Annotated in this window: 217 protein-coding genes, 1 other RNA gene and 4 pseudogenes (2 of these 222 running past the window's edge); 95 read left to right on the top strand and 127 right to left on the bottom strand. The window is 51.7% G+C overall.

Going from position 1 to position 230,686, the window contains the following annotated elements:
• Together mscK and acrR are read right to left on the bottom strand one after the other, a co-directional pair.
• Nucleotides 1–629, bottom strand: partial view of a mechanosensitive channel MscK gene (gene mscK / locus QMN38_RS10580; protein WP_271454015.1) — the start only. Its footprint begins 2,737 nt before the window's first position; the window shows 629 of its 3,366 coding nt (coding positions 1–629); it begins with the start codon at nt 627–629; its stop codon lies off the left edge, out of view.
• Nucleotides 630–756: 127 nt separating this feature from the next.
• Nucleotides 757–1,407: a multidrug efflux transporter transcriptional repressor AcrR gene (gene acrR / locus QMN38_RS10575; RefSeq protein ID WP_271441600.1), complete on the bottom strand. Its 651-nt coding sequence runs from the start codon at nt 1,405–1,407 to the stop codon at nt 757–759.
• A 141-nt stretch (nt 1,408–1,548) separates the two neighbouring features.
• On the opposite strand from acrR, the gene acrA reads away from it, so the two are divergent.
• From acrA to QMN38_RS10545, 6 genes are all read left to right on the top strand, one after another.
• Nucleotides 1,549–2,742, top strand: a complete 1,194-nt coding sequence (acrA, locus tag QMN38_RS10570; protein ID WP_323605023.1) for a multidrug efflux RND transporter periplasmic adaptor subunit AcrA — start codon at nt 1,549–1,551, stop codon at nt 2,740–2,742.
• Nucleotides 2,743–2,764: 22 nt separating this feature from the next.
• Nucleotides 2,765–5,914, top strand: coding sequence for an efflux RND transporter permease AcrB (gene acrB, locus QMN38_RS10565; RefSeq protein ID WP_137384610.1), 3,150 nt, complete (start codon nt 2,765–2,767; stop codon nt 5,912–5,914).
• Nucleotides 5,915–6,402: 488 nt separating this feature from the next.
• A complete protein-coding gene (gene tomB, locus QMN38_RS10560; RefSeq protein ID WP_003021733.1) occupies nt 6,403–6,777 on the top strand; it encodes an Hha toxicity modulator TomB in 375 nt (124 codons plus the stop codon).
• A 27-nt stretch (nt 6,778–6,804) separates the two neighbouring features.
• Nucleotides 6,805–7,023 carry an HHA domain-containing protein gene (locus tag QMN38_RS10555; RefSeq protein WP_002892050.1) on the top strand — a complete coding sequence of 73 codons (219 nt, stop codon included), beginning with the start codon at nt 6,805–6,807 and terminating at the stop codon, nt 7,021–7,023.
• A gap of 188 nt (nt 7,024–7,211) precedes the next feature.
• Nucleotides 7,212–7,763: a maltose O-acetyltransferase gene (gene maa / locus QMN38_RS10550; protein WP_271441601.1), complete on the top strand. Its 552-nt coding sequence runs from the start codon at nt 7,212–7,214 to the stop codon at nt 7,761–7,763.
• Between the two features lie 116 nt (nt 7,764–7,879).
• Nucleotides 7,880–8,350, top strand: a complete 471-nt coding sequence (locus QMN38_RS10545; protein WP_271441602.1) for a YlaC family protein — start codon at nt 7,880–7,882, stop codon at nt 8,348–8,350.
• A 77-nt stretch (nt 8,351–8,427) separates the two neighbouring features.
• Here QMN38_RS10545 and ykgO read toward each other — a convergent pair whose 3' ends face one another.
• A complete protein-coding gene (ykgO, locus tag QMN38_RS10540) occupies nt 8,428–8,568 on the bottom strand; it encodes a type B 50S ribosomal protein L36 (RefSeq protein ID WP_005125190.1) in 141 nt (46 codons plus the stop codon).
• A 1-nt stretch (nt 8,569) separates the two neighbouring features.
• Entirely contained in the window at nt 8,570–8,830 is a 261-nt protein-coding gene (locus QMN38_RS10535; RefSeq protein ID WP_005125189.1) for a type B 50S ribosomal protein L31, read from the bottom strand.
• 188 nt (nt 8,831–9,018) lie between these two features.
• Between QMN38_RS10535 and QMN38_RS10530 the strand changes: the two genes are divergently transcribed.
• Nucleotides 9,019–10,572, top strand: coding sequence for an EAL domain-containing protein (locus tag QMN38_RS10530; protein WP_323605022.1), 1,554 nt, complete (start codon nt 9,019–9,021; stop codon nt 10,570–10,572).
• Nucleotides 10,573–10,626: 54 nt separating this feature from the next.
• Here the strand turns inward: QMN38_RS10530 and QMN38_RS10525 are convergent, their stop codons facing one another.
• Nucleotides 10,627–10,980 (bottom strand): DUF1428 domain-containing protein, encoded by a 354-nt coding sequence (locus tag QMN38_RS10525; RefSeq protein ID WP_323605021.1) that lies wholly within the window; start codon nt 10,978–10,980, stop codon nt 10,627–10,629.
• Between the two features lie 82 nt (nt 10,981–11,062).
• Nucleotides 11,063–11,674, bottom strand: coding sequence for a membrane protein YczE (gene yczE, locus QMN38_RS10520; protein WP_271449476.1), 612 nt, complete (start codon nt 11,672–11,674; stop codon nt 11,063–11,065).
• Between the two features lie 86 nt (nt 11,675–11,760).
• On the opposite strand from yczE, the gene yczR reads away from it, so the two are divergent.
• Nucleotides 11,761–13,188, top strand: a complete 1,428-nt coding sequence (yczR, locus tag QMN38_RS10515; RefSeq protein WP_323605020.1) for a MocR-like transcription factor YczR — start codon at nt 11,761–11,763, stop codon at nt 13,186–13,188.
• A 47-nt stretch (nt 13,189–13,235) separates the two neighbouring features.
• On the opposite strand, the gene QMN38_RS10510 is transcribed toward yczR, so the two are convergent.
• The 3 genes from QMN38_RS10510 to ffs form a co-directional block, all read right to left on the bottom strand.
• Nucleotides 13,236–13,454 (bottom strand): hypothetical protein, encoded by a 219-nt coding sequence (locus QMN38_RS10510; protein ID WP_271441606.1) that lies wholly within the window; start codon nt 13,452–13,454, stop codon nt 13,236–13,238.
• Nucleotides 13,451–13,702, bottom strand: coding sequence for a hypothetical protein (locus QMN38_RS10505; protein WP_048212417.1), 252 nt, complete (start codon nt 13,700–13,702; stop codon nt 13,451–13,453). Before QMN38_RS10505 ends, QMN38_RS10510 begins: the two co-directional genes overlap by 4 nt.
• A 196-nt stretch (nt 13,703–13,898) precedes the next feature.
• Nucleotides 13,899–13,995: signal recognition particle sRNA small type (gene ffs / locus QMN38_RS10500), an RNA gene on the bottom strand.
• Between the two features lie 162 nt (nt 13,996–14,157).
• On the opposite strand from ffs, the gene QMN38_RS10495 reads away from it, so the two are divergent.
• Entirely contained in the window at nt 14,158–14,469 is a 312-nt protein-coding gene (locus QMN38_RS10495; protein WP_137384616.1) for an MGMT family protein, read from the top strand.
• Between the two features lie 31 nt (nt 14,470–14,500).
• Here the strand turns inward: QMN38_RS10495 and QMN38_RS10490 are convergent, their stop codons facing one another.
• Nucleotides 14,501–15,070, bottom strand: a complete 570-nt coding sequence (locus QMN38_RS10490) for a YbaY family lipoprotein (RefSeq protein ID WP_137384617.1) — start codon at nt 15,068–15,070, stop codon at nt 14,501–14,503.
• Between the two features lie 212 nt (nt 15,071–15,282).
• Between QMN38_RS10490 and tesB the strand changes: the two genes are divergently transcribed.
• The gene (gene tesB / locus QMN38_RS10485) at nt 15,283–16,143 is read left to right on the top strand and encodes an acyl-CoA thioesterase II (RefSeq protein WP_271441608.1); all 861 of its coding nucleotides are present in this window, start codon (nt 15,283–15,285) and stop codon (nt 16,141–16,143) included.
• 73 nt (nt 16,144–16,216) lie between these two features.
• Here tesB and amtB read toward each other — a convergent pair whose 3' ends face one another.
• From amtB to decR, 5 genes are all read right to left on the bottom strand, one after another.
• Entirely contained in the window at nt 16,217–17,503 is a 1,287-nt protein-coding gene (amtB, locus tag QMN38_RS10480; protein ID WP_271441609.1) for an ammonium transporter AmtB, read from the bottom strand.
• A gap of 31 nt (nt 17,504–17,534) precedes the next feature.
• Nucleotides 17,535–17,873 (bottom strand): P-II family nitrogen regulator, encoded by a 339-nt coding sequence (gene glnK / locus QMN38_RS10475; RefSeq protein WP_137384619.1) that lies wholly within the window; start codon nt 17,871–17,873, stop codon nt 17,535–17,537.
• Between the two features lie 256 nt (nt 17,874–18,129).
• A complete protein-coding gene (locus QMN38_RS10470) occupies nt 18,130–19,908 on the bottom strand; it encodes a SmdB family multidrug efflux ABC transporter permease/ATP-binding protein (RefSeq protein WP_323605019.1) in 1,779 nt (592 codons plus the stop codon).
• Nucleotides 19,901–21,673 carry a SmdA family multidrug ABC transporter permease/ATP-binding protein gene (locus tag QMN38_RS10465; protein ID WP_323605018.1) on the bottom strand — a complete coding sequence of 591 codons (1,773 nt, stop codon included), beginning with the start codon at nt 21,671–21,673 and terminating at the stop codon, nt 19,901–19,903. The genes QMN38_RS10470 and QMN38_RS10465 overlap by 8 nt, the downstream gene beginning before the upstream one ends.
• Before the next feature lie 44 nt (nt 21,674–21,717).
• Nucleotides 21,718–22,176, bottom strand: coding sequence for a DNA-binding transcriptional regulator DecR (gene decR, locus QMN38_RS10460; protein WP_005125175.1), 459 nt, complete (start codon nt 22,174–22,176; stop codon nt 21,718–21,720).
• Between the two features lie 112 nt (nt 22,177–22,288).
• Here decR and QMN38_RS10455 point away from each other — a divergent pair, with 112 nt between their 5' ends.
• On the top strand, nt 22,289–23,344 hold the full coding sequence (locus QMN38_RS10455; RefSeq protein WP_323605017.1) for a PLP-dependent cysteine synthase family protein: 1,056 nt from the start codon (nt 22,289–22,291) through the stop codon (nt 23,342–23,344).
• Nucleotides 23,345–23,395: 51 nt separating this feature from the next.
• On the opposite strand, the gene cof is transcribed toward QMN38_RS10455, so the two are convergent.
• Nucleotides 23,396–24,214, bottom strand: coding sequence for an HMP-PP phosphatase (cof, locus tag QMN38_RS10450; RefSeq protein ID WP_323605016.1), 819 nt, complete (start codon nt 24,212–24,214; stop codon nt 23,396–23,398).
• A 144-nt stretch (nt 24,215–24,358) separates the two neighbouring features.
• Here cof and QMN38_RS10445 point away from each other — a divergent pair, with 144 nt between their 5' ends.
• Complete coding sequence (locus tag QMN38_RS10445; RefSeq protein ID WP_323605015.1) at nt 24,359–26,059, top strand: SgrR family transcriptional regulator; 1,701 nt, start codon at nt 24,359–24,361, stop codon at nt 26,057–26,059.
• Nucleotides 26,060–26,124: 65 nt separating this feature from the next.
• Nucleotides 26,125–26,820 (top strand): 7-cyano-7-deazaguanine synthase QueC, encoded by a 696-nt coding sequence (gene queC, locus QMN38_RS10440; RefSeq protein ID WP_323605014.1) that lies wholly within the window; start codon nt 26,125–26,127, stop codon nt 26,818–26,820.
• A gap of 103 nt (nt 26,821–26,923) precedes the next feature.
• On the opposite strand, the gene fadM is transcribed toward queC, so the two are convergent.
• From fadM to bolA, 9 genes are all read right to left on the bottom strand, one after another.
• Complete coding sequence (gene fadM / locus QMN38_RS10435; RefSeq protein WP_271441616.1) at nt 26,924–27,322, bottom strand: long-chain acyl-CoA thioesterase FadM; 399 nt, start codon at nt 27,320–27,322, stop codon at nt 26,924–26,926.
• Between the two features lie 106 nt (nt 27,323–27,428).
• The gene (locus tag QMN38_RS10430) at nt 27,429–27,803 is read right to left on the bottom strand and encodes a helix-hairpin-helix domain-containing protein (RefSeq protein ID WP_323605013.1); all 375 of its coding nucleotides are present in this window, start codon (nt 27,801–27,803) and stop codon (nt 27,429–27,431) included.
• 147 nt (nt 27,804–27,950) lie between these two features.
• Complete coding sequence (gene ppiD, locus QMN38_RS10425; RefSeq protein ID WP_323605012.1) at nt 27,951–29,825, bottom strand: peptidylprolyl isomerase; 1,875 nt, start codon at nt 29,823–29,825, stop codon at nt 27,951–27,953.
• Nucleotides 29,826–30,093: 268 nt separating this feature from the next.
• Nucleotides 30,094–30,384, bottom strand: coding sequence for a nucleoid-associated protein HU-beta (gene hupB / locus QMN38_RS10420; RefSeq protein ID WP_219352570.1), 291 nt, complete (start codon nt 30,382–30,384; stop codon nt 30,094–30,096).
• 190 nt (nt 30,385–30,574) lie between these two features.
• Nucleotides 30,575–32,929: an endopeptidase La gene (gene lon / locus QMN38_RS10415; protein ID WP_003831014.1), complete on the bottom strand. Its 2,355-nt coding sequence runs from the start codon at nt 32,927–32,929 to the stop codon at nt 30,575–30,577.
• Nucleotides 32,930–33,113: 184 nt separating this feature from the next.
• A complete protein-coding gene (clpX, locus tag QMN38_RS10410) occupies nt 33,114–34,388 on the bottom strand; it encodes an ATP-dependent protease ATP-binding subunit ClpX (protein ID WP_271441619.1) in 1,275 nt (424 codons plus the stop codon).
• 126 nt (nt 34,389–34,514) lie between these two features.
• Nucleotides 34,515–35,138, bottom strand: a complete 624-nt coding sequence (clpP, locus tag QMN38_RS10405) for an ATP-dependent Clp endopeptidase proteolytic subunit ClpP (protein ID WP_003021624.1) — start codon at nt 35,136–35,138, stop codon at nt 34,515–34,517.
• A 248-nt stretch (nt 35,139–35,386) separates the two neighbouring features.
• Complete coding sequence (tig, locus tag QMN38_RS10400) at nt 35,387–36,685, bottom strand: trigger factor (protein WP_137384629.1); 1,299 nt, start codon at nt 36,683–36,685, stop codon at nt 35,387–35,389.
• 345 nt (nt 36,686–37,030) lie between these two features.
• Complete coding sequence (gene bolA, locus QMN38_RS10395; RefSeq protein WP_040232707.1) at nt 37,031–37,348, bottom strand: transcriptional regulator BolA; 318 nt, start codon at nt 37,346–37,348, stop codon at nt 37,031–37,033.
• A 306-nt stretch (nt 37,349–37,654) separates the two neighbouring features.
• Here bolA and QMN38_RS10390 point away from each other — a divergent pair, with 306 nt between their 5' ends.
• The 7 genes from QMN38_RS10390 to cyoE all read left to right on the top strand — a co-directional run bounded on the left by QMN38_RS10390 (nt 37,655) and on the right by cyoE (nt 45,009).
• On the top strand, nt 37,655–38,233 hold the full coding sequence (locus QMN38_RS10390) for a lipoprotein (RefSeq protein ID WP_005125164.1): 579 nt from the start codon (nt 37,655–37,657) through the stop codon (nt 38,231–38,233).
• A gap of 47 nt (nt 38,234–38,280) precedes the next feature.
• Nucleotides 38,281–39,756, top strand: coding sequence for a muropeptide MFS transporter AmpG (ampG, locus tag QMN38_RS10385; protein WP_323605054.1), 1,476 nt, complete (start codon nt 38,281–38,283; stop codon nt 39,754–39,756).
• Between the two features lie 459 nt (nt 39,757–40,215).
• Nucleotides 40,216–41,163, top strand: coding sequence for a cytochrome o ubiquinol oxidase subunit II (gene cyoA / locus QMN38_RS10380; protein WP_271441079.1), 948 nt, complete (start codon nt 40,216–40,218; stop codon nt 41,161–41,163).
• A gap of 19 nt (nt 41,164–41,182) precedes the next feature.
• Entirely contained in the window at nt 41,183–43,174 is a 1,992-nt protein-coding gene (gene cyoB / locus QMN38_RS10375) for a cytochrome o ubiquinol oxidase subunit I (protein WP_003021610.1), read from the top strand.
• A complete protein-coding gene (locus QMN38_RS10370; RefSeq protein ID WP_271441080.1) occupies nt 43,164–43,778 on the top strand; it encodes a cytochrome o ubiquinol oxidase subunit III in 615 nt (204 codons plus the stop codon). The genes cyoB and QMN38_RS10370 overlap by 11 nt, the downstream gene beginning before the upstream one ends.
• Complete coding sequence (locus tag QMN38_RS10365) at nt 43,778–44,107, top strand: cytochrome o ubiquinol oxidase subunit IV (RefSeq protein ID WP_003831006.1); 330 nt, start codon at nt 43,778–43,780, stop codon at nt 44,105–44,107. Before QMN38_RS10370 ends, QMN38_RS10365 begins: the two co-directional genes overlap by 1 nt.
• 11 nt (nt 44,108–44,118) lie before the next feature.
• Nucleotides 44,119–45,009 carry a heme o synthase gene (gene cyoE, locus QMN38_RS10360; protein ID WP_100194043.1) on the top strand — a complete coding sequence of 297 codons (891 nt, stop codon included), beginning with the start codon at nt 44,119–44,121 and terminating at the stop codon, nt 45,007–45,009.
• Nucleotides 45,010–45,066: 57 nt separating this feature from the next.
• Here the strand turns inward: cyoE and QMN38_RS10355 are convergent, their stop codons facing one another.
• From QMN38_RS10355 to QMN38_RS10345, 3 genes are read right to left on the bottom strand one after another with little or no spacing between them, the layout of a single operon-like run.
• Nucleotides 45,067–45,390 carry a DUF1493 family protein gene (locus tag QMN38_RS10355; protein ID WP_267445061.1) on the bottom strand — a complete coding sequence of 108 codons (324 nt, stop codon included), beginning with the start codon at nt 45,388–45,390 and terminating at the stop codon, nt 45,067–45,069.
• Nucleotides 45,390–45,857: an STM2901 family protein gene (locus QMN38_RS10350; protein WP_200000253.1), complete on the bottom strand. Its 468-nt coding sequence runs from the start codon at nt 45,855–45,857 to the stop codon at nt 45,390–45,392. Before QMN38_RS10350 ends, QMN38_RS10355 begins: the two co-directional genes overlap by 1 nt.
• Before the next feature lie 11 nt (nt 45,858–45,868).
• The gene (locus QMN38_RS10345) at nt 45,869–46,351 is read right to left on the bottom strand and encodes an Hcp family type VI secretion system effector (RefSeq protein ID WP_003021598.1); all 483 of its coding nucleotides are present in this window, start codon (nt 46,349–46,351) and stop codon (nt 45,869–45,871) included.
• Between the two features lie 182 nt (nt 46,352–46,533).
• Here QMN38_RS10345 and QMN38_RS10340 point away from each other — a divergent pair, with 182 nt between their 5' ends.
• Nucleotides 46,534–47,898, top strand: a complete 1,365-nt coding sequence (locus QMN38_RS10340) for an MFS transporter (RefSeq protein ID WP_323605011.1) — start codon at nt 46,534–46,536, stop codon at nt 47,896–47,898.
• Between the two features lie 46 nt (nt 47,899–47,944).
• Here the strand turns inward: QMN38_RS10340 and QMN38_RS10335 are convergent, their stop codons facing one another.
• Complete coding sequence (locus QMN38_RS10335) at nt 47,945–48,436, bottom strand: YajQ family cyclic di-GMP-binding protein (RefSeq protein ID WP_003831002.1); 492 nt, start codon at nt 48,434–48,436, stop codon at nt 47,945–47,947.
• A 174-nt stretch (nt 48,437–48,610) separates the two neighbouring features.
• Between QMN38_RS10335 and panE the strand changes: the two genes are divergently transcribed.
• Nucleotides 48,611–49,522 (top strand): 2-dehydropantoate 2-reductase, encoded by a 912-nt coding sequence (gene panE / locus QMN38_RS10330; protein WP_271455958.1) that lies wholly within the window; start codon nt 48,611–48,613, stop codon nt 49,520–49,522.
• Complete coding sequence (gene yajL, locus QMN38_RS10325) at nt 49,485–50,075, top strand: protein deglycase YajL (RefSeq protein ID WP_323605010.1); 591 nt, start codon at nt 49,485–49,487, stop codon at nt 50,073–50,075. Before panE ends, yajL begins: the two co-directional genes overlap by 38 nt.
• Before the next feature lie 39 nt (nt 50,076–50,114).
• Here the strand turns inward: yajL and QMN38_RS10320 are convergent, their stop codons facing one another.
• Genes QMN38_RS10320 through QMN38_RS10310 form a run of 3 tightly spaced genes read right to left on the bottom strand, consistent with a single transcriptional unit; the run spans nt 50,115 to nt 53,798 of the window.
• Nucleotides 50,115–50,903, bottom strand: a complete 789-nt coding sequence (locus tag QMN38_RS10320) for a dimethyl sulfoxide reductase anchor subunit family protein (protein WP_271441084.1) — start codon at nt 50,901–50,903, stop codon at nt 50,115–50,117.
• Nucleotides 50,904–50,913: 10 nt separating this feature from the next.
• Nucleotides 50,914–51,462 carry a 4Fe-4S dicluster domain-containing protein gene (locus QMN38_RS10315; RefSeq protein WP_323605009.1) on the bottom strand — a complete coding sequence of 183 codons (549 nt, stop codon included), beginning with the start codon at nt 51,460–51,462 and terminating at the stop codon, nt 50,914–50,916.
• A 2-nt stretch (nt 51,463–51,464) separates the two neighbouring features.
• Complete coding sequence (locus QMN38_RS10310) at nt 51,465–53,798, bottom strand: molybdopterin-containing oxidoreductase family protein (RefSeq protein WP_323605008.1); 2,334 nt, start codon at nt 53,796–53,798, stop codon at nt 51,465–51,467.
• Between the two features lie 168 nt (nt 53,799–53,966).
• Here QMN38_RS10310 and QMN38_RS10305 point away from each other — a divergent pair, with 168 nt between their 5' ends.
• Complete coding sequence (locus QMN38_RS10305; RefSeq protein WP_323605007.1) at nt 53,967–54,662, top strand: helix-turn-helix domain-containing protein; 696 nt, start codon at nt 53,967–53,969, stop codon at nt 54,660–54,662.
• Nucleotides 54,663–54,698: 36 nt separating this feature from the next.
• Here the strand turns inward: QMN38_RS10305 and thiI are convergent, their stop codons facing one another.
• Nucleotides 54,699–56,147, bottom strand: coding sequence for a tRNA uracil 4-sulfurtransferase ThiI (thiI, locus tag QMN38_RS10300; RefSeq protein ID WP_137384637.1), 1,449 nt, complete (start codon nt 56,145–56,147; stop codon nt 54,699–54,701).
• 196 nt (nt 56,148–56,343) lie between these two features.
• On the opposite strand from thiI, the gene xseB reads away from it, so the two are divergent.
• Genes xseB through yajO form a run of 4 tightly spaced genes read left to right on the top strand, consistent with a single transcriptional unit; the run spans nt 56,344 to nt 60,404 of the window.
• Nucleotides 56,344–56,586, top strand: coding sequence for an exodeoxyribonuclease VII small subunit (gene xseB, locus QMN38_RS10295; RefSeq protein ID WP_096759458.1), 243 nt, complete (start codon nt 56,344–56,346; stop codon nt 56,584–56,586).
• The gene (ispA, locus tag QMN38_RS10290) at nt 56,587–57,486 is read left to right on the top strand and encodes a (2E,6E)-farnesyl diphosphate synthase (protein ID WP_271441087.1); all 900 of its coding nucleotides are present in this window, start codon (nt 56,587–56,589) and stop codon (nt 57,484–57,486) included.
• A 24-nt stretch (nt 57,487–57,510) separates the two neighbouring features.
• Nucleotides 57,511–59,373 carry a 1-deoxy-D-xylulose-5-phosphate synthase gene (dxs, locus tag QMN38_RS10285; RefSeq protein ID WP_137384639.1) on the top strand — a complete coding sequence of 621 codons (1,863 nt, stop codon included), beginning with the start codon at nt 57,511–57,513 and terminating at the stop codon, nt 59,371–59,373.
• A 56-nt stretch (nt 59,374–59,429) separates the two neighbouring features.
• On the top strand, nt 59,430–60,404 hold the full coding sequence (yajO, locus tag QMN38_RS10280; protein WP_271450110.1) for a 1-deoxyxylulose-5-phosphate synthase YajO: 975 nt from the start codon (nt 59,430–59,432) through the stop codon (nt 60,402–60,404).
• A 99-nt stretch (nt 60,405–60,503) separates the two neighbouring features.
• Here yajO and pgpA read toward each other — a convergent pair whose 3' ends face one another.
• The 6 genes from pgpA to nrdR form a co-directional block, all read right to left on the bottom strand.
• Nucleotides 60,504–61,022: a phosphatidylglycerophosphatase A gene (gene pgpA, locus QMN38_RS10275; RefSeq protein ID WP_323605006.1), complete on the bottom strand. Its 519-nt coding sequence runs from the start codon at nt 61,020–61,022 to the stop codon at nt 60,504–60,506.
• Nucleotides 61,000–61,977, bottom strand: coding sequence for a thiamine-phosphate kinase (gene thiL, locus QMN38_RS10270; protein ID WP_323605005.1), 978 nt, complete (start codon nt 61,975–61,977; stop codon nt 61,000–61,002). Before thiL ends, pgpA begins: the two co-directional genes overlap by 23 nt.
• A gap of 76 nt (nt 61,978–62,053) precedes the next feature.
• Nucleotides 62,054–62,473: a transcription antitermination factor NusB gene (gene nusB, locus QMN38_RS10265; protein WP_000801129.1), complete on the bottom strand. Its 420-nt coding sequence runs from the start codon at nt 62,471–62,473 to the stop codon at nt 62,054–62,056.
• A gap of 19 nt (nt 62,474–62,492) precedes the next feature.
• Complete coding sequence (gene ribH, locus QMN38_RS10260) at nt 62,493–62,963, bottom strand: 6,7-dimethyl-8-ribityllumazine synthase (protein ID WP_003021575.1); 471 nt, start codon at nt 62,961–62,963, stop codon at nt 62,493–62,495.
• A gap of 86 nt (nt 62,964–63,049) precedes the next feature.
• Nucleotides 63,050–64,153 carry a bifunctional diaminohydroxyphosphoribosylaminopyrimidine deaminase/5-amino-6-(5-phosphoribosylamino)uracil reductase RibD gene (gene ribD, locus QMN38_RS10255; RefSeq protein ID WP_271450112.1) on the bottom strand — a complete coding sequence of 368 codons (1,104 nt, stop codon included), beginning with the start codon at nt 64,151–64,153 and terminating at the stop codon, nt 63,050–63,052.
• A 3-nt stretch (nt 64,154–64,156) separates the two neighbouring features.
• Nucleotides 64,157–64,606 (bottom strand): transcriptional regulator NrdR, encoded by a 450-nt coding sequence (gene nrdR, locus QMN38_RS10250; RefSeq protein ID WP_003021571.1) that lies wholly within the window; start codon nt 64,604–64,606, stop codon nt 64,157–64,159.
• 154 nt (nt 64,607–64,760) lie between these two features.
• Between nrdR and QMN38_RS10245 the strand changes: the two genes are divergently transcribed.
• Both QMN38_RS10245 and QMN38_RS10240 read left to right on the top strand, forming a co-directional pair.
• The gene (locus QMN38_RS10245; protein WP_137384643.1) at nt 64,761–65,300 is read left to right on the top strand and encodes a SadB/YajI family lipoprotein; all 540 of its coding nucleotides are present in this window, start codon (nt 64,761–64,763) and stop codon (nt 65,298–65,300) included.
• Nucleotides 65,301–65,598: 298 nt separating this feature from the next.
• A complete protein-coding gene (locus tag QMN38_RS10240; RefSeq protein WP_271454028.1) occupies nt 65,599–66,480 on the top strand; it encodes a nucleoside-specific channel-forming protein Tsx in 882 nt (293 codons plus the stop codon).
• Nucleotides 66,481–66,525: 45 nt separating this feature from the next.
• On the opposite strand, the gene QMN38_RS10235 is transcribed toward QMN38_RS10240, so the two are convergent.
• The 7 genes from QMN38_RS10235 to queA form a co-directional block, all read right to left on the bottom strand.
• Complete coding sequence (locus QMN38_RS10235) at nt 66,526–67,218, bottom strand: helix-turn-helix transcriptional regulator (RefSeq protein ID WP_323605004.1); 693 nt, start codon at nt 67,216–67,218, stop codon at nt 66,526–66,528.
• Between the two features lie 23 nt (nt 67,219–67,241).
• Nucleotides 67,242–67,607 carry a VOC family protein gene (locus tag QMN38_RS10230; RefSeq protein ID WP_271441094.1) on the bottom strand — a complete coding sequence of 122 codons (366 nt, stop codon included), beginning with the start codon at nt 67,605–67,607 and terminating at the stop codon, nt 67,242–67,244.
• Between the two features lie 168 nt (nt 67,608–67,775).
• Nucleotides 67,776–68,747 (bottom strand): protein translocase subunit SecF, encoded by a 972-nt coding sequence (gene secF, locus QMN38_RS10225; protein WP_202039313.1) that lies wholly within the window; start codon nt 68,745–68,747, stop codon nt 67,776–67,778.
• A gap of 10 nt (nt 68,748–68,757) precedes the next feature.
• Nucleotides 68,758–70,605, bottom strand: coding sequence for a protein translocase subunit SecD (gene secD, locus QMN38_RS10220; protein WP_137384646.1), 1,848 nt, complete (start codon nt 70,603–70,605; stop codon nt 68,758–68,760).
• A 27-nt stretch (nt 70,606–70,632) separates the two neighbouring features.
• Nucleotides 70,633–70,965 (bottom strand): preprotein translocase subunit YajC, encoded by a 333-nt coding sequence (yajC, locus tag QMN38_RS10215; RefSeq protein WP_061155582.1) that lies wholly within the window; start codon nt 70,963–70,965, stop codon nt 70,633–70,635.
• A 22-nt stretch (nt 70,966–70,987) separates the two neighbouring features.
• Nucleotides 70,988–72,115 (bottom strand): tRNA guanosine(34) transglycosylase Tgt, encoded by a 1,128-nt coding sequence (gene tgt, locus QMN38_RS10210; protein WP_137384647.1) that lies wholly within the window; start codon nt 72,113–72,115, stop codon nt 70,988–70,990.
• Between the two features lie 208 nt (nt 72,116–72,323).
• Nucleotides 72,324–73,388, bottom strand: coding sequence for a tRNA preQ1(34) S-adenosylmethionine ribosyltransferase-isomerase QueA (gene queA / locus QMN38_RS10205; protein WP_323605003.1), 1,065 nt, complete (start codon nt 73,386–73,388; stop codon nt 72,324–72,326).
• A 217-nt stretch (nt 73,389–73,605) separates the two neighbouring features.
• Here queA and acpH point away from each other — a divergent pair, with 217 nt between their 5' ends.
• Together acpH and QMN38_RS10195 are read left to right on the top strand one after the other, a co-directional pair.
• On the top strand, nt 73,606–74,187 hold the full coding sequence (acpH, locus tag QMN38_RS10200) for an ACP phosphodiesterase (RefSeq protein WP_271441097.1): 582 nt from the start codon (nt 73,606–73,608) through the stop codon (nt 74,185–74,187).
• 169 nt (nt 74,188–74,356) lie between these two features.
• Nucleotides 74,357–74,959 carry a peroxiredoxin gene (locus QMN38_RS10195; protein WP_003021524.1) on the top strand — a complete coding sequence of 201 codons (603 nt, stop codon included), beginning with the start codon at nt 74,357–74,359 and terminating at the stop codon, nt 74,957–74,959.
• Between the two features lie 60 nt (nt 74,960–75,019).
• Here QMN38_RS10195 and QMN38_RS10190 read toward each other — a convergent pair whose 3' ends face one another.
• From QMN38_RS10190 to QMN38_RS10180, 3 genes are all read right to left on the bottom strand, one after another.
• Nucleotides 75,020–76,888: an amidohydrolase gene (locus tag QMN38_RS10190; protein WP_323605002.1), complete on the bottom strand. Its 1,869-nt coding sequence runs from the start codon at nt 76,886–76,888 to the stop codon at nt 75,020–75,022.
• 21 nt (nt 76,889–76,909) lie between these two features.
• Nucleotides 76,910–77,455 carry an antibiotic biosynthesis monooxygenase gene (locus tag QMN38_RS10185; RefSeq protein WP_005125120.1) on the bottom strand — a complete coding sequence of 182 codons (546 nt, stop codon included), beginning with the start codon at nt 77,453–77,455 and terminating at the stop codon, nt 76,910–76,912.
• A gap of 172 nt (nt 77,456–77,627) precedes the next feature.
• A complete protein-coding gene (locus QMN38_RS10180; protein ID WP_047416914.1) occupies nt 77,628–78,269 on the bottom strand; it encodes a hydrolase in 642 nt (213 codons plus the stop codon).
• Between the two features lie 273 nt (nt 78,270–78,542).
• Between QMN38_RS10180 and QMN38_RS10175 the strand changes: the two genes are divergently transcribed.
• Nucleotides 78,543–79,445 (top strand): LysR family transcriptional regulator, encoded by a 903-nt coding sequence (locus QMN38_RS10175; protein ID WP_323605001.1) that lies wholly within the window; start codon nt 78,543–78,545, stop codon nt 79,443–79,445.
• Here the strand turns inward: QMN38_RS10175 and malZ are convergent.
• From malZ to phoB, 5 genes are all read right to left on the bottom strand, one after another.
• Complete coding sequence (malZ, locus tag QMN38_RS10170; RefSeq protein ID WP_323605000.1) at nt 79,439–81,256, bottom strand: maltodextrin glucosidase; 1,818 nt, start codon at nt 81,254–81,256, stop codon at nt 79,439–79,441. The genes QMN38_RS10175 and malZ overlap by 7 nt on opposite strands.
• A 140-nt stretch (nt 81,257–81,396) precedes the next feature.
• Nucleotides 81,397–82,770 carry a proline-specific permease ProY gene (proY, locus tag QMN38_RS10165; RefSeq protein WP_271454033.1) on the bottom strand — a complete coding sequence of 458 codons (1,374 nt, stop codon included), beginning with the start codon at nt 82,768–82,770 and terminating at the stop codon, nt 81,397–81,399.
• Between the two features lie 81 nt (nt 82,771–82,851).
• Nucleotides 82,852–84,171, bottom strand: coding sequence for a branched-chain amino acid transporter carrier protein BrnQ (gene brnQ / locus QMN38_RS10160; protein WP_040232748.1), 1,320 nt, complete (start codon nt 84,169–84,171; stop codon nt 82,852–82,854).
• Nucleotides 84,172–84,578: 407 nt separating this feature from the next.
• Nucleotides 84,579–85,874, bottom strand: coding sequence for a phosphate regulon sensor histidine kinase PhoR (gene phoR / locus QMN38_RS10155; protein ID WP_137384654.1), 1,296 nt, complete (start codon nt 85,872–85,874; stop codon nt 84,579–84,581).
• 50 nt (nt 85,875–85,924) lie between these two features.
• Nucleotides 85,925–86,614, bottom strand: a complete 690-nt coding sequence (gene phoB, locus QMN38_RS10150; RefSeq protein WP_003021496.1) for a phosphate response regulator transcription factor PhoB — start codon at nt 86,612–86,614, stop codon at nt 85,925–85,927.
• A gap of 190 nt (nt 86,615–86,804) precedes the next feature.
• Here phoB and sbcD point away from each other — a divergent pair, with 190 nt between their 5' ends.
• The 3 genes from sbcD to araJ all read left to right on the top strand — a co-directional run bounded on the left by sbcD (nt 86,805) and on the right by araJ (nt 92,511).
• Complete coding sequence (sbcD, locus tag QMN38_RS10145) at nt 86,805–88,007, top strand: exonuclease subunit SbcD (RefSeq protein ID WP_323604999.1); 1,203 nt, start codon at nt 86,805–86,807, stop codon at nt 88,005–88,007.
• A complete protein-coding gene (sbcC, locus tag QMN38_RS10140; RefSeq protein ID WP_323604998.1) occupies nt 88,004–91,147 on the top strand; it encodes an exonuclease subunit SbcC in 3,144 nt (1,047 codons plus the stop codon). Before sbcD ends, sbcC begins: the two co-directional genes overlap by 4 nt.
• Before the next feature lie 194 nt (nt 91,148–91,341).
• A complete protein-coding gene (araJ, locus tag QMN38_RS10135) occupies nt 91,342–92,511 on the top strand; it encodes an MFS transporter AraJ (protein WP_137384707.1) in 1,170 nt (389 codons plus the stop codon).
• Nucleotides 92,512–92,515: 4 nt separating this feature from the next.
• Here the strand turns inward: araJ and mak are convergent, their stop codons facing one another.
• Nucleotides 92,516–93,424, bottom strand: a complete 909-nt coding sequence (gene mak / locus QMN38_RS10130) for a fructokinase (RefSeq protein WP_323604997.1) — start codon at nt 93,422–93,424, stop codon at nt 92,516–92,518.
• Between the two features lie 91 nt (nt 93,425–93,515).
• Here mak and rdgC point away from each other — a divergent pair, with 91 nt between their 5' ends.
• Nucleotides 93,516–94,427 (top strand): recombination-associated protein RdgC, encoded by a 912-nt coding sequence (gene rdgC / locus QMN38_RS10125; RefSeq protein WP_137384658.1) that lies wholly within the window; start codon nt 93,516–93,518, stop codon nt 94,425–94,427.
• 93 nt (nt 94,428–94,520) lie between these two features.
• Here rdgC and ppnP read toward each other — a convergent pair whose 3' ends face one another.
• The 4 genes from ppnP to QMN38_RS10105 form a co-directional block, all read right to left on the bottom strand.
• Entirely contained in the window at nt 94,521–94,805 is a 285-nt protein-coding gene (gene ppnP, locus QMN38_RS10120) for a pyrimidine/purine nucleoside phosphorylase (protein WP_003021477.1), read from the bottom strand.
• A gap of 71 nt (nt 94,806–94,876) precedes the next feature.
• On the bottom strand, nt 94,877–95,554 hold the full coding sequence (locus QMN38_RS10115) for an AroM family protein (RefSeq protein WP_323604996.1): 678 nt from the start codon (nt 95,552–95,554) through the stop codon (nt 94,877–94,879).
• A gap of 278 nt (nt 95,555–95,832) precedes the next feature.
• A complete protein-coding gene (gene aroL / locus QMN38_RS10110; protein ID WP_137384660.1) occupies nt 95,833–96,378 on the bottom strand; it encodes a shikimate kinase AroL in 546 nt (181 codons plus the stop codon).
• A gap of 184 nt (nt 96,379–96,562) precedes the next feature.
• Complete coding sequence (locus QMN38_RS10105; protein WP_101741820.1) at nt 96,563–97,018, bottom strand: YaiI/YqxD family protein; 456 nt, start codon at nt 97,016–97,018, stop codon at nt 96,563–96,565.
• A gap of 189 nt (nt 97,019–97,207) precedes the next feature.
• Between QMN38_RS10105 and proC the strand changes: the two genes are divergently transcribed.
• Entirely contained in the window at nt 97,208–98,017 is an 810-nt protein-coding gene (proC, locus tag QMN38_RS10100) for a pyrroline-5-carboxylate reductase (protein ID WP_048212460.1), read from the top strand.
• 14 nt (nt 98,018–98,031) lie between these two features.
• On the opposite strand, the gene adrA is transcribed toward proC, so the two are convergent.
• The 5 genes from adrA to QMN38_RS10075 form a co-directional block, all read right to left on the bottom strand.
• Complete coding sequence (gene adrA, locus QMN38_RS10095) at nt 98,032–99,147, bottom strand: diguanylate cyclase AdrA (protein WP_137384661.1); 1,116 nt, start codon at nt 99,145–99,147, stop codon at nt 98,032–98,034.
• Between the two features lie 91 nt (nt 99,148–99,238).
• Nucleotides 99,239–99,559, bottom strand: a complete 321-nt coding sequence (gene psiF, locus QMN38_RS10090) for a phosphate starvation-inducible protein PsiF (protein WP_048212462.1) — start codon at nt 99,557–99,559, stop codon at nt 99,239–99,241.
• 147 nt (nt 99,560–99,706) lie between these two features.
• Nucleotides 99,707–101,122, bottom strand: coding sequence for an alkaline phosphatase (gene phoA / locus QMN38_RS10085; protein WP_323604995.1), 1,416 nt, complete (start codon nt 101,120–101,122; stop codon nt 99,707–99,709).
• Nucleotides 101,123–101,226: 104 nt separating this feature from the next.
• Nucleotides 101,227–101,469 carry a sigma-S stabilization anti-adapter protein IraP gene (locus tag QMN38_RS10080; protein ID WP_271441109.1) on the bottom strand — a complete coding sequence of 81 codons (243 nt, stop codon included), beginning with the start codon at nt 101,467–101,469 and terminating at the stop codon, nt 101,227–101,229.
• 248 nt (nt 101,470–101,717) lie between these two features.
• Nucleotides 101,718–102,914, bottom strand: a complete 1,197-nt coding sequence (locus QMN38_RS10075; RefSeq protein WP_323604994.1) for a multidrug efflux MFS transporter — start codon at nt 102,912–102,914, stop codon at nt 101,718–101,720.
• Between the two features lie 301 nt (nt 102,915–103,215).
• Here QMN38_RS10075 and ddlA point away from each other — a divergent pair, with 301 nt between their 5' ends.
• Nucleotides 103,216–104,310 carry a D-alanine--D-alanine ligase gene (ddlA, locus tag QMN38_RS10070; protein ID WP_271441110.1) on the top strand — a complete coding sequence of 365 codons (1,095 nt, stop codon included), beginning with the start codon at nt 103,216–103,218 and terminating at the stop codon, nt 104,308–104,310.
• Nucleotides 104,311–104,332: 22 nt separating this feature from the next.
• Here the strand turns inward: ddlA and QMN38_RS10065 are convergent, their stop codons facing one another.
• Entirely contained in the window at nt 104,333–104,554 is a 222-nt protein-coding gene (locus tag QMN38_RS10065) for a DUF2754 domain-containing protein (protein ID WP_137384665.1), read from the bottom strand.
• 263 nt (nt 104,555–104,817) lie between these two features.
• On the opposite strand from QMN38_RS10065, the gene QMN38_RS10060 reads away from it, so the two are divergent.
• Nucleotides 104,818–105,141: a YaiY family protein gene (locus tag QMN38_RS10060; RefSeq protein WP_323604993.1), complete on the top strand. Its 324-nt coding sequence runs from the start codon at nt 104,818–104,820 to the stop codon at nt 105,139–105,141.
• Here the strand turns inward: QMN38_RS10060 and QMN38_RS10055 are convergent.
• Together QMN38_RS10055 and sbmA are read right to left on the bottom strand one after the other, a co-directional pair.
• On the bottom strand, nt 105,126–106,229 hold the full coding sequence (locus QMN38_RS10055; RefSeq protein WP_323604992.1) for a DUF1615 domain-containing protein: 1,104 nt from the start codon (nt 106,227–106,229) through the stop codon (nt 105,126–105,128). The two genes, QMN38_RS10060 and QMN38_RS10055, sit on opposite strands and share 16 nt — an antisense overlap.
• A gap of 14 nt (nt 106,230–106,243) precedes the next feature.
• Nucleotides 106,244–107,464 (bottom strand): peptide antibiotic transporter SbmA, encoded by a 1,221-nt coding sequence (gene sbmA / locus QMN38_RS10050; RefSeq protein WP_040232769.1) that lies wholly within the window; start codon nt 107,462–107,464, stop codon nt 106,244–106,246.
• 381 nt (nt 107,465–107,845) lie between these two features.
• Here sbmA and ampH point away from each other — a divergent pair, with 381 nt between their 5' ends.
• Nucleotides 107,846–109,003 carry a D-alanyl-D-alanine-carboxypeptidase/endopeptidase AmpH gene (ampH, locus tag QMN38_RS10045; protein WP_271441112.1) on the top strand — a complete coding sequence of 386 codons (1,158 nt, stop codon included), beginning with the start codon at nt 107,846–107,848 and terminating at the stop codon, nt 109,001–109,003.
• A gap of 1 nt (nt 109,004) precedes the next feature.
• Here ampH and iprA read toward each other — a convergent pair whose 3' ends face one another.
• Together iprA and ehaB are read right to left on the bottom strand one after the other, a co-directional pair.
• The gene (iprA, locus tag QMN38_RS10040; protein WP_323604991.1) at nt 109,005–109,628 is read right to left on the bottom strand and encodes a hydrogen peroxide resistance inhibitor IprA; all 624 of its coding nucleotides are present in this window, start codon (nt 109,626–109,628) and stop codon (nt 109,005–109,007) included.
• A gap of 125 nt (nt 109,629–109,753) precedes the next feature.
• Nucleotides 109,754–112,675 carry an autotransporter adhesin EhaB gene (gene ehaB / locus QMN38_RS10035; RefSeq protein ID WP_323604990.1) on the bottom strand — a complete coding sequence of 974 codons (2,922 nt, stop codon included), beginning with the start codon at nt 112,673–112,675 and terminating at the stop codon, nt 109,754–109,756.
• A 498-nt stretch (nt 112,676–113,173) separates the two neighbouring features.
• On the opposite strand from ehaB, the gene hemB reads away from it, so the two are divergent.
• The 11 genes from hemB to fbpC all read left to right on the top strand — a co-directional run bounded on the left by hemB (nt 113,174) and on the right by fbpC (nt 125,934).
• A complete protein-coding gene (gene hemB / locus QMN38_RS10030; RefSeq protein WP_323604989.1) occupies nt 113,174–114,148 on the top strand; it encodes a porphobilinogen synthase in 975 nt (324 codons plus the stop codon).
• Nucleotides 114,149–114,644: 496 nt separating this feature from the next.
• Nucleotides 114,645–115,286: a PIG-L deacetylase family protein gene (locus tag QMN38_RS10025; RefSeq protein ID WP_271441116.1), complete on the top strand. Its 642-nt coding sequence runs from the start codon at nt 114,645–114,647 to the stop codon at nt 115,284–115,286.
• A gap of 4 nt (nt 115,287–115,290) precedes the next feature.
• Complete coding sequence (locus QMN38_RS10020) at nt 115,291–116,487, top strand: glycosyltransferase family 2 protein (protein WP_323604988.1); 1,197 nt, start codon at nt 115,291–115,293, stop codon at nt 116,485–116,487.
• Nucleotides 116,426–117,055 (top strand): LbetaH domain-containing protein, encoded by a 630-nt coding sequence (locus QMN38_RS10015; protein WP_323604987.1) that lies wholly within the window; start codon nt 116,426–116,428, stop codon nt 117,053–117,055. The genes QMN38_RS10020 and QMN38_RS10015 overlap by 62 nt, the downstream gene beginning before the upstream one ends.
• Nucleotides 117,052–117,834: a YaiO family outer membrane beta-barrel protein gene (locus QMN38_RS10010; protein WP_323605053.1), complete on the top strand. Its 783-nt coding sequence runs from the start codon at nt 117,052–117,054 to the stop codon at nt 117,832–117,834. The genes QMN38_RS10015 and QMN38_RS10010 overlap by 4 nt, the downstream gene beginning before the upstream one ends.
• A 238-nt stretch (nt 117,835–118,072) precedes the next feature.
• On the top strand, nt 118,073–118,702 hold the full coding sequence (locus tag QMN38_RS10005; protein ID WP_271449953.1) for a response regulator transcription factor: 630 nt from the start codon (nt 118,073–118,075) through the stop codon (nt 118,700–118,702).
• Nucleotides 118,702–120,243 (top strand): MASE1 domain-containing sensor histidine kinase, encoded by a 1,542-nt coding sequence (locus QMN38_RS10000; protein WP_323604986.1) that lies wholly within the window; start codon nt 118,702–118,704, stop codon nt 120,241–120,243. Before QMN38_RS10005 ends, QMN38_RS10000 begins: the two co-directional genes overlap by 1 nt.
• An 85-nt stretch (nt 120,244–120,328) precedes the next feature.
• Nucleotides 120,329–121,633 carry an MFS transporter family glucose-6-phosphate receptor UhpC gene (gene uhpC, locus QMN38_RS09995; protein ID WP_271441119.1) on the top strand — a complete coding sequence of 435 codons (1,305 nt, stop codon included), beginning with the start codon at nt 120,329–120,331 and terminating at the stop codon, nt 121,631–121,633.
• Entirely contained in the window at nt 121,630–122,661 is a 1,032-nt protein-coding gene (locus QMN38_RS09990) for an ABC transporter substrate-binding protein (protein ID WP_271441120.1), read from the top strand. The genes uhpC and QMN38_RS09990 overlap by 4 nt, the downstream gene beginning before the upstream one ends.
• A 136-nt stretch (nt 122,662–122,797) precedes the next feature.
• The gene (locus tag QMN38_RS09985) at nt 122,798–124,876 is read left to right on the top strand and encodes an ABC transporter permease (RefSeq protein WP_271441121.1); all 2,079 of its coding nucleotides are present in this window, start codon (nt 122,798–122,800) and stop codon (nt 124,874–124,876) included.
• A gap of 11 nt (nt 124,877–124,887) precedes the next feature.
• The gene (gene fbpC / locus QMN38_RS09980; protein WP_271441122.1) at nt 124,888–125,934 is read left to right on the top strand and encodes a ferric ABC transporter ATP-binding protein; all 1,047 of its coding nucleotides are present in this window, start codon (nt 124,888–124,890) and stop codon (nt 125,932–125,934) included.
• Nucleotides 125,935–125,988: 54 nt separating this feature from the next.
• Here the strand turns inward: fbpC and mmuM are convergent, their stop codons facing one another.
• The 9 genes from mmuM to QMN38_RS09935 form a co-directional block, all read right to left on the bottom strand.
• Nucleotides 125,989–126,921 (bottom strand): homocysteine S-methyltransferase, encoded by a 933-nt coding sequence (gene mmuM / locus QMN38_RS09975; RefSeq protein WP_323604985.1) that lies wholly within the window; start codon nt 126,919–126,921, stop codon nt 125,989–125,991.
• Complete coding sequence (gene mmuP / locus QMN38_RS09970) at nt 126,908–128,311, bottom strand: S-methylmethionine permease (protein WP_271442662.1); 1,404 nt, start codon at nt 128,309–128,311, stop codon at nt 126,908–126,910. The genes mmuM and mmuP overlap by 14 nt, the downstream gene beginning before the upstream one ends.
• A gap of 273 nt (nt 128,312–128,584) precedes the next feature.
• Nucleotides 128,585–129,799: a 3-(3-hydroxy-phenyl)propionate transporter MhpT gene (mhpT, locus tag QMN38_RS09965; RefSeq protein WP_323604984.1), complete on the bottom strand. Its 1,215-nt coding sequence runs from the start codon at nt 129,797–129,799 to the stop codon at nt 128,585–128,587.
• Between the two features lie 68 nt (nt 129,800–129,867).
• Nucleotides 129,868–130,881, bottom strand: coding sequence for a 4-hydroxy-2-oxovalerate aldolase (gene mhpE / locus QMN38_RS09960; RefSeq protein WP_271442657.1), 1,014 nt, complete (start codon nt 130,879–130,881; stop codon nt 129,868–129,870).
• On the bottom strand, nt 130,878–131,828 hold the full coding sequence (mhpF, locus tag QMN38_RS09955; protein WP_271455982.1) for an acetaldehyde dehydrogenase: 951 nt from the start codon (nt 131,826–131,828) through the stop codon (nt 130,878–130,880). Before mhpF ends, mhpE begins: the two co-directional genes overlap by 4 nt.
• On the bottom strand, nt 131,825–132,634 hold the full coding sequence (gene mhpD / locus QMN38_RS09950; RefSeq protein WP_323604983.1) for a 2-keto-4-pentenoate hydratase: 810 nt from the start codon (nt 132,632–132,634) through the stop codon (nt 131,825–131,827). Before mhpD ends, mhpF begins: the two co-directional genes overlap by 4 nt.
• Before the next feature lie 9 nt (nt 132,635–132,643).
• Nucleotides 132,644–133,510 (bottom strand): 2-hydroxy-6-oxonona-2,4-dienedioate hydrolase, encoded by an 867-nt coding sequence (gene mhpC / locus QMN38_RS09945; RefSeq protein ID WP_323605052.1) that lies wholly within the window; start codon nt 133,508–133,510, stop codon nt 132,644–132,646.
• A 17-nt stretch (nt 133,511–133,527) separates the two neighbouring features.
• Nucleotides 133,528–134,472: a 2,3-dihydroxyphenylpropionate/2,3-dihydroxicinnamic acid 1,2-dioxygenase gene (mhpB, locus tag QMN38_RS09940; protein WP_271449923.1), complete on the bottom strand. Its 945-nt coding sequence runs from the start codon at nt 134,470–134,472 to the stop codon at nt 133,528–133,530.
• Nucleotide 134,473: 1 nt separating this feature from the next.
• Nucleotides 134,474–136,138 (bottom strand): bifunctional 3-(3-hydroxy-phenyl)propionate/3-hydroxycinnamic acid hydroxylase, encoded by a 1,665-nt coding sequence (locus QMN38_RS09935; protein ID WP_323604982.1) that lies wholly within the window; start codon nt 136,136–136,138, stop codon nt 134,474–134,476.
• Nucleotides 136,139–136,329: 191 nt separating this feature from the next.
• Here QMN38_RS09935 and QMN38_RS09930 point away from each other — a divergent pair, with 191 nt between their 5' ends.
• The 3 genes from QMN38_RS09930 to catA all read left to right on the top strand — a co-directional run bounded on the left by QMN38_RS09930 (nt 136,330) and on the right by catA (nt 138,415).
• The gene (locus QMN38_RS09930; protein WP_323604981.1) at nt 136,330–137,142 is read left to right on the top strand and encodes a DNA-binding transcriptional regulator; all 813 of its coding nucleotides are present in this window, start codon (nt 136,330–136,332) and stop codon (nt 137,140–137,142) included.
• Between the two features lie 135 nt (nt 137,143–137,277).
• On the top strand, nt 137,278–137,589 hold the full coding sequence (locus QMN38_RS09925) for a putative quinol monooxygenase (RefSeq protein ID WP_271442651.1): 312 nt from the start codon (nt 137,278–137,280) through the stop codon (nt 137,587–137,589).
• Nucleotides 137,590–137,737: 148 nt separating this feature from the next.
• Nucleotides 137,738–138,415: a type A chloramphenicol O-acetyltransferase gene (catA, locus tag QMN38_RS09920; protein ID WP_323604980.1), complete on the top strand. Its 678-nt coding sequence runs from the start codon at nt 137,738–137,740 to the stop codon at nt 138,413–138,415.
• Between the two features lie 125 nt (nt 138,416–138,540).
• Here the strand turns inward: catA and QMN38_RS09915 are convergent, their stop codons facing one another.
• From QMN38_RS09915 to QMN38_RS09900, 4 genes are all read right to left on the bottom strand, one after another.
• Complete coding sequence (locus QMN38_RS09915; RefSeq protein WP_271442649.1) at nt 138,541–138,993, bottom strand: acyltransferase; 453 nt, start codon at nt 138,991–138,993, stop codon at nt 138,541–138,543.
• A gap of 237 nt (nt 138,994–139,230) precedes the next feature.
• Complete coding sequence (locus QMN38_RS09910; protein WP_271441860.1) at nt 139,231–139,947, bottom strand: YebC/PmpR family DNA-binding transcriptional regulator; 717 nt, start codon at nt 139,945–139,947, stop codon at nt 139,231–139,233.
• A gap of 432 nt (nt 139,948–140,379) precedes the next feature.
• Nucleotides 140,380–140,856, bottom strand: a complete 477-nt coding sequence (locus QMN38_RS09905) for a cold-shock protein (RefSeq protein ID WP_048212495.1) — start codon at nt 140,854–140,856, stop codon at nt 140,380–140,382.
• Between the two features lie 86 nt (nt 140,857–140,942).
• Nucleotides 140,943–141,188, bottom strand: coding sequence for a YmjA family protein (locus QMN38_RS09900; RefSeq protein WP_271449927.1), 246 nt, complete (start codon nt 141,186–141,188; stop codon nt 140,943–140,945).
• 485 nt (nt 141,189–141,673) lie between these two features.
• Between QMN38_RS09900 and QMN38_RS09895 the strand changes: the two genes are divergently transcribed.
• Both QMN38_RS09895 and QMN38_RS09890 read left to right on the top strand, forming a co-directional pair.
• Nucleotides 141,674–142,450 carry an MBL fold metallo-hydrolase gene (locus QMN38_RS09895; RefSeq protein ID WP_323604979.1) on the top strand — a complete coding sequence of 259 codons (777 nt, stop codon included), beginning with the start codon at nt 141,674–141,676 and terminating at the stop codon, nt 142,448–142,450.
• A gap of 18 nt (nt 142,451–142,468) precedes the next feature.
• The gene (locus QMN38_RS09890; protein ID WP_323604978.1) at nt 142,469–143,419 is read left to right on the top strand and encodes a GlxA family transcriptional regulator; all 951 of its coding nucleotides are present in this window, start codon (nt 142,469–142,471) and stop codon (nt 143,417–143,419) included.
• Here the strand turns inward: QMN38_RS09890 and QMN38_RS09885 are convergent.
• Complete coding sequence (locus QMN38_RS09885; RefSeq protein WP_323604977.1) at nt 143,416–144,066, bottom strand: class I SAM-dependent DNA methyltransferase; 651 nt, start codon at nt 144,064–144,066, stop codon at nt 143,416–143,418. The genes QMN38_RS09890 and QMN38_RS09885 overlap by 4 nt on opposite strands.
• Before the next feature lie 125 nt (nt 144,067–144,191).
• On the opposite strand from QMN38_RS09885, the gene QMN38_RS09880 reads away from it, so the two are divergent.
• Entirely contained in the window at nt 144,192–145,286 is a 1,095-nt protein-coding gene (locus QMN38_RS09880) for a LacI family DNA-binding transcriptional regulator (RefSeq protein ID WP_323605051.1), read from the top strand.
• 106 nt (nt 145,287–145,392) lie between these two features.
• Nucleotides 145,393–148,470: a beta-galactosidase gene (locus QMN38_RS09875; protein WP_323604976.1), complete on the top strand. Its 3,078-nt coding sequence runs from the start codon at nt 145,393–145,395 to the stop codon at nt 148,468–148,470.
• A gap of 87 nt (nt 148,471–148,557) precedes the next feature.
• Here QMN38_RS09875 and prpE read toward each other — a convergent pair whose 3' ends face one another.
• The 4 genes from prpE to prpB all read right to left on the bottom strand — a co-directional run bounded on the left by prpE (nt 148,558) and on the right by prpB (nt 154,150).
• The gene (prpE, locus tag QMN38_RS09870; protein WP_323604975.1) at nt 148,558–150,444 is read right to left on the bottom strand and encodes a propionate--CoA ligase; all 1,887 of its coding nucleotides are present in this window, start codon (nt 150,442–150,444) and stop codon (nt 148,558–148,560) included.
• A gap of 40 nt (nt 150,445–150,484) precedes the next feature.
• Complete coding sequence (locus QMN38_RS09865; protein WP_137384461.1) at nt 150,485–151,936, bottom strand: bifunctional 2-methylcitrate dehydratase/aconitate hydratase; 1,452 nt, start codon at nt 151,934–151,936, stop codon at nt 150,485–150,487.
• 40 nt (nt 151,937–151,976) lie between these two features.
• Complete coding sequence (prpC, locus tag QMN38_RS09860) at nt 151,977–153,146, bottom strand: bifunctional 2-methylcitrate synthase/citrate synthase (RefSeq protein ID WP_137384460.1); 1,170 nt, start codon at nt 153,144–153,146, stop codon at nt 151,977–151,979.
• Nucleotides 153,147–153,265: 119 nt separating this feature from the next.
• A complete protein-coding gene (gene prpB / locus QMN38_RS09855) occupies nt 153,266–154,150 on the bottom strand; it encodes a methylisocitrate lyase (RefSeq protein ID WP_137384459.1) in 885 nt (294 codons plus the stop codon).
• Between the two features lie 251 nt (nt 154,151–154,401).
• Here prpB and prpR point away from each other — a divergent pair, with 251 nt between their 5' ends.
• Nucleotides 154,402–155,997: a propionate catabolism operon regulatory protein PrpR gene (gene prpR, locus QMN38_RS09850; RefSeq protein ID WP_271449940.1), complete on the top strand. Its 1,596-nt coding sequence runs from the start codon at nt 154,402–154,404 to the stop codon at nt 155,995–155,997.
• A gap of 48 nt (nt 155,998–156,045) precedes the next feature.
• Here the strand turns inward: prpR and yahO are convergent, their stop codons facing one another.
• Nucleotides 156,046–156,321: a DUF1471 family periplasmic protein YahO gene (yahO, locus tag QMN38_RS09845; RefSeq protein WP_003830901.1), complete on the bottom strand. Its 276-nt coding sequence runs from the start codon at nt 156,319–156,321 to the stop codon at nt 156,046–156,048.
• Nucleotides 156,322–156,669: 348 nt separating this feature from the next.
• Between yahO and QMN38_RS09840 the strand changes: the two genes are divergently transcribed.
• The 3 genes from QMN38_RS09840 to QMN38_RS09830 all read left to right on the top strand — a co-directional run bounded on the left by QMN38_RS09840 (nt 156,670) and on the right by QMN38_RS09830 (nt 160,104).
• The gene (locus QMN38_RS09840) at nt 156,670–157,302 is read left to right on the top strand and encodes a LysE family transporter (protein ID WP_137384458.1); all 633 of its coding nucleotides are present in this window, start codon (nt 156,670–156,672) and stop codon (nt 157,300–157,302) included.
• 87 nt (nt 157,303–157,389) lie between these two features.
• Complete coding sequence (locus QMN38_RS09835; protein WP_323604974.1) at nt 157,390–158,778, top strand: diguanylate cyclase; 1,389 nt, start codon at nt 157,390–157,392, stop codon at nt 158,776–158,778.
• Between the two features lie 219 nt (nt 158,779–158,997).
• On the top strand, nt 158,998–160,104 hold the full coding sequence (locus tag QMN38_RS09830) for a 4Fe-4S binding protein (protein ID WP_271441868.1): 1,107 nt from the start codon (nt 158,998–159,000) through the stop codon (nt 160,102–160,104).
• A gap of 73 nt (nt 160,105–160,177) precedes the next feature.
• On the opposite strand, the gene QMN38_RS09825 is transcribed toward QMN38_RS09830, so the two are convergent.
• From QMN38_RS09825 to QMN38_RS09805, 5 genes are read right to left on the bottom strand one after another with little or no spacing between them, the layout of a single operon-like run.
• Nucleotides 160,178–161,071 carry a MurR/RpiR family transcriptional regulator gene (locus tag QMN38_RS09825; protein WP_005127925.1) on the bottom strand — a complete coding sequence of 298 codons (894 nt, stop codon included), beginning with the start codon at nt 161,069–161,071 and terminating at the stop codon, nt 160,178–160,180.
• 2 nt (nt 161,072–161,073) lie between these two features.
• Nucleotides 161,074–162,021 (bottom strand): ABC transporter substrate-binding protein, encoded by a 948-nt coding sequence (locus tag QMN38_RS09820; protein WP_323604973.1) that lies wholly within the window; start codon nt 162,019–162,021, stop codon nt 161,074–161,076.
• A gap of 15 nt (nt 162,022–162,036) precedes the next feature.
• On the bottom strand, nt 162,037–163,089 hold the full coding sequence (locus tag QMN38_RS09815; protein ID WP_323604972.1) for a FecCD family ABC transporter permease: 1,053 nt from the start codon (nt 163,087–163,089) through the stop codon (nt 162,037–162,039).
• Nucleotides 163,086–164,099 (bottom strand): FecCD family ABC transporter permease, encoded by a 1,014-nt coding sequence (locus tag QMN38_RS09810; protein ID WP_323604971.1) that lies wholly within the window; start codon nt 164,097–164,099, stop codon nt 163,086–163,088. The genes QMN38_RS09815 and QMN38_RS09810 overlap by 4 nt, the downstream gene beginning before the upstream one ends.
• Nucleotides 164,096–164,923: an ABC transporter ATP-binding protein gene (locus QMN38_RS09805; RefSeq protein ID WP_137384452.1), complete on the bottom strand. Its 828-nt coding sequence runs from the start codon at nt 164,921–164,923 to the stop codon at nt 164,096–164,098. Before QMN38_RS09805 ends, QMN38_RS09810 begins: the two co-directional genes overlap by 4 nt.
• A 446-nt stretch (nt 164,924–165,369) precedes the next feature.
• Here QMN38_RS09805 and QMN38_RS09800 point away from each other — a divergent pair, with 446 nt between their 5' ends.
• Both QMN38_RS09800 and QMN38_RS09795 read left to right on the top strand, forming a co-directional pair.
• Nucleotides 165,370–167,532, top strand: a complete 2,163-nt coding sequence (locus tag QMN38_RS09800) for a TonB-dependent siderophore receptor (protein WP_323604970.1) — start codon at nt 165,370–165,372, stop codon at nt 167,530–167,532.
• 181 nt (nt 167,533–167,713) lie between these two features.
• Nucleotides 167,714–168,223 (top strand): hypothetical protein, encoded by a 510-nt coding sequence (locus tag QMN38_RS09795; protein WP_271449948.1) that lies wholly within the window; start codon nt 167,714–167,716, stop codon nt 168,221–168,223.
• Between the two features lie 104 nt (nt 168,224–168,327).
• Here QMN38_RS09795 and foxA read toward each other — a convergent pair whose 3' ends face one another.
• From foxA to QMN38_RS09780, 3 genes are all read right to left on the bottom strand, one after another.
• The gene (gene foxA, locus QMN38_RS09790; protein WP_323604969.1) at nt 168,328–170,436 is read right to left on the bottom strand and encodes a ferrioxamine B receptor FoxA; all 2,109 of its coding nucleotides are present in this window, start codon (nt 170,434–170,436) and stop codon (nt 168,328–168,330) included.
• A gap of 121 nt (nt 170,437–170,557) precedes the next feature.
• Entirely contained in the window at nt 170,558–171,541 is a 984-nt protein-coding gene (locus QMN38_RS09785; RefSeq protein ID WP_323604968.1) for an AraC family transcriptional regulator, read from the bottom strand.
• Between the two features lie 115 nt (nt 171,542–171,656).
• Nucleotides 171,657–172,562, bottom strand: coding sequence for a LysR substrate-binding domain-containing protein (locus tag QMN38_RS09780; RefSeq protein ID WP_323604967.1), 906 nt, complete (start codon nt 172,560–172,562; stop codon nt 171,657–171,659).
• A gap of 109 nt (nt 172,563–172,671) precedes the next feature.
• Here QMN38_RS09780 and QMN38_RS09775 point away from each other — a divergent pair, with 109 nt between their 5' ends.
• The 3 genes and pseudogenes from QMN38_RS09775 to QMN38_RS09765 all read left to right on the top strand — a co-directional run.
• Nucleotides 172,672–173,298, top strand: coding sequence for a LysE family translocator (locus QMN38_RS09775; RefSeq protein WP_323604966.1), 627 nt, complete (start codon nt 172,672–172,674; stop codon nt 173,296–173,298).
• 217 nt (nt 173,299–173,515) lie between these two features.
• Nucleotides 173,516–173,773: a YjhX family toxin gene (locus QMN38_RS09770; protein WP_048212521.1), complete on the top strand. Its 258-nt coding sequence runs from the start codon at nt 173,516–173,518 to the stop codon at nt 173,771–173,773.
• A gap of 91 nt (nt 173,774–173,864) precedes the next feature.
• A pseudogene (locus tag QMN38_RS09765) lies at nt 173,865–173,999 on the top strand (SAM-dependent methyltransferase); the annotation flags it as partial.
• A 56-nt stretch (nt 174,000–174,055) separates the two neighbouring features.
• On the opposite strand, the gene QMN38_RS09760 reads toward QMN38_RS09765, so the two are convergent.
• Entirely contained in the window at nt 174,056–174,625 is a 570-nt protein-coding gene (locus QMN38_RS09760; RefSeq protein WP_323604964.1) for a DJ-1/PfpI family protein, read from the bottom strand.
• A gap of 480 nt (nt 174,626–175,105) precedes the next feature.
• Between QMN38_RS09760 and QMN38_RS09755 the strand changes: the two genes are divergently transcribed.
• The 14 genes from QMN38_RS09755 (at nt 175,106) to QMN38_RS09690 (ending at nt 193,451) form a co-directional block, all read left to right on the top strand.
• Entirely contained in the window at nt 175,106–175,369 is a 264-nt protein-coding gene (locus tag QMN38_RS09755) for an agmatine deiminase family protein (protein WP_271457260.1), read from the top strand.
• A 16-nt stretch (nt 175,370–175,385) separates the two neighbouring features.
• A complete protein-coding gene (locus QMN38_RS09750) occupies nt 175,386–175,571 on the top strand; it encodes an agmatine deiminase family protein (protein WP_323604961.1) in 186 nt (61 codons plus the stop codon).
• Nucleotides 175,572–176,514: 943 nt separating this feature from the next.
• On the top strand, nt 176,515–177,252 hold the full coding sequence (locus QMN38_RS09745) for a hypothetical protein (RefSeq protein WP_271450518.1): 738 nt from the start codon (nt 176,515–176,517) through the stop codon (nt 177,250–177,252).
• An 88-nt stretch (nt 177,253–177,340) separates the two neighbouring features.
• Nucleotides 177,341–177,823 carry a hypothetical protein gene (locus tag QMN38_RS09740; RefSeq protein WP_016151926.1) on the top strand — a complete coding sequence of 161 codons (483 nt, stop codon included), beginning with the start codon at nt 177,341–177,343 and terminating at the stop codon, nt 177,821–177,823.
• 119 nt (nt 177,824–177,942) lie between these two features.
• Entirely contained in the window at nt 177,943–179,085 is a 1,143-nt protein-coding gene (locus QMN38_RS09735; protein ID WP_323604957.1) for a tellurite resistance domain protein, read from the top strand.
• A 50-nt stretch (nt 179,086–179,135) separates the two neighbouring features.
• Nucleotides 179,136–180,605, top strand: coding sequence for an SrfA family protein (locus QMN38_RS09730; RefSeq protein WP_323604955.1), 1,470 nt, complete (start codon nt 179,136–179,138; stop codon nt 180,603–180,605).
• 17 nt (nt 180,606–180,622) lie between these two features.
• Nucleotides 180,623–183,691, top strand: a complete 3,069-nt coding sequence (locus QMN38_RS09725) for a virulence factor SrfB (RefSeq protein ID WP_005123218.1) — start codon at nt 180,623–180,625, stop codon at nt 183,689–183,691.
• Complete coding sequence (locus tag QMN38_RS09720) at nt 183,691–186,405, top strand: virulence factor SrfC family protein (protein ID WP_323604953.1); 2,715 nt, start codon at nt 183,691–183,693, stop codon at nt 186,403–186,405. Before QMN38_RS09725 ends, QMN38_RS09720 begins: the two co-directional genes overlap by 1 nt.
• Complete coding sequence (locus QMN38_RS09715; protein WP_323604950.1) at nt 186,399–187,400, top strand: flagellar basal body-associated FliL family protein; 1,002 nt, start codon at nt 186,399–186,401, stop codon at nt 187,398–187,400. The genes QMN38_RS09720 and QMN38_RS09715 overlap by 7 nt, the downstream gene beginning before the upstream one ends.
• Nucleotides 187,397–189,358 carry a vWA domain-containing protein gene (locus QMN38_RS09710; protein ID WP_271457253.1) on the top strand — a complete coding sequence of 654 codons (1,962 nt, stop codon included), beginning with the start codon at nt 187,397–187,399 and terminating at the stop codon, nt 189,356–189,358. The genes QMN38_RS09715 and QMN38_RS09710 overlap by 4 nt, the downstream gene beginning before the upstream one ends.
• Nucleotides 189,358–190,083, top strand: coding sequence for an ABC transporter ATP-binding protein (locus tag QMN38_RS09705; protein ID WP_323604948.1), 726 nt, complete (start codon nt 189,358–189,360; stop codon nt 190,081–190,083). The genes QMN38_RS09710 and QMN38_RS09705 overlap by 1 nt, the downstream gene beginning before the upstream one ends.
• Nucleotides 190,073–191,287 carry an ABC transporter permease gene (locus QMN38_RS09700; RefSeq protein ID WP_323604946.1) on the top strand — a complete coding sequence of 405 codons (1,215 nt, stop codon included), beginning with the start codon at nt 190,073–190,075 and terminating at the stop codon, nt 191,285–191,287. Before QMN38_RS09705 ends, QMN38_RS09700 begins: the two co-directional genes overlap by 11 nt.
• A gap of 48 nt (nt 191,288–191,335) precedes the next feature.
• Nucleotides 191,336–192,904, top strand: coding sequence for a formylglycine-generating enzyme family protein (locus tag QMN38_RS09695; RefSeq protein ID WP_271457250.1), 1,569 nt, complete (start codon nt 191,336–191,338; stop codon nt 192,902–192,904).
• Between the two features lie 46 nt (nt 192,905–192,950).
• Nucleotides 192,951–193,451 carry a hypothetical protein gene (locus tag QMN38_RS09690; protein ID WP_323604943.1) on the top strand — a complete coding sequence of 167 codons (501 nt, stop codon included), beginning with the start codon at nt 192,951–192,953 and terminating at the stop codon, nt 193,449–193,451.
• Nucleotides 193,452–193,513: 62 nt separating this feature from the next.
• Here QMN38_RS09690 and QMN38_RS09685 read toward each other — a convergent pair whose 3' ends face one another.
• A complete protein-coding gene (locus QMN38_RS09685) occupies nt 193,514–193,966 on the bottom strand; it encodes an IrmA family protein (RefSeq protein ID WP_271457249.1) in 453 nt (150 codons plus the stop codon).
• Between the two features lie 223 nt (nt 193,967–194,189).
• Here QMN38_RS09685 and QMN38_RS09680 point away from each other — a divergent pair, with 223 nt between their 5' ends.
• The 4 genes from QMN38_RS09680 to QMN38_RS09665 all read left to right on the top strand — a co-directional run bounded on the left by QMN38_RS09680 (nt 194,190) and on the right by QMN38_RS09665 (nt 198,325).
• Nucleotides 194,190–194,654, top strand: a complete 465-nt coding sequence (locus QMN38_RS09680) for a hypothetical protein (RefSeq protein ID WP_271450303.1) — start codon at nt 194,190–194,192, stop codon at nt 194,652–194,654.
• A 597-nt stretch (nt 194,655–195,251) separates the two neighbouring features.
• The gene (locus QMN38_RS09675) at nt 195,252–195,773 is read left to right on the top strand and encodes a tetratricopeptide repeat protein (protein ID WP_416348259.1); all 522 of its coding nucleotides are present in this window, start codon (nt 195,252–195,254) and stop codon (nt 195,771–195,773) included.
• A 208-nt stretch (nt 195,774–195,981) separates the two neighbouring features.
• Nucleotides 195,982–197,634 carry a sensor histidine kinase gene (locus QMN38_RS09670; RefSeq protein ID WP_323605050.1) on the top strand — a complete coding sequence of 551 codons (1,653 nt, stop codon included), beginning with the start codon at nt 195,982–195,984 and terminating at the stop codon, nt 197,632–197,634.
• Nucleotides 197,627–198,325 carry a response regulator gene (locus QMN38_RS09665; RefSeq protein ID WP_271441880.1) on the top strand — a complete coding sequence of 233 codons (699 nt, stop codon included), beginning with the start codon at nt 197,627–197,629 and terminating at the stop codon, nt 198,323–198,325. The genes QMN38_RS09670 and QMN38_RS09665 overlap by 8 nt, the downstream gene beginning before the upstream one ends.
• A 63-nt stretch (nt 198,326–198,388) precedes the next feature.
• On the opposite strand, the gene QMN38_RS09660 is transcribed toward QMN38_RS09665, so the two are convergent.
• Nucleotides 198,389–198,592, bottom strand: a complete 204-nt coding sequence (locus QMN38_RS09660) for a hypothetical protein (protein ID WP_202039747.1) — start codon at nt 198,590–198,592, stop codon at nt 198,389–198,391.
• Here QMN38_RS09660 and QMN38_RS09655 point away from each other — a divergent pair.
• The 7 genes and pseudogenes from QMN38_RS09655 (at nt 198,546) to QMN38_RS09625 (ending at nt 205,629) form a co-directional block, all read left to right on the top strand.
• Nucleotides 198,546–199,634, top strand: coding sequence for an ABC transporter substrate-binding protein (locus QMN38_RS09655; protein WP_271441881.1), 1,089 nt, complete (start codon nt 198,546–198,548; stop codon nt 199,632–199,634). The genes QMN38_RS09660 and QMN38_RS09655 overlap by 47 nt on opposite strands.
• A gap of 76 nt (nt 199,635–199,710) precedes the next feature.
• Nucleotides 199,711–201,480: an ABC transporter permease gene (locus tag QMN38_RS09650; RefSeq protein ID WP_005133551.1), complete on the top strand. Its 1,770-nt coding sequence runs from the start codon at nt 199,711–199,713 to the stop codon at nt 201,478–201,480.
• Complete coding sequence (locus QMN38_RS09645) at nt 201,473–202,543, top strand: ABC transporter ATP-binding protein (RefSeq protein ID WP_323604937.1); 1,071 nt, start codon at nt 201,473–201,475, stop codon at nt 202,541–202,543. The genes QMN38_RS09650 and QMN38_RS09645 overlap by 8 nt, the downstream gene beginning before the upstream one ends.
• A 715-nt stretch (nt 202,544–203,258) precedes the next feature.
• On the top strand, nt 203,259–204,413 hold the full coding sequence (locus tag QMN38_RS09640) for an HNH endonuclease (protein ID WP_323604934.1): 1,155 nt from the start codon (nt 203,259–203,261) through the stop codon (nt 204,411–204,413).
• Between the two features lie 92 nt (nt 204,414–204,505).
• Complete coding sequence (locus QMN38_RS09635; protein ID WP_271450300.1) at nt 204,506–204,877, top strand: HNH endonuclease; 372 nt, start codon at nt 204,506–204,508, stop codon at nt 204,875–204,877.
• A 1-nt stretch (nt 204,878) separates the two neighbouring features.
• Complete coding sequence (locus tag QMN38_RS09630; RefSeq protein ID WP_323604931.1) at nt 204,879–205,031, top strand: hypothetical protein; 153 nt, start codon at nt 204,879–204,881, stop codon at nt 205,029–205,031.
• A gap of 61 nt (nt 205,032–205,092) precedes the next feature.
• Nucleotides 205,093–205,629: pseudogene (locus QMN38_RS09625) on the top strand (phage polarity suppression protein).
• A 208-nt stretch (nt 205,630–205,837) separates the two neighbouring features.
• Here the strand turns inward: QMN38_RS09625 and QMN38_RS09620 are convergent.
• Genes QMN38_RS09620 through QMN38_RS09610 form a run of 3 tightly spaced genes read right to left on the bottom strand, consistent with a single transcriptional unit; the run spans nt 205,838 to nt 209,155 of the window.
• Nucleotides 205,838–206,491, bottom strand: a complete 654-nt coding sequence (locus QMN38_RS09620; protein ID WP_323604929.1) for an HNH endonuclease — start codon at nt 206,489–206,491, stop codon at nt 205,838–205,840.
• Nucleotides 206,475–207,980 (bottom strand): AAA family ATPase, encoded by a 1,506-nt coding sequence (locus tag QMN38_RS09615; protein WP_271450296.1) that lies wholly within the window; start codon nt 207,978–207,980, stop codon nt 206,475–206,477. The genes QMN38_RS09620 and QMN38_RS09615 overlap by 17 nt, the downstream gene beginning before the upstream one ends.
• Entirely contained in the window at nt 207,977–209,155 is a 1,179-nt protein-coding gene (locus QMN38_RS09610) for a tyrosine-type recombinase/integrase (RefSeq protein ID WP_323604927.1), read from the bottom strand. The genes QMN38_RS09615 and QMN38_RS09610 overlap by 4 nt, the downstream gene beginning before the upstream one ends.
• 434 nt (nt 209,156–209,589) lie before the next feature.
• Between QMN38_RS09610 and QMN38_RS09605 the strand changes: the two are divergent.
• A pseudogene (locus QMN38_RS09605) lies at nt 209,590–209,733 on the top strand (DinI-like family protein); the annotation flags it as partial.
• A 37-nt stretch (nt 209,734–209,770) separates the two neighbouring features.
• Here the strand turns inward: QMN38_RS09605 and QMN38_RS09600 are convergent.
• The 11 genes from QMN38_RS09600 to QMN38_RS09550 form a co-directional block, all read right to left on the bottom strand.
• Nucleotides 209,771–211,201: a phage tail fiber protein gene (locus QMN38_RS09600; RefSeq protein WP_323604924.1), complete on the bottom strand. Its 1,431-nt coding sequence runs from the start codon at nt 211,199–211,201 to the stop codon at nt 209,771–209,773.
• 10 nt (nt 211,202–211,211) lie between these two features.
• Nucleotides 211,212–212,156: a DUF6453 family protein gene (locus QMN38_RS09595; protein ID WP_323604922.1), complete on the bottom strand. Its 945-nt coding sequence runs from the start codon at nt 212,154–212,156 to the stop codon at nt 211,212–211,214.
• Nucleotides 212,156–215,401 carry a TipJ family phage tail tip protein gene (locus QMN38_RS09590; protein WP_323604920.1) on the bottom strand — a complete coding sequence of 1,082 codons (3,246 nt, stop codon included), beginning with the start codon at nt 215,399–215,401 and terminating at the stop codon, nt 212,156–212,158. Before QMN38_RS09590 ends, QMN38_RS09595 begins: the two co-directional genes overlap by 1 nt.
• Nucleotides 215,402–215,456: 55 nt before the next feature.
• Complete coding sequence (locus QMN38_RS09585; RefSeq protein ID WP_323604917.1) at nt 215,457–216,056, bottom strand: tail assembly protein; 600 nt, start codon at nt 216,054–216,056, stop codon at nt 215,457–215,459.
• Nucleotides 216,044–216,775: a C40 family peptidase gene (locus QMN38_RS09580; protein ID WP_323604915.1), complete on the bottom strand. Its 732-nt coding sequence runs from the start codon at nt 216,773–216,775 to the stop codon at nt 216,044–216,046. The genes QMN38_RS09585 and QMN38_RS09580 overlap by 13 nt, the downstream gene beginning before the upstream one ends.
• A gap of 12 nt (nt 216,776–216,787) precedes the next feature.
• Entirely contained in the window at nt 216,788–217,558 is a 771-nt protein-coding gene (locus QMN38_RS09575; protein WP_323604913.1) for a phage minor tail protein L, read from the bottom strand.
• Nucleotides 217,558–217,908 (bottom strand): phage tail protein, encoded by a 351-nt coding sequence (locus QMN38_RS09570; RefSeq protein WP_323604911.1) that lies wholly within the window; start codon nt 217,906–217,908, stop codon nt 217,558–217,560. Before QMN38_RS09570 ends, QMN38_RS09575 begins: the two co-directional genes overlap by 1 nt.
• 81 nt (nt 217,909–217,989) lie before the next feature.
• Nucleotides 217,990–218,763 carry an ORF6N domain-containing protein gene (locus tag QMN38_RS09565; RefSeq protein ID WP_323604909.1) on the bottom strand — a complete coding sequence of 258 codons (774 nt, stop codon included), beginning with the start codon at nt 218,761–218,763 and terminating at the stop codon, nt 217,990–217,992.
• Nucleotides 218,764–218,830: 67 nt separating this feature from the next.
• The gene (locus QMN38_RS09560) at nt 218,831–219,460 is read right to left on the bottom strand and encodes a P22AR C-terminal domain-containing protein (protein ID WP_323604907.1); all 630 of its coding nucleotides are present in this window, start codon (nt 219,458–219,460) and stop codon (nt 218,831–218,833) included.
• Nucleotides 219,461–219,519: 59 nt separating this feature from the next.
• A complete protein-coding gene (locus QMN38_RS09555) occupies nt 219,520–219,978 on the bottom strand; it encodes a GIY-YIG nuclease family protein (protein WP_185812807.1) in 459 nt (152 codons plus the stop codon).
• Nucleotides 219,971–220,141 carry an Arc family DNA-binding protein gene (locus tag QMN38_RS09550; RefSeq protein ID WP_126496799.1) on the bottom strand — a complete coding sequence of 57 codons (171 nt, stop codon included), beginning with the start codon at nt 220,139–220,141 and terminating at the stop codon, nt 219,971–219,973. The genes QMN38_RS09555 and QMN38_RS09550 overlap by 8 nt, the downstream gene beginning before the upstream one ends.
• 120 nt (nt 220,142–220,261) lie before the next feature.
• Here QMN38_RS09550 and QMN38_RS09545 point away from each other — a divergent pair, with 120 nt between their 5' ends.
• Complete coding sequence (locus tag QMN38_RS09545) at nt 220,262–220,618, top strand: Arc family DNA-binding protein (RefSeq protein WP_126496800.1); 357 nt, start codon at nt 220,262–220,264, stop codon at nt 220,616–220,618.
• A 36-nt stretch (nt 220,619–220,654) separates the two neighbouring features.
• Here the strand turns inward: QMN38_RS09545 and QMN38_RS09540 are convergent, their stop codons facing one another.
• The 14 genes and pseudogenes from QMN38_RS09540 to QMN38_RS09475 all read right to left on the bottom strand — a co-directional run.
• On the bottom strand, nt 220,655–221,068 hold the full coding sequence (locus QMN38_RS09540; protein ID WP_065944829.1) for a hypothetical protein: 414 nt from the start codon (nt 221,066–221,068) through the stop codon (nt 220,655–220,657).
• Between the two features lie 31 nt (nt 221,069–221,099).
• On the bottom strand, nt 221,100–221,324 hold the full coding sequence (locus tag QMN38_RS09535; RefSeq protein WP_065944828.1) for a hypothetical protein: 225 nt from the start codon (nt 221,322–221,324) through the stop codon (nt 221,100–221,102).
• Nucleotides 221,324–224,128 carry a phage tail tape measure protein gene (locus QMN38_RS09530; protein ID WP_323604900.1) on the bottom strand — a complete coding sequence of 935 codons (2,805 nt, stop codon included), beginning with the start codon at nt 224,126–224,128 and terminating at the stop codon, nt 221,324–221,326. The genes QMN38_RS09535 and QMN38_RS09530 overlap by 1 nt, the downstream gene beginning before the upstream one ends.
• Nucleotides 224,128–224,415 (bottom strand): DUF1799 domain-containing protein, encoded by a 288-nt coding sequence (locus tag QMN38_RS09525; protein WP_103792440.1) that lies wholly within the window; start codon nt 224,413–224,415, stop codon nt 224,128–224,130. The genes QMN38_RS09530 and QMN38_RS09525 overlap by 1 nt, the downstream gene beginning before the upstream one ends.
• Nucleotides 224,416–224,432: 17 nt before the next feature.
• Complete coding sequence (locus QMN38_RS09520) at nt 224,433–224,771, bottom strand: phage tail assembly chaperone (RefSeq protein ID WP_323604897.1); 339 nt, start codon at nt 224,769–224,771, stop codon at nt 224,433–224,435.
• 38 nt (nt 224,772–224,809) lie between these two features.
• Nucleotides 224,810–225,067, bottom strand: a complete 258-nt coding sequence (locus QMN38_RS09515; RefSeq protein WP_323604895.1) for a hypothetical protein — start codon at nt 225,065–225,067, stop codon at nt 224,810–224,812.
• A complete protein-coding gene (locus tag QMN38_RS09510; RefSeq protein ID WP_283074507.1) occupies nt 225,064–225,627 on the bottom strand; it encodes a KilA-N domain-containing protein in 564 nt (187 codons plus the stop codon). The genes QMN38_RS09515 and QMN38_RS09510 overlap by 4 nt, the downstream gene beginning before the upstream one ends.
• A 181-nt stretch (nt 225,628–225,808) precedes the next feature.
• Nucleotides 225,809–226,738 carry a phage tail tube protein gene (locus QMN38_RS09505; RefSeq protein ID WP_323604893.1) on the bottom strand — a complete coding sequence of 310 codons (930 nt, stop codon included), beginning with the start codon at nt 226,736–226,738 and terminating at the stop codon, nt 225,809–225,811.
• 45 nt (nt 226,739–226,783) lie between these two features.
• Complete coding sequence (locus QMN38_RS09500; RefSeq protein ID WP_323604891.1) at nt 226,784–227,200, bottom strand: DUF4128 domain-containing protein; 417 nt, start codon at nt 227,198–227,200, stop codon at nt 226,784–226,786.
• A complete protein-coding gene (locus QMN38_RS09495) occupies nt 227,190–227,789 on the bottom strand; it encodes a hypothetical protein (RefSeq protein ID WP_323604890.1) in 600 nt (199 codons plus the stop codon). Before QMN38_RS09495 ends, QMN38_RS09500 begins: the two co-directional genes overlap by 11 nt.
• Before the next feature lie 2 nt (nt 227,790–227,791).
• Complete coding sequence (locus tag QMN38_RS09490) at nt 227,792–228,010, bottom strand: hypothetical protein (protein WP_323605049.1); 219 nt, start codon at nt 228,008–228,010, stop codon at nt 227,792–227,794.
• Nucleotides 227,999–228,637: pseudogene (locus QMN38_RS09485) on the bottom strand (P22 coat - protein 5 family protein); the annotation flags it as partial. The gene QMN38_RS09490 and the pseudogene QMN38_RS09485, both read right to left, overlap by 12 nt.
• A 17-nt stretch (nt 228,638–228,654) precedes the next feature.
• Entirely contained in the window at nt 228,655–229,407 is a 753-nt protein-coding gene (locus QMN38_RS09480) for a DUF6651 domain-containing protein (RefSeq protein WP_323604889.1), read from the bottom strand.
• A 320-nt stretch (nt 229,408–229,727) separates the two neighbouring features.
• On the bottom strand, nt 229,728–230,686 hold the 3' portion of the coding sequence (locus QMN38_RS09475; protein ID WP_323604888.1) for a phage minor head protein. It continues 148 nt past the right edge of the window; only the last 959 of its 1,107 coding nucleotides appear in the window; its start codon lies off the right edge, out of view — the gene reads right to left on this strand; its stop codon occupies nt 229,728–229,730.

Here is a 230,686-nt window from a genome sequence, read left to right as displayed (position 1 = left end):
AACGCTTGCTGCGCCTGCAGCAACACCTGTTGGCTGGGGCGTAATGCCGCCTCACCCACATTAGTCCCATCCAGGCGATTGCGGATTTGCTGCATTTGCTGTGATGCGGTGTACATCGCATTTTGCACACGCTCTGGCTGCGTTTGCAGCGAAACCAACTGACTGTTGTAGGCTGCAAGGTCGTTTTGCGCGCTTTGCAGATCGTCCAGCACCTGGGCGACACGAGATTCAAGCTGGCGCAGAGAGAGCGTACTTAGCGTTTTCCGCGTTTCATCGTCATTATCGACATCGCTGAGTGAATTCAACGCATCCGTTGCCTGGCGCATTTTCTCCGGCGCCTGAGCCACTTTCTGACGAAGCTGTACGGTCTCATCTTTTACGCGATCTATTTTATCCAGCGTGGCGATAGTATCGATAAGATCCTGCTGAACCAGTTTGTCCTGCGCGGAAAGATCTTTTTGTTTATTCAGCGCATCCAACTGGCTCTGAATATCCACTTTTGTCGGCAGTTCACCATTCTGTTGCGCTCGCGCAAATGCTGATGACTGGCTGGACAGCAATAGAATGAAGAAAAGAATGCTTATAGCAATAAGATGCTGTGAACGTTTATAGAGCTGCAACATAGTCATGAGAATGAACGTTTCTGAACCGGGAAAGTGACCGAAAATAGTCAAGCGGCAAGAATATCACGGCTGTGGCGGACAGAATAGCAGGAGGGAAACCCTCCAGGAGAATTCCTGGTATTGGGTCTGACAGTTAGCTCGTCTCTGCGACCTTCACACGCAGTGTCGGACAAAGCAGACACATCTCCAGTAGCACTGCAACGTAGTCGCGCGCCTCTTTTCGCAAATCAAACGATTCGGGCGCGAATAACCAGTTCTCAATGATCCCGGAGATATAACTACGCAGTAGTACTGCCACACGGCGCGTATTCAGATTCTCCGGCAACATGTTTGCAGCCATACAGTGTCGCAGCGTTTGTTCGATCCGGTCATAGTTTTCAAGACACAGGCTGCGTTGAACCAGTTGAACTGTTGCTATTTCCCCGACAAATTCGCATTTGTGGAATATAATCTCCATCAATAAACGTCGGCGTTCTTCAGTCACGGTCGCTTCAAGAACGTAAACTAATATTTCTCTTAATACTGATAGTGGATCGTCGGGGAATTTTGCCTGATACTCAGTTTCTAACTCATCAATGTTAGGTTTTGCTAGCTCCCAGATTTCACTGAATAAATCCGACTTGTTTTTGAAATGCCAATAGATAGCACCGCGAGTTACACCAGCGGCTTTTGCGATCTCCGCAAGCGAGGTGGATGATACCCCTTGCTGCGAAAACAAACGCAGAGCAACATCCAGAATGTGCTGCCTTGTTTCCTGTGCTTGTTGTTTGGTTTTTCGTGCCATATGTCAGTGAATTTACAGGCGTTAGATTTACATACATTTGTGAATGTATGTACCATAGCACGACGATAATATAAACGCAGCAATGGGTTTATGGGCTTTAAGCCATTGATCAATTTGAAATCGGACACTCGAGGTTTACATATGAACAAAAACAGAGGGTTAACGCCTCTGGCAGTCGTTCTGATGCTCTCAGGCAGCTTAGCGCTAACAGGATGTGACGACAAACAGGCCCAACAAGGGGGCCAGCAGATGCCAGAAGTTGGAGTTGTGACGCTCAAAACTGAACCTCTACAGATCACAACTGAACTCCCAGGTCGCACCAGTGCTTTTCGCATTGCGGAAGTTCGCCCTCAGGTCAGCGGTATTATCCTGAAGCGTAACTTTACCGAAGGCGGCGACATTGAAGCGGGTGTGTCTCTCTATCAGATTGATCCTGCTACTTACCAGGCCGCTTACGAAAGTGCGAAAGGCGATCTGGCCAAAGCACAAGCAGCGGCAAATATCGCTCAGCTGACGGTTAAACGTTATCAGAAACTGTTGGGTACGAAGTACATCAGTCAACAGGACTACGATAGCGCGCTGGCAGATGCACAACAGGCGAACGCTGCTGTTGTCGCTGCGAAAGCCGCGGTAGAAACCGCACGTATCAATCTGGCCTATACCAAAGTCACGTCGCCAATCAGCGGCCGCATTGGTAAGTCATCCGTTACTGAAGGCGCACTGGTGCAAAATGGTCAGGCGACCGCTCTGGCGACTGTTCAGCAATTGGATCCCATCTATGTCGATGTGACACAGTCAAGTAACGATTTCCTGCGCCTGAAACAAGAGCTGGCCAATGGCACGCTGAAGCAAGAGAACGGTAAAGCGAAAGTTGAACTGGTCACCAGCGACGGTATTAAATTCCCGCAGTCCGGTACGCTGGAGTTTTCGGATGTGACGGTTGATCAAACCACTGGGTCAATTACGTTACGCGCAATCTTCCCGAACCCGGATCACACCTTACTGCCGGGTATGTTCGTCCGTGCGCGTCTGGAAGAAGGGACAAACCCAACGGCGTTACTGGTTCCACAGCAAGGCGTTACTCGCACACCGCGTGGTGATGCCAGTGCATTGGTTATCGGTGCTGATGACAAAGTTGAAACGCGTCAAATTGTGGCAGCACAAGCAATTGGCGACAAATGGTTAGTCACTGAAGGACTTAAGCCGGGCGACCGTGTGATTGTAAGTGGGCTGCAGAAAGTTCGTCCTGGCGCTCAGGTAAAAGCGCAGGAAGTAACCGCGGATAATAACCAGCCAGCCGCAAGCGGTAGCCAGCCTGAACAGTCCAAGTCTTAACTTAAACAGGAGCCGTTAAGACATGCCTAATTTCTTTATCGATCGCCCCATATTTGCGTGGGTGATCGCCATTATCATCATGTTGGCAGGGGGGCTCGCGATCCTCAAATTGCCGGTAGCGCAATATCCTACTATTGCACCTCCGGCAGTGACGATCTCCGCGACCTACCCTGGCGCTGATGCCAAAACAGTACAGGATACTGTTACGCAGGTTATCGAACAGAATATGAACGGTATCGATAACCTGATGTACATGTCCTCAAACAGTGACTCCACGGGTACCGTGCAGATCACCTTAACCTTCCAGTCCGGTACTGATGCGGATATCGCGCAGGTACAGGTGCAGAACAAACTGCAGCTGGCCATGCCGTTACTGCCTCAGGAAGTACAGCAGCAAGGGGTTAGCGTTGAGAAATCATCCAGTAGCTTCCTGATGGTTGTTGGTGTTATCAACACCGATGGCACAATGACGCAGGAAGATATCTCGGATTACGTCGCCGCTAACATGAAAGACACCATCAGCCGTACTTCAGGCGTCGGTGACGTGCAGCTATTCGGTTCACAGTACGCGATGCGTATCTGGATGGACCCAACCGAACTGAACAAATACCAGCTTACGCCGGTTGATGTAATTTCCGCGATTAAAGCGCAGAACGCCCAGGTTGCAGCCGGTCAGCTTGGTGGTACGCCACCCGTGAAAGGCCAGCAACTGAACGCCTCTATCATTGCTCAGACGCGTCTGACCTCCACCGACGAATTCGGCAAAATTCTGCTGAAAGTGAACCAGGATGGCTCCCAGGTTCGTCTGCGCGATGTAGCGAAGATTGAGCTGGGTGGTGAAAACTACGACATCATTGCGAAGTTCAACGGCAAGCCTGCGTCTGGTCTGGGTATCAAACTGGCTACCGGTGCGAACGCCCTGGATACCGCAGCGGCTATCCGCGCTGAACTGGTGAAGATGGAACCGTTCTTCCCATCAGGCCTGAAAATTGTTTATCCGTATGACACAACACCGTTCGTGAAAATCTCTATTCACGAAGTTGTGAAGACGCTGGCGGAAGCAATCATCCTCGTGTTCCTGGTTATGTATCTGTTCCTGCAGAACTTCCGCGCGACGCTGATTCCGACCATCGCCGTCCCGGTCGTGTTGTTGGGTACTTTTGCTGTGTTGGCGATTTTCGGCTTCTCGATAAACACGCTAACGATGTTCGGGATGGTGCTCGCCATCGGCCTGTTGGTGGATGACGCCATCGTGGTGGTCGAGAACGTTGAACGTGTCATGGCTGAAGAAGGGCTACCACCGAAAGAAGCAACGCGTAAATCAATGGGCCAGATTCAGGGCGCATTGGTGGGTATCGCGATGGTATTGTCAGCGGTATTTATCCCAATGGCCTTCTTCGGGGGTTCTACCGGTGCGATTTACCGTCAGTTCTCCATCACCATTGTTTCCGCAATGGCGTTGTCTGTACTGGTGGCGTTGATTCTGACCCCTGCCCTGTGTGCAACAATGCTTAAACCGATTGCTAAAGGCGATCACGGTGAAGGTAAAACGGGCTTCTTCGGTTGGTTCAACCGCATGTTCGATAAGAGCACGCACCACTACACCGATAGCGTAGGCGGTATTCTGCGCAGCACCGGTCGTTACCTGGCGCTGTATCTGATCATCGTCGTCGGCATGGCCTATCTGTTTGTTCGCCTGCCAAGCTCCTTCCTGCCAGATGAAGACCAGGGTGTATTCCTGACCATGGCTCAGCTGCCAGCAGGTGCAACGCAAGAGCGTACCCAGAAAGTGCTGGACGAAGTGACGGATTACTACCTGACCAAAGAAAAAGCGAACGTTGAATCGGTGTTTGCGGTTAACGGCTTCGGCTTTGCTGGTCGTGGTCAGAACACCGGTATCGCATTCGTCTCTCTGAAAGACTGGAGTGAACGTCCAGGTGAAGAGAACAAGGTAGAAGCGATTACTCAGCGTGCGATGGGGGCGTTCTCGCAGATTAAAGACGCCATGGTATTCGCCTTTAACCTGCCAGCAATCGTAGAACTGGGCACCGCGACGGGTTTCGACTTCCAGTTGATTGACCAGGCCGGTCTGGGCCATGAAAAATTGACTCAGGCGCGTAACCAGTTGTTTGGTGAAGTCGCGAAACATCCTGATCTGTTAGTGGGCGTACGTCCTAACGGTCTGGAAGATACTCCGCAATTCAAGATCGATATCGATCAGGAAAAAGCGCAGGCTCTGGGTGTTTCCATTAGTGACATTAATACAACGCTGGGCGCTGCATGGGGCGGAAGCTACGTGAACGACTTCATCGACCGTGGTCGTGTGAAGAAAGTTTACGTCATGTCTGAAGCCAAATACCGTATGTTGCCGGAAGATATTGGAAACTGGTATGTCCGTGGTAGTGATGGACAAATGGTGCCGTTCTCTGCGTTCTCTTCCTCGCGTTGGGAATATGGTTCACCGCGTCTGGAACGCTATAACGGTCTGCCGTCCATGGAAATCTTAGGCCAGGCCGCACCGGGTAAAAGTACCGGTGAAGCGATGGCAATGATGGAACAACTTGCCAGCAAACTGCCATCCGGTATCGGCTATGACTGGACAGGCATGTCCTACCAGGAACGACTGTCTGGTAACCAGGCACCTGCCCTGTATGCGATTTCACTGATCGTCGTCTTCCTGTGTCTGGCAGCATTGTACGAGAGCTGGTCAATTCCATTCTCCGTTATGCTGGTCGTTCCGCTGGGGGTTATCGGTGCGCTGCTGGCGGCAACGTTCCGTGGTTTGACCAACGACGTTTACTTCCAGGTGGGCCTGCTCACAACCATTGGGTTGTCGGCGAAGAACGCGATATTGATCGTCGAATTCGCCAAAGACTTGATGGATAAAGAAGGTAAAGGTCTGGTAGAGGCGACGCTGGACGCGGTTCGCATGCGTTTACGTCCGATTCTGATGACATCGTTAGCCTTTATCCTCGGCGTAATGCCGTTGGTTATCAGCTCCGGTGCAGGTAGTGGCGCGCAGAACGCCGTCGGTACTGGCGTAATGGGCGGGATGGTCACTGCAACCGTATTGGCTATCTTCTTTGTTCCGGTGTTCTTTGTGGTGGTCCGCCGCCGCTTTAGCCGCAAGAACGAAGATGTTGAACATAGCCACTCAGTTGAGCATCATTGATACATTCCTAAAGATAAGGCCGCGCAAGCGGCCTTTTTTCTGGAAAAAAATCATAAAAAGCGCTTATTGCGATTTCGTTTATTTTCTCTTGTTTAAATAAGCGATATAATCCTTGTGAGTTTAAAGGCTATTCTTAAAAAACGTCACGGACCCTTATTTACTTAAATAAATATTAAGACTATTCCTAGTTTTCGTTCACAGAGTCGGTTGTCGCCTTTCGTTGCTAAACCTAAACAAGATAACGTGATGATTGGCCGAGAATAAAGAAGTTGTTCCATTTCGAATACCGGCATGTATCTGTTAAAACGTAAAAATGGGACTGCATCATAATTTTACATAATTGTAATTTTTCGTGATATGACGATGAAATCTTTTTTAGAGTAGATTATAGTTAAATCATCAGGAGTCGCGGGCAAGTTCCAGGTAGTTTGTTGTATCCATCCCGAAAGGTGTTCGGTTAGTCTAAACCACTAAGAAGGGGATGCGTTATGGATGAATACTCACCGAAAAGACATGATATCGCGCAGCTTAAATTTCTCTGCGAAACTCTGTATCATGACTGTCTTGCAAACCTTGAACAAAGCAACCATGGTTGGGTAAATGACCCTACCTCTGCAACCAGCTTGCAGCTCAATGAACTGATAGAGCATATTGCAACCTTCGCACTTAATTATAAAATTAAGTACAATGAGGACAATAAGCTGATCGCGCAGATTGATGAATACCTGGATGACACTTTTATGTTGTTCAGCAGTTATGGTATTAATACGCAGGATCTGCAGAAATGGCGGAAGTCAGGTAATCGACTATTTCGCTGTTTTGTCAATGCCACCAGGGCTAATCCTGTCAGTTTGTCTTGTTAAAAATTATTACAATCATAGGTAAGAGTTATGTCCGATAAACCATTAACTAAAACAGATTATTTGATGCGCCTACGACGCTGTCAAACAATTGACACGCTTGAACGTGTTATTGAGAAAAATAAATATGAATTGTCTGACAATGAACTGGCTGTATTTTACTCAGCCGCCGATCATCGTCTTGCTGAATTGACAATGAATAAGCTCTACGACAAGATCCCAACATCTGTTTGGAAATTTATTCGTTAATTGCTCATGAGGTTAAGTCAGGTATCGCGAAACATTTGTTTGTCTGACTGACCATTTCCCGTACCAGCAACCATTATTTAATTCAAATCACGTGATTGCGATCACGGTGGGAAAACGGGAACGTTCCCCTTCCCTGCATTGCGTTTTACTGTACTGTGACGGCCTATCAGCAAACAGGAAAGTTCGTAATGAGTGAAGATAAGCAAAAGATGATCGCCGGCGAATTGTATCGCCCGGCAGATGAAACGTTGCGCAACGATCGTCTCCGTGCACGCCAACTCATCCACCGATACAATGCCACCGCACCCGATGCGCAGAGTGAACGTCAGGCTATCTTGCGCGATCTATTGGGTCAAAGCGAAGACGCTTACATTGAGCCCTCTTTTCGTTGTGACTACGGGTATAACATTTATCTCGGCAAAGCGTTTTACGCCAACTTCGACTGCGTCATGCTTGATGTCTGCCCAATCCACATCGGTGATAACTGTATGCTGGCACCGGGAGTCCATATCTATACGGCAACCCATCCATTGGACGCTAACGAACGCAACAGCGGAGTTGAACTAGGGAAACCTGTAACCATCGGGAATAATGTCTGGATCGGGGGGCGCGCAGTGATAAATCCGGGTGTAACACTGGGCGACAACGTGGTTGTGGCGTCAGGTGCAGTGGTGACTAAAAGCGTTCCGGCAAACACCGTCGTCGGTGGCAATCCGGCACGGATCATCAAAACACTGTGATCTGATATGTAACTGTTATGCTAAATTGTGGTTAATCTGTTACTTTTCTCAGAGAGTATCCCCTTTTAAAATAGGCTGATCCCTCCTGACTATTGCAGACTTCACGAAGGCAAGAGATGACAGAAATACAACGCCTGCTTACCGAAACCATCGACGACTTAAATATTCGCGAAAAGCGCGACAACAAACCGCGCTTTAGCATCAGCTTTATTCGTAAACATCCAGGGCTATTTATCGGCATGTATGTTGCGTTTTTTGCCACGCTGGCGGTAATGCTGCAATCAGAAACGCTGGTCGATTCGGTATGGCTGTTGGTTGTACTGTTCGTCTTACTCAACGCCTTTTTCTTTTTTGACGTTGCGCCGCGTTACCGCTTTGAAGATATTGACGTACTGGATTTCAGAGTCTGCTATAACGGTGAATGGTATAACACGCGCTTTGTGCCGCCCTCACTCATCGACACTATCCTGCATTCTCCCCAAGTCGACAGTGAGCATAAGGCCCAATTGCAAAAAATGATAACGCGGAAAGGTGAACTGTCATTTTATGATGTCTTCACATTAACCCGCGCGCAGACCAGTCAGTAATCACGCCCTGTCACAAACAAAAAAAGTGCGTCCCCCGAGGGGAACGCACTTCAGTCCCTGCAATGCTGGCAAAGTGACTAACGTCTTTTTTTACGGCCCTGTACCGCTTTAAACCGCGGATTCGTTTTGCAGATGACGTACAAACGCCCTTTGCGTTTGACTATCTGGCAGTCAGGGTGCCGTTGTTTGGCGCTGCGAAGTGAATTGAGTACCTGCATCTTAACCTCGCTTAGTGCCAATGAAGTGGCCGAAACGTTTCTGGAAACGAGCCGCGCTACCTTCGTTATCGAAGGTTTTTTGTTTACCGGTGTAGTACGGGTGTGACTTAGACGAGATATCAAGCGTTACGTACGGGTACATTTGGCCCTCGAACTCAATCTCTCGTTCGGTTTTGATCGTCGAACCGACCTTAAAGTATTCATTGGCACTGGTATCGTGAAACACCACTGGGCGATAAAAAGGATGGATATCCGGTTTCATGGCAACCTCAATATGTTACGTTATAACATATCCATCAAAATACACCACTCCCGTACAGATCTCAACCTGATTTATGCTATGGGTAATTTATCGGAGTGATAAGTGGCCCTAAATATATGATGCCAATCGAATTGCTTTTTTAGCTTTCGGATATACTTTCTCTACGCTGTGTTAATAAGGATATCACTGTGACAACACGACATCTGATTGGCCTGGTGGCGGGAATACTGGTTCTGTCCATCCTCGTACCGGTGTGTTTAAGCCTGTGGCTGGCACATCGTCAGGTCGAAACGAAATTTATAGATGAGCTTGATTCATTTTCCAGCCAGGTCGCTTTGCGTACGGAACGCGTTGGCGAGCAGGCAAAAAAAGCGCTACGCAAAATAGAAGCCTTCCAGGGTGTGCCCTGCTCAGAGGAACATTTGCTGGAAATGCGCCGGTTGTCCTACAGCTACCGTTATATTCAGGAAGTGATGTACCTCAAAGACAATGTTCCACAATGTTCCTCCCTTGAGAAAAGGAGCCAGGCTGCTGCGTTTCCACCGCCAATGAAAATGACACCGGATGGCTATCGCGCCTGGTTAACCTCGCAAAACGACCTCGGAATACAGCGTTTTATGGCGGCGCTCGGCAGCGAGCATTATGTGGTGATGATCGACCCTGGCTCGTTCATTGATGTTATCCCATTTGGTTCATGGCCTATCGAAGTCGCCATTGTGGGTACAGTAAGCAACGTCGTGGTGGCCAGTAGTGCCGATCTCCCCTTGGACGTGTTACATCAACTGCAAAAAGACAGTTCTATCAGCCATTTTCAAAAAGAGGGCAGTATTTATAATTCTCGCCCTTTCCCCGAACTAGGTATCACTATCGTCAGCTGGGCGTCGACATTACCTTTGCAAAAATCCTGGCACCGACAGGCGCTGATCTGGCTCCCGGCAGGGATTATTATTGGCCTGCTCACCGCCTTCTTTATTCTGCGTATTTTGCGCCGCTTGCAGTCCCCCCATCACCAATTGCAAGACGCCATTCAGAACCGGGATATCAAAGTCCATTACCAGCCCATTATTTCGCTCAAAACGGGAAAGGTCGTGGGTGCAGAAGCACTGGCTCGTTGGCGACAAGCTGACGGTAGCTATCTCTCACCCGATATTTTTATCCCCCTGGCCGAAGAAACCGGCCTGACAGAACCTCTCACTCGTTTGATTATTGAAAACGTCTTCGAGGATCTGGGTAAATGGCTGCATCAACATCCTCAACAGCATATATCACTCAACCTTGAGTCGGCCGATTTAAAGTCCGAAACACTTCCGGCACTGCTAAGCCGCATGGTGAACCACTGGCAACTACAACCCGCACAAATTGCCCTGGAACTGACTGAGCGTGAATTTGCCGACCCGAAAAACAGTGCACCGTTTATCGCCAAATACCGTCAGGCAGGCCACTCTATTTATATTGATGATTTTGGTACAGGCTACTCCAGCCTGAGTTATTTGCAGGATCTGGATGTAGACATCCTGAAGATAGACAAATCGTTTGTTGACGCGCTGGAATACAATAACGTCACGCCACATATTATCGAGATAGCCAAAACGCTGAAGCTGGAAATGGTGGCGGAAGGCATCGAGACCGAGAACCAGGAAAGCTGGCTCCGTCAACATGGCGTACAGTATGGTCAAGGCTGGCTGTACAGCAAAGCACTGCCAAAGGCGGAATTTATTCTGTGGGCGGAAAAACGACTCTAACAGGGCACTGGCGTGTATTGAGATGGCTGGCGGCACGCCGCACAGCCAGTCACGTCACTCTTCCATAATGGGCGAGAATCCACCGTAGATCATTCGCTTGCCATCAAATGGCATAGACTCACCAAACTCCTTCATACGGGGATCGGACATCATCTTCTGATTCGCCGCATCGCGGACTTCTTTAGAAGGGTATTCAATCCAGCTGAATACCACTTCTTCATGATCCTGCGCTTTTACCGCCATACGAAAATCGGTCAACTTACCGTCGGGAACATCATCAGCCCAACACTCCACAATGCGCAGTGCACCGAATTCCTTGAAAAGCGGCGCAGCCTTTGCCGCCATCGCGATATATGCCTCCTTGTTTTCGGCAGGAACGGCAACAACAAAACCATCAACATACTTCATCAGATAAACCTCCGAAGTGTACTGCGCGGCAAGCCGATTCCGGCCGCGTCAGTCGAGGTTAAGTTTAGTCGTCAGCTGGCAATCACGCCGTAGGCTCATTCCGAACACGAATACGTGACTGCGGCTGATGGCGAAACCACGGCAGGCAAATCTGAATTAACGGTCCAATAGCTAACGCATACAGTACCGTTCCAACACCCACGGTTCCGCCAAGAAGCCAACCACTGAGCAAAACCGACACCTCGATTGCGGTCCGGATAGTCCGTACAGACCAACCAGTACGCGCATGAATGCCGGTCATCAAGCCGTCACGTGGGCCCGCCCCAAAACCGGCACCGATGTACAGACTGGTCGCTAGCGCATTCAAGATAACCGCCGCCACCAGCAGTCCACTGCGCGTCAGTAGCGATTCAAATCCCGGGATCACCGCCAGCGCGGCATCTGCAGCCAAACCAATCATAATGACATTGCTGAGAGTGCCAAATCCGGGGCGCTGGCGCAGTGGTATCCATGCCAGCAGAACCAGTACCCCCACGGCGATGATCACCAGGCCGATATTCATCGATAATAGATTTGCTACGCCAAGATGAAATACGTTCCACGGGTCAGCCCCTAAATCTGCACGTACAAACATCGCCGTCGAAACGCCGTACAGCGCCAGTCCGATATACAGCTGAAGTAAACGACGCAGCATAATTTTCTCCTCACCCCTCAGATAGCTTTCATCTTCACCGCAATTGGCACTATGATTAATGTCCAGTTTTCAGAAAGTGGACTGCTATGTCATCTCGCCGTTATGGAAGCCAGTCCCTGCAGCGCCTGCTCGGGCACTGGCAGGAGACCCCCTCACGTACACCTATCTGGCGACAGTTGGCAGAGGCACTACGCCTGCTGATCCTGGATGGCCGACTGGCACTGGATACGCGCTTACCCGGCGAACGCGAACTGGCCGCCGTGCTTGAAGTCAGTCGCACGACGATTGCCAGCGCAATGGCGCAACTGCGGGAAGAAGGGTATCTGGAAAGCCGTCATGGAAGTGGTTCACGCGTGATCCTGCCGGAACATACCCGTCATGTACCGACGCGAACCCGCACCAGCACCGCGCTGGATTTGTCCACAGCAGCCCTTAGCGCCGGGCCCGAAATTCATCAGGCGTACCAGCAAGCCCTGCTGGCGATGCCACAGCATTTGCTAAGTTCAGGATATTTGCCCCAGGGGTTACCAACGCTGCGAGAATCTATTGCCCGGCATTATTGCGAACGCGGATTACCCACACAGCCGGATGAAATAATGGTGGTGAATGGCGCAGTCAGCGGCCTGGCGCTGATCCTGCGTTTGCTCACGGGTCCCGGCGATCGTGTGTTGGTCGATCATCCTACCTATCCACTCGCCATTGCAGCCATTCAAGGTGCGTCCTGCCGCCCCGTGGGCGTGTCACTGCCCGAACACGGCTGGGATACATCGGGCCTTGTTGCCACTATTGCGCAAACTGCGCCGAGAATGGCCTACCTGATGCCAGATTTTCACAATCCTACCGGACGTTGTATGGATGCGACGACACGCCAGGCTATCGCCGATATCTCCGCCAGAACCCGCACGACACTGGTGGTGGACGAAACCATGGTCAATCTGTGGTATGACGCCCCGCCACCACCACCGCTGGCGGCATTCCATGATGACGCGCCCATCATCATGCTGGGATCGGCGGGGAAAAGTTTTTGGGGAGGTCTGCGTCTGGGATGGATTCGGGCCTCATCGCGTACCATTGCCGCGCTGGTACAGACTCGCGACACATTTGATTTAGGATCACCAGTGCTTGAACAGCTTGCCACGGGTTGGTTACTGGACAATGCGACCGATTTTCTTCCAGACAGACGGCAATTGCTCACCACCCGGCGCGATCGGTGCCATGACCTGATGAAGACACATTTCCCGGAGTGGCAGTTTACTCAACCGCAGGGGGGACTCTCTTTCTGGGTTGAATTACCCGATACGCTGGCGACGTTGTTTGCCGCGCGCGCTGAAAGTGCAGGTATTCAGTTGGGTACCGGGACGCGCTTCGGCCTGGATGGCGCATTCGATCGCTTCTTACGCATGCCCTTCGCACTGCCCGATGACACAATGCGCTCGGCCTTCCGGACATTGCAACCCATTTGGGACAACCTGCGTTTACAGGCAAGTCACGGGAAAATGCGCAAAATAATATGAGCGACGAGCCACAAAGCTCGTCATGCGCTAACTTAAACCCTCAATATCTACAGTTGGCGGGGAACCGGAAAACCTTTCAGGGAAATCACAAAATTCTCCCCGTCTTTCTTAATTTTCGCCCCGGCATCGCACCAGTCAGAAGCAATACGGAAAAATTCATCGCTACCGACATTCCAGCTCAGACGAACATGTTTCACATAACCGGAACGAAGCAATTCACAGGCTTCGCCATAATTACAGGCGGTTGAGAGCGGTTGTTGTTTCATTTTTTCTTCTTCAGTAATCTGCGCAGCGCTTTGATTTCTTTAGGAGTCAGTGCTTCAACCACGGATTCTTCCGTGTGCTGGCTATCAATATCGTCAGCGGAGACTCCCGCCTCTTCAATGGCGGAAAACGCGATAAGCAGCAATTTTTCCGTCGAGATACTTAGGTTCTCATTATTCACTTCAGCGTAATGACGCAGCTTTTCTTTTAGCGCCTCATCAATTTTGACATTCAATACTGCGGTCGACATCGTAAAAAGTCCTTGTGGTCAGCCAAAGTCCACCGGGCGCAAGAGTCATATCTCTGCGCGATGGCGACGGCAAAAGCATCAAATAACATCCCCGAAACACATTGACAGCATTTGATGACAATAAAATGACAATACGATGACAAAGAAAAGAAGATGAGAAGAATTGAGATTGCCGGACGGCAGAATTGGGTGGGGGCCCTGCCAGCTACATCCCGGCACACACGTCATCTGCCCTGGCTGCTTCCTTCCGGACCTGACCTGGTGAACAGAGTAGCGTTGCGGGAGAACCAACAGAGCCCCCATTGAGAGCGTTGTTAACCAACGCGCAGGCGCATTATCACTGCTGCACCCTGTAATTGCAACCCATCCCGCATCGGATGCTGTTTTCTTGTGCAATGAAGCTTCACTACCTCGTCATTCGGGATTATGCTGGAGGATTAGCGCAGGAATAAACGATGGATATACAAGACTCTTTCCCTCAACGCGTCTGGCAAATCGTTGCCTCAATCCCCGAAGGATTCGTCACCACCTATGGCGATGTCGCCAGGCTTGCTGGCTCACCGCGCGCTGCACGCCAGGTGGGCGGTGTACTCAAGCGACTGCCTGAAGGTAGCACCCTGCCCTGGTATCGAGTGGTGAATCGTCACGGAATGATTTCACTGACAGGTCCTGACCTGCAACGACAACGCCAGGCATTGCTGGCAGAAGGTATTGTGGTTTCAGGGAGTGGACAAATCGATTTACAACGTTATCGCTGGGTGTACTAACCCCCTCCGGACGGAGAGGGTTAGTATGCCCTTAGTACTGTGTCGGGGCAGGAACAGCGGAAGACGGATTCACCTGCGTGGGTGACGTTGACGGTACCGTTGTCGCGGCACCACCGCTCGCCTGTACAGGAACGGCCGTCTGCTGAACCGGGACCAGGGTCAGGTCGGCTTTAGTCCCCCCCTGATTAATCACCGTCTGGACGGTATCAGTAATAAAGACCAGCTTATCATTCACCGTAATCGCCGCACTCAGCAGAATACGCGCGTTTGGCTGAATATCTGCCGGGTTAAACGGGAGCACGAAGCTGAATGGTGCTTGTTTGCCCTCGGTACGCACAACTTTTTGCGACAGCACTTTTGACGGTGCATCGGCAAGCGATGCATCTGACAGTGTGACGGTCAGCACGGCATCCGGCGGTAAAGCAACTTTCTGGCGGATCCATACCGTACCAGACACATTCGGCTGTTGAATTTTTGACTGTGTGTCAGCAATTGACGTATTAGGACTTGGCGCAGGTGTTTGAATATCTGCACTTTTACCAGCACAGGCCGCCAGAGCGACCGCAACCGCTAAACCACTTACCATGTGCACGAGTTTCATTAAATTCTCCTTCTCATCTATGCACCAGCGAGAACTTTCCTCGCCAGAAGAGTGGTTAACAAAAACATAACATGACTAAGTGTGGCACAAATTAGCAATTTCTGCTTGTAATAGGCCTGTAATTCAGACAATTGCACCCATCGGACCACTTTCAAAATTGCGTTATACTCTGCCTACCTCGCTGCGAGATCGCTATTACCTGGAGAGCACGTATGAGTCTGGCACTGAAAAATTTGCTGACATTGTTAAATCTGGAAAAAATTGAAGAAGGACTCTTTCGGGGCCAAAGTGAAGACTTAGGGTTACGTCAGGTTTTTGGTGGACAGGTTGTCGGTCAGGCGTTGTACGCCGCGAAAGAGACCGTGCCGGAAGAACGTCTGGTGCATTCCTTCCACAGCTACTTTTTACGGCCGGGCGACAGCCAAAAGCCCATCATCTATGATGTCGAGGTACTGCGCGATGGTAACAGCTTCAGTGCCCGCCGCGTTGCCGCGATCCAGAATGGAAAGCCCATTTTTTATATGACCGCCTCTTTCCAGGCACCAGAAGATGGGTTTGAGCATCAAAAAGAGATGCCGGATGCGCCTGGCCCTGAAGAACTTAAATCAGAAACTGAGATCGCCCGTTCAGTAGCTCACCTGCTGCCACCGCTATTGAAAGAAAAATTTATCAACGACCGCCCGCTGGAAGTCCGTCCGGTGGAATTTCATAATCCGTTAAAAGGTCACGTTGCCAACCCGACTCGCCAGGTATGGATCCGCGCTAACGGCACGCTGCAGGACGATCTTCGTGTACATCAGTATCTGCTCGGTTACGCCTCTGATCTGAACTTCCTGCCCGTTGCTTTACAGCCGTATGGCATTGGTTTTCTGGAAAAAGGGATTCAGATCGCTACGATCGACCATTCTATGTGGTTCCATCGTCCTTTTAATATCAATGAGTGGTTGTTGTACAACGTAGAAAGTACATCGGCCTCCGGTGCCCGGGGATTTGTACGCGGGGAGTTCTATACGCAGGATGGCGTGCTGGTCGCCTCTACCGTGCAGGAAGGGGTAATGCGTAATCGTAATTGATTTTTTTTCCGGCCTACAGGGTAAATTGTTGTAGGCCGGAAAAGCGTTTAGCACTATCCGAGAAATTGAAACATCAGGCGTTGTAGGCGTTTTCGCCGTGGCTGTTCACATCCAACCCTTCGCGCTCCTGCTCTTCCGGTACGCGCAGACCTACCGTCATGTCCGCCAATTTATAGCCGATAAATGCCACGACACCGGACCAGACAATGGTGATCGCCACACTTTCCAACTGCACAAGAAGCTGATGCCCCATGGTAACACCTTCGGCAAAGCCCACTCCGCCTAAAGAGCTGGCGGCGAATACGCCAGTCAGGATACATCCGACAATCCCACAGACACCGTGAACACCGAAGACATCACACGGGTCATCAACGCGCAGAAAGCGCTTCAGCATCGTCACTCCCCACAGCCCTGCCAAACCGGCAACCACGCCGATGATCAACGCCCCACCAACACCGATATAACCACAGGCAGGCGTCACACCAACCAGACCCGCAATGGCGCCAGAACAGGCTCCCAGCAATGATGGTTTGCCACGCAGCGCCCATTCACCGAAGATCCAGCCGAGAATAGCGGCCGCGGTTGCAACAACGGTATTCACGAAGGCCAGCGCGGCAATTTCATTCGCCATCCCCGCGGAGCCCGCGTTAAAGCCAAACCAGCCGATATAGAGAATAGCCGTGCCGGTAAAAACCATTGGCAGGTTATGCGGCTTAAACGCTTCTTTGCCAAAACCGACCCGTTTACCAATCAGATAAGCCCCAACCAGACCGGCAATCGCGGCGTTGATATGCACTACCGTGCCGCCTGCAAAATCCAGCGCACCGTGAGTAGCCAGCAAACCACCGCCCCAGACCATGTGTGCAATAGGGATGTAGGACAACGTCAGCCACACCACCACAAAAATCAGCACCGCTGAGAAGCGAATACGTTCAGCCAACGCACCGACGATAAGCCCAACAGTGATACAGGCGAAAGACCCCTGAAAAGCAACGTGAATATACTGATAGATACTCCCCGTCACCGCCGTCAGTGCAATATTCTTCAGCATGACCCAGTTGAAGTTACCAAAAAAATTATTTCCTTCGCCGAAAGTCAGCGAGTAGCCATAAACGACCCACAAAATACAGACCAGAGCGAATGTCACCGTAACCTGGGTCAGCATTGACAGCACGTTCTTACCGCGAATTAAACCGCCGTAGAACAACGCAATGCCAGGAATAGTCATAAACAGCACCAGCGCAGTGCAAATCATCATAAAAGCGTTATCGGCTTTATCCGCGACCGCCGGTGCCGCCATCGCCAGTCCCGGCAGCAGCGCCAGTGATGCAATACCCGTTTTCATCGTTGCTATCTTCATCTTTTGGTTTCCTATCACTGTGTGCCAGACGTTACAGTGCGGCTTCGTCGGCTTCGCCGGTACGAATACGAATCACGCGTTGTAGCTCGGCGACGAAAATTTTGCCGTCGCCAATTTTTCCGGTGTAGGCGGCCTTACTGATGACATCAATTACGCCGTCCAGTTGGTCATCAGCAATTGCCACATCAATCTTCACTTTGGGTAAGAAGTTGACGCTGTATTCCGCTCCCCGGTACAACTCAGCATGACCTTTTTGTCGGCCAAACCCCTTCACTTCGGTGACGGTCAGCCCCTGAATACCCATAGACGACAATGCTTCACGGACGTCTTCCAGTTTGAACGGTTTGATTACCACGGTAACCAGCTTCATAGATCCCCTCCAGTCAGAATTCAGTAGTGGCTGCAGATACACATACTGAACATTGCAAGGGGTGTGCCAGGAATGAAAAACGCGGGATGATTCAGCCGCACGGGGTACGGCGAGGATAGAAAAAGAAAAAGCGCACTATAACGGTGCATAGTGCGTTACATTTTTGCACCAGATTGTTGATTGCAGGATGGCGGCGAAAACGCGTCATCAGGCCTACGAAACCACACTGGCTGTAGGTCTGATAAACGCAGCGCCATCAGGCGATTGCCGAATCTTCGTTTACGCTAGCCGCCAACTCTTCGCCCGCCAACTGCAGTTGATACATTTGCCAGTAGCGGCCCTGTGCGGCAAGCAGTTGCTGGTGCGTGCCGCGCTCAACGGCCTGCCCCCGGTGCAGTACCAGAATAGTGTCGGCATCGACAATGGTGGATAACCGATGCGCAATCACCACCAGCGTGGTGTGCTTACGCACTGCTGCCAACGCCTGCTGAATAGCCTGTTCAGTACCGGAGTCAATGCTGGCCGTCGCTTCGTCCAAAATCAGCACCTGCGGCGTTTCGACCAGCACACGCGCCAGCGCCAGCAGCTGTTTCTGCCCGACTGATAAATTATTGCCCTGCTCGCCCAGTCGGGTATGAATACCGTCACTCAGCCCGCGCGCCAGCTCCGCCAGTTGCACCGTCTCCAGCGCCTGCCATACCCGCTCTTCAGAAATATCGCGGCCCAGCGTCACGTTGGCCAGGAAGGTATCCGCCATCACCACCGGATCCTGCTGCACCATCGCAACGCCCTGGCGTAACACACTGTGGCTCAACGAAGACAGCGGTCGTCCGTCCAGACGAATATCACCCTGCGTCAACGGGTAGTACCCCATCAGCAGACTGGCGAGCGTACTCTTGCCGCTACCGGTATGCCCAACCAACGCAACAAAACGACGAGAAGGTACGGACAAACTGATGTTTTGCAGCACCAGATTGTCGTCGCGATAGGCAAAAGAGACGTTATCAACCTCAATGTCCCCGCTTTTCAGGGGTTGGATATCCTCACCATAACGCTGGCGTGGGCCATCCATCAGTTCAAATACACGTTCACCCGCTACCACCGCCTGTTGCAGCATTGATTGCTGGGTCGTCAGCTCAATCAACGGCTCGTTCAAACGCCCCAGATAGCTGATAAACGCATACAGCACCCCAACTTCAATGGACGTGCCGGATGTAAAGCTAAACAGCGTCAGCAAACCGCAGAGGATCAGGGCCGAAAACAGGCTGAGCAACGGGCGCAACAAAAAGCCATCCAATCGCAGCGTTTGCATGCGCGCCATATAGTGCGAACGGCTGGCTTCGCCCATTCGCTCACCAAAACGCGCCTGCTGACGGAACTGCTGGATCACGCTCATGCCATTAATAACTTCGTTAAAGCCATCATTAATATCTGCCAGATAGGCGCGAACGCGACGCACAATAGGAGTGCTATAGCGCTGATAAATCACCATCACCACCAGCACAGCCGGGAATATGGCCATCGCAACCAGCGCCATCCGCCACTCAAGGCTGAACATCGCTACCAGCATGGCACCGATTAAGGCGGCACTGCGCAGTACCGTCGCGACTACCGTCACGTACAGGTCGCGAATCACTTCGGTGTCATTGGTCACCCGGGAGATAAGCTGCCCGACAGGCTGAGTATCAAAAGCACTGAGCGGCTGACGCAGCGCGGCATCCATCACATCGGTACGTAACTGCTGCACCACACCAACGGCCGCCTGGTTAAAGAGTAATGACTGCGCGTAATGCAGGCCCGCCGCCAACAGTTGCAGACCGACATAGGCCGCCACCAGCCCGGCGACCATCGCCAACGGCAGATTGTTCTTCGCTACCATGTTATCGATAAAATAGCTGATGAGCAGCGGACCACTCACCTCCGCCGCTGCCGCTACCCACAGCATGACAACAGCGATAGACAGCTGCTTTCGCCACGGCGAGCCGTACGCCAGCAGCCTTTTCAGGGTCGGCCATAATTGTCCAAAACTACGCATTAGCCGCCTCCTCATCGGTAGCCGGCGCATCAGACAATGCCGCTTCCAGTTGCTGATAGCGGTACATATCACGATACCAGCCGGGTTGCTGAACCAACGCATCGTGTTCGCCACGCTGAGCAATATGTCCGTGCTGCATCACGATAATTTCATTGGCTTCTGTCAGCGCAGATAAACGGTGAGCGCTGATTATCACGGTTCTGCCTTCTCCCCACTGGCGCAGGTTATGCAGGATTTGATGTTCAGTACGACCATCCACCGCCGATAACGCATCATCAAGAATCAGGATTTCAGCATTCAGCAGCAGCGCACGAGCGATAGAAATACGCTGTTTTTGTCCACCGGACAGCATCACGCCGCGTTCACCCACTTCGGTGTCATACCCCTGAGGAAGACGTAAAATATCCTCATGCACGCTGGCCAGACGTGCAACATGTTCAATTTCATCCTGTGTGGCCTGCGGGCGTCCAAGCGCTATGTTGTTGGCGACCGTATCCGAGAACAAGAAAGGTGTCTGGCTGACCACTGCCAGGCGGCTACGCCAGCTATCAAGCTGCAAGCGCGTTAACGGAATATCATGAAAACGCACATCGCCTTGAGTGATATCGAAGTGGCGCTGGAGCAGCGATAGTACGGTACTTTTCCCAGCCCCAGTTGGGCCACAAATGCCCAGCATCTGCCCTGGCTTAAGCTGGAAATTCACATTCTCCAGCACCGGATGAGCCGTCTGTGGGTAGCGAAATTCGCGAATGGCCACCGCTAACTCACCACGTCCTTCTGGTACGGGTTCTGTCCCATCATCCACCACGGGGGCTTCAGCCAGCATCGCGCGAATACGGCTATATGCGGCGCTGCCTCGCTCAACAATATTAAACATCCATGCCAGTGCCAGCATCGGCCAAATCATCAGACCGAGATACATCATAAAGCTGGTTAACTGACCAAGGGTCAGAGAACCATGCACCACCATCCAACTTCCCCCGGCGATAGCCAGCAGGTTAGCCATACCTATGGCGATATAAATCGTGGGGTCAAAACGGGCGTCAATGCGGGCGACCCGCAAGTTTTTCTTGCCGGTATCTTTAGCATCTTCGGCAAATAGCGCCGACTGTCGGTCTTCCAGACCAAAAGCCTTAATCATGCGGATACTGGTAAGACTTTCCTGAGTACGATCGTTCAGGCTGGAGAACGCTGCTTGCGCAACCTTAAAGCGATTATGCAGTCGATCGCCGTAACGCTTGATCATTATCGCCATCACCGGCATTGGGAGTAACGCGATCAGCGTCAGCTCCCAACTGATTTGCGTAGACATCACGATCAACACCGCGCACCCCATGACCAGTGAGTCCACCAGCGTCAATACACCTTCGCCAGCCGCAAACACCACCCGATCAACATCGTTAGTTGCACGCGCCATCAGATCGCCTGTGCGATGACGCAGATAAAATTCGGGATGCTGGCGGCTCAACTGGCGGTAATAGTCTTCGCGTAGTTCAACTGCCAGTTGGTAGGATGCGCCAAACAACAGTACGCGCCAGACATAGCGCAACAAATAGACCACCACCGCAATCAGGGCAATCGTGCCGACCCACATCAGCAGTCGCTCGGTTGTGAAGCGCTGTGTCGTTACGCCGTCCACGATGATACCGACCACTTTTGGCGGGATAAGCTGAAGAATAGCGATGATGATAAGCAAGGCTACAGCCCCGAGGTAGCGACGCCACTCCCGGCGGAAGTACCAGCTTAATTGAGCAAATAATCGCACGCGTTATGTCCTGACAAGATTTCCGGCAATGACCACCGGGAGAGTTATTCAATAGGTAGAGCAGTCGTGTATTTAATCTGTTCCATCGCAAAACTGGAGGTAACATCAGACAGGCCCGGTACGCTATTCACCAGACGCTTATAGAAATCATCATAGCGTTTCATATCAGCAACCTGCACCCGCATCAGGTAATCATACTCCCCAGCCATTCGCCAGAAACCCAGTACCTCTGGCATCCCGGTCACTTCGGTGACAAAGCGGCAGTACCACTCGCTGCTGTGATGCTGGGTTTTAATCAGCACAAACGCGGTTAAGCCCAGCCCCAGTTTTTCTGGATCCAGAAGGGCAACCTTGCCCAGCAGAATGCCGTCATCCTCAAGCCGCTTGAGGCGTTTCCAGCAGGGGGTGGTTGTCAGATTAACGGCATCGGCTAACGCCTGCAAAGAAAGGGTGCAGTCTTGTTGTAGTAGGCCAAGCAGCTTACGGTCAATTTTGTCTAACATATCCACTCCACAGAGAAGAATTTTCTCCTTACATTCTATTTTAAAGGCTAAATGGCAACAATTTTTTCCGTGCTTTTCGCTATTCTGGGCACAAAATGACAAATGGATATTAATGATGAATAGCTCCTGGGTTAAAAACGCCATCAATGAAATTAATGCGGATTACCAGCGTTCTGCCGATACGCATCTTATTCGCCTGTCGCTACCGGCGTTTCCGGGTATTCAGCTCTATTTAAAAGATGAGAGCACGCATCCAACCGGTAGCCTGAAACATCGCCTGGCACGCTCACTGTTTCTCTACGGACTGTGTAATGGCTGGATTAAAGAAGGCACCACGATTATCGAATCATCATCCGGTTCAACGGCGGTTTCTGAGGCTTATTTCGCCCGTCTGCTTGGACTGCCGTTTATTGCCGTTATGCCTTCCTGTACGGCAAAACGCAAAATTGAACAGATTGAATTTTATGGCGGTCGCTGCCACTTCGTGGAAAGCGCCTGTGAAATCTATGCAGCGTCTGAACAGCTGGCACATGAACTGAACGGACATTATATGGACCAGTTCACCTACGCTGAACGCGCTACTGACTGGCGTGGTAACAACAATATTGCCGACAGTATCTTCCGCCAGATGCAGTGTGAGCCAAACCCCGTGCCTCGCCATATCGTGATGAGCGCAGGAACCGGCGGTACCTCCGCAACCATTGGCCGTTATATTCGCTGTCAGGGCTACGACACTCGTCTGATGGTGGTAGACCCGGAGAACTCGGTCTTTCTGCCTTACTGGCAGGATCGCGATGCGTCGTTACGCAGTCCGGTCGGCAGCAAAATTGAAGGCATTGGCCGCCCACGCGTAGAGCCTTCTTTCATTCCTGATGTAGTTGATGAAATGTTGCGCGTTCCGGATGCCGCAAGCGTTGCCACCGCGCACTGGCTGGAGACGCAGCTAGGCCGTAAAGTGGGCGCCTCAACCGGTACCAATATGTGGGGAGCGTTACAACTTGCCGCTCGGATGCGCGATGCAGGAGAAACGGGGTCGCTGGTTACGTTGCTGTGCGACAGCGGCGAACGCTATCTGGAAACCTATTACAACCCGCAATGGGTCGAGGCGCACATCGGTGATTTAACGCCATCGAAAGCAGAACTTGCCCGCCTGCTGAATACCCATTAATCGGTCAAAAAAAAGCCAGACACTAAGGTCTGGCTTGCTGGAAGGGATCTCTCATTCGGGGGAATAAGGTAGATGCGGATTGTCCAGCCAATGCGTCAAAAAGTGTGATACCGCCTGATTGCGGCAATGCCCAATCACCGATAAATGAGGCAGCGCAGCAATAAGCTGCGGCATCGCGTTTCCCATAATCAGACCACGCCCAACGCGGCCCAACATTTCACGATCGTTCATGGCGTCGCCAAACGCCATGCAGTCAGCCATGGAATAACCCAAGTGATCGCTCAGTACTGCCAGCGCAGAACCTTTGTTACAGCCCAGCGGCAGCACTTCAAGGCAATCAACTGCGGAAAAACAGAGATTCGCCTGCTCGCCCAGCGCGTCATTCAACTGAATACGCAGGCGAACCAAATCATCATGATCGCCACAGAAGCAGATTTTCGTGACCTGATGAGCAGGAATACGCTTCACATCCACTATCTGATAACGAAATCCGCTGTACACATGCGCTTGCAACAGTGACGGAATCTCTTGCCCAGTGAACCAGCCGTTGTCATTAAAAACATGCATGCTTGCCTGCGTTTCCCACCGCTGGTGCAATACGATATCGGCAACCGAGGGAGCCAGATCCTGACGATGCAATACATCACCTTCCAGCGAGTGAATACGCGTCCCGTTACCGGTGATTAAAAAGGCGTCCAGCGAGATCGAGCCCAAAATATGACGCATCTCCAGCACATGACGACCGGTCGCAAACGTCAGCGTGATATCTCGTTCACGCAGGCGTGCCAGCGTCGAAAGGGTTTCATCACCTAAATGGTGATTCGGCATCAAAAGGGTGCCATCCATATCAAATGCAGCCAGACGAGCCATTTCTTTCTCCACACTGTGACGCGGTTAACTTGTGATTCAGTATCTCCTGAGATATACGGAAGTAATAGTGAATAGATAAAGAAAATTGTTCCGGTTTTTTCTGCGCAAAAACCGTTAACGGGCATCCTGAAGGATAAAGTATCAATGCGTCTGCTTAATCGCCTGAACCAGTATCAACGCCTGTGGCAGCCTTCGAACGGAGAGCCGCAGTCGGTGACCGTCGGGGAACTTGCTGAACGCTGTTTTTGCAGCGAGCGCCATGTCCGTACCCTGCTCAGGCAAGCGCAGGATGCCGGTTGGCTGGTATGGCAAGCTCAGTCCGGACGCGGGAAACGCGGAACATTACGTTTTTTGGTCACTCCGGACTCTCTGCGCAACACGATGATGGAGCAGGCACTGCAAAAGGGTGAACAGCTCAGCGTACTGGAACTGGCTCAACTGGCCCCCGGGGAATTAAGAACCCTGCTGCAGCCGTTTATGGGCGGACAATGGCAAAATGATACGCCAACCCTGCGTATCCCCTATTATCGCCAGCTCGAACCTTTGCATCCTGGATTCCTGCCCGGTCGTGCAGAACAGCATCTTGCCGGGCAGGTGTTCTCTGGCCTGACACGTTTTGACAGTCACACGCAACGCCCCTGCGGCGATTTAGCCCACCACTGGAATATCTCTGCCGACGGGCTGCGTTGGGATTTCTATATTCGCTCAACACTGCACTGGCATAACGGTGATGTTGTCAACAGTGCTCAGTTACACCAACGGCTGTTGATGTTGCTTGAACTGCCCGCACTGGCCAGATTGTTTATCAGCGTTAAACGCATAGAGGTGACGCACCCTCAATGTCTGACTTTTATTTTGCATCGTCCTGACTTTTGGCTGGCACACCGTCTGGCAAGTTACAGTAGCCATCTCGCTCACCCAGAACAGCCCTTTGTCGGGACTGGCCCGTTCCGACTGACGCTGTTTACACCAGAACTGGTTCGCATCGAGAGCCACGATAACTACCATCTTGGCCATCCGCTGCTGAAAGCTATTGAATACTGGATAACCCCGCAACTCTTTTCCCAGGATCTGGGCACCAGCTGCCGCCACCCGGTGCAAATTGCGATTGGTAAACCAGAGGAACTGCCCATGCTAAGCCAGGTGAGTAGCGGGATCAGCCTCGGTTTTTGCTATCTCACGCTCAGAAAAAGCGCGCGACTGAATACACAGCAGGCCCGTCGACTGGTCAATATTATCCACCGCTCTTCGCTGCTACAGACGCTTGAGGTGGATGAAAACCTCATTACCCCCAGCAATGCCCTGCTGCCAGGATGGACGATCCCACAATGGGATGCGCTGGACGAGGTGGCGTTGCCGGAAAAACTGACGCTGGCCTACCACTTACCGGTCGAACTGCATACGATGGCGGAACAGCTGCGCCAGGCGCTGGCAAAACTGGGTTGTGAATTAACGCTTATTTTTCATAATGCTAAAAACTGGGATGGCGATCATCCTTTAGCCCATGCCGATCTGATGATGGGAGACAGGCTGATTGGCGAAGCCCCCGAGTATACCCTCGAACAGTGGTTACGTTGCGATCAGCTATGGTCACATGTTCTGAATGCATCCGCATATACTCATCTGCAAACCACGCTGGATGCTTTGCAAATTCAGGCCGATGAGGGCGATCGTCATGCGGCTTTACAGCAGGTTTTCGCCACGTTAATGCATGACGCCACGCTTACGCCGCTGTTCAATTATCACTATCGAATTAGCGCTCCGCCGGGCGTAAATGGCGTACGTTTGAATCCGCGTGGCTGGTTTGAGTTCACCGAGGCCTGGTTACCGCCCCCTTCAGCGTGAAGAAGCTGGTCGGCGACACGCCCAGACGCTACCATAAGCGCTTTCGTTATTTGTCAGGAAAAGCCATGAAACGTGCCGTTGTTGTATTTAGTGGAGGCCAGGACTCCACGACCTGTCTGGTGCAAGCGCTACATCAGTATGATGAAGTGCACTGCGTGACCTTTGATTATGGTCAGCGCCATCGCGCTGAAATTGACGTCGCACGTGATCTGGCCTTAAAACTCGGCGCCCGTGCACACAAAGTTCTCGACGTGATGCTGCTCAGCGAACTGGCTGTCAGCAGCCTGACCCGCGACAATATCCCGGTACCCGATTATGAACCGGACGCGGACGGGATCCCGAATACTTTTGTGCCTGGACGTAACATTCTGTTCTTAACACTGGCGGCAATTTACGCTTACCAGGTACAGGCAGAGGCGGTCATTACCGGCGTTTGCGAGACCGATTTCTCTGGTTATCCGGACTGTCGTGACGAGTTTGTCAAAGCCCTGAATCATGCCGTGAGCCTGGGAATGGCAAAAGACATCCGTTTCGAAACCCCGTTGATGTGGATTGATAAAGCCGAAACCTGGGCGTTAGCCGACTATTGGGGCAAGTTAGACCTGGTGCGTGAAGAGACACTGACCTGCTATAACGGGATCAAGGGCAACGGTTGCGGCCATTGTGCTGCCTGTAATCTGCGTGCCAACGGTCTGAACCATTATCTGGCGGATAAGCCGGCGGTGATGGCGGCGATGAAGCAGAAAACCGGGTTACAGTAATCTGCTGAGTTGTGCCGGATGGCGGTGCATACACCTTATCCGGCCTACATCTACTTCTCGTTTTGTAGGCCTGATAAGCGAGGCGCCATCAGGCAACGTTCCGTTACTTCACCATTTGTTCCAATTTCTCGCGTAACTCTCCTTCCAACGGCAGCGCTTTCTGCGTTTTCAAATCAATACAGACGAAAGTAATCAACGCATCAGCCACTACCTGCCCTTCTGGCTCCAGTGTGATGGTCTGGTTTAATACGCCGCTTTTGCCATTTAGCTGTTGTACCTGACTGGTTATGGTCAACAGATCGCTCAGCACGGCAGGACGGCGGTAGTTGATATTGATGTTAACAACCACAAACGCAATGTGGTGTGCAGTCATCCATTGAAAACTGTCACTGTTTTCCAGGCCATCCCAGCGGGCTTCTTCCAGAAACTCAAGATAGCGGGCATTGTTAACGTGCTGATAGACATCAAGATGAAAACCACGAACTTTGATTTGTGTTTGCATAGCGCAGAAACCTTACGTTGTTTTTATAGGAACAGACTTCAGGGTAAAGAGGTCATAACTGGTATGACCTCTACAGTCTGGCAAACTTTCAACGCTCTGCAAGTTATTAAAGTGTTAAAAATGCCAGATTACGTTCCACCAGCGAACTTCCCATCCCCGGTACCTGCTTTAAATCATCGACCGTTTTAAATGGTCCGTACTCCTCGCGATAGCTGACAATGGCCTGTGCTTTCTTCAACCCAACCCCATTCATCACTCGCGCTAAATCCTCCGCTGAGGCGCTGTTGATGCTTACCCTGGTACCTTCATCATCACTCGGCTTTGTCGCTGGCGTGGCTTTGCTGTGTGTGCTTCCTGAGGCATCCGCTTTGGTCTGAACCGCCTGACTTTTGGCGGCAGGTTCCGCTGCAAGTGCAGTTTGCACCATACCGGCACAGGTCAATGAAAAGGTAATAAGCAGGGCTTTAATTCCATGTTTCATACTGTTTTGCTCCTTGTTGGTTAACAGTAGAGCCACGATAGCGGGGGGATAAACGGCAGACAAATGGCAATTTTCAGAAATGGAAAAGGCCGCGAAAGCGGCCTTTGGTATATACAACTTTTTGCAATTATTTGCGAGAAGCCTCGGTTATTGCTGCTGTTCCAGCGCGTCACCGACTTTAATTTTTGCCGCTTTACGCAGGTTGCTCATCAGTGCTTCGAAGACAATCTGAGCGTTGTTCTGAGTAATCCCCTGAACCATCGCTTTTTTCTGTGCTTCTGGCATAGAGCCTGCTTTTACTTCGTCCAGCGCCAACAGTACAACGTTACCCTGCATGTCGTTCGCAACACCGTAGCTCGGCTTGTCTTTCGCAGGCAGGCTCAGGCCAAAGGCCGCCTGGCTCAGCGGATCCTGACCCGTACGGCTCAGCGTTTTCGCTTCGCCAAAGCTCAGACCCGCCGCTTTCAGCGCTTCATCGCCTTTACCCGCTTTCAGATCGGCCAGCAGTTTATCTGCATCCAGTTTCGCCTGCTGCTCAGCTTTATTGTGCTTAACGAGCGCGGTAACCTGTTCTTTCACTTCTGCTAACGGCTTAACTGCTTCTGCTTTGTGTTCGCTAATACGCAGCACAAACGCACGATCGCCATCCACGGTGATGATGTCTGAGTTGCTGCCCGGCGTACCGTTCTCGCCTATCAGACCACCATTGAAAATGATGTCAGCAACTGGTTTGAAATTCAGTTCTTCCGGCAAGCTGTCACGGCTAAACCAGCCCGTTTCAACCGCTTTCATCCCTGCTGCCTGCTCCGCACCCGCCAGAGATTCGTTATCGTTGCTGGCCGCGTCGCTGACTTTCTGCTGCAGCGCATAGTAGGCATCCAGCGCTTTTTCCTGCTTAACTTTCGCTGCAATGTCGTCACGGGCTTCACTCAGCGGTTTAACCTGCGCAGGTTGCACATCATCAAGGCGCGCAACGAGGAAACCAACAGAAGACTTAATCACGCCTGACAGTTGGCCTTTTTCTTTCAGACCGGAATTTTTCAGTTCATCTGGGGTGGTGGCGTCTTCCAGCCAACCCATATCACCGCCGTTACGGGCAGAAATGATATCGGCAGATTTTTCTTTCGCCAGGGTCGCAAAATCACCCCCTTTGTTCAGCGCATCAAGCACCGCTTTTGCTTCATCTTCTGTTTTGGTCTGTATGATGCTGTAGCGATTACGCTGCGGCTGAGTGAATTGATCCTGATGCTGGTCATAGTAAGACTGAATATCAGCATCGCTGGCGGTTTCCTGCATTGCTGCAGCATCCAGCTTGATATAGCTCACACGGAACTGTTCCGGCGTCATAAAGCGATTTTTATTCTGCTCGTAGTAACTGGCCACTTCTTCGTCGGTAACAGACTGCTTCGCGGCCAGGGCGTTAACGTCAATTGTCGCCTCGCGCACGATACGCTGCTGTGCGACCAGCGCCGCCAGTTCGTCCGTTTCGCCTTTCAGCATGAAGTCCGTACCGGCAACACCGTTAATCAGCTGCTGTGTCGTGAGCTGATTACGTAATGCCTGTGCGTACTGGTCTGCAGTCATTCCCATTTGATTGACAATCGCATTGTAGCGGTTGTTATCAAATTTTCCGTCAACCTGGAAAGCCGGGGTGGCGAAAATAGCCTGCTTAATCTGATCGTCGCTAATGTTGAGCTTAAGCTCACGGGAATACTGATCCAGCAGCGCTTCGTCCACAAGACGATTCAGCACCTGCTGACGCAGCGTTTTCATATAACCTTCGTTCGCCGCCAGCTCAGAATATTGATCGCCCAGCTGTTGCTGCATGCGGTTACGTTCGCTGTTGAACGCATTCTCGAACTGCCCGCGGCTGATCTCCTGGCCATTCACTTTAGCGGCGTAGTTATTGCCCCCGCCAATCAGGTAACCACTCACGCCGGTCAAAATGAACGACACGATAATGATACCGAAAATAATCTTGAGCACGAGACTGTTAGCAGCCGTGCGTAAGCTGTCCATCATGGTGTAACCACACTCCGCTGTAGATGACTATACGCGTTATCCTTCAGGCCGCCTTCGCGTTGGTTACAACGACGGCGGCAAGGATTTTGAGTATATATGCTTCACGCAGCATAGCGTTTCCTGAACGCTGCGCACAAAGGCCTATTGTGACAAGAAACTGGGGCAATTGTCAGCCCACAACGCGTAGAAAGTACCGGAATCAGAAATAAAAAAGGCACATCGGTTGATGCGCCCTTGTACTTAGTCACATCCCCAAAGGGGAAATCACTTAGTTTACCGCGTCTTTCAGTGCTTTACCTGCACGGAAGCCCGGTACTTTAGCCGCGGCGATGGTGATCTCTTTACCTGTTTGCGGGTTGCGACCAGTACGGGCAGCACGCTCTTTAACGGCAAAAGTACCAAAACCTACCAGTGCTACGTCATCACCTTCTTTCAGGGATTCGGTAACAGAAGCAATAATTGCATCTAACGCACGTCCAGCCGCAGCTTTAGAGATATCAGCCCCTGCAGCAATTTTGTCGATCAGTTGAGATTTATTCACTCTTCTCTTCCTCTTTATAATATATATCGCACCTGAATCCTTCAAAGTGCGACCGCGCAGCAGTTATATCAGGCCTGCCATGCCCTTACAACACCCGATAATGATGGCAAGCCCAATCCGTTATCTAAATTAGCTATACAAAAAAAGGCTGGCAAGCCCGAAATGGCCTGCCAGCCCTGTTTTTATTAATGCTCTTTGCGCGAGGTCACTATTTTGCCGTCACAACCTGCATTCCAGAGGGTTCATTTTGCAACGCAAGAGTCAGAACTTCCTCAATACGTTTCACCGGGTGAATATTAAGATCGGCAATAACGTTGTCCGGAATCTCTTCCAGGTCACGTTTGTTTTCGTCTGGAATTAAGACCGTCTTAATGCCACCACGGTGTGCCGCCAACAGTTTTTCTTTCAAGCCACCGATAGGCAGAACCTGACCACGCAGGGTGATCTCGCCAGTCATCGCCACATCGGCACGAACCGGGTTACCGGTCAGGCACGAGACCAGCGCAGTGCACATGGCAATACCCGCGCTTGGACCATCTTTCGGCGTCGCGCCTTCAGGTACGTGAACGTGGATGTCGCGTTTTTCGTAAAAGTCCGGGTTAATACCCAGTTTTTCCGCACGCGCACGCACCACGGTCAGTGCGGCCTGAATGGATTCCTGCATCACTTCGCCGAGCGATCCGGTGTAAGTCAGCTTGCCTTTACCAGGAACACAGGCGGTTTCAATGGTCAGCAGATCGCCGCCCACTTCTGTCCATGCCAGCCCCGTGACCTGACCAACGCGGTTTTCGTTATCCGCACGGCCATAGTCAAAGCGCTGCACACCCAGGTAGTCGTGCAGGTTATCACCATTGATCTCGATGTGTTTCAGTGACTTATCGAGCAACAATTGCTTAACCGCTTTACGGCACAGTTTGGAGATTTCACGCTCCAGACTACGCACGCCCGCTTCACGGGTGTAGTAACGAATGATGCCCACAATGGCGCTATCATCAACCGTCAGCTCGCCTTTTTTCAGCGCATTACGCTCAATCTGTTTTGGCAACAGATGACGCTTAGCTATATTAAGCTTCTCGTCTTCGGTATAGCCAGACAGACGAATCACTTCCATACGATCCAGCAACGGTGCCGGAATGTTCATGGAGTTCGACGTCGCAACGAACATGACGTCGCTGAGGTCGTAGTCCACTTCCAGGTAGTGATCGCTGAACGCCACGTTCTGCTCTGGATCCAGCACCTCAAGCAGTGCTGATGCCGGATCGCCACGCATGTCAGAAGACATTTTGTCGATCTCATCAAGCAGGAACAGCGGGTTTTTCACGCCCACTTTGGCCATTTTCTGGATCAGTTTGCCCGGCATCGAACCGATATAGGTTCGGCGGTGACCACGAATTTCAGCCTCATCACGCACGCCGCCAAGCGCCATACGGATGTATTTACGCCCTGTCGCCTTCGCGATGGACTGACCCAGAGAGGTTTTACCCACCCCCGGCGGTCCAACCAGACACAGGATCGGTCCCTTGATTTTGTTCACACGGCTCTGGACCGCAAGATACTCAAGAATACGATCTTTCACACGCTCCAGACCATAATGGTCGGTATCGAGGATTTCCTGCGCCTGACGCAGGTCTTTTTTGACCTTGCTACGCGCATTCCACGGAACCTGTACCATCCAGTCGATGTAGCCACGCACGACCGTTGCTTCCGCCGACATCGGAGACATCATTTTCAGCTTCTGCAGCTCTGCTTCCGCTTTCTCTTTTGCCTCTTTCGGCATCTTCGCCGCGTCGATCTTGCGTTTCAGCGCTTCGTTTTCATCCGGCGCATCGTCCATCTCGCCGAGCTCTTTCTGAATCGCTTTCATTTGCTCGTTCAGATAGTACTCACGCTGAGACTTCTCCATCTGCTTTTTCACACGGTTGCGAATACGTTTTTCAACCTGCAGCAGATCGATTTCGGATTCCATCATTGCCATCAGATATTCCAGACGTTCATTCACGTCAGACATCTCCAGCACGGACTGCTTATCCGCCAGCTTCAGCGGCATATGGGCAGCGATGGTGTCCGCCAGACGCGCGGGATCGTCAATGCTGTTAAGCGACGTCAGCACCTCTGGTGGGATTTTTTTGTTTAGCTTGATATAGCCTTCGAACTGGCTGATAGCTGTACGTACCAGCACTTCCTGTTCGCGCTCATCAATAGCAGGCGAATCAAGGTACTCCGCTTTCGCAGAGAAATGCTCGCCGTTGTCTGACAACGCAGAAATACGCGCGCGCTGTAACCCCTCGACCAGCACTTTTACGGTGCCGTCAGGCAGTTTCAGCATCTGCAAAATAGAGGCCACGGTCCCGACGGTGAAAAGATCGTTTACACCCGGCTCATCCGTTGAAGCTTCTTTCTGCGCGACCAGCATGATTTTTTTATCATGGTCCATAGCCGCTTCAAGACAACGGATAGATTTTTCCCGCCCTACAAATAAGGGTATGACCATGTGCGGATAAACCACCACATCGCGCAACGGCAATACGGGGATTTCAATGCGTTCAGAACGCTCAGGATTCATAGAGCTCTCTCTTAGTTTAGTTTCCGCCAGGTAATCAGGTGGTACGACTGTGCTTCACACCACCTTTAACATGTATGTCAGTATATGGGGATGTTTCCCACACATTCAACGCCATGTTTACGGAAAAATAAAAGGGGAGATAAAATCCCCCCTTTTTGGTTAAACGTCTGTATGAATTGATGAATTATTCGCCAGATGCCTGCTGTGCTTCCGGCTTACCGTAAATCAGCAACGGCTTGCTCTGACCGCCAATCACAGACTCGTCGATCACCACTTTTTCAACGTCCTCCATAGAAGGAAGATCGTACATGGTGTCGAGCAACGCGGCTTCCACGATAGAACGCAGACCACGCGCACCGGTTTTACGAATCATCGCTTTCTTGGCGATAGCATCCAGCGCTTCCTCGCGGAATTCCAGATCCACACCTTCAAGATTGAACAGCGCCTGATACTGCTTAGTCAGGGCGTTTTTCGGTTCTTTTAGGATCTGGATCAGCGCTTCTTCACTCAGTTCGCTCAGCGTTGCCACAACGGGCAGACGGCCGATGAACTCAGGGATCAGACCAAATTTGATCAGATCTTCTGGTTCAACCTGCGACAACAATTCACCTTCGCTGGCCTTATCGGACTGGGCTTTTACCGTCGCGCCAAAACCAATGCCGGAGCCGGTTTCAACACGGTTAGCAATCACCTTATCCAGACCGGCAAACGCACCACCACAGATAAACAGAATCTTGGAGGTATCAACCTGCAAGAACTCCTGCTGCGGATGTTTGCGTCCACCCTGTGGCGGAACAGCGGCAACTGTTCCTTCGATCAGTTTCAACAGCGCCTGCTGCACGCCTTCACCGGAAACGTCACGGGTAATAGACGGATTGTCTGATTTACGCGAAATCTTGTCGATCTCATCGATATAGACAATACCGCGCTGCGCTTTCTGCACGTCGTAATCGCACTTCTGCAACAGCTTCTGAATAATATTTTCAACATCTTCACCCACATAACCGGCTTCGGTCAGGGTGGTGGCATCGGCCATGGTGAACGGAACGTCCAGCAGACGCGCCAGCGTTTCAGCCAACAGCGTTTTACCAGAACCCGTCGGGCCAATCAGCAGGATGTTACTTTTGCCCAACTCGACGCCATTGCTGGTGTCGCCGTTGCGCAGACGTTTGTAATGGTTGTATACCGCGACCGCCAGCACTTTCTTCGCCTGTTCCTGGCCAATAACGTAATCGTCCAGGTGGTTGCGAATTTCATGTGGCGTCGGCAGCGCACTGCGTTCACGGTGCGGTGCTACTTCCTTAATCTCTTCGCGAATGATGTCGTTACATAAATCAACACATTCGTCGCAGATATACACGGATGGTCCGGCAATCAGCTTACGCACTTCATGCTGGCTTTTGCCGCAAAAAGAGCAGTACAACAATTTGCCCGAGCCATCTTTGCGTTTATCTGTCATGGGTCAAAACCTCTTCTTTGTTCTTTGTGCCGCACACGACGACGCAAATGCCATTCTCAGGCGCAAGACGCTAGTCAGCGTTGTGCCGCTCCAGGTAATTATAGCGGCACACCTGCGCCCTGGGCATTAATTACGATGGGTCAAAATCGAGTCGACCAGACCGTACTCCACCGCTTCAGAAGCGGAGAGGAAGCGATCGCGCTCGGTATCACGTTCAATCTGCTCAAGAGATTGACCCGTATGATGCGCCATAAGTTCGTTCATGCGCCCTTTTACCTTCAAGATTTCACGGGCATGAATTTCAATATCCGTTGCCTGACCCTGGTAACCGCCCAGAGGCTGGTGGATCATGACGCGAGAATTAGGCAGGCAAAAACGTTTACCTTTCGCCCCGGCAGTCAGCAGAAACGCGCCCATTGAGGCCGCCTGGCCCATACAAATGGTGCTAACGTCCGGCTTAATAAACTGCATGGTGTCATAGATAGACATCCCTGCAGTAATCACGCCACCAGGGGAGTTAATATACAGGTAGATATCTTTTTCCGGGTTTTCTGCTTCCAGGAACAGCATCTGCGCCACAATCAGGTTAGCCATATGGTCTTCGACCTGGCCGGTCAGAAAAATGACGCGTTCCTTAAGTAGACGAGAATAGATATCAAAAGAGCGCTCACCACGCGAGGTCTGTTCAATGACCATCGGCACCAGCGCCATATGGGGTGCAAAGTTATCTCGTTCGCCGCTGTATGACATTTCCGTCTCCTGGATAAAATTTGAAAAAACCTGCTGTGCTGATTGTAACCTTATGGACGGATTATCAGCTAGTCCCTCTGTAATGGGTACGACATCGCCATAATTCAAGCATAACAATCTTTTGTTGTAACGCTAACACTGAAACGCTGTTTTCGCACCCTTCCCATGCAAAATGCGTGACAAAAAAAAAACCCGCCACCAGAAGGTGACGGGTTTATGTGCGAATTTCGTACTATAAAAGCAACGAATTACGCCTGCTGGTTCATCAGTTCGTTGAAAGTAGTGGCTTTTTCAGTCACTTTAGCTTTCGCCAGAACCGCTTCAACAGCCTGTTCTTCCAGAGCGACGTTACGCATGTTGTCCATCAGCTCTTTGTTTTTGCTGTAGAACTCAACAACTTCTTTCGGATCTTCGTAAGCAGAAGCCATTTCTTCGATCAGGCCTTTTACGCGATCTTCATCAGCTTTCAGTTCGTTGGTACGAATCACTTCGCCCAGCAGCAGACCAACAACTACGCGACGCTTAGCCTGTTCTTCGAACAGTTCACGCGGCAGTTCCAGAGCTTGCTTCTCGTTGCCACCGAAACGCTGTGCAGCCTGACGACGCAGAACGTCGATTTCGCTGTCGATCAGTGCTGCAGGAACGTCGATGTCGTTGGCTTTAACCAGACCTTCGATCGCCTGAGACTTAACGCGGTTACGTACAGCGCCTTTCAGCTCACGTTCCATGTTTTTACGCACTTCAGCGCGCAGACCCGCTACGGAACCATCTTCAACGCCAAAACGTTTGATGAATTCTTCGGTCAGTTCCGGCAGTTCACGTTCTTCAACTTTCTTCAGGTTGATAACGAATTTAGCGGCTTTACCTTTCAGGTTTTCAGCGTGGTACTCTTCCGGGAAGGTCACGTCGATGGTGAACTCTTCGCCAGCTTTGTGGCCTTTAACGCCTTCTTCAAAGCCTGGGATCATACGACCCTGGCCCATCGCCAGTACGAAGTCAGACGCTTTGCCGCCTTCGAACTCTTCGCCGTCTACAGAACCGGTAAAGTCGATGGTTACACGGTCTTCTGCATCAGCAGCGCCGTCTTTGTCTTTCCAGGTAGCCTGCTGCTTACGCAGGGTATCCAGCATAACGTCAACGTCAGCATCGGTAACTTCAACAACCGGTTTTTCAACTTCGATTGCGTCCAGACCGGTCAGTTCAACTTCCGGGTAAACTTCGAACTCTACCGCGTAAGTGAAATCTTCACCCAGTTTGTATTCGCCCGGAACGTAGTTCGGTGCGCCAGCCGGATTAATTTTTTCTTTGATGATGGCATCAACGAAGTTACGGCTCATCAGGTCACCCAGAACGTCCTGGCGAACAGAAGCGCCATAACGCTGAGCAACGACATTCATCGGTACTTTTCCTTTGCGGAAACCGTCAATACGCACTTTCTTCGCTACGTTGACCAGCTCGCTTTTCACAGCGGTCTCGATGCTGTCAGCAGCGATAGTAATCGTTACACGGCGGCCAAGGCCTTGAGTGGTTTCAACTGAAACTTGCATCTTGTTACCTCAAAAAATCACAGTGCTCGGTCAACTCTTCTCCGCAAGCACAGGTTGTTGGCTTCGCGGAACTGGGATGTTCTCATAATCAATCACATTCCCTGTCGTCAGAATCATCCCGAAGACATTCCGAAAAATAAGACGCGCATTATAGCGGCATCACTTTTATGAGTCGAGAACGGTTATCGCGCGTTGCTGCGGCTTTTTTCACAATTCCCGGCTAATTTTTGTCTGAATACTGGACGACCTACTCAGAATTCAGACAAAACAAAACGGCCCGCAGGCCGTTTTCACATAATCTGTAGCAACATACTGGAAAAGCGCCGGTTGTTGCAAATCCGTTTTTTAGGCGATGCTTCCCGCCCCACGACACGGAGGCGATGCAAAAATGGTGTCCTGCAACGCTTCCCACTCCTTAATGGTGTAGGTATGCAGGGCAAGAGCATGTACGGTTGTGGAAAGCTCCGCCGTTAACGTGCTGTAAATCATCCGATGACGATTAAGAAAACGTTCACCTGTAAAGCGATCGCTGACCAGCACAACCTTAAAGTGGCTTTCAGAACCTGCCGGGACATTGTGACGATAGCTTTCATCCACAACTTCGAGGAACACGGGTTGGAACGCTGCCCTTAATTTTTCTTCTATTTGCTCACGAATCATCATGAAATTTTTCCTCCGACAACGCTGAGATGTCACCCATCCCTTTAAATACTAGCCGCTTTTACCGTTTTCATTACACCTTAGCAACAAAAAATTAGCGCTTGTCTGATTTTCTCACCCAAACGAATGAAGTTCACTGATTCTTGTGTTCGCGTTATTGCAAAAAGGCCATTTATGGTCTCTACAACATCATCAAACGGACAACATGATGAATTTACATGCGTTACCCACTTCCCCTCATCGTTGGCGATGTTATGATGGCGGGAATTTTCTCTAACCATACAATTTAGATTCGCTGAGAGCCCTGGCATGTTTAAAAAAATCCTCTTCCCTTTAGTCGCGCTGTTTATGTTGGCTGGCTGCGCAACTCCGCCCACTACCATCAACGTATCGCCGAAAATTACCCTGCCACAGCAGGATCCGAGTCTGATGGGAGTAACTGTCAGTATCAATGGCGCCGACCAGCGTCAGGATCAGGCGCTGGCAAAAGTGACCCGCGACAATCAACTGGTTACTCTGACTGCGTCTCGCGATCTGCGCTTCCTGCTGCAAGAAGTGCTGGAAAAGCAGATGACTGCACGCGGTTATATGGTGGGTCCAAACGGTGCAGTTAACCTGCAAATCATCGTAAGCCAGCTGTACGCTGATGTGTCGCAAGGTAGCGTGCGCTATAACATCGCAACCAAAGCAGATATCGCCATTATTGCAACGGCTGCCAACGGCAACAAGATGACCAAAAACTACCGTGCAAGCTACTCTGTTGAAGGCGCATTCCAGGCCTCTAACAAAAATATTGCTGATGCCGTTAACAGCGTCTTGACCGACACCATCGCTGATATGTCCCAGGACACCAGCGTTCACGATTTCATCAAGCAGAACGCTCGCTAATTTAAGCCCCCTGACCCGGTATTTCGCCGGGTCAGCTTTTAATGCCCATGTCCAATCACTATTTACGTATTTTTCAGCAACCAAAATCAGCGATTCTGCTGATGTTAGGTTTTGCTTCCGGTTTACCGCTCGCCCTGACCTCCGGTACGCTTCAGGCGTGGATGACGGTCGAAAATATCGATCTGAAAACTATCGGTTTCTTTTCTCTGGTCGGCCAGGCCTACGTATTTAAGTTTCTCTGGTCCCCGGTGATGGACCGCTACACCCCACCGTTTTTAGGTCGTCGTCGCGGTTGGCTGTTGACGACCCAGGTGTTGCTTCTTATTTCCATCGCCGCGATGGGTTTTCTGGAACCTGGAACGCAGTTACGCTGGATGGCGGCACTCGCAGTGGTGATCGCATTTTGTTCGGCGTCGCAGGATATTGTTTTTGACGCCTGGAAAACAGACGTTTTACCGGCAGAAGAACGTGGTACCGGTGCAGCAATCAGCGTACTGGGTTACCGCCTGGGGATGCTGGTTTCCGGTGGTCTGGCGCTGTGGATGGCTGACCGCTGGCTCGGCTGGCAAGGTATGTACTGGCTGATGGCGGCACTACTGATTCCCTGCATTATCGCCACCCTGTTGGCGCCCGAACCCACTGACACCATTCCGGTGCCTAAAACACTGGAACAAGCGGTTGCTGCGCCACTGCGTGACTTTTTTGGTCGTAACAACGCCTGGCTGATCCTGCTGCTTATTGTGCTGTATAAGCTCGGGGATGCCTTCGCCATGAGCCTGACCACCACCTTTTTAATCCGCGGCGTTGGGTTTGATGCGGGTGAAGTTGGCGTGGTGAATAAGACGCTGGGGCTACTGGCGACCATTGTTGGCGCGCTGTACGGTGGGATCCTGATGCAGCGCCTTTCTCTGTTCCGCGCATTGCTTATTTTCGGCATCCTGCAAGGGGCGTCGAATGCGGGCTACTGGCTACTGTCCATCACTGACAAACACATGTTCAGCATGGCGGCGGCCGTCTTCTTTGAAAACCTGTGCGGCGGAATGGGCACGGCGGCATTTGTCGCTTTATTAATGACGCTGTGCAATAAGTCCTTCTCAGCGACCCAGTTCGCCCTGCTCTCCGCGCTTTCAGCCGTTGGTCGCGTCTATGTGGGCCCAGTGGCAGGTTGGTTCGTCGAGGCTCACGGTTGGCCAACGTTTTATCTGTTTTCCGTGTTTGCCGCGATCCCTGGACTCCTGCTGCTGCTGGTTTGTCGCCAGACGCTGGAACATAGCTGGCAAAATGAGAGTTTTATTCCACGCACAGAGTTCCGTGGGGCGTACAATCTTGCTTTGATGACGCTGGTGACGGGCTGCTGTTTGCTGGCTGTTTGGCTGTTGCTGCTCACCATGAATGCGCTGGATTACACCAACTTCTCTTTCCTGGCGGGGCTGCTTGAAGTCTCAGTCGCGGTCGCCATCTGTGGCGTCGTATTTGGTGGCTTACTGGACTATCTTGCACTACGGAAAACACGTCTGATGTAATTTTTCACATTAATTTGGCCGTTGTAATCACCTTGCGTAATTATAACGGCTAAATAAACAGCAGTTGATAAAAATAATATTTGTTGTTTTGTGCGCCATAAAATTTGGAAATTATTGACTCCTTTTATAAATTCTATTTTCCTTACTCGATTCAGCCGAATCAGATTTATTTTTTGTTCGTTATTTGTCTTTTTATTGATAATCAATTGTTAAACAATTGTTTTATTTTCGTATTGGTTATACCAATTGCCCTCGACACCTCCCCAGCTCGCCCGCTTTCGTTATAACGTGATGTTGCAACAGGTTCTTAAAGCTGAGGCGACATATATTGCAACATATGTGACATGCACGGCAGAACCCGGTAACACAGATCCAATGATGTTTACAGTAATGTAACCTTCCCGTAAAATGCCCTCACACTTTAAACGCCACCCGGTCCCGTGGAATTGAGGTCGTTAAATGAGACTCAGGAAATACAATAAAAGTTTGGGATGGTTGTCATTAATTGCAGGCACTGCATTACTCAGTGGCTGTAATTCTGCGCTGCTTGACCCTAAAGGACAGATTGGACTGGAACAACGGTCATTGATACTGACGGCATTTGGCCTGATGTTGATTGTCGTTATTCCTGCCATCTTAATGGCTGTTGGTTTTGCCTGGAAGTACCGTGCAAGCAATAAAGATGCGAAGTACAGCCCGAACTGGTCACACTCCAATAAAGTGGAAGCTGTGGTCTGGACGGTGCCTATCTTAATCATCATTTTCCTTGCCGTTCTGACCTGGAAAACCACTCACGCTCTTGAGCCAAGCAAACCGCTGGCGCATGACGAGAAGCCCATTACCATCGAAGTGGTTTCCATGGACTGGAAATGGTTCTTCATCTATCCGGAACAAGGTATCGCTACCGTGAATGAAATCGCCTTCCCGGCGAATACTCCGGTTGAATTCAAAGTGACATCCAACTCCGTGATGAACTCCTTCTTTATCCCGCGTCTGGGTAGCCAGATTTATGCCATGGCCGGCATGCAGACTCGACTGCATCTGATCGCCAACGAAGTCGGTACTTATGATGGTATCTCCGCAAGTTATAGCGGACCAGGCTTCTCCGGTATGAAGTTCAAGGCTATCGCAACAAAGGACCGCGCCGAATTCGACCAATGGGTTGCTAAAGCTAAACAGTCCACGAACACCATGAGCGACATGGCTGCGTTCGAGAAAGTGGCTGCGCCAAGCGAATACAACCAGGTGGAATATTTCTCCAACGTGAAACCGGATTTGTTTAAAGACGTTATTAACAAATTTATGGCTCACGGTAAGAGCATGGACATGACCCAACCCGAAGGTGAGCACAACGCACATGAAGGAATGGAAGGCATGGACATGAGCCACGCGGAATCCGCTCACTAAGGGGCCGAGGAAGAATACGATGTTCGGAAAATTGACGCTGGATGCAGTGCCGTTCCATGAACCCATTGTCATGGTTACGATCGCTGCCATTATCATCGGTGGTGCGGCCTTACTGGGCCTTATCACTTACTTCGGTAAGTGGACCTACCTGTGGAAAGAGTGGCTGACTTCGGTTGACCACAAACGCCTTGGCATCATGTATGTCATCGTCGCAATCGTCATGTTGATTCGTGGCTTTGCCGACGCCATCATGATGCGTAGTCAGCAAGCGCTGGCTTCTGCAGGTGAAGCGGGCTTCCTGCCTCCTCACCACTACGACCAGATCTTCACGGCTCACGGCGTGATTATGATCTTCTTCGTGGCAATGCCATTTGTTATCGGTCTGATGAACCTGGTGGTTCCGCTGCAGATCGGCGCACGTGACGTTGCATTCCCGTTCCTGAACAACCTGAGCTTCTGGTTCACCGTTGTCGGCGTAATCCTGGTTAACCTGTCTCTGGGCGTGGGTGAATTCGCACAGACCGGTTGGCTGGCGTATCCGCCACTTTCGGGAATAGAGTACAGTCCAAGCGTCGGGGTCGACTATTGGATATGGGCAGTCCAGTTGTCCGGTATTGGTACAACCCTGACCGGTATCAACTTCTTTGTGACCATCATTAAGATGCGTGCACCAGGAATGACCATGTTCAAGATGCCGGTGTTTAGCTGGGCATCTCTGTGTGCGAACATCCTGATTATCGCTTCTTTCCCAATCCTGACGGTTACCGTCGCGTTGCTGACCCTGGATCGCTATCTGGGCACCCATTTCTTTACCAACGATATGGGCGGCAACATGATGATGTACATCAACCTGATTTGGGCCTGGGGCCATCCGGAAGTGTACATTCTGGTTCTGCCGGTCTTCGGTGTGTTCTCCGAAATCGCTGCAACCTTCTCGCGTAAACGCCTGTTTGGTTACACCTCACTGGTGTGGGCAACCGTGTGTATCACCGTTCTGTCGTTCGTTGTTTGGCTGCACCACTTCTTCACCATGGGTGCAGGCGCTAACGTAAACGCCTTCTTCGGTATTACCACCATGATTATCGCCATCCCAACCGGGGTGAAGATCTTCAACTGGCTGTTCACCATGTATCAGGGCCGCATCGTATTCCACTCAGCGATGCTGTGGACGATTGGCTTCATCGTCACCTTCTCAGTCGGCGGTATGACCGGCGTACTGCTGGCGGTGCCGGGTGCGGACTTCGTACTGCACAACAGTCTGTTCCTGATTGCGCACTTCCATAACGTTATCATCGGCGGCGTCGTATTTGGCTGCTTCGCAGGTATGACCTACTGGTGGCCAAAAGCGTTTGGCTTCACGCTGAACGAAACATGGGGTAAACGCGCATTCTGGTTCTGGATCATCGGCTTCTTCGTCGCATTTATGCCGCTGTACGTGCTGGGCTTTATGGGTATGACCCGTCGCCTCAGTCAGCAGATTGACCCTCAGTTCCACCCAATGCTGGTCGTTGCCGCTTGCGGCGCCGCGCTGATTGCACTGGGTATCCTGTGCCAGCTGATTCAGATCTACGTGTCTATTCGTGACCGCGAGCAGAACCGTGACCTGACCGGTGACCCATGGGGTGGTCGTACGCTGGAGTGGGCAACCTCTTCCCCGCCTCCGTTCTATAACTTTGCCGTTGTGCCACACGTCCACGAGCGTGATGCCTTCTGGGAAATGAAAGAGAAAGGTGAAGCGTACAAACAGCCTGCGCATTATGAAGAGATTCATATGCCGAAAAACAGCGGTGCAGGTATCGTCATTACGGCCTTCGCAACACTGTTTGGTTTCGCCATGATCTGGCATATCTGGTGGCTGGCGATTGCAAGCTTCGCAGGCATGATCATCAGCTGGATCGTGAAAAGCTTTGATGAAGACGTGGATTACTACGTGCCGGTACCGGAAGTCGAAAAACTGGAAAACCAGCATTTCGATGAGATTACAAAGGCAGGGCTGAAAAATGGCAACTGATACTTTAACGCACGCGAATGCCCACGCGCACGAACACGGGCACCACGATGCAGGCCAGACCAAAATCTTCGGATTTTGGGTCTACCTGATGAGCGACTGCATTCTGTTCTCTATTCTGTTTGCAACCTACGCCGTTCTGGTGAACGGCACCGCAGGTGGCCCAACAGGTAAGGACATTTTTGAACTGCCGTTCGTTCTGGTTGAAACATTCCTGCTGTTATTCAGCTCCATTACTTACGGCATGGCAGCTATCGCCATGTACAAGAACAACAAGAGCCAGGTTATCTCCTGGTTGGCGTTGACCTTCTTGTTCGGTGCCGGATTCATCGGGATGGAACTCTATGAATTCCATCACCTGATTGTTAACGGTATGGGCCCGGATCGCAGCGGCTTCCTGTCTGCGTTCTTCGCGCTGGTCGGCACGCACGGTCTGCACGTCACCTCCGGTCTTATCTGGATGGCGGTGCTGATGGTGCAAGTTGCTCGTCGCGGCCTGACCAGCACTAACCGTACCCGTATCATGTGCCTGAGCCTGTTCTGGCACTTCCTGGACGTGGTGTGGATCTGTGTGTTCACTGTTGTTTATCTGATGGGGGCGATGTAATGAGTCATTCTAACGAGAGCGGCGGCGCATCCCATGGCAGCGTAAAAACCTACATGACAGGTTTTATCCTGTCGATCATCCTGACGGTCATTCCGTTCTGGATGGTCATGACAGGTTCTGCTTCTCCGGCCGTCATTCTGGGAACTATTCTGGCAATGGCAGTGGTACAGATTCTGGTGCACCTGGTGTGCTTCCTGCACATGAATAGCAAATCTGATGAAGGTTGGAACATGACGGCCTTTGTCTTTACTGTGCTAATCATCGCCATCCTGGTTGTGGGCTCCATCTGGATTATGTGGAACCTTAACTACAACATGATGATGCACTAAGAGCGGCGATTATGATGTTTAAGCAATACCTGCAAGTAACGAAACCAGGCATCATCTTTGGCAACCTGATCTCGGTGATTGGGGGGTTCCTGCTGGCCTCGAAGGGCAGCATTGATTATCCCCTGTTTATCTACACGTTGGTTGGGGTGTCACTGGTTGTGGCGTCAGGTTGTGTATTTAACAACTACATCGACAGGGATATCGACAGGAAGATGGAGAGGACCAAAAACCGCGTGCTGGTTAAAGGTCTGATATCCCCTGCGGTCTCGCTGGTATACGCCACCTTGCTGGGTATTGCTGGCTTTATGCTGCTGTGGTTTGGCGCGAACCCTCTGGCCTGCTGGCTGGGGGTAATGGGCTTCGTGGTTTATGTAGGCGTTTATAGCCTGTATATGAAGCGTCATTCCGTTTACGGTACGCTGATTGGCTCACTCTCCGGCGCTGCGCCGCCGGTGATTGGCTACTGCGCCGTAACCGGTGTATTCGATAGCGGTGCGTTGATTCTGCTGGCTATTTTCAGCCTGTGGCAGATGCCGCACTCTTACGCGATTGCGATTTTCCGCTTCAAGGATTATCAGGCGGCCAACATCCCAGTGCTGCCGGTGGTGAAAGGTATTTCGGTCGCGAAAAACCATATCACGCTGTACATCGTGGCGTTTGCTATTGCCACGCTGATGCTAACCCTGGGCGGCTATGCAGGATATAAATACCTGATTGTTGCAGCGGCGGTGAGCGTTTGGTGGTTGGGCATGGCGCTGCGCGGTTATAAAGTGGAAGATGACAGAGTCTGGGCGCGCAAGCTGTTCGGTTTCTCCATCATCGCCATTACCGCGCTTTCCGTGATGATGTCCGTCGATTTTATGGTGCCAAACTCGCAGAACCTGCTGACTTACGTCTGGTAAGAATCTGCAGATACGAAAAGGGTGCTCCGGCACCCTTTTTATTGGCAGGAATATTATTCAGTCATAGAGCCATTTCCCAGCCTTTGCTGACTCGATAATCATACCTACTGTCAAAGGCTTTAACTCAATTTCAGGAGGATCTTTTCGCCAGAAAGGGTATTCTTGTTCAATATAATTCCTTCCATCAAACTTCGAGTATTCAATATTAAAATGCTCAAATAAATCAGCTAAAAAATCATACGCATCTTCCGGAACAAACTGAAAATCATCCTCAAGGGTCCATTCTTTAGTGACCTGCTTAAGACCAGGTCTGAACCAACGTTCCCTGATTGGGTAATTCTTCATGATGTACTCAATAACTTCAGCTTCATAATTTCTCATCAGAAGGATGTCCACTGTATGCGATCTTTGGGTCGTGCGATGAGATTGTATTTATCGCGGGTGTGTTTTGTCACCGCAAACAAAAGCACGATTAACTGAGCATGCCCGACAAAAGGAACCCAACGGCCTATGTAAGTTGCTATTTGGTTTGTTGGAACCATCTTCAATTTGGAAAACTTCCCCATAGGAGCGTGTAGCCTTAAACCAAACGGGAACCGAGCCCCTTTCAGAAGTTTTCTACATAGAATTGACGCAATACTAGTGCCTGGGGTGTTAGTGGCTGCTGATAGTTTTCCTTTGACAGGAATAAATGGTTGACCGATCAAAACCAGCGTAACAGCTTCCGTAGTGATACCTAATGAATCTGCCAACTGCTCAATGAATATCAAATCAAACAGCTCACCCGACGTTACGTTAGCGTGACCATGATACCAATAGGTTCCATTCACTTCTTCAGTGGTGTCCATTCAATCACCCATTATGCCGTCTGCCGGTCATTCCATGCGTCGGTATAGATAATGTTCCCATCGCAATGCTTCCAGGTGATTTTTTCGTAGCGTAACTCTATGGTCTCAAGGTGATTGTTGTTTTTGTCTTCTGGCCCAGCCATCGTAGGAGAGACCGAGACAATCCGCACGCCCTCGAGCAGCATGTTGAAATACTCCACTTCCTGACCCGCATCATTGATTTTGTACCAACGAATCTCTGCAGACTTAAGATTCTGACCAGAAGCAACAGCTTTGTATAAATAGGGACTCGAGTAGTCAAACTCTTTGACTATCATCATCGGTGAATGTTGACGTGTGCCTGTTGGTTTACCCGTTGCATTATCGGTGGGAATAGAGAGATTGTGATGAAAACCTTTAAATTCAATACTGTATTCTCTTCCCTTTACGTCACACCCGCCCTTAATCAACGCGCCACCATCGTCATAAATCCACATATTGCCTGGAATCGCCATTTTCCTTTTCCCTCTTTCCATTAGAAACAACCACAAAAAGACTACACCTGTAATTATCGCAAGTAAATTAGTTGCAATTGTAACTATTTCAATTTTCCCGCTACACAATTCCACATATCGTAGTGGTTTACCCCATTCCTTCCCCGCTTTACACTAGGCGCGAAATTAATACAGAGGTGGGAATGAACGATTACAAAATGACGCCCGGTGAGTTGCGCGCCACCTGGGGTTTAGGGACCGTATTCTCGTTGCGCATGCTTGGCATGTTTATGGTCCTGCCGGTTCTGACCACGTACGGTATGGCGCTACAGGGTGCCAGCGAAGCGCTAATTGGCCTTGCCATCGGCATATATGGTCTGGCGCAAGCCGTCTTCCAGATCCCTTTTGGACTGGTCTCTGACCGCATCGGTCGAAAGCCCCTTATTGTTGGCGGACTAGCAATATTCGTCTTCGGTAGCGTGATTGCCGCACTGTCGGACTCCATCTGGGGCATTATTCTCGGTCGTGCGCTGCAGGGTTCCGGGGCGATTGCCGCCGCCGTGATGGCGCTGCTGTCAGACTTAACGCGTGAACAAAACCGCACAAAAGCAATGGCGTTCATCGGTGTTAGCTTTGGTATCACTTTCGCCATTGCGATGGTATTGGGGCCGATCGTTACCCATGCGCTGGGACTACACGCGCTGTTCTGGATGATCGCAGCTCTTGCTACCACGGGTATTGTGCTAACCATTTGGGTCGTTCCCAATAGCACTACCCACGTGCTGAACCGCGAGTCGGGCATGGTAAAAGGCAGCTTCAGCAAAGTGCTGGCGGAGCCCAAACTGCTGAAGCTCAATTTCGGCATCATGTGTCTGCACATTTTACTGATGTCCACATTCGTCGCCTTACCAGGCCAACTGGCAAAAGCGGGCTTCCCCGCCGCAGAGCACTGGAAAATTTATCTGGTGACGATGCTGCTGTCCTTTGTTTCCGTAGTGCCGTTCATCATTTACGCCGAAGTGAAGCGCAAGATGAAACGCGTGTTCCTCGCCTGCGTGTTACTGATCCTTATCGCAGAGATTGTATTGTGGAGCACTAACATTCGTTTCTGGGGTCTGATTGCCGGCGTGCAAATATTCTTCCTCGCCTTCAACCTGATGGAAGCCCTCCTCCCCTCGCTTATCAGCAAAGAGTCCCCCGCAGGCTATAAAGGCACGGCGATGGGCGTTTACTCCACCAGCCAGTTTCTTGGCGTGGCGATTGGCGGTTCGCTCGGCGGTTGGGTGGTCGAAATGTTTGATGGTCAGGCCGTATTCCTGGCCGGTGCGCTTCTGGCGGCAGTTTGGTTGGCGGTGGCAAGTACAATGAAAGAGCCGCCGTATGTCAGCAGTCTGCGTATTGAGATCCCGTCAGAGATTGCAGCAGATGACTCTCTTAAACAGCGCCTGCTGGCAAAAGAAGGCGTCAGTGAAGTATTACTGGTGGCAAAAGAGCATTCGGCCTACGTGAAGATCGACAGTAAAGTGACGAATCGATTTGAAGTTGAACAGACGATTAGCCAGGCTTGAAGATGAGATTTGTCAGATGGCGGCTCACGCCATCTGACATAACGACTTAATCGCGGAAGTTCTTGAACTGGAACGGCTGGCCGAGATCGCCACCGCGAACCAGCGCCATAACGGATTGCAGATCGTCACGCGCCTTACCGGTTACACGAATTTCTTCACCCTGAATCTGTGCCTGCACCTTCAGTTTGCTGTCTTTGATCAGCTTGACGATTTTCTTCTGCACTGCGCTTTCAATGCCTTGCTTCAGCTTAGCTTCGACAAACCAGGTTTTACCGCTGTGCACGAAAGTTTCTGGTACATCCAGCGACGTGCCTTCAATACCACGTTTCAGCAGTTTGGCACGCAAAATATCCAGCAACTGATTAACCTGGAAATCAGACTCGCTCAGCACCTTAATCGTCTTATTTGACTCGTTCAGCTCAAAGGTGGCCTCAACGCCACGAAAATCGAAGCGTGACTCCACTTCGCGGCTGGCATTATCGACCGCGTTACGGGCTTCCTGAAGATCAACTTCAGAAACAATATCGAAAGATGGCATCTTTTCCTCTCCCTTCATTTTTGATGCGAAGCATAATACCTGCAAAGTTACTCAACAGACAGCGCTATACTAGGCTGTATCCTTTAATTGTACGTGGTACTGATAGCTGCGAACAATAATGGGATGTAGCGGATATGGATTAACACCTGGTGCTGTTGCAGGTGAGGAGGAAGAATGAAAATTACCGTACTGGGATGCGGAGCGTTAGGACAGCTGTGGCTTACCGCGCTATGCAAACATGGACATGAGGTGCAGGGGTGGCTACGCGTACCGCAACCCTATTGCAGCGTAAACCTGATCGACACGGATGGGTCAGTTTTTAATGAATCCCTGACGGCAAACGACCCCGACTTTTTGGCAAAAAGCGACCTGCTGCTGGTTACCCTGAAAGCCTGGCAGGTTTCTGACGCAGTCAAAAGCCTGGCCGCTATTCTGCCTGAAACCACGCCCATTCTGTTAATTCACAACGGCATGGGAACGATTGAAGAGTTGCATAACATTAAGCAACCTCTGCTGATGGGCACCACCACTCACGCGGCACGCCGTGATGGGAACGTCATTATTCATGTTGCCCAGGGTACAACGCGTATTGGCCCGGCACGTGAACAAGATGGCGATTTCAGCTATCTGGCTGAAATCCTGCAAGATGTCCTGCCCGATGTCGCCTGGCACAACACTATTCGCGCTGAGCTGTGGCGTAAGCTGGCTGTGAACTGTGTCATTAACCCACTCACCGCACTCTGGAACTGTCCCAACGGCGAACTGCGTCAGCATCCAGAAAAAATAGCATTGATATGCGAGGAAGTGGCGGCGGTCATTGAGCGCGAAGGTCATCACACATCAGCGGATGATTTACGTTATTATGTCGAGCAAGTGATTGACAGCACGGCAGAAAATATCTCATCGATGCTGCAGGACATTCGTGCCTTGCGTCATACGGAGATCGACTACATTACCGGTTATTTGTTAAAACGCGCACGTGCGCACGGCATCGCCGTCCCGGAAAATGCCCGCCTGTTTGAAATGGTAAAGCGAAAGGAGAGTGAGTATGAGCGCTCAGGCACTGGTTTGCCTCGCCCCTGGTAGTGAAGAGACCGAAGCGGTCACTACTATCGATCTGCTGGTTCGTGGCGGCATTAAGGTCACGACCGCAAGCGTCGCCAGCGATGGCAACCTGACGATTGTCTGTTCGCGTGGCGTGAAGTTACTGGCTGATGCGCCCCTGGTCGAAGTTGCGGACAGCGATTTCGACATTATCGTGTTGCCGGGTGGCATTAAAGGCGCTGAATGTTTTCGTGACAGCCCGTTGCTTATCGAAACGGTGAAGCAATTCCATCGTTCCGGACGTATTGTCGCCGCAATTTGTGCCGCTGCCGCCACCGTGCTCGTCCCGCACGATATTTTCCCCATCGGTAATATGACTGGTTTCCCGGCGCTGAAAGACAAAATCCCATCTGAACAATGGCAGGACAAGCGCGTCGTATGGGATCCACGCGTCAACCTGTTAACCAGCCAGGGACCGGGTACCGCCATCGATTTTGGCTTAAAAATTATCGATCTACTGGTCGGGCGAGAAAAAGCTCATGAAGTGGCGTCACAACTGGTGATGGCTGCAGGCATTTATAACTACTACGAATAAACATGCTTACCGGATGGTTGAAACCATCCGGTAAAAGATTTAAAACCAAGGTGCTCCGCTCATAACGTTGCTATAAAACAACATTCTTCCCGCCAGTTCACCCGTCGCCATTAATACGACCCATACCCAACTCTGCTGGCTATAGTTCAGACGCGATATTCCCCACACAGCAACACAGATGCTGGAAAATAGCTGCCACCATAGCAGAGGACTTGACGCATCAGCGCCAGGCACATGATAGCGAAACCACAACCCGCTCGCCGTCAACACGATTCCAATTATGATCCCTGCATTACACACCGGTGAGGAGGATTTATGCCAATAGCCACCTGCTACCGCCACACTCATAAAACCCAGCAACACCGCCGTTGCCAGAAAGCCAAGCGGCGTGGCCAGAGTATGCCAAAGCGGGTGTAGTGCCATTTGGTAATAGACCTGAGACGTCACAAAAATTGACACAAGACCAACAAGCGCCGTTACGCCACCCAGAAGATTCACTCCAGGGTGCTCAGGCTTGAGCCAGCATAGCGCTAGCCAACAAAATATCACGGCATTCAATACGATAAATGCCACCACTTCCCGGCTCAACCAGGATATTCCCAACCCAGCTATTGAGCGGTATGCGCCAGTAGGTGTTCCCAAGTGTACAAGGGATGCCAAAGAACCCAGCACAGTGATGACCCAAAATAACAGCGCCAGCCGACGATATTGTTCAGCATTGAATTTCAGCGTACCAAAATTCTGACACAACGTTAGTGCCAGGACACCACCAATCCCCCATTGAGCGAAGACCGTAAAAAAGACTAATGGCAATTCATAGTGTTCCATTTCTCTCTCCTCAGTCCCGTGGCGCAATAATCACAATATTGGGCTTACTGATATTGTGATCGGGTAAGTTGTAGCGCTTCTCTAGTACCGTCCATTGGGTGGTATGCTCTTTGCGAAGATCTTCTATCTCGCCAAATCGTAAAACCCCCGCGGGACACGATTCGACACAGCGTGGTTGCAAACCTTCATCCAGGCGTTCCGCACACAAATTACATTTACTGGTTTTCCCCTCTTCCGCATCGTAAACCGGTGCACTCCAGGGGCAGGCCATAATACACATCTGGCAACCGATACAACGTTCGTGGTCCTGTAAAACAATCCCGTCAGCTCGTTTGGTATAAGTCCCGGCAGGGCACACTTTCATGCACTGAGGGTCATCGCAATGGTTACACGACATGCTGATAAAAGCTTGAGTATTAGGTTCATCCGTATTGCGCTCACGCACCCGCCGCCACAACACACCAAGCGGCGTCATATTTTCTGATTTGCAGGCCATGCTGCAGGTTTTACAGCCATAGCAGTTTTGCATATCAATAAGAAATCCATACTGTTTCGTCATGATTAAGCCTCCCTTCTCACGTCAACTAACGTACTGTTACAACAGTGTCCATTGCCCAACAACTCGACCTGATCGTTGGTGACGTGGCTGCTACTTCCCCCCTGTTGCTCCCACCAGCCGTTATCCAGGCTCACAACTCCCCGTTTTATATGCGTTGTGACATCGGCAATTGCTCTATGCTCTCCACGATGATTAAACACAACAACCCACTCTCCAGCCTGGATCTGACGATTATGGGCATCTTCTGGGTGAATCATAACGTTTGGACGATTACGCTGAACCTCGAGGATCCATTCATTCATACCGTGGCTCGAATGTACGCTACGTGCCAGTTTGCGCTGTACCGCCATTAACGGATAGTGGCTTGCCAGCTCAGGTGAACCTTTCACTGACTCTTTCACCTGTTTCCAGGTCACTACCGGCAGGAAGTCTTTTTTGGCCCACTCCTCAATATAAAAATGCGCCTTTCCGGTTGAGGTACAAAACTGCCCATCCTTAAAGGGGGTCCAGTCTTCTTTAACGGGGCATACCGGCCCTTTTTTTAACATTTCGCGGGTGATACCCGACCCTTTGAGGCAAGTATCAATGTAATGTTCAATGGGCTGATTAAAGACGTCTCCAAATCCAAAACGCTCGGCCAGGCGTGCAAAAATCCAGTAATCCGGTTTAGCTTCTCCCGGTGGTTCCACCGCTTTCTCCATCAGTTGTACATAGTGGCTGCGAACCCCCGCCATTAAACTGACATCTTCAAAAATGGTCGTCACGGGCAGCACCAAATCGGCATACAGTGCAGACGAACTCATCAAATTGTCTGCCACCACGACAAATGGCACTTTTTTAAAGGCTTCTCTGACCTGATTTGTATTCGGCAACTGCGTCATTGCCCCCAGTGTCATGTTCCACCAGAATTTTATTGGATGAGGTTTTTCGTTAACGATCCAGTCCCCAATTTTAGAAATGGGGATCGATGGAATTTTGGCAGCATTTGGCGCGGGGGGGATAATGGGCGAAAATTTCGCCATTTGCCTGACCCCGCCCGCATCACAGACCCCAGCACCAGGCTTACCGATATTGCCGGTTATCAGCGCCAGATAAAATTGGCTGGCAGCTACGTAAGTACCAAATTCGGTTCTCTGCGCTCCAGACATATTCTGAACAATCATCGCAGGCTGCGTGGAAGCATAGTCTCGCGCCAAGCGTAACACCGTTTGCGCTGGCACATCCGTTTCCTGCTCGACTTTCTGTGTTGTCCAGGGCTTAGCCTGCGCCCAAACGTTATCCAGTACGGTCGTAAAATCACTCTCGTTGGGCAGTTCATCATTCAGCAATGCAGGAATAACGCCCGGCGCATCATGTCGCTTCACGCTTTGTGTCAGGGTATCAAACACCAGATAACTGTCCGAATCCTGCGGGTCGGCTCGCATTAACTTCTGTTGTCCATCCACCAGATAAACCGCACCGGTGTGCGCTCGCAGAAAATCCGCGTCATAGCGTTTTTCCTGCATAATGATGTTGATCATCCCCAGCGCCAGTGCGATATCAGTCCCCGGCACAATAGGCACCCACTCATCCGCTTTAGCTGCGGTTTCGTTAAAACGGGGATCGATAACGACCATGCGCGCCCCGTTACGTTGCGCGTGTGAATAATCCTTGAAGTAAGCATGCATCGTGACGGCAGGGTTATTTCCCCAGCAGAGGATATAGCGGCTTGCTGGTATCGTGTCTCGGGTATCCGCATAGCGTAAACCCACCATTGGTATCATCGCGGCGGTGACGGCAGCACAACATAGTGAACCAGCATGTTTTGTCGATCCGCCAAGATAATCAAAAAATGCTTTCCCCATATCATTCTTGATAGAGTCCATGTTCCCTGAGGCGGCAGTTAACAATAAGCCTTTATTGCCATCACTCGCGATTGTGTCTCTGATTTTCTTTTCAATGAGATCCAGTGCGGCATCCCAGGAAATTGGCTTAAATTTCCCCTCACCTTTCTCCCCCGTACGCAGCAGCGGTTGCGTCAAACGTAGAGGGTGGTACACCCACTTCGTTCGGCTAATTCCTCGTAAGCAACATTTCACGTTAAAACCTTTCGTTGCTTCAATTTTCATCAAGCGATCTTTCCAGACATAAGCAGTCAGATTGCAATGCAGACATTCCATTGCGCAGGTCGAACGAAATGTCATGTAATCCGATTGCTGAAGACGAAACCGGGGCAACGGCGCACCGTTGGCCTGGCGTAATCCGAGAAAGGTTGGCCCTAATGTAGCTAAACCCACTACACCTAGCCCTTTTAACAGGGTTCTTCTTTTTAAACGTATATTGCTCAAAGCATCCATGGTTTCCCCTCCATAAAGTTAATCATTAGTGAATCAAGGTTCACTAATGATTAACTTGAGGTGAATCATGATCTAATCACTTAGAGGTAGTGATCTTTTTGAATTGCGAAAGCAGTCCTGTTTCTGACTCGATGATATAATCGCTAGGTATCTAAAAAGAGAACGCATATGACTGAAACATCACAAGGGGTAAATTCGGTTGATATAGCCGTCAGCATTTTGACATTTGTTGCCAGTCAAAATGGTCAAGCGAGGGCAATCGATATCGCTACTGGATGTGGTTTGTCGAAAAGCAGGTTACACAAATATCTGGTTTCACTTTGCCGAACAGGCATGCTATGTCAAAACGAAAAGGGGCTTTACAGCCTGGGTGCAACTGCACTGCAGCTGGCTGGGACGCCAACGGGTACACGCAATGCGATTAACGAGCTCAACGCTATGCTGGTTGCTTTTCGCGATACCTTTAACCACTCTACTGGAGTCGTCGTTGTCTCTGATAACGGATTAATACTCAAACATTACAATCGCAGTTTTCGAAACGTCGATATCGATTTTCTGCCCAATACGCAGGTTCCACTTCATGCCAGTGCAGCAGGGCAAATTTTTATGAGTTTTTCTGGTTATCAGGCGCAAAACCCGGCGCAGAAACAGTTAATTAAACAAATAATATCGCAGGGATATGCCGTGCGTTACAACCCAACTCAGGGGATCCCTGGAGCGCAATCTATCGCTTGTCCGCTTCAGAGTAGTAAAGGTGAGCTCATTGCAATTGCTGTAACGATGGGTTTTTTTAGTGCCGAAGCTATTCCGCAGATTGCTAATCAATTGGTCAACAGCATTGCATCACTTCAGCCGCAAGATTAGCGTTGCCCCGGCGCATAAAGCCGGGGCAAACCACAATTACGGACGATACACTTTTACGTTTTCAAAGCCCTGCTCGCGCAGATACAGCGCCTGCAGGCGGCTCATCACCCCGCGTTCACACCACAGCAGCCAGGTTTTATTCTGGTCCAGATCGCCGAATTTAGTGCTCAACTTGTAGAACGGCAGAGAAACCACGTCCACACCTTCCACCTTCAGCGGTTTGTCATCCTGTTCATCCACGGAGCGAATATCCAGAATCACATCGTTCGGACCGAAGCCGCTCACGGTTTCAACTTCCACCACGGTCTGCTGCGTCTGCTGGGCGATGTCGCGAATGTCAATATTGTTCGCTTCTTCAACCACTTTATCGAGGATCGAGAAATCGAAGTTTTCTTCTTCGGCCTCAATCTTCGCTTTAACCGCTTTCACCGTCGGGCTTTTTGAAATCACACCGCAGTATTCCGGCATGGTACGGGCGAAGTCTTCAGTACCGATTTCACGCGCCAGATTAATGATGTGCTCTTTATCATGAGAGATTAGCGGACGCAGGATCAGCGTATCCGAAACGTTATCGATCAAGCGCAGGTTGGTTAGCGTCTGGCTGGACACCTGGCCCAGCGCTTCACCGGTCACCAGCGCCTGTACGCCATAGCGTTCAGCCACTTTAGACGCCGCACGGACCATCATGCGCTTAAGGACCACGCCCATCTGGCCGTCGTCGACTTTTTCCAGGATCTCACCGACTACCGGCTCAAAGTTGATAGCAACAAAGCGTACGCGATGTGAGCTACCAAAACGGTTCCACAGATAATGCGCCACCTGGCGAACGCCGATTTCATGCGCTGCGCCGCCGAGGTTGAAGAAGCAATAGTGTACGCGGCAGCCGCGACGCATCAGCATGTAGCTGGACACACCGGAGTCAAAACCACCGGAGATCAGCGACAGAACGTCTTCTTGTGTACCAATCGGGAAACCGCCGATACCTTCATAGCGGCCTTTAACCAGCAGCAGACGGTCGTTTTCGATTTCAAGATTAACCGTCACATCCGGCTTCGTCAGCTTCACGCGCGCAGATTCAATATGCTGATTCAGTCCGCCGCCAACATAACGTTCCACCTCGATGGAGCTAAACTCATGCTTGCCGCGGCGCTTGACGCGCACACAGAAGGTTTTTCCTTCCAGTTGATCGCGGTATTGCACCAGTGCTTTCTCGAAAATATCGTGCATATCGGTAAACGGCACGTCTTCTACTTCGAGAATATGGTGAATACCCGGGATTCGGGTTAACGCGTCACGAATATCCAGACGCTGGCTTTCATCTTTGGCGCGAACCTCAACGTGATCCCAGTGACGGACAACGGCAAGGTCTTCATCGTAGTGCTTTAAAACGTTACGGATGTTCCCTGTCAGAATTTTTATAAAGCGCAAACGCACAGATTGGCTTTTGATGGTGATTTCTGGGAACAATTTAATGATAAACTTCATGGCGGCAATGGTTCTTTGGCAAGTCTGAACGACTTGTGATGGAAAATAATACAGCAGCCCATACCCGCGACTGCATCCAGGCGCGCAAGTATACCACCATCGCGCGGCTACTGTGCACATTGCGCGTTATTTGCTTATCAGTGCGAGTCCGTTACCATAGTCTTGTGCTGTCAATACAGAGAGTCAGACATTCATTATGCCGAAGAAAAATGAAGCGCCCGCCAGTTTTGAAACTGCGCTGAGCGAGCTGGAACAGATTGTCACCCGTCTGGAAAGCGGCGATTTGCCGCTGGAAGAGGCGCTGAACGAATTCGAACGTGGCGTACAGCTGGCACGTCAGGGACAAGTCAAATTGCAACAGGCTGAACAGCGCGTGCAAATCCTGCTGTCAGAAACTGAAGACGCCGCCCTCACGCCTTTTACACCGGATAATGAGTAAATGGATTTTACGCAGCAGCTACAGACTTGCGTTGAGCAGGCTAACCAGGCACTGAGCCGTTTTATCGCGCCACTGCCCTTTCAGAACACTCCCGTGGTCGAAACCATGCAATATGGCGCATTATTAGGCGGCAAACGTCTGCGCCCATTTTTGGTTTATGCTACCGGTCAGATGTTTGGCGTGAGCCTGAGTACGCTTGACGCCCCCGCCGCCGCGGTTGAGTGCATCCATGCCTATTCGCTGATGCACGACGATTTACCCGCGATGGACGACGATGATCTGCGTCGCGGTCTGCCAACCTGCCACGTCAAGTTTGGCGAAGCGAATGCGATTCTGGCCGGTGATGCGCTGCAAACGCTGGCGTTCTCTATTATCAGCGACGCCCCGATGCCAGAAGTCACCGACCGTGACCGCATCGCCATGATCTCTGAACTGGCTCAAGCCAGCGGTATCGCCGGTATGTGTGGCGGTCAGGCGCTGGATCTGGCAGCAGAAGGTCAGCAGGTAGAACTGGCGGCGCTGGAGCGTATTCACCGCCATAAAACCGGCGCATTGATTCGCGCCGCCGTTCGTTTGGGTGCGTTAAGTGCTGGAGATAAAGGGAGAGAACTTCTGCCGATACTCGACAAATACGCCGAAAGTATCGGTCTGGCCTTCCAGGTTCAGGATGACATACTGGATGTGGTAGGCGATACTGCAACATTGGGTAAACGTCAGGGTGCCGACCAGCAGCTTGGCAAAAGTACCTATCCTGCACTTCTGGGTCTTGAGCAAGCCCGGAATAAAGCCCGGGATTTAATTGAGGATGCCCGCCAGTCGTTAAGTTTGCTGGCCGCACAATCTCTCGATACCTCGGCACTGGAAGCGCTAGCGGACTACATAATCCAGCGTGATAAATAAACCAACATATCCAATGAGCTTGCGATGAGTTTTGATATAGCCAAATACCCGACCCTGGCGTTGGTCGACTCCACCCAGGAGTTAAGACTGCTGCCAAAAGAGAGCCTGCCTAAGCTTTGCGACGAACTGCGCCGCTATTTGCTCGACAGCGTGAGCCGTTCCAGCGGGCACTTCGCCTCTGGTCTGGGCACGGTGGAACTCACCGTCGCGCTGCACTATGTCTACAACACCCCGTTCGACCAGTTAATCTGGGATGTGGGACATCAGGCTTATCCGCACAAAATTCTTACCGGCCGCCGCGATAAGATTGGCACTATTCGCCAGAAAGGCGGCCTGCATCCGTTCCCGTGGCGCGGCGAGAGTGAGTATGACGTACTGAGCGTTGGCCACTCCTCAACCTCTATCAGCGCAGGCATCGGCATTGCAGTTGCCGCCGAGAAAGAAGGCAAAGAGCGCCGCACCGTATGCGTCATTGGCGACGGTGCCATCACCGCCGGGATGGCGTTTGAAGCGATGAACCATGCGGGCGATATTAAGCCTGACATGCTGGTTATCCTCAACGACAACGAAATGTCGATTTCGGAAAACGTCGGTGCGCTGAATAACCATCTGGCGCAACTGCTCTCTGGAAAACTCTATTCGTCGTTGCGCGAAGGCGGGAAGAAAGTGTTCTCCGGCGTTCCGCCGATTAAAGAGCTGCTCAAACGTACCGAAGAACACATTAAAGGCATGGTTGTGCCGGGTACGCTGTTTGAAGAGCTGGGCTTTAACTATATTGGCCCGGTAGACGGTCACGACGTGCTGGGTCTTATCACCACGCTGAAAAACATGCGGGATCTGAAAGGCCCGCAGTTCCTGCACATCATGACCAAGAAAGGTCGTGGCTACGAACCAGCAGAAAAAGATCCGATCACCTTCCACGCGGTGCCAAAATTCGATCCGTCCAGCGGATGTCTGCCGAAAAGCAGCGGCGGTCTGCCGAGCTATTCAAAAATCTTCGGTGACTGGCTGTGTGAAACTGCAGCAAAAGACAACAAGCTGATGGCGATCACCCCGGCAATGCGTGAAGGCTCCGGTATGGTGGAGTTTTCCCGTAAATTCCCGGATCGCTACTTCGACGTGGCCATTGCCGAGCAGCATGCAGTAACTTTTGCTGCAGGTCTGGCGATTGGTGGTTATAAACCCATCGTCGCTATCTATTCCACGTTCCTGCAACGCGCCTACGATCAGGTGCTGCACGATGTTGCCATTCAGAAACTGCCGGTACTGTTCGCCGTTGACCGGGCAGGAATCGTGGGTGCCGATGGGCAAACCCACCAGGGTGCGTTCGATCTTTCCTTCCTGCGCTGCATCCCGGAAATGGTCATTATGACCCCGAGCGATGAGAACGAATGTCGCCAAATGTTGTTTACCGGCTATCACTACAACAATGGCCCAACGGTCGTGCGTTATCCACGCGGTACTGCCGTAGGTGTTGAGCTGACGCCGCTGGAACAATTGCCTATCGGCAAAGGTATCGTCAAGCGTCACGGTGAGAAACTGGCGATTCTGAACTTCGGTACGCTGATGCCGGAAGCGGCTCAGGTCGCGGAATCGCTGAACGCAACGCTGGTCGATATGCGCTTCGTGAAACCGCTGGATGAAGCACTGATTCTGGAAATGGCAGCACAGCACGACGTGCTGGTGACGATTGAAGAAAACGCCATTATGGGCGGCGCAGGCAGCGGTGTAAACGAAGTGCTGATGGCGCACCGTAAGCCGGTTCCGGTACTGAATATCGGCCTGCCTGACTTCTTCATTCCCCAGGGTACTCAGGACGAGGCTCGCGCCGAACTGGGCCTGAATGCAGCCGGAATTGAGGCCAAAATCAAGGCCTGGCTGGCATAATCCCCCCCTCGCTCCTGCTATGCTTAATGAATAACACGCTAAGCAGGAGCGAATTTATGCAATACAACACCTTAGGAAAAACAGACCTTCGGGTCTCCCGCCTTTGTCTGGGCTGCATGACGTTTGGCGAACCCAATCGCGGCAATCACGCCTGGACGCTACCAGAAGAAAGTAGCCGCCCGATTATCAAACATGCCCTTGAGGGTGGTATTAACTTTTTCGATACCGCAAACAGTTACTCTGCAGGCAGCAGTGAGGAAATTGTCGGCCGTGCGCTGCGCGATTTCGCTCGTCGGGATGACGTCGTAGTAGCCACCAAAGTTTTTCACCGTGTTGACGACCTGCCGGAAGGATTATCTCGTGCGCAAATTCTGCGTTCTATTGATGACAGTCTGAAGCGTCTTGGTATGGACTATGTCGATATCCTACAAATTCACCGTTGGGACTACAACACGCCCATTGAAGAAACGCTGGAAGCGCTTAATGACGTCGTGAAAGCCGGAAAAGCGCGCTACATCGGCGCATCATCCATGCACGCTTCGCAGTTTGCTCAGGCACTGGCCCTGCAGAAACAACACGGTTGGGCACAATTTGTTAGCATGCAGGATCACTACAACCTGATCTACCGCGAAGAAGAACGCGAAATGCTACCACTTTGCTCTCAGGAAGGTGTGGCGGTGATCCCATGGAGTCCGCTGGCGCGTGGTCGCCTGACGCGCCCGTGGGGAGAAACCACCGCACGCCTGGTTTCCGATGAAGTCGGCAAAAACCTGTACGAAGAAAGTGATGAAAACGACGCGCAAATTGCTGCACGATTGACTGGCGTCAGTGAAGAACTGGGCGCTACACGAGCGCAGGTCGCTCTGGCATGGCTGTTAAGCAAGCCAGGCGTCGCCGCACCGATTATCGGCACATCGCGTGAAGAACAGTTGGATGAATTACTTAACGCGGTAGATTTAACGCTGAAACCAGAGCACATTGCCGAACTGGAAATGCCGTACAAACAGCATCCGGTGGTGGGATTTAAATAAGCGCGGTTGTAGATCGTAGGCCCGATAAGTGCCGCGCCATCGGGCAATCAGTGCCGGATACGCTATGCTTATCCGGCCTACAACGGCCTCAAAAAGGGGTTAAATGATGCCTACCGGCCAGTGATGGCCAATAAAGTACAGTATCCCGGCGGACAGTATCCCAGCCACGATATCATCGATCATGATCCCCGTGCCACCATGTACGTTACGATCGAACCAGCGAATCGGCCAGGGTTTCCACATATCCAGAATACGGAAAATCACAAACCCAGTGGCAACCCACTGCCAGTCGTTGGTCGGCAGCGCCATCAGGGTTATCCACATCCCGACAAACTCATCCCAGACAATGCTTCCGTGATCGTGCACGCCCATATCTTTTGCCGTTTGATGGCACAGATAGACGCCAATACAGATCGACAGCATGACCACCAGTGAATAGAGTTGCCACGGCAGAAATGTCATTAAATACCAAAAAGGGATCGCCGCCAGCGATCCCATGGTGCCCGGTACAATCGGGCTCAATCCGCTGCCAAATCCGGTAGCCAGCAGGTGCCACGGATTGCGCATGCTCAAACGGCTTTTTGCGACATCTTTTTTAAGGCGCGGCAAAATGGTCATATCCTTTCCAGTCGAACGTGACGGGTTTTCCATCACGCGTAAAATGAATGCCTTCCACATCCGCACTCATCTGCCCAATGCAGGTAAACGGTGTGCCGAGATGCCCCAGCGCGACGTCCAGCGCCCCACGATTCATTTCCGGTACGGTAAAGCATAACTCATAATCTTCACCGCCCGAGAGCGCCCAACGCAACGCCTGTTCAGGCTCGACGTGTTGGGTAAACGCTGTGGAAAATGGCAGAGCATCGACGTTAATCCGTGCACCACAGCCACTGGCATTAACGATATGGCCCAGATCTGAAATCAGACCGTCCGAGAGATCGATTGCGGCACTCGCCAGGTCGCGCAGGGCTTGCCCTTGTAAAATTCGCGGCGTGGGACGCAAGTGGCGCTTGAGCAGATAGTCAGCATCTTGTGCATCGGCAACCTGCAACCGCTGCTGCAAAATTGCCAACCCGGCTGCACTGTCACCCGGCGTACCGGTAACGTAAATCCAGTCGCCCGGCTTCGCACCGGAGCGTTTTAAGGCCCGTCCAACCGGGACGTAGCCATGAATACCCAGCGTCATCGACAGTGGCCCACGTGTGGTGTCACCGCCAATCAACTGCATATCATAGTAATTCAGGAGCTCAAACAGGCCATCACTGAAGGCTTCAAGCCAGGCTTCATCGACATCAGGCAATGTAATTGCCAGCGTCAGCCATGCAGGATCAGCCCCCATCGCCGCCAGATCGCTCAAGTTCACCGCCAGCGCTTTCCAGGCAAGGTCTGTGGGATCAATATCGGGGAGGAAGTGGTTGCCTGCCACCAGCGTATCGGTACTGATCGCCAGCGTTTGTTTTTCAGGGATGTTCAGAAGTGCGCAATCGTCGCCAATACCGGTTTCGACATCAAGACGAGAGCTTCTTACGCGGTCAAAATAACGGGCAATCAGGGAAAACTCGCCACATGCCATACGTTATGCCTCAGCAGGAAAAAAGAAAAAGCCGGGGAAAGTGGAAACAGGTTCCACCCTCCAGCCGGCCTCGGGATCACTTTTTGTTGGGGCGAATCACAGGTGCTGCTTTATCCAGTACGCCGTTGACGAATTTATGGCTATCTTCAGCGCCGAAGGTTTTCGCCAGTTCAATCGCTTCGTTAATGGCCACTTTATACGGCACATCACTACGCTTAGACAGTTCAAACAGCGCAATACGCAGCACGGCTTTTTCTACCTGACCCAGCTCTTCCAACAGGCGAGACAGGTAAGGCTTCATCAGTCCATCCAGGTACGCGCTGTTAGTCGCCACCCCGGACAGCAGTTCACGGAAATACAGAACGTCGACATCTTTTACGTCCTGTTCCGCCAGGAACTGGTATTCAACATCAGCGATGTCGTTCTGGGACAACTGCCAGGAGTAGAGCGCCTGGACGGCACACTCACGGGCGCGGCGACGAGCAGCAGGTTTCACGGATTTCCCCTTACAAAAATCAGGCCTTAATGGCTTTCAATACATTAATCATTTCAAGCGCAGTCAGTGCAGCTTCTGCGCCTTTGTTGCCGGCTTTGGTGCCAGCACGTTCGATGGCTTGTTCAATACTTTCGGTGGTCAGAACACCGAAGGCTACCGGGATACCGCTGTCCTGAGCGACATGCGCCAGGCCATTGCTTGCACCGCCAGCCACATATTCGAAGTGTGCGGTACCGCCACGGATAACCGTACCCAGCGCAATCACCGCGTCATATTTACCGGTTTTTGCCAGTGCGTCAGCCGCCAGCGGCAGCTCATACGCGCCTGGAACCCAAACGACGGTAATATTTTCATCTTTAACCTGACCAATACGTTTCAGGGCGTCGATCGCACCTTCCAGCAGGCTGTCATTGATAAAGTTGTTGAAACGCGCAATGGTGATGGCGACGCGAGCGTCCGGGGTAGCAACGTTAGCTTCAATAATGTTCATATTCTTCCTTCGGATTCACTAGACCCCGCAGGGGGGCGGATTTTATCATAATAATCTGTGCGCTGCTTCCCTTTCGAACCGGGAGATCATGCGCCCACTAAATGCAGGCAAAGGTCCGGACCTACATGGCGTATTTCATTGAATTTGAAATGGGGGGCGTCAGCCAGTTTCTCAAGGCCTGGAAGCACACATAATCCTCGGGCATCGCTCCCTAACAGTTTAGGCGCAACATAGACGATTAGCTCATCCACCACGCCGGCCTGTAATAACGCACCGGCGAGTGTTGGCCCGGCCTCAACCCAAATGCTGTTAATTTGCTGCTTGCCCAGCTGCATCATCAACACCACCAGATCCAGATGCCCGTTATGTTCCGGCACTTTCAGGCTACGAACCGTTTCCGGCCAGCTGCGAGGATCGTCCTGGGTACGGACAATCCAGGTTTCTCCGGGCTGTTGCACAATGCGATGCGCCGGTGTCACCTGGTTCTGGCTATCAAGTACAATTCGGATTGGCTGACGCACATTTTCCTGCGGATAACTCGCCTGGGTTGACTCCCCCAGTTCTTCCCAACGAACGGTAAGCTGAGGGTCATCCGCCAGTACCGTGGCACTGCTGGTTAAAATGGCATGACTTTGCGCGCGCAGGCGTTGCACATCGCGACGTGCCTGCGGCGAGGTGATCCACTGGCTTTCACCACTGGCCATCGCCGTACGCCCATCAAGCGAGGCACCCAGCTTGAGCTGTACGTAAGGGAATCCGGTACGCATCCGTTTGAGAAAGCCCTTATTAAGCTGCTCAACTTCGCTCATCATCAGGCCATGGCTGACGTCAACGCCCGCCTGCTGCAAACGGTAGAGACCACGACCTGCTACCTGCGGATTGGGATCCTGCATAGCGGCAACCACACGCGTCACACCGGCGGCGATCAGCGCATCGCAGCACGGCGGCGTGCGACCATGATGGCTACAGGGTTCAAGCGTCACATAGGCCGTTGCCCCCTGCGCTTTTTCTCCCGCCATACGCAGAGCATGGACTTCGGCATGAGGCTCGCCCGCGCGATGGTGGTACCCCTCACCGACGATTTCCCCATCTTTCACAATCACGCAGCCCACGTTGGGATTGGGGTGAGTAGTAAAACGTCCGCGCGCAGCAAGCTTCAGCGCTCGCGCCATGTACAATTCATCCTGCATGGCTTAGTCCTGTAGGCGAGCAATCTCTTCGCCAAATTCTTTGATATCTTCGAAGCTCCGGTAAACCGAGGCAAAGCGGATGTAAGCGACTTTATCGAGCTTTTTCAACTGCTCCATCACCAGATTGCCAATCATCTTACTCGGCACTTCACGCTCGCCTGTCGCACGCAGCTGTGATTTTATATGGTTTAACGCCATTTCGACGTCATCAGCGCTGACCGGACGTTTTTCAAGCGCTCTGAGCATGCCGCTACGCAGCTTCTCTTCATTAAAGGGTTCACGCACATCGTTGCTTTTTACAACGCGCGGCATAACAAGTTCAGCCACCTCAAAGGTGGTGAAACGTTCGTTACAGACCAGACACTGTCGGCGGCGGCGTACCGAAGAGCCCTCGCCCACAAGACGAGAGTCAATTACCTTAGTGTCTACGGCGAAACAGAATGGGCAATGCATACGGCGTCCTGTACCTTAGTGGTTCGCAGAAATCTATTTTACCCTGAACTGGCGTGACAACAAAGGCGGAGCGCTTTTGAGACAAAGGATCGATGCCTTCGTGCTCTGCGCACACTACCATTATGCTATCGCGACAATGAAGGAAGTAATCACAATGACAAGACGTTACCTAAGAATTCTCCTGGTGGGAAGCCTCTTTAGCCTCAGCGCCTGTGCACAACAAAGCGAAGTACGCCAGATGCATCAAAGCGTTAGCACGTTGAATAAAGAGATGACGCAGCTCAATCAGGAAACGGTAAAAATTACGCAACAAAATATGTTGAATGCCAAATCGACCAGTGGAGCTTACCTGCTACCCGGTTCCAAAACACCTGCCCGGCTGGATAGTCAGATCGGCACGTTGCGTATGTCGCTGGTGAATATTGCGCCAAATGCGGCAGGAACGCGCCTGACACTGCGTATTCAGGGGGAATCGAATACCCCGCTCCCTGCCTTTAGCGGTACTGTAGAGTACGGACAGATTCAGGGCACCACAGACAACTACCAGGAAGTGAATGTACAGAATCAGTTGATAAACGCCCCGGCAAGTATCCTTGCCCCCAGCGACGTGGATATTCCGTTGCAGCTAAACGGACTGTCTCCTGACCAGTTAGGTTTTGTTCGCATCCACGACATCCAGCCTGTTAGTCAATAAACTTTTTGCGGAACGTTTTTGTGCGTTTCGCAACATCAACCCGCCCCATTTTGTTACTCCTCTGACATAAGCGATATTTCCAGTAAAACTTGGCAACATTCATCGGAGCCAGTACAATTCGCCGCCTAAAGTACGCAAACGTGAACGCAATCGATTACGTAAATGATAGAACTGTGAAACAAGACATATTTTTGTGAACAATGATTTTTATAATAAGCTCCGAAGAAATACGAAATATTTAGAAACGCAATTTGCGCCTTTTTCACTCCCGAAAGGGATTTCAAACAGTGGCATACATATGAAAAAAACATTACTTGCAGCCGGTGCAGTGCTGGCGCTCTCCTCGTCATTTACTGTTGCAAACGCGGCAGAAAATGACAAACCGCAATATCTTTCCGACTGGTGGCATCAGAGCGTTAACGTTGTGGGTAGCTACCACACTCGCTTCGGACCGCAGCTCCGTAACGATACCTACCTGGAATACGAAGCGTTTGCCAAGAAAGATTGGTTCGACTTCTATGGTTACATGGATGCACCGGTATTCTTCGGTGGTAACACCGATGCGAAAGGTATCTGGAACCACGGCTCTCCGCTGTTCATGGAAATCGAACCCCGTTTCTCCATCGACAAACTAACCGGTACCGACCTGAGCTTCGGTCCGTTCAAAGAGTGGTATTTCGCGAACAACTACATCTACGACATGGGTCGTAACAAAGATGGCCGCCAGAGTACCTGGTACATGGGTCTGGGTACCGACATCGACACCGGCTTGCCGATGAGCCTGTCCATGAACGTGTACGCTAAGTACCAGTGGCAGAACTACGGTGCTGAGAACGAAAATGATTGGGACGGCTACCGTTTCAAAGTGAAGTACTTTGTACCGATTACCGAACTGTGGGGCGGTAACCTGAGCTACATCGGTTTTACCAACTTTGACTGGGGTTCCGATCTGGGTGATAAGAGCGCCTACGCTGAGAATGGCATTAAACAGCGTACTAACAACTCTATCGCCTCCAGCCACATTCTGGCGCTAAACTATGACCACTGGCATTATTCTGTCGTTGCCCGTTACTGGCACAACGGTGGTCAGTGGAACGATAACGCGGATCTGAACTGGATGAATGAAAACGTTCGTTCTACCGGTTGGGGTGGTTACCTGGTTGTAGGTTACAACTTCTAATCCAGTAAATTTATCAAAGACAAGCCAGCTTAACCGCTGGCTTTTTTATGGCTGATCTTCACAGCGTACCTTACGTAAAAAGTCACTTAGCGAACGATCCGCCGATTCGCGAAAATGCCTGTCGAGTGGCGTGATCTTCAGACAACGATCAACGCGAAAACAGCGATAATCGTCACGATTCTCACACCATGCAACCAGCAGCCAGTGCTCGCCCCCGAAAAATAACCCCAACGGCTGAACGTCTCGCCAGGAGAGATTCCCGGACTCATCGCGATAATGCAGCGCCAGAATCTGCTGCGCCGAAACCGCGCGATGAATAAGATCGAACGCACTACGTGAATGCGGCTGATTACCAAAATCTGGTGCGAAAATCCGCGTTTGTTCGGCCCTGCGCCGACTCTCTGGCGGCAATATCGCCAGCACTTTTTCCTGCGCGGATTCCAGCGCTTGTGAGAGTGAATCCCCGCCCCATGTTTTCAACAGCCGAATCGCTACCATCAACGCTTCTGATTCGTGATGCGTTAACATCAACGGCGGCAGATCAAACCCGGCCATTAAGCGATAGCCACTGCCCGCTTCACCCTCAATGGGCACGCCGGATAAAGAGAGATCGCGGATATCGCGATAAATCGTCCGTTCAGAAACCTCAAGACGCTCTGCCAACAGCGCCGCCGTTGTCACTCGCCTGCCACGCAGGATTTGTACAATCTGAAACAAGCGGTCGGCGCGTCGGGTCATTTTAGTCCTCTGTCCTGAAAATATTACGCGGGTTGATGTAAACCAACACGATTGCCTTCGCTGTCAGTAAACAGCGCAATCGTGCCAATATCCTGCCCCAGTTCGATCGGGCCAAACACGCACTGGCCGCCCGCGGTAGCGACGCGTTCAAGCGTTGCCACTAAATCATCCGTATGCAGATAAATAATAGCGCCCTGCGCTGAAGGCGTAATACCGTCAAATTTAGCCAGCGCCCCACCAGGAGCAGGCTCCTGATACGGGAATACGGCCAGCTCAGCGCAGTCCATGTTCTCCCGGCGCAAAGAAATCTGCATCACTGGCTCATAAAAAGCGATGGCGCGATCCATTTGTACCACGGGGATTTCAAACCAGTTAATAACGTTTTTCATACATCCTCCTGCCTGTGTGAGTAGTCTCAGAAGGACTATAAGACAGGGCTACTGACAGCATACTGTCAGTAATGTGACGACAGAAAAAGATCATGGTCTGCTGCTAAATCGCAGGCAAAAAAAATCCCGACCTTACGATCGGGATTTCAGTTCTTTTGCCTGCGTTGGTTAAGGCAGAATTGACGGTTGATCCGCCCCTTCTTTCTCGACCTTCTGCTGCAGCATGTGCTCGCGCTTCATACCCAGCTTCAACGCCAGAGCCGAAGCCACATAGATAGACGATGCTGTACCGATGGACACACCGATAAGCATGGTCAGCGAGAAGCCTTCCAGTACCGGGCCACCGAACAAGAACAGCATCAGGATAACCATCAACGTGGTACCGGATGTAATCAACGTACGGTGCAGCGTCTGGGTCAATGACACGTTAAAGATTTCGTAAGGCGTACCGCGACGAATCTTGCGGAAGTTTTCACGAATACGGTCAGATACCACGATACTGTCGTTCAACGAGTAACCGATTACCGACATCAGTGAGGCAACGATAGTCAGGTCAATCTCGATATGGAACAACGACAGGATCCCGAGCGTAATGATAACGTCGTGCGCCAATGCGATAACCACACCTGCCGCCAGTCGCCACTCGAAGCGGAAACCAACATAGACCAGGATGGAGATCAGTGCCGCCATCAGCGCCATCGCACCGGTTTGTGCAAGATCGGCCCCCACGCTCGGACCCACGAATTCAATTCGCTTCACCGCCGCGTTTTGGTTGGTGGACTCGTTAATCACACTCAACACTTTGCTGCCCAACACCTGGCCGCCGTCTGCGCCTTCAGTTGGCGGCATACGTACCATAATGTCGTGGCTGCTGCCGAAGTTCTGCAGCAGCGGATCAACGAAGCCCGCTTTCTCCAGCGCATCGCGCATCACGTCCATGTCCGCTGGTTTTTCCAGCGTAATTTCAATCACCGTACCACCGGTGAAATCGAGCCCCCAGTTAAACCCACGCACGCCCATCACAATGATGGCCGCAATCAGCAGGAAACCAGAAATGCCGAAAGCCCAGTAGTCCCAGCGCATAAAGTCCCAGACTTTACGGCCGTGGTTCAATTGTTCAACAGTATATTCCTGTGCCACATCGCACTCCTCAGATTGACAGCTTTTTGACGCGCTTGCCGCCATACAACAGGTTTACGATGGCACGTGTACCGACAATCGCGGTAAACATCGACGTCGCCACACCAATACCAGTAGTAATCGCGAACCCTTTAATTGCCCCGGTGCCGACTGCGTACAGGATGATGACCTTGATCAACGTCGTAATGTTCGCATCGAAGATGGAGCTAAATGCACCCGCATAACCTTCATTGATTGCTTGCTGCACCGAACGTCCGTTGCTCAACTCTTCTTTGATACGTTCGTTGATCAGTACGTTAGCATCGACCGCGACGGCAAGGGTTAAGACGATCCCCGCAATACCCGGCATACTCAACGTCGCCCCCGGCAACAGTGACATAATGCCGACAATCAATACCAGGTTGGCAATCAGCGCGCTTGTCGCAATCAGACCGAACTTCTTATAGAAGAAGATCATGAACAGAATTGAAACTACCAGACCGGCCAGACACGCTTCCAGACCCTGTTTAATGTTCTGCATACCCAGGGTTGGGCCGATTGTCCTTTCTTCAACAATCTGAATCGGCGCAATCAATGCACCAGCACGTAACAGCAGGGAAAGCTGACGCGCTTCGTTCGGGTTGTTGATACCAGTAATACGGAAGCTGTTGCCCAGGCGAGACTGGATGTTGGCAATGTTAATCACCTCTTCCTGTTTCACCAGAACGGCACGACCGTTGGCATCTTTCTTACCGCTGTCTTTGTACTCCACGAACAGGGTCGCCATCGGCTTACCGATGTTGTCCTTGGTGAAGTTAGACATGATGTTACCACCTGCGCTATCCAGCGAGATGTTAACCTGCGGCTGATTGTATTCGTCCTGGCTGGAAGTGGAATCGGTGATATGGTCACCGGTCAGGATCACGCGCTTGTACAGCACTACTGGCTGACCTTCACGGGATTGTTTCACTTCCGAATCACCCGGAACGCGTCCGGATGCCGCAGCAGACTGGTCAACGTTGGTATTTACCAGACGGAATTCCAGCGTCGCGGTGGCGCCCAAAATTTCTTTCGCACGCGCAGTATCCTGGATACCAGGCAGTTCGACGACGATACGGTCAGCACCCTGACGCTGAACAACAGGTTCAGCAACACCCAACTGGTTAACACGGTTACGCAGGATGTTGATGTTCTGCTGGACCGCATATTCACGCGCTTCACTCAGGCGCGCATCGGTCATCACCGCACGCAGCGCATTGCTGCCCTGGCTGGAAATCACCAGATCCTGGTGACGCTTGCTCAGGTAAGAGATAGCTTCATCACGGGCATTTCCATCACGGAAGGTGATGCTCAGACCGTAGTTATCTTCTTTACGAACGGTAGTATAAGGAATGCCTTTTTCTCGCAGATCGCTGCGCAGGCTATCGATATTTTGTTCCTGCAATTTACCCAGTGCGGTGTCCATATCCACTTCCATCAGGAAGTGAACGCCGCCACGCAGATCAAGACCGAGTTTCATCGGTTCTGCGTGAATGGCTGCCAGCCAACGGGGTGTTGCCGGAGCAAGGTTAAGCGCCACGACGTATTGATCACCCAGCACGCCCATCAACACTTCACGTGCGCGCAGTTGGGTATCGGTGGAGTCAAAGCGCGCAAGAATAGCGCCCTCTTCCAGAGCCACAGACTTAGGTGTGATTTTATCTTCTTGTAACGTTTTCTGGACCTGGATCAGCGTTTGCTCACTGGCGGCGGCACCGCGCACGCCAGTGATTTGAACAGCCGGATCCTCACCATACAGGTTGGGAAGTGCGTAAAGCAGGCCGACGATAATAACGACGACCAGCATAATGTACTTCCACAAAGGATAACGGTTTAACACGGCAGTTCCCTTTGGGAAAACAATAAATTACAGCGCCTTCATCGTGCCTTTCGGCAGAACGGCAGCTACGAAATCACGTTTGATAACCACTTCAGTGGTGTCGTTCAGCGCGATAGCGATGTAGCCAGTTTCTGCTACTTTGGTCACGCGACCTACCAGGCCACCGTTAGTCAGCACTTCATCACCCTTGGCAATGGAGCTCATCAGGTTTTTATGTTCTTTGGTACGCTTTTGCTGTGGGCGCAGGATCATGAAGTAGAAAATCAGACCAAACACCACCAGCATCAGAATCAGAGACATCGGGCTGCCCTGCGCCGGAGCACCTGTTGCCGCTACCGCATCAGAAATAAAAAAGCTCATTCAAATTCCCTCATTATTAAAATTAATCAACGTTCAAAGGTGGAACAGGTCGACCCTGACGTTGGTAAAAATCGGTCACGAAGCTCTCTAATTTACCCTCTTCAATAGCCTTGCGTAAACCCGCCATCAAACGCTGGTAGTAGCGAAGGTTATGAATCGTGTTGAGTCGCGCGCCCAATATTTCGTTGCAACGGTCGAGATGATGCAAGTAAGCACGCGAATAATTGCGACAGGTGTAGCAATCACACTCGGCATCGAGCGGACTGGTGTCGCTTTTATGTTTCGCATTACGAATTTTTACCACGCCGTCAGTCACAAACAAATGACCATTACGGGCATTTCGCGTTGGCATCACGCAGTCAAACATATCGATACCACGACGCACGCCTTCAACCAGATCTTCTGGTTTGCCAACGCCCATCAGATAGCGAGGTTTATCTGCCGGAATTTGCGGGCAAACATGTTCCAGAATGCGGTGCATATCCGCTTTCGGCTCACCGACAGCCAAACCGCCGACAGCGTAGCCATCAAAGCCAATATCTACCAGACCTTTGACAGAGATATCACGTAAATCTTCGTAAACACTGCCCTGAATGATGCCAAAAAGCGCATTTTTGTTGCCGAGGCTATCAAAACGGTCACGGCTGCGCTTCGCCCAACGCAAAGACATCTCCATCGAGCGTTTAGCATAGTCCCAGTCGGCCGGATACGGTGTACATTCATCGAAAATCATCACGATATCGGAACCGAGATCGTATTGAATCTCCATCGACTTCTCGGGATCGAGGAAAATCGGATCACCGTTGATCGGATTACGGAAATGCACACCCTGTTCGGTGATCTTACGGATATCGCCCAGGCTGAAGACCTGGAAACCACCGGAATCGGTGAGGATCGGTCCTTTCCACTGCATGAAATCGTGCAGGTCGCCGTGCAGCTTCATGATTTCCTGGCCTGGGCGCAGCCACAGGTGGAAGGTGTTGCCGAGAATAATTTGTGCGCCCGTCGCTTCAACTTCTTCCGGCGTCATACCCTTAACAGTGCCGTAAGTACCGACCGGCATAAAGGCGGGCGTTTCCACTACGCCACGATCAAAAACCAGGCGGCCGCGGCGAGCGCGACCATCTGTGGTGTCCAGTTCAAATTTCATTTTTTCTCCTGCATCAGAGAGACAGTCTGATGATTAAACTTTCCCCATGGATTCACTCCACGGAGTATAAATATTTTAACCCACTGGCGAAGGCGCAATCGGCGCAGCCAGTTTGGGGGCGACCAGCGCACAGCCACCGGAGCGTACACGCAGTACGTGAGGATGGCGAGCACTGCCCGCCATCAAAATGGCAAGTGAGATAGCCTTCTCACGGTCGCTCAGAAATAGCCTGCGGATTGTACGTGATAAACATCGCATCCCCGTAACTAAAAAAGCGATATTCCGCTTTTACCGCTTCATGATAGGCGTGCATGGTGTTTTTGTAGCCAGCAAAGGCGGAAACCAGCATGATCAGCGTCGATTCCGGCAGATGGAAGTTGGTCACCAACGCGTCTATCACTTTGTATTGATAACCTGGAAAGATGAAGATCTGCGTATCGCCGAAGAACGGTTCAATAAGGTCGTTTTTGGCTGCCTGCGCTGCGCTTTCCAGTGAACGCACGGAGGTAGTGCCCACGGCAATAACGCGGTTACCGCGCGCTTTTGCCGCCAGCACAGCATCAACCACATCCTGCGGTACTTCCGCGTATTCCGAGTGCATGATGTGATCTTCGATAGTGTCTACACGCACCGGCTGGAATGTCCCTGCCCCCACGTGTAGCGTAACGAACGCCATCTCAATGCCTTTATCGCGCAGTTTGGCCAGCAGCGGATCGTCAAAGTGCAGACCCGCGGTCGGCGCGGCGACCGCGCCCGGTTTTTCGCTATACACGGTCTGGTACAGTTCGCGGTCAGCATCTTCATCCGGGCGATCGATATACGGCGGCAGCGGCATATGGCCGATGGCGTTGAGGATATCCAGCACGTTGCGCTCGTCGTTAAACTCAACTTCAAACAGCGCGTCATGGCGGGCGACCATCGTCGCATTAATACTTTCGTCGTCACCCAGCAACAGTTCAGCGCCCGGCTTCGGCGCTTTCGAGGCGCGAATATGCGCCAGAATACGTTTGTCATCCAGCATTCGCTCGACCAGCACTTCAATCTTGCCGCCACTGGCTTTACGACCAAACAGACGAGCCGGGATCACGCGGGTGTTGTTAAAGACCAGCAGATCTCCAGGGTTGAGCTTATCGAGCAAATCGGTGAAAGTACCGTGCGTCAGCGCGCCCGTCGGCCCATCCAGTGACAGCAAGCGGCAACTGCTGCGCTCAGCTTGCGGATAGTGGGCAATCAGGGATTCGGGTAATTCAAAGGTGAAATCGGTAACGCGCATGACACTGACTCAGACTAAAATAAGAGGCGGGTAGTCTAGTGCCGGGGCGTTCTCCCTGCAACCTTTACCCCTCAAGTTAAGAGACATAATCTATACACAAAATCATTCAAGATGCATCGAGGCGGCAACTGAATGAGTCCCCGGGAGCTTACTCAAGTAAGTGACTGGGGTGAGTGAAGGCAGCCAACAAAGAGGCAGTTTGAAGGATGAAGTGGATATGAATTTTCTTGCACATTTGCATCTGGCTCACCTAGCCGACAGCTCACTCTCCGGCAATCTGCTGGCCGATTTTGTCCGGGGTAATCCGGAAACGCTCTACTCGCCTGACGTGGTGGAAGGCATTTTCATGCACCGCCGAATCGACGTAATGACCGATAACCTGCCGCAGGTGCGTGAAGCCAGAGAGTGGTTTCGTAGCGAAACGCGTCGCGTCGCACCGATTACGCTGGACGTCATGTGGGATCACTTCCTGTCTCGGCACTGGTCAGAAATCTCTCCCGATTTCCCGCTGACGGATTTTGTTCGCTACGCGCACACTCAGGTTGCCACTATTCTGCCAGAATCACCGCCGCGCTTTATTAATCTGAACAATTATATGTGGTCAGAGAAATGGCTTGAGCGCTATCGCGACATGGATTTTATCCAGAACGTACTCAACGGGATGGCCAGTCGCCGTCCACGTCTCGATGCTCTGCGTGATTCATGGTACGACCTGGACACCCATTACAATGCCTTAGAAGAGCGCTTCTGGCAGTTTTACCCGCAGATGATGGAACAGGCACGCCGTAAAACGCTTTGATTGCAGCATGCGTTGTAGGGCCGGATAAGGCGAGGCCACTATCTGGCGAACATTGATAGTCAAAACCTGTCTCATTGATTGCCAGCGCCTCTTTGTCTTATTGCCAAACACTCTCTATACTGGCTCGCGTTGCGTTCCAAAAACCCCTTAACTTTGCAGGAGAATTTATATGGTACTGGTAACTCGTCAGGCTCCGGATTTCACAGCAGCTGCGGTACTGGGTAGCGGTGAGATTGTTGAAAACTTCAACTTCAAACAGCATACCAACGGTAAAACCACCGTTCTGTTCTTCTGGCCAATGGACTTCACCTTCGTTTGCCCGTCTGAACTGATCGCATTCGACAAGCGTTACGAAGAATTCCAGAAACGTGGCGTTGAAGTGGTTGGCGTTTCTTTTGACTCTGAATTTGTCCACAACGCATGGCGTAACACCCCTGTCGACAAAGGCGGCATTGGTGCAGTGAAATACGCAATGGTTGCTGACATCAAACGCGAAATCCAGAAAGCCTACGGCATCGAGCACCCGGAAGCGGGCGTTGCTCTGCGTGGTTCTTTCCTGATCGACGCTAACGGCGTTGTTCGCCATCAGGTTGTTAACGACCTGCCGCTGGGCCGTAACATCGACGAAATGCTGCGCATGGTTGACGCGCTGCAGTTCCACGAAGAGCACGGTGACGTTTGCCCGGCGCAGTGGGAAAAAGGTAAAGAAGGTATGAACGCGTCTCCGGACGGCGTAGCAAAATACCTGACCGAAAACGTTTCCAGCCTGTAATTGGCACGAATCGAAAAAAGGCCGCAAAAGCGGCCTTTTTTATTGGCACTGACCCGTCCGTTAAAACGCGAAGCAGGAGCAGCCGAGCGCACCCCAGAAGGCCCGGTCATCTGATACCGGTATCCCTGATTTACGCGCAATATCATGCTGGTGGCCATGTACACCACAGCTTCCGCAGCACTGATGCATCTGCACCATCGCCCCAACCTTCGCGGCAGTTGGCGGTGCTGAGCGATAATGTCCAGGTACTTTCACAACGGGCGACCAGTCAGGGACAACCGGAATCGCTGGGGGAGCCAGCGGGGAGAAATGTCCGGCCGCATAAACTACTTTGCCATCGACAATGGTCATCACTGACTCAATGCCTTTGATCTCTTCTTCCGGCACGCTGAAATAGTCTTTTGACAGCACCACCAGATCTGCCAGTTGATCCTTTTCAATACGCCCTTTCTTCCCCTGCTCGCTGGAGAACCAGGCGCTGCCTGCTGTCCACAGTTCCAGGGCAACATCTCTCGCCAGGCGATTGTTATCATCGTACATCGCCATACCGCCAACGGTGCGACCTGATACCAGCCAGTACAACGCTGTCCACGGGTTGTAACTTGCCACGCGCGTAGCATCGGTACCCAGGCCAACCGGCACATCAGCCGCCAGCATTTTCGCCACCGGCGGCGTATGTTTCACCGCCTCCTTGCCATAGCGATCGATAAAATACTCGCCCTGGAACGCCATACGGTGCTGAACGGCAATGCCACCGCCCAGCGCTTTTACCCGCTCGATGTTGCGTTCAGTAATCGTTTCGGCGTGATCGAAGAACCAGTGCAGGCCATTGAACGGGATGTCACGGTTCACCTTCTCAAACACGTCGAGCATACGGCTGATGGACTCATCATAGGTCGCATGCAGGCGGAACGGCCAACGATGTTCCACCAGGTGGCGCACCACGCGCTCCAGTTCCTCTTCCATCCCTTCCGGTAAATCCGGACGTGGCTGCAGAAAATCTTCGAAGTCAGCCGCCGAGAAGACCAACATTTCCCCTGCCCCGTTAGCACGATAGAAGTCGGTTCCCTGCCCGGGCTTGAGCATATCCGTCCACCGCTCAAAATCTTCCACTTCCTGCTTCGGACGCTGGGTAAACAGGTTGTAGGCAATACGCACTGTCATCTGCTGGTTAGCGTGCAGTTGCTCGATGATCTCGTAATCTTCCGGGTAGTTCTGGAAGCCGCCGCCGGCATCGATGGCGCTGGTCAGCCCCAGTCGGTTCAGCTCACGCATAAACTGGCGGGTCGAGTTAACCTGCATCTCCAACGGCAGTTTTGGCCCTTTCGCCAGCGTCGAATAGAGGATCATGGCATTCGGTTTGGCTATCAACATTCCGGTTGGATTACCATTGCCGTCACGCACAATCTCTCCCCCCGCCGGATCCGGTGTGGCTTTGGTGTAGCCAACGGCTTTCAGCGCCGCGCGATTCAACAACGCCCGGTCGTAGAGGTGCAAAACAAATACCGGTGTATCCGGTGCAGCATCGTTCAGTTCTTCCAACGTCGGCATACGGCGTTCGGCAAACTGAAACTCGCTCCAGCCGCCAACCACCCGCACCCACTGCGGAGACGGCGTCCGATCGGCTTGCTCTTTGAGCATGCGCAGCGCATCTGCAAGCGATGGGACCCCTTCCCAGCGTAGTTCCAGGTTGTAGTTCAACCCACCGCGAATGAGGTGCAGGTGTGAATCATTTAAACCCGGGATCACAGTGTGTCCCTGCAGATCGACAATCTGCGTACTGTCGGTTGCAAAGCTCATAACCCGATCGTGACTACCCGTCGCGAGGATCTTCCCGTTGGCGATCGCCACCGCCTCTACCTGCGGGCTTTGCTTTTCGAGAGTATGAATTTTTCCGTGAGTCAGAATCAGTGTGGCAGTTTGAGACATAACAATCTCCTGAGAAACCGGTCAGGCTTTTTTCAGCCATCCGGCAAACAGACGGGTTACGATGGGCATCCACAACCAGACCACCAGCGCAACCACACAGGCATCATTAATCAGATGCAGGAGTAACGAGCCTTTCATTGAAGGCAGCAGAATACCGGTCAGCCACGGCACCAGGTTGGTACTGGGGAAAATCACCAGCAGCGTTATCAAAAACTGCTTCCAGCGTTTGGGCTGGCGTACATGGGGGGCTGGCGGAGTAAACCAGAAGGCCGCTTCGGTGCGCACTTCTGTTTTATCGCCTTCGGCCAGCAGCGGCGCAATTTCCTCGACCAGCTCCCGGCGTGTATCAGATTGAGTCCAGTTATACAGATGCTCAAGGGTGTCGAAACGGATAATGATGTTCCACAGGTTTTGTCCATCAGTGGGTCGAATGACATTCGCCCCAAGATGCCCGGGAAACTCGGCGGCCAGCGGCATGATTTTCCCCAGCCACTGCTCATAACGCTGCGCCTGGTCAGGCCGCAGGGTGTGAGTAATTACCAACGTCACATGTTTGTTCTGCGCCATGAAAGGTTCCTTGCTAAAGGGAAATTGACCTGCTTAAGCCATGAAAGCAATACACAATCATTCGTGAAACATCGAGGTGGCAAGATTGTGTAGCCCTGGTCACTTACAGAAGTCAGTGACCAGGGTACGTAAGCTAAGCCAACAAAGAGGCAACATGAAAAATGGCGTGTATTCAGGCTTTACGTTCCGGCGCGCCATGCACCATGGTATACGCGTAATCCACACCCATACCGTAAGCACCGCTGTGTTCACGCACCAAATCCATGACGGCGTCGTAGGTTTCTTTACGTGACCAGTCACGCTGATACTCCAACAACACTTGCTGCCAGGTGACCGGAACGGCCCCTGCCTGCACCATGCGATCAATCGAACGTTCATGAGCATCCACAGACGTACCACCGGAGGTATCAGTCACGACATACACTTCATAGCCCGCTTCCAGCGCCATTAACGCCGGGAACGTCAGGCAGACTTCGGTCCACAACGCGGAAATAATCAGTTTTTTACGCCCTGTCGCTGCTACCGCCTTAACAAAGGCTGCATCTTCCCAGGAGTTCATAGACGTACGTTCAATCGGTTTCACATCAGGATGAACGGCTAACAATTCCGGCCAGATATATCCGCTAAAACTTTTCGTTTCCACTGAAGTATAAATTACTGGAACATTGAATATTTTCCCGGCTTTGGCTAATGCAACGGTATTATTCTTCAATGTCTGGCGATCAATATTCGCCACACCAAATGACATTTGCGGTTGATGGTCAATAAAAATCAGCGTGGAGTTTTGAGGGTCAATCAGTTCCCGAATAGACATATCACACCTTCTTAATCAATAAGTTAAAAGGCAACGGTCTGTATCTGCCGTCAGCAGCAGGATCCTGAATCAGAAAGCTTGTTGAGTATAGCGGGAAATTTCTAACGAGTTATTAAAGAAAACTTACCATCCCGTGAAATTAATTATTTCACGTTGCGATATATCCCGGCCATCATCAAAAAAATACACATGACTCATCTAATTTATTCACTGGCATTGTTTTTCGTCGTTCGGTACAACAGAGGGGTTTAATTATCAGGATATTTTCTGCTTATGCGCCTCAATCTGGATGTTCTGCTGATCCTCGATGCACTCGACAAACACGGTTCTTTTGCCGCAGCGGCCGAATCGCTATTTAAAACACCTGCAGCACTCAGTTATATGATTCAGAAGCTGGAAAGCGATCTGAACATCGAATTGCTTGACCGTTCCGGACACCGGGCAAAATTCACCGACACCGGACGGATGATGCTGGAAAAGGGGCGTCTGCTGCTGAATGCGGCAAAAGATCTCGAAAAGCAAGCAATACAGCTAAGTTCCGGCTGGGAAAAGGAGCTGGCAATCGCGCTCGATGACTCCTTCCCCTTTGCCACATTACTACCCATTATTGATGAATTTCATGCACTTAATAAACAAACTCGTCTCAACTTCACCCACCATACGCTGGCGGGTTCATGGGAAGAACTGACCCATAACGGGGCGGATATTATCCTCGGCGCAATTAATGAACCACCCACATCCGCCGCCTGGTCCTACAAAATGCTCGGCACGCTGGACAATGTCTTTGTCGTCGCCCCAGGACACCCGCTGGCGAGCGTGCCTGATGACCTGACGAACGAGCAATTGTGCCTGCACCGGGCGATTGTTATCAGCGACAGCGCTCGCTTTTGCCATCCGTTACAGACCAACCTGATGGATGAACAGGCGCAGATTCGCGTCGATGATTTCCACAGCAAGGTGATGCTGTTGCGGGCGGGAATGGGTTGCGGATTTCTCCCCCGCCACATTGCCAGCCCATGGATTGCCAGCGGTGAACTGGTAGAAAAAACGGTTATCTCATTTCGTCAAAAAGACGTCGCCTATATGGCATGGCGCAATAGTAGCGAAGGACTGGCGCAGCGCTGGTGGCGAGAAACGCTGCTGGCCAGTGAGGAAATCGCGCGCTTGTATCAATGACTCATCCAGACTGAAGCCGATATTGCGGGCAGCGTCAGGATATCATCGACGAGTTGGCCTTTGCCCTCTTTGTGTTGCCATTGACCGACATAGAGCAACGGTGAGGCTGGCAGCACGACTTCACAAGCGTGACCGCGATTGATCGCCACCAACACGCGCTGGCGGTTCAGTACCCGCACAAACACCACCACGTTGTCCTCGGCATAAATCACCTGACAACCGCCATGGCGTAACGCCTGGCTCTGGTGGCGTAATTTTGCCAGTCGCTGGTACAACGCCAGCAGGTTAGCGTCCTGATGTTCAGGCTGCCACGGGAACGTCTTGCGGCAAAACGGATCGTTATTCCCGTCCAGCCCCACTTCATCACCGTAGTAAATACAGGGCACGCCAGGCCAGGTGAACAGCCACACTACCGCCAATGGCAGGCGGGCGACATCTTTTCCGAGCAACGATTTAAAGCGGGCGGTATCGTGACTATCGAGCTGATTGAACATCCGCAGCTGCTGCTGGTGCGACAGGCCCGCGCGGTAGTTATCCATCCACGCCATACAGGTCTGGGCGTCAATCGACTGCGGATCGTAAGAGATATCAGTATTCGCAAGAAAGCCCCAGACAGGAAAGGTAAAGCCGCGATAGTTCATAGCAGCATCTTCAGCATCAGCCTGTAGCCACTGACGGGCATCGCCGAAATGCTCACCCACCACATACGCTTCTGGCCGGGTTTCCTTCGCCGCCAGCGTAATTCCGGCGACATGCTGCAAGTTGTTACGTGCGCCCCCCGCCTCGCCCAGCATATGCACGACATCCAGTCGCCAACCGTCCATACTCCACGGTGCTTTTAGCCAGTGGCGAACAATACTGTCTTCGCCACGATAAATTTCATTCACCAGGCTTTCAGAGGAAAAGTCCAGTTTGGGTAGGCTTGAGTACCCCAACCAGTCCAGCGCAACCCCATCATCAGAGAAATGGTACCAGTCGCGCCAGGGGGAATCCGGATGGTGACACGCTCCATCCGTCCCGCGATTATGCCGGTCAAACCAGGCATGTGAGTCGCCGCTATGGTTAAAAACACCGTCCAGAATCAGGCGCATCCCCTGCTGTTGCGTATTCTGCCGCAAGCGCAGCAACGCCCGATCGCCGCCAAACTGCGGATCAACATGGCGATAATCTTCAGTATCGTATTTATGTACACTTGGTGCAGTAAATACCGGATTCAGGTACAGCGCCGTGACTCCTAACGCCTTCAGATACGGTAGTTTCTCGCTGATACCGTCCAAATCTCCGCCATAAAACGTCGAACCACCGGCCTGAGCAGTGAGCGGTTCATCCCAGTCACGTAGCACAATATCCTGTCCGGCGGCGTGATGGTAATACACATTATCCTGGCCTGCATCGCGCGACAGACTACGGGCAAAGCGATCCGGGAAAATCTGATAAAAAACCTGATCGGCCACCCATTGTGGACCATTATCCGGCACATCGACGGCAAACTGCTCCAGACGCGCAGGCGGAAAGCGGTTGAATCCCTGCGGGGTGAACCACAACTGGCGATCGAGCCACAGTAATTTAAAGCTATAGCGTCGGCGGGGCTGCCCGCAGGTAAGATCGATCGCCGCGCGCCACGCGGTGACACCTGGGTGCGGTTGGCTACGCTGCTTGTGCATAGCTAGCGAAATCTCTTCGTTATCGTTTTCCGCGCGTAGCGTCACCCGCTGAGGAGGATTTTCCCCTGCCAGCCATAACGTAATCGTCAGTTGATCTTTGTTTTGCTTCACAAATGGGGCAACCGGAAGGTGCCAGGCGTTCAACATCACGTATCCCCTTTGATGATAATGACAACACCTTGCCATAGCGAAGTGCAGGATCACTCATCATCTTAACGTTTATTGGGGGAGGAGCGCGGGGGAGGAGATGTTGCCGGGTGACGACACTGTCTTACCCGGCAAACAAATTACTGTACTTCTGCCAGTTGACGCTCGCGGCGGCGTTTGAATACCCAGCCAGCAAGCAGCAGGAGAATCCACGCAAAGCCGACGTACAGCGAAATGCGGGTATCCGGATGATAGCCGATAAGCGCAATGATAAAGACCAGGAAAATCAGGCCAACAACGGTCGTCGTTACCCCACCCGGTACTTTAAACTTCAGCGCGTTGACTTCTTCCGGCGGCAGTCGACGACGGAAAGCAATCTGCGACAGCAGGATCATGATCCACACCCAAACCGTGGCGAACGTTGCCAGCGAAGCGATCACCAGGAAGACGTTTTCCGGCATGATGTAGTTTAGATATACCGCAAACAGCAGCGCGATGGTCATCACCATCACCGTGACCCACGGCACGCCGCGGCGCGAGGTTTTGGCGAACATTTTCGGGGCACTGCCCTGCTCCGCCATGCCGTGCAGCATACGCCCCACACCGAAGACGTCAGAGTTGATGGCCGACAGCGACGCAGTCAGAACCACAAAGTTGAGAATGCCCGCCGCAAAAGTAATGCCCATGTGCTGGAATGTCATAACGAACGGGCTGCCGTCTGTGCCGACCTGGTTCCACGGGTAGATAGACATAATGACGAACAGCGTCCCCACATAAAACACCAGAATGCGCATGGGGACAGAATTGATGGCGCGCGGAATAGATTTTTCCGGGTCTTTTGCTTCACCCGCGGTAATACCAATAATCTCAATCCCGCCGTAGGCAAACATCACCATTTGCAGCGACATCACCATCCCGAGCCAGCCGTTGCTGAAGAACCCGCCGTTGCTCCACAGGTTATGGATGCCGGTCGGTTGCCCACCGTTGCCAATCCCCCAAATGATAATGCCGAAACCAGCAACAATCATGATGATGATGGTGGCGACTTTGAAGAACGAGAACCAGAATTCCAGCTCACCAAACACCTTCACGCTCATCAGGTTGATAGCGCAGATAATCAGCACGACGCTGAGTACCCAAATCCAGTGCGGTACGGCCGGGAACCAGACGCCCATATAAATACCGAAGGCTGTCACGTCGGCAATAGCGACAATCAGGATTTCAAAACAGTAGGTCCAGCCGGTAATGTAACCAGCCAACGGTCCAAGGTTTTCCTGCGCATAGCGCGAGAAAGAGCTGGCTGCGGGGTTATGGACTGACATTTCGCCCAGCGCACGCATAATAATGTACGCCGCGACGCCACCGATAATATAGGCCAACAACACGCTCGGCCCCGCCATTTTGATGGCATCGGCTGAACCGTAGAACAGCCCGGTGCCAATTGCTGAACCTAATGCCATAAAGCGAATGTGCCGGGTGCTCAGCCCACGCTTTAGCTTGTTATTACTTTCCATCGATTCCTAACCTGTTAACACAATACAAAAACCACGGGGCCATATTAATAGCCCCGTGGTTAAAACTTATTGTCAGTGATATTAGTGTGCGCTGGAGGTCACTTGTCGACCCGCTGCGCGATCCCAGATAACGGCCAGGACCACCATCACGACTGTTGGCATCAACCACGCCAGCCCTTGTTCTGCCAGCGGTAAACGCTGGGTCCAGGCTGGTAAGACATCGCCAATTGCAGAAGCTTTAATGCCATCAAGGATACCAAAAATCAGGCTGATAAACATCGCAGGTGCAATGACGCGGGAAGAATTATGCCACCATGAGCGGGTAAAGCTTAATACAACCAGTGCGATACATGGCGGATAGATAGCCGTCAGCACCGGAATAGAGATCTGAATCAGATGGCTCAGACCCAGGTTAGAGACCACCATCGAGAAGCCGCCAAGGATAAACACCAGCGTACGATAAGACAGTGGAACATACTGTGCGAAGAACTCAGCGCACGCACAGGTCAGGCCAACCGCAGTGACCAGACAAGCGATGAAAATCAACGCCGCCAGCAGGAAACTGCCTGCACCACCGAAGGTATGCTGAACATACGCATGCAGAATTGCCGCACCGTTAGCAGATTGATCAACCAGCGTCGCACTGTCTGAACCCAGGCGGAACAACGCGAGGTACAGCAGCGTTAACCCCACGCCCGCCATCAGACCCGCCCAGACGGTGTAACGGGTCAACAGACGCGCTTCGGTAACGCCACGCGAACGAGCTGCGTTCACAATAACAATACCAAATACCATCGCACCCAGCGTATCCATCGTCAGATAGCCGTTCACAAAACCATTCGAGAATGCTGCGTTTTGATAGGCTTCCATTGCATTGCTGATCGGACCCGCAGGCCAGACAATCGCCGCCACGGAAAGCACAACCAGTGCCAGAATTTTCAACGGAGCAAGGAAGTTGCCCACGGTATCCAGCAGTTTGCCGGGATACAGTGACACCAGAATCACAATCGCGAAGTACACCACGCTGTAGATAAACAGCGGCAGCGCGGAATCACCGGTCAGCGGCGCAATCCCAACTTCGAACGAAACCGTTGCAGTACGCGGCGTGGCGAATAATGGCCCCACGGCCAGATAGCAGACGGTAGCCAGCAGCAGACCGGCAACTTTACCAATAGGTGTGCTCAGGCTGTCCACGCCGCCGCCCACTTTCGCCAGTGCGACCACGGTAAGTACCGGAAGGCCTACGGCGGTAATCAGGAAGCCAAAGGCTGCGGTCCAGACGTGTTCGCCTGCCTGCAAACCAACCATTGGGGGGAAAATAATGTTACCTGCACCAACGAACAGTGCAAATGTCATAAATCCCAGAGCGATAATATCGCGCGATTTTAACTGATGGGTCATAAAGTCTTACTGCCTGTGGATGTGGTGTTGAAAACGTTTAATTTTCTGCCTTTCCCTGCGGGATGATACAGCGGCATTTTTAAGCAATTCCAGCGGGAAATTCTCCCTGCCTGGCGCGGCGAAGAATAGTTTTTCGATTTACCGCGTAAATGCAGTCGGTATGACAGCATTTGATGCGCAATTTAAACGCTTATAACGTTTTAAAGCAAGGTGGGATCTAAAAACCAGAACAATATAGCGATATGAAAAACTGAGCTAGCACAAAACACCATTCCCTGGAAAAAGACATGGGTAATCATGCGAACAAAAAACAATCAAACGTCGTAAAATTCAGGATCTATTTATTGACTACAACAAAAAAAGCCAGCTTGCGCTGGCTTTTGGAAAGATAAGCTTACGAATACGTTTCAACCGTTATTTTTGGCAATTAAACGTTCCGCGAGCACAAAACTAAATCGTGTCCCTTTGCCTGGGGTGCTGTCGATATTCAAACGGCTGTCGTGATGATGCAGGGCATGCTTCACAATCGCCAGTCCTAATCCGCTCCCCCCCGTTTGTCGGGATCGTGCTTTATCTACACGATAAAAACGCTCAGTCAGACGTGGAATATGCTCAGCAGCAATCCCCGGACCGTTATCTTCCACGCTAAACTCCGCTCCCGACGCCACATGCTGCCAGCGTACGGTAATATGCGTTCCCGCAGGCGTGTGATTCACTGCGTTATACACGAGGTTTGAGATTGCGCTACGCAGTTGTTCTTCGTTGCCCCGCACATTCAGTTGGCTATCAACGTCAAAAGTAAACGTGTGTTTATGCTGGCTCAGCGTCTGTGCTTCGTGTTCAACCACGCGCAGCATCATCGGCACATCCACCTTTTCATTGAGCATCATCGCCGGTGCGGCTTCAATTTTCGACAGTGTCAGCAACTGCTTCACCAGCCCTTCCATACGGTAGGTTTGCTCACGCATGGTATGCAGCGCTTTTTCTCGCGTCGTCCCTTCCAGCGGGTGCTCCTGCATCATCTCCAGATAACCTTGCAACACCGTCAGCGGCGTGCGCAGCTCATGGCTGGCGTTGGCGAAAAAGTTACGTCGGGAACCTTCCAACTGGTGCATCTGCGTAACATCACGCGCCACCATCAGCAATTGCTTATCGGTGTAGGGCATTACACGAATTTCCAGATGCCGTCCGGTGTTGAGTACCAGATTAATTGGCCGACTAAAGTCGCGTGTTTTCAGATACAGCGTAAATTCCGGATAGCGCAGCAGGTTAAGAATGTTTTGCCCGCTATCATCCGGCCAGCGTAACCCTAAAACCTGCTGTGCCAGTCCGTTACACCAGAAAATCCCGCCTTCTTCAGTGGTCAGTACCACTGCGTCAGGCAGAGATTCGGCACCGCTGCGAAAGCGTTTAATGAGGTTGCCCAATTCGCGACGGCGCTTTTTGTTACGCAACTGCATTTGATGCAGGCCGTAGAGCAGTGGCTCCCAACTGCCACGACCCGGTGGAGGCGTCATACTCCTGTCGACCCACAGCCACCAGGACAAACGCAATAAATTCCAGAAATGCCAAATAAGCAGGCCCGTTACCGACGCCAGTAAAAACCAGGGTAGATAACCAAAAAAAGCGCTAAGGATAAACGCCGGTATGCAGCAAAGGATCAGCTCCAGTACCAGCCTTTTCCATGACAATCGTTCAAGCAAACGTCTTACTCCATTTACAGCCTAATCCCTCAGGCTCTTATTACCTGCACTCAGAAGCGGGTCGAAAAGCGATATCCCGTCCCGCGTACCGTCTGCACCATACGATCGTGTCCGCTATGCTCCAGCGCTTTACGCAACCGGCGAATATGCACATCGACCGTCCGGTCCTCGACATATACGTTGGTTCCCCACACATGATTGAGTAATTGCTCGCGGCTGTAGACACGCTCAGGATGGGTCATAAAGAAATGGAGCAATTTGAATTCGGTAGGCCCCATATCCAGCGGGTCCTCACCGGTCATCACACGGTGCGAGGTAGGGTCAAGACTCAGCCCTTGCATCTCGATAACCTCTTCCACCGCCATGGGGGAAATACGTCGTAAGACGGCTTTAATACGCGCCACCAGCTCCTTCGGAGAGAACGGCTTAGTAATATAGTCATCCGCGCCGGTTTCCAGACCCCGCACACGGTCTTCTTCTTCACCGCGCGCCGTCAGCATCATCACGGGGATATCCCTCGTCATCGCTTCCCGCTTGAGGTGTTTAATAAACTGTAGACCCGAGCCGCCGGGAAGCATCCAGTCAAGCAGGACGAGATCCGGCCAGGGTTCATTAAGTTGGTTCACAGCACTGTCATAGTCTTCGGCTTCTACGGGTTGAAAACCGTTTTGCTCGAGCACGAAGCAGACCATTTCACGAATTGGAGCTTCATCTTCTACGACCAGAATACGTCTCGCCATGATTTGCCCTGTTTATAATTAAATCGTTTGCCATCAATACCGTGGCATTATGCGTCACTTTTATGACAGATTTATGAAAAGATAGTCCAGGTTTAACGCAGCCAGGCGAATTATGACAGCCCGGAAACAAGATATTACCGCCCTTGCAAGGTTATAATCTCCGCCATCGTTTTTTTGTCATGGAACTCTTATGCGCATCCTCCACACGTCTGACTGGCATCTGGGCCAAAATTTCTACAGCAAGAGCCGCGCCGCTGAACACCAGGCCTTTCTCGACTGGCTGCTGGAAACGGCACAATCCCATCAGGTGGATGCCATTATTGTGGCAGGTGATATTTTTGATACCGGTTCACCGCCAAGCTACGCCCGCGAGCTGTATAACCGTTTTGTTGTCAATCTACAGCAAACGGGCTGTCATCTGGTCGTGCTGGCAGGAAACCATGACTCCGTTGCCACACTCAATGAATCCCGCGATATTCTGGCGTTCCTCAATACCACCGTTGTGGCCAGCGCGGGCCACACGCCGCAAGTGCTCCCTCAACGCGACGGCACGCCGGGCGCAATCCTCTGTCCGGTTCCTTTTTTACGCCCACGTGACATCATTACCAGCCAGGCGGGGCTAACCGGTCACGAAAAACAGCAGCATTTATTAGGTGCAATCACCGACTATTACCAACAGCAATATCAGGACGCCTGCGCGCTGCGTGGCGAGCAGAATCTGCCGATTATTGCGACAGGGCATCTGACCACCGTCGGCGCCAGTAAAAGTGACGCCGTACGTGATATTTATATTGGGACGCTGGATGCTTTTCCGGCACAAAACTTCCCACCAGCGGATTACATCGCGCTGGGACATATTCACCGGGCACAGGTCATCGGCGGTACAGAACATATTCGCTATTGTGGCTCGCCAATTGCACTCAGTTTTGACGAGTGCGGCAAAAGCAAATGTGTCCACCTGGTGAGCTTTGAAAACGGTAAGCTGAGCGCCGTTGAAAACCTCATCGTGCCAGTAACCCAACAGCTTGCAGTGTTGAAAGGCGATTTAGCGACAATTAGCGCACAGCTGGAACAATGGCGTGGCACGCATCATGAACCGCCGGTGTGGCTAGATATAGAAATCGCGACCGATGACTATCTGCACGATATGCAGCGCAAAATCCAGGCCCTGACCGAGGATTTACCGGTAGAAGTCTTATTGGTGCGGCGTAGTCGTGAACAACGCGAGCGCATCATGGCCAATGAACGGCGCGAAACGTTGAGTGAATTGAGCGTGACGGAGGTGTTTGACCGCCGTCTGGCACTGGAAGAACTCGACGATCCACAGCGTGAGCGTCTGAATCACCTGTTTAGCAGAACCTTACACACGCTCGCCGGGGAGACCGAAGCATGAAAATTCTCAGCCTGCGTCTGAAAAACCTCAACTCCCTGAAAGGGGAATGGAAAGTTGATTTCACGGCAGAGCCTTTTGCCAGCAACGGGCTGTTTGCTATCACCGGTCCAACCGGTGCCGGAAAGACCACCCTGCTGGACGCCATTTGCCTCGCGCTGTACCACGAAACACCACGACTCAATACCGTATCGCAGTCGCAAAATGACCTGATGACCCGCGACACGGCGGAATGTCTGGCCGAAGTTGAATTCGAGGTCAGAGGCGAAGCCTATCGTGCATTCTGGAGTCAGAACCGCGCGCGCAATCAACCAGAAGGTAACCTGCAGGTTCCGCGTGTCGAACTGGCTCGCTGCGCGGATGGCAAAATTCTCGCCGATAAAGTTAAAGACAAGCTGGAAATGACCGCCGAACTTACTGGTCTGGACTACGGACGCTTTACCCGTTCTATGTTGCTGTCTCAGGGGCAGTTCGCGGCTTTTCTCAATGCCAAACCGAAAGAACGCGCCGAGCTATTGGAAGAACTGACGGGGACCGAGATTTATGGACAAATCTCCGCCATGGTGTTCGAAAAACATAAAGCGGCGCGCACAGAGCTGGAAAAGCTACAGGCGCAGGCCAGCGGTGTTGCCCTGCTCGCCGCAGAGCAGGTACAGTCCCTGACAGAAAGTTTGCAGGTACTTACTGACGAAGAGAAACAGCATCTTACCCGTCAGCAAATCCAGCAACAGCATCTCAATTGGCTCATCCGACAAAATGAGCTACAGGCAGAAGTAAGCCGCCACCAGCAAGCCTTACAGACCGCAAAAGAGGCGCAAGAAAAAGCACAACCGCAGTTGGCGACACTTAGCCTGGCACATCCCGCCAGAGCGTTGCGTCCGTACTGGGAGCGAATTCAGGAACAATCCGCCACGCTCAGCCGAACACGACAGAATATTCAGGAAGTGAATGCTCGCTTACAAAGCAGCTTAGCGCTGCGTGGGCGCATCCGTCAGCAGGCACAAAAACAGTCGACAACCCTGCTCACCGAACAGCAGACGCTAACCGACTGGCTGAACGAACATGACCGTTTCCGCTTATGGAGCAGCGAACTGGCGGGATGGAAAGCGCTATTGGCACAGCAATCTGACGCTAACGAGCAGTTACGTCAGTGGCAAAAACTCCGCGACAGCGATGTGCGCAAGCTGGATGCACTGCCGCTTCCCTCGCTGGCCCTTAGCGCGCAAGAGGTCACGGTAGCGCTGGCGCAGCACTCACAGTTGCGCCCAATACGCCAGCAACTGAGCAATCTGCATGGACAAATTGCGCCGAAACAAAAACAGCTGGTACAGCTACGTACCGCAATTCAGCAGCGCCAGCAGGAGCAAGCGCAACGCAACGCGGCCCTGGCCGAAAAACGTCAGCGTTATAAAGATAAAAATCAGCATCTGACTGATGTAAAAACGCTCTGCGAGCAGGAAGCACGGATTAAAGATCTGGAAAGCCAGCGTGCTTTACTGCAATCCGGACAGCCTTGTCCGCTTTGTGGCTCCACGACGCATCCGGCCATTGAGCACTATCAGACTCTCGAACTGAGCGTCAATCAGGCGCGGCGTGAGGCATTAGAAAAAGAGGTCAAAACGCTGGCCGATGAGGGGTCAACGCTACGCGGACAGCTCGACGCGATAACCCAACAGCTACAGCGCGATGAACGCGAGGTACAGACGCTTTCTCAGGAGGAGCAAGCACTTACTCAAGAGTGGCAGGCGCTGACTACCCGTCTGAACATAACGTTACAACCGCAGGATGATATCGCCCCCTGGCTTGCAGCCCAGGAGGAACACGAACAACAGCTTCACCAGTTGAGCCTGCGTCATGCCCTGCAGGCACAAATTACTGCGCATTCCGAACAGATAATCCAGCTTCAGCAGCATATTGAACAGCGGCAGACGACGCTTCTGGCTGAATTAGCCCGCTACGGTCTGTCACTTCCTGCCGATGGCGAGATCACCGCCTGGCTTAACGCACGTGCGGGCGAAGCGCAGGTGTGGCAACGTCGCCAAAATGAGCTGACCGAGCTCCAGGCGAAAATGGCACAGCTTGTACCATTGCTGGAAACATTGCCCGAAACCGGCACAAATGAAGAAACAACAGAAAGCCTGGCGCTGGAAAACTGGCGGCAGGTGCACGATGACTGCCTCTCATTACAGGGCCAATGGCAGTCGTTGCAACAGCAGGAAGCCCAGGAAGCGCAACGCGCAGCAGAAATTCAGGCACAGTTTGATAGCGCATTGCAGGCCAGTGTTTTTGACGATCGCGACGCCTTCCTTGCCGCCCTGCTGGATGAAGAAGCATTTAACCATCTTGAGCAGCTTAAGCAGTCGCTGGAAGGCCAGCTACAACAAGCGCAAACGCTGCTTAACCAGGCTCAGCAGGCGCTGGCAACGCATCAGCAGCAACCGCCTGTCGGCGCGGATCTCACACTCACCGTGGACTATCTTCGCGATGCACTGGCACAGCTCACGCAACAACTGCGGGACAACACTACGCGCCAGGGCGAAATTCGCCAGCAGCTCAGGCAGGATGCCGAAAACCGCCAGCAGCAGCAGACCCTGATGCAAGAGATTGAAAAGGCCTCACTGCAGGTCGAAGACTGGGGCTACCTGAATGCGCTGATCGGCTCGAAAGAAGGTGATAAATTCCGCAAATTTGCCCAGGGACTGACGCTGGATAACCTGGTCTGGTTGGCCAACAATCAGCTGACCCGCCTGCACGGCCGCTACCTGTTGCAACGCAAGGCCAGTGAGGCGCTGGAACTCGAAGTGGTGGATACCTGGCAGGCCGATGCCGTGCGTGATACCCGCACGCTCTCCGGCGGCGAGAGCTTCCTCGTGAGCCTGGCGCTGGCGCTGGCGCTGTCCGACCTGGTCAGTCACAAAACACGCATTGACTCCCTGTTCCTCGATGAAGGCTTTGGCACGCTGGATAGCGAAACGCTGGATACCGCCCTCGACGCGCTGGATGCCCTGAACGCCACAGGCAAAACCATTGGCGTAATAAGCCACGTCGAAGCGATGAAAGAACGTATTCCCGTGCAGATCAAGGTTAAAAAAATCAACGGATTAGGTTACAGCAAACTCGATAAGATGTTTGCGGTGGAGTAATCAACCAACGGATGTGGTTTCACGGGCCGGATATGCGTAAGCATCATCCGGCATAATACATAGCACGATCGTGAATACACAAAGACGGATATGAAATGGCAATCCCTTTTTCTTATCCGCAAGCTATCCCTTTATTGGCGGCGAGCATTCGACGCTGTGGCGCACATCCTGCGTCTTTATTGTTGGCAGGTAGTATGAAAAAAGTCATTTTCTCTTTAGCTCTCGGGACGTTTGGGCTGGGCATGGCCGAGTTTGGCATTATGGGCGTATTAACCGAACTGGCGCGTGACGTGGGCATTTCCATTCCCGATGCTGGCCATATGATTTCGTTTTACGCCTTTGGCGTTGTCATCGGCGCCCCCATTATTGCCGTGTTTTCCAATCGTTTTTCGCTCAAGCATATTCTGCTGTTTCTGGTCACGCTGTGTGTGGTCGGTAACGCCATCTTCACCCTCTCTTCCAGCTATTTTATGCTGGCGGTAGGTCGGCTGGTCTCCGGGTTTCCACACGGGGCATTTTTTGGCGTCGGCGCGATTATCCTGTCAAAGCTGGCGCGTCCTGGTAAAGTCACCGCTGCCGTAGCGGGTATGATTTCCGGCATGACCGTCGCCAATCTGATTGGCATTCCCGTTGGCACCTGGCTGAGTCAGACGTTTAGCTGGCGCTACACGTTCCTGCTGATTGCCGTGTTTAACATCGCCGTTATTCTGTCGGTTATGTTTTGGGTACCCAACCTCCGCGACGAAGCAAAAGGCAGGCTACGCGAGCAATTTCACTTTCTGAAAAGTCCCGCACCGTGGCTCATTTTCTCCGCCACCATGTTTGGGAACGCCGGTGTTTTTGCCTGGTTCAGCTACGTAAAACCCTACATGATGTACATCTCTGGTTTCTCCGAAACGCTGATGACTTTCATCATGATGCTGGTTGGGCTGGGGATGGTGTTGGGCAACTTGCTGAGCGGACGACTGTCTGGTCGCTACACGCCGCTACGCATTGCGGTAGTAACCGATTTTGTGATTGTAGTGGCCCTGCTGCTGCTGTTTGCATTCGGCGGCATCAAAGCCGCCTCGCTGACGTTTGCCTTTATTTGTTGTGCAGGGCTATTTGCGCTATCAGCACCGCTGCAAATTTTACTGCTGCAAAACGCAAAGGGCGGTGAACTGCTGGGCGCGGCCGGAGGGCAAATGGCCTTTAATCTGGGTAGCGCAATTGGCGCTTACTTCGGCGGCTTAATGTTGACGCTGGGCTTTGCCTACAACTACGTCACGATCCCTGCGGCTCTACTGTCTTTTTCCGCGATGTCATCACTGCTGATCTATGGTCGTCTGAAGCGCGGTGTGCAACAGGTTGCACCCGCGACGTAAACGTTTATGCCTGCGACCACAGCCAGGCCGCGCCGCGCACACCACTGGAGTCACCGTGTAACGCCTTGCGCAGAGGCGTTTCACACTCACCACCAAAAACAAACTGCTTAATCAGTGACGGAACGTTTTGGTACAGCCTGTCGACATTGCTCATTCCCCCGCCCAGCACAATGACATCCGGATCGAGAATATTCACCACATGCGCTAACGATTTCGCCAGGCGTAATTCATATCGGCTCAGCGCCTGTTCCGCCAGTGCATCCTGTTCGTTTACCAGACGGATAATTTCACTGCCTTTTAGCGGATTTCCGCTCAGGCGATGATAATCAGTGGCAAAACCCGTCCCTGAGATAAAGGTTTCAATGCAGCCTTGTTTACCGCAATAGCAAGGCACCTCTTGTCGATAGCGCAACTCATCATCATCCATCCACGGCAGTGGATTATGCCCCCACTCGCCCGCCGTGCCATTCCCACCGGTATGCGCCCGGCCATTGAGCGCCACGCCGGAACCACAGCCGGTACCAATTATCACCGCAAACACGGTCTGCGCCCCCGCGGCTGCGCCATCGACCGCTTCAGACACCGCCAGGCAGTTAGCATCGTTTGCCAGGCGGACCTCACGGTTCAGTCGCGTACTCAGGTCTTTGTCAAAGGGTTGTCCATTGAGCCAGGTCGAGTTGGCATTTTTCACCACCCCGGTATAAGGCGAAATTGAACCGGGAATGCCCATCCCCACGGTGCCCGTCTTCCCGGTAGCTTTTTCCGCCATCTCCACCAGCGCGGCGATGGTTTCTATGGTTTGCCGATAATCATCACGCGGCGTCGGCAGGCGATAGCGAAAAAGCTGCTCACCCGCATCGCCAAGCGCGATAACTTCCGTTTTCGTACCGCCTAAATCGATACCTATACGCACGGTTTACTCCTCTTCCCGATTAACAATGCAAGCATAGCGACAATTCGCTATCATGCCCGCTGGATTTAACGACAAGGCCGTGGAAATTATCATGCTGTGGTTCAAAAATTTAATGGTTTACCGTCTTAGCCGCGATGTTTCTTTGCGTGCCGAAGAGATGGAAAAACAGCTGGCATCAATGACGTTCACCCCTTGCGGTAGCCAGGATATGGCAAAAATGGGCTGGGTGCCGCCGATGGGATCGCACAGCGATGCATTAACGCATACCGCCAATGGCCAAATTATTATCTGCGCCCGCAAAGAAGAAAAAATTCTGCCGTCGCCGGTTATCAAACAGGCGCTGGAAGCAAAAATAGCCAAACTGGAAGCTGAGCAGGGTCGCAAGCTCAAAAAGACCGAAAAAGACTCGCTGAAAGATGAAGTGTTGCACTCATTGCTGCCGCGCGCCTTTAGCCGCTTCAGCCAGACAATGATGTGGATCGACACCGTCAATGACCTGATCATTGTCGACTGTGCCAGCGCAAAGAAAGCAGAGGACACGCTGGCACTGCTGCGTAAAAGCCTCGGTTCACTGCCGGTTGTCCCGTTGACGATGGAAAACCCAATCGAACTGACGCTGACCGAATGGGTCCGTTCCGGCACGACGGCGCAAGGTTTCCAGTTACTGGATGAAGCCGAACTGAAAGCGATGCTGGAAGATGGTGGCGTGATCCGCGCGAAGAAACAGGATCTGGTTTGCGATGAAATTGCCGTACACATCGAAGCAGGCAAACTGGTCACCAAGCTGGCGCTCGACTGGCAGCAGCGTATTCAGTTTGTCATGTGCGACGACGGTTCCATTAAGCGTCTGAAGTTCAGCGATGAACTGCGCGATCAAAATGAAGACATCGACCGTGAAGACTATGCTCAACGTTTTGATGCCGATTTCATCCTGATGACGGGTGAACTGGCCGCGTTGATTAAAAGCCTGGTGGAAGGTTTAGGCGGCGAAGCACAGCGCTGAGTGACGTCGTATTGCCCGATGTCACCCCTTACGACTTATCTGGCCTACAATAGGCGTAGGCCAGATAAGTGAGTACTATCAGGCACTAAACAATTACAAATAGCGGCAAAGATAGGATGTTGGCTCTGCCACTTGCAGATGAAATTCGCTGTTGCCCGGTACGTTAAACACGTCCCCTGCGGCATACACTTTCCACTCAGTTTCCCCCGGCAGTAACACATTTAACGCACCGCTTACCACCGTCATCTCTTCAGGTGCCGCCGTACCAAAGGTGTATTCACCTTCCGCCATAACGCCAACGCTGGCGCGGCCAGTACTGCTGCTGGTAAAACCAATCGATTTTACTTTGCCGGAAAAGTATTCATTACTTTGAAGCATACAACTGGCCCTATCTCGTGATTAAGTTGATAACCAATATAGGGGCCTGACGTTGTAGCTGTCACGCAAAATTAAGCGAGCAACTCGGATGCCAGTCGGGCAATCAGTACGTTAGACAGAAGAACCGGGACATCCAGCGACTTTTGCAGTAAATCACGATGGCGTTGGTTAAACCCCAAACAATCCAGCATGATCACATCCGCCCCCTGCTCAAGCAGATCTTTTCCTGCATCAATCAGCTGTTGCTCAGAACCGTGAATCGGGTTTGCCACGGCATAGACAGGAGGCGTCTGTAGCACCTGCCATTTTTGTTCCTGGGCCTGGAGCAATTCGGCGACCGGCACAATCACCCCAACCTGATGCCCTTCCACAATTGAAGCCACCAGGGGAGGAATAATTCGTAAAGGCTCCAGCAGGATACTATTGCGGGCCGTCAGACGAGTAATTGAGGCCGTGCTCATCAGCAAAATAACGTCAAAACCCTGGTTATCCAGCACTTCAACAATACTTTGCAAATCACGCTCGACTTTCTGGCGCGAGACATGAGCCAGTTGATGGTCGCTCAGCAGCGTTAATAACAAATCTTCGCCGGGCGAGACCGCATACTCGGCCATCACATCTTCTCGCCGCATCTGTCCCAGCAGGCTGTGGTGAGTAATGTGTTGTTCATCGATATATTCCGTCAGGAGCGGTAACACCTCACAGATCGGCACAACACCAATCGTGAGGATAGCCAACGACGTACTCATTTGTTGCTCCACCGTCTTCTTACTTTGCCGTGAATTTCCGGACAAATGCCGGGTGCTGACCTGCGCTACAAATGCTCAAAAGCGTAGCAGCAGATCGGCGATGCATAGTGTAAAGATTCCAAATCATTCCAGTACTATATTGTTATCGCTTAATTTTCACTTTCCGCGGTATACCGGGAGGTTCGAAAATTGTGATACAGGCACGCTCTGGCAGAGGACAGATAATTTGTCTGCGCGCCCGGAATGGAGTGGAAAGGTCGGTCTATATCGGGCAGCCCTTAACAATAAGCTCCGCCCTGTAGCCGTGACCGGGCTTGCGACAGTATCGCAAGAATATCGGCCACAACCTGCGAAGGTTCATTCGTCGCATCAACAATATAATGCGCCGCTTCACGATACAGCGCATCGCGCTGCTCAAGAACTTCCTGCACTTCTTCGGTTAATGGCTTGCCGGTTAACGTCGGGCGCAATCCTTCCTCAGGCGCCACTTCCAGGCGGTTTACCAGTACCGATACCGGTGCATTTAAATAGATGACCATGCCGTGACTACGCATGTAGTGACGATTATATTCAGTAAGAATAATACCGCCGCCGGTCGCCACGACGGTTGAGGGGGCCGTAACGGCCTGCAAGGCGGTCGTTTCCTGGGCACGAAAACCTTCCCATCCTTCTCTTTCAACAATTTCAGCCACGGTCATCTGCACGTGTGATTGCAACCAGCGATCGGTATCAACGAACTGAAAGTCGATGGCTTTCGCCAGCGCCATACCGGTTGTCGTCTTACCACACCCCCGGGGGCCAACAAGATAAAGCGGTTGTGTCATCACAGAAGTTCCCCAGAGAACCGCAGGTAAGCGGGATCTGATGCTGTTAAAGTTATAATCATACCATCAAACTAGTACATCGCCAAAGCGTAAAGAATTAATTCCAACAAAGCGATAAAATCGATTAAACCCTACTATAACAAGAAGTCACAACGAAGAAAGTGTAAAAAATAAATTACAGTTATTATTTTCTACGTTGAACTTCCAGCCACCACTTGTCCAGTTCAGCCGCAAAATGTTGCCTGTCACGCGGTGAAAGGCTGTCAGGCCCCCCGGTCTGGATCCCGCTGGCGCGCAGCGTATCCATAAAATCACGCATCGTCAGGCGTTCACGAATCGTCGCCTCGGTATAGCGTTCACCACGTGGGTTGAGTGCCGCAGCGCCTTTTTCAATGACTTCAGAGGCCAGCGGAATATCCGCCGTGACAACCAGGTCTCCCGCGCTGCACTGGCGCACAATTTCGTTATCGGCGACATCAAACCCAGCCGGAACACGTAAGGTGCGGATAAAACGCGAAGGCGGAACGCGCAAACTCTGATTGGCGACCAAAATGAGCGGCATCTGCATTCGCTCGGAAGCCCGATATAAAATGTCTTTAATCACATTCGGACACGCATCCGCATCCACCCAAATCGTCATAACACCTCCAGACACATGTGCAATTGCACATTGTCTCGTGCTTTTACTTTCAGGCAAAGCGCTGTTTCTCCTTCTGAACGCCTTCATTCCGCGCTAAGCTTAGCTTTCCCAGATTTACCCTAAATAATTCAAGTGAATTGAAGAATAACGGGTATAAAACAATGAATATCACGCATAGGGAGTGACAAGATGGACAAGAAAATTGGTTTTATCGGCTGCGGTAATATGGGTAAAGCGATTCTTGGCGGCCTGATCGCCAGCGGCCAGGTACTCCCCGGACAAATCTGGGTCTATACCCCCTCTCCCGATAAAGTCGCAGCACTGCACGATCAGTACGGCATAAATGCGGCGCAGTCCGCACAAGAAGTCGCGCAGATCGCAGATATTGTCTTTGGCGCCGTGAAGCCTGGTATCATGATTAAGGTGCTGAGTGAAATCACCTCCAGCCTGAACAAAGATTCCCTGGTGGTATCCATTGCAGCGGGCGTCACTCTCGATCAGCTCGCCCGCGCACTGGGTCATGACCGTAAAATTATCCGCGCAATGCCTAACACGCCGTCACTGGTCAATGCAGGAATGACGTCCGTCACCCCAAATGCGCTGGTAACACCGGAAGATACTGCTGATGTGTTAAATATTTTCCGCTGCTTTGGCGAAGCCGAAGTCATTGCAGAATCGATGATTCACCCGGTCGTTGGCGTCAGCGGTTCAGCCCCGGCATATGTGTTTATGTTTATCGAAGCCATGGCGGATGCCGCCGTTCAGGGCGGCATGCCACGCGCACAAGCCTATAAATTCGCGGCACAGGCGGTCATGGGATCGGCGAAGATGGTACTGGAAACGGGTAAACATCCCGGAGAACTGAAAGATATGGTGTGCTCGCCTGGCGGAACCACCATTGAGGCAGTGCGCGTCCTCGAAGAACGCGGCTTCCGTTCGTCAGTCATCGAAGCGATGGTTAAGTGCATGGAACAATCAGAGAAACTCAGCAAATCCTGAGTGCAAGTCGGACGTCAGGCCGCCGCTTCAGTACGGTTACGTCCGGCATTCTTTGCTTTGTAAAGCGCCATATCCGCTGACTTCAACCATTCCCGATAGTGCTCTGTTTCAGAAGTCAGCGGAGCAACACCGACGCTAATCCGCAGGGCTACTTGCGGAGCACAGGACAAGCGTAACTGGCTAAGTCTTTCATGGACGCGCGACATCGCCGCGATTGCGCTGGCTGCAGGTGTACCGCACATAATTACCGCAAACTCATCACCACCAAAACGCCCAATCACATCACTGCCGCGCAGCGTCATTTGCAACTGACGCGTCAGCGCAACAATCGCCTGATCCCCAACGTCATGACCCCAGGTATCATTGATGCTCTTAAAATGGTCGATATCGATAATAAGCAGCGTGGCATCACGTTGCTGACGACGGCAATTATCAAATTCATTGCGCAGCAGTAGCTCCCAATGACGCCGATTATAAACTCCGGTCATTCCATCCCGCGTACTCATTACCTGCAAGCGGCGTTTATGCTCCGCCAATTTGATCACCGTCTGGTAGCTAACCCAGGCAAACAGCAGCGGATAAATCACCAGTACCGGCAGCGACAACAGCACGCTCAGTTGCGTACTGCTAAACACGACCGGAATATCCGTTAACTGTAGCGTCACCAGGCATGAAACCACCATCAACACGACGCCAGCGATGAATAATCGCACCCCACCTGCGCCCATCAGGTTGATGCAGATAATCATCAGCAGCGCCGTGGATGGCAGCAGGTTTGCCCCCATGATCCCCACCCACATGCCAGCGAGGATCGCATCGGCCTTAATATTCGTAAATTCACTGTACAGCGGATCTTCCGCTTTGCTCGCCAACTGCCACGCCAGGTGTGGCCAGACAAACGCCCATCCCACCAGTAATAGCCACCAACCTCCGGTTATGGGTTGCGAGACTAATACCGACGCGATGGGGAAAAACATTCCCCCCAGCCCGACTGCGCGAGGCAGTCTTATCCGTCGGGCAAATCGCAGACCGGAACGTTGGTGGTCGTTTTGATGAAGCGATATAAATGCTTCATTCGGTACGGCCTTCTTTTGATAAAAGTTTTCATCATTCATCGTATTTGGGAATATTCTGAAACAAATTTCCCAAATTATAGAAAGGGGTCTGGTGGCGGAAGTATGATATTTCGGGTGAGCGATTTTATCCGCTCACCCGTATGTATTACGCAGCTTTTTTCAGGCAAGCGCTCATAAATTTTTTACGATCATCGCCTTTCAGTGACTGCTCTGTTGCCTGAACGTTGCATTCACGCATTTTCTGCTGCTGCGGCGTCAGACTCTTTTCATCAGGCGCAGACTTACTGTTTTTCAGGCAATCACTCATATATGTCTTCCGGGCATCCCCTTTTAAGGTCTGCGCCGTCGCCTGCTGGTTGCAGGTGGTCATACGCTGTTGTTGCGGGGTTAACGTCTTCTCGGCAGCGCCGACAGTAGTTAAGAAAACCAGGCCAAATAATAGGGTAACGAGCAATGTTATTTTCATAGCACCATCCTGTTGTGAGTATTCACTCTACACGTCACCTTTCAAGCGACCTCGATGTTGGCTGCTTGAAGGATGACGTGTAGTAAGTCTGGTTGCTGACGCAGAAATAGCCACCTCATTTTTAAAATTAAGTGACCAAATAGCAGGTTACTTCAGCCCTAACGCCGCTTTCATCGTGTAAAACAGGTCGGTCTGGTCGGTCAGGCCAACCACATTCGCCGCATGCGGGCCATAGGCAGCAATACGCAGTTGGCTGCCGGTATGCTCCTGTGATTCCTCTTCCGAGTTACCATAGCTGATAACCATCACCGCGCCATCTTTGGTATTCAGCGCCTGAGTCAGGCCTGGGGCTTTGGCGTCTGGCGCAACAATCTGGCTGGCATGCGCGTGGTCAGCGGTCACGACGACCAGCGTGTTGCCGTCTTTCTTCGCGAAGGCCAGCGCGCGCTGTACGGCTTCATCCAGATCGACCGTTTCACCAATCTGACCGCACGGGTTTGCGGCGTGATCCTGCTTATCGATGGACGCGCCTTCTACCTGCAGGAAAAAGCCTTTTTCATTCTTGCTCAATAGCTCAATCGCTTTATCCGTCATCTGGGCAAGCGTTGGCACCGTGTCGTTACGTTTTGGATTTGGCGTACAGGTCACGACTGGCTTATCAAGATTACCGTGGTAAGACGCTTTTGGCCCTTCCCAGCGTACCGGCATGTTGCCGTCAGAGAACAAGCCTAACAGCGGTTTATCCTGATTCGCTTCGGTAATGGCTGCCAGCGTCGCGGTATCACTGACCATCTGATAACCACGAGTTTGAGCCTGTTCACGCAGCGTTTTACCCTGCCACTCGCCCGCTGCAGCAGTCTCAGCAAAGGTTTTTGCCCCGCCGCCCAGCGTAACATCAGCACGGGCATTCAATAATTGCTCGGTGATTGACCCTTTACCGCCTTTTTCCAGCGCATTCGTCGGGCATTTCTCAGCGGTGACGCTCGGACCGTAACATTTACGCGACGTCACATGCGCAACCAGCGCGGCGGGGGTGGCATCCTGCAATTCAGCAGTGGATACGTTGCCTGTCGCCAGACCGGCAGCTTTAGCCATTTCCAGAATAGTGGCGTGATCTTTTTCGTGAATATCAACGCCCAGCGCACCATTATATGTTTTAACCCCGGTCGTCCATGCCGTCGCAGAAGCTGCAGAATCGGTCACATAGTCAGGTTTACCCGTTTTTTTATCCAACGCGTAGTGCGTGTATTGTCCGGTCAGGGGTAACGCATCAATACCTTTAAAAAAACCACCCGCGCCTTCAGCATAATTTCGCGCAGCGGTAATTTCCGAGTCCCCCATACCATCGCCGATCAATAAAATAATATTTTTGGCTGGTTTATCGCTCAGAGAATCTCGTAGTGCTGCCGTTTGATCAGTCGTTAATCGACGTGCGCCACCCGGAGTGGTGATATCTCCCTGTGCGGCACGATTATCCATAACCACTACGGTAGATGTTTCTGCATAAATAACCGAGGTAAACAGCAAGGGTAACAGGGCAATAGCGAGCGCGCTTTGTTTCACTTTATTTTCTCCATGTACAAATACGGTAAAATTAAAACAAAGCGACTATAAGTATTTGATGTGACACTTTTATGATAATTCGTGGATCAGTATCTGCAGATATCTCAACACGTTTTGGGTAAGTTCTCGCCAGCACTTTGCATCGTCGTTAGAAATGCGGGCATTTGACTTACCCCTGCCAGCGCACCTTCTATTTGACGAATCAGTGTTTGCTGCTCATTTGCTGCCATGTTGCGCAGCATTTCCATGATGACCCGCTCTAACGTTGCGACTTGTGCGGCCAGGTCTTGCGACTCTTCTTCTTTTTGGGCGAGCTTAAGTAACAACTCAGTGATGAGATTTTTCATTTTCGTATTCCCTTAACCAAATAAAGGCCACGTTATCACTAAGACTCACAACTTCCTAGAGGATGAAAGTTGTATTTATTGCAGAAATAAAACGTTTTGCGAAAACAATCACAACACAAAATAAGGGGGAATGACGCTTTCTGCAGAATAATTCAATATAAAAGGGTAAGGAGATTAATAGTCACCCAGATATATAATCTTCAATTATGGATTAACAACGCGGGCAACCCGCGTTGTTAATCCCCTATTCAGCGAGCGAGACGCCGGCGTCGCAACGCGATAGCAAGTTGCCAGATATTAATAAGCACAATGCTCGCGGTAGCGATAAAGACCCAGCGGAAACCCGCCATTGCCGATACGGTTGCACCCATCAAGGGTCCAGCGACGTTTCCAAGGTACATAAACGACTGGTTATACCCAAATATGCGCCCGGTAATCTGCTCGCTGGAGTATTTCACTAAGAGCGTTTGCACCGCAGGCAGCATTGCACCATCGGCAAAGCCGAGCAGAAAACGTAATATCCCTAATTGCAACGGAGTGGTAACCCATGACATGGCGAAAAACAGCACCACGGCGAAGATAAGCGTTGCCATGAGAATCCGTTCAGTACCAATTCTGTCCCCCAGTTTTCCAAGACGTGGTGCTGAAATCAAAGCGGATATGCCAGGAACAGAGGCAATCAACCCGCTGAGAAAAGCGATATTTGAGCTATCTGGCACCATCGATTTGATAAACAGCGCCAAAATGGGGCCAATAGAGCCGTTACACAGTTGAATCACCATGGTGGTAAAAAACAGGCTAATGACCAGCGCGGGATACGGTAACGAAGCAAAAACAGCTTTTCCGCTTAAACGCTCGCTTTTTTTAATCGTCGGACGGACACCCTCTTTAATTAAGAACAGTGTGACCAAAAAACTCACCACCAACAGCGCGGCGGTAATGCAGAATACCGCACGTAAGCCAACATGGTCAGCAATAAAACCGCCCATCAGCGGCCCGCCAATCACCCCACTAATTTGCGCCGTGGAGAGCGTGCTCAACGCCCAGCCACTACGCTCGCGCGGGACTTGCGACGCCACCAACGCCATCGCATTAGGAATATATCCCGACGTTAACCCCATCACTCCTCGCAGCAGAAAAAGCTGCCAGACGTTCGTTGCAAATGCCTGCAGCAAAATGGCAATGGCCATGCCCAGCGAGGCCCGTAACAGCATCAGCTTACGCCCTTTACGGTCAGCTAAACTGCCCCACATCGGTGAAACAATGGCAGAAATAAGAAACGTGACGCTAAACGTTAGCCCGGACCACATTGAGAGCGCTTCGTGCGAGGTGACTCCCAGTTGGGAGATATAGAGCGGTAGAAAAGGCAGGATTTGGCTGATCGCCAGTCCGGTGAAAAAGCAACCGAACCACACGGAAATAAGGTTAACTCTCCAGGATTCCATAAGGACTCATAACGGTAAGTAGCTGAAAACTGCGAGCAGCTTAACAAATTACGCCTGCAAACGAGGGTCCAGAGGTGCGATGTTTCACAGTTTAGTATTTTATCTCCCCGCTCATCATATTTGTGATATTCATCACATCAAGCCCACATTATACGCAGGGGATTATGCTTCGAACATGGCCTGTAGATTTGTGCGTATTCATTCCCAGGGAATCCACCAAAACAATCTGCCAGAAGCCGAGGAATCCTGCGTTTTGTCGTGGTAATGTATGTGCTTTGCATTCAAGGAATGGGTTTTTAAGATGGCAAAGTTGCGAGTAGGAATCGTATTTGGTGGTAAATCAGCGGAACATGAAGTGTCATTGCAATCGGCAAAAAATATTGTCGATGCCATCGACAAGACTCGCTTTGACGTTGTGCTGTTAGGTATTGATAAACAAGGGCAGTGGCACGTGAGCGATGCCAGCAACTATCTGCTCAACGCTGACGATCCGGCACGCATTGCGTTGCGTCCTTCCGCGACCAGTCTGGCGCAGGTACCGGGTAAACAAGAACAGCAACTGATCGATGCTCAAAACGGTCAGCCACTGCCTACGGTCGATGTTATTTTCCCTATCGTGCACGGCACGCTGGGTGAAGATGGTTCACTGCAAGGCATGCTGCGCGTGGCAAATTTACCGTTCGTCGGTTCTGATGTGCTGGGCTCTGCGGCCTGCATGGATAAAGACGTCACCAAACGTCTGCTGCGCGATGCCGGATTAAACATCGCGCCATTTATTACGCTCACCCGCGCCAATCGCAATGCCATCAGCTTTGCTGAGGTCGAATCGCGTCTGGGCCTGCCGCTGTTTGTGAAGCCAGCCAATCAGGGATCATCCGTTGGCGTCAGCAAAGTCACCAGCGAAGCGCAATACGACCAGGCTGTAGCACTGGCGTTTGAGTTCGATCATAAAGTGGTGGTGGAACAAGGGATCAAAGGCCGCGAGATCGAATGTGCGGTACTGGGAAACGATCACCCGCAGGCCAGCACCTGTGGCGAGATCGTCCTGAACAGCGATTTCTACGCCTACGACACCAAATATATTGACGATAACGGGGCCAAAGTCGTGGTTCCGGCGGCAATTGCGCCAGAAATTAACGACAAGATCCGTGAGATCGCTATTCAGGCCTACCAGACGCTGGGTTGCGCCGGGATGGCGCGGGTGGATGTGTTCCTGACCGCAGAGAATGATGTGGTGATCAACGAGATCAACACGCTGCCAGGCTTTACCAACATCAGTATGTATCCCAAACTGTGGCAGGCCAGCGGCTTAGGCTATACCGATCTGATCACTCGTCTGATCGAGCTGGCGCTGGAGCGCCACGCTGCCGATAGCGCGCTGAAAACCAGCATGTAAAAACAGACAGGATGCCCGATAACTATTGGGCATCCTTGACGTCTTCATCCTCATCGACACGACGGCGAATAATAAGTCCCGCGAGCCAAAAGCTAATCACCCACGTAACCAGCCCCACCGCATAGGTTTGCCATCCTTTCGCTTCAAACCCCAATAATCCCACCACGCCATTCAAAATAAAGATCAGCCCAATGGCAAACGCGTAATAGTGCCAGTCGCGGCGAATTTTTACAGGCAGGTTCATAACAACTCCGGTGGAAGTACATCGTTGAGCAGCATCCTCGCACATTTCCCTGTGGGCGTCTGTGTCCTGTGCGGAAATTCTGAAATGTGAGTTAATTTAACTTAAGGTTACATATTTGTGACGCTCAACAAAAAACCAAAATCCAGGAATAATCTCTACCTGAAATTACCATCATTCTGATATTGACAATCCCGATCACCTGTCAGACTCACTGTCAGTTACTGGTATGGCATCGACAACGCAGGATATTTCTGGAGGTCCCTATGGCTGATTTTACGCTCTCAAAATCCCTGTTTAAGGGCAAGCATCGAGATACCTCCTCTCTGCCCGGCAACATTGCGTATGCCGTTTTTGTGCTGTTTTGCTTCTGGGCCGGGGCTCAGGTTTTAAATCTGTTAGCCCATGCGCCCGGTATCTATGAAGAACTGATGCAGCTACAGATGCAAGAGACCGGACGCCCACGCGTTGAAATTGGCTTAGGCGTCGGCACCCTGTTTGGACTGATTCCCTTCCTCACTGGCGGCCTTATCCTTGGCGTTATCGCGGCGGTAATGCGCTGGCGCCATCGTCATCACAACAATGACTGACCCATACACTTCGCCCGACGATCGTCCACGCGTTTAGCAAACCATGCCGTGGTCAAATTACGCGTAATCTTCGGGCTTTCCAGTTGAATACCTGGCAGCATTTCCCGTGGTAACGCTTTTCCTGCCTTCGCTTCCGCCAGCTTATACATCTTCTCGTACAGCGCCGTCTCCTCAAAAGCCAGGCTGTCGCCTTTTTGCAACTGACGATGGATATCGCTCTCACTCATCCCCAGCTTCCCGGCAAGCTTGCGTACTGCCAGCTCCGTTTTGCCCGGTTCTTTGCTGTTGTAGAGAATCAAATCCCCATCCAACGCCAGCTTCACACCACTGGCTTTGCTGACGGCATTCTGAAACGCTGCATTACGGCTGGCGTACCATCCCGCATTAAAATCCGCGAAACGGAAGATGGGTGCGCTATAGTTCGCCGGGTAATTCAGCAAGTGATACGTGCCAAACCAGAGTCCGCCGCGCAGGGTGAAGACCTCCTGACGTACCGTTCCTTCCATTTTCCACGGATACCCGGAAGTATGCTGTTCGGCAAACGCAATGCTGACCTGCATCGGTCCCCCGGTATGCACCGGGTTGAGCGAACCAAACAACGTCTGCCCCATCGGCACCATATTAATGAAATCATCAAAAATGGCGCTAAGCTGCTTTTCCGTCTTCACTGAATCCAGACGCTCGCTGTAGCTTTTCCCATTTGGCGAGTTAATCTTCAGTGCGGTATGAACCAAAAACACCGGGATATGCATACGCTCGGCGCGACGGTCAATCTCTTTCCAGGCTATTTTACTTAAATTCGGGACAACCGGATCGGCCTGATAGTTGGACTCCTGCTGCGCCACCGCCAGCACCGAACAGATATTTTCGACCGTCGGTGCCAGCTTCTGACTGGCAAACGTTTTCGCCAGGTCCTGCGCCCACGCGTCCCGGTCTTTCACACTGGCAGGCATTTTCTGGCGCACCACGCTCGCCACATCGACGGCTTTCTCCCCTTTTTTTAACGGCTGCGCGGGTTGGCTACTACATCCCACCAACACCAATGCGGCCAGAGCAGACAAGGGGTAAAGACGGGAAACCGTCGACATAACATCTCCTTTTGTTAGCTAAGCGTATGGGTAACAGCCTGAATTTCCTGACCATCCAGTTCACGTTCGAAACTGCGCAGACGCTTATAGATAGACATCAGTTCAACCAGCGTCGTCCACGAATTAATCAAATACTGGAACGAGCCGCGTACCTGACCAAACACGTTGGTGATTTGCGTCATCAGACCGAGCGTAATCGTACCGGCAACAATCGATGGAAACAGCAGGAACAAGCCGAAAACGTTATCAACCTGCAGGTAAAGAATACGGGCAATATTGAAGTACATATAGTGAAAATAGAGGCGAAAATAGTTTTGACGCACCGCGTGGAACAGCTCGCGAACCGTCGGCGGCGTCGCACGATTACCATCATCTTCACCGTACACCAGCTCTTTACGGTACGCCGCTTCCACCCGCTGATTTTTGAACTCCAGCCCAGGCAGTTTGATCCCCACCACGGCCAGCAGCCCGGTCCCCATCAACGACCAGACAATCGCGGCAATCACCAGACCGTAGGGAATATGTCCAACAATCGGCAGATCCGGGACATGCGCAGAGAGCGTAACCAGTACCGGCAGGAAGGCAATCAGCGTCATAATCGCGTTAATAAAACTCACGCCCATGTCTTCCAGCGTGGAAGCGAAACGCATGGTGTCTTCCTGCACACGCTGCGCCGCACCTTCGATATGACGCAGATGCTGCCAGTGCGCCATATAATGTTCGTTCATCGCGGTACGCCAGCGGAAGACGTAATGGCTGACGAAGAAGTTGTTCATCACGCCAATGACGACGGCTATCAGCGCAATCCCGAGAAAGATCCCTACTTCCTGATAGAACTGCTCAATCTTCACCTTATGCGGCGTGCTGAGCGCGGTTTGAATCAGGTCGTAGAACGGGGCATACCAGGCGTTGACGGCGACGCCGACTTCAACCAGAAACCAGGTAACGAAGATAATCAGCGAGGTACCGAGTATCGACCAGTACTGCCAGCGGTGCGGACTGTAGATAAACCAGAACAGCGCAAACACGCCAACGCACAGAATGTAGTACGCATAAAAAATCAGATAATCCAGCGACCAGAATCGCGCTGCGCTAATCGGTACATCCCCCGATGCGCCGGTAATCTGTGCAACCCAGGCTCCCCCACCAGCCTGCCAAAATACAACAGCGACCAGTGCCCAAATAAATGCCGAAATAAAGAACGGCCCCGGCTTTGGGAAAAAAGACTTAAACATAGTGCTCTCCTGCTAACTTCTTATCGTTATGACGACTGCTGTGCATTTGCCACGGTGGTTTACCACGACAAGACGGCTTACGCCCAAAAAACACAAGCTGAAACCGACAATTGTGACCAGAACCGACGCACTTAGTTCGCTATCTGGTTTTGTAGAATTGTTTCTGCGGTTTTCACACCGACAGCGTTCCGGCATGTTCAGATTATTACAGCGTGAGATCACAAAAGCGAACATCCACTCTCCGGGAAAAGCCCACGTTTACTCATCGTTACGTTTTTCCCACTATCATTGGCTGATAAGCGCTTTGCAATATGCCAACGAGTAGTATAAATACGCATACGCACGTCATCTTTTACTTCCTCTAACTCATGGACACCACCGTTGAAACGTAGTCTGCTTTTTTCTGCCGCGCTGTGTGCGGCGTCATTGACATCTGTCCAGGCGGCACAGCCTATAACCGATCCCGTCTTTGCCTCTGACATCGTCGACCGGTATGCCGATCATATTTTCTACGGCAGCGGAGCTACAGGGATGGCGCTTGTGGTGATTGATGGTAATCAGCGCGTGTTTCGTAGCTTTGGTGAAACGCGCCCCGGCAATAATGTTCACCCACAGTTGGATTCCGTCATTCGCATTGCGTCGTTGACCAAATTAATGACCAGCGAAATGTTAGTGAAATTACTCGATCAGGGCACGGTAAAACTCAACGATCCATTGAGTAAATATGCACCACCAGGCGCACGCGTTCCGACCTATCAGGGAACGCCTATCACGCTGGTGAATCTGGCGACGCACACCAGCGCACTGCCACGCGAGCAGCCTGGCGGCGCGGCAAAACGCCCGGTCTTTGTCTGGCCGACTCGCGAACAACGCTGGAGCTATCTCTCTACCGCAACGCTAAAAGCCGCACCAGGCTCGCAGGCATCCTATTCGAACCTGGCGTTTGACCTGCTGGCCGATGCGCTGGGAACCGCGTCCGGCAAACCTTATCCGCAGTTGTTTGAAGAGAAAATCACCCGACCACTCGGGATGAAAGACACCACCTTTACCCCGTCACCCGATCAGTGCGCACGCCTGATGGTCGCGGAAAAAGGCGCCAGCCCGTGTAACAATACGCTGGCGGCCATGGGCAGCGGCGGCGTCTATTCTACGCCGGGCGATATGATGCGCTGGATGCAGCAGTATCTCTCCTCTGATTTTTATCATCGTAGCCAGCAGGCCGACCGGATGCAGACGTTGATTTACCAGCGCACACAGTTAACCAAAGTAATTGGGATGGACGTTCCCGGCAAAGCCGATGCACTGGGTTTAGGCTGGGTCTATATGGCACCGAAGAATGGCCGTCCGGGGATTATTCAAAAAACAGGTGGCGGCGGTGGATTCATCACCTATATGGCCATGATCCCGCAGCAAAACGTGGGCGCCTTTGTCGTTGTGACCCGCTCCCCGCTGACCCGCTTTACCAATATGAGCGACGGAATCAACAATCTGGTGAGCGAACTGAGCGGCAACAAACCGCAAGTAATCCCTGCCTCCTGATTCAATACTCAAAAGGCAAACGGTTAATACTCACCAGTTTGCCTTTATTCATTTCAATATAACCACCTTTACGCAATGCCGCGAGGATCTCAGCAACCACTGAGCGTGAAATTCGTGTGCGTTGATGAATATAGTTCATTACACCAATACGCGAACGCAAAACGTCATCCCATTTCGTCATGGATATCAGCGTAGCGCGAATTTGATCGTAGGAATTATTGCCTATTAACTGCAGATCACGAAGCTCAAGTATACAGTGCTGCCAAGCCAACCAGCAAAAAGCTTCGCGCCAAAGCTGGCATTGCTCAATGATATTAATCGTTTTTGTAGCAGGAAGATGGTATCCCGTACAATGACTTTCGGTCATTATTCTGTATTGCACTTCTGTTTTCATAACACCATCAGAAATCCCCATAATAAATGGAGCCTGCGCGATGCCGACAAGAATATTCTCCCCTCTCCTCAAGGAAACCACACCACTTAAAATAATAAAGGTATCATCACTATTTATATCATTGGAATATATAACTTGTTTTTTATTATCACATTCGAAATGTTCACCATACTTAGATAAACACTTATCCAACTTCCCAAACTCCACAAGCGGCTTATTTGTAGATAACATTTTCGCATTCCTTGCAATAAATGCCCGTCAAATCCGTGACGGGCATTTATTGCAAGGAATGCCCGTCAAATCCGTGACGGGCATTATTACGAATAAATTACCTTATTTTATCTGCAATATAGTTCTTACCAGGTATATTTAACACCTACGTTTGCAGACCAGTCTTGATCAACATCGCCACCACCGAGGTAGTTAGCATCGGTGTACGCGCTGAAGTTTTTGGTAAAGCTGAACTGAGTACCCAGTCCAACACGTACCGCAGAACCTTCTACACCGTTGTCGATAGAGTCACCGTTTACGTCAGAATCGTTGTTAGAGTCGTCGTAAACGTAGGCCAGTTTGAAGTACGGAGTCAGCGCCTGGTCGTCGCTGTAGACGAAGGTATAGCCTGCATCTACACCCAGTTCGTAGCGCATGCTGTCATAAGACTGGCCGTCAACTTTCATGTCGTTGCTCAGCTTATAGTCATCACCAGACTGGAACAGACCGGATATGCTGCCGTAAGGCGTTACGTAACCTGCGTCACCCAGCTTCAGGTCATAACCCAGTTTCAAGCCAAAGCCCCAGGCATCAGAAGAGGTGCTGCCATCAACATACTGACCGTTGCTCATGTTGGCAGACAAATCGTTGTTGAAGTGAGAGTAGCTTAAGTTACCATCAACAAAGATGTTGTTGGCAAAGCGAGCAGAAGAGTAAATGTAGGCAGTCTGGCTGTCCTGATCCACCTGACCGGTACGGTCGCTCATATCACCTTTCGCGAAGCCTGCTGCTGCACCGACAATCCACTTAGCGTTGTTACCATCAATTTTGGAATCAACACCGACCATGATGCCATTAACATCCTGATCGTAGTTAATGGTGCCGTTATCCGCATCGAAGCTACCACCGAAGTAGCTTACCCATGCACCACCGTTGTCAACCAGACCATGACGTGCGTTAGTCAGACGAGTACCAACGGTATCTTGTTCCAGGTTCCAGATATTGGTGTTCGCAGACGGGATGCTCAGCGCCATGTTCGCGTAGTCTGTCAGTTCCATCTGCTGCAGAACAACGGTGTTACCCTGCTGCTGTGCCTGATAGGTGTAAGCACCCAGGTCAGCTTTGTTGGCTGCAGAGAAGGTCGCAGTGCTGTTCGTGTCGTTAACGTAGATCAGCTCGTTACCTTTGTAATCCGCAACAGAACCTGCGCCAGTCGCGTTATCAATGCGAACTTTATAGTTACCGGTTGCCGCCGCAACGTGGTCACCATAGTTATCAACTTCAGACTGATCGCCTGAGGTATCGGAATCGCCGTTACCGTTGATAGTCAGATGACCATCAGAGTTCATCGCGATCACGCCATAACCGTAGTTAGACTGAGATTTATCGTTAGTGCGATCGTTAGTCAGGTCAGCATTCAGCACATAGTCAGTACTGTTGATGTCGAAAACACCCGCGTTAACATGATTATAAGCGTCGGTGTAGCTGGTCAAATTCAGGGTATCAACCTGCAGCGCATTACCGGTACTGTTGCCCACATCCAGAACGCCGTTGTTAGTGACGTTAATGGTGTTTGCATAGAGCGCTGCATTACCCACGCTCCAACCAGCAGATACGTCATCAGCAATCGTTACAGTACTGTTGTCGATAGACAGAGTATCCGTTGCAACATGACCATCTTCATTGATGTTCAGTGCAGAACCACCAGTCAAGCCAATAGTGTCGGAGATCAGGGTAGAATCACCAACATTGACAACCGAACCACTGTTAATGCTCAGAGTATCAATCAACGACGTTTTGGTGGTATCCCACTGTGAAGCACCGTTCAGCGTGACATTGAACAGACCGCTCTGATAAACCTCATTACCTACCACATGACCATTTTCGTCATAAGAGGTCGTGTCGTTATCGATGCCGTAGGTTGAATCCGGCCACAGGCTGTTAGCGGTGATGTCTATCAGACTAGCTGTAGCTTCAGTACCCGCAGCATAGCTGTCATAAACACCGTCACCATCGGAGTCAACCTGGTGCACGGACATTGCCGCCCCCACCCACTTACTGCCATTGTTCAGGGTCAAATCCAGGCGGTCAGTACCATCCCAGCCGTTGGTATCCAGGTCTGCATCGGTATCACGGTAAGTATCAGCACCGTTCGGGAAGAAGTTTTCATCGAAATTGCTGGAGAACAGCACGTCGCCCATCAGTGTGGAATTGTTCAACGTGGCCGTCGTCTGCATCGCGTTATCCGCATTTGGGTTTGCAATAGCCGCTAATGCAATATCGTCAGCGGTATAAGAGCCGCTGTAGTCGCTTGCATTGCTGGTATTACCAAACCAGCCGGAGGTTCCTTCATCAGACCATGAACCAGAGGTTACAGTAGAATCGCTGACAGAGAGGGTGTTGTTAAACACTTCACCACTGTTTACGCCGGTGCTAACGGTATTATCGTCAATATCTGCCCACTCATAACCCTGAGTCAGGGTTATGCCAGCGACATGAGAGTTAGCGGAGATAGACAGATCAACTTCTTGATCCAGCGTGATAGCCGTACCCAGATTATAAACATCGACTACGTGCGAGTCAGCTGCGTCATTATACGTACCGTTGTAGGTATAATGTTCGTAGTTGTCATCAATCGTTGAATTAATAACGTTCATCGCCAGGCGATCGTAGTAATAGTCGGTACCCGTACGATTAGTACAATCCGTGGCCATACATTCGGATGTCACCATACCATGAATGGTACTGTTTTTAATCGTCAGGCTGTTGTTATTGCTGTTAGTAGACAACCCATCATCCAGGTAATAAGTCGAAATAACGCCGTTGACTGTGGCGTTATTGATTACCGGATAAATATCACCATTATAAATACTATCAGTGTCGTAATTATTCCAACCAACATACCCATCATAATAAACGCCATCAGCATATGAGACATCATTATAATGGGTGAACGTTGTGTACGTATTTCCAGAAATATCAGTTGAAGCATTTGCCTGAGAAGTAATTGCCAAAGTGCAGGCTAATGCTAATTGTGAGACTACCAGCTTCTTTTTCCAAGTGTGCATTTGTCATCCCTCCTCAGGGACGTAATATTGTTGATCCATCAATTATCAATGCAAATAAAAACATTTTATGTTTCACAGAAGCGATTATGCGGTTTCACAAAGGAAAGGTTCAATTACTCTTTAACTTAAGTCCGATTACAGACAATAGATAAGATCACCCACTAAATAATGGAAAAATGAAAAAACCATTTATTTTAAATGGTTACGTAGAAAACAAAGGGTAAAACCATACATTATTTTTATGATTAAATGATAAATACAGAATTAAAAAATATATTTAAAAGCGAGCTAAGTTACTAATCTAAACATTAAACAAATTGCCTCACAACACAATTAATCATAATAAAAATAGTAGATATCACGAAAAATACACACGATAAATAATATAAAGCACACATAGCACCGCCATAATCCCGACATAAAGCCAATTTTCGTAACCCCCCCGCCATCAGGTTCGGGTATACTACGGCCTTCGATTTCACAAACATCAGGCATACCATGACAGACCTAATCCAACGCCCTCGCCGCCTGCGCAAATCCCCTGCGCTGCGCGCTATGTTTGAAGAGACAACACTGAGCTTAAATGACCTGGTGTTGCCGATCTTTGTTGAAGAAGAACTCGACGATTACAAAGCCATCGAAGCCATGCCAGGCGTGATGCGCATTCCGGAAAAACATCTGGCACGCGAGATTGAACGCATTGCCAACGCCGGAATCCGTTCGGTGATGACCTTCGGTATCTCCCACCACACCGATGACACCGGCAGCGACGCCTGGAAAGAAGACGGTCTGGTGGCGCGCATGTCGCGTATCTGTAAGCAGACCGTACCGGAAATGATCGTCATGTCCGACACCTGTTTCTGTGAATACACCTCTCACGGTCACTGCGGCGTTCTGTGCGAGCACGGTGTTGATAACGACTTAACCCTTGCTAACCTCGGCAAACAGGCGGTCGTTGCCGCCGCAGCGGGCGCAGATTTCATCGCCCCTTCCGCCGCAATGGATGGCCAGGTACAGGCGATTCGCCAGGCGCTGGACGCTGCAGGCTTCACCGATACCGCGATCATGTCCTATTCCACCAAGTTTGCCTCTTCGTTCTACGGTCCGTTCCGTGAAGCCGCAGGCACTGCGCTGAAGGGCGATCGTAAAACCTATCAGATGAACCCGATGAACCGCCGCGAGGCAATCCGCGAATCATTGCTGGATGAAGCTCAGGGTGCAGACTGCCTGATGGTCAAACCGGCGGGTGCCTATCTGGATATCCTGCGCGATATCCGCGAGCGCACCGAGCTGCCGATTGGCGCTTATCAGGTCAGCGGTGAGTACGCGATGATCAAATTCGCGGCCATGGCCGGTGCTATAGATGAAGAGAAAGTAGTGGTGGAAAGCTTAGGCTCGATCAAACGCGCTGGCGCAGATCTGATCTTCAGCTACTTCGCACTGGATCTAGCTGAGAAAAAAATCCTGCGCTAACGTTTTTGTTCCATGCCGGGTGGAGTAAACCATCCGGCCTGTTATCGCCAGCCTAAAGACTCTAACGAGTAACAACGCTTAGCGTCTTGCTGTTTATGATTCATTCTGAAATTCAACATTACAACCAATATGAATTATTCGTAAATGAAGGCTAAAATGACATATGTATTCCATTCTTCTATTTGAAGGTATAGTTATAGTACAATTTAATAACTTCATCATCTAATTATAAAAAATCAATCACTCATAAAAATAAAACAAATAAAAAAGAAACTCATTCACTTTATTTATTGCTTAATAAAACACATCCTAACTTTCAATAAATATTGTTTCTTTTGACTCATTAAATTACATGCTGTAATATCTTTGTTGCGACAAACACACTAATCCATCCTGTCTTTCCAACAAGAGCTTTTAATATTTAAAAAACAGATATTGTGTTTATATTCATTGAACACCCGGATAACACTTTCATAGAAAAGTGAAGGATTTGATCATGGTTACATCATACCAAAAAGGGATATTAGCAATAGGTGCGCATCCGGACGATATTGAACTCGGATGTGGTGCCTCGTTATCCCGCTTAATAAAAGAAGGTTATCACGTTACTGCCGTCGTCATGACCGCAGGGGCTGAAGGGTGCGTTTTAAAAGCCGACCGACACGCAGAATCTCAATCGGCATTAACATCATTAGGTTGTCATCAGGTTTTTCAGTTTCATTTTGAGGACACACGAACACCATACTTTGTTGATACGATGATCAAATCACTTGAAGATGTCATCACAAATCACATTCCCGCACGAATAAACATCGTGCGAGCTTATACTATGCATGATTCTGACCGGCATCAGGATCATCGTGCGGTACATAAGGCTTCTATCGTTGCCTGCAGAAATATTCCCCAGGTTCTCGGTTATGAAACCCCCAGTACCTGGCTGACGTTTGTTCCCCAGGTTTTTGAAAACGTCAGTGAGAACTGTTTTATTCAAAAACTTCGTGCGCTTTCATTTCATCAAAGCCAGCAGCAACGTGATTATATGCGTACAGAACGTCTGCGTACCGTAGCCCAATTCCGAGGACAACAGGCCGGATGTGAATTATCTGAAGGTTTTGTTGTTCACAAAATGATTCTCTAATTATATGAAAACAATAATTTTTATTATGATGAGCCTGTGTATATTACTCTGGTTCCTCACAACCTTAAAACGAAAACCTAGTTTACGTAAAGACAGTATTGACGCCATTATTCCGGCCTATAACGAAGGCCCTTGTCTGGCACAATCACTGGAAAACTTGTTATTAAATCCCTATTTTCATCGCGTCATATGTGTAAACGATGGCTCCACGGATGATACCGAAGCCATTATGCACAAGGTGAAAGAAAAATGGGGCGCTCGCCTGATTACCGTGACGCAAAAGAATACCGGGAAAGGTGGTGCCTTAATGAATGGATTAAACTATGCCACCTGTGAGCAGGTTTTTTTAAGCGATGCTGACACCTATGTCCCTCCTGATGGTGACGGTATGGGATTCATGTTAGCGGAAATAGAAAATGGCGCCGATGCCGTTGGCGGAATCCCCTCAACACATCTGTCTGGTGCAGGGTTGCTGCCACATATCCGTGCAACAGTAAAACTTCCGATGATCATCATGAAGCGGACATTACAGCAGTTGCTCGGCGGCGCACCTTTTATTATCAGCGGAGCCTGCGGCATGTTTCGTACTGACGTGCTGCGCAAATTTGGTTTTTCCGATCGAACCAAAGTGGAGGATCTCGATTTAACCTGGACCCTGGTCGCAAATGGTTATTGTATCCGTCAGGCAAACCGCTGCATTGTTTATCCTCAGGAGTGCAATACCCTGGGCGATGAATGGAAACGATGGCGGCGCTGGATCGTGGGCTATGCCGTTTGCATGCGTCTGCATAAGTCACTCATCCTCAGCAGATTCGGCATCTTCAGCATACTCCCCATGGTGCTGGTCGTGTTGTATGGCGTAGCAACCTATTTCATTACATGGCAGCACATCACGCTCACTATTGGCTCACATGCGATTGTGCTTTCCTTGTTTCCCATTATTTGGGTTGGAGTGGTTTGCTCAATTGGAGCATTTAGTGCCTGGTATCACCGATGCTGGAAACTTATTTTTCTTGCGCCCTTTTCTGTTTTTTATGTACTTCTGGCTTATTTAATTTGGATTGTATATGGATTTATTGCCTTTTTTACTGGACGTGAACCCCTACGTGACAAACCCACACGCTATACCGCGGTGGTGGATGCGCCAAACAATTACGCCCACCCAGCTACCCACGGTGGTGAAGAGCTATCTAAAGCTTAACGAACAGAATAATAAATCCGTATCCATTGCCCCTGGCGTTGTTATTGATGAAAGCGCGGGAGCCGTGACGATCGGTGCTGGCAGTAAAATTTGTCATGGTGCGGTTATTCAGGGACCCGTTGTAATTGGTGCCGATTGCATTATTGGTAATTACGCCTTTATTCGACCGGGTTGCTTGATTGGCAATCAAGTGCGTATTGGCTATGGCACCGAAATCAAAAACGCAGTATTGGAATCGACGGCCACCATCGGTCCCCAATGCTTTATTTCTGATTCGGTTATTGGCAAAGGTGCTTACCTGGGCGCACAGGTAAGAACCAGCAATCATCGCCTCGATGGTAAAACCGTGCATGTCAGGCTGGACGATGAAGACATTGATACCGGCTGCGAAAAATTAGGGTGTTATATCGGTCCCGGCGCGCGGCTTGGTGTTCAGGTCATTATTTTACCAGGTCGATATATCGCAGCTGAAAGTACGATTGGCCCACGGATAACCATCGAGCAAAACCTGCCAAAAGGTAAATACATCCTCAAACAAGAGATCTCCTGTCTCGTAGGTGAAGAATAATGAAAAGGACTTTATTTGTATCGTTGATACTCGGCACGGCTTCTCTCCCGGCAAAAGCAACCGACCTGAAGCTGACAGCCGGATACGACTTTACTGATTATTCGGCAGGGCATGGCACCCGTAACGTCATGTTCAGCGAATTAAAGACGCAGATTGACAATGGTGCCGCGATTTTCAATATTTCCGAAGGCAGACGCGATTACGACAACGGTGAATCATGGAACGCGTTACGTGGCCGCGCGACCGTTTGGTATAACTGGAATCAGTGGTTATCAACAAAAACGGGTCTGGCAATTGCCGAAAACACCCCCGTTTTTGCCAGACGCGATGCTCAGCAGGATATCAGCGTAAAAGTTCTGCCTAAAACCATGTTTACCTTTGGTTATCGCTATGCCAACTACTTTGACGATACGGACGTTAATGCTTTTTCAGGCGGAATATCGCTGTATACCGGGCCGTTTATCACCTCATGGCGTTATACGCATTACGATACCGAAGATGCAGGGGGAAGCTATAGCCACATCGTTTCACTGCGTCTGAACGACCTGAACGGTAAAGGAAATACGCAGCTCTGGCTAAGCCGCGGAACGGGAGCCTATACCTATGACTGGTCACCTGACACCAAAAAAGGCACGTTAAAAAGCATCAGCCTGCGTCGCAATCAGCCGCTGACCGAGCAATTAACTCTCGGTCTAACCCTCGGCAAACAATGGTATGACACGCCGGTTGAGAGCTATCACAGCCAGCAAATTCTCGCCGATCTCACCTGGCAGTTTTAAATCTCTCCCCCGCGATGGGGGAGAATCAACCCCCAATGAAATAGCCATTATCTCGGCCCTCACGCCACCATCCGGCAATCAATGCCTGATGCGCTGCGCTTATCAGGCCTACACTCGCTACAACACCCGGCAAATTATTGCGATTTTGTTACATTCGTTACATAACTGCGCCTGGATGATTGCCAGCGTGGCGCTGGCAGGCATCATAGATATCCTTGTCAGGCAAGAGAGCAATATCATGATTCATGTTGTGCTGGTGGATGACCATGTGGTGGTGCGTTCCGGCTTTGCGCAATTACTCGGTCTTGAAGAGGATCTCGCCGTTATCGGCCAGTACAGCAGTGCGGCAGAGGCCTGGCCGGCATTACTGCGCGAGGACGTCAATGTCGCGGTCATGGATATCGCCATGCCGGATGAAAATGGTCTGAGTCTGCTAAAACGGCTCCGGGCGCAAAAACCCGGCTTTCGCGCCATTATTCTCAGTATTTATGACGCGCCGACGTTTGTACAAAGTGCGCTGGATGCCGGGGCCAGCGGTTATCTGACCAAACGCTGTGGACCGGAAGAGTTGGTACAGGCGGTGCGCTCAGTCGGCATGGGAGGCCATTACCTGTGCGCCGATGCGCTGCGGGCGTTACGCGGTGGTGAGCAACCTGCACAGGTGCTGGAGGTATTAACCCCGCGCGAACGCGAAGTGTTTGATCTGTTGGTCAAAGGTGACAGCGTGAAAGAGATCGCCTTTAAGCTCGACCTCAGCCATAAAACGGTCCACGTCCACCGCGCGAATGTGCTGGGCAAGCTGCAATGTCAAAGCACCATCGATCTGGTGCATTTTGCTCTCGACCACCAGTTGCTGACGGGGCATTAATGTCTCGCTCTGCTCGCCACTGGGTTATCTCTCTGTTTATTCTGCTGGCCTGGGGTTCGGGCTGGCTAATGCTGTGGACGTTAGGTTTTTACCTGACCCATAACGGTCAGCAGGCGGCATTATTTCTGCCGCACGGCGTGTATCTCGCGCTCTTGATCCTGTTGTCCCGCCGCTACTGGCCCGCGCTGGTATTGCCGCCAGTGTTGATCCTGTTCTGGCTGCACAACGAACAGTTACTCAATGGTTATCTTCTGCTGGCCGCACCGCTGATAAGCCTGATACCGGCCAGTATCGGTCAGTCATACTGGCACCGCTTCCCGCTCTACTGGCAGCGGCTCACCTTGTTGCTGGCTGCCGTGACGGTCACGTCGCTGCTCAATACCACGCTGCTGTCTCCCTTTATTCAAAGCCCGGCGATGTTGATTGGGCTGGCATCGTTTACCGGTGGCGTGCTGCTCACCCCGTTTGTTTATCTGATCTACGAATTTCTGCGCCAGCAACACCGCTATCATTTACTCGGTCTGGATACGACCAATCCACCGCTGCGCACTTCACTTATCATCTGGTGCAGCCTGTTCTTTATTATTGGTATTGGCACGCAGATGGTGCTCTCGCCAGACATCGAACGCCTGCTGCTGATTGTCGTGTTCCTGCCCAACGTGGTGATGGCATGGAAATTCGGCTGGCAGGGCGGCGTTTTGTCCGGACTGCTCGGCAGTATGATGATCACCATCGCCCGCCAGATAGGCGTGGGATTTAGCAACCTCGTCGAACTGGAGATTTTCCTCGCCACCCAGGCGCTGCTGGGCATAGGGCTGGGAATCGCCATCAGCCGCCAGCAGCATCTGGCGCAAAACCTGCACCATTATCGCCAGCGTCTGGAAAGCGAACTGGCGGCCCGCCGCGCGTTAACTGAACAACTGATCCGCACGGAAGAAAACACGCGCAAAAGCCTGGCGCGGGAACTGCATGATGAAATTGGCCAGAACATTACCGCCATTCAAATTCAGTCTCAGTTGGTTAAACGTTCGCAGGGTCCTGAGCAAGCGCTCGACGCGGCGAACCAAATCAACGATCTTGCCCGGCGTATCCACCACTCGACCCGCCAATTACTGCGCCAGCTACGCCCGCCCGCGCTTGACGAGCTGTCTTTTAAAGATGCGCTACACCATCTGGTCAATGAATTTGCCTTTGCCGAACGGGGTATTCACTGCCGGTTTGATTACCGACTGGCAAATACGCCTGAAAATGAAACGGTGCGCTTTACGCTGTACCGTCTGTTGCAGGAGTTACTCAATAATGTCTGTAAACATGCCGATGCCAGCGAGGTGTCGATTGCGCTGCGCCAACGGGATCGCTGCCTGTTGCTGGAAGTCACGGACAACGGCGTGGGCATTCTTCCTGAAAAAATTCCCGGCTTTGGTATCCAGGGGATGCGTGAACGGGTCAGCGCGCTCGGCGGCGAGCTGACCCTCGAGTCTCACCACGGCACGCGGGTAATTGTTAACCTGCCCACAAATTTGCAACAAACCGCCCTTTAACCAGGAAAAAGTCTTAGTCACTCCGGACTTTCTCTCATCCCCTTTTGCTTTCGCTTACCTATAGTCAGCACAAACGGAGACAGCTATGCATGCACGCTCAGCCAGCGAAACAGACCAACGCTATCGGGCACTACGTCCCCGGCTGCTGATGTGTATGGTGGTGGGATACGCCGCGTTTTACCTGACGCGCAAAAGCGTTAACTACGTGCTCCCGGCACTGCAAACGGATCTGGGACTGGATAAAAGTGATATCGGTCTGTTGGGTTCGCTGTTTTACCTGACCTATGGTTTGTCGAAGTTTACCGCGGGACTCTGGCACGACAGCCATGGGCAGCGCGCATTTATGGGAATAGGCCTGTTCGCTACCGGCATCCTGAACGTGGTGTTCGCGTTTGGTGAATCGCTAACGCTGCTGCTGGCGGTCTGGACGCTCAACGGATTTTTTCAGGGCTGGGGCTGGCCGCCCTGCGCCCGCCTGCTGACCCACTGGTATTCGCGTAACGAACGCGGCTTCTGGTGGGGCTGCTGGAATATGTCAATCAACATCGGTGGGGCCATCATCCCACTGATTAGCGCCTTTGCCGCCCATTGGTGGGGATGGCAGGCAGCGATGCTGGCACCAGGGATCATCAGCATGGCATTAGGTATCTGGCTGACGCTGCAACTGAAAGGCACGCCCCGCGAAGAGGGACTCCCTACCGTTGGAGAATGGCGGCATGACCCGCTGGAACGTCGTCAGGAGCAGCAAAGCCCACCGATGGGGTTGTGGCAAATGTTACGCACCACCATGCTGAAGAATCCGATGATCTGGCTGCTGGGGGTGTCGTATGTGCTGGTGTATTTGATCCGCATCGCGCTCAACGACTGGGGCAACATTTGGCTGACGGAAAGCCACGGCGTGAATCTACTCAGCGCCAATGCCACGGTGATGCTGTTTGAGGTCGGCGGCTTGCTCGGTGCGCTGTTTGCCGGCTGGGGATCGGATTTGCTGTTCAGCGGCCAGCGTGCGCCGATGATTTTGCTGTTCACGCTGGGGCTGATGGTTTCCGTCGCCGCGTTGTGGCTGGCGCCGGTTCACCACTACGCGCTGCTGGCTGTCTGTTTCTTTACCGTGGGCTTTTTCGTTTTTGGCCCACAGATGTTGATTGGTCTGGCGGCCGTCGAATGCGGACACAAGGCGGCAGCAGGTTCAATCACCGGTTTTCTCGGGCTGTTCGCCTATCTGGGGGCCGCGTTAGCGGGTTGGCCGCTGTCGTTGGTCATAGAACATTACGGCTGGTCGGGGATGTTCAGTTTGCTCTCGGTTGCCGCTGTCTTTATGGGTTTATTGCTGATGCCGCTGCTCATCGCGGGTATCGCCCCTTCTCTCAGTCAAAGGATAAAACAATGAAACTGACGCTTACCTCTACCCTGATTGCCTCTACTCTGGCGCTGGCTGCCTTCAGCAGTGCGGCACAAGCACAAGGTCGTCTGGTGGTCTATTGCAGCGCCACGAACGAGATGTGTGAAACCGAAACCAAAGCCTTCGGCGACAAATATGACGTGAAGACGTCGTTCATTCGCAACGGCTCCGGCAGTACGCTGGCGAAAGTCGATGCCGAGAAGAAAAACCCACAGGCGGATGTGTGGTACGGCGGTACGCTGGACCCGCAGTCTCAGGCGGGCGAAATGGGTCTGCTGCAACCGTATAAATCACCAAACCTCACACAAATCATGGAGAAATTCCGCGATCCGGCAAAAGTAAAAGGCAACCTCTCCTCCGCGGTTTATGTCGGTATCCTGGGCTTTGGCGTCAATACTCAGCGTCTGAAAGAGAAAAACCTGCCGGTGCCAAAATGTTGGAAAGATCTGACCAAACCGGAATACAAAGGCGAAATTCAGATTGCCGACCCGCAAAGCTCAGGCACCGCCTACACCGCACTGGCGACCTTTGCTCAACTGTGGGGGGAAGATCAGGCCTTTGACTACCTGAAACAGCTCAACGCCAACGTCTCTCAATACACTAAATCAGGCATTGCCCCTGCGCGTAACGCCGCCCGTGGCGAAACGGCGATTGGCATTGGCTTCCTGCACGACTACTCGCTGGAAAAAGAACAGGGTGCCCCGCTGGAGCTCATCTCCCCATGCGAAGGTACCGGCTATGAAATTGGCGGCGTCAGCATTCTGAAAGGTGCGCGTAACCTCGACAACGCCAAACTGTTCGTTGACTGGGTACTGTCAAAAGAGGCTCAGGAGCTGGCGTGGAAGAAGGGCAAGTCCTATCAGATCCTGACCAACACCACCGCCGAGACCTCGCCAAACTCGCTGAAACTCGACGATCTGAAGCTTATCAATTACGACATGGATAAGTACGGTTCCACTGACGTGCGTAAAGCGTTGATCAATAAGTGGGTTAGCGAAGTGAAGATGGGTAAATAAAACATGATGACCTTCTTCGGATAAGGTTACGTAGGCCGGATAAGGCAACGCCGCATCCGGCAACGATTGTCACCCTGAATGCCGGATGGCGCATACGCTTATCCGGCCTACATCAGGATTGAACACCGGAAACGCTATGTCACAGACACTTGCACTCCATCCCGTGAAAAAACGGGATGCGATATTCCTTTGGGTTTTGCTCGGCTGGCTGGCATTTGCTCTGCTGCCGAGCTGGAGCCTGGACTACGGTCTGCTGGAGTCGACGCGCGACGAAATTCTCGACGCCTACAGTTGGTCACATTTCAACATTAGCTGGCTATGGTATCTGCTGCCGAGCCTGCTGCTGGTGCGTCCGTTTAATGAAGCCCGACGCGAACAGCGCAGCCGCCATTATCTTGACGCGGGCTGGGCATTCTTCTGCATGGCCTTTATCGTTGCCAGCGCCACCCTTGAAGGGCGCGGCTTAGGTTATGCCACCATCGTACTGTTTGTCGCCCTGGGCGCAATCATGACCCTGGCGCTTACCCGTCTGGAATGGCTGGGTGGTGACCGTTTCGTCATCGGTTCACTCACCGCGATTGTCGCGCTGATCGGTATTTTTATCGTCTGGCCGAGCATCGCAATTTTCATTCCGATGTTCACTAACGACACCGGGGAGTTTGCCCCGCTGGCGTTTATGAATGTGCTGTCCCAGGCGCATATTATTCAGGTGATCCTCAACTCGATTATGTTGTCGATTGCCGTTGGTATTGGCTGTACCTTCTTCGGTCTGGTGCTGGCGATCTACACCACCCGCATCGCCAAACGCAGCGCCATTATCGGACGTATTTTCTCGATTCTGCCGATCGTCACCCCGCCGTTTGTCGTTGGCCTGGGTGTCACCCTGATGATGGGACGCTCCGGCTACATCACCGAATTTATGGTCGAGTGGTTTGGCTTAACCAACACCAACTGGCTGTACGGCTTTACTGGCATTTGGCTGGCGCAGGTACTGGCCTTTACCCCGATGGCGTTTATGATCCTCGACGGCGCGATCAAAACCATTCATCCCTCGCTGGAAGAGGCGTCATACACCCTGCGTGCCAGCCGCTGGCAGACCTTTAACGGTGTATTTGTCCCGCTGCTGAAACCGGCGCTGGCGAACGCCTTTTTGATCGTGGTGGTGCAGTCGCTGGCCGACTTCAGTAACCCACTGGTGCTCGGCGGCAACTTCGACGTGCTGGCAACGCAAATTTACTTCTATATCACCGGCTCACAGCTCGACTACCAGGCCGCCAGTACGCTGGGCGCTTTCCTGCTGCTGTTCTCACTGCTGGTATTCTGCGTGCAGTACATGTGGATCGGTAAACGCTCGTACGTCACCGTTTCTGGTAAATCCTATCGTGGCGACGTGCAGCCGCTACCTGTCACGCTGGTGTGGAGCGTGGTTGCCCTGCTGGCGGTGTGGATTGCCTTTAACGCCCTGCTGTACGGCAGTATTTTCTACGGCAGCTTCACCGTCAACTGGGGCGTGGACTACACCCTGACGCTGGCGAACTTTACCAAATTGTTCGGCCAGGGAATGAGCGACGGTGCATGGCCTTCACTGCTCGATACCCTACTCTACGCCGGGATTGCCGCACCGATCACCGCCATCTTCGGTCTGCTTATCGCATGGATTGTGGTGCGTCAGCAGTTCAAAGGTAAGAAGACCATCGAGTTCACCACCATGCTGTGCTTTGCCGTACCGGGTACCGTCGCGGGTGTGTCCTATATTCTGGCCTTTAACAGCGCCCCGGTATACCTCACCGGTACCGCAGCCATCGTCATTATCTCGATGGTGATGCGTAACGTACCGGTCGGTATTCGTGCGGGTATCGCGGGCTTAGGCCAGATCGATAAATCACTGGATGAAGCCTCACTCAGCCTGCGCGCCGGTTCGCTGCGTACTATTACGCATATCCTGCTGCCGCTGCTGCGCCCGGCAATCCTCTCGGCGCTGATCTACAGCTTTGTCCGTGCTATTACCACCGTCAGCGCCATTGTGTTCCTCGTCACACCGGATACCCGTGTGGCAACGGCTTACATACTGAACCGCGTAGAAGACGGCGAATACGGCGTGGCGATTGCCTACGGTTCGATTCTGATCGTGGTGATGCTGGCGATTATTTTTATCTTTGACTGGCTGATCGGTGAATCACGTACTTCCCGTTCAAAAGCCAAAAACCAGGCGTAATGGAGCGCACTATGACTCAGAAAAATTTCGTTGAACTGCGCAACGTCACCAAACGATTTGGCAGCAACACGGTTATCGACAATATCAACCTCACCATCCCGCAGGGGCAAATGGTGACGCTGCTCGGCCCGTCCGGTTGTGGCAAAACCACCATTTTGCGCCTTGTCGCCGGGCTGGAAAAACCAAGTGAAGGCCAGATTTTTATTGATGGCGAAGACGTCACCCACCGTTCAATTCAGCAACGTGATATCTGTATGGTGTTTCAGTCCTACGCCCTGTTTCCGCATATGTCGCTGGGGGAAAACGTCGGCTATGGTCTGAAAATGCTTGGCGTATCGCGCTCAGAGGTGAAGGCTCGCGTCAAAGAAGCGCTGGCGATGGTCGATCTGGAGGGTTTTGAAGACCGCTATGTCGATCAAATCTCCGGGGGGCAGCAGCAGCGCGTGGCACTGGCGCGCGCGCTGATCCTCAAACCAAAGGTACTGCTGTTTGATGAGCCGCTAAGTAACCTTGATGCCAACCTGCGCCGCAGCATGCGCGATAAGATCCGCGAGCTGCAAAAACAGTTTGATATCACCTCGCTGTACGTCACCCACGATCAGAGCGAAGCCTTTGCGGTGTCCGATACCGTACTGGTCATGAACAAGGGGCACATCATGCAGATTGGCTCACCGCAGGATCTCTATCGCCAGCCGGCCTCACGCTTTATGGCGAGCTTTATGGGCGATGCCAACCTGTTTCCGGCGACCTTCAGCGACAAATACGTGGATATCCACGGCTATCATCTGCCGCGCCCGCTGCACTTTGGCACGCAGGGGGAAGGCATGGTCGGCGTGCGCCCGGAGGCCATCACGCTTAGCGATCGCGGCGAAGAGAGCCAGCGCTGCGTGATCAGCCACGTGGCCTATATGGGACCGCAGTATGAGGTCACGGTGGAGTGGCACGGGCAGGAGATTCTATTGCAGGTTAACGCCACGCGTCTGCAGCCGGACGTTGGCGAACAGTATTACCTCGAAATCCACCCGTACGGCATGTTTATCCTGGCGGATGCGGCATAAGGTTTTGTGGTTTTGTAGGCCGGGTAAGGCATCAGCCGCCACCCGGCATTATTCTCAACGCTGCGCGTTCAGCTCAGCAATATCCTTCGGCGTGGTGCGACAGCATCCGCCAATCAACCGTGCGCCCGCCGCCTGCCACTGCGGTAGATAATCCGCCAACTGCGCGCAATGCTCACCGTGATGATGCCAGGTTTTGCTCACCGCATCGTACTGCTCGCCGGAATTGGGATACACCACCAGCGGCAGCGCCGTTAAGTCGTGTAAATGCTGCAACGCAGCGGTGGTCTTTTCCAGCGCAATGCAGTTAATGCCTAACGCCACCACCTGCGGATATTGCGCGAGGAAAGCGACCACGTCGCGCAGCGGTGTACCGTCGCTCACATGTTCGCTGTCACGCAGGGTAAACGAGAACCATGCCCGCGCACGTGGATACGCGGTCAACAATTCAGCCAGTGCGCGAATTTCGGCAAAATTTGGCAGGGTTTCACAGGCCAGTAGATCGGCCCCGGCATCCAGCAACGCTTCAACACGCGGACGATGAAATGCCTGTAACGCTTCAATGCTTAACGCGTAATCGCCACGGTACTCGGAGCCATCGGCCAGAAAGGCACCATAAGGTCCGACGGAACCCGCCACCAGTAACGTCCCGGCCTGCGGATTTTCCGCCAGATACGCCTCACGCGCTTTGCGCGCCAGCTCCACGCTTTTGCCAATCAGCGCTTTCGACTGCGCCTCATCCAGGCCAAGCGTGGCAAAACCCGCGGGAGTTGCCTGATAGCTGGCGGTGATTGCGCACTGTGCCCCTGCCCGGAAGTAATCCAGGTGAACTTCGCGGATAAGCGCCGGGTTTTCTACCAGCACCCTGGCAGACCACAGGCTGTCGGCTAAGTTACACCCTCGCGCTTCCAGCTCCGTCGCCATCGCGCCATCCAGCAGCAGGATATCCTGTTTATCGAGGAGGGCGCGTAACGGATTATTCTGCGACATGTTCTGGCTCCTGTTTTGCTTTACGGGGTTGAGTAAGGAAATAAGCACCATAACACAACGCGACAAACGGTAACCCGCACCACAACGCAATTCTCTGCGCCGGATCGAATGCCAGTCCCACACAGGCCACCAGGCACAGCACAAAACCCAGTACGGGTACCAGCGGATACCACGGGGCGCGATAATGCAATTCACTCAATGCGTTACCCTGCTGCAGATGGCGGCGGCGAAACACAAAATGCGAGGCGCAGATACTCAGCCATACCGCCACTACCGCAAATCCGGAGATCGCCGACAATGCGACAAACACCGTGTCCGGAGCCACGACGCTGGAAAACAGCGCCAACACACCGCCCAGCATACTGACCGACAGCGCCGTCAACGGTACGCCATTTTTCGTGACCTGCGCAAAACAGGCTGGCAACGTTCGTTCATTCGACAGCGACCACAGCATGCGCCCGGAAGCATACAGCCCGGAGTTCGCCGCAGAAAGAATGGCGGTCAGGATCACGAAGTTAAAAATATCAGCGGCATACGGAATGCCCACTTTCTCAAACACCAGCACAAACGGGCTCTTCTCCACGCCGGCCTGCTGCATTGGGATTAGCGCCGCCAGTACAAACACAGTGCCGATAAAGAAAATAATCAACCGGGCGATGGTGGTACGAATCGCCACCGGGATCACCTTGCGCGGATTTTCCGTTTCGCCGGCGGCAATACCGATAAGCTCAGTCCCCGAAAAGGCAAAGTTCACCGCGACCATGGTCATCAGGATCGGCAGGCCGCCGTGCGGGAACCAGCCTTCCGCCGTGATGTTACTCAGTCCCGGTGCGGGTGAACCATCCTGCATCGGGATAAAGCCGAAAATAGCCGCTCCGCCGAGGAGAATAAACGCGATGATAGTGACCACTTTCACTAACGAAAACCAGAACTCCCCTTCGGCAAAAAAGCGTGTAGAGATAACGTTGAGGGCAAAAATAATCGCGCAGAACACCACACACCAGATCCATACAGGCACCTGAGGAAACCAGTACTGCATACAGAATCCGGCAGCGGTAAAGCTCGAACCCAGCGCCACAGTCCATGTCAGCCAGTAGAGCCAGGCGACGGTATACCCCGTCGCGGGTCCGAGGTAGCGCGCAGCATAGACGTGAAACGCCCCGGTTTCCGGCATCGCGACCGACAACTCGCCCAGGCACTGCATCACCAGCCAGACCACCAGCGCACCTATCAGATAAGCCAGCAGCGTTCCCGCCGCCCCCGTGGTCGAGATGATGTACCCGGTATTGAAGAATAACCCTGTGCCAATCACGCCGCCTAAGGAGAGCATAATCAGGTGACGCGTTTTCATCGTGCGCTTCAGTGGCGCATTTTGTTGTGTTGTTTGCATATAACCTTCTAAACGTATGGACATCTAAACATCCAAAGAAGGTTTGTTATACCGTGTTTGTTAAAAGAATGCAAAGTCAACCCTGCACCAGATACAGATACCCGCGTCGGGCGCTTAACACTGGATGAGGGTTAATAATGAGATATAAAAAGGGCCGCCAGCTCATAACGCCTCCGTTGCCAGACTGTATGTAAACTCTGGCAACAGAGCCGCCGACTTGCGTTCATCCGGAAGTAGGAAGCGAATGTTCCCGTTCATACAACCGGATGACCCTCAGGAACCGCTGGCCTGGACCGTCATCTGCGATTTACGGCTCATCAGGATAAAAACAGCCAGACCGGCCAGCAGAATGCCCGGCGCAGAAGCCGCCATCACCCCCACCGTTCCGGTGCCCAGCGCCAGCATTTTCCCCGCCAGCAGCGGGCCGCTCATCGCGCCCAACCGCCCAACCGCCACCGCAGTGCCTACGCCGGTAGCGCGGATTGACGTGTTGTAAAACAGCGGTGCCAGCGCATACAGCACGCTTTGTCCGCCGGTGGCAAACATGCCAGCAACAAAGCCGGCCATCAGCATGCCGCTCCATGACGAAACCGTCCCCAGCGCCAGCAATGAGACCAGCATCCCGGTGTAAATCAGTAACGACATCACCACCGGACGTAGCTTGTCCATCAACGCCCCGAGGATTAACGTGCCGCTGGCCGCACCGATTTGCAGAGCAAACATCACGCCTGCCGCCTGCGATGGGCGAAAGCCCTGCTCCACCAGCAGCATCGGCAGCCAGTTAATCAGCATGTACACCACCAGCAAGGTGAAGAAATAGCACAGCCACAGCAGCAGCGTAGCGGTCGCGGTAGCAGGTGCGAACAGCGCGCGCAGTGGCGCAGCGGCCACCTGTGTTTGCTGGGTATAAACCTGTGATTCCGGCAGCCAGCACATCAACAGCGGCACCAGCAGCAGCGGGATCACGCCTCCCACCCAGAATACCGTTTGCCAGGCAGACGCCAGGCCGCTAAACCCGAGCGCCGCCGCCAACGCTGCACCAATTGGCACACCGCAGTACATCAGGCTCACCGCTGTACCACGAAAACGTGGACCCGCTGCTTCGGAGGTTAACGCAATCAGGTTCGGCAGTGCGGCTCCCAGCCCGACGCCGGTCATTAGGCGGGCGATGACTAACGTTGAAAAGTCCCACGACAGCGCCGTTGCCAGGGAGAACAGGCCAAACAGCGCCACGGAGCCAATGAGAATGCGCTTGCGCCCATAGCGGTCGGCCAGCATACCGCCCACCAACGCGCCGGGCAGTAATCCCAAAATCCCGGCGCTGAAGATCCAGCCCATTTGCATTTTATCCAACGCAAAGGCTTGAGCGATACCAACGGCAGCGATACCGGCGGCTTGTAAATCCAGCCCCTCCATCAGGGCGACTAAAAAGCAAAGCCCGACGGTCAGCGTCAGGCGCGAAGAGGATGCGGGGGTACGGGTCGTCATAAGATGTCCCTCAGAGGTCACGATGCAGGTGAATCGCGGCTGATACATTGCCAGCCGCGTAATCATTTTTACTTGCTGTTGCGCAGATCCAGCGCCACATCAACGATCATATCTTCCTGGCCGCCGACCATTCGGCGTTTGCCCAGTTCAACCAAAATATCGACCGCGCTCAGACCGTAACGCGCTGCCGCCACTTCGCAATGGCGCAGGAAGCTGGAGTACACCCCGGCATAGCCCAGCGCCAGTGTTTCACGATCCACCCGCACCGGGCGATCCTGCAGCGGGCGCACCAGATCGTCGGCGGCGTCCATCAACGCATACAGATCGGTGCCGTGCTGCCAGCCGAGCTTATCCGCTGCGGCGATAAACACCTCCAGCGGCGCATTACCTGCACCTGCGCCCATCCCCGCCAGGCTTGCATCGATACGATCGCAGCCCTCTTCCACCGCGGCAATTGAGTTCGCCACACCGAGGCTCAGGTTATGGTGGGCGTGCATCCCGGTTTCCGTTTCCGGTTTCAGTACAGCTTTCAGCGCGCGGAAGCGGTCGCGGATATCGTTCATATTCATTGCGCCGCCGGAATCAACCACATAGATACAGGTGGCACCGTAGTTTTCCATCAACTTCGCCTGCTGCGCCAGGTTCGCTGGCGTGGTCATGTGGCTCATCATCAGAAAACCGACCGTATCCATACCCAGCTCGCGCGCATACTGTATATGCTGGGCCGACACATCTGCTTCGGTACAGTGGGTCGCCACGCGCACGACCCGGGCACCGGCCTGATACGCATTTTTCAGATCGTGAATGGTGCCGATACCCGGCAGTAATAACGTGGCGATTTTGGCGTGTTTCACCACCTCCGCTGCGGCTTCAATCCACTCCAGATCGCTGTGTGCACCAAAGCCATAGTTAAAGCTGGAGCCCTGTAAACCGTCACCGTGTGCCACTTCAATGGAATCGACTCGCGCGTCGTCCAGCGCTTTGGCAATCTGGCGCACGTTATCCAGTGAATACTGGTGACGAATGGCATGCATGCCATCGCGCAGGGTCACGTCAGAGATATAAAGTTTCTTACCGTTCATGCTGCTTCTCCTGCCTGACGGGTGAGTGACTGCGCCATCTTCTCTGCGGTCGCCAGCGCACTGGAGGTCATAATATCGAGGTTGCCGGCGTAGGCTGGCAGGTAATGCGCCGCACCTTCCACTTCCAGATAGACCGCAGTTTTCAGCCCGGAGAACTGGCCGATACCCGGCAGATTCACTGGTTTATCCTCAGGGATGACGTCAAACTGCACACGTTGCTTCAGGCGATAGCCCGGCACATACGCCTGTACCGCCGCAGCCATTTCATTAATCGACGCCTCAATTTCCGCCTGCGAGGCCGCTTCACTCAGTACATACACCGTATCGCGCATCATCAGCGGCGGCTCGGCAGGGTTAAGCACAATAATGGCTTTACCTTTTTCCGCGCCACCCACCACTTCAATCGCCTTCGACGTGGTTTCAGTAAACTCATCGATATTGGCGCGGGTGCCCGGCCCCGCCGATTTACTGGCAATTGAGGCAATAATCTCGGCGTAATGGACACGTGCCACACGAGAAACCGCCGCGACCATTGGGATCGTCGCCTGCCCGCCGCAGGTCACCATATTGACGTTCTGCTGATCAGCGTTGGCTTCCAGATTCACCACGGGTACGCAGTATGGGCCAATGGCCGCGGGTGTGAGATCGATCAGGCGAATGCCTGGTTTCACCGCCCGTAAGGCGGCATCGTTTTTCACGTGCGCCCCCGCGCTGGTGGCATCAAAGACGATGTCAATATCGGCAAACTCCGGCATCGCTATCAGCCCCATCACCCCTTCGTGAGTGGTGGCAACGCCCATGCGCCGGGCGCGTGCCAGACCATCGGACTCCGGATCGATACCGACCATCACCGCCATGTCCAGATGCGTGCCGTGACGCAGAATTTTAATCATCAAATCGGTGCCGATGTTGCCGGAGCCGATAATGGCGACTTTACGCTTACTCATGACTGACTTCCTTTTGTAACCGCCGCAGAAAAGGTGGCGGCGACTGAACCAATACCGTCGATATGGGCTTCAAAACGATCGCCCGCATTCACCGCCACCATCGGACCTAACGCCCCGGTGAGAATGATGTCTCCCGCACGCAGCGGCTCGCCGAGGCTAGCCATTTTGCGCGCCAGCCAGACGGCGGCGTTGATCGGATGCCCCAGACATTCGCTGCCGCGTCCGCTGGAGACCTCTTCGTTATTGCGCGTCATTGTCATCGCACAGTTTTTCAGATCTAATCCCGCCGGACGTTGCGCCGGACCACCGACCACATACACGCCGCAGGAGGCGTTATCCGCCACGGTATCGACAAACTGAATTGACCAGTCGCGGATACGGCTACCGACCACTTCCAGCGCCGGTAATACCCACTCAATGGCGTTGACCAGCTCATCAAAGGTGGTGTCGGCATCAGGCAAATCGCGGTTCAGTACCAGCGCAATTTCGGCTTCAATACGCGGTTGCAGCACGCGGGAAAACGGGATAGTTTCGTTATCGCCGTAGCACATGTCGGCAAACAGTGTGCCGAAGTCCGGTTGATCGACACCCAGCTGTTGCTGCACTTTCGGGTGCGTCAATCCCACTTTGCGCCCAGCCACGCGACGCCCGCGCGCCACATCGTACTGCACGTTGATGCGCTGAATAGCGTAAGCCGCCTCGGCGTTGTCCATGCCAATCAACTCACGCAATGGCCCTATCGCTTCGCCCTTTTCCTCCGCCTGACGTAAATCGGCGGCTAACTGCTCAAGATTTTGCTTCGTCATGTCCGTTCCTTAAGGGCGTGCGAGGAAGTTCAGCACCAGCTGATTAAAGGCTTCCGCATGTTCCCACTGCGCCCAGTGCCCGCAATCGCGGTAAATGTGCAGCTCAGAGCCAGCAATACCGGAAAGCAGACGCAGCCCCGCATCCATCGGCACAAAGCGGTCGTTGCGCCCCCAGACGATCAGGGTCTGAGCTTTGATTTCCGCCAGACGTGGACCGAAATCCGGGAATTGTTTCGGGTTAGCTTCCAGACTCTGAACAAAATTTTCCAGGTGGTCGCGGCGCGACAGCATGTTGTTCAGACGCGCCTCAAACAGTGCTTCGGTCAAATCACTGGTATCGAAAACGAAGATTTCCATCATCAGTTTCAGGTTTTCGATGGTCGGTTCGCGATACAGCTGATTCAGGCGCTTGATTCCTTCGGTCGGCATCGGGGTAAACAGGCTCATGCCGCCCGTCCCACCGCCCATCAGCACCAGTTTGCCCACGCGTTCCGGCCAGCTCAGGGTAAATGCCACTGAGCTGTGGCCCCCCATCGAGTTACCCAGCAGATGAATTTTCTGAATATCCAGTTGATCAACCACACTTTTCAGGATGCGGGCATTGAGATCGGATCGCGACCCACGGTTAACGATCCCATCGCTTTTTCCCCAGCCAGGACAATCCAGCAGGATCACCCGATAACCGGCCTGCACCAGCGGATCGATATTACGGCTGAAGTTCGCCCAGCCCGTCGCCCCCGGTCCTGAACCATGTAACAGCACGACGGTTTCTTCGCCCTGCCCACAGTCATTAAAATGCACACGCAGGGTTTCACCTGCTTCCTGCACCTCCAGAAAACGGCTGGTGGCGGCTTCGGTTTGCGGTTGGTAAGTCATCATGTTCTCCTGCATATTCAGTTCTGTGTAGTGGCACTCAGGGAGCCAAACCCGGCGATCCACTCCGGGATCGGGCGGTAATAACGGCCTTCACTGCGCCAGTTGCCAAAGGCAGAAATGGCGGCGAAGGCGGCAACCCAGGTTTTAACTTCGTGTGTTGATTTGCCCGCCATCGCGGACAACTCTTCATTACTGACCGTGTCCAGTTCCTGCAAACGCCCCTGCTCAAGCAGGGTCATAAAGCGGTTATCCCAGACGGGGTTAAGCGGGTGCAGCGTGTTTTGATCGGTCACGAACTTCTCGGCGGCGCTGATTACCCGCTGCTGGCGCAGTTCTCGCTCGTTTTCGGGTAGCTGTTTGCCGCTGCCGAGCAGACGGTCACGCATATGCGCGTCAGCCTTTGCCAGTTCCGGTACCGGCGGCTGATGCGACAGCCCACCGGAACCTAAAAACAGCACACGCTTATTCAGCGAACTGGCGAAACGACCAATCGCTTCGCCGAGCATACGAGTACGCTGGAAGCCCGGTAGCGGCGTGGCGACACCGTTAATAAACACGGGTAACACCGGCACCTTATCCAGGCCGCCGAGCAGAAACTCCAGCGGCTGCGCAAAGCCGTGATCGACCTGCATGTTGTAGGAAACGGCGAGATCAATGCCGCTTTTCATCACCGCATGGGCACAAGCTTCAGCGAGATCTGTCGGCACCGGCAGTTCCCCCGCCGCGCTGCCGAAATCGCCAATTGCCGTGGCACCTACGCCTAAACAGAACGGCGGCATCACGTCATAGAAAAAACCGTTGTAATGATCGGGGGCAAACAACACCACTAGTTCAGGATCGAACGCCGCAATACGTGCACGCGCGCTGGCGATCACGCCGTTGACTTCATCGAGCACAGCCTGCGCCGGGTCGACATAGCCCACCAGCGGTGAGTGGGAAAGACAGTGAAGATAAGCGTGCATATCAGGCTACCTTTTCAACAAGAAGATCGGCATTGACGCGGGTGAGCGTCATCACCGACGCCAGTTTATTCAGGGTATTGCCCAGGGTTTGCGGAATGGCAACGGCAGCAACAAAGCGATCCGGGCGCATCACCACCAGTGCGGCGTTATGCTGAGCAAACCACGCACGCAAACGGTTCTGCGTATCACCAATGCGGATAACGCCGTCATGGTTATCCTGATCGGTGGCAATCTGCGTATCCGGCACCACCTGAATAAACCGGGTGCCCAGCGCCTGCCACTGCAGGATCTGCGCCTCGCTCATGCCCCACAACGGATTACAGCCCCAGCCAATGACCGCAAAATTCGCCCCGATAACGTTGTCGAGCAGCGTCACCTCGCCCGTTTCCCGCGTCACCTTCGGCTGGATAAACATTTTGCCGACCGGTGACGTTTTCGCCTCGCCTTCACGTACCAGCGCCCCGACGTGATACTGCGGCATCGGTTTAAAGCGCATTTCCAGGAAGTAGCGTTTGACTGGCGGAAGGTAGTTCAACAACCAGGAGACTCCGTCGCGCACCGCGCCGTGCCAGCGTTTCGGCGGAGCCAGCACGTTGCCTGCGGTAACGGACAAATCAATCATCGCTTTGGCGTGGTCACGGCGTTCCTGCTGGTAGGTATCCAGCAGCGCATCACCGGCTTTACCCTCGATCACCAACGCCAGTTTCCACGCCAGGTTGAAGGCATCACGCATGCCGCTGTTGTAACCCTGCCCCTGCCAGACCGGCATAATGTGCGCCGCGTCGCCTGCCAGCAGTATGCGGTCAATCCGAAAACGTTCGGCCAGACGGGCGTTATGGGTATATACACGTTGGCGGATCAGCTCGACGTTATCCGGGTTCGGCAGCACTTTGCTCAACAGCTGGCGCATATTCTGCGGCTCACTCAGTTGCGCTTCAGTTTCCCCCGGCATCACCATAAATTCAAAGCGACGCACCGCATGAGGCAGCGCAGCGGAGACATACGGACGCACCGGATCGCAGCACAGATAGACATGCGGCGTGCTGAGCGGGTCGTTGGCGATATCCACCACAATCCACTGATTCGGCGCGGTTTTGCCTTCAAACGGTACATTCAACGAACGTCTGACATTGCTGCCGCCGCCATCGCAGGCCACCAGCCACTGCGCCTTCACCGTTTCGCGCTGACCATCTGGCGTTTTCAGGTTCAGCGTCACTTCGCCGTTTTGTTGGCTGAAGGCTTCCAGTTCGCAGGAGAACAGGCAGCGCACATTGGGAAAACGCGACAGCCCTTCCAACATCACCGCGTCCACTTGTGGCTGAATGAACGCGTTGCGGCGCGACCAGCCAAATTCGTCGGTCATCGGCTGGATATCGGCAAAGCAGCGGCCTTTCGGCGTAAGAAAGCGCATCGCGTGCCACGGCGTGGTATGCGGCAGAACGTTTTCGACCAGGCCAACGGACTGCATGGTGCGCAGCGCTTCATCGTCAATGCCGATGGCACGGGGATAGTCGATCAGTTTGTCGAGTTTCTCCACCACCAGTACCTCAATGCCCATCTGGCCAAGGTAGTTGGCCATCATCAGCCCTACCGGGCCGGCACCAGCAATCGCCACCTGCACGGTGTGCTGTACAGCAGGCTGGATATCCGGGTTTATCGTTGTCATTTCAGAACCTCACTACTCGGACAAAACGCAATTGCAGACCCTGGCGAGGCGCAACTCATTTTGTTAAAAAGATGTGAATAATTTTTTATTGTGCGGTCAGTATAGGAGTGAGTTTTTGCGCTACAATCAAAACATGCCTGGATGTGCACTAAGTGCACAACGTTGTTTTACCTGTAGATTTGTCAATAAATATGAAAAATGACGACGCTGCCGAATACAAAACCGTACGCGGATTAACGCGCGGATTAATGTTATTAAATATGTTAAACCGGCTCGATGGTGGAGCCAGCGTTGGCCTGTTGGCTGAGCTGAGCGGCCTGCACCGCACCACGGTCAGGCGACTACTGGAAACGTTGCAGGATGAGGGTTACGTCCGGCGCAGCCTTTCCGATGACAGCTTTCGTTTAACCATTAAAGTCCGCCAGCTCAGTGAGGGATTTCGTGATGAGCAGTGGATTTCTGCCCTGGCTGCCCCGCTGCTGGGCGATTTGCTGCGCGAGGTCATCTGGCCGACCGATGTTTCCACCCTGGATGTGGATGCAATGGTGGTGCGCGAAACCACCCACCGCTTCAGCCGCTTATCGTTTCACCGCGCGATGGTTGGACGTCGCTTACCGCTCTTGAAAACCGCCTCCGGCCTGACCTGGCTGGCATTTTGCCCGGAGAATGAGCGTCAGGAACTGATTGAAATACTGGCCTCGCGACCCGGAGAAGAATACCAGTTGGCGCGTGAGCCACTGAAGCTCCATGCCATCCTGACCCGCGCGCGGAAAGACGGCTTTGGCCAGAACTATCGCGGCTGGGATCAGGAGGAAAAAATCGCCTCCATCGCCGTCCCCATTCGCAGCGAACAGCGGGTGATCGGCTGCCTGAACCTGGTGTATATGGCCAGCGCGATGACCATCGAACAGGCTGCGGAAAAACATCTTCCGGCCTTACAAAAGGTGGCAAAACAGATAGAAGATGGCGTCGAATCGCAGGAGATTTTGGTTGCCGGGAGGTGAGGTGGATCACAGTTATACGCATCATCTGATTGATAGCTGGAATGATTCACTCATCAGCCGATATCACGCGGTGTCATCTTGCTTAAATGATATCTTCATTGCAGAGTGTGCATTCATTTTCTGCCAGGAGGCTACATGTTAAAGGTTATTGCTGAAGATTTTATAAAACCTGAATATATTGAAACCGTTCTCCCTTTGTATCGTGAACTCATATCCGCCACGAAGAAAGAACCACTCTGTCTTGCTTATGACCTCTATATTGATGAAAAAGATCCCGGCCATTTTATTTTTATAGAAGAATGGCCAAACCACGCGGCGCTTGATGAACATTGTGCGAGCGAGCATTTCAGACGACTTGTGCCGTTAATCGATCAATACACGCGCAAAGAAGCACGTTACATATTGATGAATAACATCGTAAATCCAGGGGCGCAAAGTCTCTTGTGAAGAAGCTTTAATCTTTCCTCCTGTATAAGGTTACGCTACTCTCACAAATGCGTTCGCTGGTAACATGCTTCGGGACATGTAGCTTGATTAAGTCACGGAAAGACTTAGGCTAAAATATGGTACTTGATTGCAAATCGAAGGATAAAAAATGAAAAAAACGACTCCAGAATATACGACTGTTGACTTATCTCGTTGGGCAAGAAAAGAGCATTTTGAGGTATTTCAGTCTTTTGCTCAAAGTACCATTAACCAAACTGTTCTGTTAGACATTACCGCGGTACTAAAACATATAAAAGAGGTTGGCTGGAAATTTTACCCTACGATGATTTCCCTCCTTGCTAACGTTGTCAACAAGCATACTGAATTCCGTATGGCCATAAAGAACAACGAGCTTGTCATATGGAATGAAGTTCATCCAAGCTATACCATTTTCCATAATGAAACTGAGACTTTTTCATCATTATGGAGCCGCTACGATGGCAATATTCATCACTTCCAAAACACTTATTCAGAAGACGTAGCACGCTATTGTCATAATCTTTCTTATTGGCCGAAGGGAGAGTCTCCGGAAAATGTATTTTTCGTATCGGCTATTCCCTGGGTCAGTTTTACCAGTTTTAATATCAACATTGCGAACATGCAGAACTTTTTTGCCCCCATGTTCACACTTGGAAAATACTATGAACAAGATGGGAAAGTAGTGTTACCTCTCGCCGTTCAGGTACATCACTCCGTGTGCGATGGTTTTCATTTAGCAAGACTAATCAATGAACTACAGGAAATGAGTCATGACCTACGGCACCATTCAGAGGAACGCAACGTCTGATGCAGCAGACGTTTCTTTATATAGCGTGAACAGCAAGAATAATCGCCATGTCTGTGAACAAGCGGGGTCGACATGAACGGTCTGGGAAGAACATAAATTGGGGTTCGCGATAGCAAAGGTAATACCTAAAGCTTTCGCAAAAGTCTGGCCGGATTACCAGCATACACGCCTTTTACCAGCACGGGCTTTGTCACCACACTACCGGCACCAATCACCGCACCACTGCAAATTTCCGTTGTTAAAATTGTGGCTCCACTCCCCACCGTTACTGCATTGCCTAATACAATATTAATCCAGCTTTTTGCAGAAGCGTCAGGACTTCCGCTCTTGAAAAGATCGTTAGCAAAGGTCACGCCATGCCCTATAAAGCAGTCCTCGCCTAAGGTAACGTTCTCACAGATGAAAGTATGGGACTGCACTTTAGTTCTATCGCCTATGACGCATCCCTTTTGTATCTCAACAAATGGTCCGACAAACACATCATGGCCCAGGTCGCATTCATAAAGATTCACAGGCATGACTATTGTGACATTTTTACCTTGTTTTACGTCACGAATACCACTTTCAATAATATTCATATCAGCACTGTCCTTACTCAAGATAATACGTCTCAGCATTGAAAACCTGAATTTTCAGGAGATCCTTCGCTATCTATTATCAGATAGTCAAGGCCAGAAATTTCAATTAATGCGTTTCTTTTAGCGATAGTACTTTATCTATTTTTTTACAATCAACACATCTTATCAGACATGTTGATTATAACAAACTTACAATTTATAAAATCTGCCATAATGACAGATTTCTTTAATTTATAATTAGAGATTTGCAACGTTATGATATACTTTTTGAACATCATCATCATCTTCAAGGGCATCAACAAGTCCTTCAAAGATTTCTAAATCTTCTGGTGAAAGTTCAATTTCTGATTGAGCTATCATTTCTAATTCTGTGGTTGAGAATTCAGTAATCCCCGCTGCTTTGAGGGCTGCAATTCCTTTATGGAGGTCTGTAGATTCAGTGTAAATAATGATGTTGCCTTCTTCTTCGGTGACATCACGAACATCAACTTCAGCTTCAAGCAAAATTTCAAAAATATGGTCAGGGTCAGTGCCTTTAAATACGATCACACCTGTATTATCAAACATGTAGCTGACAGAACCTGCCGCCCCGATATTCCCGCCTTTTTTATTGAAGATTGAGCGAATATTAGCAATCGTGCGGTTAACGTTTGAAGTCAGGGTTTCAGCGATAATCATGGAACCACTTGGACCAAAGCCTTCATAACGTCCTTGCAAGAACGTTTCGCCGCCGCCACCTTTGGCTTTATCAATAGCTTTATCAATAACATGCTTTGGAACCTGGGCTTGTTTCGCACGTTCAATAACGAATTTTAAAGCTGTGTTTAATTCTGGGTCTGGTTCACCTTGTTTAGCCGCAGCATAGATTTCCACACCGAATTTTGAATATACTTTAGACGTTGCACCGTCTTTAGCCGTTTTTTTACCAACAATATTGGCCCATTTACGTCCCACTGGAATAGTCTCCTCGAAAATTTATTTACATAACAGGCAGGTTAATAACCTGCCTGTTTTTCCCGCCATATTATATCACCATATGTAAATTCTCGTCTATGAGAAATAAAAACATCCAAACCTTACGGAGTGTTACTTTAATTTCATCAATAATTAACATTATGGATAAGTTATTCCAAAATTTTATTCTGGTGCTTCTGTTTTTATTTTTAATAATGGAGTCGCAGCAATAATAGATAAGACAAGAGAATCAAAAGTAATAACCCCGGCACAGTTCCGCGTTCACTTTTTATATAAGACGTTCACATTTGCTTCTGACACAAAGCCACTTTTGCGCCCACATACCTGCCCAGTCTGGCTGAATGCAAAAAAAAACCGAAACACTGCTTTTGAAAAGCGCAGCGTTTCGGCATTCATTCACTCTGAAGGACGTCAGACTTTCAGCAGTTTCACCGTCTCGTCGATGTCAATTTCATCTTCCGAGAAGATCAGCGTCGTGCCCTGGAAGGTTGTGATCGCCAGCTTTTTCAGTGTGCGCATTTCGCCTGGCTTCACGTCTGATTTCGGTCGGATGCTGTTCATCAGCACGCCGACAGACAGCACCGCGTTTTCTTTATCGATACGGGTTTCAACCGGTACTTCTTCGCTGTACACCAGGTAAGACTTGATCGCTGTGAGCTTCAGGCGCTCGCCCGCGATATAGATGTACTTGCTGTCGGGTATGACTTTTACCGCATAGGCAGACAGGCCTTTGTTGTTGGTGGTGGGTTCAAAAGTCACCGCCGCGTCTTTCTTGATCAGCTCAGGATTAGCAACCTTAATCACATGAAAATAGCGGTTGTCGCCGTTTTCATCTTTGATAAATCCAAAGCCTTTATCTTTAAACCACGTTGTGATTGTTCCGTTCATTGCTGTTTCCGCCTGATTAAACCGAATACTCGTAGAGTATACCTACTCAATTTGCGCGCAGTGTAAAACACAGGCCCCGTCTTTGGCTACTCGTTACCCCAGCGATTGAGGAACTCCGCGATATCATCAATACGCTGTGCGTCGACGCCGGCCACCGTTGCCATCTCCTGCTGCGCGTCTTCGCTGATCTCTTCGTTGTTCATCAAACGGGTGATCAGTTGCTGGAAGTAGTGCGCCAGCGCATCGCGTTCGTCATCGCTCACCGGCTTTGCGGCCTCGGTCGCGTACTCATCAGCGATATCATAATATTTTAGCGGAATGTCGTTGTTCATCAGGTGCTCCGGGGTAAATGCGTGTGCCAGCAGTTGCCTGCCGCGTCTGGGGTGAATGATAGCATTGTTATTTCATGGTTCGCGATCTGTTTTATTCACTGTAATACGTTGTATTTATCCGCTATATTTTCTGGAACAACTTCGCATTTAATAAATCTTCCCATACTTGAGTGACTGTATTTTTATTCAGCTCGGTATAATAGTGGAGGATTAAATAGTGTTATAAAAAAGAAACATAAGCTTAGTTTAAATCAACTCTCTTTAATCATTTTCCAACGCATTAAATAACTCAGACGATAACCCGGTGATTAAACACAGCCAATAAAGATTCGTTCGGTAGGCCTGATAAACGCCCCGCCCTCTCTTACTGACATCATTGCGTTGCTATTGGCCCAATCCCATCGGTAGTCGCCCATTTGCCCACATTCATCTTCTGGACAACACTCTACGATGACACCACTAACCCAACACGTAGAGCGCACACCATGAACATCACGCAAATCCGTAATGCCACACAGCGCATCACCTTTGGTGGAATGACTTTTCTGGTCGATCCTATGCTGGCCGCGAAAGGCGCATATCCGGGTTTTGCCGGAACCGCACGTGCCGAAATTCGCAACCCAACCGTCGATCTGCCCATCGACATCGATACCTTGCTAAATGTCGATGCGATTATCGTGACCCATCTGCATGAAGATCACTGGGACGAGGCTGCCGCTCGAGTCGTGCCGAAAGACAAACCAATTTATGTGCAAAATGACCATGATGCACACGTACTGCGGGAGCAGGGTTTCACACAACTCACCGTGCTGACGCACAATACCGTGGTCGGTGCTATCACTCTGCGTAAAACCGGCGGCCAGCACGGCTCAGATCGCGCCTATGCCATTCCACAAATGGCAGAGCGCCTGGGTGATGCCTGTGGCGTTATCTTTATGCATCCGGCGGAAAAAACGTTGTATCTGGTCGGGGACACCCTCTGGCGAGACGAGGTGGAAGCCAACATGCATACTTTCCAGCCTGGCGTGGTGGTTCTGAACGCGGGTTTTGCGCACGTCATCGGGTTTGGCCCAATTATCATGGGCGCGGAAGATGTGCTGAAAACCCACTTCACACTACCCGAAGCACAAATTGTGGCGACCCATATGGAGGCGATTAACCACTGTCTGCTGACCCGCGCGGCTCTGAAAGCGTACGCCCGCGACAACCAGATTGCGCAATATGTCCACGTGCCGGAAGATGGGGAAACCCTGACATTTTAATCTCTACAAAGGAATCGTATGCAGCCGCTTAACGTTGCCATTGTTGCCGTGGAAGATTTCAGCCCGTTTCACTTCTCGGTGCCGTGCATCATTTTCAGTGACAAAATGGCGGCGAAAAAGCGCTTTGAGGTACAGATGTGCGCCGAAAAACCGGGCATCATCTCCTCGCAGGATGGTTTCTCCGTTACCGCAACCCATGGCTATGACGCGGTGGAGGCTGCGGATATCGTGGTGATCCCCTGGTGGGGCACCACCGCGCAGCGTCCACCGCAAAGCCTGCTTGATGCGCTCAACCGTGCACGACAAAACGGCGCACAGATTGTCGGGCTGTGCCTGGGGGCGTTTGTCCTCGGCTATGCGGGGTTACTGGATGGTAAACGAGCAGCCACACACTGGGAGTTCGAGCAGGATTTTCAGGCGCGCTTTCCTGCGGCCCAGCTGGATATCAACGCACTTTACGTGGATGACGACGGCATAATTACCTCAGCAGGTACCGCCGCTGCGCTGGATTGCTGTTTGTACGTGATCCGCCAGCGTTTTGGCAGCACGGTGGCGAATCAGATTGCCCGCCGGATGATTGTGCCACCGCATCGTGAGGGCGGTCAGGCCCAGTTTATCGAACAACCGGTCGCGAAAAATACCCAGGATCAACGCATCAACGCCCTGCTCGACTATTTGCGCCAACATCTCCACGAGCCGCATAATCTCGACGTTCTGGCGCAGCGGGTGATGATGAGTCGTCGCACGCTGACCCGTCATTTTATGAAGGCCACCGGGTCAAGCGTGGCGGAATGGCTGATTACCGAGCGTCTGCGCCGCAGCCAGATTTTGCTGGAATCCAGTCAGCTACCCGTTGAACGCATTGCCGAACAGGTAGGTTTTCTCTCCCCTGTCACCTGGCGGCAGCATTTTAAATCCCACTTCGGCGTCAGTCCGGCTGAATGGCGTAAAACCTTTCGCGGCGATTAACCTCTTTTTTGCGCCAGCCAGATGGTGTGCCCGGTGCAGAGTGGATCTTCCATCACCCTCTCTATCACCGTAAAGCCGTGTGCCGACAGCAATGCATGGTACTCATCAGGCGCGAGGCTGGCGTGAAACAGCGGCTCGCCCTCAAATTGTCCCATGGCGATGCCATTGCCCGTGCCGCTGGTAAACATCAGCGCGCTGCCGGGATGGCTGAGGCGGTCAAAAATGGGGAACATCTTTTGCTGGTCCAACTGGGTTAAATGGAAAAAGCTGTCCCAGGCGATCAGACCGTCAAAAGTTTCATCAAGCGTTAGCTCGCGCATATCCTGCTCCAGCCAGCGCTGCCCGGGAAAGGCGAGCCGGGCACGCGCCAGCATCGGCGCCGAGCCGTCAATCCCCGTTAGCTGCAAACCTTGCTGGATAAAATAACCGGCAATCGGCTGACCGTTTCCGCAGCCAATGTCCACAATATGGCCCTGCCCGCCCATCACCGCGATGAACTTATCCAGCCAGTTTTTTTCAAACAGCGCGCACGAACGCTGGCGGGCAAAAGCCTCCGCATGACGCCGATAGATAGAAAGAATGTTGTTTGCCGCAGCATCGCTCACGATGTCCTCACTTTTCTGCTGTTCTATCATTATGTTAAGCATAAAGGCTGTTGGCCTGCCAGCGCCCAATTCATGTCCCTGGAATGCAACTCGCAGAACCCGACCACAAATAGCCAAAAATAGTCTGCGCTGTGGCATGATAGCGCGTGGATAATGTCATGATCAGGGTGAACAATGTGAAACCGGTAACGCTATACGATGTCGCAGACCATGCTGGCGTCTCTTACCAGACCGTCTCACGCGTCGTAAATCAGGCCAGCCACGTTTCCACAAAAACCCGGCAAAAAGTTGAGGCCGCGATGGCGGAGCTCAATTACATTCCTAACCGCGTCGCGCAGCAACTGGCAGGCAAACAGACGCCGTTGATTGGTGTAGCCACATCGAATCTTGCTCTGCATGCCCCCTCGCAAATTGTGGCCGCCATAAAATCCCGCGCCGACCAGTCCGGTGCCAGCGTGGTGATCGCCATGGTTGAGCGTAGTGGCGTTGAGGCGTGTAAAGCCGCGATACACAACCTGCTTTCTCAACGCGTAACCGGGCTTATCATCAACTATCCGCTGGATGAAGAAGACGCCATGATGGTCGCCGCCACCTGCGGCACGGTGCCCGTATTGTTTCTCGATGTCTCTGACCAGGTGCCGATTAATAGCGTCGTTTTCTCCCATGATGACGGCGCGCGACTCGGCGTTGAACATCTGATTCAACACGGACATCAGCGCATTGCCCTGCTGTCCGGGCCGCACTCATCGGTCTCCGCCAGGTTAAGGCATAGCGGGTGGCATAAATACCTGGCTCACCATCAGCTACGTCCCATTGCGGAACGTGAAGGTGACTGGAGCGCCCTGTCCGGCTTTCATCAAACCATGCACATGCTTAACGACGGTATCGTTCCAACCGCTATGCTGGTCGCCAATGATCAAATGGCGCTGGGCGCAATGCGGGCAATCAGCGAATCTGGCCTGCGAGTTGCAGCGGATATCTCCGTGATCGGCTACGACGACACCGAAGACAGTGCCTGCTACATCCCGCCGCTGACCACCATCAGGCAGGATTTCCCCACGCTCGGACAGACCAGCGTTGACAGGCTGTTGCAGCTTACGCAGGGCATGTCCGCCCCCGGCAATCTGCTGCTACCGGTCACGCTGGTCGAACGGAAAACCGTACTTCCGCCCGACACACAAACCGCCACGCCACAGATGCTGGCGGAGTCGTTGATGCAACTGGCGCGTCAGGTCTCTCTGCTGCCATCCGGCGAACGCTAATTACTGTGAGTCAGTTCACCCATTAAACCCGCCCGGCTTTACAGCGTCTCACCGCACGCCTTATGTTTATTGAATTGTGAGCGAATAACAAACATGAGATACCGCTATGACTCTAAGCTCGGACTCACTCGCCGCCGTACTGGCGCGCCGTGACTGGGAAAACCCCGGCGTCACACAGATAAACCGTCTGGAGGCACATCCACCATTTTGTAGCTGGCGCTGCGTGGATGATGCCCGTAACAACCGGCCTTCATCCCAACGGATTTCGTTAAATGGCGAGTGGCAGTTCGCCTGGTTTTCCGCACCAGAGGCCGTGCCAGAAAGCTGGCTTGAGCATGATTTACCGCAGGCCGATACCCTCTGCGTACCGTCTAACTGGCAGATGAGCGGTTATGATGCGCCAATCTACTCCAATATCACCTATCCATTCCCGGTCAATCCGCCCGCTGTTCCGACACAGAACCCTACCGGGTGTTACTCGCTCACATTTAGTATCGAAGATGCGTGGTTAGATGAGGGTCAGACGCGCATTATTTTTGACGGCGTGAACTCCGCGTTTCATCTGTGGTGCAACGGTCGTTGGGTCGGCTACGGTCAGGACAGCCGCCTGCCGTCTGAATTTGATCTTCGCGATTATCTGCTGCACGGCGAAAACCGCCTGGCCGTCATGGTGCTGCGCTGGAGCGATGGCAGCTATCTGGAAGATCAGGACATGTGGCGCATGAGCGGCATCTTTCGCGACGTTTCTTTGCTGCATAAACCCACAACGCAGATCCGTGACCTACGCATCAACACCCGCTTTAATGATGATTTCAGCCGTGCGGTGCTGGAAGCGGAAGTCCGGATAGCAGGCGACGAGCGTGAAGATGTACGCGTAACCCTGCAATTGTGGAACGGCGAAACGTTGGTTGGCGAGCTCACCTCACCGCCCGGCAGCGAAATTGTTGATGAACGCGGCGCTTATCACGATCGCACTACGCTGCGCCTCAACGTTGAACACCCGGCGTTGTGGAGTGCCGAAACGCCTAATCTGTACCGCGCCGTGGTGCAGCTTCATACTGCTGACGGTACGCTGATTGAAGCCGAGGCCTGTGACGTCGGCTTCCGCGAGGTCCGCATCGAAAACGGCCTGCTGTTGCTGAATGGTCAACCGCTGCTGATTCGTGGTGCTAACCGCCACGAACATCACCCGCAAAACGGTCAGGTGATGGACGAAGCGACGATGGTGCAGGACATCATCCTGATGAAACAGAACAACTTTAACGCCGTGCGTTGCTCGCATTACCCAAACCACCCGCTATGGTACATCCTGTGCGACCGCTACGGCCTGTATGTGGTGGATGAAGCCAATATCGAAACCCACGGTATGGTGCCCATGAATCGCCTGAGCGACGACCCTACATGGCTTCCTGCCATGAGCCAGCGCGTCACGCGCATGGTACAGCGTGACCGCAATCACCCAAGTATCATCATCTGGTCGCTGGGCAATGAGTCCGGTCACGGCGCGAACCACGACGCGCTGTATCGTTGGCTGAAATCGGAAGATCCCTCTCGTCCGGTACAGTACGAAGGCGGCGGCGCGGATACCGTAGCCACCGACATTATTTGCCCGATGTACGCCCGCGTAGACCAGGATCAGCCCTTCCCGGCGGTCCCCAAATGGTCAATCAAAAAATGGCTGTCGATGCCCGGCGAGCTGCGCCCGCTGATCCTCTGCGAATATGCTCACGCGATGGGTAACAGCCTCGGCGGCTACGCCAAATACTGGCAGGCATTCCGCCAGTATCCGCGTCTGCAAGGAGGATTCGTCTGGGACTGGGTCGATCAGTCGCTTATTAAATATGACGACAACGGTAATCCATGGTCAGCCTACGGCGGGGATTTTGGCGACACACCGAATGACCGCCAGTTCTGCATGAACGGACTGGTATTTGCCGACCGCACGCCGCATCCGTCGCTGTATGAGGCCAAACACGCACAGCAGTTTTTCCAGTTTACGCTATTGCCTGGCCCCCAACGCCAGATTGAAGTGACCAGTGAATACCTGTTCCGCCACAGCGATAACGAAATCCTGCATTGGTCCATCGCCCTGGACGGCAACCCGCTGGCCACCGGAGAAATCGCTCTGAATATCGCCCCACAGGGCCGCCAGTTGATCACCCTGCCGGCTATCCCGATGCCGGAAACCGCAGGCCAGCTGTGGCTGACGGTGCGCGTGGAACAACCCCAGGCTACTGCGTGGTCAGACGCCGGGCATATCAGTGCCTGGCAGCAGTGGAAGCTGGAAGAGAAACTCAGCCTGGCGCTTAAACCTCGCGCCAACACAGCGCCACAGCTGACGACCCGCGATGATACATTTACGGTAATCGTCAGCGATAAACGCTGGGAATTCTGCCGCCAGACAGGTTTATTGACACAATACTGGCTGGCCGAAGAAGCACAACTGTTAGCGCCGTTAATCGATCAGTTTACCCGCGCGCCGCTGGATAACGACATCGGCATCAGCGAAGTCACGCGCATCGATCCTAATGCCTGGGTCGAACGCTGGAAGGCCGCAGGCCATTACCATGCTGAGCCACTACTATTGCAATGCGAAGCCGAAGCGCTGTCGAACAGCATCCTTATCACCACCGCGCATGCCTGGCAGTATCAGGGTGAAACGCTGTTCGTCAGCCGTAAGTCATATCATCTCGACGGCCACGGCGAGATGCAGATTGCCGTGGATGTCGATGTGGCCAGCGGAACACCGCACCCAGCGCGTATCGGCCTAAGCTGCCAGTTGGCGCAGGTGGCTGAACGGGTAAACTGGTTAGGCCTTGGGCCGCACGAGAACTACCCGGATCGCCTGAGCGCTGCCTGTTTTGATCGTTGGGATCTGACGCTGGATGAGATGTATACGCCGTACGTCTTCCCGAGTGAAAACGGCCTGCGCTGCGGGACACGCGAATTACGCTACGGGGAGCACCTGTGGCGTGGTGACTTCCAGTTCAACATCAGCCGTTACAGCCAGAAGCAACTGATGGAAACCAGCCATCGTCATCTGCTGCAACCTGAAGCCGGAACATGGCTCAACATTGACGGTTTCCATATGGGCGTCGGCGGGGATGATTCGTGGAGCCCTTCAGTGTCGCCGGAATTTCAGTTGAGCGCGGGGCGTTATCATTATCAGCTGAGTTGGCGCTAACTCTGCGCCGGATGGCGCGGCGCTCATCCGGCCTACGGTACGCGGTTTCGTAGGCCGGATAAGGCGAAGCCACCATCCGGAAACGCCTTACTCCTCGATCGCCTGGCGGATTTGCTGCAACGATGTCGGATCGTCAATGGTGGTCAGATCGCCAGGATCACGGCCTTCGCAGATCGCCTGGATCGTACGCCTGAGCATTTTTCCGGAGCGTGTTTTCGGCAGTTGCGACACAAACCAGACATGTGCCGGACGGCCAAAGTTACCAATCTGGCTGTCCACCAGCGCCATAATCGCCTTCTCTTCAGAATGCGCAATGTCGCGGTCTTCCAAACTGTCACTCTGCTTTGGAATGACAAACGCGACGGCCACCTGCCCTTTTAGCGCATCTTTCACCCCCACTACCGCTACCTCAGCTACGTTCGGATAGCTGGAGATACTCTCTTCTATCTCGCGCGTGCCCAACCGGTGCCCGGCGACGTTGATCACGTCATCCGTACGCCCCAGAATGAAGTAGTACCCGTCGTCGTCACGAATGCCCCAGTCAAAGGTGGCGTACACCTGGCGGGAGAACAGCGACCAGTAGGTATTCACAAAGCGTTCGTCATCGCCCCAGATGGTCTGAATGCAACCCGGCGGCAGCGGCCCTTCAATCACCAGCATCCCCTTCTCATTTGCAGCACAAGGTTCGCCAGTCACTTCATTGAGGAGTTGCACGTTGTAGCCGTACATCGGCACGCCAGGACTGCCCAGACGCGACGGTCGGTCGTCCAGCCCGCGGGCAATCGCCATAATCGGCCAGCCAGATTCGGTCTGCCAGTAGTTGTCGATAACCGGAACCCCCAGCGTTTGGGTTACCCAACTTGCCGTCGGTTCATCCAGCGGCTCGCCGGCCAGATACAGCACTTCCAACGAGGAGAGATCGTGATTCCGGATCTGCGCGGTCGGGAATTTCTTCAGCACGCGGATGGCGGTCGGTGCCGAGAACATCCGGCTGACCTGATATTTTTCAACGATTTTCCACCACACGCCGCAGTCCGGCCAGGTTGGCAACCCTTCGTACACCACTGTCGCCATCCCCGCCAGCAACGGGGCATAGACGATGTACGAGTGTCCCACCACCCAGCCGATATCCGACGCGCAGAAGAACACGCCGCCCGCTTTGCCACCAAAAATGGTGTCCATCGAGGTGGCCAGCGCTACCGCATAACCGCCTACATCACGCTGCACGCCTTTTGGTTTACCGGTTGTACCGGACGTGTAGAGAATGCAGGAAGTTTCATTCGATTCCAGCCAGACCACCGGCACGCGTGCGCCGAGATGCTGTTGGCGCAGCGCGGCAAAGTCGAGGTCGCGTCCTTCAACCCACGCCATTTTCGCCAGGCCACGATCAACCAGTACCAAATGGCGCGGTTGATGCTGAGCCTGCGCAATCGCATCATCAAGCAGCTTTTTATACGGCAGGATCTTGCCGCCTCGCGCCCCGGCATCCGCCGATACGATGACCTTTGGCTGGGCATCGTCGATCCGCGCCGCCACACTGTGCGAGGCAAATCCGCCAAATACCACGGAATGGATCGCCCCAATCCGCGCACAGGCCAGCAGCGTAATGTGCGCCTCGGCGATCATCGGCATATAAACCAGCACCCTGTCGCCGCGCTGTACGCCCAGCGACAGCAACATCGCCGCCGCGACGTTTACCTCGTCATACAACTGACGAAAGGTAAATGTGCGCTCTTCTTCGGTTTCCGATGAAACCGCGATCAGCGCCAGCGCGTCAGGCTGTTTCTCCAGCCAGCGGTCGATGGCGTTATGGCACAGATTCGTCGTCCCGCCACAAAACCAGCGAGCAAACGGTGGATGACGATGATCCAGTACCTGAGCAAACGGCTGCTGCCAGTCAATACGCTGGGCCTGCTCGGCCCAGAACGACTCAGGTTGCGTAATCGAACGCTGATAAAAATCGCTATAAGACATAATGCTCTCCTGTTGAACTTACGCCTTGCCGCACGCAGGTTTAGATAACGAACAAATCAAGGTATTCGTTGACTGGCATCTGCTCCAGGCTTGCTCTGTTCAGGGAGACATCCAGAATGCGCTGCTGCTGACGGGTCGGGAACTGACGCGCCAGGTTGATTTTGAATTTTTCGACCAGTTTCGGCATCCCGTCATGACGACGACGCGCGTGGCCGATGGGGTACTCCACCACCACTTCTTCAAAACGTGATCCATCGGTAAATTCCACGGTGATGGCGTTTGCGATGGCGCGTTTTTCCGGGTCGTGATAGTCCGCGGTAAAGGTTGGGTCTTCGAAGCAATTGATCTTCTCGCGCAGCGCATCAATGCGTTTGTCCTGCGCCACACCGTCTTCGTAATCCGCTGCGGTTAAGCGTCCGAACAGCAGCGGGATAGCCACCATATACTGAATGCAGTGGTCACGATCCGCCGGGTTATTCAGTGGACCTTTTTTATCGATGATACGAATACAGGCTTCGTGCGTACGAATGGTCACTTTTTCGATATCCGCCGCCGTTTTACCCGCCGCCTGCAGTTGTTCATACAGCGTCATCGCCGCTTCAACCGCTGTTTGTGAGTGGAACTCGGCCGGGAAGGAGATTTTAAACAACACGTTTTCCATCACGTATGAGCCGTACGGACGCTGGAAGCGGAACGATTCCCCTTTGAAGGAGACGTCATAAAACCCCCAGGTTTTTGCCGTCAGCGCAGACGGGTAGCCCATCTCGCCGGTTTTCGCCATCAGTGCCAGACGCACGGCACGTGAAGTGGCATCGCCAGCAGCCCAGGATTTACGTGTGCCGGTATTCGGGGCATGGCGATAGGTACGCAGCGACTGTCCGTCGACCCACGCCAGCGACACCGCATTGAGGATCTCATCGCGGGTCAATCCGAGCATTTCGGCAACAACGGCGGTCGAGGCGACTTTCACCAACAGGACATGGTCAAGCCCAACGCGGTTAAAGGAGTTTTCCAGTGCGATACAGCCCTGAATTTCGTGGGCTTTAATCATGCCGGTCAGCACTTTTTTCATGGTTAACGGCGCTTTTCCCGCCGCCACCGCATTGCGTGACAACCAGTCAGCCGTCGCCAGAATACCGCCGAGGTTATCGGAAGGATGGCCCCATTCAGCGGCCAGCCAGGTGTCGTTGAAGTCCAGCCAACGGATCATCGCGCCGATATTAAATGCCGCCTGAACGGGATCGAGCTGGAACTGGGTACCCGGCACACGAACGCCGTTCGGCACCACCGTACCCGGCACAATCGGCCCTAACAACTTTTTACAGGCCGGATATTCCAGCGCTTCCAGGCCGCAACCGAGGGTATCAAGCAGGCAATAATGTGCAGTGTCATACGCCACCTTTGAGGTGATCTCGTAATTCATAACGTAGTCAACGATATCAACAATTTCACGGTCAAATTCAGGGCGGACGTTCGAAATATGTGCAGACATAGGGTACATTTCCTGTTTTTTTATCTTTAGCGGTTTGGCATTAGCAACGTTTTTCAATTGCAACGAATTCGCGATCTTCCGGGCCAACATAATTGGCGGAAGGACGGATAATTTTGTTGTCCTGACGCTGTTCGATAATGTGCGCCGCCCAGCCAGTAACACGGGCGATGACAAACAGCGGTGTGAACATTTCGGTGGGGACGCCCATCATGTTGTAGGAGACCGCCGAGAACCAGTCGAGGTTAGGGAACATTTTTTTCGTTTCCCACATCACCGCTTCCAGACGGTCGGCGATGTTGTACATTTTCAGCGAACCGCCTTCCTGAGAAAGCTGTTTCGCCACGCGCTTAATCACCTGATGACGCGGGTCGGCAATGGTGTACACCGGATGTCCAAAGCCAATCACCACTTCTTTGTTTTCAACCCGCTTGCGTATATCCGCTTCGGCTTCATCCGGTGTTTCATAGCGCTGCTGGATTTCCAGCGATACCTCGTTGGCTCCGCCGTGTTTCGGGCCGCGCAGTGCGCCAATCGCCCCGATAATCGCGGAATACATGTCTGAGCCAGTACCGGCGATCACTCTGCCGGTAAAGGTGGAGGCGTTAAATTCGTGCTCGGCGTACAGCACCAGCGAAATATGCATCGCCTTTTCCCAACTTTGCGACGGCTTTTCGCCATGCAGCAGATGCAGGAAGTGGCCGCCAATCGAATCATCGTCAGTTTCCGGCTGAATGCGCTCGCCGTTGTGGCTGTAGTGATACCAATACAAAAGGATTGAGCTAAGTGAGGCTAAAAGTTTGTCAGCGATGTCGCGCGCGCCAGAGACGGTATGCCCCTCTTTTTCCGGTAACGTACAACCTAACGCGGAGACGCCGGTGCGCATGACGTCCATTGGGTGTGATGCTGCCGGCAGCGCTTCCAGCACGGTACGCACGTTAGCAGGTAAGCCACGCAGCGCTTTTAATTTGCTCTTGTAGGCGTTGAGCTCATCGCGGGTAGGCAATTTTCCGTGGATCAGCAGGTGCGCAACCTCTTCAAATTCACACTGCTGCGCCAGGTCGAGAATATCGTAGCCACGATAGTGTAAATCGTTACCGCTTTTACCAACGGTACACAACGCCGTATTTCCGGCGGGGACGCCGGACAGCGCGACGGATTTTTTCGGCTTAATGACATGGGTACTGTTTTGCAGGATCGTTGTGTCGCTCATGTTGTCCTCGTTATTTTTTATATATAGGGTATTGAGGGTATGCATCGCGTAGTACGTTGTAGGCCGGATAAACGTAGTGCCATCCGGCATTGCCTGATGGCAGCTGCGCCTTATCAGGCCTACGGCTTCGTGGTGTACAGCGCGTCGAGTTTCTCTTCGAACTGGTAGTAGTTGATGCTTTCGTACAGCTCGTTACGCGTCTGCATAATGTCGATCACGCTCTTTTGCGTACCTTCCTGGCGCAGCACGTTGTATACCCGTTCAGCGGCGCGGTTCATGGCACGGAAGGCAGACAGCGGATAGAGCGCCATCGCCACATTTGCACTGCGCAGCTCATCGGTAGTGAACAGCGGTGTCGCACCAAATTCGGTAATGTTAGCGAGGATCGGCACCTGCACCGCGTCTGCAAACTGGCGGTACATAGACAGCTCGGTGATCGCTTCCGGGAACAGCATGTCAGCGCCCGCTTCGACATACGCCTGCGCACGATCGATAGCCGCCTCTAACCCTTCCACCGCCAGCGCATCGGTACGCGCCATGATGACAAAGTTGGGATCGGTGCGCGCATCCACGGCGGCGCGGATCCTGTCGACCATCTCTTCTTTCGAGACGATCGCCTTGTTCGGGCGATGACCGCAGCGCTTAGCGCCGATCTGATCTTCAATGTGCAGCGCAGCAGCACCGGCTTTGGCAATCGACTTCACGGTTCGCGCCACGTTAAATGCCGACGATCCAAACCCGATATCAGCATCCACCAGCAACGGTAGTGGGCAAACGTCGGTGATACGGCGGATATCGGTCAGCACATCATCCAGCGTAGAGATACCGAGGTCGGGCAATCCCAATGAGCCGGCCGCCACGCCGCCGCCTGACAGGTAAATTGCCTGGTATCCGGCGCGTTGGGCCAGGAGCGCATGGTTGGCGTTAATGGTACCCACGATTTGTAATGGATTTTCTTTGGTGAGCGCAGCGCGGAACGCCTGCCCTGGGGAGTGTAGAGACATATCCCGTCCTCTTGTTATCAACTTGTTATCGTTCGTTGATTAACCTAAAGCAAGGGGTATGCCAAAGACCTGAATTTTTGCTCAAATTCTATTTTTCATTTTTAAAACAAAGAATTACATTTAAAATCTGCATTTTTTATGTACAAAAGCGTGTCAGCTATCGTTTCATGAAACCGAGATGAACGTTTCATTGCAACATTTATGAAACACAACTAAACCCAATATTCGGTTCCTTACTTTTTGAGTTGGTTATGGCTGATACGCATCTTCCGCCGCGGATGAATGACGACAAACCGGTTATCTGGACGGTCTCCGTTACGCGTCTGTTTGAACTGTTCCGCGACATCAGCCTGGAGTTCGACCACCTGGCGACCATCACCCCTATCCAGCTCGGTTTTGAAAAAGCGGTCACCTATATCCGCAAGAAGCTGGCGACCGAGCGATGTGATGCGATCATTGCGGCGGGCTCCAACGGTGCCTATCTGAAAAGCCGCTTATCAATTCCAGTGATCCTGATTAAACCCAGCGGCTTCGATGTGCTACAGGCATTGGCGAAAGCGGGAAAACTCACGTCATCGATTGGCGTCATTACCTATCAGGAAACCATTCCTGCGCTTCTCGCCTTTCAAAAGACCTTCAATTTACAGCTTGAACAGCGTAGCTATATCACCGAAGAAGATGCCCGAGGACAAATCAACGAGCTGAAGGCCAACGGCACTCAAGCAGTGGTCGGGGCGGGACTCATTACCGATCTGGCGGAAGAAGCCGGTATGACCGGCATCTTTATCTATTCAGCTGCTACCGTGCGCCAGGCCTTTGTCGATGCGCTGGATATGACGCGCCTGACGCTACGGCGAAATGGTCAATACGCGTCTGGCGATACGCTGCGCACCCGCTATGCACTGGGAGATATGCGCGGCCACTCTGCTCAGATGGAACAGGTACGGCACACCATAATGCTCTATGCCCGTTCTCGCGCACCGGTGCTGATTCAGGGCGAAACGGGGACGGGGAAAGAGCTGGCGGCGCAGGCCATTCATCGTGAATATTTCACCCGTCAGGAGAATCGACGCGGTAAACCCTCACCACCGTTTGTTGCCGTCAACTGCGGGGCAATCACCGAATCCTTACTGGAAGCGGAGTTGTTCGGCTATGAGGATGGTGCTTTTACCGGCTCACGGCGGGGCGGACGCGCGGGTCTGTTTGAAATCGCCCACGGCGGAACACTGTTTCTTGATGAGATAGGTGAAATGCCGTTGCCGTTACAAACCCGGCTGTTGCGCGTACTGGAAGAAAAAGAGGTCACCCGGGTAGGTGGACATCAACCGATTCCGGTAGAGGTACGGGTGATTAGCGCCACGCACTGCAACCTGGAACAAGAGATGAAACAAGGCGAATTTCGTACCGATCTGTTTTATCGCCTGAGCATTCTGCGCCTCAAACTCCCCCCGCTACGCGAACGGCTACCCGATATTTTACCGCTGGCGGAAGGCTTTTTAAAACAGTCACTGGCGGAATTAGATGTGCCGTTTTCTGAGCCTGTGCGCAAAGGTCTGGGGCTCAGCCAACATATGCTGCTGAATTACGGCTGGCCGGGGAATATTCGTGAGCTGCGCAATATGATGGAGCGTCTGGCATTATTTTTAAGCGTTGAGCCACAACCAGAACTTAACGTCCATTTCTTGCAGCAATTATTGCCAGAGCTGGCGACTGTCGCCGAAATACCCCAGATATCATCATCACTGACACCACAACAGGTGCTGGCACAATTCAACGGCGATAAAACAGCGGCGGCACGATATCTCGGTATCAGCCGAACCACGTTTTGGCGCAGGTTAAAAGAATAACCCGCCAGTACAGAGGCTGGCGGGTATTTTATCTTTCAATGCAGCGCATTATTTTTTCTTGTAAATATTAGCTGTGCCATGGATTTTGTTATCCGTTTGGCCGGAGGTTAATACCACCACATCAGCGCCTTTCTCTTCGGCTTTCTTCAGCAGCTCTTCTTTAGCATCTGCAACAGAAACTTCATTACTCGTTGAAATATCACCGATTTTTGTGTATTGCGACTCAACCTTTTCAAACTCAAGTTTTGTCATAAATTCCGCAGCATAGGCGTTGGAAAAAACTAAAGCTAACGCACCAATAAGTACTTTATATCCAGTTTTCATATCAAAGCTCCAGGTTTTGTTATATATGCCATCATCGACCCCTGAACATCCATCATGCGAGTCAAGGATGATTAATAAGTAGTTCAGCCTGATTAAAAGATCCAGAGCCAACGGAAATATAAAGAAATCTTGCGCCGTAGCCACAACAGGCGATCCAGTGCTGCCGCGTTATCCGACGATTCCGGTGACACAAATAGTGTTAATGATGACATTGAGAAATTAACTGCGTTTGATGGTGCACTGTGAGTGAATACTCAGAATATTGATTGCACTAAAACTATAGTAGGTGCAGATTCTTAAATGACCTGCGGGTAAACATTCATTTTCTCACTGATGGAATCGTTGTCTATGGAACCTCTGCACGCCGTCGTGCTCACCGTTAGCCTGTTTGTTTTAACCTTTTTCAACCCCGGAGCAAACCTGTTCGTGGTGGTGCAAACCAGCCTGGCGTCGGGACGACGCGCGGGTGTAATGACCGGTCTGGGCGTTGCCTTGGGCGATGCGTTCTACTCCGGGCTTGGCCTGTTTGGTATGGCGACGCTTATCACCCAATGTGAAGAGATATTCTCACTGATAAAAATCGTCGGCGGTGCCTACTTACTGTGGTTTGCCTGGAATAGCATACGCCATCAGGCCACACCGCAAATGCCCACCTTACAGCAACCAATCTCCGCCCCCTGGTACGTATTCTTTCGTCGCGGGCTGTTAACGGATTTATCCAATCCGCAAACCGTACTGTTTTTTATTAGTATTTTCTCGGTCACCTTAAGCGCAGAAACCCCAACCTGGGCCAGGCTGATGGCATGGGCAGGCATTGTGCTTTCTTCTGTTATTTGGCGTATTTTTCTCAGCCAGGCGTTTTCTCTTCCTGCGGTGCGTCGTGCATATGGCCGTATTCAGCGCGTTGCCAGCCGGGTGATTGGTGCCATCATCGGCGTCTTCGCCTTAAGGCTGATTTATGAAGGTATTCGCCATCGTTAATGCGTAAAGAGAGTTTCACTTGACCATCGTGAGGTAATTGTCCGTAATACCGCCTGAATTTTTCAATCACATTTGAGTGGCTGTGAGATGGAACAGGTTGATCCCGTAAACGACACATTACTCCTTACAGAATGGCGGGCGCTAATACGCCAGACATCCCCTGAAGTTCATACGATCCTCACAGGGTTAAGCGACGATGAGATCCGCCATTTAGTGACCGTTTTTTATGACTACATGCTCTCTCACGCGGAGAGCGCGTTGTTTCTGAATACCGAGCAGGTCAGTACGCGCCTGAGCGGCAGTATGTTTGACTGGTTGCGCAGCGTGCTCGGCAGCGCATATGAAGACCTCCCGCTCTTGCTGGCAAAACAGCGTGAAATTGGTGTGGTACACGCCCGTATCGGCCTGCCTATCGATCTGGTTAACCGCGGGGCGCGTAAGCTAAAAGAAGAGCTGTATCAGTTGCTGAAAAGTAAGGCAGACTACTCTGTCAGCCTGTTGAGCGATGCTATCTGTTTCAGCAGTCTGGCGATGGATACCGCGCTGGAGGCCATGACTGTTTCCTACTCTCCGAGCTATCAAAACTCGATGCACACGCAGGAGCAGTATCGGCTGCAGACCATTTACGACGACGTCAACGTCGAGCGCGAACGGCAAATCCGTTCGTTTACCGATTGGGAAAATCAGTTTATCTACAACATCGCGACCGGATTACCGTCCGGTGATCTGGTGTTCCTGGCAGACTCTGATTTTGGTATGTGGTTCTCCCATAAGGGAAAACACATTCTTGGCAGCGGTAATCTGCTGGCAGAAATGGAATCCGTGATCGCTGAAATCGATAACCGTCTGACACAGACGCTCTCGAATCAGCATCAGCCTGGCGAAGCCGAACGGATGAGCTTATTGCAGGATGTCCGACAGCTCTCGGCCAAAATCCATTTTCTCCTCGCCTCAATGTTTGAAGCGCTGGTCAAACAGGAAAATGGCAAAGATTCGCTGACCCAGCTGCTTAATCGCCGCTTTATTCCAACGATTATGCGCCGTGAAATCTCGCTGGCGTTACATTCACGAAAACCCTTTACCCTGGCAATGCTGGACATTGATTATTTTAAGCAGATCAACGACAGCTACGGACATAATACTGGCGATATGACACTGAAAAACGTCGCAGCCGTTATTTATGAGCACATCCGCAGCAGCGATTACGTATTCCGCTATGGTGGTGAAGAGTTTATGATCCTGCTGGTCGAATCAGACGAATCGCAGGCCTCGATTATTCTGGAAACGCTGCGTAAGAAAATTGCCGAGCTGCGTATCGCCGCGTCCGTGACTGAATCCTTCTCTATTACCGTCAGTATCGGCGTTGCCGAATATGACTATCACCCCGACTACAAACAACTGGTTGATAAAGCCGATCGCGCGCTCTATCTGGCGAAAAGCCATGGCCGTAACCGCGTAGAAACGTACCAGGAATGACTGTCGTCCCCCACAGATAAATAAATACCCCGTTCAGGGTATTTATCTGACCTGTGATAAATATCGTGCTGTTATTTTTATACATGCCCATTAGCGTGATAGAAATGGCAGCCGATTAATAAGATGCAAATCAAATACACTATATCTTTATAGCGGTAGCATATCCCGGTGATGAGTCTTCCTGAATGCAGGGGGAAATATGAGGGATAATAAGAGATCATGAGCGGGAAGAAGAAAACGCGCTGGCAGCGCCGCCCTGGAACAGTCGGAGGGAAACTGCCGTGGAATGACTGGCGCAATGCCAGTAGCTGGAGAAAAGCCACCCAGTTTCTCCTGTTGGCCATCAATATCTATATTGGCGTGACGTTCTGGTATTGGGTTCGCTATTTCGAAACAGCCGGTACCAGCGTTTATATCCCAAGACCCGGCGGTATTGAGGGCTGGCTTCCCATTGCCGGTCTGATGAATATCAGATACACACTGGAAACCGGTTTTCTTCCCCCCATTCACGCCGCTTCCATGCTGCTGCTTGTTGCCTTTATCCTGATGAGTTTGCTGTTAAAAAAAGCGTTCTGCTCGTGGTTGTGCCCGGTGGGGACGCTGTCTGAGCTGATAGGTAATCTGGGCAAAAAAATAGTGGGTCGCAACTTCACCCTGCCTCGCTGGCTGGATCTCCCTTTGCTGAGCCTGAAATATCTGCTGCTGAGCTTCTTTCTGTATATCGCCCTGTCGATGCCAGCACAAGGGATTCAGTATTTTCTGATGTCAGCTTACGGCATGATTATTGACGTTAAGATGCTCGATTTCTTTCGTCATATCGGCACGACAACGCTCATCGTGGTGGCGGTTATCAGCATTATGAGCCTGTTTATTCGCAATGCGTGGTGCCGTTATCTGTGCCCTTATGGCGCACTGCTTGGTCTGTTCTCTTTGCTTTCGCCGTTTAAGATCCGCCGGAACGCCGACAGCTGTATCGATTGCGGCAAATGCGCAAAGAACTGCCCGTCGAATATTCCGGTCGATCGCTTAATTCAGGTACGCACCGTTGAGTGCACGGGGTGTATGACCTGTGTGGAATCCTGTCCGGTAGCCTCGACGCTGACCCTGTCACTGAAAACACCGCCTGGCGCACAATCAGGGCACAGCGCAGCGCCGAAACCATGGTGGCGACAAGGTAGGTTATCAGGGTGGACAATGACGCTACTGCTGCTCGGTATTTTGTTTGCCGCCGTAGGCTATGCGGTGTACGCCAACGTCTGGCAAACGCCGGTGCCGGATCATATGTATTTCCAGCTGATCCCGAAGGCCAGAATGATCGGCCATTAATGGTTTGATCTGTCTGCCTTTATGCCGGGTGGTGACGACACCCTACCCGGCCTGCACATCGGGTATCACCGGCTTACTTCTTCGCCCCGGATTTACCAATACCCCGATACAGTTCGTTAATCCGCTTCACAGATTTAATGGACCGCTGCGGCGCGGTAGACGCGACAGACAGCACGATCATTTCCAGACACACCAGTACCGTACCGTGAAGCGGCATTTTCCCATTCTCGCCGCCACGTGGCACGTTAATCACCACATCTGCTTCTTTACTAAAACGGGAGTCCAGTGCGTTCGTCAGTAAAATAACCGGGACACCCAACCGCCTGGCCTCACGAATGGTCGTCAGCCCTTCCCGGTGCGGTGATTTTTGCGCCATCATGATCAGCACATCTCCCCGCTGCAATGCGATCAGTTGCTCCGCGAGGTTAATCCCGGTGCGATTAAACGCTACCGCAGGCAGGCCAATACGGCTAAGCAGACGCGCGGTATAATCCGCCAATACGCCGGATGCGCCAATACCAAAAATCCCCACCTGACGAGCTTCTACCAATAATGCCACCGCCTGCGCAATTGCATAGCGGTTTTGCGGTGTAGAAAGGGCTTCACAGGTGCGCTGATGCCCCTGCAAGACAAAATCAATACTGGAGTTCACATCGCAAGAGAGCGTATTCACCGTGGTGGTCATCTTCTCTTCTGAGGTCACGCCAGGACCAAACCAGTGTTCAATGGTCTGCTTTAAATCGCGCAACCCGGCAAACCCCAGTGCCTGAATTGCCCTGACCACCGTCGCATCAGAGGTTTGAGTGGCGGCTGCGATTTCGATCGCCGTAAACTCCAGCACCACTTCGCGGTTCTCGTTGATATAACGCGCCACGGCCTGCATACGTGGCGAGAGTAAATGCGCCCTGGCGCGAAAACGGTCACCATAGACATCAATACGATTTTTGGCTTTTTTCGCCGTCAGCATGATTATTTAGCCTCCGGTAGCCATCGTCCGGCGATGTGCGTTTGCACCTGCGCCACCATCAGGCTCAGCGAGGCATAGGAATTGGATATCGCCTCTTCACGGGAGAGTAAAACGTAATGTCCGCGCTGGCAGGCGGTCAGGAACTCACACCAGCCCGGCATCACCGCATCCATCGCCGCGATTTCATCCTGCGGTTTACCGCCGGTATCGCCACGCCAGGTCGCGAAGACAAAATCTGCATCCAGTTCAGGCAGACGTTCCGCACTGACATCAATGCGCCCACCCGGCGGAATGCTGTCAATAAGCTTCGGGAAGGTGAAGCCAGCATCGCGTAACACTCGCCCCAGGGAATGATAGGTGTGCAACGCATTAATTTTGCCCTGATTGGCCTGTATTACCGCCACAGAGATGTGCTGCGTATCGACCGTCCGCTTGAGCTGGGCAATTTCTTCACGGTAGCGCCGTTCCAGCAATGCCAGCCGGTTCTGCGTACCTGTCAGTTGCGCCAGCTTGCGGTAGATCTCCGGCGCACCGCCATCGAGATGGTCGATACTGACCGTCGGCGCTATTTTTTCCAGTTGCTCAATCGGCGTGTTACGGCTGGGTTCGGTGATAATTAAATCCGGTTTCGCTGCGACAATGGCTTCAATATCAATGTCTGCCGTACCGATATACGCCATGTTCGAATTATCAAAATCCACGCCGGTCAGCAGCACGCCGGAGCGTAAAAAATGGCTGCCATCCGGGCGCGTTCGGCCGTGACTGGCCACCGGAGGCACGCCCAGCTCGATCAGCGGAATAGTGATGTCGAGATCGTGCAATGACACAATGCGCTGCGGATGTAGCGGTACGTTCACCACCCGCCCGAGATCGTCAGTAAATGACTGAACAGGCCCCGCCGCCTGGACGGTGCAGCCGACCAGCAGCAGCAATGAAAAGATTAAGCGCATATACCCTCTTAACAATTACAAACGATCCCGGCGACGCCAGAGCAACAGTAAAAAGAACGGTCCACCGACCAGGGCAATGACGATCCCTGCTGGGATTTGCAGTGGTGCAAACGCCAGACGACCCACGGTATCGGTCACCAGCACCAGCAACGCACCGATCAACGCACTTCCCCACAGCAGCGCTGTTTGTCCGCCACGCAGCCAGAATCGTGCCATGTGTGGTGCCATCAACCCGACAAAACCGAGGCTACCCACGCAGGCAACACTGGCGGCGGTGAGTACAACCGGCGCGAGAAAACGCAACAACGCCAGTCGGGGTAGATGTACACCCAGCCCCGTTGCCGTCGCATTGCCAAGTAGCGCCACATCCGAAGCTCGCGCCGTGGCAAATAAGATAATGGCCGCAGGCAACGTCCAGACCAGCGCCACCAGCAGCAGTGGCCAGGTGGCGGCATGAAGGCTGCCCGCCAGCCAGACCAGCGCAGTCTGTACGTCACGGACATCGGCGGTGGTCATAAATACGCCCATTCCCGCCGCAAAGAACCATGACACACCAATGCCTATCAACACGAAGCGAGGCCGGGAGAAATCACGGGCCAGCAGCATCACCAGTGTGGCGACCAGTGCGCCACCGGCCATTCCCGCCAGGGGCCGCCAGACCAGACTTGCGGACGGGAAAAGCAGCACCAGGGCCAGCACCACCACGCAACTCCCTTCTTTGACACCGATAAGCCCGGGATCGGCCAACCCGTTGCGGGTGATCGATTGCATTGCCGCCCCAGCCAATCCGAGCATCGCCCCGCACAGAAGCGCCATCAGCAGTCGCGGCAGTCGTACATCCCAAACGACATACTGTTGCTGAGCCGTCAACACCTGAGGATCAAACAACGCCCGTCCGATAGCGGAAGCGGGAACCGGGAGTGAACCCTGCATCACGCCGAACAGCAGTAATGCGATGGCCAGCACCGTCAGGCCGAGGCTGTACAGCACGGTTTTGGGACGAATGACACGAGAAAATCCCCCCACCCGCCATGCACGAAGCCCTGCACGCTGCAGCATATCGTTCATTTCAAAAACCTCGACGCAATGAAAATAAACGCCGGAGCACCCACCAGGGCGGTCATGATCCCTGTAGCCAGCTCCTGCGGAGCCAGCACCGTGCGGGCGGCAATATCCGCCAGCAGCAGCAGCGCCGCACCCAGCAATGCCGACGTCGGTAGCATCTGACGAATATCGTCTGTTACCAGACGGCGGATCACGTTAGGCACTAATAGACCGATAAACCCCAGCGGCCCCACGACGGAGACTGCCGCACCGCACAGCAGCGCAATGGCGATCATCGCCAGCACGCGTATGCGCAGAATGTTCACCCCTAACCCACAGGCCATACGGTCGCCGAGGGCCAGAATATTCAGGCCCGGCGCGATAGCGAGCGCCAGCACCATACCGGCAAGCGACGGGGGAACGGCGCTTTTGACACTTTCCCAACTCAGACCCGCGAGATCCCCCACCAGCCAGGTGCGCATTGCCAATAGGGTTTGTTCATCCAGAATCAGGATCGCCGCAGTCAGCGATGACACCATGGCCGACAACGCCACGCCGCACAACGTGACCTTCAGCGGCGTTAAGCCACCGCGCCCGGCAGATGAAAGCGCCATCACCAACGAAAAGAGTGCCGCAGCACCGCCTGCCGCCAGCAATGGCTGGCTTGCCCCCGTCACGCCAAGCGCGGCACACAACACAACGACAAACGCCGCACCGGCATTCAGCCCCAGAATATGCGGCTCTCCCAGCGGATTACGAATCAATGCCTGCAACAGCATACCCGCAACACCTAACGCCGCGCCGACCAGCATCGCCGCCGTCATACGCAGCAGACGTAAGGAGACAATAATCCGGTGGTCAAAATTTTTCGCATCAAAGTGGAACAGCGCCTGTACGACGGTCTGCGGGCTGATAGTGCGTGCGCCAACACCCAGGTGCACCACCGCCAGAACACACAACAGCAGCGTTAACACGGGGAGCGCCAGCATAAACCGGCCACGGCGACGAGCCTGTGTGGTTGCCATGACCGTCATTGCGCTTGCCCGCCCGGCGCGCGGAACGGCATAAAGAACGGTTTGCCGGTGAGAGGATTCACCGACATCTGCACGTCAACGTCAAATACGTGCTTAATCAACTCGGGCGTGCAGTTTTCGCCATCATGCACGACGCCCTGCAACGTCCCCTGCTTGAGGAACACCAGCATGTCCCCGTAATTCACGGCAAAATTCAGGTCATGCAGGACCACAACCACTGTACGGCCATGATGGCGAGTCAGTGAATGCAGCAGTTCGAGGATCTCCACCTGATAGCGCAGATCGAGAAACGTAGTCGGCTCATCCAACAAGATGACCGGCGTTTGCTGTGCCAGCGCCATCGCAATCCAGCAGCGCTGACGTTGCCCACCGGAAAGGCTCTCTACCGGTAAATGCGCAAAATCAGCCGTTCCGGTCAACTGGAGTGCCTGCTCCACGGCGCGTTCGTCATCGTCCGTCCATTGCGAAAGCATGTTCTGCCAGGGAAAACGCCCGCGCGATACCAGTTCGAAAACGGTGAGTCCTTCGGGCACCAATGGGGATTGCGGCAGGATCCCGAGCTGCCGTGAAACCGCTTTGGTGGGCTGCTGATGAATGGCTTTGCCATCCAGTAATACGCTGCCACCGTGCGGTTTCAACATACGGGCGATTGTGCTTAACAACGTTGATTTACCCGAGCCGTTCGCCCCCACCAGCACCGTCATTTTACCTTGCGGGATAGTGAGACAGATATCGTGGACAATGGTGTTATGGCGATAACCCGCAGAAAGCTGTTGTAGTTCAATGCCCGTTCTGTGGGCGGTATTTTCCACATGCTGTGGCATGTTCACTCCTGCGCCGCCGCATGGCAAAGCCTGCATGCGTAACTCTCTAAATAAAAATAAAACTCATTCTCTTTGTGATCTTGCTGGCTTGCACTGTAGTAGTCAAGCAATTACACCCTGTAGTTACATCACTTGTAACCAACAACTAAAGCACAAATAAAAACCGCTGAAAAATCAATAAAAATCATTCTTTTTCAATGTATTGAAAATTAAATACCCTCAAAAAAAAGACGGTTAAATTGCGGTAAATCGCCTGTAGTTTCTTTTTCATTTTTACGTTTACTACTACAAACGCCCATGATTGAATGATTCTCAATTACACATCTGACGCCAGTAACGCTGGTTTACAGATGGATAAATGCAGGGCTGGCAAGCCGGGCAATGAATTGAATCAACCTGTTTCCCTGCCCATTTTTGGCAGGGTCTTTTGCGGAATAAATAAAATAATGGCTGAGTTAACGACTTACTTTTCGGGGATGAAAGGGCGGGCATTGTGCTCTGCTCTCTTTCTGGGCATGACAACAACATCTACGGTATTCGCAGCGGAGAAAGAGACAACTCCGCCTAAAGGGGAAGATACCATCACTGTTCGGGCAGATGCGTCGTCTGCCGATCAGGCCGTAACATCGGGTTACCAACCGCTGAGCTCGTCCACCGCGACGCTGACATCCATGCCATTGTTGGATATCCCACAAGTGGTGAACACTGTCAGCGATAAAGTTCTGGAAGATCAGCATGTCACGACGCTGGACGAAGCGCTGTATAACGTCAGTAACGTTGTGCAAACCAACACATTAGGTGGCACACAGGATGCGTTTGTCCGCCGTGGCTTCGGCGCAAACCGTGACGGCTCGGTGATGACCAACGGTCTGAAAACCGTGTTGCCGCGCAGCTTTAACGCCGCCACCTCACGCGTGGAAGTGCTGAAAGGCCCGGCCTCAACCCTGTACGGGATTCTCGATCCCGGCGGGCTGATTAATGTCGTCACCAAACGTCCGGAAACGCAGTTTGGCGGTTCGATTTCAGCAACCTCCAGCAGCTTCGGCGGCGGCACAGGACAGTTTGACGTGACCGGGCCGATTGAAGGCACGCAGTTGGCCTATCGCCTGATCGGCGAATATCAGCATGAGGATTACTGGCGTAACTTCGGCACGAATCAGAGCACTTTCATCTCCCCGTCCCTGACCTGGTTTGGCGACAACGCCACCGTCAACGTGCTCTACTCACATCGCGACTATAAAGCCCCGTTCGATCGCGGCACCATTTTCGATCTCAACACCAAACACGCGGTGAATGTGGATAGCAAAACCCGTTTTGATGAGCCGTTTAATATCACCGATGGCGAATCGGATCTGGCGCAGTTGAATGCCGAATACCGTTTCAACAGTGAATGGACAGCGAAATTCGACTACAGCTTTAGCCAGGATAAATACAGCGATAATCAGGCTCGCGTGATGGCTTATGATTCTGCCACCGGAAATCTGACCCGCCGTGTAGATGCCACTCAAGGCTCCACCCAGCGCATGCACGCCACACGTGCCGATTTGCAGGGCAACGTCGATATCGCTGGCTTTTATAACGAGCTCCTCACCGGTGTCTCTTATGAGAACTACGATCTGCTACGCACCGACATGATCCGCTGTAAGAACGTAAAAGGGTTCAATATTTATAATCCTGTCTACGGTACGTTGGGTAAATGTACTAACGTTTCTGCCGCTGATAGCGATCAGACCATTCAACAAGAGAGCTATTCTGCGTATGTGCAGGACGCGCTGTACCTGACCGATAAATGGATCGCCGTCGCCGGGATGCGTTATCAGTACTACACCGAATACGCTGGCAAAGGCCGTCCGTTCAACGTCAATACCGACAGTACCGACCAACAGTGGGTGCCCAAATTCGGTATGGTTTACAAACTGACGCCGTCCGTATCGCTGTTCGGTAACGTGTCGCGATCCTTCATGCCGCAATATTCTATTGCCAGTTATATTGGCGAACTGCCACCTGAAACCTCAACAGCGTATGAAGTGGGGGCAAAATTCGATATCTTTGACGGTATCACCGCCAATATTGCCCTGTTTGATATTGATAAACGCAATGTGCTGTACAACGAAATGATCAATGGCGAAACCGTGGCGAAAACGGCGGGTCGCGTGCGTTCACAAGGCGTGGAAGTGGATGTCGCCGGTTCGTTGACCACCAACACCAATATCATCGCCAGCTACGGTTATACCGCCGCGAAAGTGACGGAAGATCCTGATTACAAAGGTAAGCCGCTGCCTAATGTACCGAAGCATACCGGCTCATTATTCCTCACCTACGATATTCAGAATGCCTTTATGGGTAATACCCTGACGATTGGCGGTGGGGGTCATGGAGTGAGTCGCCGTTCCGCAACCAATGGCGCAGACTATTATCTGCCGGGCTATTTTGTCGCCGATGCCTTTGCCGCTTATAAAATGAAGCTGCAGTATCCGGTCACATTGCAACTCAATGTGAAAAACCTGTTTGATAAGACCTATTACACCTCATCCATTGCCACCAATAATCTGGGTAATCAGATTGGTGACCCACGAGAAGTGCAGTTCACGGTGAAAATGGAATTCTGATCTTCTTCATCCATTGACCCTGCCAATTCTGGCAGGGTTTCCCGCTTACTCCACCATTTTAAGATAATTGCACTTGTGCTGTCGCCGCCCCGTTTATACAACCCTAAAGATCACCTGTAATACGATGACGTTTATTTTGTTATGGGCGACTGGGGACCACAATAATGAATGGGATAACATTATGACTAAAACAAAACTGACGCTGCTATTACCTTTATTTTTAGCTGGCTGTTCAATGAGTGACGGGGAATTAAGAAATACCTATGCTCAGCATTATCAGCAGCCAGCGGCTTACGTTGAAGTCTATAAGCAAAAAATAGCCGGCATGGATATTAATGCGCTGGCGCAATATGCCGCCGCAGAAGATAAGAAAAAAATGCGCGGGCAGCCAAGACTGAAAATTGACGAATTCATTACCATTGAGAACGTTCAGGCGAAAGATAATCGGGTAGTCTACGATTATACGCTTTCAGAACGCTGGCTGGCGCTGTCTGCAGATAAACAGCGCGAGAAGCAGAGTAATATGAATAAAGATTTGATCTACCGAACCTGTTCGTTGGAGACGGTACGTCTGGCGCAGGCAAAAGGGCTGGAAGAAGAACATAACTATTACAGTCAGTATCCTGACAAGTTAGCCTTCACCCTGAGAACCAGCGCGCAGATTTGTATGCAAAACGGTTTTACAAAATAGCCGCACTCACTATGCCTGATGCGCTGCGCTTATCAGGCCTACAATTTGCACGCTGCCGTAGGCCGGATAAGGTGCCAGCGCCGCATCCGGCTAAAAAGAGAGACTCAGAATTTCCAGGATACGCTACCCACAATGCTGCGCTCTGCGCCAAAGTAACAATAAGAAAGCGAGTTGCAGGCCGCGACATAGCGTTTATCGGTCAGGTTGTTAACGTTGAGCTGCGCACTGAGTCCTTTTATACCGATGTTCGTTAAGTCATAACCCACCGCCAGATCCACCAGCGTATACGATGGCAGGGTGTGAGTATTCTGGCGATCGCTGGTAATACCATTAACGTAGCGCACGCCTGAGCCCAACGTCAGCCCCTCCAGTGGGCCCCTTTTCACATCGTAGCTTAACCAGGTGCTGGCCTGATTGCGCGGTGCATAAACGGCACGTTTACCCTGTTCTTCCGGGCTACTTTTCTTATAGCGAATATCGGTGTAGGTATACGCCGCCTGCAAACGGAAACTGTCCGTCAGTTGGCTAATAGCTTCCAGCTCCACCCCTTCAGATTCAATTTCGCCAATCGAACGGTACGGATCGGTCGGCTCTTCTTTGGTGGCAATATTGGTCTGATTAATGCGGAACACCGACGCGCTAAACTGGCTATTCAACCCTTCCGGTTCATATTTCAGCCCGGCTTCCCACTGCTTGCCTTTCATCGGTTCCAACAGGTTACCGTTCTCATCAGCAAAACTGGTTGGGGTAAAGGCGGTGGAATAGCTGATGTACGGCGCAACACCGTTATCGAACAAATAAAGCAGAGCAGCGCGACTGCTGAAGTTATTTTTGTCCAGATCGCTGCGAGTGCCGTTTTGCTTATCAATATTCGATATGCTCACCTGATCGTAGCGGCCACCGAGCGTTATACGCCAGCGATCCCATGACATCTGATCCTGCAAATAGTAGCCCGTCTGGCGCAACTTGTGCTTCTCGCGCGCATACATATTGATGTAATCCGGCTTCGCCCCGTACACCGGGTTAAACGCATCGATCGGCGGAAATGCCCCGTAATAGCCGGTAGTATTGTTGCTGCGATCCTGATAATCGATGCCCACCAGCAAGCGATGATTGACCTGCCAGGTATCAAAACTACCATCCAGTTGATTATCCAGGGTAATCGCCGACATTTTTTCGTCTGAGCCGGAATAACCGCGATTAAGCTCTGTTTCATTCAACCAGCCCGCCGCATACACCTGGTTCAGTTCAACGTCGGTATGCAAATAGCGTAACTTTTGCCGCACCGACCAGCCGCTATCAAACATGTGCTCAATGTTGTAGCCGACTATATTTTCACGGCGATCGTATTTGTCGTATTCGTCCTCGCCTTCGTAGAAGGTGTTGGCGATCTTCTGCCCATAGTGTGGCACAACGGTGCCGTCATACGGCAGGCCAGAGTGGCTGCCACCTTCCGGGTCACGGTGCAGATAGGCCATCAGGTCAAGACGCGTCTGATCGGTGATGCGCCAGGTCAGACTGGGCATCAGCGCGTAGCGCTCTTCTTTCAACGGGCCAAACTGCGAATCAGCATAGCGCGTCATGCCACTCAGGCGCGCCGCCACGCGGTCGTTATCGTCCAGCGCCCCGGTGACATCAAACGCGGCGCCGCGCTGATTGTTGTTTCCGGCAAATAGTTTCACTTCTCCGCCCGCATCAAACGACGGTTTACGCGATGTCAGCGCCACGATCCCGCCCGGAGACGATCGGCCGTACAGCACGGAGGCCGGGCCGCGCACCACTTCAATATTGTCGAGAAACCACGGATCGACCACCAGCGAACTGTGCGAGTTAGTGTCGCCCATCATTTTCAGGCCGTCGAGATAGACGTTGTCCAGACTACCATCGGAGAAACCGCGCAGCACAATGTAGTCAAAGCGGTTGGAGGCACCAATCTGGTTACTGTACACCCCAGGCGTGTAGCTAACAGCCTGCCGCACGCTGGTTGCACCTTGCTCTTCAAATTGTTCACGGGTAACGATAGAGACCGATTGCGGCGTTTCGATATCCGGTGTGGCAAGCTTGGTTGACCCACTTTGCATTTGCGAGGTGACAACCACCGTATCGTTTTTTGGTGTTTCCTGCGCCAGCAGAGGAAAAGCCACACTGCCGGTCACCCATCCTACCAGCAGCGCCAACCGAGTCTTCGCGAACATGAACATCTCCCAAGGCATATCTAATTGTAAATGAGAATTATTGCCATTTTTGTATCAGGAGTCGCTATGCCGAATGCCAGGTTGCGTATGCGAAACGCCAAATTATTAATCTGCCACGCGCATAAAACGGGAAAATGGATTAGCAAAGTTTGAGAACATCACCAGGCGGGAAGCCATAGCGACGACGAAAAGCTGTAGAAAAGTTGGTGGCGTGCTGGTAGCCAGACATCCATGCCGCTTGCTGTACGCTATATCCTTCCAGCAAATAGCCACGCGCGCGTTCCAGGCGGCAGTCACGCAGGTAGTCAAACACCGAGCAGCCATAGGCCATGCGAAATTTACTGCGCAAACTGCTGGGGCTCATCGCTGCGCGCTGCGCCAGCTCGTTAAGCGTGTAGTCATTTTCAGGGGTTTGCTCCAACAGGCGACGCACACTTTCCAGCCGTTGCTGCTCGCCACTGGCAGCGAGGCATGTACCGCTCTCTACCTGACAAACGCTGAGACCGTGACCAAATAATTGTAAAATCAGCCCTTCCAGCATCAACTGGCGGGAAACCTGGCTGAGCGAGCCCTGCTGCGCATATTGTAATCCGCTGAGTAAAAACCCCGGCACCTGCCAGATAAGCGTTGGCGTCTGGCAGCTTTCCCACTCACGCATAAGGGATTCAAGTAATCCTGTGCGCCATGCCCCGTCAGGATACAACCCGAGTGATAGCGTCCGTAGCTTGCAGTCTGCAGGGTGACGGGCGCTCATCGCCTGGCGTTCACTCAGACGCGAACTAAACGCCATGCCGGAACGTACCACATGTTCCTGTCCGTTGAGCGTCAGTATCACGCAACCCTCCAGCACCACCAGCATATACAAGGGACTACTGTGTCGGGAGGTGGTTTCATACGGTTGCAGCACCTGTACATCAGAGTGTGTGACGCACATCCCGCAAGGGAGCATCAGCTCCTCCACTTCCCCTTGCAACACGGCACTGGAACACGGAAGACCCGGTTTTTGCGCCAGTAACGGAAAACGGTAATCGATCCCGTAACGCTCACCAAAGTCCCTAAACTCACTGACGGAGAAGGTGCGGGTAAAACGTCTGGATGCATTCTGGGCGGTGGTGTTGTTCATGCTGTCTTCTGCACAGGAAATGGAATTTGCAACGTTCGATGGGTGGCAACATTACCATTACCTGCACAACACAACAATAATAATGAGAATTGTTATCAATATGACATTCGCCGGGTTACTCCAGCCAGAGCAGCTCGGCTATGTCAGCCTCGGGCGCAGCTTCTTTTAACCAGCGATACAGCAACTCAATATTTCGAAGCCGGGTTGACGCTTTTGGCCAGACGAGGTAATAGCCGTCTCCTGTCGCGACCGCCTGTTTAAACGGTAACGCCAGCATCCCACTCTGAATAGCCGTCAGGCTTAAGAGCAGATCGGCGACCGCTACCCCATGCCCGCTCATTGCCGCAAGACTCCCCTGTTCCAGGGTATCGAACACGTTGCCACGTGCCAGGTTCAACGCAGGAAACGCTCCGCTACGCTGCAGCCAGCGACGCCAGTCGCGGCGATCGGCGGAAGGATGAATCAATTCACAGACGGCGATATCACTTTGCGCCTGAGCCTGTAACGCAGGCGCGCATACCGGGATAAGCCACTCCTGAAACAGCAAACGGCTGTCCGTATCCTCACCAAAATAACCATTCCCCAACAGGATTGCACAGTCATACGGTTCGCGACTGAATGCGACGGAATCGGTGTCCATCCACACGCTGGAGATTTCAATCACCGGCGTTGGATGGGCTTCCCGGAAATGACGCAGCACATCCAGCAGCCAGCGCATGGTCAGCGTTGAGGGTGCTTTCAACCTCAGCTCATGACTGCTGCTACGAAAAGCATGGCAGGCATGTTCTAAACTTTGAAACCCGGCCGTCAGCTGTTGCGCTAACCCCTGTCCTGAAGGCGTTATCTCAATACGGGGGCCGCTACGAACAAACAGTTCGCAGCCAAACCAGGCTTCCAGTGTGCGGATATGACGGCTTACCGCACCAGGCGTGACGTTCAGTTGAATAGCCGCTTTACTAAAGGACCCCAGACGGGCAGCAGCTTCGAAAGCTCTCAGGGCATACAGTGGGGGTAGCGTCATCATCGGCTTCTATGTTGAGTTTTACTCACAGTAGAGCGCAGTTTTATTCGTTTTTCAATGTGACACGCAGGCGGAATACTGATGAAAAATAACGTCAGGATCATCAGATATGAATCTCGCTTTACTGGCTGTATACAGCCTCTCGGTGCTAACACTGTTGCTAACGCCTGGCCCTGTTGTGGCGCTGATTACCGCGACGGCGGTACAGTACGGCTATCGCCAGGCCTTTATGACGCTATGCGGAACGAACGGTGCTTCATTGCTACTGCTCGCGCTTGCTGCGCTGATGCTGGCGGGGGTGGTATCACTCTCTCCGCTGCTGCTGTGTGTGCTGGGTCTCGCCGGATCGCTGTATATCGGCTATAGCGCGTTTTGCAGCCTGTGGGCCAGAAATCAAGCCGCCCGCGAAGACTCTCGTCAGCCGTCTCATGGGGGATTTATCAACGGTTTTCTGATTGGCGTGTCAAACCCGAAAGATATTCTGTTTTTCGTTTCATTCTTTCCACAGTTCATCACCATTACACATAATTTCGCCACCAGCGTGCTGGTACTCACGCTGGTATGGATCTTTTTTGACGTTGCCGTTCTGTCATTTTATATCGTGATTTTCAAACGCTGGATGCCCACGCGGTTTGTCAGATACAGCGTTTTTATCTCATCCCTGTTCCTGCTGGCGGTAGCGGTGTTTGGCATTATCTACAATGTGGCCGCACTGCGGTTACAGATCACAAATTAGCATCACAAGGGTTCCCCTCGAGGGACTGCCTGTTATCATTCAGCATGTAAATACCTTTCAACTCAACCCGAGGCTTTGATGCTGGAGAATGTCATCATCAGATAATCAGTTTGCCGACCTTATCAGGCCGGACTGGTTATCAATGCGCCGAAATCGAATGCGGACACCGCAGTGTGTTTGCACGTTTTGCACATGATGATTAAACAGGTTTCCCAGTATGAATTTATCCCGTCAGGAACAACGTACCTTACACGTTCTCGCCAAAGGTGGCCGAATTGCGCACGTCCGAGATAGCGCTGGCCGCGTCACATCCGTTGAATGTTATAGCCGCGAAGGATTGCTGCTCTGCGACTGCACGCTTGAGGTGTTTAAAAAGCTCAGAACCAAAAAACTGATCAAATCCGTCAATGGTCAGCCCTACCGCATCAACACCACCGGATTAAACAATGTTCGCGCCCAGTTAGATAATCGCTAAGGAGAGAGTGATGGATATTCCCAGAAATTTTACTATTACTGGCATCAAATACCCGCCACGAAAGATATTGCCCAGGCATGCGGGGGCAGCTCAGTGGCTGGAGGTGAACCCAAACGATGACTTTACGCAGGAAGTCAGAGAGCAACTGAGGACGTCACCAGGACGCCATGTCACCTTTACCCGGGAATATCTCGGCTGGGGGGTATTCGCACTCATGCAACGGTAATTTTTTGCAGTCGGTATAGCCGGATGGGTTATACCGACCTGCAAAGCCAGTACCCGTTACTTCACTAATACTTCAACAAATTTAGCCAACCAGGCAGGATGGGCAGGCCATGCCGGCGCGGTAACCAGATTGCCATCGACGTGCGCCTGGTCAATCCCGATATCGGCATAATGCCCACCGCTCAATCGAACTTCTGGCGCACACGCTGGATACGCGCTACAGGTCCGATTTTCTAACACCCCGGCTGCCGCCAGCAATTGCGGGCCATGACACACAGCGGCGATAGGTTTACCCGCAGAGTTAAAGTCTTGTACCAGTTGAATGACATCCGGATTCAGACGCAAATACTCCGGAGCCCGCCCACCTGGGATCAACAAGGCGTCATAATCCGCCTCGCGTGCATCAGAGAAATTCGCATTCAAGGTGAAGCGATGCCCTGGTTTTTCACTGTAGGTCTGCGCCCCATCAAAATCGTGAATGGCGGTTTGAACATAGTCGCCTTGTTTTTTATCCGGGCAGACGGCATCAACCCGGTGACCGAGCATTTGCAGAGCCTGGAAAGGCACCATCGTTTCATAATCTTCGACATAATCCCCGACCAGCATCAGAATCTTCTTCATGCACATCCCCCACTCACGGTTATTAATAATGAGAAATAACGGCCATCTTTACTATAGTTCACACGACTCAGAACATTAATAAATACCGCAGAACAATCGGCTGGATCACAGTCTATACAGAGGCCCGTCAGAAGGGCTTTCTGTGAGTTAGATAAAGCAACGTGCATTTAATAAATATAAATTATCTATAAATATATAGTTGAGAAATTCTAATATCGGCAAATTTTACGTATCACATTGAATATCACCAATTGCAACATATAATCTCTGTGTTATATTTCACCTGGAATTCAGGGAGCCTTTTTATTTTTTATTTAATAAATAAAAAATCTCCATATTATTTATCTTCTATACACAAAATCATTTACGTTGCATTGAGGCGGTAAGTGAACGAATCCCCTGGAGCGGACATAAGTACGTGACTGGGGTGAGTGAGCGCAGCCAACGCAGGGGCTGCTGGAAAGTACAGCTCATACTGTCACCTGGATGGCGTTTGGTGCCAGTGCGGCGATCTGGGAATCTCACCGACTTCCCGTGGTGCGGAAAAATCTGGCGCTGGTCGCAAACACCATTGCGGCCTTTGACCCCGTGAATATGCTGATGCGCGAAGAAGAGCACGCGCTCGCGGCAAAGCTATGCGGGCCATCAGTTAACCTGCTGGTTCATCGGATTGACGACCTGTGGATACCGGTACTTGTGAAAAGCCCCCACCGCGTGCCCGGCGGCGTTGGATTTAACTTCAACGGCTGAGGTGAGAAGCAGGAACGTGATCACGCTGGAAGGACCATCAACTATTCGCCAGAGCTATGCGAACAGTGATTTTGCCGCCAGTTATATCAATTTCTATCTGTGCAATGATGCCGTCATTGCGCCGGAGTTTGGCGATAAACGCACGGACCGTAACACGCGCGATATTTTGCAGGAGCAATTTACCGGTCGTGAGATTATTTAATTGAATATCGATGGTATCGCGGCCGGTGGCGACGGTATTCACTGTGCGACCCAGCAACAGCCTCGTTAGCGGTTGGTTATGCTCGCCTGGTTTCGGGCGGGTTACATGTAAAACAGTGATAGCGTATCTACCGGATGTATTCTGTTTTGCAACCTCACCACGTGAGGGAAAATGCAAACAAGGTACAACTCTTATCATCATTTTTTTTCCAGCCTGAAGGTAATTTTGGAAAAGATAAATGAAAGTATACTTTTATTATCCGAAAATTAGATATTTCGAATGAAGAAAAGCAAAGTTATCCCAAAATAATACTCACATCACATAAGTGAAAGATTCTGCTCTAATATGCTTTAAAAAAGAAAAACCGTTAAGTCATAGATAAGTTCTCGTAGTAAAAACGTAAAAACAGCACCCTACGGATAGCACTTACCGCAACTACCAATCTTGATGGTAATTTAATTATTGACTCAGATCAATCTATATGATCACTATTTCATCCCTGTATGAAAACAAGCATATAAAGTTAAGATAAATTCACATTGTGAATAAATCAGGTATACTCAGGACGAACTTTTTTATGTTCTGTGAGAAGGGTAACCCCCTCTGGTAACCGCACTGTTGCTCATTTCAGCATGACTTTCGTCGCATGAAGGCTCAACAACCTCGTTTACGCAAACAGCATAAATTATATAAAAATCAAATAGTTCACATTAAAACAATAATAAAACAAAGTTAGTAATTGTTATTCCATCACCAATAGTAACGCAATGAAATTAATACACCACTTAGTATTGTGGATTTATTGTATTACCGGGGTAAAAGTTATCACGTTATAAAAAATACAGAATTTCATTTTGCCCTATATGAAATCGCTACTTATGCGAAATTTAATCACCACACAGCTTTTTATCGTTGCTAATTTATGATTTAAGGAAAAACAAAAGTGAACTCTTTTAACCGAACTACTGCTTGTCTGCTAATTTCCGCAACATTACTGCTGAGCGGTTGCGCCAATACTGGAAGCACACTGCTGTCAGGAGCAAAACCGGATCCACGCCTGACAACCACCGAGCAAGCCCAATTTTTTAGCGCTTCTGGCGCGCAAGGTTGCGGCATTGGTGCGGTATCAGGCGCTGCGCTTGGCGCTGTAGTTGGTGCTCTGGCTGGCGACACCAAGAAAGCAATTGCAGGTGCTGCCATTGGTGGTGCTGCTGGGTGCGCAGCGGGTATGACGGCTAACTACTATCTTGATGGCCTGAAAAAAGATTATGCCTCCACAGCCGATCGCCTGCAGGCAATGGATACGGATATCAGTAAAGATACCGCTGCAGTAGAAAAATCTACCCTTGCTATGAAACAGGTTATCAGTGAAAACCAGGCAACCTTAACCAAAATCAGCATCCAAAAAGATAAGGCTGGCTTTGATAAAGCAGGTGCTAAAACGCAATTAGCACAAATTGATGCCAACATCAGCAAGATGAAAGAGACCGTGAAAGGCATGAAAGACAAAGAGTCTGCCTATAAGGTCGCTTTGCAAGGTCAAACTACTGCCACATCTGCAGAGAAAACCAAGCTTGCTAATTTGAACAAAGAGTACAGCAGCCTGAATAGCAAGATTAGTGACCTGGAAAAAGAAACTAACGAGTTTTACGAACAACGCCAGGCTATTTCTCTGGGCTAACAACTTTAGGCCGATAGGATTATCGGCCTTTTTTAGACCGCTTTGACATGTAAAGCATCGTTATTTGACTCAATTTATGGATTATTTGATGAGAAAATATCTGCTTCTCGCCACTATTGTGCTTACCGGCTGTACCACATCGCCACAGGACTGTGATTTACACGCACAAGATCCGAGTTTTATTACCAAACTAAGCTGCGCCACATCCGGCGGTTATCGTCAGCAAGTTGATCAAAAAGAGCAGCAGGTTCGACTCAGCCAGTATGAAAATGAGTCGGCGAAGCAACAGCAGGCTTATACCCAAAACCGACAGCAGAACGTCAATCAGAAGCTGGCCGATGAACAAGCAAGGTTAAATGCCGTGCGTTCAGACCTGTCACAGACCCTTGCACAGCTGAAGTCCAGCAAAATAAAAAGCAGTGAACGCCAGAAGGAAATTCAACAATTGCAGGACTTGCAGCGGCAGTCTCAGCATGCCAGTGGTGCAAGTGAAATTGCTGCAATTGAAAAGAAAGTCGCAGAAGCCAAGCAGAAAATCAAAGTTCTGGAAGAAGCAAATACCCTTCGCTAAGGACGCACGAAAAGTGGCGCTGGCCACTTTTTCTGCTGCTGAAGAAAACGGCTCTGGCTTGCTGATATGCAGCTGCATGCATACCACGCATATAACTCACAACAATAATGATTTCGGTTATGCAACGATTAATAACTGCTGCGCCTATTGATGAAGCGACTCTGACAATCTACGAGGAGACGGTTGCAATCATACACCGTCATCTTCCACCATCTCTGGCACTACTCTACGCCACTGCCCGTCGTGGTTCACAAGGACATCTGGAATGGTGGACTGAGCGCCAGGGTCTGGCAAAGCCCTTTTCTGCGCTAAGCGATGCGGAACAATCCGCCGTCCAGAGTAAACGTCAGCAGTACCAGGATATTCTGGCCGGTTTGATTGAGCAGCTACTCGCACGCGGCGAAGAACATTCAGCGCATGCCTTACAAAAACTGCTAACGCATTCGCGCGATCTTAACTGCTATAGCGTAGGTGGCGAACCGGTGCTAATCAACTGGGCCATTGTCAGTGAAGCCCCCCTACCTCCCGTGATCGTTATCCCGTGGTGGCGACGCTTCCTGCCATGGCTATTGTTGCTGTTATTGTTGCTGCTGATCGCTTGCGCCTGGTGGTGGCATAAAAATGCCTTAACCCCGCCCCCTCCTCCGGTACATCACGATGTGCCTGCTGCTGCGCCTGCTGTCGCCCCCGCCAGCACGAACTTAACCCAGGCAAACCCCAGCATAAATCTGGAGAAACGCAAAGATTTTGGGCGGATTAAAATCAACCTGACCTGGCAACAGGGAAGCCATAAAGAGCCTATCGACCTCGATATCGCCGCTTTTATTCGTTTTAAAAACGGCAAGATCAGTGGTGCCGAAGCGTTGAGTAAGTTCCTGGGTAACTATGACAAACCGCCATATCTGTTGCTGCAACAAGATCTTCGTGAGGGTAACGATCAAGATGGTGAATGGCTCTTCATTAATGGCAGCCACTGGCAGGATATAGATGAGGTTCTGATTTATAGCTTCATTTACGGCGGTGCCGACAACTGGCAAGGGACCAATGCCACCATCACGATTTATGTGCCCGATCAACCCCCCATTATATCCACGCTGACTGACAGCAATCAGCGCAATAACGTTGCGGCGATAGCCAGACTCAAAAACGTCGATGGCAACATCAACGTTGAACGTCTGGACCGTTTCTTCCCTGACCGGAAGTCGCTGGATAAGCACTATGGCTGGGGTTTTGAATGGACGCCTGGTGCGAGTAAAAAATAGCCTGCATCACTGTGGCTTTTGTTAAATCACAGCCTTACAAGGTTTAGACAATGCGAAATTCGATTCAGGGACCACTGCTGCGTACCGGGCATAATTCCTCATTTAAGGCTCTGGGTGAAACGGGCTATCCCGTTTTTAAGATGGCGTTTCAGTTACGTGAAGCAATCTACCGTCTTGATGCAGGGCGCGATTTGGCTCGTCATTTAGCTATCCCACAAAACGATCAGGGTGGTGACAGAACCGATTGGTACAGCAGCTTCCCTGGCGATGTCATCCCCTGGAGCGGTGCGAGTGAAGCGGAGCGGGAATCAGCGCGCCAGCAATTTACTGCGTTTCAAATGTCAGTGCAGGCGTTAAGTGAACAGTTACTCAATGCTGAGCAAAACGGGACCGGGGGCGATCGCCGCGTCTTCGCGCAGTTGCTGAAGTCAGTCACACATTTCCCGGATTACGAATTTGTGTATCTCGTAAATGGGATCCTGGTGATTACCTTTTGGGGATTTGTCCATCCGGAAGGCGAACAACGTAATCCTATGCATTGGCTGAGTCCGGCATCACTACCAGCAACCCCTCTCGCGGCCTCAACCCCTCTGGCTCCTGTAGACGCCGCCGTAACCCCGGCTGTTACACCTGTTGTAGATACCGTTGTGCGCAGACGCTGGAGCTGGCGTTGGTTACTCTGGTTGCTACTTGCGTTGCTGCTGCTGGCATTATTATTAGGTCTACTACGCGGATGTGTGCCATCACTCTCCATTCCGGGGCTCCCTGCCATCGCCACGGATAAAACGGCGATCGATACGGCTCCTGCCATCGAACGTCCAGCCGTAGGCGTTTCCGATGTAACAACGCAGGTTTCCCGCACAGGTTCAGAAACCGTCGTGGGTTCAGCTGTCGTCCCTGGCCTATCTGAGGGTACTCCAGTCAATGCGCAGCAAGCACTCGAACCAACGTCGCCAGCCGTTCCGGCAGCGACAACAACCGCACAGGTCGGTGACGACACAATTCCGCCAGCCGTTCCTGCAAGTAATGCCAACGCCGATGCGTCGACTACTCCGGCACCTCCTGCTGTGCCTGGCGCCGCAGACGCTCAAACGCCACCCGCAGTTCAACCCGTCACCACGCCGCCAGTCATCCCGGCACAGGGCACTCCGTTGACGCTTCCTCCGGCCCTTCCCGATGGCCCAGCGCAGTTTCTTAACGGCGAATGGCGCGTGAATGGTGGTATTCAGGACAAGCTCACCGGGCGACCGTTGCAACTGCAATATAACTTTGCCCAGGGCAATGGCACCGTCAGCATACGTCAGTCCAGCGGTGTTACCTGTCGAGGCCCTGCCAGCGGCAATGTGCAGCAAGGGGCGCTGAGTATCACCAATCCTGAGCAGATGAAATGTAGCGACGGTTCAAACTTTATTGTGCCGACAATCGAGTGTAAATCACCCGCTGCTGGCCACGCCGATTGTATTGGCAGCAATGATGGGGAAAAAACATTCCCTATTCGCATGCTTCAACCTAATTCCTGAACAGGGACGAGATAACTATGTTGCCTGAGATTGTATCTTTCGATCGTCAAATTACCCTCGTGGGTGACTCTGGGATCCAGTTTATGGATTTCGGATTGTCCCTTGGCCGCCTGCCTGCTGGCGAGTTTGTCAAATTAGCAAACGGTGTACTCACCCGTTTAATTTACAACGAGCAGCGCGATTACTATTTCTATCAGCCGACCCCCGATAACATCGAGAAGGCCAAAAGCCAGTACGATATCCCTGTTGAACAGAGCCTGAAGTTGTTCGACGGCATCTGGTTACCGCTTCCTTTGTTTCGCTTTAGCCCACCGAATGTGTACCAGGAGGGACCGCTAAACTGGGCTCGCTTTCGTTTAGTCAAACTACCAGAACCCGATTTAGATGGTCATAGCCATCGCATGACGCTGGCGATCGACACCCGTATTATGGCTAAACAGCAGGCTGCCGCTGACCTCAGCCCGAACCAGGAAGATGTGAATGCCGGGGCAACCTTCGCCGTCGCAACTGCAACCTATGCCCTAAATTGGTACCTGACGCAGGACTGGATAACCGACTGGCTCAAAGAAGTATTCAAAGAAGCGAGCAAAGGCCGGGATATCGACGAGCGTGAACAGGAACTTGCACAGCAATACCCGCTGGCACATTACCTGAACCTTCTGTCATTGATGGCGATTCCAGTCGAAGGTCTGCAAACCCAGACTGAACCCGTCATTGAACTGCCGCAGTTCAGGGTGATCGCCAATCGGGAAACCAATGCGATCAAACCCATCGCCGTCGACCTGATACTCGACGTGGGCAACTCGCGCACCTGTGGCATTCTTATTGAAGATCACGGGCAATCAGGTTCAGGCATGAGGCATAACTATGTGCTGAAACTACGTGATCTCAGTGCCCCCGAACATATCTATACCGATCCTTTTGAAAGCCGGGTCGAATTTTCGCAAGCCTTCTTCGGCAAAGATCACTGCTCTGTACGCAGCGGTCGCCACGACGCGTTCCAGTGGCCGACTATCGCACGTATTGGTGGTGAAGCCAGCCGTCTGGCGGCTCGTCGTAAAGGCAGCGAAGGTTCAACAGGCCTATCCAGCCCTAAACGCTATCTGTGGGATGAGAAGTTTTATGGTCAGGGTTGGCGTTTTAATGGCAGCTATGTGCAGGACAGCAATCCATTGGCAACGGCAGCACCGTTTGCCAACCTGATCGATGAAAGAGGCGAAGCCCTGCACACCATTGAAGATGAGATGGATCGCATCCCCGTCTTTACGCCACGCTACTCACGCAGTTCGCTGATGACCTTTATGCTGGCAGAAGTTCTGACCCAGGCCATTAGTCAGATTAACAGCCCGGAGCAGCGTATTCGTCAGGGACACGCTGGGATCCCGCGTCAGCTACGCCATATTATTCTGACGGTTCCGCCTGGTATGCCCATGGCTGAACGCTGTGTGCTGGATGAACGCATGCGTCAGGCTGTCGGCCTGGTGTGGAAATCGTTACGCTGGCACAACGGCGAGAACGATCCGTATGAGGACGTACAAGAAGAGCATACGGAAGCAAACATCAAGATCCCATTACCTGAAATCAGGGTGGAATGGGACGAAGCCTCCTGTGCACAGTTGGTTTACCTGTACACCGAGATTAATCAGAACTTTGCCGGTCATCCGGAAGAGTTTTTCGACGCAATTGGCCGACCAGACCGTACCGATCGTGAAAGTATCACTATCGCGTCAATTGATATTGGCGGCGGGACCACCGATCTGGTGATCACCGATTACCGCCTCGATCATAATGGGCACACTGGTGGTGGTACTAACGTACATATCATCCCGCACCAGCGCTTTCGCGACAGTTTTAAGATCGCAGGTGATGACATTTTGCTGGATGTTATTCAGTCATACGTTCTCCCCGCTTTTGAGCAAGCCCTGCGTGAAGCCGGTGTGATGTCCACTGAAACATTGATGTCCCAGTTGTGCGGATCGCAGAATATTAGCGCCGCCGAAGCCGTGCTTCGCCAACAACTGAGCCTGCAACTGTTCGTCCCGCTCGCATTACATATCCTGGGAACATACGAACATTACGATCCGCTTGATGAACAAACGCATACCCTGATTAACCAACGTGTCGGCGATTTGCTACCGGTGGGTTGTATTCGTGATGAAGTCGAAGGATTCGTACGCCGGGAAGTTCAGAAAGCGGGAGGTCCGACCGACTTTAAGCTCGCGGATATCATGCTTAATCTGCCACTCGCCAAACTCCATGGCGATCTCTGTGCAGGTAAGTTCAGCATCGATAAAGTCCTGACTGCACTCTGTGAAGTGCTGTCTTATTATCATTGCGATCTGCTGCTACTCACCGGCCGGCCGTCTCAGTTACCTGGGATTCAGGCGATTATTCGTCGCAACCTTCCGTTACCGCCAGGGCGTATTCTGCCGTTACATGGTTATCAGACGGGTACCTGGTACCCGTTCCATAAAAACGGTCATATCGACGATCCGAAAAGTACAGCTTCAGTGGGTGCCATGCTCACGCAGTTGTGTGCAAACCACAGCATCCCTAACTTCCATTTCCGCACCTCAGAGCTGAAACCGTATTCAACGATTCGCCATATCGGCACCATTGATATGGATAACCTGATTCGCGATGCCGACATCGTTTATCAACATATCGAGTCTGAAAACGGGCAGATCAAGCTTCCGGCCATCACCGATGAAAATGGCGAGAAAACCACACAAAGCATCGTTATGCGTGGCGACCTGCGCTTAGGCTATCGCCAATTGGATGCAGAACGCTGGACTGCGGCACCGCTGTATACCCTCCGTTTTAGCGAAGAAGGACGTAAAAAATTCTCGTCGGCTCAGTCCACGGATAATGGCTCCCCGTATCTCAAAGTCCGACTGACGATCGATAAGGGTAAACGAGCTCGTCAGCTTGGACTGATTAGCGATCGCCTGACGATCGCCGATGTCAGCAGCAACACCGATAAGTCATTTAGCAAACGTGATTTGGATCTGGAACTCAATACGATGCCCGACAGAGGGCTCATTGATAGCCGTCACTGGCTCGATAGCGGGAGTGTTAAAAAATAATGAATAGCGAACAAAAATCTCTCACTCAGGGTTGGGCTGCTATCGCTCAGGGATGCCTGGACGCACTCGGATGGGTCGACAACGTACGCCCCGGTTCACGTCGTTTAGACAACGAAGCAGACAAACTCAACTTGAGTTTGCTGCGTACGAGGAATCTGGCCAATAGCCTGACTCAGGTTGCCAAAACACCGATGACCGTCGGTTTTTTCGGTATTTCTCAGGCAGGGAAATCGTACCTCATTTCAGCGCTCGCTGCTGGTAGCAATGGGTCGCTGGAAGCACTCTACGGCGAAAGGCGTGTTGACTTTATCAAAGAGGTAAACCCTGTCGGCGGAGGTAAAGAAGCGACGGGGCTGGTCACTCGCTTTACCCGTCAGGCACCTGCCGCGCCGGCTGGATACCCAGTGCCGTTGCGACTGTTCAGTGAAATCGATTTGGCTAAGATTCTGGCCAACGCCTGGTTTAACGACTTCAACCATGAGCAATTGAGCTATCAGCTTGACCAAAGCCGGGTTGAAGAGCACCTGCGCCCATTCCTGCAGCGTGCTGTGCAGGTTCAGGAATATAACGGCGTCAGCCAGGAAGATGTCGTCGCCTTGTGGGATTACCTTAACGCCTCTTTTAAAAAGTCAGTTGAGAAGCTTGAACACGCCTGGTGGCCGCAGGTGTTGAAAATTGCCCCGACGTTGAGCCCAAATGATCGTGCAGAGCTCTTTTCCCTGTTGTGGGGAGAACAGCCAGCTCTCACCGAAACCTACCGTTCATTAGCCAATGTACTGGCGAAACTGAACCATACCCGTATGGTATTTGCCCCGCTGGAAACGCTGACTGACCATAGCAGCGGCAGCATCATGAACGTAGATAGCCTGAACAGGTTGGGCTCCAGCCAGGATCGCAACGTTGAGATCCGTTATTGGAAAGAAGAACAACAAATTGGTAGCGCCAACTTAACGCAGGCGGAACTGGCGGCGTTAACCACAGAGCTGATTTTCCCTCTGGCAGAAGTTGAAACCAACAGCGTTGTGGAACAGGTTGATCTGCTCGACTTCCCTGGCTATCGCGGTCGTCTCAAGATCACCGCACTTGAACAGGCTGGCCGGGATGGACTTAACGCAATTTCGCAGCTCCTGCTTCGCGGAAAAGTTGCTTACCTGTTCGAACGCTATACCGATAACCAGGAAATGAATGCGCTTGTCGTATGCGCCAGCTCAGCCAAACAGAGCGACGTTGCTGATGTGGGCCCGGTATTAAACCGCTGGGTAGAGAAAACCCAGGGTAAGAGTGCCGAAGAGCGCGGGGGCCGCAACCCGGGTTTGTTCTGGGCAATCACCATGTGTGATATGCGTATCGTCAACAGCCTGCAACATACCGAAAGCCAGTTAAAAGAAGGCTGGGAAGGTATGATGCACATGACTTTACTAGAGCGTTTCTCGCACTATGAATGGCTTTCACAATGGGCGCCCAACCAGCCTTTCAACAACTGTTTCCTGGTACGCAAACCCGGGCTTGATAACCCTTTCCTGAGGCTTGAAGGTGATGCCGGGCAGGAGAGACTCCAGGAAGTGGGTATCAGCGATCGTTACCGCGATGTACTCGATACCATGGGCAGCACCTTCGTCTGCGGAAAAAATGTGAATATGCACGTTGCAGAACCGAAAGCAGCCTGGCAGGCAATGCTCGAACTCAACGACGGTGGAATGTCGCGCCTGACGAAAGCACTGCGCGGCGTCGCCCATCTCGACTTCAAGTTAAAACGTTTACAGCAACAACTGCTGCAATGTCGCATGGAAACCGGCGATCAACGTCTTGGCCGGTGGTACGAAAAAGACGGTGATGGGCAGATTGTGAAAAAACAAGCAATTGCCAAAGAGTTATGGCAAGGCTTGTCTGCATGTTCCCACAGCATGGGGGAACTTATCGAACGCCTGGTTCTGCCGACTCAGGAGCTCAACAACATTTATTTGAGTATTCGCGACCTCGAGCAGGCACCGCAAACCGAAGGCGAAAGCCCGACCATCAATGCTTTCGCAACCAGTCCGTTTGGTGGTAATCCGTTCGCTGATAACCCCTTTGCCAGCGATCCCTTTGCGACTACACCTGTTGAAACCGCCGTTGTTGATGCGCCAGCAACTGCTGCAGCGGAACGCGTAGGCCAGGATGATGATTTCGCGCATCAGGCCTTTAAAGCCTGGGTAGCCCACCTACGGGAGTTGCCGCAGCAACCGTTGCAGTGGCGTCAACTGGGCATGAGCAGTGAGCTGATTAATCAACTCAGCGAAGAGCTAATCACCGCCGCCACACGTTTGGATTTGGAAGGGACATTGAAACATGCCCTGGCGGGTCAAGAGCAGGCTGAAACCACTCGCGTACACATGCGAGCACGTCAGGTTTTACGCGCTCAACTGACCATACGTGATTTTATTGCCTGGTTTGGTTATCTCACCCTGCCAGCAGACAAGGTACCCAACAGCTATGTTGGCGAGAAAAACAAAGTGTTTCTGCGTCAGAAGCAGCTCGCTAACGATGAGTTGCCACAACTCGCCGCCGTTGCACCACAGCCCGGCGTTTCCTATCTGGGTGACTGGCTTTCTGCTTTGATGAGCGTTGTCCTGGACAATGCGGGTCATAGCGCCACACGGGATATTTCCTTCGAACAGAATCGTCAACTTGGTCAGATTATCAGCCAATTGAAACAAGAGAACATGCCATGCTAGCTAAAATCATTGCCTGCCAGCCGGCAGAGCCAGGTACTGCACAATTGATGGTCCGCCTGCGTGGTGAAACCGCAATATTGACTAATCTGACCTTTACTCTGTGCAATAACGAGCAGAACTACCTGCAACCCGATGGCAGTTGGAGCCCGGCGCAACACTGGTTTACCATGAACGGTGGTTATGCGTTAAATAATGGTAGCGGTTTTCGTATTGGCCCAACATTGCTTGACCCATTGCTGGCGACGGCAAGCCAGGTACAAATTCAGATCAAGCTGGATTCTGGAGAAACACGCAATACCACGTTACAGCTGGTGCGCGACGAACTGCTCTCTTCTGAAGCAAGAGGTGAAACAGGTAACTATAGCGGCAGCAGCATGCTGGCTACTCCAGAAGTTCCTTCTGAGCCCGTCATTGCGACAGAAACCGTTGTTACCCCTGAACCTGTAGAGCCGGTAATTCATACTGAAGCGAGAACTCCGGCGAAATCGGGGTCCTCCCGCCTTCCTGTTATAGGCGCGGCAATACTGGCATTAGTCGTGATTGCTGGTGCGCTGTGGTGGTTTTTAGGCCGGGATAAATCACCGGAAGCCCCTCCCGTTGAACAAACACAGCAAGAAACACCGGCCGCCGCACCAGAGCCTGTCGCTCATAGCACCTGTTCTGCACAGGGTTTGAACAGCCAGAACGAGCTTGATTTCGTCCAGAGCTGCGTTCAGGAAAAACTCGACAGTGACAAACTGCTGACCATTATCCAGGCCGCAAAAGAGGCTAAAAAATGTGGTGTTGCACAGCGTCTGTATGCTAACCGTGCCCAGGGTGGCGATACCAAAATCGCGCTCGTGTACGCAGGTGAATACGACCCGAAATACCACCAGCCAAGTGAATGTTTCAAAGCACCGGATAAAGATACTGCAGCATATTGGTACGAAACAGTTCTGCAAACGGAGCCTGACAACCAAACAGCCAAACAGCGTCTTGAGGAGCTAGGAAAATGACCTGGAATCCGATGAGTCGTCTGGTTCTGCCATTATGTGGTCTGTTGCTCAGCGGGCATGTATTTGCCGCTGATGGCGACAAACCTCTGCTCCAGGAAGGTAAGAAAACGTTATATCAACGTGTTCTCACTACCCCCGGCTGCAAACTTGGGACTGCCGCAGGTGATGATAAAGGTCAGCTACAGCCGGCCTTCAGCAGCCTGTATGTTTATCAAAAAGAAGATGCAAACGGCCAGAGCTGGCTTAAGGTCGGGCCGGATAGCTTTGGTAAAACTATTGGCTGGTTACCAAAGTCATGTACCGTCGACTGGAAAATGCAGCTCACATTGGCATTTACCAACCCGGCAAACCGTGACCGTTTGCTGTTCTTTAAAGAGAGAAAAAGCCTTGATGATATTCTCTCTGCCCCCGATCCCGTATCGCTGGTTGCCCCACTTCGCGCCAAGTTAAAACGGGATGGCCACGCCGAAGGTATTCAGGCTGAAGAGCCTGAATATTTTGTCGATCTGCAAAAGCAGTTTTATCTGTTGCCAATCCTGAGCGGCGAAGAGGTCATGACTGAAGATGGCTTCTATACTCGTCTGCTTAACGTAGCCTCCGTCAGTAAAGCTGAAACGGCTAAAAAACAAGAAGATAACGTAAATCAATTGAAAGGGTTTAACGCCTCAGTGGTCTTCGTTATTGACTCAACCATTTCAATGGGGCCTTACATTGAGCGCACCAAAGAAGCGGTTAATAAGATCTATGGCAAGATCAAACAAGAGCATCTGGATGGGCAGGTTAAGTTTGGGTTGATCTCATTTCGCTCAAATACCAAAGCCGTTCCGGGCCTTGAGTACCGTACAAAGATTTACGCAGATCCTAACCATGTGAAAGATGGTACGGATTTCCTGAAGAAAGTCGCTGATTTAAAAGAAGCGAAAGTCTCCAGTTCTCTGTATGACGAGGATGCGTATTCCGGCGTGCTATCAGCTATTGATGACATTGACTGGAGCCCGTTTGGCGCTCGTTACATGGTCCTGATTACCGATGCTGGTGCTATTGACGGTAGCAACAAGCTGTCAGGTACCGGTCTTGATGCCAGCCAGCTTCGCCTTGAGGCGGGTAACCGCGGTATTGCTATCTATACGCTGCACCTAAAAACATCAGGCGGCAAAGATAACCATGCCAAAGCCGAAAGCCAGTACCGCGATCTCTCCAATTTTGACAGCACCCAGTCCAACCTTTACCAGGCCGTAAATGCCGGTGATATCAAGATGTTTGGCCAGCAGGTAGATGCGCTAGCCTCCGCCATTACTGAGCAGGTTAAATCCGCTTACATGGGTGATGCTGCGATTGGTAGTGCGCTTTACGCGAAAGACGATGGACAGAAACTGACACCGGAACAAAAGCTGCTTCAGGATACGGCATTAATTGGACATGCCATGCAGTTGGCCTATCTGGGTAAGCGTAACAGCACACAAGCCCCGTTAGTCTTTCAGGCATGGATTAGCGACCGCGACCTGATTAAGCAAAACATTCCTACCACCGACGTTCGTGTTCTCTTGACCAAAGGTCAGCTAAGCGACTTAAGCGATGCTGTCAGCCAGATCCTTAAAGCAGCAAATGAGGGGATGATCTCACCAACCAAAATGTTTGAGCAACTGCGTACTGTTGCGGCAACCATGGGTGCTGATCCTAACCAGCTGAAACAACAGGACAATGCCCGCATTGGCGATCTGGGGGTACTGGGAGAATATCTGGCCGATCTTCCCTATAAGAGCGATGTCCTGAACCTCGACGAAGAGACCTGGAAAAGCTGGGACGGATTGTCACAGGAGAAATTTATCCGCACGCTGTCATCCAAACTGCGTCATTACCAAAAATATAACGCCGATGTTGATCGCTGGGTTGAGCTGGCAAAAGGAAGCGATCCGCGCGATCGCGTTTATCCCATCCCGCTGGAAATGATGCCCTGATGCTGCGCATAGAAGAGTTGTGCGTTGTTCGTGGTCAGGGCAGTCATGCTCACCGGGTTTACCTGCCGCAGCTCACGCTGCGGTCAGGCCAGGTGGTCGCGGTCACAGGTGAAAGTGGATGTGGTAAAAGCACGCTACTGGAAGCCATTGGCTTATTACTGCAGCCCAGTAAAATCGGGTGCTTCGAGCTGGACGAAGGTGCACAGCAATTTGATATCGCAACGCTGATAAAGGATGAACAACATAATGAACTGGCGGGTATTCGCGCCCGTCAGCTTGGCTTTGTGTTGCAAAATGGGGGGTTGCTTCCCTATCTGAGCGTCAAAGATAACATCCTTCTGCCGTGTCAGTTGCTGGGATTACGCCCCGACAACGCGCTGCTGGACAGAATAATCGATGCTCTCAAACTTGCGCCATTATTGGCCAAATATCCCACGCAGTTGTCGTTTGGTGAACGACAGAGAACCGCTTTCGCACGTGCGATATTGCACCGTCCAAAACTGGTACTGGCGGATGAACCAACAGCCGCACTTGATCCCTACAACGCAAAGATATTATTTAGCCTGTTTATTGAGCTGGTCCGCCAGGAAGGCATGATGGCGCTGATTGTTTGCCACGACTGGCCACTGGTACAACATTTCAATTTACCCTGTTTAACTGCCCAGCCTGAACCGTTAGTGGCATCGTCGAAGCACGAACAGGGAGGAACCTATTTTGTCCTTTAACCGAGCCAGACTGCTGGGCCGCCTGGCTATGCAAGACCTGTGGCACGATCGCATCATTTCTTTTTGCATCGTCTCTTCTCTCGTCGCTGTTATCGCACCTTTATTACTTCTTTTCGGTTTGCGTTTTGGGATTGTGAACCAGCTACAAGAAGATCTGACCAGTGACCCTCGCAACCTGGAAATCCGTATGCTGAGTAGCGGCAGCTACAACCAAAACTGGATCGAAGAGTTACGGCAGCGACCCGATGTGGGTTTCGCCATCGGGCAAACGCGTTCGCTAAATACGCTTGCTGACCTGCAAACAGACAGCACACATTTCATTGAGAACGCTGAAGTTATTCCAACAGACTCAGGGGACCCTTTACTCAAGTCCCTTGAACTCCATCAGGAAAACGAGGTTGTCATTACCCAGGAAGCCGCACGTAAATTAGCGGTCAGTGTCGGTGATTCGCTCTCTTTGCGAGTAAGCAGAATGCTTGATGAACGCCGGGAGTGGGGACGAAAAAGCGTTACCGTCGTGGGGATTTTGCCTGCGACCTATTTTAATCGTGCCGCGATCTTTACCCAGCCTTCGTTATTGCTGGCGCTTGAACATTTCCGCGATGGCTTTGCGGTAACCGGGTTGGGGATGGCCAGCGGTGCGCAACTTGACGGTAAACCACCGCTCTACGCACGCGCCAGATTATACGCCCGCGATATTGATCAGGTTGCCAGCCTTGAGCGCGATCTCCGGGAACAGCGTATCGAAACCACCAGCCGTCTGGCTGATATAGAAAATGTGAAAAGCATCAATCGGGTTTTGGGCATTATTTTTAATACCATTGCCGCCACTGCACTGGTTGGCTGTATTGCCTCACTTATTGGCTCATTTATCGCGAATGTTGACCGCAAACGTAAACATATTGCTGTCCTCCGCCTGCTCGGTTTTACCCGTCCCGCAGTGGGTGCCTATGTGATTTTTCAAGGCTGTCTGCTTAGTCTGGTGGCTTATATCGGCGGCTTTGCGATCTACCTTTTAGCCAGTCAGGTCTTTAACCAGGCGTTAGCGGGCAGTCAGGCAACAGGTCAGATGATTTGTAAGATCACCCCGTTGCACGGCCTCGTCGCTCTGATACTCACCATTGTCGTGGCGACACTGGTCGCCGGCATTGGTGCCTGGCGCGCCATTAATATTGAACCTGCGCAGAGCCTGCGCGAGGCATAACCCATATTCCTACTTGCCCAAGGCATTTATCATTTGCGGAAAACGTTCATGACCCTTACCCCTTCCACATTATCACGCTGGCTGGCGCTGGCTCTGCTGGTGAAGATGTCGCCCGTGCTGGCCGAACCGTGGGCAGAGAAAATCTATAACCCCAAGCCGGATAGCGACGATATTATTTTGCCCATGCCCTGTGAAGGTGCCATGGTATTCCGTCAGGTAGAGATCCCTGTCTCGGGCCCTCTGGATGATATGCCGATCACCTTAGGAGAAGATGGCGGAGAATGGGGGTTTGTTGAACACAGTTATCCAACCTTTATCGCCGGTAGCTTTACCGAAAGCAAAAAAAGCAAAGGTCGTTACTATTTGATGGCCAAATATGAACTGACAGCATTGCAATACCAGGCATTAACCAGCGGTACCTGCCCCACGCCATCACGTAAGTTAAGCATCGCAGAAACCAATATCAGTTGGTTCGATGCGGTAAATTTTGCCGATAAATATAACCAGTGGTTACGCACGAATGCTCTCGACAAATTACCGAAAGAGGATGGCAACCCTGGATTTTTACGCCTGCCCACTGAAGTAGAATGGGAATTTGCAGCACGCGGCGGCCTCAAGGTAAACAGTGCGGAATTCCGTGATTCCCACTACCCGATGGATGACATGAAAAATTACGAGTGGTATTCCGGTTCGCAGTCCTCTAACGGCAAAGTACAGCTCATTGGGCTGTTGAACCCTAACCCCCTCGGCCTACACGATATGCTGGGCAACGTCTCTGAGATGATGTTCACCCCGTTCTATCTCAATAAAATCAACAGACTTCACGGCCAGGCTGGTGGTTTTGTGGTTCGCGGAGGCAGCGTCATCTCGAATGAATCAGAGATCCGTAGCGCGACCCGTAAAGAAATTAACTACTACGATGAAGCCCATCCTTTCACCAGCAAAACCACCGGATTGCGTCTGGTTCTGGTCTCTCCAACCATTACATCAACAGACCGAGTGAAACAGCTGGAGAAAAATTGGGCTACTCTCGGTGCAGATAAACCGGGCATAGATAAGAGCAAAGACGCCCCCACAGACACCGCAAAAGCGCTGGGAAGCCTGGCATCAGGCGTTGAAGACACAGAGCTGAAAAAGAAACTGAAGGATCTGGAAAATCAGCTCCGCGCCAGTAATCAGCAACAGCAGGAAGAACGGGCACAATCGATCCGCGCCAGCCTTAACCTCGGCTCCTTCCTTTGCACAAAATTGCAGGATGATGGCCGCTTTCTTGACTTCCTCAATCACAACTATGAATTGCTGTGTAAGGATAAAGATGACAGTGATAAAAATTGCGCGATCCGAAAAACAAAACTGGGTGAGCAAACAGATCGCCTGCAACAACTGACGAGTTACTACGCCAGTAGTCTGGTTGATTCAGCCACGCTTTATGGTCAGGAAGGTCTGAAACATGAAGTGACGGTTTTCGATCAAATGCTCACCCTGAACAAACGTCTTGCAGGTCTTAAGCCATTTCTCGCCGCGCACTGGCAGAATCAGCAAAAATATCTGGCAAACGGGAAAATTGATGCCGCCGGGTGGCTGGATACTTGTAAGCAAATTAAAAGCGGAAATTAATCTCACACAACGATTAAACACACATGTTTATTAAGGAGTGAAGAACGTGAAGTTTAGCTTAAAAATTGCGGCAATAGTCTTAGGCTGTATTGCCGCCACCCAGACATCTTTTGCCGAGACCTATAGTTCAGAGGATCAGGAACAATTAACTCTTGAGTGTCTGCTAACCAATAATAAATTTGCCAGCGCTTTTATTGCCCAGGATGCTGCCGGATATGCTCTGGGAACAGCATCTTCTCCTATTGCGGAGCTGAATCTTGTCACTAATCAGCCGGGAGTCACAGCGTATTACAGCGCAGAAACGATCGCCGGAGGATCTTTATACTGGATTCGCGTCGTAAAAGGGGTCTATGAATATATTGTTTACGACAAAGAGCAACACGGTGATATGTCTGGCGTCGTCGTCACAAAAAATGGAAAAAAAGTATTCCATAAAGATTGTAAAGAACCAATCAAGGTAGGTACACAAAGCGACAGTAGTATCTTTAGCCGGGTGGCACAGGAAGATGCTGAAGGCGATCGTATTATCGACTTAATCAATAAGTAATATACGTGCGCCAGATCAGACAGGGGATATCGCAAGATATCCCCTGTAGAAATACAGACGAGTTACTTACCGTGTCCTACGCTAATTTTCAGCGGTTGATAATATTGAGGGTCAAAAACTGATAATGGAAGTGCATGCCATGAGCCATCCTGCGAGGCTTCATCAACTTTAGTAATGATAATACTGACCGTATTTTCAACTGAATCACAGCTAAATTCTGTTGCTGCATTAATTGAGCGAGTCGCATCACTATCACCAAATGCCTGAACGTGAAGCGCCCCCGTTTCCAGGGTCGCACCTGATTTATCGGTGAGCTGAAGGGTAATAGTAAGGTCATTAAACGCGCCATTCCCCCCGTTATCCAGAGCAAATACCAACGAACAAACCCCCTGAACCCAGCCGCTGTCAGTATTGCGAATATTGATATAGCGACTCTCACTTTCTGCGCTCATAACTGGATTGATCGTTCCACAAAACCCACCTACCAAAAATAAACCGGCCAATGCATGTTTCATTTTTATATTTCTCTGTTGTGATTTTCCAAAGACATACAAATAGTGTATCTTATCTAGATATTTAAAAATTGAAACGAGCTCATAATTATGCGTTAAAAACGTTAAACATATTAATATTATCTCAACGTAAACCAGGCATCATCGATTTGTTTTAAATTTGTTCTAAGTATTAGAGATGTAGATAATTCTGTAAATTTAACTTTAGACACGGATAACTCGCCACATGAGAAACACATTTTTTGCCTTTACTTTGCTATGCAGTCTGCCTGTTCTCGCATCCGAACCATCCTTAATTGTATGCGAACCGCAAAATACTAACGATCAGTCAGCAACAGGAATCTGGCCAGCCCCTTATTTATCAAAAGATAAACTCTGCCTTGATATTCGTGCTGATTCGGGAGACACATGCGTAAGCAATGGTCAAAGTACGAATTGGTTTACAGAGGCAGTCATTGTAGATATTGATGGGCAGCCTCAAGGACGTGATGATACCTGGTTCAGAGTCGTACACCCGATAATCACCGATAAGACCATCGAATACAAAATCGAAGGGTCACGAGACAATAAAACATGGGGGCTGGTATCCCATGTATCTATCAATCGACTGTCAGGACAGGCTGTTGATTGGTTAATTGGCGAGCATGGCGGTATTTCTTACCAGTGCCATCTGGAAGGGCGTAAAATCTGACCAGGAATGAGGCCAACATACCTGCCCTAATCCCAAAAACAAATAATACACATAAGGTGAATATCATGATGTCGGGAAAAGCAGTTTTCAGTTTTTTCATTTTGATGTTGTTATCCTCTGTTGCGAGTGCCACCACCTACAGAACAGACAGCTTTGGAACGACACGTGATGATCAAGGAAATAGCTGGCGCACGGACAGTTTTGGAACAACGCGTGGCAGCGATGGGAGCGTCTCACGCACTGACTCATTCGGAACAACAAGGGTAACCAGTGCTAACGGAAATACGACCAGTTATCGAACCGATTCATTTGGCACGACCCGCGGTAGCGATGGTTCCGTATCTCGTACAGACAGCTTTGGTACAACCCGAACAACTGACGCCCAAGGAAACACGACAACCTGTCGCACAGACTCATTTGGGACCACGCGCTGCGATTAAATAGGTGCCTCTCTCTTTGCTAATAAAGCGGTATTTTAAAAATAAACGGCAGGTCAATTTATAGGCATCGATAATGAGTAAAGCATGGTCTGCGCGGTTTACAGCATGCAAGAACCTTCACTCATACCGAGAGGGCAGGACCATGAAGATGCACGCCATGACGAAAATACTGCCGTTGATTTGCCTGATCTCAGGCGGGCTGCTCTACTCTGCTGCAGCCAGCGCCATGGGAAATGACGATACCACCACACCAACATGCCCGAAGGGTCAGGTTTACGACAACAAAACCCAAAAATGTTTGCCCGAAAAAAGCAGCATGATCGACGATCAGGATAAAACGCAGTATGCGTATCACCTGGCGAAAACCGGCCATTATCAGGATGCCATCAATTTACTCGATACCTTACAGCAGCCCAATACGCGTGAAGCCTGGAACTATCGAGGCTATGCGACGCGCAAGCTAGGGCGTACGGATGAAGGGATAAGTTACTACCAACGATCGATTGCCCTTGATCCGCACTATGCGAAAGTGCGCGAATATCTTGGGGAAGCATGGATGGTTAAAGGCCGTCCCGACCTGGCGAAAGCAGAGCTGGCCACCATTAAGACTATCTGCGGCACCCAATGCGAAGAGTATCGCGATCTGAAAGACGCGATCGACGGACACCCAGAGTCATAGACCGGAAGATCCAAAAAAATCACCGTCAACGATGCGCATTTTCAATGAATACAGCCGTTGGATCGCATCGTCGACATACCGTTTATTGCCTCAGAAATTCGCGGAGAATGTAGGCAGTTCACAACTCTGTTGTCCCTCGATTACGGTTCGTATTTTCGCGTGATAGGCTTTTCAGATGACCCTTTCTGCTCTGGCCGCTGCGGACTACATGAAACTCAGATTGTCCTTTCAGGTAAAGCTGTTCCTCTCACTGGTGGCTTTTTCCTGCCTTCTGCTGGCGCTGCTTGGCGTATTGCTGTTTCACTTTATCGACCGCCAGTTGCACCACGATTTGGGCCAACGTGCGCGGGTACAGGCCAGCGAAATTGCCCTGATTCCCGGTCTGGCAGAAAAAGTTCAACAGCGCGATATTCCCGGTATCGCACAACTGATTCAGCCGCTGCGCGCTGAAAGCGACGCCAGCTATATTGTGATTGGCGATGCGCGTGAACAGCATCTTTACCACTCAGAATCCCCGGAGCGCCTTAACCTGCCGATGATCGGCGGCGACAATGCTGACGTACTGAAGGGCAAAACCATAATCACAGTGCGCAAGGGCGGGATCGGTGTCTCGTTACGCAGTAAGGCACCTATTTTCGATAGCCATCATCAGGTAATCGGCATTGTCTCCGTCGGTTACCTCACCTCCTATATCGCCAATATCAACGCCCGCCTGCTGTGGCGCACCGGAATGTACGGCCTTGCCCTGCTGCTGCTGCTGTTTATTTTCTCCTGGTTACTGACCCGCACGCTGAAAAAGCAGATGTTCGGCCTGGAACCTAAAGATATCGCCCAGTTGGTGCTACAGCAAAAGGCGTTACTGGAGGCCATGTACGAAGGTGTGTTTGCGGTGAATGCCGATAAGCAGCTAATACTCATCAACCGCGCCGCCAGGGAGATGCTCAATATTCGCCAGAGTGAACAAGCGTTGCTCGGCAAGCCGCTGGATGAGGTGATTCAACTGCCACCGTCGTTTTTCGTGCCAGGCAACACCGCTTATGACAGCCGCCATCACGATCATATTACCGTCCTGAATCAACGGGAAACCATCGTCAACCGCGTGGCTATTGAAGTTGAGCCGGGCACCCAAAGCGGTTGGGTATTCAGCTTCCGCGATAAGAACGATATCAATACGCTCAGCAGCCAACTCAGCCAGGTGACCCGCTATGCCGATAACCTGCGTATCATGCGCCACGAGCAGCTCAACTGGACGGCTACGCTCGTCGGCCTGCTGCAGATGCAGCGCTATGACGACGCGCTGCGTTATATCCAGGTACAGTCAGAGGGGGCCCAGCAGGTGCTGGATTTCCTCTCCAGGCAGTTTGTCTCTCCGGCGCTGTGCGGCCTGCTGCTGGGGAAATATGTCGGTGCTCGCGAGAAAGGTGTTGAGCTGGTTTTCGACCCTGCCTGCCAGCTCTCGCGCCTGCCGGAAGGGCTGAGCGAAACGGAGCTGATGTCAGTAATAGGTAATCTGGTGGACAATGCTGTCGATGCCACGCTGAAAACGCCAGCACGTACCGCGCCGGTGGAAGTGTATATATCGGATCGCAACCACGAACTGGTGATTGAAGTGGCTGACCGGGGCTGTGGCGTTGATGAAGCCATGAAGCCGCATATTTTTGAGCAAGGCTTTACCAGTAAACCCACTGACAGCAGCGAACTCACCGGTGCAGAACATGGTATTGGCCTGTACCTGGTCGCGGGCTATGTTCGTCGGGCCGGTGGCAGCATCGAAATGAGCGATAACATCCCGCAGGGTACCGTATTTTCGGTTTTCATCCCGTTCCAGATTTCACTTTCGACAGGACCTTCCCATGACTGATATCCGCCCTCTTGAGGTTGTTATTGTTGAAGATGAGCCACATCTGGCACAGTTGCATCGGGAGTTTATTGAGCAAAACTTCCATCTGCGCATCGTGGGGATCGCGGGATCGCTGGAACAGGCCCGCGAGCTGATCCTCCGTCATCGGCCGCGCCTGCTGCTGCTGGACAACTATTTGCCGGACGGTCAGGGCGTTGAGCTTATTGATAGCCCGCTGCTCAAACAGTTTGAATGCTCGGTGATATTCATCACCGCCGCCAGCGATATGCAAACCTGCAGTCATGCTATGCGCAGCGGCGCGTTTGACTACCTGCTAAAACCCGTGTTCTCCCACCGTCTGCGGGCCTCGCTGGAGCGCTTTATGTTGCTGGTACACACTCTGCGCCAGGTGAAAGTTGTTGACCAACATGCACTGGATAAACTGTTCAATTTACCCGCGGGTGAGGCATCAACCCAGCCATCAACAAAGGGCATTGAACCGGCAACGCTCGAGCGGGTGAAGCGTATTTTCAGCGAGCATCCTGACACCAGCTGGTCAGTCGAACAGGTAGTAGAAGACGCGGGGATCAGCAAGACCACGGGTCGCCGCTATCTGGAGTATTGCGTGGAAATTGGGTTTGTGGTGATTGAGATTCAGTATGGGAGTATTGGGCATCCGAGGCGGCTGTACCGGAGGGTGGCTCAGGAGTAACAATCACTGTAGGCCGGATAAACGAAGCGCCATCCGGCCTACAACGGCGAGTATTCTATTCTCTCAACCCATCGCCCTCACGGTTTCTATGGTGTTAATTACCGAAACAACGCCAACAATCACATTTCCACCAGCCGGCTCTCTCCCCCCTCTTGTCTCTCCCCTCCCATCCGCTATGTTGACTTTTAGTTCCTCAAATGTAACTAGAAGGTTAATAATAATGGCGAACACATTCCGCATCTCTCTGATCTCTGCTGCTGTTTTCATGTCGTTTTCTGCTCTGTCCGCACTGCCGCAGGGGTATCCGGCTGACTACCAAAAGGTGGTTGATGCCGCCACCAAAGAAGGCAAAGTCGTGGTTTACTCCACAACGGATACCAAAGCGGCTGGGCCGCTGATTCAGGGCTTTGAAGCCACCTATCCGGGCATCAAAGTTGAATATAACGATATGAACAGCACCGAGCTGTATAACCGTTATATCAGCGAACAGGCTGCTGGCGGCGGCAGCGGTGACGTCATCTGGAGCTCCTCCATGGATACCGCGATGAAGCTCGCGACCGACTATGCTATGGAGTATGTTTCAGCAGAGCAGAACCAGCTACCGAAATGGGCTGTTTGGCACAACAAAGCCTACGGCACCACCTACGAGCCGGTGGTGTTTATTTACAACAAGCGCCTCATCCCGGCGAACGAGGTTCCGGATTCTCACACCGCACTGGCCAAGCTGATTGCAGGCCAGGTGGATAAATTCAAAAGCAAAGTCACCACCTACGATATCGAAAAATCCGGGGTTGGCTTCATGCTATCGGTGCTGGATTACAAGGCCGATCCGAACTACTTCAAAACATTGGCCGACGTGGCGAAAGGCGGGTTAGCCGTGCAATCGTCCACCGGTACGATGATGGAGCGGGTTTCATCGGGTGAAAACCTGATTGGTTATAATATCCTCGGCTCTTACGCCGAAGCGCGTGCCAAAAACGATCCGTCACTGGGCATTTCCTATCCGAAGGACTACACCCTGGTGCTGTCACGAGTTTCTTTCATCAGCCAGCAGGCAGAGCATAGCAATGCCGCCAAACTGTGGCTGGACTATGTGCTGTCTGAGAAAGGGCAAAACATCCTCGCCAACCAGGCCGATATTCCGTCTATTCGCAACGATATCGAAGGTAAAAATGACATCGACGGTATGACCAAAATGCTGGGTAGCGCGCTGAAGCCGATCCCAGTTGATGAGTCATTACTTGAGTACCTGCAACCGAAAAAACGTTTGGATTACATCAAACAGTGGCGTGAAGCCGCGGCCAAATAAGAGCCAGAACCGGGCGCACGGTTCACTGGTGCGCCTGGTGCTCGTTTCCTGAATACGTGTTACCGGATCTCCGCTTATGAATGCATTACGCAGAAAGTGGCAAAGCTTGCCGCGTGGCATCGTCGTGCTGTTAACCGCGCTGGTTATCTACACGCCGTTGTCGTTCATCGTGATACAAAGCTTTTTGTCCGCGCCGTTCTTCTCGCCGGCAAAGGACTGGAGCCTTGAATCCTTTGGCTTTATTTTTACCGACCCCGACTTCTATAAAGCGCTGAAAAGTGGCTTTATTCTCGCATTCGGGCTGGTCATTATCGCCATTCCTCTGGGCGGTATACTGGCCTTCCTGATGGTACGTACCGACTTACCGGGTAGACGTCTGATTGAGCCGCTGATCCTGGTGCCTATTTTTGTTTCACCGATGGTGCTGGGTTTTGGCTATGTGGTGGCCGCGGGCCCGGTGGGCTTCCTGTCACTGTGGGCACAATCGCTGATTGGCTTCGTGCCGTGGAATATCTACGACATGTCGAGCATCGTGGTCATTGCAGGCCTGACACACGTACCGCACGCTTATCTGTATATCTCGTCAGCGCTGCGCAGCGTGAGCTCAGACGTGGAGGAAGCCGCGCGTATCTCCGGCGCATCCCCGCTGCAGGTCATGACATCAGTCAGCCTGCCGATGGTTCGCCCATCTATTCTGTACGCCGTGGTGTTGCTGTTTTTCCTCGGTCTGGAAGTCTTTGGTCTGATGCTGGTACTGGGCGACCCGGAAGGCAACATGGTGCTGGCAACCTACCTGTATCAGTTGACCAATAAACTGGGTACGCCGTCGTATCACCTGATGGCGGCAGTTGCCGTGGTACTGATCTGCCTGACCATCCCACTGGTCATGCTACAGCGTCGCCTGATGCGTACCGCTAACCGCTTCGTGACCATGAAGGGTAAAGCCTCACAGGCCCGCGCGTTACCGCTGGGTAAATGGCGCTGGATAGCGGGTGCTGTGGTCGCGTTTTGGCTGACCATCACCATTGGCGTACCGTTGATGGGCGTGGTGCTGCGTGCGTTTATCTCCAACTGGGGGGTGGGTGTGTCGCTGTGGGATGAGCTGTCCCTCAGCACCTTCCGTACCATCTGGGAACAGCCGAATCTGTTGCGGGCCATCGTCAACTCCATGGCGATTGGCGTGATCGGCGGCGCGCTGGCGGTAGGTTGCTATCTGTTTATCGGTATCGCGATGCACCGCAAGCCGGATAACACCACGCGTTTTCTCGACTACAGCGTACTGGTGCCCCGTGCAGTACCGGGCCTGCTCGCGGGTCTGGCATTTCTGTGGGTGTTCCTGTTCTTACCAATGTGGCTCGATAACGCGCTGAAATCCGGCTGGTTATCCGGTATGCCGTGGTCGCAGTGGTTGCGAGACACTTTGATTGTCTGGCTGCGCTCGCTGCGTAGCACCATTTTCAGCGTCTGGCTGGCGTATACGGTGGTGTGGATGGCCTACGGCCTGCGCCTCATCTCCTCAACGTTGCTGCAAGTGGGGCCAGAACTGGAGGAAGCGGCACGCAGCACCGGTGCGACGCGTGGGCAGATTACCCGCCACGTTACCATTCCTCTTTCACGTTATGGGCTGATTGGCTCATGGCTGCTGATGTTCCTGATCTTTGAGCGTGAGTATTCAACGGGCGTCTATCTGCTGTCGCCGGGCACGGAAACCATCGGCTCGATGCTGGTATCTCTGTGGGCGGCAGGTGCTATCGACATCGTCGCCGCACTCTCGTTTATCAATATTCTGTTGGTGGTGGTGGGCCTGGGTATTGCCCTACGTTTTGGAGTGAAATTACATGATTGAATTATCGGTCGAGAACCTGCACTTAACCTACGGTGATAACCCGGTGCTAAAGGGCGTGACCATGGACCTCAAACGGGGCGAAGTGGTTTCGTTACTGGGGCCGTCCGGGAGCGGTAAAACCACCCTCCTGCGCGCCGTGGCTGGGCTGGAAAAACCGACACAAGGGTCAATTACCATCGGCAACAACAAAGTCTACGACGGCACCCCGCGCAGCGAAATCCCAGCCGAGGAGCGTAACCTGGGGCTGGTGTTCCAGTCCTATGCCTTGTGGCCGCATAAAACCGTATTTGAGAATGTGGCCTACCCGCTGAAGTTGCGCAAAGTCTCCACCGCAGAGATCAACCAACGGGTACAGGGTGTGTTGGATCAACTGGGCCTGGGACATCTGGGTAAGCGCCATCCGCATCAACTTTCTGGCGGTCAGCAACAGCGTGTAGCGATTGGCCGGGCGCTGGTTTATAACCCACCCGTGATCCTGCTCGATGAGCCGTTATCCAACCTTGATGCAAAACTGCGGGAAGAAGCGCGCGTATTCCTGCGTGAGTTGATTATTAATCTCGGGTTGTCCGCGCTGATGGTGACGCATGACCAGGGAGAAGCGATGTCGATTTCTGACCGCATTCTGCTACTCAACAACGGCAAAATTGAACAACAGGGTACGCCGCAAGAGATGTATGGTTCCCCAAAAACGCTGTTCACCGCTGAATTTATGGGCAGCAACAACCGTCTGCATGGCAAAGTCACTGAAGTGCGTGGCGGCAAAGCACGTATTGAAGGACGTGACTGGGTTCTGTGGGGTCAGGCGGGTGACGGCGTTCAGGTTGGCCATGAGGGCACCGCGGTGATCCGCGTTGAACGTGTGGTGCTGGCCGACGGGCCAGGCGAAAACCAGTTGGCTCTCCCGTTGCTCACCAGCATGTATCTCGGTGACCGCTGGGAGTACCTGTTCCGCACCGTGGCTGATGATTTTGTCATCCGCGCCTACGGCAACGAAGTACGCGATCCGCAGCACTGCCACCTGGCCTTACCCGAAAAACATGTTTGGGTGTTCCCAAAATCCTGATGCCAGAAGGGAGCGGCTGTCGCTGCTCCTTTTTCTGCAGGAAGGATAGCGGTAATACAGAAGATATATTTGCGTACAATGAGATGATGATGCTCATCGTGCTGATGACATCAAACGGGCTGGGCCTGGTACAGGAAAGGGTAAAAATCAGTCCGAAGAAATAACAGGAACAAAACAAAAATAGCTAACAACCTGTTTTAAATTACTTTATTTTTGTTTAGTTTTTATAGATGCTCTCAAATGTCCTCCCAGATGTTTTAGCATCACGTCAAAATGGATGAAAATCATACAGACACTTCCATTTTTATAGCCGCTTACACTCGATCAGATCTTACCTCTCCTCTCTGGGAAATCGTTCATTCAGTTCTCTATATAAGCAGAAAAACGCCATTTTTCTTGGAATAACGAGATACTTTCAAAATAAAATAACATTATCAAATGGTTATGCGCTAAATCTTATCCCAAGGTTATCCCAGTTACCCCAAAACAGGGCTGCTTATCCCAACCACAGCTGTCAGCACGCCGGATTGCGGTCATGATTCGTCCAGAACAGGACTTGTCTGGTGCAGGGTTGATACTGATCACCTCAATACCATATCAAAAACTTAAAAATTCATAACCATCGAAGGGCAGGCCTACGTCAAAAAAGGATCAACCGGGTTCAATTAATATTGATTCTGTCTACGGGCAGAGAAAATTATCCAGAGGCAGGGCCATGCTACTTAACGAGTATTTCGAATCCAAACAAATTCATCTCTACATAGATGGCTGGAAGCATAAAAGCTGGAAACCAAATCATCATGCGTGGGGTAATGATACCCATACTGGTTGCTTTAAAATTGAAGCGGAAGGTAAGCGTGGTCGTCAGTTCCGATACCATTTCCGCATAGCTGTCGCGCGTGCTGCCGCTATTTTCAATATGCCTGCGAACGAGATTCGCTACGCCTTCACAAAGGCATTAGAAGATTTTCAGTTTATTGCGATTCGTGGCAATGAAATGAATATCGGCTATCACGCAACTGTATCAAATCAGGATACACCAGACGAAATTCGCGCCGTCCTGAAACAATATAATTTCTATGGTTCGCTGCATGAAGGCCAACAGGAAGGCCCCCTCCAGCCTACCGTCCAGAAAAAAAGCAAAAAGAGCAAACGTCAGGCCCGAAGGGAGCGTCTGAAAGCGTGGAATGAGAAATATGCCGTTTTGCCTGGTGAACGTCCGAAGAGAATTAGTGTTTCTCACTTGTCCAAAACCTCTCTCTCCATGCTTGTGCCGGAAGTCGCGGCAGGTCTGCCAGCAGATATGGTGAAGGATTTCCGCGACTGGTGTAAGAGGCTGAATGAACTGAACGCAGGGAAAACGCTGGATGAAAAAATTGATGGGTTTCTTTCCGACTCATGGGAAGAGTGGACGGCAGAAACACCTGTATCTAATCCACTGCATGATGCGCATTTACTCGAGTTTCGTAAGCGCCGCGCTGCCCGGTTGCGCAAACTACGCGAAGTGGCTCAGCGTGAAGGGCAGGGCCGTTTCCGTATGTCTGTACTGGCGAACTTCGACGGCTGCGCGATCACAGGCATTACCGAAAGTCTGGAGGCGGCGCACATTGTGCCGGACTCCAGTCACGATTATATGCACGCAAGCAACGGGATCGCCCTGGTGAGTTTCCTGCATCGTGCTTTTGACGATCTGTTTTTTTCCATCAATCCGCTGACACTGGCGGTATTTGTGGATACGCCCTTCCGTGGCTGGCTGAATATTCACGGTGTACAGCTGCGCGATGGCAACATCTGGAAGCTAGACCGGAGTGCACTGGCACACCACTGGGAACGCTTCAGGGGTGCCCGTAAGCTGGACGATGCCACCTGAGATCTAAAAAGGAGAAGTAGTAGATATCCTTCAGTTCCCGCAGCTCTACCGGTTCGAGTTGGTGGCCAACATGCTCAAAGGCCAGTGGCCGCATGGCCGAGGTATTCCAGCGAGATCCTCGCGCTCAGGCTGTATTCCGTAAGCTGGTGATGGAGAACTTTGGCGAACGCTGCGCGGTGACGGGCAAGCGCCTGAATGGTGTGCTGGAGGCTGCACATATTGAGGGGGCGGCGGTAGACGGCTGCTATAACGCCAGTAACGGCGTGCTGCTCGCTCCAACGTTCCATAAGCTATATGACCGTCACATGATGGGCATCAACCCTGACACCATGACCGTGCATTTTGCGCCAGGTATCGAATGGGAAGAGTACGAAGGGAAGGCAATCGCGCCGCTGCGCTATCGCTTGGATAAAGATCGCCTGTCAGCTCGCTGGGAGCAATTCAAAGGTAAGAAACAGGACTAGTATGCACAATCTGACTGGCGTTAGCTTCATGCCCTTTGTGGGCGAAAAATACCATAACAGCCGCTATGGTGTGCGCGTGTTGGTGCCTGGAGAGTCACATTACGGCGCTGATGAGGACTGCAGCCCAGACTTTACGCAAAAAGTTGTTGAGTAATGTGCCTATGAGCCGGGCACGCCCTTTTTCAGTAAGCTGACCAACGTTCTGCGCGGCCGAGCTGACTGACCTACAGAAGAATAAATTGGACTGGATTAGCAGCAAGTCAGCACTGGCACGGGCTGAAAGAACAAGAGCTCACCAGTACCCGTTGTGAGCCTGACGCTGTACAGGCGCTGCGTGAAGATATTGACCTGAAAAATGGGCAGTAAACCAGTCTGCCGGTCGGTATATCCGGTCACATGAGGCCGTGCAGCGTATCAGTATCCGGCGTCAGCTCCACGCTTTTATGCAGGTAAGCGGCGACGCGCTGGCCGCCGCACTGGCACCGGAATTACTGCATCTCAGCGAACAACCTGACATTGTCAGAGAACGGGCTCTCGACCGGGCGGCCGCCAGTGTTCGCGAAGCGCTGTCCGTTCATGTAACCCGCGGAGGAAATATTGATTACGCAGAGGGTGATCGCGACATTCTGACAACCATCGGTTTCCGGCCTGACAGAGCATCGAGAGATGACAACCGGGCAAAATATACGCCTGAACAGAGTCAGATTTTCATGCGCAGACAGGCCGTGCAGACCCGCAAAAAATCTGCATAAAACGCCCCCGAAAATACCCGTCTTTTTAATAAAAATAGCCATGCATGCCTACGCTGCATGGCTTTGCATGCAAAAACCTGAATTTTCCACACCCTGCCGCACCAGTACTGGCGCGGCCTGAGCTCCTTCATGCTCCTGCATTAAAAACGCCCCACGAAGCGGGCAGGCGTGGCGGGGAGAGCATTGCGCGCTAATGTCATTAATGCAATTAATCGCTTTCATCAGCTACTAAAAGCTCTTTTAGAGTTAACGCACTAATTTGGCGCAATAGATATTTCCTTTTATCATGATCTTGTGTTCTTGATAAGAGGTCGGCATATTGCAAAATTAAGTCACTCGCAGCTACAGCAGGATCGTATCCTGCAAATTCATAGAAACGATTCAAACCACACAAAGATATTGTAAACTCTCCCTTTGAACTCTTGGAAAAATAGAACTCACCTGGTTTTACTGCTTCTATATGGTGTTCATAATTATCAAAGTGTGGGTGAACGATAAAATAATCACTGGATGTACTGGGCAGCTTTTTTCTAGCCTTACTTTTTGTAACCTTCCCAGCTCCTTTTCGTTGGTTACAATCAGGACATGAAACACATAAATTCTCAGGCTCAAACATAAACTCATGTACCGCTTCTCTGGAGATAATATGTTCTATATCCCAGGTACGTCCATTACTGCTTTTAAAGACTTGCTTACAATATACACATGTATGACTTTGCTCCTTTATATAATAATCCTTTATTTCCTTCCTAATTAAATCAACATCTTCATCAGCCCAAGAAGCACCACAAAAATTAGGCTGTTCTTTTTTATCAGCAATTTTATCAAGGCTTTTTTTAGAGTATTTAATTGACTTTATCATTTGAAAACATCCCTGCTATTTCAATGGCTAGGTCTATTAGTTGCTTTACACTATCGCCCTGCTCAACCTTATCTCTATTCTTCAAAAGCAAATCAAGATCGTTAGCATGTAGTTCTTTATTATAAGTTCCTTTTGATAATGCTGACAATATATTAACAGCAACTCTTTTTAAATATTCATTCTCAACACCAGGAGCATCAAATAATGTTGCCAATTGAAAATCAGCAGACTTATTAATAATATCGCAAGCGGCAATAACCTCCTCCTGCTCAATCAAAGACACAAAACAATTTTTATTTTTTAATTTAGATACAATCTGAGGTGAGTGCGTGGCAATAATAAAGTGACAACCTTTAATATGCGTAAAAGAATCCATTAACAACTGAATGTAATTCTCTTGCCACTCAGGATGCAAGCTTATTTCAGGTTCATCAATCAATACTAAAGAATTATCCTCAATGCTCGATGCAATCCCAAGTATATTCAATAAAATACATTGCTGCCCTGAACTAGCATCATTAATACTGAAAGGTTCTGTAGGCTCGGACCACCACTGCCAGTCATCTACTTCCCGCTTGATTTTCCTGCTAACTATTATGTCATGAACATTGAACAATCCAATATCTGATAGTATTTTAACTGCCGATATAAACTCTTTTGTTTTTTTACCAAGTCTTAATGATGTGTTATCAACCGTAAACGTGACTATTCGAGAGAAATCATGCTTGACGCAATAATCATTCAGAGCTACAAATGCATCTCTTAACTTTGCATAATTTATGTCATATTTGCTTTGTAAATATGACAAGTCTCTTTGAGAAACACTTGATATATAATTCATGAAATCCCGTATACTCATCGACTCCAAGTTCGTCATGAATTTATTTATTCCATGCTTCATTCTGAAATGAATCTCAAAGCATTCATTCAGCCCTAAAAAGTTTAGTAGTTTTTTTACAGTGAAGCGGTTTTTAGTAAGAAAACCATCATTAACAGAGAAAAAAACTCGTTGCACAAGTGATAATAAAGCTCTGTTCTTTGATTTATCATCAAGCCCATAATATTTATAAAAACTTGCACTAACGTTGTTCTCAGAAAAATACAAACTCTCTTCTGGAAATTTATTAAATGGACTTGTAGAAGCAGAAATTATCTTTTTAGGGCATACTTTATTGACATCCCCACAACCTTCAAGAAATATGCTCCTTCCTTTTACGTTAATGCTGAATTCATCTCCATCTTGAGAACCACTGATTGAAAGATAGTATTCATCTTGTTTATATTGACTTACAGTGCCAATATCTCTTTTCAGGAGTTTATTTTTAACAAAAACAGAGCATAAAACATTATTAATTGCGCTCAATACCCTGCTTTTTCCAGAGCCATTTTTACCTATAAGGATAGTGAACAAATTTTGCTCATTATCAATATATTGATGAAGTAGAATACTTACCCCACCGATACTCACATAATTAATTTTGTAACTCATAAATATCCTTTTGGTAAAATCATATTAGAGTACGACTGCATCATATCTCTTCTTTTATCTAAATATTGCGCATGATTGTACGTACCTCTTATACTATTTTTATCAACATGAGCTAGTTGCATTTCAACCCAAACACTCTCATATCCATTCTCATGTAATATTGTTGACATTGTATGTCTAAATCCATGTCCTGTTACTCTTCCACTGTAGCCAATTCGTTTGATAACTTGATTAATACTCGCTTCACTCATAGGCTTGTTTGGGTCATTCCGTCCAGGAAAAACATAACGATAGTTCTTTGTCATAATTTCAAGTTCTTTGAGTAAATCTAACGCTTGAGTCGACAAAGGTACAAGATGTGGCCTACGCATTTTCATCCTTTCAGCAGGGATTTCCCAAATAGCGTTATCCAGATCAAACTCTGACCATAATGCAGCTCGTAATTCGATGGTTCTGACACCAGTGATCATTAGTAATTTCGTAGCGATTTGGACAAGCCGACTCCCTGTGTAGCTATCTAAAGCACGCAGAAAATCAGGTATCTCATCAGCTTTTAGGAACGGGAAGTGATTTGATTGATGCACTTCGAGAGCACTAGAGAGATCTGCTGCAGGATTAAATTCAGCCCTTCCTGTAGCTATCGCATAACGAAAAACCTCTGAACAACGCTGTCGAACTTTCCGCATTTTCTCTAACGCACCGCGTTTCTCAATTTTACGCAGCACATTAAGCAGTTCTAACGGTTTGATTTCGCCGACAGGTCTTTCCCCTACATAAGGAAAGATGTCGTTCTGAAACGCTTCCATGATGTCTGATGCATAGCCCTCTGACCATTTGGTAGACTTCATCTGATGCCATTCTGTGGCTATCTTTTCAAACGCGCTCTCGGATTCCGTTTGCAAAGCAATCTTTTGCTCTTTTCGAACCTCGCTCGGATTCTTCCCTTCGGCTACCAGTTTTCGTGCATCGTCGCGACGAGAACGCGCATCGGCAAGTGTGATCGTCGGGTACACACCCAGCGAGATCATTTTTGGTTTACCGGCAAAACGATAACGGAACCGCCAGCTCTTGCTTCCATTAGGTTCTATAAGCAAAGACAGCCCTTGCCCATCTCCGAGTGTATAGGCTTTAGCTTCAGGCTTAGCGCGGCGAATCTGCATATCGTTTAAAGGCATGTGTATAGGAATCCAGACCGAACAGGAACATATACACAATCCTATACACATTCAGTACCGGATTCTACTGGATGGTTACGGACTACTATGGACTTAAAAGAAGAAAAAACGTTATAAATCAGACGATTTACGGACTAATACGGACGTTTGAGGAAGTTGAGATGGTGCCGATAATAGGAGTCGAACCTACGACCTTCGCATTACGAATTAGCAGAACCACATTTAACTAACTGTTTTATATAGCCATTACCGCATTCACACGCTTCAAGTTAATGGCACATGCATTAAGATAAAGTATCGTGACAATCCTCGTACGACACAAAGCTGGCACACATCCCATCCCATCAAGAGCACGCAAAACCCTGCAAACCAATGCAAAGCTTTGTGTGTCCCGCTTTTATCTCATTACATAAATTTCATAACATCCGTAGTTTTTCCACGATGCTGATGTCCGGGTAAAACCGATGATGACATTGCCGGCGATCAACACTGATGCCAGCAAGCATGAAAAAGAGCAGATAAGCCGTACTGTTCAGGAAATGTTTGAAGAGGCTGAATTCTGGCTGGCTGAAGATTAACAAGCAGATGTGCCTGGCTGTAGCATTATTACATCAACTATAACGGCTGGGCGCTCTGCTGATTTTCAGAACGAGCCTGCTCAGCCTGTTCCATTGCTATCCTCATTTCTTCCTGACGCTGATTAAAGATACTGTCTGCTGGCATTTCAACACGTAGATCCACCCAGCGGCCTGCAGGGATATCGACAGGTTCCCCGTCTTTTACGGTTTCAATAAAAGTCTCATTATCAGACGCGTGGCCAATTAAATTACGGGCAAACTCCGGTGCCGATGGATGTGTCCGGTGATACGTTTTCAGCAGAATGGAACCATCTGATTCGACTTCATAATCCACCCACAATAATGGTAATCCATTGGCATTTTTCGGAATTACATAGCCCCCGTCTACACCGCCCCAGGAAGGATCTGAGTTAAAACCCAGCACACCGGAAACTTTATAAACCCCTATACTGACGTGCTCGACAACTACCCCTTCTGATTCGTAATTCAATTCCGCTGCCCCGTCACCTCTGACCTTAACGACTGGAGATGCAGGGCGTAAATTCCCATTACCGTCTATTGTTGTATTTACCGTGTCGTACAACGTCCGTGACCAAATACCGGTATTTTTTTGTGCCGCCATAACGGTAATCTTACCCGACGCACTATATGGAAACTGAATGGCACCAAATGTATCTCCTGTATAAACTGAGATGCTGGCTCCGTAGGCGGTGTGAGGCGTGGATGTAATTTGTGTATTATTTCTAAATGCACAAAGCCCGTTTTCCGACAGCGCGCTGAAAATATCATTATTAGAGGCTGCATTAATATCCAGATAATGTGATGTCCCGGCACCAATCCCCCACATATCACCAACAACGGGTACATTCCCGGTTGATTTTCCCGCATTTCTGGTTGCCGAGGTTCCCAGACCAAGTTTAGTTCTCGCCCCGGATTCACTATTACTTCCAGTTCCCCCACGCGTAATACTCAGGGGGGTAGTGAGTCCTTCCAGACTGGTGATGTCAGAGTTAGCCCCTTTTTTGGCGTAATCATTGAGAGCAGACTTATCCGCCTTAAGACTTACACTACTGATTAACTTTTTCGCTGATGGTCCTGTTGTCTGGCTGGTATCAGGGAGCGTAATGGTTACATCACCGTCCGCAGTGAAAAATTGCTGCCAGTTCTGTTTGTCGTAGTTCAGCCCGCGAAGCGCCTCTGCGCCCTGAGTTACCAGTGCTGCAGTTACCATATTCAGTGCCACACGTGGTACTGCTGACCATGCTGCACCCGATTGCGTGGGACCGGTAAAGTTACTGACCAGTGTCAGCCCTGTATTGCTTTCGATTGTTTTGACCGGGAGCGTATACGGAATGCCGCCTACAGTAGCAACAACAAAATCGCCAGCGGCCAGTTCGGTAGTAAATAAAGTCCCTGCCCCTGATACCTGGGCAGAATTATTCGTCAGGGTGAGTGTTCCTGCTGACATAAAATTTTCCTCAGTACATATTTGGGAGAATGAGAATGGGCATGGAGATATTTCTGTTTCGGGTCATATCCCATCCATTGCTGGCGTAGTTACCAAAAACCCGGTTATATGCAGACCTGACACTTCCCCCGGACATAACGACACCCTTCATTCTGAGATTGCCGTAACCGCCGTTCATCCGGACCTGTGCGCCGGTATAAACTATCTGGCAATACCCGCCGCCAATATTCTGAAAGGCATCGGTAATCTGGATTTGCCGGTCGTATACAAAAGGCCGCTTCAGCGTGGAGAACGTCACCTGGCCAGCGGCATTGGTCATGGTGATACCATCACCGCCAACAGGTGCAGTCTGATTGAATATCACCAGGTCAATCGTTGCCGTTCCGGCAACATCATCCCTGCCTGTGTACGAGATATCGCGAACAATAATGCTGCCACCATCAAATCCCACCGATACATTCGGGTTATCCCATTTACCAAAAGGGATGCCGCCAACCGGGAGAGGAGCACTGCCATTAACCGTTATGCGCCCGGACCAGGCGCAGGTCATCAGTGCGGCCTGATTAGATATGGCGGTGAAGTCGGTAGAGTTCGCAACCAGTAACCCTTCGTTATAAGTTGCTGCAGGCAACAGTTCCATAACGTATCCGGACCAGTCCGGAGTAAGGGTATTTCCACCGATTGTCTCGGCGCTGATGATTACCCCTGCGTCACCATTCCTGGTCACGCTCGCCATAATGGCCACGTCGAAATAGGCAAATGAGTAGGTGTAGACAGGATTGGTGGGTACCACAATAACCTGAGAGCCTGGAACCAGTGGTGTGTTTACCGGGTACTGCATTGGCTGGGGTGACCTGCCCGAGAACGATGTACAAAAACTGGGGGCGCGAAGTCCCGCAGTAATTGCCATTACAGGGCGGCCATCGTTGTAGTCGATTAAAATCCCTTCCGGCATTATGACCACCTCCCGACCACGACCCGCCCACCACCAGACAAATTGACAGTTAGTCCATTCCCGTTGATGGCGACGGTGTTATTTGTACCGTTAAATGCAAAATTACCGTTGTTGGCATAAAGCGAGCCACGAAAAGTCCCGTTATTGAACTCTGGCGATCCATCTTTTGGAATATTCCAGCCTGTCATGCCGGTCTGGTAATCATTCGAGCGAATGTAATTTCCAATTTTGCCATTCGTGATTGTTCCCTCACCGATAAAGGCTGAGCTGATAAACACCTGACCATTAACAACGGCAAACGGAGAATATTGCGTATCACCACTGCCACTCATCAGGACAAACTGGTTAGCGTTAAACCCGACGCGGGTGACTACCGGCTTACCCGCTTCTGCCAGCACTGCTATCGACATCCCGGCGTTATACATCACGCCGTTAATACGGACACCGGTTTTGAGGGTATAAATCGCAGATGCCCCGGTAGCGTCAACGACAGCGGTGAGCTTATCTTCCAGTGCGGCGGTCACGCCATTAAACTGGGCCTGCACCTGCGTGGACATTTCCGCCATAGCCTGATTCACATCGGCGATCGTGGTTTTCACCACCAGAATATCCGCGCGTACTTCACCGTACTGCGCCCACTGGTGCTCTACCGTTCCATGGTTGGCCAGCGCATTCTGCAGAATGCCTTCAAGGTTGGTATTAATATCCCCCGTAAGGCGGTCACCATCAGCAGACGTCAGGAAGTCATCAGCGATATCACCCAGATAATCATCGGGGTTATCGTTGGACATACCGCGAACCCAGTTCGTCCAGTCACTCTGATTACCAATGCGGTCAACCAGACGAGCCCGGTACCAGAATTCAATGCCAGCCTTTAAGCCCAGCTGAGTATATGTGTGTTGCGGATACGGAACACCGGCAAGCAACAGAGGGTTATCTCCATTACCGTTTGCTGAATACTGCAACTCGGTCTGGAGCGTGTCACCTGTATCAGCCGGGAAGGACCAGTCAACCTGAATACCCCAGTTGATTGCAGTGGTACGAAGTCCAATCGGTTTTGGAACTTCACCGGTGCGGCCGGTAAGATGGGTCAACGCAGAGGTGGCCCAAAGGCTAGACGCTCCCCCAGAGTTAATCGCACGGACGCGCACAAGGTAATCACCGGAATAAATCCCGGACACTTCTATATTACGCAGGCCTGTTTCGGGAATATTGATCCACTCATTATCACCACGTTTCCACTGTGCCTGATACGCTACGATATCTGCCTGGGTTTTCCCGTTTTTATCTACTGGCGCATCCCAACTCGCAACCATAGTGGCGATACGCTGTCCCTGGCGGACCGAATCGTAGCTGCTAATTGCGATGTTCGACGTTTGCCCTACCAGGCCTGTCGGTATCAGACTGATCGGTGGCGTATCCAGTCGGGCATTGTTATCAACGGCATCATATTTCGCCCCGTTGTACTCTGCACCGGTGATAATGTAGGTGTTCTCCTCATCGTTAAATGTCAGATTGGTTACACGGAAATACTGGAGGCGCAACTGACCTGCATCGATAACAAAAATGGCATTAGGTAGTGGCTCAGCGGTAAAGGCAGTTGCCAGTATCAGTTGCTGGCCGTTAACCGCCTGAATGGTTCTACTCTCAACGGTACCGCCCTGAGTACGAATCATCAGCGTATCGCCGGCCAATGCGCTTGTTCCCCGATCGGTAGTTACAGATTTTAGCCCGGCATCGTAGTCAGTAATTCGCCCACCATAGACACGGCCAGACAGCCGCTCATCGGCAAACGCAAATACGGTCCCAGGTACATAGGCGAAGCCATCGAGTCCAGTCTGAACAGTGATAATGCGATCCAGCGAGTTGGAGTAGACGGCCCACCCTCCGCGACGCTGCGCCTCGCTTTCACGTGTACAGCCAATAGCCGTCAATTGCGTCTGCTTAAATTTGAACTGCTTAACCAGCTCGGGAAACATCACTGCCGTTGTGCGATCCTGATAGTGGTTATCTGGGTCACTAAAGTTAATCAGCGCAGAGCTATAGCGGTTCTTTTCACTGCCGCTGGAGTACGTTGGCTTACCGACAACAGAGGCTCGAGTGAGTATCTGAAGTTTTGACGTATCAGCTGGCATATCAGAGACAACATTGAACATGTTGTTGCCCCAGAACGTCATGCCATTAAAACCTGCCGCAATATCCTTGATCACCTGCCAGGCGTCGGCCTGAGCCTGAATATAAACGTCAAACATAAAACGAGGCTCGGTACCGCTACCTCCCTTGCCATCCGGCACTTTCTGATCACAACGCTGGGCAATACGATACAACTCCCACTTATCAAGCATCGCTGCAGTAACCCTGCGACCGAGACCAAAGCGGGGTTCAGTCAGAATATCGAACCAAATCCATGCGGGATTATTCGTCCATCCCCATTTGAATGTACCGTCCCATGTGCCGTTATAAGTGCGCGCCACGGGATCGTAGTTCTGCGGAATGCGGATTACTCGTCCTTTCGGTTTGCAGGAAATCTTTGGGATATTACTGAATGACTTGGCATTGAACGATACGTACAACAGAGCGGTATGCGGATAGCGCAGACGGGCGTCAATCACCTCAGTAATAGCCTGCACCTGCGTTTTGTTCTGCAACATCTGGCTAGTGCTGTCATCAGTATCGCGAACGACTCGGATCTGCCAACTGCTGTTCGCTTTCGGAAGATTGATACGGTGTGTCAACTCATACAGCGAACTGAGTTTCTCCGTTACTGTCTTGGTTAGCACCGTTGCATAAGCACCACCATCAACGGACAAATCGATGTGATATTTTACGGTGGTGCCGACGATATCTCCGTCGTTCTCCTGCTGCTGCAAACCAGTAATGCCGATGCGCACCAGTACCGCGTCGATCTGCGTGTTGCTGATAGCTCGCGTCCAGGGGGTAACTTTCGTAAGCGAAACACCAATGCTGGTTTCATTCTCAACCGCCGGAAAGCCGGGGATCGGTGTCTGCGACTGCGTCCCTGGGCGAAAATCCCAGGTAACATTCTCAAAGTTCATTGTGCCATCGGCATTACCTAGCGGCGTGCCATCTAAGAAAATTCGCGTGGCATCCAACCCACCAGCAAACTCACCTTCACCCAGCGCCAGCAGCATGCGGCAACGCGCCATAGACTGAGCTGAATCAGGCTGTTCTACTGGCGTGTGCTGCTTTTGGCTGCCGCCCTTTGCGCCGATAATCGTTGCCATATTGCATCCATAAAAAAAGCACCCAAAAGGGTGCTAATTGAAGAGTGAGAAACTGTCAGATGTCCTCAGCCACGATCCCCGCTGAGATAATGGCGCCGCCAATCTCGCGTTCGCCATACAGCAGCGCGACCGGGTTGCCCATCGCCAGGGTGTTCACCGAGCCGCCGAAGGCGTATGAGGGTTTGTTATCGGGATCATCGCGCCCCTGAAGGCCTTTCGGCTGGGGTGATAGCATCTGGTAAAGCCCACCCGCCATCATTGATGCGCCGGACATTATCAATCCGGCAGCAAACGTCGCACCGATCCCTGTCCAGCCGGTAAGCACCCCAGTAACAACCCCAGCAACCACCATTACTGCCCCCAGGATCGTCTGGAACATACCCGCCTTTTTCGCCCCTTCCATAATTGGTGCAATACGGATATCACTATTACCGGCAAGCTCTTTAAAATCATCCACGCCAATGTTGCGCTTACCGCGAAACACCGCGAACGTCATGCCGTTCTTTTTGGCGTTCATCAGGTAGTCTTCCAGACCATCAAAATTGACGCATAAGGCTTTTACCGCCTCTGCCGACGTCTGAACTGCCATTTTATGCACCCGACCGAACCGAGCGCCGAGCGCACCATACAGACGGATAGTTGTTAACCGCGCCAAGGTTTAATCTCCTGTTTTAGGTCTTTGTGTCGGACGCAGATCATCGTCCGGTCTTTGAAGTAGCCACGGGCATATGGCGTGACGCAAGAGGGCTGGCCGTAAAGATGATGCAACAGCTCGCCCTCCTCGGTGATGACTCCGGCGTGGTTCCACTTACCAGATTCGACCTGCATGATGACCATGCAACCCGGCGCCGGATCGCATTCTACAAATCCCTCTCTCTCCCAATTGTCGAAATAGAGGTTGTCCGGATACTGACTTTCCCACCACGGGTAATCAACGCGGAAGTCGGTCAGCTTCACACCTTGAGTAGCATGCCAGTCCATAACCAGCCCCCAGCAGTCGTGAGAGCCCAGAATGAACGGGCGCCCGATAAGCGTGATGGCATCCGGCGTGATTTCGGCATACTCGTCAGCATCCGGGGCGTAGATACCCCATACCACACCTGACTGGTTGCATTGCTGGCGATCTAGGTCTGATGGGATAGCCCTTGCACCATCGCCAGGATGCGAGTGAATGACTCGAATTATGGTTCCCGCATCCTCTGCATTTGCCCAGCACTCAGCATCAATACGGAAATGCTCAGATGGGTTTTCATGGCTATTCGGAACCGGGATATAACGCTGGCGCCGCCCTGACTGAATGATGAGGCCGCAGCACTCGCGCGGGGATTCCTCCAGCGCATGCGCTCGGATAGCCTTCATAATCGTTTTGTTCATTTAGATGTCCGGTTATCGAGAGAAAAGCACGGTTGCTGGATAGCCGCCGAAATCGAGGGTTGCGGTATTAGGCTCAGCCAGGCCAGCACCAAACCGCTTACGACAATCGCTCAGACAACCACCGCATACATCCAATGCAGGGTCAGTGACAACATTACCTTTCGCATCGAAATACGCCGTGCCATTGTAGGTACAGCCATCACCGCTGCGGTATTGCCCGCGCAAAGCCCACTCACAAAGTGATGTGATCTGCCGGGTGGGAATAACCAGATTCTGCAAATCCGCCGGGCTGCTAAGAGACCAAGACACCACCTCATCATCTTCTGAGGTTTTGGTATCCAGCCAGAAGGTTTGCAAAGAGAACGCCGTCGGATCCGCCGTTGGGTTAACGCCGCCCGGAAAGTTCACCGCATCCAGATAGATGGCGTAGGTGTCGATAATGCTGACCTTCGCATTCACCATGTCCTTGAACTGTAGGCATAGTGCTGTGATATGCCCATCGAGGTTAGATACGCTAAGCTTAGGCTCTGCTGCCTGGTCGGTTGAGAGTGCGAGGTCAGAAATCTGGAATGGCCAGAAATCGAAGGTCTTCCCGCCCCAGATAATTGGCTTCGGCCCCAACTTTGACTCGTCGCCGTTCGCTGCGTCAACTTCGGCTGGTGTATGGGGGAATGGTGCGTAATGAAAGCGATGGATACCACCGCTGAACTCTGAAGCGTCTACTTCAACCAGGCGGACTCTGCCACCTGGTGCCAGCGTCGCCGCCTGATCGACAAGTGCCATTATGCGTAAACCCCGTAAGCTCGCTTGATAGTGAAGGTCAGCTCAGAAAACTTGCTGCTAAGCTGATTTTTCCGGATGGAGTCAGCGACAACCCGGTACAGTCCCTTAACCTCGCCTGGCGGCGTGATGATGAAAGCCTTAACGGTATGGGCCAGCAGAAAGTCGCGGACGGCATTTACTTCGCTATCGGTACCGACATGCTTCATCGGAACCTGAATGGCTGTAGAGTTGATGCCGTTATCAGCCACCTGCTCATAGCCGTCACCGAACTGCGCCGCGCGCACCGACTGGCTGTACTCTATTGGCCCCGCCCCGAGTTGCGAGTTCCATTTGTAGGTTTCAACTGCCATATTTGCTCCATAAAAAAACCCGCCGTTAAGCGGGTTTGAGATGTCCTGAATTCTCAGGAGATTTGCCGAGGCTTCGGCTGATTAAAAGATCTTGCGCAAATCCACTCCATACACAGCAAGCCATGCCGCACGGGGCCATGACTTAACCGAGCCAAAACGCGGGTCGTTAACATCATGTGGGGTGGAGTCATTCTCCCGACACCATTTACGCAGAGGCTGCCAAGGGAACTTCTTTCCGAGCTTCTTCTCTACCGGGATAATGGCTGCATAGTTTTTCCCTTCGCCAAGGCGCTCTGCCAACTTATTTTTCTCGCGCACAGCGATAGAAGCAGTCGTCATCGCGGTTACTTCACGCTTTTCAGAGATCCAGCGTTTTTCTTTAACTGCTCGATCTCGCTGCTCTGTCACAATGCGGTTTTCCTTAACCTTTGTCAGCAGATCTTCCAATGCCGCTTCGTATGTCATCGGGATTCCTGCAACTGGCACCGGGCGGAAATAAGAGTCCTCAAGTCTTTCGAAGAAGTTCCAAGCCTCATCAGAGTCGATAATTTTCGACATTCTAGCCGCACCCTTTTCAGTCCAAAGAGTAAGGGATCGTGCTTTGCTGGAAATTTGTGAGCCACTGACTGTGGCTCGCAGATTTTTAAGTTCGGCACCAGTGACCAAGAAGTAATGCTTACCCTCTTCGAATCGGTCAAGGTTTCGGGACAGATTCATACGGATGCTTTTCTCATCACACCCATAACCATCAGCTAGTGTTTCGGTAGTAACAACACGAAGCGTTTTCCACTCAATAACTGGGAACGCGTGGGGATCGACATTTGTTTCATGAACTGCTAAATTTAATGAAGTCATTGGTTGGTCCCTTATGACAAGTTTCAATGGAAGCCGGTAGCTCTAACTGCCGGCTTTTCTTTTTGCATCACTGCAAAATTCCTTTCCCGTATGAGAAGACGTTTTTCCAGTCACTGTCTCCCCATGGTTGTTCTTTGATGTGGTTCGTTTCCCGCTTAAGGATTTCACGAGCTTTGTTTATCCCACGGCTGTAATTGGTGCCAATTGAGCAGAAACGCGGAGACAAGCGATGCTCTGCAACTACCAGTAACGGATGTACTTCACGGCATGCCTCATACATCACTGCAGCTGAACGCCACAGATACGCAAGGGAGCATAATTCATCGTCGGTGAACTGCTTCGCGATCGGAGAATGCGTCACTTCACGATCTAGGATATCCAACACCCAGCGGCGGAACTCTTTGGCCTTTGGCGTTGAGGCAAACATCGCAATCAAGTGAGCGCCTCGTAGCGAGAAAAACCTCACAACCATCTCCACTGCGCCAGTTTTCCTAACGACCCTCTCCCTGAGGGTCGTTGACATATTGGCTGCAAATTCATCGCTGTAACGGCTATAAATTTGAGTAACCGCGTCGGTTTTCTTATAACCAAGAGCTTTAGCCAGATCAGATGATGAAAACCAAAGGTTTCCAGACCTTTCGACTGGATGAAGCTCCACGTCCTGGAATCGGAAATCAGATGTTGCTAAACTATTCATGTCAGTTACCTCGTACGTTTCTGGCAAATGGGGCTCAGGCAGTTACAGCTGTCTGAGCCCTAACTTTTTTGTAATTTCGCAAGTTCATGAAGCTGGTTGAGCGAATTGATAAAAGCTGCGGAGCTGGCCTCTTTTGCTTCTATTTCTTCCATTGAGAACGTAGTTTTAATTTCCATCCCCATTACCACAGCCAATGCCTCCTCAAAAGTGACGTTAAAAAACTCACCGTCACGCTCTTTCCCCTCCAAAAACGCCAACACTTTTTTCTCGTTTTCTTTGTAATTGATATGGGAAACACTTAACCAAAGATGATCCAGGGTGACTTCGGTAGAACGAAGCCCACGCTGCAAGCTTTTCATTCTTGAAGCTGGCTCAGCAGTGCTACCGATCTTGGTGTACCCATTCGATAACTTCAAAACATAGATATATCCACGCTCAAACTTGTTGGTCTTTGGTGCCTTTTGTTTGTTGATAAAACCCGCATAACCGACATAACTGGCTTCCATTTTCTCAAGCATTGTTGCGATCCTCCCGCAGGCTTTTGGCGAGACGCTGTACAATCGCTGAATTAATAGAAATACCATCCATCTCAGCCTGACGGCGAATATCCTCTTTCATACGCTCAGGCAAGCGAAGCTGAAAGCTGTCGTTCTTGCGTCCGGCATAAAGCAGATCTTGCATTTGCTATCCCCTTTGTCGTTAATGACATCATTTTGATGCCTGACACCATTATGATGTCATTGTGGATGATGTCAATATGATGCTACATTGTTTTTTGTGAAAACCTGATGAGCTGTTGAAATGACTGACAAAGAAAATCCAAACTTTATTGAGCGCTTTACGGTCAGAATGCCAGATGGAATGCGTGAAGCCATCGCTCTGAGGGCAAAGAAAAATGGCCGCTCGATGAACTCAGAGATCATCCAGATACTCCACGACTCTCTTGTAGGGAGCACCTTAAACATGGATGCCGAATTTCTTAAGGTGTTTAATGAGGTCACTCACTTGCAGCCTGAAACAATCGAAGAGTTTGACGCCGTAAATGAAAAAGTTGACTGGCTTATAGATAAGTTAATGGAAAAAATTGATCGGGAAAGCGCTAACGTCAGAGCTCTTCTTCAAGCCAAAAAAAATCTGTCCAATAAAAAGCCCACCTGAGTGGGCTGTGATTAAAGATCCGTGTGAGCTTAGGGGTTAAATTGTCTTGGCGTATCCGGTTTTAAACTTCAGCGTTGCATCAACAATATTATTATTTAGATACATGAACATGTAATCCTGATAGCCCACATATGCTCCGTAGCTGTTTTTGGCATTCACACGAACTGGAATGGCCCAGCCATAATACATCTTGAAGTTCTCAGCCATTCCGCCTTGTAGATAGGCTTTAGCCGGCGTTCCGAATTGATATTTAGCCGAGTCAGCATCTTTGAGCTTATCACCAATAGTTTGCTTAATTTGCCCCTCGTAATACTGAGGCAGATCCCCATAGTAGGCATTGCTCAGATCAGTTGAAGATGGCGTAGACATACAGCCACTGAGAAGCAGGGCGCCAAACAAAACTACAACACACTTTTTCACATCATCCCCTTGATTATCGTCGTTTTGCATATGATAACCAGGGGATGTCAGAATGTAACGTTCAGAAAGTATCAGCGACTGCTTTTAACGTGCCCTTGGCCGTCGCGATCGCTAGCTCTTCAACTTGACGAAGAGTTAAATCCAACTGGTACGGTAGTTGAACAGGAACGCTAGCAATACGAGTGTAATCATCTGGACCATAGAGCGTAACGCTAGCGCTAATCGCCTTTCCATTTTCGTTGTCATACCAAACAACATCAGAGACCTTTATTTCCACAATTTTCATTAATATTTTCCTCTCACGGCATTCCATAATGGAGTACCAGGTTTTCTTACTTGAGTATTGATGGTATCAACCATTGCATCATTAAGCTGCTTACCAATCGCCGCAGCATTTGCTGATCCGCCTGTATTGGCCTGCCCACCCGAGCCGATATTGATGTCACCAAAGCTGACACTGATAATCGGCACACCTGAGTCGGTCGCCCCTGCCTGATTTCCACCAACAAGCCCGCCAGTAGCGTAACGGCCCAAATTCCCGTTATTCATCAGGCGATAAAGGTTATCAACACCGATCCGTCTAGTGGCTTCCTTGGTGAAGACAAACTCATCTTTATGGACAATGCCTGCTGGTTCGTATTTACCACCCTCCCCAGTATATCCGCCCGAGTCAAAACCGACCCCGGCTGCGGCATTAGTATAAGCTCCACCCGGTGTTGAGCCACCGCCCCCAACACTGCCACTGATCCACCCCATTGCTGCTTGCACAGCATAAGCCACCATTAAACGGTTTACGACTTCGGCGATCATCTTCAGCATCGACATACCGAACGCCTTAATGGAAGCCTTTCCTGTTAGCATGAGATCGGTCAGCATGTCGGATAGTCCATTCAACGCGTAACCCGCAACGCTTTTTACTGCGCTGTAGGCATTCGTTGCATCATCCACATAATCAGCCCACCCTTGCTTAGCACCAGCAAGCCAGTTAGACCTCAGTTCATCTTCTTCTTTGTAGGTTTGACGCTGCTGAGCCAACACTTCCCGTTGAGCGGAAAGGTTATCGGCATAAGCATCCGTAATTCGCTGCAGTGTGGCTAGGCGCTCAGCCTCTCTTGTAGACAATCCTTCGGCTGCCGCCGCAATCTCCTGTCTCTTCGCCGCCTGCTGTTCGGCAAATTTTGTCGCCTGTTGCGCCAGGCCGTTAATCTTCTGCTGGGCCTCAACTTCCTTATTCTTTTGGTCAACAATCTTGGCAGCGTTAAGAATGGCTTCACGGCTCGACAGGAGTGATTTTTCCTGCGTGGTTAGGGCTCTGGTTTTGGCTGCCTCGTCCAGTTCCGCAAAGCGTGACTGCTGTTTGCTGAGTTCGGTATTTCTGACCTGAGTATCACCAGTTTGACGTAGCGTTTCGAGGGTCTGAGTCAGTGTCCTCGATTGAGCCTGGTAGTTCTCGATGGTGCGATCACCAGCATCAACCTTTACGGTGGGTGATTTGGGGTTATTCTTTTTGTCACGCTGCTTTATTGCATCCTCGACCTCACGCTGGCGCAACGCAATGAGTTGCTGAGCGTTTGCAATTGCCTCTTTATCTCCAGAGAAAGCAATTTTCCTTGACTGCTCTCGAGCCTCTTTAAGCCTTGCCTCTGCTCCTGCAACGCGATCGGTTGATTCCCACGTTTTATTGATCCAGTCAACTGAGTCTGCGACTGCTTTATTGCCATCGATTGTCAGCTGGTTCATCGTTTTTTGCAGGTCAATTCCCTGCTCAATGAATTTCAGCCCATAATCAATACCACCGCCAAGCGCGACGTTCTGCTTGCCGAGATTTGAACCAGTATACTTGTTCTTCTCCTTTATAGCGGCTTCTGACCACGCGTCACCGATCTTAAGAATCTCTCGTCGATGAGCGTCAATGTCAGCATTCAGTGCAGTGAAATTGCCCGTGCTTTTGTATTTTTCAACCTCCTTCCTCGCTTCATCATAGCTATAGCCGACATCAATCAGTTTTTTAATTGATTCGCTGGCTCCATCATTGGTGGTAATGAACATCTTGCTAACTTCATCAATCGCCTTACCTGTTTTGTCAGATATGGCGACCATGTTAAGCGCGAGCCGTTCAGCAGCATCACCACTAGCACCAAGAGAAGATGTCGTTATTTTTGATGCTTCATCAATCTGCTGCCGCGCCTTGTACACAGCAACAGCCAACACGCCAAATGCTAGCGCTGACAAACCAAGTGCAGCATTTATTGGATTCAGGAAGGACAAAAACACTTTGAGGGTATTACCAACACCACCAAATGAATCTTTAATCTGCCCGCCCTGCTGTAGCAGGATGAGGAACGGGGACTGCCCGCCAGCCAACTGCGTTGCAATATCAGTAAACTGCGCAGGAAGCATCCGCAGCGCCTGGTTATATTGCCCAACAGATAAGCCAGCGCTGCGCGCAGCAACTTCCTGCCGCGATAACGCCTCAGGGAGCACGTCAGCCACACTGGATAGGCGCTGGCGTGTCTGATTCAGGACATCGTTAAAGTGTTCAAACTGGGCACCGTTGATGCGGCCTGCTTCGAAATGGGCCACCAGTTGTGCGTGTTGTTCATCCAGTGAATTAAACGCACGAATCGTCGGGTCGATTGAGCCCAGGAGATTCTTCAGCGCGGCTGATTGCTTCTCTGCCGCCTGTGTGGCTGCCAGTGCTGCCTGAGCCTTCGCTGCAGCTTCGCCGGTATCCGTCAGCCTTAACCGGGTATCGTCCAGTATTTTGTTATAGGACTGGAACGAGTCGGTATCCAGAAAGCCCTTAGCCTGGAAGTTACGCAGCGCAACCTGCTGTTCATCCAGCCGGTTCAGCGCCTTGTTTACCGGATCGATATTCTCCAGCAGGCCTTTCAGGGCTTCTCGTTGCTCCCGAATTCCCTCGGCACCTTCCTGGGCTGATGGCTTTACACGTTTAGCCGCATTAGCCAGCGCATCTGCGCCAGCAACAGCACCCGCTGCTGCCTCATTTAGCTTATCCAGTTCATTGCTGGCTGTTTTCAGATCGGATACATCAGCCCGCAAAGTAATAGAGGCGATTTGGTCACTCATCAGGCCGTCTCCTTATGCATCACTTTGAGAGCCTCGCTTTCCATGATTCGAATATCAGCCATGCAGGCCGCCGCATCCTCAACCCCGTGCAACTCAAACACCCAGGGGAGAACGTTGTAATCAAGACCGGTCGCACCACTCGCGCCGACGCGCCATTGGGTCGCCAGCGTGGAGAAGACGGTAAAGGCCTCCCATATGGATGGCAGGATCCCCACTTCTTCCTCCACGTCCTCAGGCGTTAAACCAAAAGCGGCTAACTCCGCGAGCGTCGGTCCCGGTGTATACATCGCTGCGGCGACCTGCCTCAGTTTTTTTCGCGGATGCCCATCAGCTCTTTGGTATAGGCCAGGCCAATGCTGTCGAATGCGCGCGGATAGTTCTGCAGGAGGACGATCACGTTATCGCGGGTGAACTCATCCGGCAGCGCCCACCCCTCGACAATTTCCATGAGGTAGTCTGCCTGCGGCTCGATAGCAGCCTTTTTACCTTCAGCGGCCTTTTGCAGCTTTTCGTCCATAGAGCGCAGCTCTTCCAGTGTCTTATGGCGGAAGGCGAAGGTCAGCTTGCCGTCTTCAGTGCCAGCGCGCGGGATGCTGGCGGTGACGGAGAAGGTCGGGTTTGGGATCAGGGAGAATTTGGTCATTTCGGTTCCTTAGGAAAAAAGAAACCCGCCGGAGCGGGTCATTTGCGTTTCTTTGCTGCGCGTTTTATGCGCCGATTTTCTTTCTGACGCTCGTTCGCCATATTCATGAACTCCTGCATTACCGCGCCCCTCATCATATGACTGACAAAGTGCTGGTTAACGCAACCGCGAATCTCGAGCTGATATGCAAACTGATCAATAGACGCCAGCACTTGCATAATGTCTTTCTCGCCGCGCAAGAATTCAGAGAAGTCGCGCCCCGCTCTGGATGCGCACTCGACAAGACGATCTGTCATGCCGAAAGCCCGGGGAGAGTCATTTGCAACTGGTCCGTCAAAAGCTTGATTTTTGCGAGGAGCACTGGCTTTTCATGCTTCCACCCAGCCAGCCCACTCCCGCAATGGCTGGCGTAATCCTTTTTATTATCGAACTCGAGGATGCTTAGATTGAGATCTGCAACCAGATCGCTCTTTCTTTGCAGCTCACCGGTAAAAAATTTATCAAGAATAATGAATGCGCCAGCCTCAAAGTCAGAGTCGAGGAATGCAGCATATTTATAAGCGATCAATTTATGGGCGAAGGTTCCACCGCCGTTACCAGCCACAGTCAGTGTTGGGGAGGGAGGTAGCTCCAAACTCTCGTTTTTTGAGAGTTTGAGTAAGCTGCTGATAAAACGCTTCGTGGAGGCGTTTCGCAAAAAGTACCACGGACGTAGCTTGTCCATATTCCGTTTAATCAGAGATGGGGCCAGCCCCTCCTCCTTGGCTTTAGCCGCCGCCATCCAGATGTCAGTTAGGCATACCATATCGCCATCAAGGACGCGGACCGGAGTATTGAACATGCATAAATTAGTCATATCGGTAATTACCTTTGAGTGATGAACCTTGTCTCACAGGAATCCGGCCCACAGAAAGGCACCGACAGCCAGCCGGTATCCTCAAGGGTCATCCTGAAAGGTTCTGTGTTTTAAATGCGCGTGAGATGCGCGGTTGATTTATTACGGATATAAAATAGCCCGGCGAACCGGGCTTAAGTGATTAGACGGTAACGGTGCATGCAGCCGAGGTGATGGTTTTGCCCGCAGCGTCGGTGACTCCACAGGTGTAAACGCCAGCATCACCGGATGCGACAGACGAAATGTTGAACGTCGAGGCGGTTTTGCCCGGGATAGCCGTACTGCCTTTCTTCCACACGTAGGTGTACGGCGCGGAGCCGCCCTGCATAACCACTGCCAGATCCAACGCTGCACCAGTGGCAACAGTTTTGGTTGCTGGCAAGTCAGTCAGGAACGCCAGCGGCGTAGCGGATGCATCAACGATAGGGTAAATCTGCATATCTGATTCGAAGTTCATACGCGCTTCATTGCTTTCCACAGCGTTGATTTCGGTCTTCGGCACTTTCTGGAAGGACACCTTGGCAGAGTAGTAACGATCCGCTTTTCCGCGCGGGTTGTGGAACCAGACAGCCGTGGCATCGCTAGATTCATCAAGTTCAATCAGCCGTTTGTAGATAGCCAACTGCGGGTCATGCGCGAAGGTATAGACCTGCACCACGGCATTTTTGAACGTTGGGATGGTACGGGCCTTATCATCTTCCAGGAACTGGATAGAGATAGTCTGCTGGTCACCGCCTTCGGTAGAGAGCGTCATCACCTGTGGCATGGTGATCCACGAATCAATCTTGCGCAGCGTGCCAGCGCCAGTGCCTGCCGGGAATTTAGCGGTGTTGGTGGTATCGAACGCTTCCAGCACGATTTTTGTACCGGTGACTGACTTAACGCGCACGACCATGGTGTCGAGCTTCAACCAGCCAGAGTTAACCTGGACAACATCGCCCGCGAGGATGCCAGCAGCCGAGGCAACGGTCAGTTCGCATTCCGTGGCATTGGATGCTGCAGTGAAAATAATCGGCGCAAGATAGGCCTTGGCCACGTTTACACGCGACCCGTTAGGGATTGCGAATGCCATTGCATTCTCCTGAATTGAGGTATGAAAAACCCGCCGAGTGGCGGGTCAGTAATCAGCGCGGTACTGCATGCTGACGGGGTGCGTGATATCAATGCTGCCCTGAATTGGCTGGCGAATTTGCGGCGGCCCGTTGATATAAACGGTCAGGTCACCATCTACTAGCGGCAGGCCTTCCGGGAATGCATCGGCAATAGACTTTGCCAGCCCTCTGGCCTGAGACACGCCACTACCGGCAGGGATAATGATGTTGAGCTGCAGGATGCCCTGATAGGTTCGCAATTGACCTTCCAGGTCTTGCCCCACCGTCTGTGCCGGCAGAACATAAACACGCCCGTATGGTGAGCTATCCGGGGGAGTAAACGGTATGTTCGGCCAGGCTACGGGCAGCCCAAGCGATAAGCAGATAACCGCAATGCGGCTCTCCAGTAGTTCAGCAATTCGCATTGACTGGTCACTGGCCATTGCGCACCTCGCTCATTGCCTCACGGAACAACTGCGCGGCATCCAGCGCAGTGATGCCCACCATGCCGCCGGGTGCCTGGCCGGAATGCCCGTTCTCCAGTGCTGCCGCATATGGCAGATTATTGGTGAAGAAAATCGAGCTGACCTGGCCTACCCGGAACACTTCGAGCACCGCCAGCCCGCGGGAGTTGGAACCCTTTCCGGAAGCGTCCGGAGTTTCGTTGCTCTCCGTTGGTTGGCTATCGAACCCCACATACCAGTTGTTCTTGAAGCGCCCGCCGACATAGCCGTCAGGCTTTTTGATGTCCATCGAGTCGTTGACGCGCAGCCCGCGCTTAAGACGCCCTGATTTGGTCAGGTTGGCCGGGTCATCACGCAAAGCCGCGTTATGTTCCCGCACAGCAGTGTTGTATGAGGTTGCCGTCTGGTTGACCTCCCAGATATCTGGCTGGCCTACCGGCGACATCTCAACGAGCTGAGCCAGGATTTTAATTCCCGTCCGGCGCACTACCTCGTCCATCTCCTGCTTCGAGCTATCCACGAACAACTGAATGGCAGCCAGGAACGGCTGATTAGCAGTACTGGCCATACTCACGCCCTCAGTTGGATGTTGTAGGAGATAAGCACATCTGCAGGTTTAACCGGATTCGGCTGGACCACGCGCCACTTTTTGCCGTCGATATCAATGAGGTCGCCAATGCGCACTTCCGTTTCAAACGTGGCCGCCAGTTTCTTATCGCCCGTAGCAATCAGTGAACCGTCGATTTCACGCGTGGAGTATTCGGTGATAACGCCGGTAAAGCCCATCACGCGGCCAATAATACCTTCACGCAGAAGCTGATCGGTACCTGCTTCGTTCGCTTTGAACAGAACCGACTGTTTTCCGCGAATTGAGGCCATCGCTTCGCCGCCCAGCACCATGCGCATGTCGGTAGTCGGTGCACCGTTATCCACTAAAATCTGACGCGCCAGCGCTGCATCAGACAGATCGTCTTTAATGCTGAATGGCGTCTCTTTTGGTGCACCAACTGCACGGGAAGATTTGTAGAACAGCGCAGCCAGGTCTGCGTCCATTTCGTTGCTCAGCGCGCGGAAGGCCTGAGAAAACTGATCGGCAAGGATAACGTCGTAGTTACCTGATGGCCCCATCGCCAACTGTTCTTCACCGTTCCATTTGACCGGAGCCATTTTTGATTTGGTGATTTTGACATCCACGGTGCCGATGTTCTGATCTCCGTCGTTTGGTGCGGTAGGTGCCGGTGTGATGTCTACCGTGGTGGTTTTTGGTGCTACTGGTGCGGTCACGGTTTGGTCTTTGGCCGCGGCATCGGCCTTAGCGTTGCGAGCCACTGCCGGGATAAAACCTACCTGCTCACGTGAAACGCGGTTAAGCGCCGTATAAATGGTCGGGATCAGGCCAGTCAAAGTATTAGACATGTATTTATTCCTTTCGATTAATCAACGATGCTTGTGCCGCCGCCGATCACAGCCTGTTGCTCTGCTGGAGGTAATGCATCAAACGCATCGCGTTTCATGGTTTTTTGCCCGGCCTGGTGCTGCGACTGGTGAGAACCGCCGCCGCTGTTACCGGACGCTTTGAGGATGTAATCTTTCTGCGGATGCGACTCGATCAGTGACTCCAGCGCTTCGTCGAAGCTAGCCAGCTCGCCAGGCTTGGTGCGAGAGAACACCTTATTGCCCTGACCGTCGAAGGCCACGACCTTGCCGTCTTCGATTTTGAAGTTCTGCCCGAAGTACGAACGCACGAACTCAGCCGGGATCGCCATCTTCTCTGAAATGAATTTGGAGCCACCGAAGCGGCCGCCGATCATCTCGTCGTAGAGTTGAGTTTCCAGCTGCTGGGTCTTGCTGTTCGCTTCGTCCAGCTGCTGTTGGAAAACTTTGGTGATCTCCGCCTTTACCTGGTCAACGGCACCAGCATCGATCAGTTTTTTCTGGTCGATTTTGGTCATCATCTCCAGGGCTTCGAGCGCCTTGGCCGGGTCGGTGATGCCAGAGAATTTCGCGAGATTGGCTTCCGCCGCTTCCTTCGCTTCGCGGTGAGTTTTCGCCTCGCCATTCAGGGAGGTGATTTTGGTCATCGCTGCGACCGCATCGAACGGGATCTCTTTGCCATCATCATGGATGTACACAGGCATACCGTTTTCAACGACCACATTTCCGTTAGCATCAAGTTTCAGTTTCATTGTTTTTGCTCCAGCCTTCCGGCCATACGTAAAGGGTCATCCGACCCGGGCACCGCGTCGCATCCGCTCAGCGGCAGGCATAAAAAAAGCTGCCCTGAGGCAGCCTGTTAGATAAATTCGATTGTAATTTCGCCGCGTAGCTTGCGGGAGTAAACCTCACTCCGCTTTCGTTTATGGATCCGTAACGGGTGTGGATGAATGCATGCGACACCTCGCTTAACGTCCGCCCAAACGCAGCTCTTTACCTCATTGCCATTTACAAACACCCTTCGTCTGCCACGGCCATCGCCCACGCAGTGAAAATCATCATTACGCATACCCTACCCCTCAAATGCCGACGCATCCACGCGGCGCAATTCGTCCAGGGTAAGGAACTCCCCGGCATCATTGAACATCTCCGGCACGGTGATTTTGCCGTCACGCAGCATCTGCGCGCGAGTAACGCCCAGCACCTGCTCCTGCCGCGCGTAAGGCTGCCTCGCAAGCCATTCGGCATAGCTGGTATGCGCTGGCACCTGTCCGTCCATTGAGGCGCGCGTGGCGTTGCTCAGCTCGCCTGAGGCTATTTGCATTTCCTCCCACGATTTAGTGATCAGGATTTCGCAGGAGCGGCAGCAAAAATGGATTTTGCCGGGTCCGCGCAGATACGGAATTGCATGGCCCAGCGGCTTGCCATCGAGCGAGTAGAGTTTGCGGTCGCGGATGATGCACCACTGGCTGGTGTGGGTGTCCAGAGTCGAAGACCACTGTTTGGCCTTCACGATATCGCTATTGGCTTGTGCAAACTCCTGGCGCGCCGTTGCTGCCATATGGTTCACCGCGGTGCGGGCAACAACAGCAAGGTCACGACGTGAGGCATTGATAACCCCGTCCTGGCGGTTAAGTTGCGGCGTGCCGGCGACGCGCTTCACGATCTGCTCGACGGTTTCACCCTGAAGAAATCCGGTACGCACCGCACTGGTGATTTTATCCAGCCGATCGGATTCAAGCTTTTGGCCCCACTCCTTCAGCAATCTCCCCTGAAAAGGTTGCGCCACCGCAGAGGCGTAGACCTGCTCTGGGGCAATGCTTTGCAGCGGGACGTGTTTCAGCACCTGCCCAGGTATAAGGCTGCTGAACAGGTCCATCTGATACCCGGTCTCATAATCCGTGTAACGTGCCAGCTCACGCTCCAGGGACGCATTAACCGGTTCGTAGGCTTGATGGTTCAGTTCACGAACACCGGCCAGTAGAGAGGCCAGACGACGCGCACTGTAGGTATCAGCGCGCTTGCCATCCA

This window comes from Citrobacter sp. R-1.5.2 (assembly GCF_035064245.1).
GTDB lineage: Bacteria > Pseudomonadota > Gammaproteobacteria > Enterobacterales > Enterobacteriaceae > Citrobacter.
Note: the sequence above shows the minus strand (reverse complement) of the source record. Positions and strands in the feature narration are given on the sequence as shown.

What these genes read in the sequence shown, in the direction of transcription:
- cyoB (WP_003021610.1), top strand. Translation starts at nt 41,183, where the DNA reads ATGTTCGGAAAATTGACGCTGGATGCAGTGCCGTTCCATGAACCCATT.
- QMN38_RS09865 (WP_137384461.1), bottom strand. Translation starts at nt 151,936, where the DNA reads ATGTCTGCACATATTTCGAACGTCCGCCCTGAATTTGACCGTGAAATT.
- QMN38_RS09535 (WP_065944828.1), bottom strand. Translation starts at nt 221,324, where the DNA reads ATGAAAATTGTGGAAATAAAGGTCTCTGATGTTGTTTGGTATGACAAC.
- QMN38_RS09930 (WP_323604981.1), top strand. Translation starts at nt 136,330, where the DNA reads ATGAAAAATGACGACGCTGCCGAATACAAAACCGTACGCGGATTAACG.
- prpR (WP_271449940.1), top strand. Translation starts at nt 154,402, where the DNA reads ATGGCTGATACGCATCTTCCGCCGCGGATGAATGACGACAAACCGGTT.
- QMN38_RS10305 (WP_323605007.1), top strand. Translation starts at nt 53,967, where the DNA reads ATGACTGAAACATCACAAGGGGTAAATTCGGTTGATATAGCCGTCAGC.
- QMN38_RS09580 (WP_323604915.1), bottom strand. Translation starts at nt 216,775, where the DNA reads ATGAACAAAACGATTATGAAGGCTATCCGAGCGCATGCGCTGGAGGAA.
- QMN38_RS09895 (WP_323604979.1), top strand. Translation starts at nt 141,674, where the DNA reads ATGAACATCACGCAAATCCGTAATGCCACACAGCGCATCACCTTTGGT.
- queA (WP_323605003.1), bottom strand. Translation starts at nt 73,388, where the DNA reads ATGCGCGTTACCGATTTCACCTTTGAATTACCCGAATCCCTGATTGCC.
- brnQ (WP_040232748.1), bottom strand. Translation starts at nt 84,171, where the DNA reads ATGACCCATCAGTTAAAATCGCGCGATATTATCGCTCTGGGATTTATG.
- QMN38_RS10005 (WP_271449953.1), top strand. Translation starts at nt 118,073, where the DNA reads ATGATTCATGTTGTGCTGGTGGATGACCATGTGGTGGTGCGTTCCGGC.
- QMN38_RS09775 (WP_323604966.1), top strand. Translation starts at nt 172,672, where the DNA reads ATGAATCTCGCTTTACTGGCTGTATACAGCCTCTCGGTGCTAACACTG.
- mhpE (WP_271442657.1), bottom strand. Translation starts at nt 130,881, where the DNA reads ATGAACGGTAAGAAACTTTATATCTCTGACGTGACCCTGCGCGATGGC.
- QMN38_RS10320 (WP_271441084.1), bottom strand. Translation starts at nt 50,903, where the DNA reads ATGGAACACTATGAATTGCCATTAGTCTTTTTTACGGTCTTCGCTCAA.
- xseB (WP_096759458.1), top strand. Translation starts at nt 56,344, where the DNA reads ATGCCGAAGAAAAATGAAGCGCCCGCCAGTTTTGAAACTGCGCTGAGC.
- ribD (WP_271450112.1), bottom strand. Translation starts at nt 64,153, where the DNA reads ATGCAGGATGAATTGTACATGGCGCGAGCGCTGAAGCTTGCTGCGCGC.
- yajO (WP_271450110.1), top strand. Translation starts at nt 59,430, where the DNA reads ATGCAATACAACACCTTAGGAAAAACAGACCTTCGGGTCTCCCGCCTT.
- QMN38_RS09565 (WP_323604909.1), bottom strand. Translation starts at nt 218,763, where the DNA reads ATGACTTCATTAAATTTAGCAGTTCATGAAACAAATGTCGATCCCCAC.
- ppnP (WP_003021477.1), bottom strand. Translation starts at nt 94,805, where the DNA reads ATGCTTCAAAGTAATGAATACTTTTCCGGCAAAGTAAAATCGATTGGT.
- QMN38_RS09785 (WP_323604968.1), bottom strand. Translation starts at nt 171,541, where the DNA reads ATGAACAACACCACCGCCCAGAATGCATCCAGACGTTTTACCCGCACC.
- mhpD (WP_323604983.1), bottom strand. Translation starts at nt 132,634, where the DNA reads ATGACGAAGCAAAATCTTGAGCAGTTAGCCGCCGATTTACGTCAGGCG.
- acpH (WP_271441097.1), top strand. Translation starts at nt 73,606, where the DNA reads ATGAATTTTCTTGCACATTTGCATCTGGCTCACCTAGCCGACAGCTCA.
- QMN38_RS09685 (WP_271457249.1), bottom strand. Translation starts at nt 193,966, where the DNA reads ATGAAACATGCATTGGCCGGTTTATTTTTGGTAGGTGGGTTTTGTGGA.
- ppiD (WP_323605012.1), bottom strand. Translation starts at nt 29,825, where the DNA reads ATGATGGACAGCTTACGCACGGCTGCTAACAGTCTCGTGCTCAAGATT.
- ribH (WP_003021575.1), bottom strand. Translation starts at nt 62,963, where the DNA reads ATGAACATTATTGAAGCTAACGTTGCTACCCCGGACGCTCGCGTCGCC.
- QMN38_RS10020 (WP_323604988.1), top strand. Translation starts at nt 115,291, where the DNA reads ATGAAAACAATAATTTTTATTATGATGAGCCTGTGTATATTACTCTGG.
- QMN38_RS10015 (WP_323604987.1), top strand. Translation starts at nt 116,426, where the DNA reads ATGCGCCAAACAATTACGCCCACCCAGCTACCCACGGTGGTGAAGAGC.
- QMN38_RS09835 (WP_323604974.1), top strand. Translation starts at nt 157,390, where the DNA reads ATGGAACAGGTTGATCCCGTAAACGACACATTACTCCTTACAGAATGG.
- QMN38_RS10495 (WP_137384616.1), top strand. Translation starts at nt 14,158, where the DNA reads ATGGATATACAAGACTCTTTCCCTCAACGCGTCTGGCAAATCGTTGCC.
- QMN38_RS10055 (WP_323604992.1), bottom strand. Translation starts at nt 106,229, where the DNA reads ATGTCGACGGTTTCCCGTCTTTACCCCTTGTCTGCTCTGGCCGCATTG.
- amtB (WP_271441609.1), bottom strand. Translation starts at nt 17,503, where the DNA reads ATGAAGATAGCAACGATGAAAACGGGTATTGCATCACTGGCGCTGCTG.
- QMN38_RS09780 (WP_323604967.1), bottom strand. Translation starts at nt 172,562, where the DNA reads ATGACGCTACCCCCACTGTATGCCCTGAGAGCTTTCGAAGCTGCTGCC.
- QMN38_RS09770 (WP_048212521.1), top strand. Translation starts at nt 173,516, where the DNA reads ATGAATTTATCCCGTCAGGAACAACGTACCTTACACGTTCTCGCCAAA.
- proC (WP_048212460.1), top strand. Translation starts at nt 97,208, where the DNA reads ATGGACAAGAAAATTGGTTTTATCGGCTGCGGTAATATGGGTAAAGCG.
- yczR (WP_323605020.1), top strand. Translation starts at nt 11,761, where the DNA reads ATGTCATCTCGCCGTTATGGAAGCCAGTCCCTGCAGCGCCTGCTCGGG.
- iprA (WP_323604991.1), bottom strand. Translation starts at nt 109,628, where the DNA reads ATGTTATCTACAAATAAGCCGCTTGTGGAGTTTGGGAAGTTGGATAAG.
- dxs (WP_137384639.1), top strand. Translation starts at nt 57,511, where the DNA reads ATGAGTTTTGATATAGCCAAATACCCGACCCTGGCGTTGGTCGACTCC.
- yahO (WP_003830901.1), bottom strand. Translation starts at nt 156,321, where the DNA reads ATGAAAACTGGATATAAAGTACTTATTGGTGCGTTAGCTTTAGTTTTT.
- lon (WP_003831014.1), bottom strand. Translation starts at nt 32,929, where the DNA reads ATGAATCCTGAGCGTTCTGAACGCATTGAAATCCCCGTATTGCCGTTG.
- QMN38_RS10535 (WP_005125189.1), bottom strand. Translation starts at nt 8,830, where the DNA reads ATGAAACCGGATATCCATCCTTTTTATCGCCCAGTGGTGTTTCACGAT.
- QMN38_RS09740 (WP_016151926.1), top strand. Translation starts at nt 177,341, where the DNA reads ATGAGAAAATATCTGCTTCTCGCCACTATTGTGCTTACCGGCTGTACC.
- cyoE (WP_100194043.1), top strand. Translation starts at nt 44,119, where the DNA reads ATGATGTTTAAGCAATACCTGCAAGTAACGAAACCAGGCATCATCTTT.
- QMN38_RS09760 (WP_323604964.1), bottom strand. Translation starts at nt 174,625, where the DNA reads ATGTGCATGAAGAAGATTCTGATGCTGGTCGGGGATTATGTCGAAGAT.
- QMN38_RS09500 (WP_323604891.1), bottom strand. Translation starts at nt 227,200, where the DNA reads ATGGCCAGTGACCAGTCAATGCGAATTGCTGAACTACTGGAGAGCCGC.
- QMN38_RS10065 (WP_137384665.1), bottom strand. Translation starts at nt 104,554, where the DNA reads ATGAACCTGCCTGTAAAAATTCGCCGCGACTGGCACTATTACGCGTTT.
- fbpC (WP_271441122.1), top strand. Translation starts at nt 124,888, where the DNA reads ATGACTCAGAAAAATTTCGTTGAACTGCGCAACGTCACCAAACGATTT.
- QMN38_RS09680 (WP_271450303.1), top strand. Translation starts at nt 194,190, where the DNA reads ATGAGAAACACATTTTTTGCCTTTACTTTGCTATGCAGTCTGCCTGTT.
- QMN38_RS10240 (WP_271454028.1), top strand. Translation starts at nt 65,599, where the DNA reads ATGAAAAAAACATTACTTGCAGCCGGTGCAGTGCTGGCGCTCTCCTCG.
- QMN38_RS09530 (WP_323604900.1), bottom strand. Translation starts at nt 224,128, where the DNA reads ATGAGTGACCAAATCGCCTCTATTACTTTGCGGGCTGATGTATCCGAT.
- QMN38_RS09675 (WP_416348259.1), top strand. Translation starts at nt 195,252, where the DNA reads ATGACGAAAATACTGCCGTTGATTTGCCTGATCTCAGGCGGGCTGCTC.
- QMN38_RS09990 (WP_271441120.1), top strand. Translation starts at nt 121,630, where the DNA reads ATGAAACTGACGCTTACCTCTACCCTGATTGCCTCTACTCTGGCGCTG.
- QMN38_RS09755 (WP_271457260.1), top strand. Translation starts at nt 175,106, where the DNA reads ATGGCGTTTGGTGCCAGTGCGGCGATCTGGGAATCTCACCGACTTCCC.
- rdgC (WP_137384658.1), top strand. Translation starts at nt 93,516, where the DNA reads ATGCTGTGGTTCAAAAATTTAATGGTTTACCGTCTTAGCCGCGATGTT.
- QMN38_RS10315 (WP_323605009.1), bottom strand. Translation starts at nt 51,462, where the DNA reads ATGACGAAACAGTATGGATTTCTTATTGATATGCAAAACTGCTATGGC.
- QMN38_RS10190 (WP_323605002.1), bottom strand. Translation starts at nt 76,888, where the DNA reads ATGTCTCAAACTGCCACACTGATTCTGACTCACGGAAAAATTCATACT.
- acrA (WP_323605023.1), top strand. Translation starts at nt 1,549, where the DNA reads ATGAACAAAAACAGAGGGTTAACGCCTCTGGCAGTCGTTCTGATGCTC.
- QMN38_RS10470 (WP_323605019.1), bottom strand. Translation starts at nt 19,908, where the DNA reads ATGCGTAGTTTTGGACAATTATGGCCGACCCTGAAAAGGCTGCTGGCG.
- sbcC (WP_323604998.1), top strand. Translation starts at nt 88,004, where the DNA reads ATGAAAATTCTCAGCCTGCGTCTGAAAAACCTCAACTCCCTGAAAGGG.
- acrR (WP_271441600.1), bottom strand. Translation starts at nt 1,407, where the DNA reads ATGGCACGAAAAACCAAACAACAAGCACAGGAAACAAGGCAGCACATT.
- hemB (WP_323604989.1), top strand. Translation starts at nt 113,174, where the DNA reads ATGACAGACCTAATCCAACGCCCTCGCCGCCTGCGCAAATCCCCTGCG.
- QMN38_RS09635 (WP_271450300.1), top strand. Translation starts at nt 204,506, where the DNA reads ATGGCCGAGGTATTCCAGCGAGATCCTCGCGCTCAGGCTGTATTCCGT.
- QMN38_RS09935 (WP_323604982.1), bottom strand. Translation starts at nt 136,138, where the DNA reads ATGACAACGATAAACCCGGATATCCAGCCTGCTGTACAGCACACCGTG.
- QMN38_RS09570 (WP_323604911.1), bottom strand. Translation starts at nt 217,908, where the DNA reads ATGGCAGTTGAAACCTACAAATGGAACTCGCAACTCGGGGCGGGGCCA.
- QMN38_RS09525 (WP_103792440.1), bottom strand. Translation starts at nt 224,415, where the DNA reads ATGTATACACCGGGACCGACGCTCGCGGAGTTAGCCGCTTTTGGTTTA.
- QMN38_RS09600 (WP_323604924.1), bottom strand. Translation starts at nt 211,201, where the DNA reads ATGTCAGCAGGAACACTCACCCTGACGAATAATTCTGCCCAGGTATCA.
- QMN38_RS09825 (WP_005127925.1), bottom strand. Translation starts at nt 161,071, where the DNA reads ATGCTGACGGCGAAAAAAGCCAAAAATCGTATTGATGTCTATGGTGAC.
- QMN38_RS10455 (WP_323605017.1), top strand. Translation starts at nt 22,289, where the DNA reads ATGATGAATAGCTCCTGGGTTAAAAACGCCATCAATGAAATTAATGCG.
- QMN38_RS10075 (WP_323604994.1), bottom strand. Translation starts at nt 102,914, where the DNA reads ATGGAATCCTGGAGAGTTAACCTTATTTCCGTGTGGTTCGGTTGCTTT.
- QMN38_RS09800 (WP_323604970.1), top strand. Translation starts at nt 165,370, where the DNA reads ATGGCTGAGTTAACGACTTACTTTTCGGGGATGAAAGGGCGGGCATTG.
- mhpT (WP_323604984.1), bottom strand. Translation starts at nt 129,799, where the DNA reads ATGACGACCCGTACCCCCGCATCCTCTTCGCGCCTGACGCTGACCGTC.
- QMN38_RS09915 (WP_271442649.1), bottom strand. Translation starts at nt 138,993, where the DNA reads ATGAATATTATTGAAAGTGGTATTCGTGACGTAAAACAAGGTAAAAAT.
- QMN38_RS10390 (WP_005125164.1), top strand. Translation starts at nt 37,655, where the DNA reads ATGTTTAAAAAAATCCTCTTCCCTTTAGTCGCGCTGTTTATGTTGGCT.
- sbmA (WP_040232769.1), bottom strand. Translation starts at nt 107,464, where the DNA reads ATGTTTAAGTCTTTTTTCCCAAAGCCGGGGCCGTTCTTTATTTCGGCA.
- QMN38_RS09615 (WP_271450296.1), bottom strand. Translation starts at nt 207,980, where the DNA reads ATGAGTTACAAAATTAATTATGTGAGTATCGGTGGGGTAAGTATTCTA.
- araJ (WP_137384707.1), top strand. Translation starts at nt 91,342, where the DNA reads ATGAAAAAAGTCATTTTCTCTTTAGCTCTCGGGACGTTTGGGCTGGGC.
- QMN38_RS09810 (WP_323604971.1), bottom strand. Translation starts at nt 164,099, where the DNA reads ATGACGGTCATGGCAACCACACAGGCTCGTCGCCGTGGCCGGTTTATG.
- QMN38_RS09890 (WP_323604978.1), top strand. Translation starts at nt 142,469, where the DNA reads ATGCAGCCGCTTAACGTTGCCATTGTTGCCGTGGAAGATTTCAGCCCG.
- QMN38_RS09730 (WP_323604955.1), top strand. Translation starts at nt 179,136, where the DNA reads ATGCGAAATTCGATTCAGGGACCACTGCTGCGTACCGGGCATAATTCC.
- QMN38_RS09815 (WP_323604972.1), bottom strand. Translation starts at nt 163,089, where the DNA reads ATGAACGATATGCTGCAGCGTGCAGGGCTTCGTGCATGGCGGGTGGGG.
- thiL (WP_323605005.1), bottom strand. Translation starts at nt 61,977, where the DNA reads ATGGCATGTGGCGAGTTTTCCCTGATTGCCCGTTATTTTGACCGCGTA.
- QMN38_RS10350 (WP_200000253.1), bottom strand. Translation starts at nt 45,857, where the DNA reads ATGGACACCACTGAAGAAGTGAATGGAACCTATTGGTATCATGGTCAC.
- prpB (WP_137384459.1), bottom strand. Translation starts at nt 154,150, where the DNA reads ATGTCTCTACACTCCCCAGGGCAGGCGTTCCGCGCTGCGCTCACCAAA.
- QMN38_RS10195 (WP_003021524.1), top strand. Translation starts at nt 74,357, where the DNA reads ATGGTACTGGTAACTCGTCAGGCTCCGGATTTCACAGCAGCTGCGGTA.
- nrdR (WP_003021571.1), bottom strand. Translation starts at nt 64,606, where the DNA reads ATGCATTGCCCATTCTGTTTCGCCGTAGACACTAAGGTAATTGACTCT.
- prpC (WP_137384460.1), bottom strand. Translation starts at nt 153,146, where the DNA reads ATGAGCGACACAACGATCCTGCAAAACAGTACCCATGTCATTAAGCCG.
- malZ (WP_323605000.1), bottom strand. Translation starts at nt 81,256, where the DNA reads ATGTTGAACGCCTGGCACCTTCCGGTTGCCCCATTTGTGAAGCAAAAC.
- QMN38_RS10510 (WP_271441606.1), bottom strand. Translation starts at nt 13,454, where the DNA reads ATGAAACAACAACCGCTCTCAACCGCCTGTAATTATGGCGAAGCCTGT.
- QMN38_RS10430 (WP_323605013.1), bottom strand. Translation starts at nt 27,803, where the DNA reads ATGAAACATGGAATTAAAGCCCTGCTTATTACCTTTTCATTGACCTGT.
- psiF (WP_048212462.1), bottom strand. Translation starts at nt 99,559, where the DNA reads ATGAAAATAACATTGCTCGTTACCCTATTATTTGGCCTGGTTTTCTTA.
- acrB (WP_137384610.1), top strand. Translation starts at nt 2,765, where the DNA reads ATGCCTAATTTCTTTATCGATCGCCCCATATTTGCGTGGGTGATCGCC.
- yczE (WP_271449476.1), bottom strand. Translation starts at nt 11,674, where the DNA reads ATGCTGCGTCGTTTACTTCAGCTGTATATCGGACTGGCGCTGTACGGC.
- tgt (WP_137384647.1), bottom strand. Translation starts at nt 72,115, where the DNA reads ATGAAATTTGAACTGGACACCACAGATGGTCGCGCTCGCCGCGGCCGC.
- mhpB (WP_271449923.1), bottom strand. Translation starts at nt 134,472, where the DNA reads ATGCACGCTTATCTTCACTGTCTTTCCCACTCACCGCTGGTGGGCTAT.
- QMN38_RS10525 (WP_323605021.1), bottom strand. Translation starts at nt 10,980, where the DNA reads ATGAAGTATGTTGATGGTTTTGTTGTTGCCGTTCCTGCCGAAAACAAG.
- yajC (WP_061155582.1), bottom strand. Translation starts at nt 70,965, where the DNA reads ATGAGCTTTTTTATTTCTGATGCGGTAGCGGCAACAGGTGCTCCGGCG.
- tomB (WP_003021733.1), top strand. Translation starts at nt 6,403, where the DNA reads ATGGATGAATACTCACCGAAAAGACATGATATCGCGCAGCTTAAATTT.
- bolA (WP_040232707.1), bottom strand. Translation starts at nt 37,348, where the DNA reads ATGATGATTCGTGAGCAAATAGAAGAAAAATTAAGGGCAGCGTTCCAA.
- ehaB (WP_323604990.1), bottom strand. Translation starts at nt 112,675, where the DNA reads ATGCACACTTGGAAAAAGAAGCTGGTAGTCTCACAATTAGCATTAGCC.
- QMN38_RS09795 (WP_271449948.1), top strand. Translation starts at nt 167,714, where the DNA reads ATGACTAAAACAAAACTGACGCTGCTATTACCTTTATTTTTAGCTGGC.
- ddlA (WP_271441110.1), top strand. Translation starts at nt 103,216, where the DNA reads ATGGCAAAGTTGCGAGTAGGAATCGTATTTGGTGGTAAATCAGCGGAA.
- QMN38_RS10180 (WP_047416914.1), bottom strand. Translation starts at nt 78,269, where the DNA reads ATGTCTATTCGGGAACTGATTGACCCTCAAAACTCCACGCTGATTTTT.
- QMN38_RS09830 (WP_271441868.1), top strand. Translation starts at nt 158,998, where the DNA reads ATGAGCGGGAAGAAGAAAACGCGCTGGCAGCGCCGCCCTGGAACAGTC.
- phoB (WP_003021496.1), bottom strand. Translation starts at nt 86,614, where the DNA reads ATGGCGAGACGTATTCTGGTCGTAGAAGATGAAGCTCCAATTCGTGAA.
- cof (WP_323605016.1), bottom strand. Translation starts at nt 24,214, where the DNA reads ATGGCTCGTCTGGCTGCATTTGATATGGATGGCACCCTTTTGATGCCG.
- QMN38_RS10345 (WP_003021598.1), bottom strand. Translation starts at nt 46,351, where the DNA reads ATGGCGATTCCAGGCAATATGTGGATTTATGACGATGGTGGCGCGTTG.
- mmuP (WP_271442662.1), bottom strand. Translation starts at nt 128,311, where the DNA reads ATGCAAACAACACAACAAAATGCGCCACTGAAGCGCACGATGAAAACG.
- QMN38_RS09695 (WP_271457250.1), top strand. Translation starts at nt 191,336, where the DNA reads ATGACCCTTACCCCTTCCACATTATCACGCTGGCTGGCGCTGGCTCTG.
- mmuM (WP_323604985.1), bottom strand. Translation starts at nt 126,921, where the DNA reads ATGTCGCAGAATAATCCGTTACGCGCCCTCCTCGATAAACAGGATATC.
- queC (WP_323605014.1), top strand. Translation starts at nt 26,125, where the DNA reads ATGAAACGTGCCGTTGTTGTATTTAGTGGAGGCCAGGACTCCACGACC.
- QMN38_RS10185 (WP_005125120.1), bottom strand. Translation starts at nt 77,455, where the DNA reads ATGGCGCAGAACAAACATGTGACGTTGGTAATTACTCACACCCTGCGG.
- QMN38_RS09610 (WP_323604927.1), bottom strand. Translation starts at nt 209,155, where the DNA reads ATGCCTTTAAACGATATGCAGATTCGCCGCGCTAAGCCTGAAGCTAAA.
- QMN38_RS10080 (WP_271441109.1), bottom strand. Translation starts at nt 101,469, where the DNA reads ATGAAAAATCTCATCACTGAGTTGTTACTTAAGCTCGCCCAAAAAGAA.
- QMN38_RS09660 (WP_202039747.1), bottom strand. Translation starts at nt 198,592, where the DNA reads ATGAAAACAGCAGCAGAGATCAGAGAGATGCGGAATGTGTTCGCCATT.
- uhpC (WP_271441119.1), top strand. Translation starts at nt 120,329, where the DNA reads ATGCATGCACGCTCAGCCAGCGAAACAGACCAACGCTATCGGGCACTA.
- QMN38_RS09735 (WP_323604957.1), top strand. Translation starts at nt 177,943, where the DNA reads ATGCAACGATTAATAACTGCTGCGCCTATTGATGAAGCGACTCTGACA.
- mhpC (WP_323605052.1), bottom strand. Translation starts at nt 133,510, where the DNA reads ATGACTTACCAACCGCAAACCGAAGCCGCCACCAGCCGTTTTCTGGAG.
- QMN38_RS09515 (WP_323604895.1), bottom strand. Translation starts at nt 225,067, where the DNA reads ATGACAGATCGTCTTGTCGAGTGCGCATCCAGAGCGGGGCGCGACTTC.
- QMN38_RS09885 (WP_323604977.1), bottom strand. Translation starts at nt 144,066, where the DNA reads ATGCTTAACATAATGATAGAACAGCAGAAAAGTGAGGACATCGTGAGC.
- QMN38_RS09925 (WP_271442651.1), top strand. Translation starts at nt 137,278, where the DNA reads ATGTTAAAGGTTATTGCTGAAGATTTTATAAAACCTGAATATATTGAA.
- QMN38_RS09550 (WP_126496799.1), bottom strand. Translation starts at nt 220,141, where the DNA reads ATGCAAGATCTGCTTTATGCCGGACGCAAGAACGACAGCTTTCAGCTT.
- tesB (WP_271441608.1), top strand. Translation starts at nt 15,283, where the DNA reads ATGAGTCTGGCACTGAAAAATTTGCTGACATTGTTAAATCTGGAAAAA.
- QMN38_RS10370 (WP_271441080.1), top strand. Translation starts at nt 43,164, where the DNA reads ATGGCAACTGATACTTTAACGCACGCGAATGCCCACGCGCACGAACAC.
- QMN38_RS09640 (WP_323604934.1), top strand. Translation starts at nt 203,259, where the DNA reads ATGCTACTTAACGAGTATTTCGAATCCAAACAAATTCATCTCTACATA.
- QMN38_RS09805 (WP_137384452.1), bottom strand. Translation starts at nt 164,923, where the DNA reads ATGCCACAGCATGTGGAAAATACCGCCCACAGAACGGGCATTGAACTA.
- QMN38_RS10355 (WP_267445061.1), bottom strand. Translation starts at nt 45,390, where the DNA reads ATGAGAAATTATGAAGCTGAAGTTATTGAGTACATCATGAAGAATTAC.
- catA (WP_323604980.1), top strand. Translation starts at nt 137,738, where the DNA reads ATGAAAAAAACGACTCCAGAATATACGACTGTTGACTTATCTCGTTGG.
- QMN38_RS09710 (WP_271457253.1), top strand. Translation starts at nt 187,397, where the DNA reads ATGACCTGGAATCCGATGAGTCGTCTGGTTCTGCCATTATGTGGTCTG.
- clpP (WP_003021624.1), bottom strand. Translation starts at nt 35,138, where the DNA reads ATGTCATACAGCGGCGAACGAGATAACTTTGCACCCCATATGGCGCTG.
- QMN38_RS10490 (WP_137384617.1), bottom strand. Translation starts at nt 15,070, where the DNA reads ATGAAACTCGTGCACATGGTAAGTGGTTTAGCGGTTGCGGTCGCTCTG.
- QMN38_RS10115 (WP_323604996.1), bottom strand. Translation starts at nt 95,554, where the DNA reads ATGAGTACGTCGTTGGCTATCCTCACGATTGGTGTTGTGCCGATCTGT.
- QMN38_RS09665 (WP_271441880.1), top strand. Translation starts at nt 197,627, where the DNA reads ATGACTGATATCCGCCCTCTTGAGGTTGTTATTGTTGAAGATGAGCCA.
- QMN38_RS10365 (WP_003831006.1), top strand. Translation starts at nt 43,778, where the DNA reads ATGAGTCATTCTAACGAGAGCGGCGGCGCATCCCATGGCAGCGTAAAA.
- QMN38_RS09630 (WP_323604931.1), top strand. Translation starts at nt 204,879, where the DNA reads ATGCACAATCTGACTGGCGTTAGCTTCATGCCCTTTGTGGGCGAAAAA.
- QMN38_RS09540 (WP_065944829.1), bottom strand. Translation starts at nt 221,068, where the DNA reads ATGCAAAACGACGATAATCAAGGGGATGATGTGAAAAAGTGTGTTGTA.
- QMN38_RS09725 (WP_005123218.1), top strand. Translation starts at nt 180,623, where the DNA reads ATGTTGCCTGAGATTGTATCTTTCGATCGTCAAATTACCCTCGTGGGT.
- glnK (WP_137384619.1), bottom strand. Translation starts at nt 17,873, where the DNA reads ATGAAGCTGGTTACCGTGGTAATCAAACCGTTCAAACTGGAAGACGTC.
- QMN38_RS10555 (WP_002892050.1), top strand. Translation starts at nt 6,805, where the DNA reads ATGTCCGATAAACCATTAACTAAAACAGATTATTTGATGCGCCTACGA.
- QMN38_RS09495 (WP_323604890.1), bottom strand. Translation starts at nt 227,789, where the DNA reads ATGGCCAGTACTGCTAATCAGCCGTTCCTGGCTGCCATTCAGTTGTTC.
- QMN38_RS10505 (WP_048212417.1), bottom strand. Translation starts at nt 13,702, where the DNA reads ATGTCGACCGCAGTATTGAATGTCAAAATTGATGAGGCGCTAAAAGAA.
- QMN38_RS09655 (WP_271441881.1), top strand. Translation starts at nt 198,546, where the DNA reads ATGGCGAACACATTCCGCATCTCTCTGATCTCTGCTGCTGTTTTCATG.
- QMN38_RS10445 (WP_323605015.1), top strand. Translation starts at nt 24,359, where the DNA reads ATGCGTCTGCTTAATCGCCTGAACCAGTATCAACGCCTGTGGCAGCCT.
- QMN38_RS10310 (WP_323605008.1), bottom strand. Translation starts at nt 53,798, where the DNA reads ATGGATGCTTTGAGCAATATACGTTTAAAAAGAAGAACCCTGTTAAAA.
- QMN38_RS09510 (WP_283074507.1), bottom strand. Translation starts at nt 225,627, where the DNA reads ATGACTAATTTATGCATGTTCAATACTCCGGTCCGCGTCCTTGATGGC.
- aroL (WP_137384660.1), bottom strand. Translation starts at nt 96,378, where the DNA reads ATGACACAACCGCTTTATCTTGTTGGCCCCCGGGGGTGTGGTAAGACG.
- QMN38_RS10340 (WP_323605011.1), top strand. Translation starts at nt 46,534, where the DNA reads ATGAACGATTACAAAATGACGCCCGGTGAGTTGCGCGCCACCTGGGGT.
- sbcD (WP_323604999.1), top strand. Translation starts at nt 86,805, where the DNA reads ATGCGCATCCTCCACACGTCTGACTGGCATCTGGGCCAAAATTTCTAC.
- QMN38_RS10545 (WP_271441602.1), top strand. Translation starts at nt 7,880, where the DNA reads ATGACAGAAATACAACGCCTGCTTACCGAAACCATCGACGACTTAAAT.
- QMN38_RS10230 (WP_271441094.1), bottom strand. Translation starts at nt 67,607, where the DNA reads ATGAAAAACGTTATTAACTGGTTTGAAATCCCCGTGGTACAAATGGAT.
- QMN38_RS09905 (WP_048212495.1), bottom strand. Translation starts at nt 140,856, where the DNA reads ATGAACGGAACAATCACAACGTGGTTTAAAGATAAAGGCTTTGGATTT.
- QMN38_RS09705 (WP_323604948.1), top strand. Translation starts at nt 189,358, where the DNA reads ATGCTGCGCATAGAAGAGTTGTGCGTTGTTCGTGGTCAGGGCAGTCAT.
- ispA (WP_271441087.1), top strand. Translation starts at nt 56,587, where the DNA reads ATGGATTTTACGCAGCAGCTACAGACTTGCGTTGAGCAGGCTAACCAG.
- QMN38_RS10245 (WP_137384643.1), top strand. Translation starts at nt 64,761, where the DNA reads ATGACAAGACGTTACCTAAGAATTCTCCTGGTGGGAAGCCTCTTTAGC.
- QMN38_RS09840 (WP_137384458.1), top strand. Translation starts at nt 156,670, where the DNA reads ATGGAACCTCTGCACGCCGTCGTGCTCACCGTTAGCCTGTTTGTTTTA.
- QMN38_RS09670 (WP_323605050.1), top strand. Translation starts at nt 195,982, where the DNA reads ATGAAACTCAGATTGTCCTTTCAGGTAAAGCTGTTCCTCTCACTGGTG.
- QMN38_RS09595 (WP_323604922.1), bottom strand. Translation starts at nt 212,156, where the DNA reads ATGCCGGAAGGGATTTTAATCGACTACAACGATGGCCGCCCTGTAATG.
- QMN38_RS09480 (WP_323604889.1), bottom strand. Translation starts at nt 229,407, where the DNA reads ATGAAACTGAAACTTGATGCTAACGGAAATGTGGTCGTTGAAAACGGT.
- QMN38_RS09505 (WP_323604893.1), bottom strand. Translation starts at nt 226,738, where the DNA reads ATGGCATTCGCAATCCCTAACGGGTCGCGTGTAAACGTGGCCAAGGCC.
- QMN38_RS09520 (WP_323604897.1), bottom strand. Translation starts at nt 224,771, where the DNA reads ATGACCAAATTCTCCCTGATCCCAAACCCGACCTTCTCCGTCACCGCC.
- yajL (WP_323605010.1), top strand. Translation starts at nt 49,485, where the DNA reads ATGAGCGCTCAGGCACTGGTTTGCCTCGCCCCTGGTAGTGAAGAGACC.
- decR (WP_005125175.1), bottom strand. Translation starts at nt 22,176, where the DNA reads ATGTTAGACAAAATTGACCGTAAGCTGCTTGGCCTACTACAACAAGAC.
- QMN38_RS09590 (WP_323604920.1), bottom strand. Translation starts at nt 215,401, where the DNA reads ATGGCAACGATTATCGGCGCAAAGGGCGGCAGCCAAAAGCAGCACACG.
- QMN38_RS09820 (WP_323604973.1), bottom strand. Translation starts at nt 162,021, where the DNA reads ATGCGCTTAATCTTTTCATTGCTGCTGCTGGTCGGCTGCACCGTCCAG.
- QMN38_RS10175 (WP_323605001.1), top strand. Translation starts at nt 78,543, where the DNA reads ATGCGCCTCAATCTGGATGTTCTGCTGATCCTCGATGCACTCGACAAA.
- clpX (WP_271441619.1), bottom strand. Translation starts at nt 34,388, where the DNA reads ATGACAGATAAACGCAAAGATGGCTCGGGCAAATTGTTGTACTGCTCT.
- prpE (WP_323604975.1), bottom strand. Translation starts at nt 150,444, where the DNA reads ATGTCTTATAGCGATTTTTATCAGCGTTCGATTACGCAACCTGAGTCG.
- QMN38_RS10105 (WP_101741820.1), bottom strand. Translation starts at nt 97,018, where the DNA reads ATGACGATTTGGGTGGATGCGGATGCGTGTCCGAATGTGATTAAAGAC.
- QMN38_RS09555 (WP_185812807.1), bottom strand. Translation starts at nt 219,978, where the DNA reads ATGCTTGAGAAAATGGAAGCCAGTTATGTCGGTTATGCGGGTTTTATC.
- pgpA (WP_323605006.1), bottom strand. Translation starts at nt 61,022, where the DNA reads ATGACCATTTTGCCGCGCCTTAAAAAAGATGTCGCAAAAAGCCGTTTG.
- ykgO (WP_005125190.1), bottom strand. Translation starts at nt 8,568, where the DNA reads ATGCAGGTACTCAATTCACTTCGCAGCGCCAAACAACGGCACCCTGAC.
- QMN38_RS09900 (WP_271449927.1), bottom strand. Translation starts at nt 141,188, where the DNA reads ATGAACAACGACATTCCGCTAAAATATTATGATATCGCTGATGAGTAC.
- QMN38_RS09985 (WP_271441121.1), top strand. Translation starts at nt 122,798, where the DNA reads ATGTCACAGACACTTGCACTCCATCCCGTGAAAAAACGGGATGCGATA.
- QMN38_RS09575 (WP_323604913.1), bottom strand. Translation starts at nt 217,558, where the DNA reads ATGGCACTTGTCGATCAGGCGGCGACGCTGGCACCAGGTGGCAGAGTC.
- QMN38_RS10060 (WP_323604993.1), top strand. Translation starts at nt 104,818, where the DNA reads ATGGCTGATTTTACGCTCTCAAAATCCCTGTTTAAGGGCAAGCATCGA.
- QMN38_RS09875 (WP_323604976.1), top strand. Translation starts at nt 145,393, where the DNA reads ATGACTCTAAGCTCGGACTCACTCGCCGCCGTACTGGCGCGCCGTGAC.
- panE (WP_271455958.1), top strand. Translation starts at nt 48,611, where the DNA reads ATGAAAATTACCGTACTGGGATGCGGAGCGTTAGGACAGCTGTGGCTT.
- tig (WP_137384629.1), bottom strand. Translation starts at nt 36,685, where the DNA reads ATGCAAGTTTCAGTTGAAACCACTCAAGGCCTTGGCCGCCGTGTAACG.
- fadM (WP_271441616.1), bottom strand. Translation starts at nt 27,322, where the DNA reads ATGCAAACACAAATCAAAGTTCGTGGTTTTCATCTTGATGTCTATCAG.
- proY (WP_271454033.1), bottom strand. Translation starts at nt 82,770, where the DNA reads ATGGAAAGTAATAACAAGCTAAAGCGTGGGCTGAGCACCCGGCACATT.
- QMN38_RS10000 (WP_323604986.1), top strand. Translation starts at nt 118,702, where the DNA reads ATGTCTCGCTCTGCTCGCCACTGGGTTATCTCTCTGTTTATTCTGCTG.
- QMN38_RS10335 (WP_003831002.1), bottom strand. Translation starts at nt 48,436, where the DNA reads ATGCCATCTTTCGATATTGTTTCTGAAGTTGATCTTCAGGAAGCCCGT.
- ampG (WP_323605054.1), top strand. Translation starts at nt 38,281, where the DNA reads ATGTCCAATCACTATTTACGTATTTTTCAGCAACCAAAATCAGCGATT.
- QMN38_RS09545 (WP_126496800.1), top strand. Translation starts at nt 220,262, where the DNA reads ATGACTGACAAAGAAAATCCAAACTTTATTGAGCGCTTTACGGTCAGA.
- QMN38_RS09650 (WP_005133551.1), top strand. Translation starts at nt 199,711, where the DNA reads ATGAATGCATTACGCAGAAAGTGGCAAAGCTTGCCGCGTGGCATCGTC.
- QMN38_RS09620 (WP_323604929.1), bottom strand. Translation starts at nt 206,491, where the DNA reads ATGATAAAGTCAATTAAATACTCTAAAAAAAGCCTTGATAAAATTGCT.
- mhpF (WP_271455982.1), bottom strand. Translation starts at nt 131,828, where the DNA reads ATGAGTAAGCGTAAAGTCGCCATTATCGGCTCCGGCAACATCGGCACC.
- QMN38_RS10235 (WP_323605004.1), bottom strand. Translation starts at nt 67,218, where the DNA reads ATGACCCGACGCGCCGACCGCTTGTTTCAGATTGTACAAATCCTGCGT.
- QMN38_RS09720 (WP_323604953.1), top strand. Translation starts at nt 183,691, where the DNA reads ATGAATAGCGAACAAAAATCTCTCACTCAGGGTTGGGCTGCTATCGCT.
- QMN38_RS10025 (WP_271441116.1), top strand. Translation starts at nt 114,645, where the DNA reads ATGGTTACATCATACCAAAAAGGGATATTAGCAATAGGTGCGCATCCG.
- QMN38_RS09560 (WP_323604907.1), bottom strand. Translation starts at nt 219,460, where the DNA reads ATGAATAGTTTAGCAACATCTGATTTCCGATTCCAGGACGTGGAGCTT.
- thiI (WP_137384637.1), bottom strand. Translation starts at nt 56,147, where the DNA reads ATGAAGTTTATCATTAAATTGTTCCCAGAAATCACCATCAAAAGCCAA.
- QMN38_RS09645 (WP_323604937.1), top strand. Translation starts at nt 201,473, where the DNA reads ATGATTGAATTATCGGTCGAGAACCTGCACTTAACCTACGGTGATAAC.
- maa (WP_271441601.1), top strand. Translation starts at nt 7,212, where the DNA reads ATGAGTGAAGATAAGCAAAAGATGATCGCCGGCGAATTGTATCGCCCG.
- QMN38_RS09715 (WP_323604950.1), top strand. Translation starts at nt 186,399, where the DNA reads ATGCTAGCTAAAATCATTGCCTGCCAGCCGGCAGAGCCAGGTACTGCA.
- foxA (WP_323604969.1), bottom strand. Translation starts at nt 170,436, where the DNA reads ATGCCTTGGGAGATGTTCATGTTCGCGAAGACTCGGTTGGCGCTGCTG.
- cyoA (WP_271441079.1), top strand. Translation starts at nt 40,216, where the DNA reads ATGAGACTCAGGAAATACAATAAAAGTTTGGGATGGTTGTCATTAATT.